Here is a 226,805-nt window from a genome sequence, read left to right on the forward strand (position 1 = left end):
GGGCCTGACGAGACAAGGAAAACGGCCGGGAGGCAAACGTGGCGAACGAAACCGTTCTTTACGACTACTGGCGCTCGTCGGCGAGCTATCGTGTGAGGATCGCACTCAACCAGCTCAGTGAGACCTATGCCTCCGTTCCGGTCGATCTACTCGCTGCGGCCCATCGCGGGCCGGAACATCTCGCCCGCAATCCGCAGGGGCTGGTGCCGGTGCTCGATATCGATGGCGAACGCTTTACCCAGTCGCTGGCGATCATCGAGTACCTGGCGGAGACGAGAGAGGGCAGCGGTTTCCTGCCGGCCGATGCGGTCGGCAGGCAGCGGGTGCGTGCGCTTTCCTATGCCATCGCCATGGATATCCATCCTGTCTGCAATCTCGGGGTAATTGCCTATGTCATGGCCAATGCCGGGGACGGCGAGGCCGCACGCCAAGCGTGGATGAAGAAGTTCATCGGTGAAGGCCTTGCTGCGGTGGAGCGTATGCTGGATCACCCCTCGACCGGAGAGTTCTGCCATGGCGACCGACCGACCATGGCGGATTTCTGCCTTGTACCGCAGGTCTACAACGCACGGCGCTGGGGCGTCGATCTTTCCGCCTGCCCGAGGATCGTCGCCATCGACGCTCGCTGCGCTCAGATCGAGGCCTTTGTCAGCGCGCATCCCGATCGGGCAAAATCCTAGCCTGCGTCCCCAAGTCTCCATGGCGGAGCTCTCCGCGCTCGTCGTGACCTGTTCCGTCCAGCCGATGTCGCGAATGGATCGGCGGGGCTGAGATCGCCACGCTAGTTTTCGCGTGACTGCCCGTATAAGGGGGCGCCGGAAACACCTCAAGAACGAGAGACCCATCGATGAAAAGCTATGTGCTGACCGTCACCTGCAAATCCACCCGCGGCATCGTCGCTGCCATCACCGGCTATCTTGCGGAAAAAGGCTGTTACATCAGCGATAGCTCGCAATTCGATGATCTCCAGACGGGTCTTTTCTTCATGCGCCTCACCTTTATCAGTCAGGAAGGCGCGAAGCTGGAGGAACTGCGCGAAGGCTTTGCGCCGGTTATCAAGCGTTTTGAGATGACGATGGAGATCCGCGATTCCGAGGAGCGCATGAAGGTGCTGTTGATGGTGTCGCGCTTCGGCCATTGCCTGAACGACCTGCTCTACCGCTGGAAGATCGGCGCGCTGCCGATCGACATCGTCGGCGTCGTCTCCAACCACTTCGACTACCAGAAGGTGGTCGTCAACCACGACATTCCCTTCCACCACATCAAGGTGACCAAGGAGAACAAGCCGCAAGCCGAAGCGCGGCTGATGGAAATCGTCGAGCAGAGCGAAGCCGAGCTTGTGGTGCTCGCCCGCTACATGCAGGTCCTATCCGATCAGCTCTGCAAGAAGATGTCGGGACGGATCATCAACATCCACCATTCCTTCCTGCCGAGCTTCAAAGGGGCGAACCCCTACAAGCAGGCCTATGAGCGCGGCGTGAAGCTGATCGGCGCAACGGCGCATTACGTCACCGCCGATCTCGACGAGGGTCCGATCATCGAACAGGACATCGCCCGCATCACCCATGCCCAGAGCGCCGAAGATTATGTCTCGATCGGCCGCGATGTCGAAAGCCAGGTGCTGGCCCGGGCCGTGCACGCCCACATCCACCACCGCTGCTTCATCAACGGCAACCGCGTCGTCGTCTTCCCGCCAAGCCCGGGAAGCTATGCGTCGGAGCGGATGGGCTGACGTAACCAGCGACTGCCGCTGTTGCTTCGCCGTTTTCCGCGGCTATAGTCGCTCTCAGATTACGCTGACGCGCACGCGTGGGGCTGAGGGCGCTTGCCCCTCACCCTGGCCCTCTCCCCGCTGGCGGGGAGAAGGTCGCGGCAGCGGGATGAGGGGCGGAAACGTCGCTCTCCATTTGGGAGGACGAAGATGAGCAATCGCGATCCAGTGGTTATAGTGTCGGCGGCGCGTACGCCGATGGGTGCCTTTCAGGGAGGATTGAAGGACCTGACGGCACCGGAACTCGGCGCCATCGCCTTGAAGACGGCTCTCGAACGCGCCGCTCTCGACTCGGTCGACGAGGTGCTGATGGGCAATGTCTTGCCGGCCGGCATCGGCCAGAATCCCGCTCGCCAGGCGGCGATTGGCGCTGGCCTCGGAAAGGAAACGCCCTCGACCACTGTCTCGAAGGTCTGCGGCTCCGGCATGAAGGCGCTGATGCTCGGCCACGATGCGCTTCTCTCCGGCAGTGCGTCGGTGATCGCCGCCGGCGGCATGGAGTCGATGACCAACGCCCCCTATCTGCTGCCCAAGGCCCGTGGTGGTTTCCGGCTCGGCCACGGCGAGGTCAAGGACCACATGTTCCTCGACGGGCTGGAGGACGCCTATTCCGGTCGGTTGATGGGCACCTATGCCGAGGATACGGCTCAGCACTATCAATTCTCGCGCGCCGATCAGGACGCCTTCGCCCTGCGCTCTCTGGAACGAGCGCTGAAAGCGGCGGAGGACAAGTCCTTTGCCGATGAGATCGTGGCGATCACCGATGGTGGCAAGCGCGGGAGTGCGAACCTGGAGCGCGACGAACAGCCGACGAAGGCCGATCCCGCGAAGATACCGAAGCTGAAACCCGCCTTTCGCGACGGCGGCAGCGTCACGGCTGCCAATTCCTCCTCCATCTCCGACGGCGGCGCCGCCCTGATCCTGATGCGCGCCAGCGAAGCGGAGAAGCGTGGGCTGACACCGCTTGCGATCGTCGCCGGCCATGCGGGCCACGCCCAGGAGCCCGCCTGGTTTACCACAGCACCGATCAGCGCCATCGAGAAGCTCATGGACAAGCTGAATTGGGAGAAAGGCAGCGTCGGCCTCTACGAGATCAATGAGGCCTTTGCCGTTGTCGCCATGGCGGCGATCCGCGACCTCGGCCTCTCCGACGACATCGTCAACATCCATGGCGGCGCCTGTGCTCTCGGCCACCCGATCGGCGCCTCCGGCGCTCGCATCGTCGTGACGTTGCTCCATGCGATGCGCGCGAATGGGGTCAAGCGCGGCATCGCCTCGCTCTGCATCGGCGGCGGCGAGGCGACGGCGGTCGGGCTGGAACTGTTGCAGTAGCAAGTTTCTGAGCTTCTTTGCCCCTCACCCCAACCCTCTCTCCGCTCGCGGGGAGAGGGGACAGTCGTGATCTGATTTGTCGCTCTACATGCAAATTGGAGCCTGACCCGCGGACGGCTTTGGGCGGCCGGGGTTTAGGGAGAAGCGGCGATGGGATTGAATGGGGCGCGGCTTGCTCCTTCTCCCCGCCTGCGGGGAGAAGGTCGCGGCAGCGGGTTGAGGGGCAATCTCGCCCGCCTCAAATATGCAGCGCGTGGCCCAATCCCTTGAAAGCCGCTTCCTGAAAGGCCTCCGACTGGGTCGGGTGAGCGTGGATCGTGCCGGCAATGTCTTCCAGACGAGCGCCCATCTCGATCGACAGCGCGAAGGTCGCCGAGAGTTCCGAAACGCCGTGGCCGACCGCATGGATGCCGAGCACGAGGTGATTGTCGGCGCGTGCGACGATGCGGACGAAGCCGTCTTCGGAAAGCGTCGTCATGGCACGGCCGTTCGCCTGGAACGGGAACTGGCCGATCTTGATTTCGATGCCGGTCGCGCGTGCCTCATCCGGTGAAAGGCCGGCGCTGACGATCTCCGGATCGGTGAAGCAGACGGCCGGGATGCAATGTTTGTCCCAGCTCCGCTTACGCCCGGCAACGATCTCGGCGACCATCTCGCCCTGCGCCATGGCGCGATGCGCGAGCATCGGCTCGCCGGTGACGTCGCCGATGGCGTAGATGCCGCGCATCGAGGTGCGGCACTGGTCGTCGATGCGGATGAATTTTCCGGCGCGATCGATGTCGATCTCCTCGATCCCCCAACCCTCCGTCACGGGTCTGCGCCCGACCGTCACGAGGACCTTTTCGGCAGGTACCTCGAAGGGGCGCCCGTTTTCTTCCGCAAGCAGGCCGCGGCCGTCCGCCGAGAGCCGCTTGGCGGCGGTGCGCGTGAAGACGTCGACGCCGAGTTCGGCGAGGCGCTTCATCACCGGCTTTGAAAGATCTGCGTCGTATTGCGGCAGGATGCGGTCCATGGCTTCAAGCACGGTCACCTTCGAGCCCAGTTTGGCGAAGGCGGTGCCGAGTTCCAGGCCGATATAGCCGCCCCCGATGACGGCGAGCGTCTGCGGAACAGTCTTCAGCGCCAGCGCTCCGGTCGAGGAGATGACCTTGTCGCCGAAGGGCAGGTCGGGAAGTTCGACCGGCGCCGAGCCGGTGGCGATGACAACCGCCTCGGCACGAATGCGCTGCAGGCCGGTCTCGGTCTCGACGTCGACGGTCTTGCCGTCGACGAAGCGCGCCTCGCCGACCACGGCCTTGACCCCTGCCTTCTTCAACAGGCCCGTGACCCCGCTATTCAGCCGTCCAACGATGCCGTCCTTCCAGGCGACCGTCTGCGCCAGGTCGATCGCCGGCGCGCTCAGCGAAAGGCCGAGGGGATTCTTGCCCGACGCCGCCGCGCGGAGTTTGTGGAATTCGTCGGCCGCGTGGATCAGCGCCTTCGAGGGAATGCAGCCGACATTCAGGCAGGTGCCGCCGGCCTTTGCTTTTTCGACGATGACCGTGTCGACGCCGAGTTGGCCCGCGCGGATGGCGCAGATATAGCCGCCGGGACCGGCGCCAAGCACCAGAAGTTTGCAGGAAATTTCCTTCATGACCGCATCACCCTTCAACGAAAATCAGCGCCGGCGTTTCGAGCAGCGTCTTCAACCGCTGGACGAAGGTCGCGGCATCCCAGCCATCGATGACGCGGTGATCGAAGCTTGACGAAAGATTCATGATCTTGCGCGGCACGAATTGCGTCCCGTCCCAGACCGGACGGACTGCGATCTTGTTGACCCCGACAATCGCGACCTCCGGATGGTTGATGACCGGCGTCGAGGCGATACCGCCGAGTGCTCCGAGCGAACTGACGGTGATGGTTGAGCCGGTCAACTCGTCGCGGGTTGCGGTTCCCGTGCGGGCGGCATCCGCCAGCCTGTTCAACTCGGCGGCGCAATCCCAGATTCCGCGTGCTTCGGCGTGGCGGACGACCGGAACAGTCAGGCCGGCGGGGGTCTGGGTGGCGATGCCGATATGCACGGCCGCATGCCGATGAATGATTCCCGCGCCGTCATCGAAGGTCGCGTTGACGCCCGGCTGGTCGGCGATCGTCTTTACCAGCGCCCGCATCAGAAAGGGCAGGACCGTCAGTTTCAGCTGATCGGGTTTGCGGTCGCGGTTCATTGTCGCGCGCAAGTCCTCGAGCGCGGTCATGTCCACTTCCTCCACATAGGTGATGTGGGGAATGCGAGAGGTGGAGAGCGTCATCTTTTCGGCGATGCGGCGTCTCAGGCCAGTGACCTTGATTTCCTCCACCGCGGTCTTGCGGACGAGACCGGTTGTCGCCGGCGCCGGCTGAGCACCGCGGCTCAGGAAAAGATCGAGGTCCTCGTGGGTGATCCGGCCCGCCGGCCCGGTGCCGGTTACCTGCCTGAGGTCCACGCCGCTGTCCTTCGCGCGCAGCCGGACGGCCGGCGAGGCGAGCGGCTTTTTGGAAACGTCCAACGCCTCGCGCGGCGCCGGTGCCGGCTTTGGCTCGGTCCTCTCAGGCTTCGGCGGTGCTTTCGCCGCCGGCGGGGCAGAGACGGCGACGGGCTCGTCCAGCACGGCTTCGGCAAGTGCCTCCGGAACGCTGTCCGGGGGTGCTTCGCCCTCTTCGCCAGCGGTTTCGATTCTGACGAGCGGGGCCTTGACCGCGACCGTGTCGCCGATTTCAGCGCCAAGCCACAAAACCTTGCCGGTGACCGGCGAGGGAATCTCGACGGTCGCCTTGTCGGTCATGACGGCGGCGAGCACCATGTCCTCGCGTACGGGATCGCCGGGCTTCACGTGCCATTCGACAAGTTCGGCCTCGGCGACGCCTTCGCCGACATCCGGCATCTTGATGATAAATTCGCCCATCGTCAGGCCTCCATCACTTCGGTGAGCGCGCGGCCGACGCGCGCGGGGCCGGGGAAATAGTCCCATTCCTGAGCGTGCGGGTAAGGTGTGTCCCAGCCGGTGACCCGTACGACAGGGGCTTCCAGATGATAGAAGCAATGCTCCTGAACGAGGGACACGAGCTCGCCGCCGAAGCCCGATGTGAGCGTCGCCTCGTGCACCACGACGCAGCGCCCGGTCTTCGTCACTGACTGTACGATCGTATCGAGGTCGAGCGGCAACAGGCTGCGCAAGTCGATCACCTCCGCATCGATTCCGGTTTCCTCCGCGGCGGCGAGTGCGACATGCACCATGGTTCCATAGGCGATCACGGTCACGGCCGAGCCCGTCCGGCGGATTTCGGCCTTGCCGATCGGGATCGTATAATGCCCTTCCGGCACGTCGCCGAGTTCATGCTTCGACCACGGCGTCACCGGACGTTCATGGTGACCGTCGAACGGGCCATTGTAGAGCCGTTTCGGCTCCAGGAACATCACCGGATCGGGATCCTCGATCGCCGAAATCAGGAGCCCCTTGGCGTCGTAAGGGTTCGACGGCACGATGACCTTCAGACCGCAGACATGGGTGAAAAGCGCTTCCGGGCTCTGGCTGTGTGTCTGGCCACCGAAGATGCCGCCACCGGTCGGCATGCGCAGAACGATCGGGCAGGTGAAATCGCCGTTCGAGCGGTAGCGAATGCGCGCCGCCTCCTGGGTAATCTGGTCGTAGGCCGGATACATGTAGTCGGCGAACTGGATCTCCACGCAGGGCTTCAGCCCATAGGCCGCCATGCCGATGGCTGTGCCGACGATGCCGGATTCGCTGATCGGCGCGTCGAAACAGCGGGTCTTTCCGTACTTCGCCTGAAGCCCTTGCGTGCAGCGGAAAACGCCGCCGAAATAGCCGACGTCCTCGCCGAAGACGACGACGTTCTCGTCGCGCGCCATCGACACGTCCATGGCGCTGCGCACCGCTTCGATCATTGTCATTCTGGCCATGTCAGTATCCTGCCTTCTGCCGCTGGCGACGGATGTGCGGCGGCATCTCGGCGTAAACACCCTCGAAGATATCGCGTACGGAAGGCTTGCCGCCGGCATGCAGCGTGCCGTGGCCTTCCGCCTGTTTCTGCGCCTGGATCACCTCGTCCATGACTTCGGCTTCCGCCTGGGCGTGGCGCTCTTCCGACCACGCACCGCGGACAATCAGGTGCTTTTTCAGTCGCAGAACCGGATCGCCGAGAGGCCAGGCTTCCGACTCCGTCTTCGGGCGATAGGCGCTCGGGTCGTCGGATGTCGAGTGCGCGCCGACGCGGTAGGTCACGTATTCGATCAGTGTCGGCCCGAGATTGCGCCGCGCCCGCTCCGCCGCCCAGCGCGCCACCGCATAGACAGCGAGATAGTCGTTGCCATCGACGCGCAGCGCCGGGATGCCGAAGCCGAGCCCGCGGGCCGCAAAAGTACCCGAACCGCCGCGGGCGATGCCTTGGAAGGTCGAGATCGCCCACTGGTTATTGACGATGTTGAGGATGACCGGCGCCCGGTAAGTGGACGCGAACACGAGAGCGGAGTGGAAGTCCGACTCCGCCGTCGAGCCATCGCCGATCCAGCCGGCGGCGATGCGCGTGTCGTTCTTGATCGCCGAGGCCATGGCCCAGCCGACCGCCTGGACATATTGGGTCGCGAGATTGCCGGAAATCGTGAAAAAGCCGTGCTCCTTGGAAGTGTACATCACCGGCAACTGCCGGCCATGGCACGGATCGCTCTCGTTCGAGAAGATCTGGTTCATCATCTCGACCATCGGGTAGTCGTCGGCGATGAGAAGCCCCGCCTGGCGATAGGTGGGGAAATTCATGTCGCCCTTGCGAAGGGCTCTGCGGAAGGCGCAGCTTACGGCTTCCTCGCCGAGATGCTGCATGTAGAAGGATGTCTTGCCCTGACGCTGCGCCATCAGCATGCGCGCATCGAAGGCGCGTAGCATCATCATGTGCCTGAGACCGGTGAGCAGTTCCTCATCGGATAGCAGCCCCGCCCAAGGCCCGACGGCTTCGCCTTCGCGGTTGAGCACGCGGATGATGGAATAGGCAAGGTCCCGGATCTCTTCCGGCGCGACGTCCACCTCGGGACGAGGCACGGAGCCGGCCTTCGGAATTTTCACGTTGGAGAAATCGGGTTGATCGCCCGGCCGAACGGCCGGTTCGGGGACATGCAAACTCAAATGGTCGAGATCGCTCATGCGGGTTCCGGCCTCCCATCCGGATTGCGCATTGCGCGCAAAATCAATGATCGAGAGAACAGTATTGCCGGGCTCACGGCACGATACGGCGACGATCTCGCGCCATCGGGTACTCCTCCGCCCGACGCTGCCACGTGCCGTCGTGATCCCCGTTCTCCCGAGGGGATATGCTGACAGACTGCCATGAGTTCAGGGGGAGATGAAGGGCTTTCGCGGTCTCGGCCGTCGGCCGCTTGAAGAAAGACAGAATCCTGCCATTGCGTCTCGGATGCCGGACGGGAAACAGGCAGCGGCGGCCATTGCGGGAAATTTTCTTGCGCGGCCGGTTCGAGGATGTGGGTTCGAATCGAGCTGTCAGACCGGTGGCGCGATCTCGATCGGCGTGCCATCGGAAAAGCGCGACAGCCGGAAATTCGCGGGATCGACGATCGGCCGAGCTCCCGTGACGAGGTCGGCGACGAGGTGACCGGCGCCGGGGCCGATACCGAAGCCGTGGCCGGAAAAGCCGGTGGCTATGATCAGGCCGGGGACATTTTCAGCATGGGAAATGACCGGCACGGCATCGGGCGTAACATCGATCAGGCCGCCCCAGATCTGCAGCGGCGCCGTCTGCCGGAGTGCCGGGAAGACCTTTCTCGCCTCCTCGAACGCCCTTAACGCGGAGCGCGAATCGGGTCGGGGGTCGAGGATCCGGTGCCGTTCGAAGGCGCCCGGGCGGTCGAGCGGCACGGGTGCGATCTCGAAGAGCTCGCGCCAGCTCTGCGCGCTCAGTCCAACCTGCACGGCTTCGCCCTCGGCCTTTCGCGCGGGCTGAAAATCACGAAAGAAAGTGAAACTGTCCGGGGCGATTGGGTGCAGGTTGGCGCTGCCGTCGGCGATCGTATAGCCGCCATCGAGGCGCTTTCGATAGGCATAGGTCGCCGTCGCGGCGGCGCCCTCGGGTCCGCCGTCGACCGCTGCGGTTCTCAGCACGGTGTTGCGCACCTTCAGCTGCGGTAGCCGGATTCCGAGGCCCTTGCAGAAGAGCCGCGACCAGGCGCCGCCGGCAAGGACGACTGTCGTGGTTTCGATGCGACCCTTTTCCGTGATGACGGCGCTGATCCGGCCAGCACTTCTCTCGACTCCGCGTACAGCACAGCCGGTAACGATGTGCGCCCCGGCGCGTCGCGCCCCTGCTGCGAGTGCCGGCACCGCCTTCTGCGGCTCGGCCCGGCCGTCGCTAGGGGTAAAGAGCGCGCCTTTGTAGCGGGTTGTGGCTCCCGACATCCTGGACTGCGTTTCGTCCGCGCCGATCTGGCGGCTGTCGACGCCATATTGCCTTGCATGCGTCAGCCAGGCGTCGCGGTTGGCGATATCCTGTTCGTTTTCCGAAATATACAGGATGCCGCTGCGGCGAAATCCGGTTTCGCCGCCGACGCGCGCATCGAGCGTGTCCCAGATTTTCAGTGCCGCCATGGCAAGCGGGATCTCGCGGCGGTCGCGGCCCATGACGCGCACCCATCCCCAATTGCGGCTCGACTGTTCGCCGCCGAGCGCACCTTTCTCGCAGAGCACGACTTGAATGCCGCGCTCGGCAAGGAAAAGCGCCGTGCTGACGCCGATGATGCCACCGCCGATGATGACGACGTCGGCTTTCGGGGGCAGCGAATTGTCGGTGATGACGGGGTCGAGAACGGGACCGGGCATGAATGTCTCTTGATATGCGTGGCTTTCTGCTATCGCTGCATCCTTCGTCGGCCCCGATCAAGCCCAGGCGAGCGATTAGCTGACCAAGATGCACAATTCGCACGTGATCCAGGCGCTTCTATCTGTCTTTTTCCGATAAAAATACACTTCGATTGCTTGACAGATCGGCGGGCTCCGATGTCTCTTGGCGAGCAGGACGCGGAACCCAGGGTCCGCGGGTGCAACACGGATGGGGAAGGAAACATGGGCGGGCTTCTGGCGGGAAAGCGGGCGGTGATCACGGCGGCGGCGCAAGGCATAGGCCGCGCGGCAGCCGAGGCTTTCAGCCGCGAGGGCGCCTCTGTCATTGCGACCGACGTCAATGAGGAAAAACTCCGCGAACTTGCGGCGCAGGGCATCGAGATCGCGAAGCTCGACGTGCTCAGCGAAGAGGCGGTCGCCGCGTTTGCAGTGCGCACCGGCGCCATCGACGTTCTCTTCAACTGCGCCGGATTCGTCCACTCCGGCTCGATCCTCGAGGCGAGCGAAAAGGACTACGACTTCGCCTTCGACCTCAACGTGAAATCCATGTTCCGGATGATCCGCGCCTTCCTTCCCGGCATGATCGAAAAAGGCGGCGGCTCGATCATCAATATGTCGTCGGTGGCGGGCGTTCCGATGGGCGTGCCGAACCGCTTCGTCTATTCGGCGAGCAAGGCGGCGGTCGTCGGCCTTACCAAGTCGGTCGCGACCGATTTCATCAGCAAGGGCATCCGCTGCAACGCCATCGCACCGGGTACGGTCCAATCCCCCTCACTTGAGGAGCGGATGAAGGCTCAGGGCAACTACGAGCAGGCGCGCGCCGCCTTCATCGCGCGCCAGCCGATGGGGCGTCTTGGGACTCCCGCCGAGATCGCAGCGCTCGCCGTCTATCTCGGCAGCGATATTTCTGCCTATACGACCGGCCAGGTGCATGTGATCGACGGCGGCATGAGTCTCTGACACCGCGCAATACGGCCGGACTTCCAGAACTTTGGCCGAGACTCTATGCTCGCCGCATGCGTGACGAAGACAGCAAACTCCGCCCGGTCCTGCGTATCGACTTTCCGCCCGGCGAGCGCCTTGGACGCGGCAAGATCATGCTCCTGGAGCTCATCCGCGAAACCGGTTCGATTTCCGCCGCAGGGCGTGCGATGGACATGTCCTACCGGCGCGCCTGGCTGCTCGTCGATGCCTTGAACCGGATGTTCAAGGAGCCTTCGGTGGAATCGCAGCGCGGCGGCAAGCAAGGGGGCGGTGCCGCTGTCACGGCTTTCGGCGAAATGCTGATCCAGCGCTTCCGGGCGATGGAGGCAAAGGCTTGCGCGGCAATCGAGGATGACCTCGACTGGCTCGAGGCCGTTCGCGATCCCAATGCTGTTTCTGTGACGGAAACGGTTTCGGACAAGTGAGGCAAGACGCGAGCGAAAGCCGGGCCTCATCCGCCCTCAGTGATCGAGCGCCACGGTCTTGATGATCGCGTGAACGGGTTTCCCAGGTGCGAGCTGGAGCGCGTCGCGTGACAGAGCGGTGATGCGGGCGAGAATAACGTTGCCGCCGCACTGCACGCGAACGTCGATGCTGCCCTTTTCATCGGGCGAGAGATCGATGACCGTTCCCTCGAACACGTTGAGCGCGCTTATGCCTTCGGGACGCACGGTGGCCAGCATGACGTCGCGCGCCGCGATATGCAGGCGCACGCTGTGGCCCGGCGGAACGAAGAGCTGCGGCACGCGCACGAGACATTGTCCCGCCCGGACGACCGTCAGATTGTGTGTGCTGTCGTGGCTCTCGACCACGCCCTCGAGCAGCGCGCCGGCCTCACGCCAATCCATCGCATGCGCTGCGGCCGGTTGGCTGAGGACGGCGGCCGCAGCGCCCGATGCCTTGACCCGACCGTTCTCGATCACGATGACGCGCTCAGCCAACCGGGCGACTTCCGCGACCGAATGGCTGACATAGACGATCGGAATTCTCGTTTCATCACGAAGCCGCTCCAGATAAGGCAGGATCTCCGCCTTTCGTGCCTCGTCGAGCGCGGCGAGCGGTTCGTCCATCAGTAGCAGGCGGGGAGAGGCGAGCAGCGCACGGCCGACGGCGACGCGCTGGCGTTCGCCGCCGGAAAGCGTCGAGGGACGACGGTCGAGCAGGTGGCCGATGCCGAGCATTTCGACGACCCGCCCGAACTGCGAGGCGGACTTTTCCGCGCCGGCGAACCAGCGTCCGTAGGCGAGATTCTTGCGGACGCTCATGTGCGGGAAAAGCCGCGCTTCCTGGAAGACATAACCGAAGCGGCGCCGGTGGATCGGCGTGAATATCCGCCGTCCGCTATCTGCAATCACGTCTCCGTCGAGGACGATCCGGCCGCTATCGGGGCGGAGAAGTCCGGCGATGATATTGATCAGCGAGGTCTTGCCCGAGCCCGAGCGGCCGAAGAGCGCCGTGACGCTGCCGTCGGAGGTGAACGCGGCGTCGATCGTAAAGGCACCGACCCGGTGGCGGGCTTCGACCTCAAGGCTCATGCCGTCACCGAGCGCTTTGCCGCGAATGCCGCGAAAATCTCCGACAGCATCAGTGCCGCCATGGAAATGACGACCGAGACGACAGCGAGGCGCATCGCTCCGGCATCGCCGCCTGGAACCTGAGTGAAAGTGTAGATCGCGGAGGAAAGCGTCTGCGTCTCGCCCGGAATATTGGAGACGAAGGTGATCGTCGCCCCGAACTCGCCCATCGCCTTGGCGAAGGAGAGGATCATGCCGGCGATGATGCCGGGAAGGATCAGCGGCAATGTCACAGTCAGGAACACCCATGCCGGTCCGGCGCCGAGCGTGGCGGCGGCGTCCTCGAGCTTGCGGTCGACTGCGTCGATCGACAGCCGGATACTGCGCACCATCAGCGGAAAGCCCATGACCGCACAGGCAAGTGCGGCACCCGTCCAGCGGAAGGAGAAGACGATGCCGAAATTCTCGGCGAGGAAGGCGCCGATCGGTCCGCGGCGGCCGAAGAGAAGCAACAGCACGAAGCCGGTGACAACCGGCGGCAGCACCAGCGGCATATGTACGAGGCCGTTGAGGACCGACTTGCCCCAGAAGCGCCCACGCGCAAGGACCATGGCGGCCAGCAATGCCAGCGGCAGGCTGCTTAACATCGCGACCGTGGCGACGCGCAGGCTAAGCCGGACTGCCGTCCACTCCGCGTCGCTCAATGCCATCCAGTCCAAGCGTCAAATCTCCCGTCAAAGTCCTGCGCCACGACACCCTCATGACCTGCGCAAATCTATCGAGATTTCACGCGAGGGTGCTTGCGTGAGTTGCTTCGCGCTTATTTCCGCACCGTGAAACCCTCGGCCTCGAAGAGCGCCGCAGCCTTGGCCGACGTGACGAATGCAAGATAGGCGGCTGCGTCGGTGTTCTTGCTGTCGGCCGTAATGGCTATCGGATAGATGATGGGAGGATGACTGTCCTCCGGGAACGTGCCAACCACCTTGACACCGGGATCGGCGGCCGCGTCCGTCCGGTACACAATGCCATAGGGGGCCTCGCCGCGAGATACCAGGAGAAGAGCGGCGCGCACGCTTTCCGCCCCCGCCACCTTCTGTGCGACTGCCGGCCAGACCCCGAGTTCTTCCAGTGCCGCCTTGCCGTATCTGCCGGCGGGAACCGAGTCGACCGCACCCATCGCCAGGCGGTAGTTTTCGAGGAGACCGGCGAGATCGAAACCGGGCTTGATATCGACCGTTTGCGCATCGGGCTTTGCGGAAACAAGGACGAGGCGGTTGCCGACGAGGTTGGCGCGGGTGTCCGCCTTGATCAGCTTCTTGTCGGCAAGATAGTCCATCCAGGCGAGGTCGGCCGAAATGAAAACATCCGCCGGCGCGCCCTGTTCGATCTGTTTTGCAAGCGCCGAGCTTGCGGCATAGGAAGCGGTTGCCTGCCTGCCGCTTTCCTTCTGCCATTCGGCGTTGACCGCATCGAGCGCGTTCTTCAGGCTCGCCGCTGCGAAGACGGTTATCCTTTCTGCCGCTTGCGCAGGGTCAGGTGTCGCGCCTGTCAAGGCGACGCACAAGGTCAGCGCGAGTCCCTTGAGCCAGATTCTTCGTCCTCTCCGCATGCGTGCCTCCGTCCGGTCGCGATATTTGAGGATATAACGGATCTATTCTCCTGGTTAGCGTTATATCTGCAGAAATACAATGCTCCTCGGGAGTTCCGATCAGAACGGTGAATCGAAAAATGAAATCCCGCAGGACCGCTTGCGGCGCCCGCTCAACTGCTTAAATTTCCGGTCGAAGCGAAACGAGGCTCGACAACATATGGAACCGACCATCCGGATCGAGGACAGCTGGAAGGCCGCGTTGGCCCCGGAATTCTCAAGCGCCTATATGGGCGACCTCAAGCGGTTCCTGCTGGGGGAAAAGGACGGCGGCCGACAGATCTTCCCGAGAGGCAGCGAATATTTTCGCGCGCTCGATCTTACGCCGCTCGACAAGGTCCGCGTCGTTATCCTCGGGCAGGATCCCTATCATGGCGACGGGCAGGCGCACGGGCTTTGTTTCAGCGTGCGGCCCGGCGTGCGCACGCCGCCGTCGCTCGTCAACATTTACAAGGAACTCAAGGACGATCTCGGCATTCCGCCCGCTCGCCACGGCTTCCTGGAGAGCTGGGCGCGGCAGGGCGTGCTGCTTTTGAACAGCGTGCTCACGGTCGAACGGGGACGAGCGGCTTCGCACCAGGGGCGGGGCTGGGAGCGTTTCACTGACGCGGTCATTCGGGCGGTCAACGAGCAACGGCAGCCCGTCGTCTTCATGCTGTGGGGCTCCTACGCGCAAAGGAAGGCGGCCTTCGTCGATCAGTCGCGACACCTGGTGCTGAAGGCGCCGCACCCTTCGCCGCTTTCGGCCCATTCGGGCTTTCTCGGTTGCCGGCATTTTTCGAAGGCCAATGCTTTCCTCGTTTCGAGGGGCTTCGATCCGATAGATTGGCGATTACCGGAAAACCCTGAGGTTGCCGACGGCCGCTGAGTTTAGTTGCTGGCGTCTGGCGCTGCGTCGCCCCCGCCTGTCGCTGACAAACCTTGCGTCGCCGCCTGCGATCGGCGAAAGACTGCACATAAGGCGCAGCGCGAGAAGCAGGCGGAAGATTATGCGGCATATCTTGATCATCGGCATCGGCGCGGGCAATCCCGAACACGTGACCATTCAGGCAATCAACGCCCTCAACAAGGCTGACGTGCTCTTCATTCCGACCAAGGGGGCGAAGAAGACCGAACTTGCCGAGGTCCGTCGCGACATTTGTGCGCGTTATGTGACGCGGAGCGACAGCCGTACCGTCGAGTTCGCGGTACCGGTGCGCCAGACCGAGGGGCGGAGCTATAGCGGCAGCGTCGACGACTGGCACGGCAGCATCGCCGCAACGTATGAGGAACTGCTGCTTGGCGAACTTGCTGAAGACCAGACCGGCGCCTTCCTGGTCTGGGGCGACCCGATGCTTTACGACAGCACGATCCGCATCGTGGAACGCGTCAGGGCGCGGGGACATGTGGCTATCGACTTCGATGTCGTTCCCGGCATCACCAGCCTGCAGGCACTCTGCGCCAGCCACCGCATCCCGCTCAATCTCGTCGGCAAGCCTGTCGAGATCACTACCGGAAGGCGGCTTGCCGAAAGCTTCCCGGATAAAAGCGAAACTGCCGTCGTCATGCTCGACGGGGAGCAAGCATTCCACAAGATCGAAGACCCGGATGCCGCAATCTATTGGGGCGCCTATCTTGGCACGCCGGATGAGATCGTCATCTCCGGACCTCTTGCCGAAGTGAAGGACGAGATCCTCAAGGCGCGCGCCGAGGCGCGCGAGCGCATCGGCTGGATCATGGACATCTATCTCCTGCGCAAGGGCGCCGATTTCGACGAATAGCAGGCGTGCGTGCCGCGGGATTGGGGACCATCACCTCCCCTTTGATCTCTCTCAAGGCGCTTGGCTGTGATATAGCGTCCATCGAAAGGGGGACCATTGCCCTATTGCCGGGAGAATTGACCAACGCGATGACAAGCTGTGCCATGCCCAGATCCGACGGGACCGCTCCCGACGCCGCCATGCGGCGGGGCGCCTGTCCGTCGCTCGCGAAACCGATGCAGACCGGTGATGGATTGCTGGTGCGCCTACGCCCGGCGACCGGCAGCATGACGCTTGGGGAGTTGCGGGCACTTGCCGCGGCGGCCGAGCGCTTCGGTAACGGAATTCTGGAAGTGACCGCGCGGGGCAATCTGCAGGTCCGAGGCCTGACCGCCGTCACCGTCGCCGGCCTCGCGTCGGCAATCGGCGAGGCAGGCATTGCGATTGCCGAAGGCGTCGCGATCGAAACGCCAGCGCTTGCCGGGGTCGATGCGGATGAGGTCGTGGATCCACGTCCGCTTGCTCGGGCGTTGCGCGAAGCGATCGCCGCGCTCGATCCGCCTTTCACGCTCGCGCCGAAGCTCTCGATCATCATCGACGGCGGCGGCCGCGCTCACCTCGACGACATCGTTGCCGACTTGCGTCTCAAGGCAGTGAAAGCGGATGACGGCGTAGCCTGGCTGCTTTCCCTCGGTGGGACCGCTCGCACGGCGCGGTCCGTCGCGCTGCTCGATACGCGCGAAACGATTCCCAGCCTCTTGGCCGTTCTCGGCAGGCTCGCCGCAATCGGCGACAGCGCGCGCGGCCGTGATCTCGACGCGGAGGCGATAAGAAACGAGTTGGCGGGCGAAGAGCGCCGGCCGGCGAGGCCGACCCTGGAGACGGAGCCGGCCACGCCGGTTGCCGGCATGCACGTGGTGGCCGATGGCGTAACAGTGCTTGGCGTCGGTTTCGCCTACGCCCAAGCGGATGCGGCCAGCCTGACGGCGTTCCTGCGTAAAGCCGAGGAATTGGGTGCGACGGAGATCCGGCCCGCACCGGGCCATGGCCTATTCGTGCTCGGACTCGACCGCGAGGCGGCCGCGACGGCACAGCGGCTCGCGTCTTCTCTTGGTCTCCGCATTGCCCCGGATGATCCGCGCAATCATATTGCCACCTGCGCCGGTACGGGAGCCTGCGCCTCGGCGCTGATGGAGACGAAGGTCGTGGCACGGCTGATGGTCGAGGCGGCGCCCGAGTTGCTCGACGGTTCGATGACCGTTCATCTCTCCGGCTGTCCCAAGGGATGCGCGCGACCGTCATCGTCGGAGCTGACGCTTGTTGGTGCGCCATCAGGATATGCGCTTGTCGTAAATGGTACTGCTTCCGTCGCGCCGAGCGCCTACACGGATGCGAATGGTATAAAAACCGCGCTAGCGCATCTCGGTGCGCTGGTCAGGGAAAACAAAGACGCTGGCGAATCGGCGCGGTCCTGTCTTACACGGCTCGGGGTCGCGCGCATCGCCGCAGCGTTTGAACAGGGATAGAAATGCCGGACTACGATTATATCCGCGATGGCAACGCCATCTATGAGCGTTCCTTTGCGATCATCCGGGCGGAGGCCGATCTTTCCGGCTTTTCCGAAGAGGAGGCCGATCTCGCCGTACGCATGGTGCATGCCTGCGGCTCCGTCGAGGCCGCGCGCCAATTCGTCTTCTCGCCGGATTTCGTTTCTGCCGCGCGGACCGCATTGAAAAACGGCGCGCCGATTTTCTGCGACGCGGAAATGGTGGCGCATGGGGTGACGCGGGCGCGGCTGCCGGCAGGCAACGATGTCATCTGCACCCTTCGCGATCCGCGCACCGGGACGCTTGCGACCGAGATCGGCAATACGCGCTCGGCGGCCGCATTGAAGCTTTGGGGCGAACGGATGGCCGGTTCCGTCGTCGCCATCGGCAACGCACCGACGGCGCTCTTTTACCTGCTGGAAATGTTGCGCGACGGTGCGCCGAAGCCGGCGGCGATCCTCGGCATGCCTGTCGGCTTCGTCGGTGCGGCGGAATCGAAGGATGCGCTCGCCGAGAATTCCTATGGCGTTCCATTCGCGATCGTACGCGGCCGTCTCGGCGGCAGCGCGATGACCGCCGCGGCGCTCAACTCTCTCGCGAGGCCGGGCCTGTGAGCGCGGTCGAGATGGGCAGATTGATCGGTGTCGGCACCGGCCCCGGCGATCCCGAACTTCTGACGGTGAAGGCAGTGCGGGCGCTCGGCGAAGCCGACGTGGTCGCCTTTTTCGCCAAGGCAGGACGCAACGGCAATGGCCGCGCGGTGGTAGAGGGCCTGCTGAAGCCGGATCTTATCGAGTTGCCGCTCTACTATCCGGTGACGATCGAGATCGACAAAGACGACCGCGCCTACAAGAGCCAGATCACTGATTTCTACAATGCCTCCGCAGACGCCGTCGCGGTGCATCTTGAGGCCGGGCGGACAGTCGCGGTGCTCAGCGAAGGCGACCCGCTCTTCTACGGGTCGTACATGCATCTGCACGTGCGGCTCGCCGGCCGTTTCCCGGTCGAGGTCATTCCGGGCATCACCGCCATGTCCGGTTGCTGGTCGGCCGCGGGGCTGCCGCTGGTGCAGGGCGACGACGTTCTTTCCGTGCTGCCCGGCACGATGGGCGAGGGCGAGCTTCAGCGCCGCCTTGCCGATACCGAAGCCGCTGTCATCATGAAGGTCGGCCGCAACCTGCCAAAAATCCGCCGGGCGCTTGCCGCCGCAGGCCGGCTCGGCGGGGCCATCTATGTCGAGCGCGGCACCATGAAGAACGCCGCGATGATTCCGCTCGGCGAGAAGCCGGACGACGAGGCTCCTTATTTTTCGCTGGTGCTCGTCCCCGGTTGGAAGGATAGGCCCCGGGAGGACAGGCGATGACCGGCAGGCTTTTCATCGTCGGCACGGGTCCCGGCAATCCGGCGCAGATGACGCCCGAGACACGGGACGCGATTTCCGCCGCGACCGAGTTCTTCGGCTACGGTCCCTATCTCGACCGTTTGAACCTCAGGGCCGATCAGCGCCGCATCGCCTCCGACAATCGCGAGGAGCTGGACCGGGCCCAGGCGGCGCTTGCCCGCGCTGCGGCGGGAGCGGATGTCTGCGTCGTTTCGGGTGGCGATCCGGGCATCTTCGCGATGGCGGCCGCCGTCTGCGAGGCGATCGACAAGGGACCGGAGGAATGGCGGCAGATCGATCTGGTGATCACGCCGGGCGTGACCGCGATGCTTGCGGTCGCCGCCCGCATCGGTGCGCCGCTCGGCCATGACTTCTGTGCCATGTCACTGTCCGACAACCTGAAGCCCTGGGAGGTGATCACGAAAAGGCTGCGGCTTGCCGCCGAGGCCGGGCTGGTGATCGCCCTCTATAACCCGATCAGCAAGGCAAGGCCGTGGCAGCTTGGCGAAGCCTTCGGCGTTCTTCGGACCGTTCTGCCTCCTCACGTCCCGGTCATCTTCGGCCGGGCGGCTGGTCGGCCGGACGAGCGCATCACAGTGATGCCGCTCGGCGAAGCCGATGCCAATCGCGCCGATATGGCGACCTGCGTGATCATCGGTTCGCCGGAAACGCGGATCGTCCCCCGTGACGGCAAGCCGGATCTCGTCTACACGCCGCGGTCCTATTCCGGGGAAAGCCATTGATGAATGCGTTCGAGCGCCTCATCGCAATTGCCGACCGACGGAACGTCGGCGGGCTTGCGGCGCTCGATCATGATCACCTCGATACCGAGTTTGCGCGCCGCGGCGATCTTGCCGTAGGTGGCGCGGCCGCCGCTGTTCTTGGCGACCACGACCTCAATACCATGCTCCTGGAACAGGTCGATCTCGTCTGCTTCCGCAAAGGGGCCGCTGGCGAGAATCGCGGTGACGTCGGGCAGTGCGAGCGGTGGCGTCACCGGATCGACGCTGCGGACGACGTACTTGTGATGCGGGGCCTTCTCGAAGTGGAACGCCTCCTGCCGGCCGATCGCCAAGAAGATGCGGCGCGGGGCGTCACCGAGCGCGGACACGGCCTCGGCCACGCTTTCAACGCGCGTCCAGCGATCTCCGCGTTTACGCTCCCAGGCGGGACGACGAAGCGCGAGGAGCGGCGTTCCGGTGGTTTCCGACGCCGTAGCAGCATTGTGAGAAATGCGGGCGGCGAAGGGATGCGTCGCATCGATCAGCAGGGCGATTATCTCTGCCTTCAGGAAGGCGGCAAGTCCTTCCGCGCCGCCGAAGCCGCCGATGCGGGTCGGCAGAGGCTGCGGGCGCGGGTCTGCGGTGCGGCCCGCGAGCGAGATGGCCGCATCGTAGCGAGGATCGGCTGCAAGGCGCTCGCCGAGCTGCCTCGCCTCGGTCGTGCCGCCAAGGATCAGAATGCGAGGTCTGCCAATGGCTGACGTATCGAACAGCGCTTCGGTCATTGTCGCTCCCTGGTTGGTGATCATCGGGCTCGGTGAGGATGGTGTAGCGGGTCTCGGCGAAGAGGCCAAGCGGCTGATTGCGGCTGCGCCGGTCGTTTTCGGCGGCGCCCGCCATATCGAGCTCGCAGGCGCCCTGATAACGGGCGAGCGCCACATCTGGCAGAGCCCCTTCGAAAAATCCGTCGAAGCGATCGTTGCGCGACGGGGCAGCCCGGTCGTCGTGCTCGCCTCCGGCGACCCGTTCCTCTTTGGCGTCGGCGTGACGCTCGCGCGACGGATCGATGCCGCGGAAATGCGAACCATTCCCGCACCGTCGTCCTTCAGCCTTGCGGCGTCACGGCTCGGTTGGGCTTTGCAGGACGCGGCAACCGTTTCGCTGCACGGAAGGCCGCTCGACCTCATCCGGCCGCATCTGCAGCCGGGCGCACGTGTTCTGGTGCTGACATCCGACGAGGACGGTCCGAAGGCGCTTGCCGCACTCCTTTGCGACGGCGGGTTCGGTCAGTCGCGGCTTACCGTTCTGGAGGCGCTGGGCGGAGAACGCGAACGTATCTCGCGGCACATCGCATCGTGCTTTGCCCTTGAAGATGTGCATCCCTTGAACGTCTGCGCCATTGAAGTCGTTGCCGATGCGGACGCGCGGGTGTTGCCGCTCGCCGCCGGTCTCGACGATGCCCTGTTCGAACATGACGGCCAGATTACCAAGCGCGAGGTGCGCGCGCTGACACTTTCGGCGCTCGCTCCGCGCAAGGGCGAGCTGTTGTGGGATGTCGGTGCCGGTTCCGGCTCCATCGCCATCGAATGGATGCTGGCGGATCCGGCGATGCGCGCCATCGCCATCGAGGCCTCGCCCGAGCGGGCGGCACGGATCGGCCGCAATGCGGCGCGCTTTGGCGTGCCCGGGCTGACAGTGGTCGAGGGTGAGGCGCCCGGGGCTCTTCGCGAGCTCGCGTCGCCGGAGGTGATCTTCGTCGGCGGCGGCGGCAGCGAGCCCGGGGTGATGGATACCGCGATCGCCGCGCTCCACCCGGGCGGCCGGCTGGTGGCGAATGCTGTGACGACGGAGATGGAGGCCGTTCTCATCGCACACCATGCGCGGCTTGGCGGCTCGCTGATCCGCATCGATATCGCCCGGGCTTCGCCGATCGGGACGATGACCGGCTGGCGGCCGGCCATGCCGGTCACGCAATGGTCCTGGGTAAAACCATCGTGATCCGGGGCCTGAGCAAAATTTTGAGAGGATAGAATATGACGGTTCATTTCATCGGCGCGGGCCCGGGTGCGGCAGACCTGATCACTGTCAGGGGCAGGGACCTGATCGGCCGCTGCCCGGTCTGCCTCTATGCCGGGTCGATCGTCTCGCCCGAGCTTCTGCAGTATTGTCCGCCGGGCGCCCGCATCGTCGATACAGCGCCGATGTCGCTCGACGAGATCGAAGCGGAATATGTCCGCGCCGCAGAGGCGGGCGAGGATGTGGCGCGGCTGCATTCGGGCGACCTTTCCGTCTGGAGCGCGGTCGCCGAACAGATCCGCCGGCTCGAGAAGCATGGCATCGCCTATACCATGACGCCCGGTGTGCCGGCTTTCGCCGCTGCCGCTGCAACGCTCGGCCGGGAGCTGACGATTCCTACCGTTGCGCAAAGCCTGGTGCTTACCCGTGTTTCCGGCCGTGCCTCGCCGATGCCGAACAGCGAAACGCTCGCCGCATTCGGCGCCACGGGTTCGACGCTCGCGATTCACCTTGCCATCCACGCACTCGAACGGGTGGTCGAAGAGTTGACGCCGCTCTATGGCGCCGACTGCCCGGTTGCGATCGTCGTCAAGGCGTCGTGGCCGGATGAACGCGTTGTGCGTGGCACGCTCGGCGATATTGCGGACAGGGTCGCGGTCGAGCCGATCGAGCGCACCGCGCTGATCTTCGTCGGTCCCGGTCTCGAAGCAGCGGACTTCCGCGAAAGCTCGCTCTACGATCCCGCCTACCAGCGCCGTTTTCGCGGTCGCGAGTAGAGCGCGATCATCAGGGGCTATTCTCGCGTTCGGGCTTCGGCTTCCGCGGCACGCCCTGTCGTTCCTCGAAGCGATCTCGGTAGAGCGCTGCCTGGCCGAGCAGCATCAGCGTCACCGGCGTCGTCACGGTGACGAAGAGGATTATCAGCACTTCGTGGAAGATCCAGCGGCTTTGCAGTACGGCAAAGCAGAGCATCGACGCGAGACAAATGAGGATCGTGCCGCCGCTGGTCGCAATCGTCGGGGCGTGCAGGCGCTCGTAGAAATCGGAAAGGCGCAACAGGCCGAGCGAGCCGATCAGCGTCGTCGCCGCGCCGAGAAGCAGCAAACCGCAGACGGCGAGGGCGGCCCAGGCCGGCAGGTCGGTCAGGTGGCTCATTCGATCACCTCGCCGCGCATGAGGAACTTCGCGAAGGCGATTGAGGAGACCAGGCCGATCAGTGCTATGATGAGCGCGGTCTCGAAATAGATCGTGTTCGCGCTGCGGATGCCGAAGGAGAGCAGCATCAGCATTGCGTTTATGTAGAGCGTGTCGAGTGCGAGGATCCTGTCCTGCGCCCGCGGCCCCCTGACTATGCGATAGAGAGCGCAAGCCATCGCCAAAGCGAGCATGATCTGGGAAAGAAGGACCGACCAGGTGATCGCAAGCTCAGTCATTGGAATATCTCCTTCAATGCCGCCTCATAGCGCTTGACCGTCCCGCGCCACAACTCCTCGTTCTGCACATCGAGCACATGGAAAAGCAGGATCTTCTGACGGCGGTCGTATTCCAGCCAGGCCGTTCCCGGAGTGGCTGTCATGATGCAGGCGAGCAGCGCGAGTGCATTCTCGTCTTCGAGATCGAGGCCAACTGTCAGGAAACCGGCATTCGCGGGGACGCGGCGCGCGCGCAGGATGATCGAAGCGACGGCGATGTTCGAGCGGATGATGTCGGCAATGACCTGCAGAGCGAAGCCCGCCGCGCGCGAGACGCGGTGAAGACGCGATCTTGCGGGATGCAGCTTGAGCGTCACCCAGCCAAGCACCATGCCGAGAAAGAGGCCGATGAGGATCGAGCCCGGCGCCAGCGACTGGTTCAGGAGCAGCCACATAAGGAGCAGCGCGATCGACAGCAGCGGAAAGGGGAACCAGGTGCGCATCTACTGCCCTCCCGCCCTCGGCGCGGAAAGAATGCGCTCGCTCTGGAACAAAGGGTTGAGCAGATCGTCGGCGGCTGCCTGCATGTAACGCATGGTGGGGCCGGCCTGAAGGCTCAGGAAGATACAGGCGGCGAGCAGGACGACAACAGGTGTGATCTCGATGACGAAGACCCGCGGTACTGTGCCTTCGATTGACGCCCAGAAGGTCCGGATGCCGATGCGGTTCATCGCGATCATGGCGGCAAGCCCCGACAGGATCAGAAGCACGACATAGGTCCAGTCGGTGGCAGACATGGCGGTTGCCAGATCGGTGCCCGGCATGTCGAAGAGGCCGCGCAGGATCGCGAACTTGGCGACGAAGCCCGACAAGGGCGGCAGGCCGGAAAGAAGCACGGCACAGAGGCAGAAGCAGAGACCGAGAACGGCCATCGTCCCGGGTATCGCGACGCCGACCTCCTCCTCTTCTTCATCTTCATCGAAGTCGCCGTAGGCTTCCATCGTCACCGCCAGAACGTCCGCGCCGGCATCGCGGCCGCGCTCGACGAGTTCGATGAGCAGAAAGAAGGCGGAGATCGTCAGCGTCGAGCTGACGAGATAGAAGAGGGCGCCGGCGAGCATCCCTGCATGCCCGAGGCCGATCGCAGCAAGCAGCGTTCCGGAGGAGACGAGAACCGAATAGCCGGCGAGCCGGCCCATCGCCTGCGAGGCAAGCACGCCGATCGCGCCGAAGGAGATCGTCAGCATGCCGCCGGCGACGAGCCAGCCTTGCCCGAAACCCGCGGACGCCCCGGCTGCCGCGCCGAAAATAAGGAAATGCAGGCGAATGATGACGTAGATGCCGACCTTGGTCAGGATGGCAAAGACCGCTGCCACCGGCGGGGTCGCGGCCGCATAGGCCGGCGGCAGCCAGAAGCTCAGCGGCCACATGCCGGCCTTGACGAGGAAGGCGATGCCGAGGATCGCGGCGCCGGTTTCGACGAATTGCCGGTTCTCGGGTGCAAGCGTTGCGAGCTTGGCAGCGAGGTCCGCCATGTTGAGCGTGCCGGTCACTCCGTAGATCAGGCTGACGCCGATGAGGAACAGCGAAGAGGCGGCGAGATTGATTGCGATATAGTGCAGCCCAGCCTTGACGCGCACGGGACCGGAGCCGTGCAGCAACAGGCCATAGGACGCCGCCAGCATCATTTCGAAGAAAACGAAGAGATTGAAGAGATCGCCCGTGAGGAAGGCCCCGTTGAGACCGGCAAGCAGAAGCTGGAACAGCGAATGGAAGTGGTGCCCGGCCGTGTGCCAGCGTGCCATTGAATAGACCTGAGCGGCGAGCGCCAGACCCGCCGTCAGGCAGAGCATCAGCGCCGACAACCGGTCGAGTACCAGGACGATGCCGAACGGGGCCGGCCAGTTGCCAAGCTGATAAATGCCCCTAGCCGGGAGACTGCCTGTGTTCGCGGCCATGCGCATGAGGATCACCGCTATGATGAAAACGGCGAGCGTCGAGGCGAAACCGAACAGGCCCTTCAGCATGCGATTGCGCTCGTCGACCGGGATCAGCGCCGCGCCAACGGCGAGCGGCAGCAGGATCGGCAGAATGAGAAGGTGTTGCAGCCAATCAGTCATGGCGTTGCTCCCTTCCGTCGACATGGTCTGTTCCGGTGAAACCGCGTGAGGCGAGCAGCACCACGAGGAACAGCGCCGTCATGGCGAAGCCAATGACGATTGCGGTCAGCACCAGCGCCTGCGGGACGGGATCCGTATAGCGCGCGAGGTCGCCGACGCCGCCCGGATCGAGCACCGGCGGTGCGTTCACGCGCAGCCGACCCATGCCGAAGATGAAGAGATTGACAGCATAGGAGAGCAGCGAGAGGCCGATGATGACCTGGTAGGTACGCGGCCTCAGCAACAGATAGACGCCGGACGCCGTCAGTGCGCCGATCCCCGCGGAAAGAATGAGCTCCATTACCGAACTCCCTCTTTCTCGGCGCGGACTGCTCTCGTGTGGGCGCGCGGCGCGCGAACCGACTGGTGGGCCAGCGCAATGAGGATCAGCACCGTGGCGCCGAGGACCAGCGAAAAGACGCCGAGATCGAACAGGATGGCGCTCGCCAGCGGAAATTTACCGATGATCGGCAAGGTCGCATACTGCGCGTGCGAGGTGAGGAACGGGTAGCCAAAGAGCCACGATCCCGCGCCCGTCGCGACGGCGACCAGAAGACCGATGCTCATCCAGCGCAGCGGGTGGATGCGCAACCGCTCCTCGACCCAGCGGGTGCCGCCCGACATGTATTGCAGGATGAAGCCGATCGACATGGCGATGCCGGCGGCAAAGCCCCCGCCCGGCAAGTCATGCCCGCGCAGGAAGAGATAGGCGGCGAGTAGGCCCGTGACCGGGAACATCCAGCGCATGATGACGGAGGGGACGAAGAGATACTCGGCGATGCTGTCGCCGGTTGCCCGCTCCGGGTGATCATCGTCGAAAGCGTTCTGCACCCGCTGTTGTTCGGGGGTTTCCAGGCTGTCGGCCTGCGGACGGAAACGCAGTAGAAGCGCAAAGACCGTCAAGGCGACGATGCTGAGGACAGCGATCTCGCCGAGCGTGTCGAAACCGCGGAAGTCGACGAGGATGACGTTGACGACATTGGTACCGCCGCCTTCCGTGTAGGCTCGCGCAAGGAAATAGCTGGCGATGGTATCGGGCAGCGGCCGCGTCATGACCGTATAGGCGATGAGCGTCATCCCGCCGCCGGCCAGGATTGCGAGAAGAAAGTCGCGCAGGCGCCTGAGGCGGATGCGGAACGGAAGATCTTCCGTGTCCTCGGGCTGCTCGATGCGCTTCGGCAGCCATCGCAATCCAAGCAGGATGAGGACGGTCGTGACGATTTCGACGAGCAGTTGGGTCACCGCCAGATCGGGTGCGGAAAGCCACACGAAGGTGATGCAGGTGACGAGCCCTGCGCCGCCGAGCAGCACGAGCGATACGAGACGATGGAACTTGGCCTGGTAGGCCGATCCGACGGCGCAGGCGATGCCGATCACCCAGAGCAGGGCGAAGGCTGGATCGACGCCGCGTATGAGGAGAGGCGGCAGCTTGAAACCGCCGATCACAAGCGGAAATGCCCCCGCCGCGAGCGCGAGGACAACGACGAAGCACATCTGAGGCTGGAGGCGGCGCGTACCGAGGCTCTGCTCGAGCGAGCGGGCCCACTTCCACGAAAGCGTCACCAGCACGCGTTCGAAGATGCGCTGGCCCTGGAGCAGGCGGAAGACCGGCGGTCCCTCGACGCTGGTCGCAAGGTAGGAGCGCATCAGGAAGTAGAGGCCGACCCCGCCCGACAGTGCCACGAAGCTCATGATCAGCGGGATGTTCCAGCCGTGCCAGACGGCAAGGCTGTATTGCGGTGTACGATCACCGAGGATCGAGACGACGGCCGTGTGGAGGAACGGTCCGATCGTCTGCGCGGGGATGATGCCGACGACGAGGCAGGCGAGCACGAGGAAATCCACCGGCGCGCGCATCCAACGTGGCGGCTCGTGCGGTTTCTTCGGCAGGTCCTTGGGCATGGGACCGTAGAAGACGCCGTGAATGAAGCGCAGGGAATAGGTGACCGCAAACATGCTCGCGATTGTCGCGACATAAGGCGTCATCGTGTCGAGTGCATTGACGAGATGGGTCTCGATCGCCTCGGCGAAGAACATTTCCTTGGAGAGAAAGCCGTTGAGCAGTGGCACGCCGGCCATGGCCGCGCTCGCCACCATGGCCAGCGTTGCGGTGATCGGCATGTAGTGGAAGAGACCGCTCAATTTGCGCATGTCGCGCGTGCCGGTTTCGTGGTCGATGATACCGGCGGCCATGAACAGCGAGGCCTTGAAGGTGGCGTGATTGACGATGTGGAAGACTGCGGCGACAGCCGCCAGGGGGCTGCCGAGGCTCAAGAGCACGGTGATGAGCCCGAGATGGCTGATTGTCGAATAGGCGAGAAGCCCTTTCAGATCCTGCTGGAAGATCGCGAAATAGGCGCCGAGCAAGAGGGTCGTGAGACCGGCGAGACCGACGATCCAGAACCAGGCCTCGGTTCCGGCCATCACCGGCCAGAGCCGCACAAGCAGGAAAACACCGGCCTTCACCATGGTCGCCGAATGCAGGTAGGCCGAGACCGGCGTCGGCGCAGCCATCGCGTGGGGCAGCCAGAAATGAAACGGGAACTGAGCGCTTTTCGTGAGTGCGCCAAGCAGCAGCAGGATGAGGACGGTCAAGTAAAGTGGGTGCTCGCGGATGGCGTCGCCGGAGGCGAGCACCACATCGAGATCGTAGCTCCCGACGATCCGGCCCATGATCAGCAATCCGACCAGCATGCAAAGCCCGCCCATGGCGGTCATTGTCAGCGCTATGCGCGCGCCGTCGCGGGCATGGGCATTGTGATGCCAATAGCCGATCAGCAGGAAGGAAACGATGCTCGTCAGTTCCCAGAAAACCGCAAGCAGGATCAGGTTGCCGGAGAGCACGATGCCGAGCATCGATCCCATGAAGGCAAGGAACAGCGCGAAGAAGCGCGGGACCGGGTCTTCGGCAGCCATGTAGTAGCGCGCGTAGAGAACGACGAGGACGCCGATCGCCGTGATCAGCGCCGAAAACAGCCAGGCGAAACCGTCCATCCGCAGGGTGAAGTTGAGCCCGAGTTCGGGGATCCAGTCGAGTTCATAACGCAACACGCCGCCGGACGCGACGAAGGGATAAAGGCCTGCGGTCGCCAGAAAACAGACAAGAGCGATCGCCCCTGCGAACCAGGCCGTCGCACCGCGTTGATCGGACGGAAAGAAGATTGCGATGAGGCTTCCCGCAAAGGGGGCGAGAATGAAGACAGGCAGCAATTTCCCCGCGTATTCGATCGTTCCGTTCCCCTCTTTGGGTATGTTGGAGAGTGGGATCTGAGGTCCCGAGAGCGTCGCTCAAAAGCGACCATCGCAAACAATGCCCGGATCATCCGCGAAGCGGCAAGGGCATGTGTTTTTATGACTTTTTTCCAGCCGACTGCCAAGTCGTCCGGGAAGAAAAACACGCCGATCCGGTGTCGTTTTTCGAGTGTCTAGATCACGATTGTCTTGGGTCGAATCGACCCAAGATAACGAACGTGATCGATCCCATAAGGTAGAGCGGGATGGGGTCGAAAACCGCGCACACTTTCCTCATCCCGTTCTACAGCGCCGCGTGTCCGATCGGACGCGCGAAGGTCGCTGTAGCACTTTGAATTGCTGCATGATTTTTGTCCTTAAATCGATTCCGATTTAAGGAACCATGCATTAGGCGGCGTGCCAACGGCGTTCGAAAACGAAGGTGGCGAGATCGTTGGCGTTCATCGGACGGGCGAAGGCGTAGCCCTGCAGCCCATGGCAGCCGAGCTCCTTGAGAATGCGGGCATGTTCCAGGGTCTCGACGCCCTCGGCGATCACCTCGATACCGAGCGACGTGCCGATGTCGATGATCGATTCGACGAGCCGCCGCTGCGCCGGCGAGGTGAGGATAGGCAGGATCAACTGGCGATCGATCTTCAGCCGGCGCGGCGTCAGCTTCGTCAGACTGAGGATCGAGGCGTAGCCGGTACCGAAATCGTCGATCTCGATATCGATCCCGAGTTCCTTGATGCGCTCGATATTCGAAAGCACCGTTACGTCGTTTTCATCGAAGGAGATCGATTCGAGCAGTTCGAAGGAAAAACGCCCTTCCGGTATCCGCATCTGCTTAAGGCGCTCGATCAAGCCGTCGTCGCGCAGCCGCGGATAGGAGAGATTGACCGAAACTTTCGGGATGCGGATGCCGTTCGCTTCCCACCGCCAGATCTGAAACAGCGCCTGTTCCAGGATCTTCTGGTCGATCGCCGCGACCACATTGATATCTTCCGCCGTCTTGAGAAATGCGTGCGGGCCGAGCAGTCCTTTGGTCGGGTGGTCCCACCGCGCCAGCGCTTCGACGCCGATGACGTCGAGGGATGTCGGGCAGAATTGCGGCTGAAAATATGCGATGAATTCGTTCTGCTCGAGACCGCGAAGAATTTCGTCGGCGGTCTGCTTCGTCTTGAACACCGCCGTCTTGAGCGCGCCGGTGAAGGTTTCGTGCCTGTTGCGTCCGCGGCGCTTGGCCTCGTAAAGCGCAATGTCGGCGTTCACCAGTGTCTGCGAGAGCTCGTCGCCCGACTGGAACTGGGCGGCAATGCCGATGCTGACGCCGATGCGGCATTCCTGATCCTTGTAGCGGATCGGCACGCTCATCGCCTCGATGACACGCGACGCCAGCGCGGTGTCCTCGTCCTGGCCATGGCTCTGCCGGATGATCACGAATTCATCGCCGCCGATGCGGGCGACAAAGTCATCCTCGCGCGCATTCCGGCGCAGGAGTTCCGCCGCGTGCCTCAGGATCTCGTCGCCGGCCGCATGGCCGAGCGTGTCGTTGATCTGCTTGAAGCGATCGAGGTCCATGTGAAAGATGCTGAGCTTTGCTCGTTCGTCGAAATGCCGGCTGCGGTCGGCGAGGATCTGGTCGAGGAAGCGACGGTTCGGCAAACCGGTGAGCGGATCGTGCAGTGCGTTAAATTCCATGCGATGGCGCGCCGCTTCCAGTTCGGCGCTGTGGGCCTCGGCGAGCCGCTTGGCCTCGGAAAGCGTGGCCCTCGTTTCGAAATCGGCCGTTACGTCCCAGTTGACGCCGACGATTTTCCGGCGCCCGTCTGCGCCGGCGTAAGTCGAGCCGATCGCACGGATATGGCGGACCTCGCCGTCAGCGAGGCAAATGCGGAATTCGGAATTGTATGCGCCGCCGCTCGCAAGCGCCTCGGAAAACTCTTCCTCGGCACGTGCAAGGTCGTCCGGGTGCAGCGTATTTTTCCAGTCGTCGTAGATCTCGCGCATCGATTTCCCGATGCCGTAGAGCTCCTTCATCCGGCTATCCCACAGCAACTTGCCGCTCTCGATATCGAGTTCCCAGATGCCGATCTCGGAGGTGTCGAGCGCGATCTTCAGCCGATGGGAGAGTTCCTGAAGCTGATCCTTGCTTTGTTTCAGGGCGCGAATGTTCCTCTGGCGCTCGGCCATGAGCCGGCCGGTGATGAGCATGGGGACGACGATCATCAATCCGCCGACCGCGATAAGCAGACGGATCTGCCAGGCGTTGGGCGGGGTGGTCGGCCAGCCGCCTTTCGGGGTTGCGGCGATGCGCCATGAACCGCCGGGCAGGGATACGCTCATCTCTACCGGGGTCCGGCTGAAGATGGCGGGGTCGCCGAAGAAGACCGCGCCCTCGCGTCCCAGGCCATCTTGGCCGGCTATCGCTATGTCAATGCTGAGCGTAGGAGAGACGAGACCGCTGTCGCGATACAGGCGATCGACATCGATTACAGCCGAAACGACGCCCCAGAAGTGACTTCTGCCGGTGGCAAGATTGGTCGACACCGGAAACCGGCCGATCAGGCCCTTGCCGCCCTGAACGAGCTCGACTGGTCCTGCCAGGACCATCCTCCCGGTTTCCTTCATACGCACCACGGCCGCACGCTGACTTTCATTCTTGCGGTAGTCGAGGCCGATGACCCTTTCATTGCCGGTGGTCGGATAGACCATCGACACGACCAGATCCGGAGCCGCGGCAATGTTGCGAAGCTGTGTTCGTTCGGTGAAGATGCTGCGAGCAAGCTCGCTGAAGCGCTCTTGCCGCATCCCGGGCTCGGTGGCGATCGTTCCGATCAGGCCACGGACAAGCTGGACATTGCCGTTGATGCTGGACTCGATCCTCGATCGTATCGGGCTGAGCTCATCGGCCACCAGCGCGCGCACGCGTGCTTCGGAGATGACCTGGTTCTGGTTGTCGGCGAGGAATCCTGCAATCACGACGACAAATGTCGCGATAATTGTCGGAAGATAGCTCGGCGTCAAAACCCGGGAGAATCTGGATTCTCTAAGGTTAACGGCACGTTTATCTGACACAAGATCACCCCAGAACGGCATATGCAGCGAAGAAATCGCGAAATGATTACAAATTCTTCTTAATAATTCTTGCCTTGCACCGACTGATTCTGGCGGACCTTGCGTTTCGCGGTAGTTCGTCGATCTTCAGCGGGGAGCCTTCGTCTCGATCATCGCCTGCAATGTTTCGAGCCTGTCGGCGTCGCGCGGCAGTTTGTCCGTCCTGAGGCGGGCAATGCGCGGAAAACGCATCGCCACGCCCGACTTGTGGCGGCTGGAACGGTTCAAGCCCTCGAAAGCGACCTCGACCACAAAGCCGGCGTCCGGCTCGGCGCGGACCGCACGCACCGGACCGAAGCGCTCGACCGTGTTGTCGCGGACGAAGCGGTCGAGAATTTCGAGTTCTGCATCGGTGAAGCCAAAATAGGCTTTGCCGACCGGGACCAAAACTGTTTGCCCCTCGCTTTCGGTCCAGACGCCGAAGGTGAAGTCGGAATAATAGCTCGATCGTTTACCGTGGCCGCGCTGCGCGTACATCAGCACGGCGTCGATATTGAAGGGCTCCCGTTTCCATTTGAACCAAGGTCCCTTGGCCCGGCCGGCAACATAAGCGGAGTCCAGCCGCTTCAGCATGACACCTTCGATTACCGGATCCGGCGGGTTCGAGCGAAGCCGGTCCAGTTCCTCCCACGTCGAGAAGGGGACGAGCGGCGACAGGTCGAAATGCTGCGGCGAGGCGGTATCGATCAGGGCACTGAGCGCCCGGCGGCGCGCCTGGAATGGTTCGGCCCGAATGTCGCGTTCGCCCGAAAAGAGGATATCGTACCCGCGGATGAAGGCGGGATAGTCCTCAAGCATCTTGCGATTGACGGTCTTGCGGTTCAGGCGTTGCTGCAGGTCCGCGAAGGTGCCCGTTGCCCGGTTGCTGCGGGTCGTCCCGCCGACCAGCAGTTCGCCGTCGATCACGCCGGTGAAGTCCGCCGCGTCCAGGATCTCCGGAAAGGCGCCGGAAATCTCGTCGCCGCTGCGTGAATAGAGCCGTCGCATCCCGCCGATATTCGCTAGTTGAACGCGGATGCCGTCCCATTTCCACTCGGCGGCGAAATCGGCCGGATCCAGTCCTTTGAGATCGCCTTCGCCGACCGGGGTCGCGAGCATGACGGCATGAAAGACCGCCGGCGTTGTCAGGACGGGCATGTCCGCTTCGCCGCTGAGCCAGAGAAAAAGCGGCAGGTAAGGCGGGGTCAGTCCATGCCAGAGCGTTTCTATTTGGGCGACATCCTTGCCGCCCATTTCCGCCAGCGCCTGTTTCGCCAGTCGCGCGGAAACGCCGATTCTCAACCCTCCGGTCACGAGCTTCAGGAAGGCGAAACGGCCCGACGTGTCGAGTTGATCCAGCATGTCGCGGACGAGCGAGCGCACCTCGGATCGGCCCGCCAACTGCAGCCGCTCAACGACGTCTCCGAGCGGAACGTCCGCTGTGACGCGCTCCTGTGGAGGCTCCCACACCAGTGAAACCGTCTCCGCGAGATCCCCGACATAGTCGTAGGAGTAGCGAAACAGCACCTCGTCCATGCGCTCCAGCAGCAGGTCGCGGATCAGTTGCGGCTTGACGGTATTAAGGGTCAGCGTGCCGGCGATCGCGGCAAGCGCATAACCGCGGCTCGGATCGCCGGCTTCGCGGAAATAATCCGCAAGCAACCGGATCTTGGCATTTCGCTGCGGCGTGAGAACCAGCCGGTCGAGCAGTTCGGCGAAGGCCTTCATGGTTCTCACTCTCCCTCGTCGTCGTATCCGACGAGGTGAAGGGGACGCGCCGGGATGCCCTGCAATTCACACCACCGTACCAGGGCTTCCTCGCGGCCGTGCGTCACCCAGACTTCGGCCGGTGCGATTTCCCTGATCGTCGCGGTCAATTCGGCCCAGTCGCAGTGATCGGATATGACGAGCGGCAGTTCGACGCCGCGTTGCTTGGCACGTTGGCGGATGAGCATCCAGCCGGAGGCGAAGACGGCGAGCGGATCGGCGAAGCGCCGCGCCCAGCGGTCGGCGAAGGCGGACGGGGGGCCGATGATGATGTTGCCGGCGAAATCCTGCCGGCTCTCGCCAGCAAGGGTTGCGTGGCGGATCTCGCCGAGATCGATGCCCTCGCCCTGATAGTATTCGCAGAGTTTCGCAAGCGCCCCATGGATGTGGATGGGCTCGTCGTACCCCTGCTGGCGAAGAAGGGCGATGACCCTTTGCGCCTTGCCGAGCGCATAAGCGCCGACCACGTGGGCGCGCTCGGGAAACTGCCTTAGCGACATCAGCAGCCGGGCGATCTCGGCGCCATCGTCCGGATGATGAAAGACCGGAAGGCCGAAGGTTGCCTCGGTGATGAAGACGTCGCAATGGACGGGCTCGAAGGGCCGGCAGGTCCGATCCGGCCGTCGCTTGTAGTCGCCCGAGACGACGATCCGCGTTCCTTCCGCCTCGACGGCGATCTGCGCTGAACCGAGCACATGACCGGCCGGATGAAAACGGACCTCAACGCCATTGACGGCGATTTTCTCGCCGAGCGGAGCGATCTGGGTAGCACCGCAAAAGCCGTCACCGTAGCGAATACGCATGATATCCAGCGTCTCGCGCGTTGCCAGCACATGGCCGTGGCCTGCGCGGGCGTGATCGGCGTGCCCATGCGTGATGAGCGCCCGTTCGACCGGCTGTATCGGGTCGATGTAGAAGTCGCCGCGTTCGCAGTAGAGGCCCTTGGGGGCGGGATAAAGCAGGTTGTCCGGTCTCATGCAGACTAAGATAGCTGGCAGATGCGCCCCTGCCAGCTATGCGGACAAGATTTTCGCCGTCCGCGTCTACAGCGCCGCGCGTCCAATCGGACGCGCTAAGTTCGCTGTAGCAGTTTGAATTGCCGCATGATTTTGTCCTTAAATCGAGTCCGATTTTAAGGAATCACGCGGTAAGTCGTGCCTTAGCTGTTCAACGACAGCGTGTCGGCGATAAGCTTCAGCACCCCCTCGGCATCTATGCCGGTGCAGACCTTCTGGCTTGGAAGGCCGTCCCAGGGGCTCGGCGGAAACAGCCGCGCGTCCGGTTTCTGGATCGTCTGACCGTCGGCGATGCCACCGCAGATGACGCGTACCGAGCCGCTGCGGGTACGGAACAGGTCCGGCGCGACGACATAGGCGCAGGCGCAGCTGTCATGGACGATCATGCCGTCGTCGACATGCTGCTCGTAAAAGGTGATGTAGAACTGCGAGATGTCGGACAGGAGCCTTGCCGGCGCGGCGCCACGCTCGGCGATATCGACCAGCATGGCCCGCGTCATTACCGTGCGCGTGGTCACATCGAGACCGATGACGGTCACGGGCCACGGCGCCGTCATCACCGCATCGGCCGCTTCCGGGTCTCCATGGATATTGGCTTCTGCTGCCGGCGTGATGTTGCCGGGAACGTCGAACGCACCGCCCATGATCACGACGTCCTTGACCAACCCGGCAATGTCGGGATCGTCGCGCAGCGCCAGCGCCAGATTGGTCATGCGGCCAACGGCGATGAGCGTTACCTCGCCGGGATTGGCGCGCACCGTGTCGATGATGAACCGATGCGCCGGACGGGGATCAAGCGGCACGTCGATCTTTTCCGGTACGTCGATATTGCCGAGCCCATCTTCGCCATGAATGCCCGTCGGCCAGCCGACATGGGGGCGGCCGTGATCGAAGGTCTCGCCAAGCCCCTTGGCGACCGGTGCCGCGATGTTCCACGCCTTCTTCAAGAAGAGGGCGTTGCGCGTTGTCGTCTCGACCGAGGCATTGCCAAAAACGGAGGTGATGCCGATGAGATCGATGTCCGGGTGCCGGTGCAGGAAGAGAAGCGCCATCGCGTCGTCGACGCCCGGGTCCGTATCGAAAATAACCTTGTGCATGTGTTCTTCTTTTCTTTTTCTCTAAGTGGGATGAGGAAGGCGAGAAGGGCGACGCTATTGAAAGCGGCGAACGCTGAAAGGAGCGAGTTCGGCGTTCTCGCCGGTCGTGAGAGGATCTGCGACGTCCATAATCCATTTCGGTGCGGCGAAGAGCATGTCGGGACGGGCGAGCGGATCGATTTCCGGGACAACCAGATTACCGGCATTGCCGACCGAGGCAGGCAAACCGCTGATATCTTTCTCGAAAACGGTCGTCTCGTGACACTCGGCGATGAGATGAGCTGCCGACGCACAACCGATGATGCCTGATCCAACTATCCCGATACTCGCCATGACACGCCGGTTCCCTCAAACGAAGAATTTGCGGCATTCCTTTTAGTTGAGCCCGGCGCAAGAGCAAGGCCTGCACGCGAACACGCGCGATGAACGGCTATTCCCGGAGGACAGTAGGAGTTCCGCGCGAGTTCCTGCAGCCAACGCGGCGAGGAAGCGTACGATCCGGGTCACCGCATTCTTCTTATCCCGCTGAACGGACTTAAACTTTCCGAAAGGTCGTTGACCTATCGTCGTAACGGCCTGCGGGCTTTGCAAATTTGACGACGACAGCGGAGCCGCAGGTGAAGGCTATTTTCAGCAGATTGCGTCCTTCCAAGAAGCTGGTGGTCATCCTGTCCGCCGCGCTCAGTGTTTCCGCAGCGTCCGGCGGCGCCGCCGTCTATGTTGGCCGCGACAAGCTCATGGCCCGTCTTGCCGAGCCGTCCCCATCCGGGCTCGAATGTACGACGATCCGGACGCTCAAGCTCGATCACAATGGCCAACGCTGGGTCAGGATGCATGTAAAGACCGACAGGGCGAGCGGACCGGACCGCATCAGGACGGCGCTGCGCGTGACCGGCGCGCTGTCGCAGAAGGAGAAGGCGGATCTATATCAAGTCGTCGTGCTCGACGCGGCAGGACCCGAGGAACGCGCCGCCGTGCGGGGCGCAGCCATCGGCGCCGAGGTGCTTTTTGCCCCCGGTCCTCAGAGCGTCAAGGGAATGGCGGAGCCGTTTCGGGCCTCCTACAACGACGGGACCGCGAACGCCGCCGGCATGTTCCACGGCAAGACCGTTCGGCTTGAGCTTGACGATGTGCGCGCCCTGATGAGCGCCATGGAGGATCGTTCACTTTGCATCGATCCGTCCGCGGCAGCGACGGAGGTCGCGGGGGCGGACGAAGCCGCCGACCAAACCATCGAGAGCGCCGAGGCGCCCGCCGGCCATTAAGACAAATCCGTCGCGACAAAAGCAAAAAGCCCGCCGGGCGAAAGGCGGGCCTTTATGCGTGACTATGTTTATCTGCGCGGGCCTAAAGCGCGTCGCGTTCAATCGGACTCATGCAACGCGCTTTAGATCCTTGTTTTTATGCATGTCGTTGTCCCAAAACCGCTGCACACTTTTGGGCGACATGCATTAGTCGGCCTTGTGGCGTCGGGCCGGGAACAGGATCACGTCGCGGATCGACGGAGCGTTCGTGAGAAGCATGATCAGCCGGTCGACGCCGATGCCGAGGCCACCGGCCGGCGGCATGCCCTGGTCGATCGCATCGAGGAATTCGTCGTCGAGCTGCTTTGCCTGCTCGCCTCGCGCATGCGCCTGCTCGAGCTGCTCGACCATGCGGGCGCGCTGCTCTTCCGGATCGTTGAGCTCCGAGAAGGCGTTGCCGAGTTCCCAGGTGTTGCAATAGGTTTCGAAACGCTCGACGAGGCGCGGCTCGCCCGGCACTTCCTTGGCGAACGGCGAGATGTCCTTCGGGAAATGCGTGACGTGGGCGGGCTGGATCAGCGTCGGCTCCACCTTCTCCTCGAAGACGAAAGCGAGGCATTCGCCCCAGGTCCAGTCCTTCTCGACCTCGAAGCCGGCGGCCTCGGTTGCGGCGCGCGCCTCCTCGTCGGTCTTCATCGCGAGGAAGTCGATGCCGGTCGCTTCCTTGACGGCGTCCGGCATGGGCACGCGGCGGAACGGTCCCTTGAAGGAGATTTCCTTGTCGCCGTAGGTGAACTCCGTCGTTCCATGGATCGAGATCGCCAGTTCGGCGAACATCCGCTCGACGAGGTCCATCACGTCCTCGTAGTCGGCGTAGGCCCAGTAGCACTCCATCATCGTGAATTCCGGATTGTGCCGGGTGGAGACGCCTTCGTTGCGGAAGTTGCGGTTGATCTCGAAGACCTTGTCGGTGAGCCCCGAGACCAGCGTGCGCTTCAGGTACAGTTCCGGCGCGATGCGCAGGAACATGTCCAGCTTCAGCGTGTTGTGGTGCGTCTTGAAGGGCTCGGCGGTCGCGCCGCCATAGACCGAATGCAGCATCGGCGTCTCGACTTCCATGAAGCCGTCGTTCTCCATGAAGCGGCGGATCCCGGATACGATCCGGCTGCGCTGCTGGAAGCGGAGCTTCGACTCCTCGTTGGTCATGATGTCGAGGTGGCGCTTGCGGTAGCGCAGCTCGATGTCCGAAAGCCCGTGCCACTTCTCCGGCATCGGTAGAAGCGACTTGGTCAGCATCGTAATCGCTTGCGCATTGATCGTGAGCTCGCCGCGCTTGGTGCGGCGGACGATGCCCGTGACGCCGATGATGTCCCCGATATCGATCATCGGCAGCAGCGCCCGCGCCTCTTCCGGAGTCGTGTCCTTGTGCGAGAAAATCTGGATCTTGCCGGAAGCGTCATGGATATCCATGAACATGCCGGAGTTGCGCGAGGAAAAGACGCGACCGGCGACGATCACGATGTCCTGCGTTTCGGTGTCCGGCTCCAGGCTTTCATATTTCGCCGCGAGTTCCGCATTGGTCATCGTCCGGTGGAAATGCGCCGGATAGACGTCGCCGATCTGCTCGCGCAAGAGCTTCAGCTTCTGTGCGCGCACTTCCGTAGCGTCGGAGGAAAGGCTGGCCGTTGCTGTCTTCTCGTTCATGGTGCTGTCCTTACTTTCCGCTGCCCGCCATCGATGCGACGACCTGTGCCGCGACCTTCAGGCGCTGGCGGACGACCGCGCGGCCGAGGAGTTCCATCGAATCGAACAGCGGCAGCGAGCGCTGCGAGCCCGATACGGCGACGAAGAGCGGCGCGACGATGGCCTTCAGCTTCTTGCCCATGCGCTCGGCGATAGCGCGCAGTTCCGCTTCGATCGATTCCTTGTTCCATTCGAGGATCTTTTCAAGATCCGGCTGCACGGTATTGAGGATATCGAGCAGCTCCTCGGGCGAGGCTTTCACGCCGGCAAAGGCCGCCGGCTGCAGGCCGAGATCCGACTTGAACAGGAAGGCGGCGAGGTCCGGCAGTTCGCCAAGCTTCGAGATCCGCGACTGGGCGAGCTTCAGGCCTTCCTTGAGGCGATCGTTTTCGGCCGCCCAGACAAAGACGCGTGCGGCGAAGTCTTCTTCTGAAAGCTTCTCGCGGATCCAACGCGCGTTCAGCCAGTCGAGTTTCTGGATGTCGAAGATCGCGCCGGCCTTCGAGAGGTTTTCCGGATCGAACTTTTCCGCCAGTTCTTCAACCGTCAGCAGTTCCTCGCCTTCAGCGATCTGGATGAAGAACAGGCCGAGGAAGTTCATCAGCGCCTCCGGCAGGTAGCCGAGGGCGGTGTAATAGGAGATGGAAGTCGGGTTCTTGCGCTTCGACAGCTTCGACTTGTCGGCATTGCGCATCAGCGACAGATGCATGAACTTCGGCGGCTCAAGGCCGAGATACTGATAGATCAGGATGTGCTTCGGCACGGAAGCAAGCCACTCCTCGCCGCGTGCGACATGGGTGATCTTCATCAGATGGTCGTCGACGACGTTGGCCATGTGGTAGGTCGGCATGCCGTCGGCCTTCAAGAGCACCTGCATGTCGACCGCATCCCACGGAATCTCGACGTCGCCGTAAACGCCGTCATGAAACTTGCAAGTGCCTTCCGTCGGGATCTTCATGCGCACAACGTGCGGTTCGCCGGAGGCAACGCGCGACGTCACTTCCTCGGCCGAGAGGCTAAGGCAGAGCCCATCGTATTTCGGCGGCTTGCCGGCGGCGCGCTGCGCCTCGCGCATCTGCTCCAGCCGCTCGGGCGTGCAGAAACAGCGGAAGCCGTGGCCGTTCTCGACGATCTTCTCCACATAGGGCTTGTAGATGTCCTTGCGGTCGCTCTGGCGATAGGGGCCGTAGGGGCCGCCGACATCGGGGCCTTCGGACCATTTCAACCCACACCATTTCAGCGCGTCGAGCACCTTCTGTTCGAACTCCGGCGTCGAGCGCGTCGCATCGGTATCCTCGATGCGCAGGATGAACTCGCCGCCGTGCTTCTTCGCGAAGAGGTAGTTGAACAGCGCGATATAGGCTGTGCCGACATGCGGTTCGCCGGTGGGTGAGGGTGCAATGCGCACCCGGACTGCTGAATCTGTCATGGTCTTTGCCCGTTTCGACGTGCTTCTGGCGCCTTGCCGGGTGAATTTCCAGCTTGTGGGCGCGCATTTTATGGGAAGGAAAGGCCCACAAGGGTGCCGCACCAGCGGTATCGGCGGGCAATTCCAGTCGGCTGGCGTGAGACCATAGAAAGCCCCGTATGTCAACGGAAAGTGGATAGGCCCGTTCCTGTTGGCGTCGCCAGTGTGAGGCGGTCCGGAGGCGACAAGTGCACTGCGGGGCAAGCCCTGATCCGATCGGGTAAGGCCGGCGTGGCATGTGGCGACGTTTTATTGGAACGTTCGCGGGAGTCATGCGTTTATCGGGTCGAGGACGCGGACCGTGTCAACCGGACGCGACGGAAGTGGAGAACGCGGGAATTTTTCCGGTTTCCTCCCGTGACCAACGAAAATGGTAGTCGAACTCCCAACCCGTCCGGTTCGTATCCTCACTTGTCTCCCGCAAAGAGGCCTGCATTCGGGCGAATGCAGGCCTTCTTGTTTGTGTCGTCGGTCATGACGCTGCGTGCTAGTGCAGCTTTCCCGCCCGCTGTTTTCTCAGGCGGGCGTTGCGGGCGACCATGTTCAGCACCTCGACGAGGGCCGAGAACGCCATTGCGGCATAGACGTAGCCCTTGGGCACATGGAAGCCCATGCCTTCGGCAATCAGCGTAGTGCCGATCATCAGCAGGAAGGCAAGCGCCAGCATCACGATCGTCGGATTGTTTTCGATGAAGTTGGCGAGCGGCGTCGCCGCGAAGAGCATGACAGCAACGGCAACGACAACGGCCACGATCATGATCGGCAGATGCGGGGTCATGCCGACGGCTGTGATGATGCTGTCGACCGAGAAGACGAGGTCGAGCAGCAGGATCTGGCCGATCGCGGCGGCAAAGCTGTTGATCGCCGACGTCGCGATGAAGTCCTCGTCGTGATCGCTCGGATCGACATTGTGGTGAATCTCCTTGGTGGCCTTCCAGACAAGGAAGAGACCGCCGGCGATCAGAATCATGTCCTTCCAGGAGAAGGCGTGGCCGAGGGCTTCGAAGACCGGTTCGGTCAGTTGCACGATCCAGGCAACGGTGCCGAGCAATGCCAGTCGCATGATCAGCGCGAGGCCGATACCGATGCGACGGGCGCTGACGCGGCTGTCGGCGGGCAGCTTGTTCGTGAGAATTGAAATAAAGATCAGGTTGTCGATGCCGAGCACGACCTCCATCACGATAAGGGTAATCAGGGCAACCCAGGCGGCGGGGTCCTGTGCAAGCGTCAGGATTTCCTGCATCGGCGATCTTTCCTTTCTCGGTGGCGCGTCGTCGCGCAAGATTCGCCGCAGTATTTAAGGATACTTCCTGACGTGGCAAGCGCCCTCGCGTTTTTCGCGGTGGCGTTGTCCTACAGCGCCGCGCGCCTTATCGGACGCGCGAAGGACGCTGTAGCACTTTGAATTGCTGCATGTTTTATCCTCAAATCGCCTCCGATTTTAAGGAAACATGCAGTAGTCACGCTTTCAACGGCACCCAGATTTCGACCACGCCCATGCCGGAGTGCGGGTCGAAACGCTCGTCGTAACGCTCGAACAGGTCCGGCGTTTCGCCGTGCTCGTAACCGGATTCGGGAAACCACGTCCCGAAAACATAGTGAGCGGTGGTCGCGATCCCGGAAACATGGCCGCGATGAATAAAGACCGCGTAACGCTGCTTCGGCAGTTTCAGCGTCGAGAAACCCGCGGGCAGCGCGTCGGCGTCCTGGACTTCGGCGGCCGCCATGTAACGGAACCTGCCGGTTTCACCATCGGCCTGGGTGCAGACGCCGTAGGCAACATTGCCGCGCTGGCCCGGAATATTGCCGAAATAGGCGTTGAAGCGCTGCCAGAGCGAGGGAATGCCCTCGGTGCGGTTGTAGGCATAAACTTCCGCCAGACCGGCAAGCAGGAGTGCGGGGCTCTCCACGAACCGCGGCGGTTCGATCTTCAAAGTGCGTGTATCGTCCATTCTGATTGGCTCCATCAACATGACGTTGCAGACATGCCTCTGTTTGCGGATGGATTCCGGCGTCACGCCGAATTGCTCGCGAAAGGCACGGGTGAAGGCTTCATGCGAGCCGTAGCCCGCATCGAGAGCCACTTGGAGGATATTCGATGTGCCATTGGCAAGCGCCAGCGCGGCCTCGCTCAGACGACGCCCGCGAACATAGGCGCTAATCGATCGGCCGGTTGCAAGACCGAAGACGCGGGACAAATGGTAGCGCGACAGGCCCGCAGTCTCGGCGACATCGTCCAGCGATATATCCTCAGCGAAATGGCTCTCGATGAACCAGATCGCCCTGCCGATGGCACTCATGTTCACTCCTTACAGCGCCGTGCGTCTTCTAAGGTGCACAAAGACGCTGTAACATGTTGAATTGCTGCATGATTTTATCCTTAAGTCGGTTCCGATTTAACGAATCATGCAGTAGTAGACAAGCAAGGTCTTACGGCCTCGTCAAAGGACGCATTTGATCGTGGTTGCTGGATTTGGCAGAGAACGGTGCTGCGCGACGTGAAGGCAAGGGCCGTGGCTAGCCGCCGTTGGATTTTCGGCCGTAGGCGGCCAGGAAGACGCAGATGGCCGATTCCACGTTCTTTTCGATGCGATCGGCCGGGGGGGCGTCGCACATGCCGAAAAGGCGGCCCTTGAAAAAACCGGCCATTGAAAGCTCGATGAACTGTTTCGCTGCGAGTTCCGTATCGTCGATCGAGAGTTCGCCTGCCGCCACCTGCTGGTCGAGATAGGCCTTCAGCACCGTGTAGCCGTTTTCTGGCGTTGCAGTGAAAAAACGTTGCGCCAGCTGCGGCATCCGATCGATCACGCCAAGCACGGTCCGCATTGCTCGGATCGTGTAGTCGGACGTTATGCTGGTAACGAGAGTCACGGCGAAATCGTGAAGTGCTTCCTCGATCGGTTCAATGTCGTTTAGCGACTGCTTGATGCTGCTGACGATGCGGTTACGCTCGCGCGCGATTAGGGCTTCGAACAGGTCTTCCTTATTCTCGAAATAGACGTAGAGCGTGCCCTTCGAAACGCCCGCCTCGCGCGTGATATCGTTCATGCTGGCGGCGTCGAAGTTGCTCCTCATGAAAACGCGTTTGGCGCCTTCGAGGATTTGCTCGCGTTTGACCGGATCCTCGCCGGCGGCGTGCCGCCCACCGCTCGAAGGGTGCTGTTGCTTATCCTGCAGGGAGTTTTCCTGCGGTGCGCTTTTCGCTGACGTCATGGCTGCCGGACGTTTCCACTCTTACATCTTACATCTTACATCGTAATGATTTGGATGAAGTGTATCCAAAATCACTAACGCGGACGATTGCAAATAAGGCAAGGGCCGCGGAGAGGACCCCGTACATTTTCTCGGCCCTGGCAATCGAACCGCCTGGTTCGATTGCCTCTTGATATGCGGCTCAAAAGGCGTTATGTCAAGCTCAATCGAACCGAACGGTTCAGTTCAATTCCAACCAAAAATCGGTGTCTCATGTCCGCTCCCAGCACCTCCAGCGCTGTCCGTGTCCGTCCCGTCGGCGACGATTTCGAAGCCGTGGATGCTCCGAAGACCGAGGTCACAGCACCCAAGAGCGAGGCCCCGTCGGTCGCGGAGCGTCCCGCCGCCGACGTTTCGGCACCCCGGAAAAAGCGTCGTAGTCCCGTGCTCCCGATGATCGGGCTTGTTCTGCTCGCGGCCGCTGCCTGGTACGGTTACGACTGGTGGACCAACGGGCGTTTCATGGTCTCGACCGATGACGCCTATATCGAGGGCGACATCGCGACCATCTCGCCGAAGGTGTCCGGCTATGTCGCCAAGGTCAACGTCGTCGCCAATCAGCACGTGAAGGCTGGTGATCCGCTGGTTACGCTCGACGACGGCGACTATCGCATCGCTGCGGAGCAGGCCGAGGCGCAGATCGCCACGCAGAAGCTGGCGCTCAGCCGCTTCGATGCGCAGATCGCCGGGGCGAAGGCGAGTCTCAACCAGGCCGAAGCGCAGAAGAAAGCCCTTGAGGCGACCGTCCGCGGCGCAGAGCTGACGCAAAAGCGCGCCAGTGACCTCCAGTCCAAGGCCGTCGGAACGGTCGCCTCGCGCGACAACGCCGATGTCGCGCTCGATCAGGCGCGCGCGAATCTCGTCGGTGCGGAGGCCAACATCGCCGCGGCCAAGGCGAATATCACCGTGCTCGAGGCCCAGCGCAGCGAGGCGGAAAGCACGATCCGTTCGCTGGAGCTTGCCCGCGACAAGGCCAATCGCGACCTGGGCTTCACCGTGCTCAAGGCCCCCTATGACGGCGTTATCGGCAACGTCGCGGTTCAGGTCGGCGATCTCGTTTCCGCGGGACAGCGTCTCGCGGCCCTCGTTCCAGTGGACCAGCTCTATATCGATGCCAATTTCAAGGAAACGCAGATCGCGCATCTGGTGCCGGGATCCAAGGTTCAGATCCACGTCGACGCCTATGACGACCATCCTATCGAAGGCACCGTCGCTTCGATCTCGCCGGCGTCCGGCTCGGTCTTCTCGCTGCTGCCGGCGGAAAACGCTACCGGCAACTTCACCAAGGTCATCCAGCGTGTCCCGGTGCGCATCAAGCTCCCGGCCGACGCGCTGGCGGAAGGGCACTTGCGCGCGGGCTTGAGCGTCGTGGTCGACGTCGATACGCGCACGGCGCCAAGCCAGTCGAAGGTCGCGGCGGCGCAGTAAGCGCAGGCAATTCAAGCGCTAGCGTGATCTTTGCGCGTCCGATCGGACGCGCAGCGCTGCAGAGCGGGATGAGGAAAAGTGTGAGCGGTCTTCCGCCCATATCCCGTCACCCATAGAATCGAGGAGTGGCAGAGATGGCCGCAACGGCAACGGCGGGTTCGATCGCGGCAAGCGCGCCCGGAGCCGAGGAGCATATGGACCCGAGACGGCTGATCGCGTTCTTCGCGATGGTCGTCGGCATGTTCATGGCGATCCTCGACATTCAGATCGTGTCGGCCTCGCTCGCCGAAATCCAGGCTGGCCTATCGGCTGGATCGGACGAGATCGGCTGGGTGCAGACCTCTTACTTGATTGCCGAAGTCATCATGATCCCGCTGTCGGGCACGCTTGCCCGTATCGTCTCGACACGGGTGCTGTTTTCCGTTGCCGCCGCCGGCTTCACGGCTTCCAGCGCACTCGCCGCGACCGCCACCAATATCGACCAGATGATCATCTACCGGGCGATCCAGGGCTTCATCGGCGGTGGCATGATCCCATCGGTCTTCGCCGCCGCCTTCACGATCTTCCCGCCGTCGAAGCGCAATATCGTCTCGCCAATCATCGGCCTGATCGCAACGCTCGCGCCGACCATCGGTCCTACGGTCGGCGGCTACCTGAGCCACGCCTTCTCCTGGCACTGGCTGTTTCTCGTCAACGTCATTCCCGGCATCATCGTGGCGACGCTGACCTGGACCTTCATCGATTTCGACAAGCCCGAACCGGGGCTGATGAAGAAGTTCGACTGGTGGGGGCTCGCCTCCATGGCGATCTTCCTCGGTTCGCTCGAATATGTGCTGGAGGAGGGCAATGCCAACGACTGGTTCAATGACGATCACATCGTCCTCGGTGCTGTCGCCACCGCGCTTGCGGCCATCGTCTTTTTCTATCGCGCCTTCAAGGTCGATTTCCCGGTGGTCGATCTGAAGGCCTTCGCCAATCGTAACTTCGCCTTCGGTTCGCTCTTTTCCTTCGTGATGGGCATCGGTCTTTACGGCCTCACCTATCTTTATCCGCTCTACCTCGGGCGCATCCGGGGCTACGATTCGCTGATGATTGGCGAGACGATGTTTGTTTCCGGCCTCGCCATGTTCGTTACCGCGCCGATCGCCGGTGTTCTCGCCGGCCGGCTGGACCCTCGGGTGATGATGACGATCGGCTTCGCCGGCTTTGCCGCCGGCACCTGGACGATGAGCCAGTTGACCGCCGATTGGGACTTCTGGGAACTGCTCGTGCCGCAGATCCTGCGCGGCTGCTCGCTGATGCTCTGCATGGTGCCGATCAACAACATCGCGCTCGGCACGCTGCCGCCCGCCCGCATCCGCAATGCCTCCGGCCTTTACAATCTGACGCGCAATCTCGGCGGCGCCGTCGGCCTCGCCGTCATCAACACGATGCTGACGCAACGCCAGGATTTCCACTACGCCCGGCTCGCGGAGCACATCCAGTGGGGTAACCCGGAGGCGCTCGAGCGGCTCCGGAACATGGCTGCGAACTTCACCGCCAACGGCCTCGACGGTACCACGATCGCGGTCAAGCAGATGGCGGCGATGGTTCAGCAGCAAGCGGTGATCCTGTCCTTCATCGACGTGTTCCTGATCCTGACGGTCCTTTTCCTGTCACTGATCATCGGCGTCATGATGATCAGCAAGCCGCAGGGCGCCGGTCCCGGCGGCGGTCACTGAGTCACGGGAAGGCGCACTGCCCCTCATCATCCCGCTGCCGGTGCAACGGGAGAGGGTAGGGGCAAGGCCTCCTGGCCGCAGCGAGAGCTTTACGCACTCCGAGCCTTGCTGCACACTCCTGCCCTCTCGTTTACTGGAAAGCTGAGAGGCAAGTGGATGGGATCGCGCGAGCATGCCCTCGTTGGCCCGTCGAGGCGGGCGTTTCTTGCCGGTACGGCTGGCCTCGGCCTTTCCCTGATGGCAAGCGGCAGGCCCGCAAAGGCCGCGTGGCCTCCTGTCGATGCCACCTTTCTCTTCTCCAACGACGTCCACGCCTGCCTCGTTTCCACCGAAGGGCTGGCGCCGAACTGCGAGGCGGAGGGCAAGACCGACGCCAACCTGTTGCGTCACGTGGCGGCGCTCAACGCGATTGCCGTGCAGCACTGGCCGGTGATGATCGATGGGGAGCCGAGTGGCCTCGCCGGTGCCGGGCAGAAGATAGAGCGCCCGCTCGGCCTCGTTCTCGGCGGCGACATCACCGACGATGGCGGCGGTCAGGTTCGCCAGCCGCACGAGGGACGGCAACTGCAGCAGTTCCAGAGTCGATACGAGCAGCGTCCGGGCCCGCAGCACATTCACTTTCCCGTCTATGTCGGCCTCGGGAATCACGACCTCGACCAGGACGGTCCGCCGCCGAATGTCGACTGGTACCGCCGGGAATTGCGCGACTATGTCGAGCTTACGCACCGCCAGACCGTGTTCTACAAGCCGCCAGTGCCGGTGACAAATTATGATCCGTTGTCGGACAACTATTCCTGGGACTGGGGCGGCTTGCATCTTGTCCAATTGCAGCGTTTCGGCGGCGACGAGAACAGGGGCGCAGTAAGCGGTCTCGGCTGGCTCAAAGGGGACCTCGGGTCCTATGCCGCTGACGGCCGGCCGGTCGTGCTGTTCCAGCATTATGGCTGGGATGCGTTTTCAACGGAGGTCTGGGACACAACGGCGGAGACCTTCGACGATCAGGGGGACGGGAAGCCCCACTGGTGGAGCCCGGAGCAGCGCCAGACGTTGCTCGACGTGCTGAAAGGCTACAACGTCGTCGGCCTTTTCCATGGGCATGAACATGAGAGGGTCATGGCCTACCGCGCCGACGGGGTCGATCTCTTCAAGCCGAAGGCGGCCTTTCTCGGCGGCTTTGCCGTCGTTCGCGTCACCGACGCCTTCATGGACGTTGCTTTCGGGGAGGCTCAGGGAGAGGCCGGTCGCATCGTTTTCACGCACGCCTTCAGCAAACGTTTCACCTGAAAAAACCTCAGCCGGAAGATGGCGGATCCGGTTTCTTCCGCGGCGGCGACATTTTTGATTTACGTACATCAAGATTTCCTCTAAGGGGTTCCCCGGGGAGGAAGAGATGCGACCAACGGTTCACGATATCGCCGCAAAAGCGGGCGTCAGCCTGGCGACCGTCGACCGGGTGCTGAACAACCGCCCCGGTGTCAGGAGCGTCACACGTGACAAGGTCGAGCGCGCGATTGTCACGCTCGGCTATGTACGCGATGTCGCTGCCGCCAATCTCGCGAAAGGTCGCAACTACCCCTTCGTATTCATCCTGCCGGCAGGCGATAATTCGTTCATGCGCGGACTCGAGGGCGAGGTGCGTGCTGCAATGGCGCGTTCCGCTTCGGAGCGAACGCAGATCACCATTCTTCCCGTTCCGGCCTTTGACGCGCAGGCCCTCGTGCAGGCGCTGTCGGATGCGCATCAGCGCCGGCCGGCCGGGGTGGCCGTCGTCGCCGTCGATGCCCCCGAGGTGGCCGAAGCGGTGAAGCAACTGCGGGACGACGGCATCGCGGTTGTAACGCTCGTGTCGGACCTGCCGGGATCGGGACGCGATCATTTTGCCGGCGTCGACAATATTGCGGCAGGGCGCACAGCCGGCACCCTGATGGGCCGCTTTACCTGTGGTCGTGCGGGTCCGATCGCCATGCTGGCGGGCTCGATGCTGGTGCGCGACCATCGCGACCGGCTGGAGGGCTTTACCGCCGTCATGGCCGAGGAGTTTCCGGCGCGCCGGCTGCTCCCGGTGATCGAAGGGCAGGACGATCCGGTCCTCGTCGAAAAGCTCGTGCACGCGCTCGTCGAGCGCGAGCCTGATCTGGCGGGCATCTACAGCCTCGGTGCCGGCAATCGCGGTCTCATCGCCGCACTCGATAAGACCGGCAAGAGCAAGATGGTCTGCGCGATCGCCCACGAACTGACGTCGCACAACCGCGCCGCGCTTCGTTCCGGGACGATCGATGCCGTGCTCAATCAGGACGCTGGCCATGAGGTGAGAAGCGCGATCCGCGTTCTGAAGGCCAGGGCCGACGGGCTTGCCGTGATCGAGGCGCAGGAACGCATACGCATCGACATTTTCCTGAAGGACAACCTGCCGATCGAGCAGGCATAGGAGGACACCCATGTATCTCGGACTGGATCTCGGCACGTCCGGTGTCAAGGCGATGCTGATCGACGGCGAGCAGAAGATCATCGGCTCGGCATCGGGCGCGCTCGACGTTTCGCGGCCGCATCCCGGCTGGTCGGAACAGGATCCGGCGGAGTGGATCCGCGCCACCGAGGAGGCGATCGCCGGCCTCAGGACGGCCCATCCGGATGCGCTTGCGGCCGTCCGCGGTATCGGCCTCTCCGGGCAGATGCACGGCGCGACGCTGCTCGATGACCACGACGCGGTGCTTCGTCCGTGCATTCTGTGGAACGATACCCGCAGCTTCCGTCAGGCTGCGGTACTCGACAGCGATCCGCAATTCCGCGCGCTGACGGGCAATATCGTCTTTCCGGGGTTCACCGCGCCGAAGCTCGCCTGGGTGCGCGAGAACGAGCCCGAGATTTTCGCCAAAGTGCGCTGGGTCCTGCTCCCCAAGGATTATCTCCGCCTGTGGCTGACCGGCGAACATATCTCGGAAATGTCCGATTCCGCCGGCACATCCTGGCTCGACACGGGCAAGCGCAAATGGTCGGAGAGCCTGCTGGCGGCGACCCATCTCGAAGAACGGCAGATGCCGGACCTCGTCGAAGGCACGGACCGCGCCGGCACGGTCAGGCCGGAGCTTGCGAGCCGCTGGGGCATGGGCGCAGGCGTCGTCGTTGCCGGCGGCGCCGGCGACAACGCGGCCTCGGCCTGCGGCATGGGTACGGTCGGTGAGGGGCAGGCCTTTGTGTCGCTCGGCACCTCCGGCGTGCTCTTCGCCGCCAATGCCAGCTACCTTCCCAATCCGGGAAGCGCAGTCCATGCCTTCTGCCATGCGCTCCCGAACACCTGGCACCAGATGGGCGTCATCCTCTCGGCGACCGATGCACTCAATTGGCATTCGGGGGTCACCGGTAAGAGTGCTGCAGAGCTTGCCGGCGAACTTGGCGACGTCTTGAAAGCGCCCGGTTCCGTCACTTTCCTTCCCTATCTTTCCGGCGAGCGCACGCCCCACAATGATGCGTCTATCCGCGGCGCCTTTGCGGGACTCGGCCACGAGAGCTCGCGTGCAGTGCTGACGCAGGCGGTCATCGAAGGCGTCTCCTTCGCCATCCGCGACAGCCTGGAGGCGCTCCGCGCGGCCGGCACGACGCTTCAGCGCGTGACCGCGATCGGCGGCGGTTCGCGCTCACGCTACTGGCTGAAGTCGATCGCAACGGCGCTCAACCTGCCGGTCGACCTGCCGGCGGACGGCGATTTCGGCGCGGCTTTCGGCGCTGCACGGCTTGGTCTCATCGCCGCGACCGGCGCCGATCCTGTCGCAACCTGCTTTGCACCGGCAACGGCCGAAACCATCGCGCCGGAAGCGTCGTTGGTTTCGGCCTATGAGGATGCCTATCAGCGTTATCGTCGCCTCTATCCGGCGATCAGGGATGCGACGCTATGATCAGCCGCGGCGCACCCGACCGTCGCCTATTGCGCCGGGATCTTGTCGAGGAAGCCGGTCACTTGCTTCAAGCGACCGCCTTCGATAAGGCCGAAATCCGTGCCCTCGATAACGGAGGTTCCGTTCGGCCCGAGCGTCCAGCTAAAACGGATCGTGTCGGAGAACCCGTCCGGCTTGCCCCTGAGGGCGAAGCGGAAGCCGGGGAACTGGTGCTGCACACCGGCAATCAGCGTGTTGATCGCCTCGTGGCCCTCGCCCTGCATAACCGGGTCGCGGTAGCCGATCTCCGGCGTGAACGCCCTTCCGATCAGAGTGCCGCGTCTTACGGCATCGGTCTCGTTCCAGGCGGCAATATAGGCTTCGGCAATGTGATCGAGGTCGTGCATCGGAATTTTCCCTTCGGTTTGCGTTTCGATGTGCCGACTGTCGGCGATCGAGGGAATGAAACCAATTACCTTCCACGTAATGGCCGGGGCCGCTTGGCGCCGGCGATCCATCATCCATGAGAGGAGCAAGATCGTGAGCACGGGATTTTTCGGCGATATCGCCAAGATCAAATATGAGGGACCGGAGAGCACCAATCCGCTCGCCTTCCGCCATTACAATCCGGACGAAATCGTTCTCGGCAAGCGGATGGAGGACCATCTTCGCTTTGCGGTCGCCTATTGGCACACCTTCGTCTGGCCGGGCGGCGATCCCTTCGGCGGTCAAACCTTTGAGCGGCCCTGGTTCAAGGACACGATGGATGCCGCGAAGCTGAAGGCCGACGTCGCATTCGAACTCTTCCAACTCCTCGGCGTGCCGTTCTACTGCTTCCACGACGCGGATGTGCGTCCGGAGGGGAGAAACTTCGCCGAGAACACCAGCAACCTCAACGAGATCGTCGACTATTTCGCCAAGAAGCAGGCCGAGACCGGCGTCAAGCTGCTCTGGGGTACGGCGAACCTCTTCTCGAACCGGCGCTACATGTCGGGTGCGGCAACCAATCCGGATCCGGACGTTTTTGCCTTTGCCGCAGCAACGGTGAAGACCTGCATCGACGCGACGCAGAAGCTTGGCGGCGAAAACTACGTTCTCTGGGGCGGACGCGAAGGCTACGAGACCCTGCTCAACACCGACCTCAAGCGCGAACTCGACCAGCTCGGCCGCTTCGTCAATCTTGTGGTCGAGTACAAGCACAAGATCGGTTTCAAGGGTGCGATCCTGATCGAGCCGAAGCCGCAGGAGCCGACCAAGCACCAGTACGACTTCGACGTCGCAACGGTCTATGGCTTCCTCAAGAAGTACGGTCTCGAGAACGAGGTGAAGGTCAACATCGAGCAGGGCCATGCCATTCTCGCCGGCCACTCTTTCGAGCATGAGCTGGCGCTCGCCAACGCGCTCGGCATCTTCGGTTCGATCGATATGAACCGCAACGACTATCAGTCCGGCTGGGATACCGACCAGTTCCCGAACAACGTTCCGGAAATGGCGCTTGCTTACTACCACGTGCTTGCAGGCGGCGGCTTCAAGACCGGCGGCACCAATTTCGACGCGAAACTGCGCCGCCAGTCGATCGACCCGGAAGACCTCTTGATCGGCCATATCGGCGGCATGGATTGCTGCGCGCGCGGTCTCAAGGCGGCGGCGAAGATGATCGAGGACAAGGCGCTTTCGGCTCCGCTCGACAAGCGCTATGCCGGCTGGAACGTGCCGGAGGCGAAGAAGATGCTCGAGGGCGGCTTCTCGCTGGAGGAGATCGAGGCCTGGGTGCGTAAGGCCGACCTCAATCCGCAGCCGAAGTCAGGCAAGCAGGAACTCTTGGAGAACGTGGTCAACCGCTACGTCTGATCGCTGCGAGTGATGGGCGCTCCCGTCACAGGGCGCCCGTCGTTCACTCCAAAACATGGCCATGCGTTTTGGCGAGGACCGAAAATGCGACTTGCATGATAGGTAGAAGCGGGATTGCCCCTCGTGAAAAATCTGTTAGCTTCTGCCTCCTGCAACGTTTCAGGTCTATCAGCTATCGCGAAAATTGGGTGCAGCCGCACCTTTTCCAGAAACCGGTCGCACAGGCCGGAATCGTGATCTAGGGAGGAAAATCGGGATGAAGACCATCAAGGGCCCAGGGCTTTTTCTTGCGCAGTTCGCCGGTGACACGGCTCCGTTCAATTCCTGGGACTCGATCACCAAATGGGCCGCCGACTGCGGCTACAAGGGCGTGCAGATTCCAAGCTGGGACGGGCGGCTGTTCGACCTGAAGAAGGCTGCGGAGTCCAAGACCTACTGCGACGAGGTCGCCGGGAAAGCGCGTGACAACGGCGTCGAGATCACCGAGCTTTCGACCCATCTGCAGGGCCAGCTCGTCGCGGTGCATCCGGCGTACGACGAGGCCTTCGACGGCTTCGCCGCGCCGGAAGTACGCGGCAATCCGAAGGCGCGCCAGCAATGGGCGGTGGAGCAGGTGAAAATGGCGCTGACGGCGTCGCGCAATCTCGGCCTGAATGCCATGGCAAGCTTCTCCGGGGCGCTCGCCTGGCCCTTCGTCTATCCCTGGCCACAGCGTCCCGCGGGCCTCGTGGAAACCGCCTTCGACGAGCTTGCCAGGCGATGGAAGCCGATCCTCGATCATGCCGAGGATTGCGGCGTCGATGTCTGCTACGAAATCCATCCGGGCGAAGACCTGCACGACGGCATCACCTACGAGATGTTCCTGGAACGCACCGGCAACCACGCCCGTGCCTGCATGCTCTACGATCCGTCACACTACGTGCTGCAGTGCCTGGACTATCTCGACAATATCGACATCTACAAGGACCGGATCCGGATGTTCCACGTCAAGGACGCGGAGTTCAACCCGACCGGCCGGCAGGGTGTCTATGGCGGCTATCAGAGCTGGGTGAACCGCGCTGGTCGCTTCCGCTCGCTTGGTGACGGCCAGGTCGATTTCGGCGCCGTTTTCTCGAAGATGGCCGCCAATGATTTTGCCGGCTGGGCCGTCGTCGAGTGGGAGTGCTGCCTGAAGCATCCGGAAGACGGCGCACGGGAAGGCGCCGAGTTCGTCAAGGCGCACATCATCCGCGTCACCGAAAAGGCCTTCGACGATTTCGCCGACAGCGGAACCGACGAGGCAGCGAACCGGCGGATGCTGGGTATTTGATCCTCAGCCCCATCACCCTGACCCTCTCCCCGCGCGCGGGGAGAGGGAACTTGCCCCACCTTCCGCTGCGGCAAGGGGAGGCGCCGCTACGAGTCCCTTCTCCCCGAGAGAAGGTGCGGGGAGGCGGATGAGGGGCAATTCCACCGCAAACATTTCAGGAGAGGAAAACAGAATGGCAATTGAGGGAAGCAGCACGGAAAGTCGTCAAAAGCGCATCCGGCTCGGCATGGTTGGCGGCGGTTCCGGCGCCTTCATCGGCGCGGTCCACCGCATCGCGGCAAGGCTGGATGATCATTATGAGCTGGTGGCCGGAGCGCTGTCGTCGACGCCAGAAAAGGCGGAGGCGTCCGGCCGTGAACTGGGCCTCGATCCGAAGCGCGTCTATTCGGACTTCAAGGAGATGGCGATCCGCGAGGCGAAGCTCAAGGACGGTATCGAGGCGGTTGCGATCGTGACCCCGAACCATGTCCATTACGCCGCCGCCAAGGAGTTCTTGAAGCGCGGCATCCACGTCATCTGCGACAAGCCGCTGACTTCGACGCTTGCCGACGCGAAAAAGCTCAAGAAGGCGGCGGACGAGAGCGATGCGCTGTTCGTGCTCACCCACAACTACACCGGCTATCCGATGGTTCGCCAGGCGCGCGAAATGGTGGCGAACGGCGATATCGGCGCCGTCCGGCTCGTGCAGATGGAGTATCCGCAGGACTGGCTGACCGAGAACATCGAGCAGTCCGGCCAGAAGCAGGCGGCCTGGCGCACCGATCCGGCCCGGTCCGGCGCCGGCGGCTCCACCGGCGACATCGGTACTCATGCCTATAACCTCGGCTGCTTCGTTTCCGGTCTCGAACTGGAGGAGCTTTCGGCCGACCTCGACCGCTTCGTCGGCGGCCGGCAGCTCGACGACAATGCCCATGTGATGATGCGCTTCAAGGCGAAGGACGGCGCGCGTGCCAAGGGCATGCTCTGGTGCAGCCAAGTGGCGCCCGGCCATGAGAACGGCCTGATGGTTCGGGTCTACGGCACCAAGGGCGGCCTCGAGTGGACGCAGAAGGACCCGAACTATCTCTGGTACACGCCGTTCGGCGAACCGAAGCGCCTGCTGACGCGTGCCGGTGCCGGGGCGGGACCGGCCGCCGCCCGCGTCTCGCGCATCCCCTCCGGCCATCCGGAAGGTTACCTCGAAGGCTTCGCCAATATCTACTCGGAAGCCGCGCGGGCGATTTTCGCCAAGCGCAATGGCGAGAAGGTGGATGCGGCCGTTACCTACCCGACGATCGACGACGGCATGAAGGGCATGGTCTTCGTCGATGCCTGCGTGCAGTCCTCGAAGCGCAACGGCGCCTGGATCAAGGCCTGACTTACTGCATGTTTCCTTAAATCGTACCCGATTTAAGGACAAAAACATGCAGCAATTCAAAGTTCTACAGCGTCCTTTGCGCGTCTGATAAGACGCGCGGCGCTGTAGACGACACAAGATCGAAGAGGGCGGGGGTAACCTCGCCCCTTTTCGCGGGTTGACATTTGCCGTCGCGGCTTTAGGCCACGTTTGAAAACGAGAGCTGGTTGAGGAAAGCCCCTGCGGTCTTCGGTTCGCATCCGCTCTATCCGATGAAAATGCAGCCGCGCCGGTTTCGGCGTCCGGCTGCACAGACGACGAGGCCGAACAATGATCGAAGCCAAGAAGCTGGCAGACCGCTTTCCGGGTGACTTTGTCTTCGGAGTAGCAACCGCATCGTTCCAGATCGAGGGCGCGAGCAAGGCGGACGGGCGCAAGCCCTCCATCTGGGACGCCTTCTCCAACATGCCCGGCCGCGTTTTTGGGCGCCACAACGGCGACGTCGCTTGCGACCATTACAATCGGCTCGAAGAAGATCTGGACCTGATCGAGAACCTCGGCGTCGAGGCCTATCGCTTCTCGATCGCCTGGCCGCGCATAATTCCGGAGGGGACGGGTCCGATCAATGAGAAAGGGCTCGATTTCTACGACCGGCTTGTCGACGGGTTGAAGGCCCGCGGCATCAAGGCCTTTGCCACTCTCTACCACTGGGACCTGCCGCTTGCCTTGATGGGCGATGGCGGCTGGACGGCGCGGACGACCGCCTACGCCTATCAACGCTATGCCAAGACCGTCATCGCCCGCCTCGGTGATCGGCTCGATGCCGTCGCCACTTTCAACGAACCCTGGTGCTCCGTATGGCTCAGCCATCTCTACGGCGTTCACGCGCCGGGCGAGCGCAACATGGATGCGGCACTGGCAGCACTTCACTTCACCAATCTCGCGCATGGCCTCGGTGTCGAGGCGATCCGCTCTGAGAGGTCGAGTCTGCCAACGGGCATCGTCATCAACGCCCATTCGGTCTACCCGGGCAGCAAAAGTGCCAAGGACAAGGCCGCGGCCGAACGCGCCTTCGATTTCCATAACGGCGTCTTCTTCGGCCCGATCTTCAAGGGCGAGTATCCCGAAGGCTTCCTGTCGGCGCTTGGCGATCGCATGCCCTTGATCGAGGACGGCGACATGGCGACGATTTCGCAACCGCTCGATTGGTGGGGCCTCAACTACTATACGCCGATGCGGGTTTCGGACGACCCGACGCCAGGTGCAGACTACCCGGCAACAGTAAATGCCAAGCCGGTCAGCGACGTGAAGACGGATATCGGCTGGGAAGTCTATGCGCCGGCGCTCGGTACGCTCGTCGAAACGCTCAATGCCCGCTACAAGCTGCCCGACTGCTACATCACCGAGAACGGGGCCTGCTACAACATGGGTGTCGAGAACGGCATCGTCGACGATCAGCCGCGGCTCGACTACATCGCCGATCACCTGTCGGTCACGGCTGATCTGATCGCCAAGGGCTATCCGATGCGCGGCTATTTTGCCTGGAGCCTGATGGACAATTTCGAATGGGCCGAGGGCTATCGGATGCGCTTCGGCATCGTCCATGTGGACTACGAGACTCAGGTTCGAACGATCAAGAAGAGCGGTCACTGGTACAAGGAACTCGCGGAAGAGTTTCCGAAGGGCAACCATAAGAGCGCGTGAGGTCGGGCGAGGCGGCCCGCTGCAACCCGCGCAGTGTCCTACCGGCCTGCTCAATTCGCCGCTTCCTCAAAGTGAGCGAGGGGTCTCGCGTCTCGGCCCAAAATAAGCACGCTTTTTGCGCGCAGCCGTGTGCTTTCGGAAAAATTTGCCTGTGAAAGCGGGTAGTCAAACGCCATAAACGACATAGATTGCGTGGCATGGCAGCCATGTCCGCAATGGCATTGAACTGACCGGTTGCCTGATGATAGAGAATTGCTCCCTGTTCCGAATGCGTTGTCGAATGTCGGCCTGATAAAGTGATGCGGGCAGAACCCGCGCCCACTTTCCATCCCGCTGCTGACGCATTTTCCGTCCCGGCGCTGCCAGGGACAAGAGTTTCGAACATCCGAGAGCATCATGTATCCTCATCACATCGCCAAGTTCCCTCCTTCGGGGGTGACCGGACTATGACCGCTTCCGTACCCGCGCCCTCATCCGATGATGTCTCGGTCGCCTTCAAGGGCATCTCCAAGCGTTTTGCGGCGTCCGGCGAAAGCGGCGCATTTACCGCGCTCAACAATGTCGACCTCAACATCGGGCGAGGCTCCATCACCGGCATCATCGGCCGTTCCGGCGCCGGTAAATCGACGCTGATCCGGCTGGTGAACGGCCTCGAGAAGCCGTGGAGCGGCAAGGTGCTCGTCGACGGCGTCGACGTGGGTGCGCTTGACGAGGCGGGCTTGCGCACTCTCCGGCGCTCGGTCGGCATGATCTTCCAGCATTTCAACCTGCTCGCCTCGCGCACCGTATTCGGCAACGTCGCGCTGCCGCTGGAAATTGCCGGCATGGATCGCCGTGCCATCGAAGCGCGCGTGCGGCCGCTTCTCGATCTCGTCGGCCTTGCCGACAAGCACGCTCGCTACCCGGCCGAGCTCTCCGGCGGCCAGAAGCAGCGAATCGGCATTGCCCGAGCGCTCGCGACCGAGCCGAAACTGCTTCTTTCGGACGAGGCGACGTCGGCGCTCGACCCGGAAACGACGCAGTCGATCCTCGAGCTCCTGAAGCGGATCAATGCCGAACTCGGGCTGACCGTGCTCCTCATCACCCATGAGATGGAAGTGGTGAAGGCCGTCACGTCGGATGTGGCCGTCATCGACAGGGGCGAAATCGTCGAACGGGGCCATACTTTCGATGTCTTCACTCATCCGAAGCACGAGACGACGCGGGCGCTCCTGTCCGGCCTGCCCGGCTCCAAGTTGCCGGATGCCGTTGCGCGTGGCCTGAAGCCGGCCCCGAGCGCCGGCGATCGTGCGGTGGTGCGTCTCACCTTCTTCGGCGCGACGGCGGAACGGCCGCTGATTTCGCAGCTCATCAAGTCGGTCGGCGCCGAGGTCAACATCATTGCCGGAACGATCGACGAGATCGGCGGCAAGCCCTATGGCTCGCTCGTAGTCGCCTATGCGGCCGACGCCGAGACGTCGGGCAGGGCGGAGCGCTTCTTTACCGAGAACGGACTGGTCACGGAGGTGCTCGGCTATGTCGCCTGATCTTCTGCTCCTCATCGCCAAGGCCACGTTCGACACGTTGCGCATGGTGGCGATCGCCGGCCTGATCGGCTCGTTGATCGGCCTGCCGATCGGCATTTTCCTCGCAACCAGCGGCAAGGGCGAACTGTTCCCGGCGCCAAACATCAACCGCATCGTCGGGCTCATCGTCAATGCCACGCGCTCGACGCCCTTCATTATCCTGGTCGTTGCGATTATCCCCTTCACGCGTCTCGTCACCGGCACCTCGATCGGGACGAAGGCGGCGATCGTGCCTTTGACCATCGCGACCATTCCGTTCTTCGCGCGACTGGTCGAGGCGGCAATCCGCGACATCGACAAGGGTCTGATCGAGGCTGCCCGCGCCATGGGCGCGACCCCGACGCAAATCGTCTTCAAGGTGCTTCTGGCCGAGGCTCGTCCGGCGCTGACGCTGGCGCTCACCATGACCATCGTCAGCCTCATCGGCTATTCGGCGATGGTCGGGGCTGTTGGCGGCGGCGGTCTAGGCGATCTCGGCATCCGCTACGGCTATCAGCGCTTCAGGCCGGACGTGATGCTGATCGTCGTCGTCGTGCTCATCGTGCTCGTGCAACTGGTGCAGAGCGCGGGGGACCGCCTTGCCCGCCGCTTCGACAAACGCAGCCGTAAGAACTGATCCTCTCCCAAGACATCTAACAGTAACAAGGAGACCTCCATGAAAAAGCTCATTCTAGCCGCGGCCTTCGCCGCCCTTGCGGCCGGCACCGCCCTTGCGGAGACCATCAAGGTCGGCGTGACCCCGGGCGAGCATGCCCAGATCATGGAGAAGGTGAAGGAAGTCGCCGCTCCCAAGGGCCTCGATATCGAGATCCTCGAATTCTCCGACTATGTGGTTCCGAACCAGGCGCTCGCCGATGGCGAACTCAACGCCAATTCCTTCCAGCACCAGCCCTATCTCGACAACCAGATCGCCGATCGGGGCTACGCCATCGTCAGCGTGGGCCTGACCATCACCACGCCGATGGGTGTCTACTCGAACAAGGTGAAGAGCCTCGATGAGCTCACGGATGGTGCGACGATCGCCATTCCGAACGACCCGACCAATGGCGGCCGCGCGCTCCTGGTTCTCGCCTCAAAGGGCCTCATCAAGGTCAATCCGGATGTCGGGCTGAAGGCCACCCCGGCCGACGTGACGGAAAATCCGAAGAACATCGAGTTCGCCGAACTCGATGCGGCCCAGCTCCCGCGCTCGCTGGCCGATGTCGACGCGGCCGTGATCAACACCAACTACGCGCTCGAGGCCGACCTTCATCCCAAGGAAGACGCCATTGCCATCGAAAGCGAGAAGTCTCCTTATGCCAACGTCATTGCGGTGCGTGCCGCGGACAAGGATGCACCCTGGGTGAAGACGCTGGTCGAATCCTATCATGACGACAGCGTCAAGACCTTCATCGTCGACACCTTCAAGGGAGCACTCATCCCCAGCTGGTAAGCCTGTCCGTTGAACGCAGACATGCGCCGCGCGCTGCAACCTCGGCGCGCCGTTTTTCTTTGACGGCGAAAGCCGCTTCGCTATCTTCTACAGCGCCGTGCGTAGACGCACGGCGCTGTAGCACTTTGAAATGCTGCATGTTTTTGCCCTTAAAATCGGCTCCGATCTCAGGAAACATGCAGCAGGCAGCTTGAGGGGGAGATGACATGAGCGGGATGAAGGGTGGGTGCCTCTGCGGCGCGGTAAGATACGAAACCAAGGGTTCGCCGATCTATTCCGGCTTCTGCCATTGCCGCGACTGCCAGCGGGCCACGGGTACCGGTCACTGCTGCTATATGATCTTCTCGTGCGCCGACGTCGATGTCACCGGCGAGCTCCGCGCTTACGAGAAGCTCGCCGAAAACGGCAGTGTGACGGTCCGCCACTTTTGCCCCACGTGCGGCAGCCAGATCTTCTCATCCGGTGCCGACCGTTGGACGGTCTATGCCGGCACGCTCGACGATATTTCACTGTTTGAGCCCACCAACGCGGTCTTCACCCGCAGCCGTCCGCATTGGGATCGGTTGGCCGTTGGCCTGGACGAGTACGAGACGCTGCCGAGCTGATTGGCACGAGGAGTGATTGCTGAGCGGCAGGATACGCCGCCCGGCAGGGCAGAGGGGGTGCCTCGTTACCGCTCGAACCAGACGCCGCGTCAGCTTCCGAGATGTCGCTCGCCGCGCTTCTTCGCGAGCGAGATCTGCCTCTGCCGCTCGCGATAGCGCTCGCGGTCCTCGTCGGTGCGGACCTCATGACAGTGGATGCAGGAGACGCCTTCCTCGTGCAGGGGCGACAACAGGTCTTCCGGCGTCAGGGGCTGGCGACAGGCGTGGCAGAGCGTGTGCTCGCCTTCTGCGAGCCCGTGCGTCACGGAAACGCGTTCGTCGAAGACGAAGCAGGCACCATCCCAAAGGCTTTGCTCTACAGGGACCTCCTCGAGATATTTGAGGATGCCGCCCTTCAGATGATAGACCTCTTCGAAGCCTTGCTCCTTCATGAAAGCCGTGGCCTTCTCGCAGCGGATGCCGCCGGTGCAATACATGGCGATCTTCGGCTTGTTGTGCAGGCCGGTGTTGGTGCGCACCCACTCCGGAAACTCGCGGAAGGTCTTGGTCTTCGGATCGACGGCACCGCGGAAAAGGCCGATCGCCGTCTCGTAGTCGTTGCGCGTGTCGATCACCAGCGTCTCCGGATCGGAGATCAGCGCGTTCCAGTCCTTCGGGTCCACGTAGGTGCCGACCACCTTGTTGGGGTCGATGTTTTCGACGCCCATGGTGACGATCTCTTTCTTGAGCCGCACCTTCATGCGGAGGAACGGCATCACCGAAGCCCGGCTTTCCTTGTGTTCGAGGCGGGTGAATTCCGGCTGCGCGCGCAGAAAAGCGAGCACGGCGGCAATGCCCTCGTCGGAACCGGCGATCGTGCCGTTGATGCCCTCATGGGCGACGAGCAGGGTGCCCTTCACGTCATTGGCGTCGCAGACCGCCTGCAGCGGGTCGCGAAAATCGGCGAAGCGCTGGAAGGGAACGAAATGATAAAGCGCTGCCACCAGAAACTGGCCTTGTGTCTCCGGGCGCGGGGTCATGGATATGTCGGTCATGCGCCACGCAAATACAGCTTTCGGCCGCCAAGTGCAATCGCAGCCGCCGTGTCCAATTGTCCGGCTGGCGAGCGGCCGGTTCGGCGGCAGAATGAAGCCGCACGCCACTCTACCGTCCGGCCTCAAGCCAGAGCAGCTCGATCGTTCGGCTTTCATCTTTTGGCTTGTCGAGAAAGACCGCCGCCGCCCGTTGCCGCGCCTCCGCTCTCAGCGCCTCTTCCCGCGTGATAACAGCGGAAAGGAGGTGTGCCTGGTTTTGGCTGCTGCCGGCAAGGCCCGGCTCCTCGTTGATCAGCGATGTGAGCGTGGCGAGGTCGTTCAAATGGCCGAGCACGTCTACGAGCGCCTTGGCTTCCGTCCTCTTCGCCCCCATTGCCGAGGGCCAGATCTCCCGCATCAGCGCCAGTTGCATGCGGTAGTCCTGGGCTTGCTTGCGCAGCTCGTGGAAAAGCGTGGCGTCGGTGCCCGCTTCGCAGGCTGCCCTCGCGCACGCAGCACGCTTCAGGGTACGACGCCAGCCTTTTTTCAGCCGGGCCGCGGAGTTTCGTTTGCCGTCGTTGAACGTAACATGCGCGAGTGCGGCAAGTGCCTGCTCGCAGTCGATGATTGTCGAGGCGATCTTGACTTCGATGTCCGCTTCGCTCTCGGCGATCCGGTCGCGGCGTTCCGCGAGAATGGTGTAGACCTGGTCGAGGGCCGTACTCTGTTCGTCGCTCTTCGTCTGCCCGCGCAGGTAGTTGATGTTCTCGACGAGTGCGGCAGCGTCGCGGGCGGTCGAGAGATTTCGCGCCATCGCGCGTATACGGGCGTTTTCCTGCTTCTGGAACAGCGGCGCGTCGGATGCCACAAGCCGGTAGAGCGAGCGCAGGCGCTTGAAGTTCTTGCGGGCATCGTGAATTGCTTCGTGAACGCCTTGCGGCCGATGCTCGAGCACAGCCACCGCGTGTTCGATCTGTTCGGCCCCGACAGCCCGAAAATCCTCGGTGAAAGGCCAGCCGGGATTGAACGCATAACTCATGATTGCGCTTCCAGCAGCCCCTCTGTGGCAAGCGCCTGATTGGAATAGCGGCGGTCTCCGGTAATCTCGCGCCCCAGCCATTTCGGCAGGGCCGGCAAATCCGTTTCCCGCTTCATCTCGACCTCGGCGACGACAAGCCCGGCGAGCGCCCCCTCGTAGACATCGACCTCCCAGGTGAAACCCTTGTGGGGGACGCGATAACGTCGCTTCTCGATGACGATGCCGACCGCCTGGGTCAGCAATTCCCGAGCATCGTCCATGGGCAGATCGTATTCGTATTCATTGCGAACGAGTGCCGACTTGCCGATCTTGATGGTCAGGCGCGCCCACTTGTTGCCATGGATCCGCACACGGACGGAGCGATCTTCCATGGTAACGACGTAGGCTTGCTGTAGTTTTATGCCCCTGTCCGCGTGCTCCTGCCAACCGCCGTCAGCGACCAGGAACTTACGCTCTATCTCCTTCGCCATGGATTTCCCGCCATTTCGAGAGGTGGACTGCGGATAAACTATCGTTTTATCATCAAGGCTCAAGCCATCTCTTTGTTGCCGATGATATTTTATTTTTCGCTGTTATAAGGCGAGGGTGTGTTCACGACCTTCGGTCTCGACAAGCACGGCCGGGGAGGGTATGCGAAGCGGAACATTCAATCGTTTTAAAAGGGTGACCGGCATGAGCGCGAAAACCGACAAGCTTCTCTCCATCCTCAAGCTGCAACCGGTGGTTCCGGTGCTGGTCATCGACGATGCTGCAACGGCCGTGCCGTTGGCGCGGGCACTGGTCGCCGGCGGCCTGAAGGCGATCGAGATCACGCTGCGCACGCAGGCGGCGCTGGAAGCGATCCGGGCGGTCGCCGCCGAGGTCGAGGGCGCTGTCGCCGGTGCCGGCACGATTCTCAACGCCGCCCAGTTCGAGCAGGCCGTGGAGGCAGGATCGCAGTTCATCGTCAGCCCCGGCACGACGCAGGAACTGATCGACGTCGCCAACGACCACGAAGTGCCGCTGCTGCCGGGTGCGGCGACGGCGAGCGAGGTGATGGGGCTGCGCGAGGAGGGCTATCAGGTCATGAAATTTTTTCCGGCCGAGCAGGCCGGAGGTGCTGCCTATCTGAAGTCGCTTTCCTCGCCGCTCGCCGGCACCTTGTTCTGCCCGACTGGCGGCATCTCGCTTGGCAACGCGCGCGATTATCTCTCGCTACCGAACGTCGTCTGCGTCGGCGGTTCCTGGGTGGCGCCGAAAGAACTGGTGGCCAAAGGCGATTGGGCCGGCATTACCAAGCTTGCCGCAGAAGCCTACGCCCTCAAGGGCTGATTTCACGCAACACCGAAGCGTGCGAAGGCCGGCGCCCCGGCCTTTTTCGTGTTCAACGCGAATTGTATTTTTCTCGCAACGTTCCTATGTCTCAATCCGCCGACGACGACGCGGGGCGAGCGTTTCCTGTATCGCCGTCGCGCGGTAACCGAAGAGGAGCGAAGCCATGTTCGACGCGAAGAAGTTGCTGGATCAATTCTTGGGTTCGCAGGTGCCTGGCGCCGGCGGCACGGTGCGCGACCGGGCCGATCAGGTGACCAGGCTTGCCAAGGATAATCCGCTTGCTACGGGCGCGATCACGGCGGTTCTTCTGGGAACGAAATCCGGCCGCAAGCTCGCCGGCAACGCGGCGGTGCTTGGTGGTCTCGCCGCGGTCGCCGGGCTCGGCTATCAGGCCTACAAGAACTACCAGGCCGGCAAGTCGCCGGCCGCCGAACCGGCTTCGCAGCCGACGCCGGAGCTCCTGCCGCCGCCGGCAGACTCCGGCTTTACGGCACCGGCAGCGGTGAGCAACGACTTTGCCCTGATCCTGGTGCGCGCCATGATCGCCGCTTCCCGCGCTGACGGCCATATCGACGAGACCGAGCGTGCTCACATCATGGGCAAGCTGTCGGTTTCCGGCCTCTCGGCCGATGCGGCGGCATTCCTTGAGGAGGAGCTCGCCAATCCGGTCGATCTCGATGCGATCGTCGCTGCCGCCAAGACGGAGGAGCAGCGCGTCGAGATCTATACCGCGTCGCGTCTTGCGATCGAGCCGGAGAGCCGGTCCGAACGCGGCTATCTCGACCTGCTCGCCGGTCGGCTCGGGCTCGCCGACGCGCTTGTCGACCATATCGAGGCAACAGTCTCGGGAGCCAAGGTTCCCGCCTGATCCCGGCGGCGCGCAACGGAGACACCGGGGAGCGGGGAACGCTCCCCTCCCATTCGTTCCGCTTCATGGGTCCATCACCAGTTTGAATTTGTAACGGCCAGGCGTCTGTCCTATTGCGAAGGGCAAATGAAAACGCGGGAGCAATCGATGCGTGACCTAGCCAATTGGAAGGGATGTCCGGCGCCGCAGCCGGTTCTTATCGAGGGGCGATACGTCAGGCTGGAGCCCTATGATCGGGCGGCGCATCTAGAAGCGCTCTGGCACGACGCCTTCGGCGGCATGGCGATCAACCCGCTCCTGAAATATTTCACCCAGGACGATTTTTCCGGCATTGGAGATTTCGACGCCTGGCTGAACTCGGTCCAGCAAAAGTCCGGTTGGATCACAGAGGTCTTTCGCGACAAGGCGACCGACAAGGTGGTCGGCATGGCAAATTACATGCGTGCGGACCCGGCCAATGGCGTCGTGGAAGTCGGTGGTGTGGCCCACGGGCGGGCCATGGCGCGCTCGCCGTTATCGACGGAGGCGCACTATCTGATGGCCCGGCATGTTTTCGAAGATCTGGGCTACCGCCGCTACGAATGGAAATGCCACAGTGAAAATCAACCGAGCCGCGCCACTGCAGCGCGTCTCGGCTTCACGTTCGAAGGCATTTTCCGCCAGCATATGATTTCAAAGCATGGCAACCGCGATACCGCCTGGTTCTCGATCATCGACGGCGAATGGCCGCTCATCAAGACTGCATTCGAAGCTTGGCTGTCGCCTCAAAACTTCGATGGTGATGGCCGCCAAAAGCGCCGCCTCGAGGATATTCGCGTCGATCTAGCAGCAAAGGAGCGAGCTTGAAACCGCCTGAGAAAAGGGAAAGGTCCGCCGCAATCGCGGCCGCGGTCATTCTAGTCGTCGTCGCCGTCGGCTTCTTTGCCTTGCCGTCGATCATGCTTTGGCTCGGCGACATTTCGCCATGGCTCGCCGCCGCCTTCGGCGCTCTCTTCGTCCTCGGTTTCTTCCTGATTTTCTGGTTGCGCGCCCGCCATCAGCGCCGGCGCGGACAGTGACGCACCTCACTCTTGAAACTGAGCAATTCCGGACGGAAAACCGTTAAACACTTTTCCTGGAATTGTTCTCTACAGCGACCTTAGCGCGTCCGATTGGACGCGCGGCGCGGTAGAGCATCTTATCCGCTTCTGTGATTCCATGTGAAAGCGGGATGCTCTATCCCTGAAGCGCAGCGCCCAGCAGTACAAGTCCAAGCACGAGCACCATCGCGGCGCCGGCGATCTCAATGCCGTTGGAAATGCGTGCTGCGGCAGAAGTGCTCGATGCGTAACGCACGGCAAAACCCTTGGCGGTGACGGCCATGGTAGCGAGGATCGAGACGGTGATCGCCGTGCCGATCGACATGGCGAAGACCGAGAGAACGCCGCCGAGATAAAGCCCGTTCAAGAGCGCGAAGGAGAGTACGATCAGTGCCCCGGAGCAGGGACGCAGGCCGACCGCGACGATTGCCGACCAGGCTTCGCTCAGCGCAAAACGATCGCCCTTCAGCATTGCCGGGTCGGGCGCATGCGCATGGCCGCAGGTCGCGCAGACCTCGCCGACAGCGTGCGCATGATGATGGTGGTGATCGCCATGGTCATGGTGGTCATGGACATGATCGTGCCCGGTATGCGAGGCGCCGGTGGTAGCAAGGGCAGGCCGCGCCATCAAGCGCAGCTTGCGAAAGACCAGCCAGCCTCCGAAAGCCGCGATCAGCGCGTAGCTGGCGACTTCCAGTGAATGGGTCGCGTCCGTCATGCTGATCGACGAGCCGCGCAACAGGAGATAGACGGCGCCGATCAGCAGGATCGCCACCACTCCTTGCAGCATCGACGATAAAAAGGAGAGAAGGACGCCGCGGCGAAGTTCCGTCTCGTTGGCGATCATGTAGGAGGAAATGACCGACTTGCCGTGCCCCGGTCCCGCCGCGTGGAAAACGCCGTAGGCAAAGGAGAGGCCGATCAGCGACCAGAGCTGCCACGGGTTCTCGCGCATGCCCTTGAGCGTGCCCGTGAGCAGCCGGTAGAAGCTCTGCTGCTCCATGTTCACCCAGGCAAAGAAACCGCCTAGGAAGCCCGTCGTCTGGACAGACGGTTCGGCGGTGCCGATGCCGAGCGGCGACTGGGCTGCGGCTGCCGTCGCCGAAAGGGCCGCGAGCAAGAGCGCAGCCGCCAGCGGTCCGCCAATCCTGCGTGGCTTTAGCATTTGATCTCGATCCTGGTTGCAAAGAGCTTCGACATGTCGGTGCCGGTAGGGTCGTTCCAGAAGGCGTCGGTCAGCGTGTCCTTGTTTTCGGCGAGCACTTCGTCGGGATCCGGCCGCACCACCTGATGTTCGCAAGCCTCGATCTTGTCGCCGACGACCGTCAGATCGTCATCGGTCGGGAAGTCCATCGCCGTGTACATCGTCGGGTCATAGACGCCGAAGGAGAGCTTGCCCTTGAGAGGCAGCGCTTCCGCTGGCTTGACCGCGAACATCATCAGGAGCTGGTTGTCCTTGTAGTCGACGGTAATGCTGTCGGGCTTATTCACCTTCACCGATTTGCCGTTGTCGGAAATCGTCGTGTAGTAATTGTATTCCGACAGGGATTCGAGAACCGTCTGGCCGACCTCCTTGAGTTCGTCCGGGTCGAGGGTCGCATTGGAGTTCTTGTCGAAGTCGAGCACGACGCTTGCGGAGAACAGTTCGTCGAAGCGCCAGACGTTGCGCAGCTCGCCGATCTCGCCCTTGTCGTCGGAAACGATCTCCAGCCGTGCTTCGGCGAAAATGTGCGGATGGGCGACAGCCAGGGCGGGCGCAACGAGCGTCGCGAGGCCGGCCATGACGAGGCGTTGCATTTTCATGGGAGTGGAAATCCTTTTTGGCCCGAGCCGGACGAATCGTCTTCCGAATGTACTGCAAATGGGACGGAATTGGGACTTGGCGATGCAGCGTTTCGCCCTGGCACGGTCATCGCGAGCGGAACCAGCCGTGGAGGAAATCGACGAAGGTGCGCACCTTGGCCGGCAGATAACGCCGATGAGGATAGATCGCGTAGATACCGCGGTCCTTCGGCAGGAAGTCATCGAACAACGTCACCAACTCACCGGAGAGGATCTTCGGCCGGGCGATGAAATCCGGAACCGGCGCAATCCCGATGCCGGTGACGGCGGCGCGCGCGGAGGCAAGCGGGCTGTTGACCTCGATCGGCCCGTTCACCGGGACGGTGAAGGTCGAGCCGTCCGGCTCGACGAAGCGCCAGTTCGAATAGGACCGGCCGTTGGTATCGAGAATGCACGGGATCTTCGAGAGTTCGCTCGGATGCTTGAGTGGGCCGACCTTCGCCACGAAGTCCGGCGAGGCGCAGAGCAGCACCTGGAAGTCGTCGAGTTTGCGGGCGATCAGTGTCGAATCCTCGAGTCGGGTGATGCGGACCGCCACGTCGAAGCCTTCTTCCACAAGATCGATGAAGCGATCGTCCGATACGATTTCGAGCGATAATTCAGGATGCTGTTTGCCGAAGTCGATCAGCGACTGGCCGATTTCCGCATCCACGAATGTCCGCGGCACGGTGATACGCAGCCGTCCGCGCAGATCGGAATTGTTGGCGCGCACGAGATCGGCGAGGTTGTCGATTTCCTTCAGGATCTCGGAGGCCGTTCGGTAGTAGGTGTGGCCGGCCTCGGTCAGCGAGAATTGCCGCGTCGTGCGGTTCAGCAAAAGGGCGCCGAGCTCGTCTTCCAGTTCACGCACGTATTTCGACAGAAGCGCCTTGGATTTCCCGACGCGCCGGGCGGCCGCGGAAAAGCCTTCCGCGTCCACGACGTCGATGAAGGCACGGATTCGGGTCAAGGTGTCCATGGCTGACCTTCTTTCATCTCATATTCGCCGGGCTGATTCGCCCGCAATCTCTCGCCTGCCGGAGGACGTGTGCGACGCCGGGCCGCCTGCGCTCGACCTTGCGCCGGTTTGTGTCTGCGCCCTTGCTTCGCATTTCGGAGGAAGTCCTTTTGTCTGCAATGGCTTAGCGCGGCCGTTCCGGCAGGTTCGATTGTTCAGTGAATGTGAACACCGACAATGTCGTCGGGTTCGGAAAAAATTCAACTGCGGAACGCAAAAAACTCTTGATTACGACAAGGTTTTTTCTTACCTACGCCCTTGCCCAAAGTCGCACGTGCCTGTGGGTGTCCGCCGACCCTCGATTAGGTGAGGTTATCGGTAAGGTACCTGGAACTAACCCCTCCAGTCGCTATTCCGGCCAACCGGGAAATGCGAGGACATCTTGAAGCAACGACGGTGCGGGCCTTTCTGGTGTCTGCCGGCTTTCCAACAGCCGGGGTTACTGAAGAGGCACACCTTCATTGCCGGAAGTGCGGTTGGGATACTCCCTCCAATCCATGGCAGACAAAGCCGAATCTTAGCCTTCGCGGGCTTCGATTCACCGTTTCGCGCATCGAGCGCATGCATGGTTCCGGGGTCTCCACCGGCTGGCACCAGTGCAAGCGCGCGTATGCCCTTTGTCCTCCACAGTTGTGGAGTCTAATGGATCAGGGGAATATGGCTATGACCACCGCACGCATCATCGACTTCCTGAACACCCGACGACCGGAAGGCCCGTGCCTCGTTGTCGACCTCGACGTCGTGCGCGACAATTTCAAGGCCTTCCGCCACGCGCTGCCCGACAGCTCGATCTATTATGCCGTCAAGGCCAACCCGGCGCCGGAAATCCTGCGCCTTCTCGCCGGTCTCGGTTCCAATTTCGATTGCGCGTCCGTCGCTGAAATCGAAATGGCGCTTGATGCCGGTGCGACCGCTCAACGCATTTCTTATGGCAACACCATCAAGAAGGAGCGCGATATTGCCCGCGCTTTTGCGCTGGGCGTGTCCCTTTTCGCGGTCGACAGCCATGAGGAAGTCGAGAAGGTCGCGCGTGCCGCTCCCGGCGCACGCGTTTTCTGCCGCGTGCTGACCGATGGCGAAGGTGCGGAATGGCCGCTGTCGCGCAAGTTCGGCTGCGTGCCGCAGATGGCCGTCGACGTGCTCGTCTACGCACATCAGCTCGGCCTCGTCTCCTACGGCGTGTCGTTCCATGTCGGGTCGCAGATGACGAAGCTCGACGCCTGGGATTCGGCGCTTGCCGACGCCAAGCGCGTGTTCGTGCAGCTCGCCAAACAGGGCATCGAGCTCAAGATGGTCAACATGGGCGGTGGCTTCCCGACGAAGTACCTCAAGGACGTGCCGTCGGCCGAAGCCTATGGCCAGGCGATCTTCGGTGCGCTGAAGAAGCACTTCGGCAATAAGCTCCCGGAGACGATCATCGAGCCGGGCCGGGGCATGGTCGGCAATGCGGGTGTGATCAAGGCGGAAGTCGTGCTTGTTTCGAAGAAGTCGGACAACGACAATCACCGCTGGGTCTTTCTCGACATCGGCAAGTTCGGCGGTCTCGCCGAGACGATGGACGAGGCGATCCGCTACCCGATCCGCACGGCACGCGACGCCGACGTGATGGAGCCCTGCGTGCTCGCCGGCCCGACCTGCGACTCGGCCGACGTGCTCTACGAGAAGAACATGTACCCGCTACCGATCTCGCTGACGATCGGCGACGAGGTTCTGATCGAAGGCACGGGCGCCTACACGACGACCTACTCGGCCGTCGCCTTTAACGGCTTCGAACCGCTGAAGGCCTATGTGATCTGATCCTGCCTGCTCCCGCGATGAAGTGGGAGCGGCAATTTCACAATTCCTATCCGATCCGCCTGAAGCGGTTTTGATGACGGGAGGCCCCGATGGCCGCTGTTGTTGATGCCATGCGCGCGTTCTTCGCGCCGTCCACCTTTGTGATTGACTCCGAAAATCCGGGCGACGTCGTCGCACGCGAAAGCCTGCTCGACCGCGCGATGGGCCCGGACCGTCGCCGGAAGTCATCGGAAAAGCTGCGCCGCGGCCGCGTACCGGCCGAGGGGCTTGCCCTTGTCGCGCGCGACCAGGACGGTCACGTGATCGGCACGGTCCGTCTTTGGAATGTCGAGGCGGGCGTGAACCCGGAAGGCCATCCCGTTCCCGCGCTTCTCCTCGGCCCGCTTGCCGTCGACCCGGCGCATGAGGGCAGGGGCATCGGCGGCATGCTGATGCGGGTGGCGATCCAGGAAGCCAAGAACCGTGGTCATGGCGCAATCCTGCTCGTCGGCGACGCCGCCTACTACGAACGTTTCGGCTTCTTCGCCGCGCGGGCGCAGCATCTCGTCATGCCGGGACCGTTCGAGCGTAACCGTTTCCTGGCGCTTGAGCTCAAGGACGGTTGGCTCGATGGCGCGGCTGGATTGCTGGTGGCGAGCGGCCGCAAGCTCGCCCTGCCGCCGCTCAAGCGCGCCGCCTGAGATCTCCGCCTCTCACCCTGCGGAGGCGGACAACGAACAGCGCTCCTGCGCCGGAATGGCGCGGGGGCGCTGTAGTGTTTTGGGGGCGCTGCTTCCGGCCGCGTTGCCTTCACGTTCGGGACGCCGATTGTTTCCTGGCATCGTAGCAGACAAAAGGAAGTTTGTTGCCATCTGGGTCACGCACGTAGGCCGCGTAAAAGCCATCGCCATATTGCGGGCGGAAGCCGGGTTTCCCCTCGTCCCGGCCCCCGCACTCCATCGCGATCTCGAACATCCGGTTGATCAAGTCTGCGCTTTCGATGAGAAGGGCCGTCATCCCTCCGCCCCCAGGAGGTAACCTGTTCATCACAATAGCAGCGCTCCTGACCGATCAGCGCCATCAACGGGTCGTAAAATCGCTCGGCCCGCTTCAGATCCGTTGTTCCGACCATCGTGTATCCGATCATGCGCCGTCCTCCGATGCCGCAGGTTAGTTCGCAGCGCGCCGGTAAAATGCCAGCGATCCCGCAAGTGCCAGGAGGGCGCCTCCACACACACGATCGAGCCAGATGGCGCCGGATCGCTTGAGGAACCGGACCGCTTGGGAGCCGATCAGCGCATAGCCGAACATCACCACGAAATCGATCGAAGCGAAGACGGTGGCGAGTACCGCGTATTGCGACGCCTGCGGCAGGGCAGGCTCGATGAACTGCGGCAGGAAGGCCGAGAAAAACAGATAGCCCTTCGGATTGGTGACTGCGACAAGGAAACTCTTGAGGAAGATCGCGCGTGTCGTGGCCGCGCCGCCATCGCTCTCGCGATCGGTGGCGATGTCCAGTGTGCCGCGGGAGCGCAGCAGCATGATGCCGAGGAACGCGAGATAGGCGGCTCCCAGCCATTTGACGACCGTGAACCAGAACTCGGACGCGGCCAGCAGCGCGCCGAGACCAAGCGCCACGGCGCCGATCAGCACGAAATCGGACAGGACGGCGCCGATCATGCCTGACATCGCCCGTTTTACGCCATGGCGAGAGCCATTGGTGAGCGCAAGAAGCACGGTTGGTCCGGGGGTCGCGATGCCGATGAAAGCGACGAGCGCGAATGCAAGAATGGTGACTTCACTCATGGTGTCCTCCCTTCGCGACGCAAAGTCCTCTCACAGCTTTGGCGTGCGCGCAAGCGTGGTTCGCCTCCTTGGTGAGGTCGTCGCCATCGTTGCTGCGAGCGACGCGCGTTTGACAGCCTTCCTGCCTTCCCCTATGGAGGCGATGGGCGAGGGCCCCAGCCGTCCGCGAGCTTGAAGCTTTGGTGAAGTCCCTCTTTTCGACACGGTCACGCCGAAACGGCATGCGAACCGATGGCAATGCGGGCACCCATCCTGAAATTGCATGCCGCAACAGGAGACCCTGTCATGACGCATGGAAAACCGACGCTCCCCGCACTCGATGCGCTGAAGGAGCAGGCTAGGCGCCTGCGGTCGCGGCTCGCGGCCGAGGGCGAAGCGATCAGCCACTCCAGGTCGCTCGAACTCGTCGCCGCGCAATACGGCTACCGCGACTGGAATACGCTTCACGCCGCCGCCGGCAACCGCCAGCCGTTCAATCCCTGGATGCTGGGGTCGCGGGTGAAGGGCCACTATCTCGGCCAGGCTTTCGAGGCGGAAATCCTCTCGGTCCATGCGATAAGCGCCGAGCCGAGCCGTTATCGCCTGACGTTCAAGTTCCACGAGCCGGTCGACGTCGTGACGTTCGAAAGCTTCTCGGCGTTTCGCCAGAGGGTGACGGCGACGATAGACGAAAACGGGCGGACGGTCGAAAAGACCTCGAACGGGCGGCCGCATCTGGAACTCGAGTGGTGAGGCTTACGGTGAAGCGGATTGCAATTCGCCCCTCATCCGGCTGCCGCCACCTTCTCCCCGCAGACGGGGAGGAGGGACATTGGCGGCCGCTTCGCCACCAAATCAAGGAATAATTATTGCCGTCTGGCGTCCCCTCGCCCCGCTTGCGGGGAGAGGGCTAGGGTGAGGGGCCTTCAGCCTGCACTGCGGAAGACAGGCTATCCAGCAAGATCCACCACGCCGCAGTCGCCGGCCGCCGAACCGAAGGCGAGCTGGCGGCCGTTCTTGCTCCACGCCATGGCAGTGATTGCACCTTTGCCAGGTCGGCGCAGCAGCACTTCCTTGCTGTCGGCGAAGCGGGCGGCGAGGATCATGCCGTCCTCGTAGCCGATAGCGACGACGTCCTCGGCCGGATGGCAGGCGACCGCCGTCACCATGATGTTGGCGCGGGTGCCGAGTTCGAGCGGCGCCTTGCCCATCGGTCCGTCCTTGCCCTGGAACGGCCAGACGATAGCGGCTGGCGCGCCGGAAGAGGCAAGCCACTTCCCCTTGGCTGACCAGGACAGCGACTTCACCTTGGCCGGATAGCCGGTCATGCGCATGTGGCGCGCTTCGGCCCCCGCCTTGGCATCGAGCTTCCATCCGTGCAGCGCGTTCTCCTGCATGCTGGTGACGACGAAACGGCCATCGGGAGAAAATGTGACGCCGGTGTGGGCGCCCTTCCATTCGAGATCGGCCGGCTGGCCGGCGATCGCCACCCAATGCATGGACACACCGTTGTACCGGGCAACGGCGATGCGCAGGCCTTTCGGTGCAAAGGCAATGCCCTCGACCGTGCGCTCCTCGGGAAAATCCTTTGTCGTGCCGTCCGCAAGGCGAACATGTGTCGTCTTGCCATAGGCATAGGCGACGGCGCCCTGGGGCCCGGCCGCGACCTGCGAAATCCACTTGCGTGGCGCTTCGGCAACGAGGCTTGTCGTGCCGTCGGCGAGAATGCGCATGACCTTGCCATCCTCGCCGCCGGTCAGAAGGCTGTCGTTCGCTTCGTCACGGTCGAGCGAGAGCAGGCCGTCATGGGCTTCAATGGTCCTGTGACCATGGTCGAGGCGATGGATGGTGCCGGAGGCTTCGGCGAAGAAGGGTGTGTCCTTGAGGAAGGCCACGCCGACGACGTGGCCTTCGAGATCGAGCGGAGCGACTGTCGGCATTAGTTGGCCAGGCTCTCTTGTTTATTCGGGCTCATGCCTGGACCTCGCAGGCCTTGAAGGTGCGCTCGAGCTTCTCGCGGTCGAGATCGCGGCCGATGAAGACGAGTCGCGTCTCGCGCTTTTCGCCGTCCTTCCAGGCGCGCTGGTGGTCGCCCTCGATGATCATGTGCACGCCCTGGACCACATAGCGCTCGGCATCGCCGGCAAAAGCGATGATGCCCTTCAGCCGCAAGATATTCGGACCGTCGGTCTGGGTGATCTTCTGGATCCACGGAAAGAAGCGATCGGGGTTCATTTCGCCGCCGCGCAGCGAGATCGACTGCACCGTCACGTCGTGAATGGGCGAGGGGCCATGATCGTGGTGATGATGGTGATGGTGATGGTCATGATGATCGTGATCGTGGTGATCATGATCATGATGGTGGTGGTCGTGATCGCAGTCGGGACCACAGACGTGATCGTGATGCTCATCCTGATCGAGGAAGTGCGGATCGTTTTCGAGCGCCTTCTCGAGATTGAAGGCGCCCTGGTCGAGCACCTTCGTCAGGTCGATCTCGGAGCGCTGTGTGCGGTATATGCGAGCGGACGGGTTGATGACGCGCACAGTCGCCTCGATCCGCTCCAGCTCTTCCGGTGTCACCAGATCGGTCTTGTTCAAGAGAACGACATCGGCGAATGCGATCTGGTCCTCGGCCTCGCGGCTGTCCTTGAGACGCAGCGGCAGGTGCTTGGCGTCGACCAGTGCGACGACCGCGTCGAGCTCGGTCTTGGCGCGCACGTCGTCATCCATGAAGAAGGTCTGCGCGACCGGCACCGGATCGGCAAGGCCGGTGGTCTCGACGATGATCGCATCGAAGCGGCCCGGACGGCGCATCAGCCCCTCGACCACACGGATGAGGTCGCCGCGGACCGTGCAGCAGACGCAGCCGTTGTTCATCTCGTAGATTTCCTCGTCCGACTCGACGATCAGGTCGTTGTCGATGCCGATTTCGCCGAACTCGTTGACGATAACCGCGTATTTGCGACCGTGGTTCTCGCTGAGGATGCGGTTGAGGAGCGTCGTCTTGCCGGCGCCGAGATAGCCCGTGAGCACAGTGACGGGGATCGGCTTCTGCGTGGATGTTTCGGTCATGGGAGCCTCGAGGATTGGCGATGCGCCGCGGGCATCAATGTCGCGTCCTCATATAGGAGATGACGGGACAATGCGCAAATAGTGGCGGACGATTTCGTCGCGCGCTCGCCTCTCGTCCTTCGCTCGAAATGCTATCGTCATCACGCCCGGGTCGCCGGAGCTCCAGACCGGCTTTCCGAGTTGCAAGCGAGCGCCAGACCGCCGATGACGCCCATCGTCACGAGGAGGTTCTCCGGATGTTGTCGTGTCTGCCCGCGGGCGAACATCGGTCTTAGGCAAGTTCGTCGACGTCGAAAGCGTTCACGTCCTCAAGCAGTTCGATGATGCCTTTCACCGCGTGGGCGAGGAGGAGATCACCACGCGCGGCAGTCGCCGCGCCGGCGTTGCCGGCGGCGCCCTCCCGGTTAAGGTCGGACATCTTCCAGCCGAACGCATGCGGACCGTAGGCGCGCAAATGCTTGAAGCGGGCGGTGAAGTCGCTCTGGCGGGAGGGAAACCGGGCGGCCCGCGTCGTGTCCACCCTGTCCGGGTGGAGCGCCAGCATGACCGACGTCTCGATGTCGCCGCCGTGGACGTCGAGCGCCTTGTCCTCGGCGCTGATCCACCCTTCCGGCTGCCCGAAACGGGTCCAGCTCGTCGCGACCGCGAGCATGTTGAAGCGCACCCGCGCCTCGGTCGCGACGATCGTCATCAACGGCGAGTTGCCGCCGTGGGCGTTCAGCATCACGAATTTGCGGATGCCGAGACGCTGGAGGTTTTCGGCAATCCCGAGCCAGCGGCCGATCGCCTCGTCATAGGCGAGCGTGCGCGTGCCGGGCGCATCCATGTGTTCTACCGAATAACCGACGGGTTCGACCGGGAGGAACGTCGCCGGCAGGTCCTGGGGGAGCGCCGCAATGACGCGCCGAACGATGCCCTCGGCGATCAGCCGATCGGTTTCGACGGGAAGATGCGGCCCATGCTGCTCGTGCGCGCCGAGCGGCAGCACCGCGATCCATTCCTTCCGCTCGGAAGGTGCGAGGTCTGCGGGATTATCGTTCCAGTGGGCCTCGGGCATCGACATTTCTCTTCGGTTCTCCGTCCCGATTGTCGTAAAATTGTTATTTGAGTCATACAGTTCGTAATCACAAGCTGTATTGCTATAAAGGGAAGTGTACGGGATTCGGCGGGAGGTCCAATGGGCAAGAAGAGCAAGGCCGAAAAGAAAGGCAAGAACGGCAAGAAGAGGGACGAGCTTGCCGTCGAGCCGCACGACCTTGCTTCAGTTCTTGTACAGGCGGCGCGCTCGATGCGCACCGTACTTTCCCGCAATCTGCATGAAAGCGGCCTTTATGCGGGGCAGGATGGCGTGATGCTCGCGCTGGCCGAGACCGACGGCCTGACGGCAGGCGCTCTCGCTGCAAAGCTCGGCGTCAAGGCGCCGACGATGACACGCACGATCGGCCGCATGGAGGCGCAAGGCTTCCTGGAACGCCGCCCGGACGAAGAGGATGCGCGGCTGACCAAGGTCTACCTGACCGCGCCAGGGCGTGAGCGGCTGCAGACAATTGCGGAGGCCGGGCAGCATTCCGAAAAGCTCGCCACACGGGGCCTGACCGACAAGCAGGTGCGTACCCTCCTCAAACTTCTGCGCGTGGTCGACAGCAATCTGCAGGCGGCAAGGGCGCCCGATTGATCCGTGCCCCTGCGGTGACACTTCCCGATTGCGGCGGCGATTTAAACAGTTTAAAGAGGATTTAAAACGGGCTGACGACATCGGTTGAAATTGGGGGGCATAGTGGCGCAAAAGGTCAAGCTTTCGACAATCGCGGAAACCCTCGGCCTTTCAACGGCGACAGTATCCCTGGCATTGCGTGACAGCCCGCTGGTGGCGACCGTTACGCGCGACAAGATCAAGGAGCAGGCACGGGCGCTCGGCTATATATACAATCGCCGCGCCGCCAGCTTGAGGACGTCGCGTTCGGGGATCATCGGTGTCGTCGTGCACGACATCATGAATCCGTTCTACGGTGAAATCCTCAAGGCGATCGAGGCTGAACTCGATCGCGACAAGCAGACCTTCATCCTCTCCAATCATTACGATTCCGTCGAGAAGCAGCGCGACTTTATCGAGACGCTGCTGCAGCTTGGCGGCGACGGCGTCATCATGTCGCCGGCGATCGGCACCCCACCTGAAGATATCCAGCTTGCCGAGGACAACGGCATGCCGGCGATCCTGATCGCCAGGTCGATCGAAGGACTCGACGTGCCGATCTTCCGCGGCGATGACGCCTATGGCATTTCGCTCGCGACCAATCACCTCATCGGGCTCGGCCACCGCTGCATCGCAATGGTCGGCGGCACCGACCAGACCTCGACCGGCCGCGATCGCTATCAGGGCTATGTGAACGCGCTGCGCAAGGCGAATATCGACGTCGATCCCGACTTACGCATTCCCGGTCCTCGCTCCAAGCAGGGCGGCTTCGAGGCGGCGGTGCATCTTTTGTCGCTGCCGCAAAAGCCGACGGCGGTCGTCTGCTGGAACGACCTGGTGGCGATCGGCATGATGAACGGCATCGCCCGCGCCGGGCTGGTGCCGGGTGTCGATATTTCGGTTACCGGGTACGACGATCTCGAGGAAGCTTCGATTGCGACTCCGGCGCTGACGACAGTCTGGAACGGTCAGGCCGACGTCGGCCGCAGCGCGGCGCGGGCGCTTCTCGACAAGCTCTCCGGCAGCCATGAGCCGGACGGCATCCACCTGATAAAGCCGGAAATGCGCATTCGCCAGTCGACCGGTCCGCTCCGCGTCACCGCCTGAAAAGGTTCCTGAAAGGAGCATCCATGTCCGAGAGCCGTCCCAGAATTCTCGTGCCCGGCAAGATCAACCAGCGCATTCTCGACCGGCTCCCTGAAATGTTCGAGATCGTGCGCATGGAACGGGCCGATGCGGAGCTGGTGGCGCCGGACATGGCGGATGTCGTCGGCATAGCGGTCTCCGGCCGCCTGCCGGTGGACCTCATGGATGCATTTCCTCATCTCGAAATCGTCGCCAATTTTGGCGTTGGCTATGACGGCGTCGACGTTACCCGCGCGGCGGCGCGAGGAATTGTCGTCACAAACACGCCGGATGTCCTGACCGAGGAAGTCGCCGATACCGCGATCGGCCTACTCATCAACACGCTGCGGCTCCTGCCGCAGGCAGAGCAATGGCTGCGGCAGGGCCGCTGGATCCGGGAAGGGGCCTTTCCGCTTTCCCCGCTCTCGCTCCGGGGGCGCAAAATCGGGCTCTTCGGCCTGGGGCGGATTGGCCTTGCGATCGCAAGGAGACTCGAAGCCTTCGGCGTCTCGATCGCCTACCACACACGCACGCCGCGCGAGGGGCTAGCCTTTGCATATCATTCGAGCCTCAAGAGTCTTGCCGAAGCGGTCGACACGCTGATCGTGATCGTACCGGGCACGTCAAGCACACTGAAGGCCGTCAACGCCGATGTTCTGGCGGCGCTCGGGCCGCAGGGCGTGCTGATCAATGTGGGCCGCGGCTCGACCGTGGACGAGGCCGCGCTGGTGGCGGCCCTCCAGAACGGTGTCATCGCGGGAGCGGGGCTCGATGTCTTCGAAAATGAGCCACATGTGCCGGAGGCCTTGCTGGCCCTTCCGAACGTGTCGCTTCTGCCGCATGTGGCATCCGCGTCTGTGGTGACCCGCAATGCAATGTCCGATCTCGTCGTCGACAATTTGAAGGCGTGGTTTTCGACCGGAGAGGCCCTCACGCCGGTCGTTGAAACGCCGTTCCGGCGCAAAGGCTGAAAGCGCATTCCAGGAAAAGTGTGTAACGTTTCCGTCCGGAATTGCGTGGTCTCAAAGAGCCAGCGAGATCAGGCCTTCGCCTCTCTATAGCCACGCACCGCATCACCAAAGGCCTTGAAAAGCGAGGCCGAGGGCGCATCGGTCTTCACCCAGTATTCCGGATGCCATTGCACGCCGACGGCGAAGGCCTTGGCGCCGATGACCGACACCGCCTCTATCGTACCGTCGTCGGCTACCGCTTCGACGGCGAGGCGCGGCGCGGTCGCGGCGATCGCCTGCCGGTGCAGGGAGTTGACCCTGATGCGGCCGACGCCGAGAACGGGCGCCAGGCAGCTTCCTTCCTTGACGATCACGTCCTGGCGAATGCCGTAGGCGACGTCGAGTTCGGGGACATCGGGCTTGCGATGATCCCAGATGCCCGGCTGGTCCTGGATTTCGGTCGCGAGCGTGCCGCCGAGGGCAACGTTGAGCTCCTGAATGCCGCGGCAGATGGCGAGCAGCGGAATGCCGCGATCAAGCGCGCGGCGGATCAGCGGCAGGCTGGTGGCATCGCGACCGGGATCGAACGGACCGTCAGCGTCCGTCGCTCGCCTTCCGTAGAGGGAAGGGTGGACATTGGAGCGTGCGCCGCTGGCGAGAACGCCGTCGACGCGATCGAGGATCTCATCGATGTCATTGCCGGTTTCCAGCGCGGGAATGAGAAATGGCATGACACCAGCGCCTTCGACCGCCGCACGCACATATTGATGGGCGGCAACATGCCAGACATTGCCGTCGAATTCGCGAAAGTCGCAAGGGACCGCAACGACAGGTTTCGACATCATCAAACTCCGTTTCCGTTCGAAAAAGCCTTGCAGTCAGATATTGGTTAAAGTCAACTATGGAGAATCGTTGCCGATGATCCGCGGCCGGCGACCCGGTTCGTCCGGCGGCTCCGGAGATGAGCGCGGCAGGAATTAAGGGCATTTCTTCAAGGTCGGGTAACCATTTCATCCGGAAAAAAGCAGCGGCGCCTCAGCCAGTCGAAGAAATGTGCAAGTCGCAGTCCGAATTTCTGACGCAGAAATACTATGCTTGGTTGTGAAAGCCGGGCTTATTTCGAGTCTTCTACAATACTGGGTTGAATCGGTGCATCTACCCCAATGCCGTTTTGCAAGCTATCCTGCAATTTGGCAGGTCTTTCGGGAAGTTAGGCGAAATCTTTCGTTAAGTCCTCGACCTTAACAATCCGGCAAACCCGGAGCTTGGTTCATGATGCCCAATGAACGGGGCGCTCTTCCGACAGATGTCTACCTGTCGTCTGTGAGTTCGCTCTATGAACATCGCCGGACGCTGGTGATCGGCATGCTGTCGCATGTCGTGACCTTCCTGCTTGTCTTTCTCAAGACCTCCGATCCCCTTCTATCTGACCTGCGCCGCGACTATTGTCGTCGTTTGGGCGCTGCGCAACATCGACATGGCCCGGTTCGACCGGCAGGATTTTTCCGGCGCCGACAACGCGACCGTCAGAAAATGGGAGAACCGATACATCGTCGGCGGCGTGAGCGTGACGCTGACCTGCGGCATTGCCTGCGGATATGCAATCGCCGTCAGTCAGGATTCCTTCTCCGAACTGGCGTGCATTTCGGTGACGCTCGCGTCTATGATCTCGCTTGTGGGCCGGAACTATGGTTCCGAACGGGCAGTCCTTTTGTTGTCGTCGGCGGCCTGCCTGCCGATCGTGGTCGGTCTCTTGACCCTGCAAGACCCCTACATGCTCGTCCTGGCGGTGCTGATATTGCCTTTCATCCTGACCACCTGGACGATGGCGAACAATGTGCGCGCCTTTCTTTACGAGAATGTCCTCGCCGCGCGGGAAATCGCGACGATTGCCGGGCAGTTCGACGCGGCACTCAACAACATGACCCACGGGCTTTTCATGCTCGACGGCCACAATCGCATCGTGGTCGCGAATGAACGCGCCTGCGAACTCCTGAGGCTCGGCGACAAGGCCGATCTCAAGGACCGCCTGCTCAGCGAAGTGCTGGAACATGCCGCCGACCGCATGTCGCTTGGCGCGGACAACAAGGACAAGATCGCGCGGCAGCTCGATTTGCTCATCCAGGGAAAGCGGTCGCGAGCGCTGATCTCCACGTCACAGGACCTCTCGCTCGAATTTTCGGCGAATCGACGCGACAACGGCGAGATCGTGTTGATCTTCGAGGATGTGACGGCACGCGTGCAGGCGGAAAAGCAGATCCTGCAGATGGTTCGCTTCGATACGCTGACGGGACTGCCGAGCCGAGACTATTTTGCCGAACTTGCCCATAACGCGATGCTTGCCAATGGCGGGCATCAGCGCGACGTGGGCTTTCTCCTCGTCGACGTGGCGGAATTCAAGCACGTCAACGATACACGAGGGCATATCGTCGGCGACAAGCTGCTTCAGGCGATCGCCGAACGCCTCAAGAGCCTTGCGGGCAACGATGCGATTGCCGCCCGCCTGATGGGCGACGAGTTCGTGGTCTTCTTTCCCAACAAGGCAAATGCCTCCGATCTGGAAGACCGGATCCGGGCCGTGCATGCCGGCATGCGTGGCATTTACGTGGCCGGCGGCTTCACGTTCAACATGACCATGAGCGCCGGCTTCGTCATCGTGGAAAGCGGCGATTTCCGTTTCGAGGAACTGCAGATCAAGGCGGATCTGGCGCTCTCGGAGACCAAGGCAAAGAACAAGGGTGGCTGCACGGCCTTCGAAGGCGAGATGGACGCCCGCTATCTCGACCGGCAGAAGCTCAAGAGCGATCTGCGCGACGCGCTCGCCGCAAATAGCTTGAGCCTGTCCTACCAACCGATGTTCACTCCGGACGGATCGCGGATCGAATGCTGCGAGGCGCTGGCGCGTTGGACGCATCCGGAGCGTGGGCCTGTGCCCCCGAACGTGTTCATCCAGCTTGCCGAAGAGATGGGGGTCGTCACCGACATCACGCGCTATGTTCTGCGCCAGGCATGCACGGACTGCATGCGCTGGCCGGCGGACGTATCCGTGTCGGTCAACCTTTCGGTCCTCGATCTCAGGGGCGACGAGATCGCTTCAATAGTCACCGAGGCACTGCGGGAAACGGGGCTGGACCCGGCGCGGCTGCACCTCGAAGTGACGGAAAGCTGCCTGATGGATGAGCCGACCAAGGTCCAGGGCATCCTCCGAGACCTGCATGACCGCGGCATAACCATCGCCATCGATGATTTCGGGACCGGCTATTCGAGCCTCAGCTATCTCGATGCGCTGCCTGCGGGCATCATCAAGATCGATCGGTCCTTCGTTCGCAACATCCGTGAAGACGCGCGCCGCTTCAAGCTGCTGCGGGGCACCGCCAATCTCGCCCGTGCCCTTGGCCTGAAAACGGTTGTCGAGGGCGTGGAGACTGCGGATCAGCTGCAGCTGATCAATGAGTTCAACTGCGCCGATCTGATACAGGGTTATGTCTTCGCAGCACCGATGCCGGCCTCCGCAATCGACGCCTTGTGCAAGCAAGGTGCACGGAAACGAGCCACGAAGTCGTCCAGCCAACGCATCGCCTGACGCCGTGTCTTAACCCTGGCGCATTCGTTTCAAGATCTGCCGCGCTCCGCAATTCCGCCCGCAGCGGCCTCTCGCCGATGGTTTTCGGTCCTCAACTTGCGGATTTACCATAAAACTTAACCCTTTGTTAAGGTTAACAAAAGGTTAAGTGCAGTCTGTGTCATTTTGTGGTTGCCACCTCGTCAACCGTCAATAGGTTAACCCTTTGTTAACTATGGGGGTCGATTGATGGGTGCTGATGGGCGCCAGGCGGAGCCTGGGATTTTTTCCGAGAAGCTGATGCAACTGCTCGATCGCGTCGAATACAGGCGCGTCGAAACCGGCGAGGACATGGAAGACATCGCGCGGCTCAGGTACAAGGCTTACAAGGCCGTCAACCTGATGGAGCTGACAGGGTCGACACTGATCGATGACCTCGACTTCGACAGCCATGCCTATGTCTTCGGCATCTACCTCGACGAAAGCCTGGTCAGCACGGTGCGTGTCCATCACGTGACGCCGGACCATCGGGCAAGCACGTCCGGAATTATCTTCGGTCCGGAGATCGATACCTTCCTGGACGCGGGTATGGTGCTGATCGATCCGGGCCGGCTTGCCGTGGACCCTGAGGTGCTAGGCGACGAGATGCGGGCGCTGCCCTATCTGACGCTGCGGCCGGTCGCGATGGCTTGTGAATATTTCACCGCCGACCGCTGCCTGACGGCTTGCCGACCGCGCCATGCGGCCTTCTACAAGCGTATCTTTGCCTCCGAGACGGTCGTGGCGTGCCGGGAAAATCTGGGTGTCTACAATGCCGACGGCGCCCTGCTGGTCGCGCGGGTGCGTGGTCAACGACCCTCCATCCTCGATCGCTATCCGATTTTCGACTCCGAACCGTTCGAGCGGCGGATGATGTTTGCGGACCGCAACGAGGTGCCGTTCGCGCCGCTGACGATCCTGCCGACCGCGCGAATTGCGCAAGGCGGCTACCGTCGCGCCTCCTCTCGCTTCTCCGCGAGCGGCTGACGACCGAATGTTTCCTTAAATCGCAGCCGGTTTAAGAATAAAAACATGCAGGATGCAAAATGCTACAGCGCCCATTGCGCGTCCGATTTGGACGCGCGGCGCTGTAGGCAGGTCGGTTCCAGCCAACGAAAGAGCGCGAACAGGATATCGTTTATGCCGCAGTCTTGCGGGCGAGTTTTCGTTGCGCATGGCTTTCGCATTGTGTATGCGGAGCTAAAGGACTGTCTGCTCACATGCCCGGCAGGCGGTTCCGTCGTGGATCAAGTTTGAAAGGCGGACGGGGCCACTGGCCGCGCCCCGCAGCATTCTGGGAGAATTGGACGATGGCAGAGCATCATTCGGGACCGGTCGAAACGGGCGCTCCGATGGACTATTCCGAGCATGAGAAGACCTACAACCTCTTCCTGAACGCGACGAAATACGGCACGTTGTTCTGCGCAACGCTGCTAATTGCGATGGCTGCGGCCTTCTTCACGACGATGGGCTTCTTCAGCTCGCTCGTGCTGTTGATCATCCTCAACGTGGCCGGTTTCTTCCTTCTTCGCTGACCGGTTTCTCTGACATTCCTTGCCGGTTGCGGGGCAGGAGGGCGCCCCGTCTCCGGCCGTCGGACGCAATCCGGCTCTACCTCACCGCGTGAGGAACGTTTTCGGCGGCGGGCGCGCCCGCCTTCGACGGAAGAGTGCCTGTCACCATGGATGCGGCCCGCCATAAGGGTGGTCGCTCCAGCAGTCGAACAAGATACTCGTGGTCCGGCCTCGGCTCGATTGCGAGTCGGGAGGGGACTTGTGAGCGAGGTTGTCTTTATCGCCAAGGAAACGGATGCGCACGAAGGGCGCGTCGCGGGTTCGGTCGAAAGCATCAAGAAACTGAAGTCGCTGGGCTTCGACGTGGTCGTCGAGGCCGGCGCCGGCCTGAGGTCGCGCATTCCTGATGCGGAATACGAGAAGGTTGGCGCGCGCATCGGGCCGACGGCGGATGCCGCGAGCGCCGACGTGGTGCTGAAGGTGCGCCGGCCCACAAACGCCGAGATCGCGAGCTACAAGTCCGGCGCGATCGTCATCGCGATCATGGATCCCTATGGCAACGAGGCCGCCATCGCGGCGATGGCCGGCGCGGGCTTGACCTCCTTCGCCATGGAACTGATGCCGCGCATTACCCGGGCGCAGTCGATGGACGTCTTGTCGTCCCAGGCCAACCTCGCCGGCTATCAGGCGGTGATCGACGCGGCTTGCGAATATGATCGGGCGCTGCCGATGATGATGACGGCGGCTGGCACCGTGCCGGCGGCGAAGATCTTCGTCATGGGCGCCGGTGTTGCCGGTCTGCAGGCGATCGCCACCGCGCGGCGTCTCGGCGCTGTCGTCTCGGCCACCGATGTCAGGCCCGCCGCCAAGGAGCAGGTCGCCTCGCTCGGCGCCAAGTTCATCGCCGTCGAGGACGAAGAGTTCAAGGCGGCCGAGACCGCCGGCGGCTACGCCAAGGAGATGTCGAAGGAATATCAGGGGAAACAGGCCGCGCTTGTCGCCGAGCATATCGCCAAGCAGGATATCGTCATCACCACGGCGCTGATTCCCGGCCGGCCGGCGCCGCGTCTGGTCACGCGCGAGATGCTGAAGACGATGAAGCCCGGCTCGATTGCCGTCGACCTCGCGGTCGAGCGTGGCGGCAATGTCGAGGGCGCGGAAGCCGGCAAGGTCGTCGCCGTCGATGGCGTCAAGGTCATCGGCCACTTGAACGTGCCGGGCCGCATCGCCGCTTCCGCCTCGCTGCTCTACGCCAAGAACCTCGTCACCTTCCTCGAGACGATGGTCTCGAAGGAGACCAGGGCGCTGGCGCTCAACATGGAGGACGAGCTCGTCAAGGCGACGGCGCTGACCCACGGCGGGGCCGTGGTGCACCCAGCCTTCGGCGGCGCGAAAGAGGGGGACAAGTGATGGCGAATGAACTTCTCGACAAGGCGCTCACCGATCTCGAACGGGCGGTCGAAGCGGTCAGGACCGCGGCCGAATACGTGCCCGATGCGGCCGGAGCGGTCGCGCATGGCGCCACCGGCGGCGCTATCGATCCTTTCGTCTTCCGTCTCGCGATCTTCGTATTGGCGATCTTCGTCGGTTACTACGTCGTGTGGTCGGTAACGCCGGCCTTGCATACGCCGCTGATGGCGGTGACCAATGCGATCTCCTCGGTGATCGTCGTCGGCGCGCTGCTGGCGGTCGGGATCTCGGCTTCGGGGCTTGCCACCGGTTTCGGCTTCGTCGCGCTGGTGCTTGCCTCGGTCAACATCTTCGGCGGCTTCCTGGTCACCCAGCGCATGCTCGCCATGTACAAGAAAAAAGACAAGTGAGGCCGGCCGATGAACGCTAATTTCGCAGCCTTCCTCTATCTCGTCTCCGGCGTCCTCTTCATCATGGCGCTCCGCGGCCTTTCGCACCCCACCACCAGCCGCCGGGGCAACACCTACGGCATGATCGGCATGGGCATCGCCATCGTTACGACGCTCTTTCTGGCGCAGCCGTCGGTCGGCGGGTTCCTGCTGATCGTGCTTGGACTTGCGCTCGGTGGCGGTGCCGGCGCCTACATCGCCAAGCGCATTCCGATGACGGCGATGCCGCAGCTCGTTGCCGGCTTCCATTCGCTCGTCGGCCTTGCCGCGGTACTGGTGGCCGCCGCTGCGCTCTATGCGCCGTCCTCGTTCGGCATCGGCGAGATCGGTGCGATCCACGCCCAGGCGCTCGTCGAAATGGCGCTCGGCGTCGCCATCGGCGCGATCACCTTCACCGGCTCGGTCATCGCCTTCCTGAAGCTCGACGGCCGCATGTCGGGCAAGCCGATCCTTCTGCCCTACCGCCATGCGATCAACATCGCGCTCGTCGCCCTCGTCGTCTTCTTCATCATCGGGCTGGCACTGACCGAAAGCCATTTCGATTTCTGGGCGATCGTTCTCCTGTCGCTGGTGTTCGGCGTTCTGATCATCATCCCGATCGGCGGCGCCGACATGCCGGTGGTCGTGTCGATGCTCAATTCCTATTCCGGCTGGGCGGCGGCCGGCATCGGTTTCACCCTCGGCAACCTGGCGCTGATCATCACCGGCGCGCTGGTCGGCTCGTCGGGTGCGATCCTCTCCTACATCATGTGCAAGGGCATGAATCGCTCGTTCGTCTCGGTGATCCTCGGCGGCTTCGGCGGCGAGACGGCGCAAGCCGGCGGCGACGACGGCATCCAGCGGACCGTCAAGCAGGGCTCGGCCGACGACGCCGCCTTCCTGATGCAGAACGCCTCGAAGGTGATCATCGTGCCGGGCTACGGCATGGCGGTGGCACAGGCGCAGCACGCGCTCCGGGAACTCGCCGACAAGCTCAAGGAAAATGGCGTCGAGGTCAAATACGCCATCCACCCGGTCGCCGGGCGCATGCCCGGCCATATGAACGTGCTGCTCGCCGAGGCCAACGTGCCCTATGACGAGGTTTTCGAGCTCGAGGATATCAACTCGGAATTCGCCCAGGCCGATATCGCCTATGTCATCGGCGCCAACGACGTCACCAACCCGGCAGCGCGCGACGACAAGACCTCGCCGATCTACGGCATGCCGATCCTCGACGTCGACAAGGCCAAGACCTGCGTGTTCGTCAAACGCTCGCTCGGCTCCGGCTATGCCGGCATCGACAACACGCTGTTCTACAAGGACGGCACGATGATGCTGCTCGGCGATGCCAAGAAAGTCACCGAGGAAATCGTCAAGGCCATCAATCACTGACGAGATCGCAGAATTCAGACGGAGATGCCCGCCGCGAGGCGGGCATCTTTGTGTTTGAACGCCACGCAATTCCGGACGGGGAAACTTACACACTTCTCCTGGAACTGCTCAGCTCCATCCGAGGCTCCGCCTGACGGGTAAACGATCGTCGCCTGCGATCGGTGGCGAGCCTGAGTCTTTAAGATCAGCCGATGACATGCGGCTTCAGCAGATCCTGAAGACCGACGTTGCGATACATTTCCGCCCGAACACGGTCGGCGACGCCATTACGATTTCCGCGCCGTCCTGAGAGGGATCGACGTGTGTACGGAAAGGACGGGTGCCGAACGGCATTTTGACGATATCGACGATGGCAGCCGCAACGGCGCCCGCGTCAGCATCGGCCGGCTCGAGTGCGGCCAAGCCCGTCAGCGCCTGTTCGGGCACACCCTTGTACGGACCTTCGGTATATTCGCCGGCACGCGCCGTATCCGCCGGTGTGCCGGAATGGGCGAAGTGGTTGGTTCCCCTGGTGAAGGCGCCCGGGACGATGATGGCGGTTTCAATGCCCCAACGGGTGAGTTCGGAGGCGTATGAGACCGCGAGCAAGTCCATCGCGGCCTTGGCGGCGAAATAGGGCGCCAGGAAAGGCGGCGTGCCGCCGCGCGTGCTCGAAGACGAAACCCATACAACCAGCCCCTTGCCCCGCTTGCGCATGTGGGGAAGGGCAGCCCGGTTCACGCGCTGCGTCGAGAGCACGTTGACGTCGTAAAGCGCGGCGAACTGGTCCGGCGTGAACGCTTCGGCGGGACCGAAGGACATGTGCCCGGCATTGTGCGCGATTACATCAATCCGACCCTGATCGGCGACGATCTTGGCGATCGCCGCGTCGACGGAGTCGTCGGAGATGACATCGAACTCGATTGGCCGAAGATCGACGCCATTCTCGACGGCGAATGTTTTCGCCGCCTCGGGCTGGGCCGCGTTGCGGCCGTCGGTTGCGCGCATGCCGGCATAAACCACATGCCCCGCCTTTGCGAGTGCACGGCGGTGAGGGCGCCAAAGCCGCTGGAGGCGCCGGTAATGACGATAACGTCCTTGCTCATGAGTTGATCTTCCATTGGGTTGAATTGAATGGGTACGCTCAGGCGACGCCGCCGTTAGCGCGCAGGACCTGGCCATTCACCCAGCCGGCGTCGGGACCGGCGAGGAAGGCGACGACATTGGCGATGTCGTCCGGTTGGCCCAGCCGTTCGAGCGGCGGCATCTTGGCGAAATTGCCGATCAGCTCGTCGCTCTTGCCGGTAAGGAAGAGATCGGTGGCGATCGGGCCGGGGGCGACGGCGTTGACGGTGATGTTGCGACCGCGCAGTTCCTTCGCGAAGACGCGGGTGAAGGCTTCGACCGCCGCCTTGGTGCCGTTATAGGCAGCGTAGCCGGGCATGTTCAGCGCCAACGTCGTCGATGAGAAATTGACGATCCGGCCACCATCTCGCATCCGCCCTGCGGCCTCGCGCATCGTGTTGAACGTGCCCTTTGCGTTGATTGCGAAATGGCGGTCGAATTCGTCATCGCCGGTGTCGGCGAGCGTGGCAGTCTTCAGTATACCGGCATTGTTGACGAGGAGATCCACGCCCCCGAACGCCGTTTCCGCAGCATCGAACATCCGGCGCACGGCTTCGGCGCTGCTGACATCCGCCTTGGCGGTCAGGGCGCGGCCGCCTCTCTCCTCGATCCTGCGCGCCAGCGCCTCGGCGGGCGCGGCTTCGCCGGAATAGTTGATGACGACGGTAAAGCCATCCCTTGCCAGGCGTTCGGCGATGGCGGCGCCAATGCCGCGCGAGGCGCCAGTGACGATTGCAACCTTGTTCGTATTTGCAGACATCTCTTCTCTCCTTCGATTGAAGCGCATTGCGTGTTGACAAGGAGAAGATGCCCCTGTTTCGATTGCGGATAATCATGCGTTACTCGCCAACACTATCCGGATTAATCGAACAATGGACAGATTGGATGCCATGCGGGTCTTTTCCCGCGTCGTCGAGCGGAGAAGCTTCACGCTCGCCTCTGAAGATCTCGGCCTGCCGCGCTCGACCGTGACCGATGCGGTCAAGCAACTCGAGGCGCGGCTCGGCGTGCGGCTCCTGCAGCGCACGACGCGGCATGTCAGCCCCACGCTTGATGGCGAGGCCTATTATCAGCGCTGCATCGCCATTCTGGACGATATCGAGGATGCTGAGGGTGCGTTTGCCGGGGCGAAGCCAAAGGGGCTTCTCAGGGTCGATGTTCACGGCGCGCTGGCACGACACTTCGTACTACCCAGCCTTCCGGCCTTTCTCGAAACGTATCCGAATATAGAACTCTACATGAGCGAAGGGGATCGCTTGGTGGATCTGGTTCGGGAGGGCATCGACTGTGTGTTGCGTGTCGGTGAGCCACAAACAAGCGACATGATCGGACGGCGCGTGGCGATGCTCGATGAGATCACTTGCGCCTCCCCGGCGTATATCGCGCGTTTCGGCCTGCCGAGCGCGATCGACGACCTCGATAGACACAGGATGATCGGGTTTCGCTCCTCGGCGACGGGCAATCTGCTGCCGCTCGAGTTTGTCGAGGAGACGGTTGTTCGCACAGTTACGCTGCCGGCAACCATCGCTGTCAACGCGGCGGAAAGCTTCGTGGCGGCGGCGCGGCTGGGGCTTGGCCTCATTCAGGTGCCGCGCTACCACGTCGAGAGCGACCTGGAAAACGGCACGCTTGTCGAGGTGTTGAAGCATTGCCGGCCGACGCCGACGCCGGTCTCGCTGTTTTATCCGCGCAGTCGGCAGCTTTCGCCGCGCGTGCGCGTGTTCATCGATTGGTTGGTCAGGGTGTTCGCTGAGAAGCGCTCCGTCGATGCGATGTCGTAAGACGATGTGATGTCGTAAGAATCAACCGGCAGCAATCTCCGGGTCCCAGGTAAAAAGCTCCCTTGCCCGGGCGATGCCGCGCAACGCAAAACGGCCAAGCGACACGGCGTCGGCGCGAAGGGCAGGTGGGCACGCCTCGACGAATTCGGAAGACATGATCACATGCCGCTCGACCGACCGGCACATCGACGCGATCCGGCTTACCTCGTTGACCGCCGGGCCGACGACCGTGAAGTCGAGCCGGCTCTGGCTGCCGATATTGCCGTAAAAGACTTCGCCGATATGCAGGCCGAGGTAGACGTCGGTCGTCGGCTTTCCGTCTTCGAGCCGCTGTGCGTTCATCTCGCTCAGCATCAGGCGCAACTGCCGCTCGGCGGCGACTGCCGAGGCGCAGGCGCTGGCGCGGTCCTCGGCTTTGAAGATTGCAAGTACGCCGTCACCGATGAGCTTCAAGACGCTGCCGCCGTGGTCGTGGATGGCGGTGATCACGGTTCCGGCATAGTCGTTGAGAAGCGGAATGATTTCCTCTGGTGCGACCGTATCGGAGATCCGCGTATAGTTGCGCAGGTCGGAAAACCACATGACGGTCTCGATTTTCTCGGCCGACCCACGCACGATGCTGCCCTTGACGACGCGCTGCCCGGCGTCCTGGCCGAGATAGACATCGGCAAGTGTGCCGATGATGCGTACGCATGAGGCCGCCTTGACGGCGAGCGCGAGCGTCGGCAACAGCACTCTCAGGGCATTGAGGTCCTCTTCGCTGAAGCCCCCCTTCTTTTTCGTCGTCCAATAGGAGTAAAAGCAATCCATCTCGCCGACGCGGCCCTGATCGGTGAAGTAGTGGATCGTGGTGAAGCAGTCCGTGTGCCCTTCGGCCTTCAACGTGTCGAGGAAATTGTAGGGAATGGACGTTTCAGCGGCGAGTCGGATGCGGCGCTCCGCCTGACGTTCCATGAGCATGTGATAGAAGATCGAGCGTCGCCAGCTCGCCTGCATCTCGCCGGTGGCGGTCGATCCATAGGGAGTGACCTCGGGGACGTCCCCGCTTTCGCTGTCCCAGGTGAAGGAACGGCCCTCGATTTCGGGATGAAGCGTGTCGATCAGGCCGAGCGCACGCTCGATCGGGATTCCGGCCTCTTGGCACCGCTCGCAGAAGCCGGCGAGCAGCTCGGGTTCCTCGCTCCCCCGGATTCCCTGCTCGGATGTCCATAGTATCAGCTCGCGGATCTGCTGGTCGTTCATCATTCTTCCTGACGACATCTGCCTCTTGCTGCCACCTGCGGGCAAATGACCGATACCATAAGCTATTCGACATTTGCTCGTTCGAACAGTTGCAGTATGCTCTGCTTGAGCTGCCCCAGAGCATGTCTGAATGGCAAAGGCCCCGGAATGACCGGGGCCTTGAGCCTGTTTCCGCGACATGGCGGACTCTGGTGCGATGATCAGCCTGCGGGCGCCAGCGTCAATTGGTCGACGCCGACGGCAATGTTCAGCCCCTCCTGGACCTGGACATTCACCGGCTGCAACATGAAAGCCTTGTTCGTGCCACCGGCGATCACCTTGGCACCGCCGCCCACGGCAAAGCTCGCATCGGCTCCGACGCCGTAATACTCGCCCGCAAGGGCGTGCGCCGTTACCGGCGTGCCGGTCTTTGCCAGCACGTCCCAAATCATCACGCTCTTGCCAGTCGCGCCGACGTCAAGGCCGAACTTCCGGATCATGCCCGCGTAGACGGCGGTCGGCGCGCCGTTGGCGGGCCTGTAGGTGCACATGAGGTTCTTCGTCGAAGTGATGATGAGCCCTGCGCCGCCTTCCGAGCCGCAGGTAAGGCGGCCGAGCGTGACATAGCTTTGCGCAGCGGCGGGTGCAGCGCCCGAAAGGGCAGCAAAGGCGGCCGCTGCGATGAAGGTCTGCTTGATCATGGCTCAGTCTCCGTTATTGAAGCCATTGGTCAAACGGATTGAGACCCGTGAAGGTTCCGCCATGCCGGGGTGGGCCCGGACGTGTTCCGCATGTCGAGGAGAGCAAAAAAAAAGCCCGCGAGATCGTCGCGGGCGTCAAGAAAGCTGCAAAATCGGATCAGGACATCGATTTCACACGAGCGAGACCCGCCCGGGCCGGCTCGTATTTGGGATCGAGCGAAAGCGCATGCGAATAGGACTTCGATGCCTTGGCCTTTTCACCGCGGCGCTCGTAGATCAGGGCCTGGTTTGCCCAGGACTCCGCCACTTTGCCGTTCAGGTTGATGGCGGTGTTGAAATCAGAAAAGGCATTGTCGTCATCGCCCTGGGCGGCATAGGAAATGCCGCGGCCGTTATAGGGTTCCGGCGAGCTCGGCGAGAGCGAGATCGCCGTCGAGAAATCCTCGATCGCCTGCCCATGCTCGTTGCGCGCCTGATAGATCAGGCCGCGATTGTGATAGGCCCGGGGATCGCTCGTGTCGAGCTGGATCGCCTTGTTGAAATCGTTGAAGGCGGCATCGAGCTGGCCGGCCTGGCGATAGAGATTGCCGCGGCCGATATAAGCGACATCATAGTTCGGGTTGATCTGCAGCGCGGCGTTGTAGTCAGCCACTGCGGCCTGTTGGTTGCCCATGTTGCGCTGGACGAGTGCACGATTGGCATAGGCCTGGAAGAAGCGCGGGTTGAGCTCGATCGCCTTGTCGAAATCGGCAAGCGCCCGGCGGAATTCACCGGCACGACCATAAGCCGAGCCGCGCACATTATATCCTTCCGGATCGCTCGGGTTGGAAGCGATGACGCTCGACAGCGAGGCGATGTTTTCCTCCGAGCCCTGCGCCCGCTCGACGCGGATCATCGATTCGGAGTTGTCGGTCTGGCAGCCTGCAAGCAGCAGGGCGGAGCCGAGGATGAGCATGGCAGCAAGCTTCGGCCTGCGCTGGTGGCGGCGGTGCGCCTCACGGATGGCGGAGACGTCCGCAGTCATGGCAGCAAATGTCAAAGTCGATCCCTCAATGCGACAAGGTCCCGAAAGCTTCGGGCTTTCCGTTTACGGAGACCGGCGAATACGCGGGGCTCCAGCCAGGGTTCATCAGATCCTCCGGCGATCCGACCGGCTTATCCCGTCCGGGCGGCTGACCGTCGCAAGCTGACGCATCACGCTAGCTTGCCGACGGACATGGTGTCCATACAAAAAGGCGGCGGCGATATCTCGCCCCCGCCACGACTTACATTAGAAAACGTCGAAAAAACGACAAATCAGCGAGCCAGAAGGCCTTCACGCTGTGCGCGCTTGCGAGCCAGCTTGCGAACGCGGCGGACGGCCTCGGCCTTTTCGCGCGCACGCTTCTGGGACGGCTTTTCGTAGAAGTCACGCATCTTCATTTCGCGGAAAATGCCTTCGCGCTGCATCTTCTTCTTGAGAGCGCGGAGCGCCTGGTCGACATTGTTATCGCGGACAAGTACCTGCACGTGAATCCCGTTCCTTTGTTTCGAGTTGTAAGCCCCACCGCCAGGTAAGGGGAGGCAAAAAATTTGCGTTCGCTGAGCTGGCAGCTCGACGATTGAAAAATCGGATAACAGATCGTGCGGGCAAAGTCCAGTGACGACAGCGCGAGCGGGTCGGAAAAAACACAAGTTCGGGTTTCTTCTGCGCTGCCGGCCCCTGAATGGCGGCTTCTCGGGGTGTTTAACTCGATGTCGCAAGTCCGCTCAAGTTGGCCGAATCGCGTCGCAAAAGAAACGTTGCGCGGCTCTCAGATTTGCGATTTCTAACGCCAACAACACGTTTTCTCGGGGTTCATGGAGTAGCAGGCGGATGCGCAAATATTCTGTTTTTGCCGTGGCGCGCGAGGCGCTGCGCGGCCACAAGGGCTGGGGCCCGCATTGGGCCTCGCCGGAGCCGCGCAAGGAATATGACGTCATCATCATCGGCGGCGGCGGGCATGGTCTGGGCGCTGCCTATTACCTCGCCAAGGAGCATGGCATCACCAATGTCGCAGTGCTCGAAAAGGGCTGGATCGGCGGCGGCAACACCGGCCGCAACACGACGATCATCCGGTCCAACTATCTCTATGAAGAGAGCATGGACGTCTACGAGCATTCGCTGAAGCTCTGGGAGAACCTGTCGCAGGATCTGAACTACAACGTCATGTATTCGCCGCGCGGCGTCATGATGCTGTCGCACAATATCCACGACCAGCAGTCCTTCAAGCGGCACATCAATGCCAACCGGCTCTACGGCATCGACAACGAGTGGCTGACGCCGGAACAGGCCAAGGCCTATTGTCCGCCGCTCGACATTTCGAAGACCGCTCGCTATCCGATAAACGGTGCGGCACTGCAGCGGCGCGGCGGCACCGCGCGTCACGACGCGGTCGCCTGGGGTTATGCGCGCGGCGCTTCCGACCGCGGCGTTCACATCATCCAGAACTGTGAAGTGACGGGCATTCGCCGCGATGCAACCGGTCGCGTGATTGGCGTCGATACCAATCGTGGCTTTATCGGCGCGAAGAAGGTCGGTATCTCTGCTGCCGGTCACTCCTCGGTCTTGATGCAGATGGCCGACGTGCGGGTGCCGCTGCAGAGCCAGCCGCTACAGGCGCTCGTCTCCGAGCCCTTGAAGCCGATCTTCCCTTGCGTCGTGATGTCGAACTCGGTGCATGCCTATATCTCGCAGTCGGACAAGGGCGAGTTCGTCATTGGTGCCGGCACCGACCAGTACAATTCCTATTCGCAGACCGGCGGCTTGCAAATCATCACCCATACGCTGGACGCGATCTGCGAACTCTTCCCGATGTTCCGCCGCGTCAAGATGATGCGGCAATGGGGCGGCATCGTCGACGTGACGCAGGACCGCTCGCCGATCCAGGGCGTCACGCCGGTGCCGGGCCTGTACCTCAATGCCGGTTGGGGAACGGGTGGTTTCAAGGCGACTCCGGGCTCGGCCAATCTCTTTGCCCATCTCATCGCGCGAGGCGAGCCCCACAGGCTCGCTGCCGGCCTGACGCTCGAGCGATTCCGCACCGGGCGGCTCATCGACGAGGCGGCCGCTGCCGCCGTTGCGCACTAGAATGAAAGGATAGAGCGACCTCTGCCCATTCCACGGAATGCGCGGCGATCTAACGCGAGGAATTCCAGATGCTTCTGATTTACTGCCCCTATTGCGAGGAAGAGCGCTCCGAGCTCGAATTCCGCAATGCCGGCGATGCCCACATCGCCCGACCGACCAACATCGCCGAGATCAGCGACGAGGAGTTCGAGGAATATTTCTTCCTGCGCCAGAATCCCAAGGGTCTGATCTATGAAAGATGGCGGCACATCCACGGCTGTGGTCGCTTCTTCAACGCAGCGCGCGACACGGTGAGCGACCGCTTCCATCTGACCTACAAGGCAGGCGAGCCGAAACCCGAGATCGGCGCCGCTCCGAAGACGAGCGCCACGGTTGAAACCTACGAGGCCTTGGAAGGAGTGGCGAAATGAGCGGAGCCCATCGCATTTCGGGTGCGGGGCGCCTGACGCCCGCCCGCACCGCCCGGTTTACCTTCGACGGCCGGACGCTGACGGCGCTCGAGGGCGATACGGTCGCCTCGGCACTGCTTGCCCACGGCATCCATCTCGTCGGCCGTTCGTTCAAGTACCACCGTCCGCGCGGCATTCTTTCCGCCGGCGCGGAGGAGCCGAATGCGCTGCTCGACGTATCGCGCGACGCGGCGCGGCGCCAGCCGAACGTGCGCGCTACGGTCCAGGAAGTTTTCGACGGAATGAAAGTCTCGTCGCAGAACCGCTGGCCCTCCCTTGCCTTCGACGTCGGCGGGTTCAACGACCTGCTTTCACCCTTCTTCGCAGCCGGCTTCTACTACAAGACTTTCATGTGGCCGAAGGCGGCATGGCACAAGCTCTATGAACCCTTCATCCGCCGCGCTGCCGGTCTGGGTGTTGCGCCGACGGAAGCCGATCCGGATCATTATGCGAGCCGCTACGTGCATTGCGACGTGCTGGTTGTCGGCGCCGGCGTTGCCGGCCTTTCGGCGGCGCTTGCCGCCGCCCAGGCTGGTGCCAAGGTCATCCTGTGCGACGAACAGTCGGAATTGGGGGGTGCGCTCCACTATGACAGCGGCACCGTCATCGACGGCAAGCCGGGTTACGAGTGGGCGCAGGCGACCGGCAAGGCGCTCGCGGGCAGGGACAATGTCACCGTGCTGACCCGCACGACCGCGTTCGGTTATTACAACCACAATTTCGTCGGCCTCATCGAACGGGTAACCGATCATCTCGCGTCGCCGGGCAAGGCATTGCCGCGCGAGCGGCTCTGGCAGGTGCGGGCGAAGAAGGTCATTCTCGCCAACGGCGCGATCGAGCGTCACATGGTCTTCGCCAACAACGACCGGCCGGGCATCATGCTGGCGTCGGCCGGGCGCACCTATCTCAACCACTTCGGCGTCGCCGTCGGCTCCAAGGTCGGCATCTACACGGCGCATGATTCCGCCTACGAGGCCGCCTTTGATCTCAGGAAGGCGGGCGTCGCCGTGCCTGTTATCGTCGACAGCCGCGACAAGCCCGGCGAGGCGGTGCTCAACGAAGCGCGCCGGCTCGGCATCGAAGTGCTGACGGGCCATTCGGTCGTCAACACCGCGGGCAAGCTCAGGATCTCCTCGATCAGCGTTTCCCGAAGGGGCGGCGGTGCTGCGCGCAAGATCACCGTCGATGCACTGCTCGTCTGCGCCGGCTGGACGCCGTCGGTGCACCTCTTCTCGCAGTCGCGCGGTAAGGTGAAGTTCGACGCCGCAACGGAGCGCTTCCTGCCGGGCACCTATGCCCAGGAATGCCTCTCCATCGGTGCGTGCAACGGCACGGACGATCTTCAGGCGACGATCGACGAGGCGCTTGCAGCCGGCGAACTGGCGGCGCGCGCCGCGGGTGCTGAAAACGGCTCGCAACTCGCGATCTCCGGCGAGAATGCCTTCGCCTGGACGGGCGGCATGATCGGAGCAGCGGAAGGAGCGGGGGCGGACACGACGGTCAAGGCCTTCATCGACTTCCAGCACGACGTCTGCGCCAAGGACATTCGCCTGGCGGTGCGCGAAGGCATGCATTCGATCGAGCACATCAAGCGGTTCACCACCAACGGCATGGCGTCCGACCAGGGCAAGCTCTCGAACATGCACGGGTTGGCCATCGCGGCGGAAGCGCTCGGCAAGGAGATCCCGCAGGTGGGGCTGACCACCTTCCGGCAGCCCTATACGCCCGTGACCTTCGGTGCGATCGTCAACCATTCGCGCGGAAGCCTCTTCGATCCGGCTCGCAAGACGCCGATGCATGCCTGGGAAGAGGAGCAAGGCGCCGAGTTCGAGGATGTCGGCAACTGGAAGCGTGCCTGGTTCTATCCGAAGGCCGGCGAGACCATGCACGAAGCGGTCGCCCGCGAGTGCAAGACAGTGCGCGATGTGGCCGGTGTCTTCGATGCGTCGACGCTCGGCAAGATCGAGGTGGTCGGTCCCGACGCGGCCAAGTTCCTCAATCTGATGTACACGAACGCTTGGGACAACCTGAAGCCCGGCCGCTGCCGCTACGGCATCATGCTGCGCGACGACGGCTTCGTCTATGACGACGGCGTCGTCGGCCGTCTTGCCGAGGACCGTTTCCATGTGACGACGACGACCGGCGGCGCGCCGCGCGTCATGCACCACATGGAAGACTACCTGCAGACGGAGTTCCCGCATCTGAAAGTCTGGCTCACCTCGACCACCGAGCAATGGGCCGTCATCGCGGTGCAGGGTCCGAAGGCACGCGAGATCATCGCGCCGCTCGTCGAAGGCATCGATCTTTCCAATGAAGCCTTCCCGCACATGAGCGTTGCCGAAGGCCGGATCTGCGGTGTGCCGACACGGCTCTTCCGCATGTCGTTTACCGGCGAACTCGGCTTCGAAGTCAACGTTCCGGCGGACTACGGTCAGGCCGTATGGGAGGCGATCTGGGCTCGGGCGGAACCGATGGGCGCATGCGCCTACGGCACCGAGACCATGCACGTGCTGCGCGCCGAAAAGGGTTACATCATCGTCGGTCAGGATACCGACGGGACCCTCACACCGGACGATGCCGGCCTTTCCTGGGCGGTGTCGAAGAAGAAGCCGGATTTCGTCGGCATTCGCGGGCTGAAGCGCCCGGACCTCGTCAAGGACGGCCGCAAGCAGCTCGTAGGCCTTCTCGCCAAGGATCCGAAGGTGGTTCTGGAGGAAGGCGCGCAGATCGTTGCCGATCCGAACGAACCGAAGCCGATGACCATGCTCGGCCATGTCACCTCGTCCTACTGGTCGGAAAATTGCGGCCGGTCGATCGCGCTGGCGATGGTCGCCGGTGGACGGGAGCGCCTCGGGCAGACCCTTTACATCCCGATGGCCGACCGGACGATCGCCGTCGAGGTGAGCGACATGGTGTTCTTTGACAAGGAAGGAGGTCGCCTCCATGGCTGACCAGGCAACTGCAATCCGCAACGCTCCGCTCGCCGGCCTCCGTGGCGGTTCGCCGGCGGCAATCCTGACGCCCGCGGCGCCTGCCTCGCGGATATCGCTGCGTGCGGCAGCGGACGCGGTTTCGGCTCTCTCCGCGGCGCTCGGGGTCACTCTGCCGGTGCGGCCGAAGACATCCGCCTCGACCGGCGGTCGCCACGCGCTCTGGCTCGGCCCCGATGAATGGCTGGTGATCGACGAGGACGGCAAGGATTTGATGGCGGCTGCCGCGTCAAGCGGCGTACTGCATTCGGCGGTCGACATTTCCCACCGCAACTCGGCGGTTATCGTCAGCGGCCCGGGTGCCGAGGTGGCGATCAACAGCGGTTGCCCGCAGGACCTGTCGCTTGCGATCTTTCCGGTCGGCGCCTGCTCGCGCACGGTGCTCGGCAAGGTGGAGATCGTCCTGTTCCGAACGGCTAAGGATGTGTTCCGTGTCGAGTGCTGGCGGTCGTTTTCGCCCTATGTGTTCGGCCTTCTCTCGGAAGGTGCCGAGGACGCGGGTCACTGAGCGCCATAGCAGTCGCGCCGGGTGTCTATAAAATCAAAGCGGCGGTCGATCCGCCGCTTTCTTTTTGAGGTGTGACTCTGCCAAGGCGATGCCTTGCCCCTCCGCGCCGGCGCTCTTTATGGTGTTGTCGGGTGAATCATCGAGAGGGTGTTTATGAAAACCCGTGTCGCGCTGCTCAGGAAATCTCCGGTCGAGGGGCCCTATGCCAATACCCGGCCCCTTTCGATCGAAGTCGTCGATCTCGATTCACCGGGCCCCGACGAGCTCCTGGTAAGAATTGGCGCGGCCGGTCTCTGTCATTCCGATCTTTCGGTCATCAATGGCGATCGGCCGCGTCCGGTGCCGATGGCGCTTGGTCACGAGGCGGCCGGTACCGTGGAGGCGGTCGGCAGCGGCGTGCGCGACATCGTGCCCGGCGATCGGGTGGTGATGAGCTTCATGCCGAGCTGCGGCCATTGCCTGCCCTGCGCGGAAGGCAGGCCGGCGCTCTGCATTCCGGGTGCAGAGGCAAACGGCAAGGGGACGCTGCTTTCAAGCGAACGCCGTCTGCGCTGCGATGCGGTTCCGGTGCATCACCATCTCGGCGTTTCCGCCTTTGCCGATTATGCCGTCGTTTCGCGTCACTCGGCCGTCAGGATCGAGGCGGACCTGCCGATGGTCGAAGCGGCCTTGTTCGGGTGTGCCGTGCTGACCGGCGTCGGTGCTGTCGTTAACACGTGCCTGGTCAGGCCCGGTCAGTCCGTCGCCGTCGTCGGCCTCGGCGGCGTCGGGTTGGCGGCGGTTCTAGGCGCAATTGCCGCTGGCGCCGAACGTGTCGTCGCCGTCGACCTGTCGGAAGACAAGCTGAAGCTGGCGCTCCAGCTCGGCGCGACCGACGCGTTCCTGGCCGGCGATCCGGACGCGGCCGAGAAGATCCGCGAGGCGACACGCGGCGGCGTTGATCATGCGGTGGAGGCGGCGGGATCGGTGAAGGCATTCGAGCTCGCCTACCGGATCACCCGGCGCGGCGGATTGACGGCGTCGGCGGGACTTGCCCATCCTTCGAGCCAGATCTCGATCCCGGCGGTCAGTCTCGTTGCCGAGGAACGTACGATTCGCGGCAGCTACATGGGAAGCTGCGTGCCGAGCCGGGATATCCCGCGATTCATCGCCCTCTTCCAGCGCGGCAAGCTGCCGGTCGATCGGCTGCTATCGAGCACGGGGCCGCTCGAAGAAATCAACGAGGCTTTCGATCTTCTCGACCAGGGTCGGGTGATCCGTCATGTGATCACATTCTGACGGCCCTTAGATCATTTCATTGTTTCATTGAAACGGTGAAATCATCCTTTCCTCGGCAAGCCGGTCCACTCAATCCATCGGCCATGGAAATCCGCCCGGCCGATCAGGTTCTTCTCACCGCCGGGCCAGGTCTGGAGCGAGAGCGCGGCGCCGGGCCGCAAGCCATCCGCCTCCATCTGCAGCCGGGCGAGCGGTGCATCTGCCGTTGCCGCCATTCCTGCTGCCGCGATCACGGCCTCGCCTTCTTGCTGGGCGGACTCAGGCAAATATTGCCAGGCAACCGAGTGGTAGATGACGTGGATCGCACCGGGGAACGGATGGACGAGGCGCCGTTTCAGCCAGTCGACAGCGTCTGCGCGCTCGATGGGACTACTGTATGCCGCCGCGATCGCCAGCGCGTTCCGGGTCCGCTCGATCCGGTCCGGCTGATCGGCCCAAACGTAGGAGAGCAGACGCAACCGATCCTCTTCGTTTGCAGGATCGAGTGGGTTGATGTCGCATCCTGCCCGTCCGACGATTTCGACCGGCCCGCCGGGCGGCACTGCTCCCGACCACTCGGGCGAGATGATGACGCCGGATCCCATATCGCCCCATTGGCTGCCAGAAAGATCGTAGCCGTAGCGGTCCCAGTGCAGGTTCAAGCCGGCGCTCGCACCAACTTCCGAAAGGACCAAAGGTTTGTCGAAGGCGCGAGCCACGGTGAGAAAGCCGACAAGCAGCGCGCCGGACCGGCGCACTTCGTTCGTCTGCGGCGCTGAACGCAGACGGTCGAGGATAAAATCACCGTGTTTCCGGAAGGCAGCCTCGCACGCTCCCCAGAGCGTCTCATCGTCGGCAACATTCGGCGGATAACACGAAATCAGCGCCGGGTCTCGATTCGACAACACAAGGGCATGCAGCGCACCGGCCAGCCGCAGCGCCACGGAGTCCGCCTTGGACGAAGGATCGCCTTGCCAGCCGATGACGCGGCTGCCGACAGCGCTTTCGCCATCGAGCCGTTCAGCTGCCAGCCTGCAGAGCCGAGCCATGAACGGGGAATCGAGTTCTTCGCAGGACTTGCCCTGGCCGCGAAAGGCTCGGCGGACAAGCTCCTCGCTTTCCGCTCGCTCAGGCATCGGCCGGCCGATCCTTCGGATCGAACTGGATGATGGTCTGCCATGTCGCGGTCAAGGCAGGCTTGCGTTCGCCCTCGATCTCCACTGTCACGTCATAGGTGATCATCAGCATGCCGGCGCCGCGAAAGCGGGCGTCGGCCATAATGAAACGGCCGCGCACCTTGGCGCCGCTCTTCACCGGCGCGACGAAGCGGACTTTGTCGAAGCCGTAGTTGATGCCCATCGTCTGCTCGCGGATCTTCGGCAGGCAATTGTAGTTCATCGCCGAAAGCAGCGAGAGCGACAGGAAGCCGTGGGCGATCGTGCCTCCGAACGGCGTTTCCGCCGCGGCGCGCACCGGGTCCGTATGAATGAACTGATAGTCGCCTGTCGCCTCGGCAAAATTATCGATGGTCTTCTGGGTCACGGTGATCCAGTCGGAGACGCCGATCTCCTGGCCGATTAGCTTCTTGACGTCCGAAAGTGAAATGTCTTGCGGCATATGATTGTCCTGAAACATGGGCCTCCCACCGATCTATAGGCCGGTAGATGTAGACCTAGCAAGTGATGGTAAAAACTCAGAAAATCTCGACAAAAAAGCTAACGGAGCGGGGAGCGACAAAAGCGGGCGCCGCCGCCTCGGAAAGAGCGTCGCGCCACGCACCATCGAGGCTCGTCGGAAGCCGCAAGGGATGCGGCGCATGACCGCGGTTGATGACCACGGCGAGCCGGGTCGCTCGACGCTGCTCCAGGTCCCCGGTCGCAAGCAGCATAACGAGGTTGTCGGTCGCCGGATGTTCCCAATCCTCGAGCGTCATGGGTTGGCTGTCGAGACGCAGCCAGGCGACGTCGCCCTTGCCAGTGAAGAACTCCGTCCCGGCGAAGACGTCGAAACGCCGGCGCATCGCTGAGAGCGCGGCCGTGCGGTCGACAAGTTTCGGGTCGAGCTTCGGCCAATCGAGCCAGGTCACTGCGTTGTCCTGCGCATAGGCGTTGTTGTTGCCGCGCTGGCTGCGCCCGCCTTCGTCCCCGGCCGTCAGCATGATCGTACCGCGCGAGGCAAAAAGAGTACCGACAAGCGCCATGGCGTCGGCTTGTCTCGCTGCCGCGATTTCCGGATCGTCGATGGGGCCTTCAGCGCCATTGTTCCACGAATAGTTCTCGTCATGGCCATCGCGATTGTCTTCGCCGTTCGTCTCGTTGTGCTTGCGCGCATAAGAGGCGAGATCCGTGAGCGTGAAGCCGTCATGCGCGGCGATGAAGTTGACGCTGCGGGTGGCCGTCTCGCCCCAGCGCGAGAATGTGTCCGAAGAGCCGGCGAGTGCGGTCGCCAGTGCGCCGATCGTGTGCCGGTCGCCGCGCCAGTAGCGGCGAATGTCGTCCCGCGCGCGGTCGTTCCATTCGAGGAAGGGTTCGGGGAAATTGCCGAGCTGGTAGCCGCCGGGACCGGTGTCCCAAGGTTCGGCGATGAGAACGCGGTCGCCAAGCACCGGATCCGCGGCGATGGCCGCAAAAAGCGCGGCGTCGCGGCGGAAGCCGCTCATGTCGCGCCCGAGGATCGATGCGAGGTCGAAGCGGAAGCCGTCGACGCCGGCATTGAGCACGAAGTGGCGGAGGCTGGCGAGGATCAGGTCGCGCACCATCGGGTGGTCGCAGGCAATGGTATTGCCGCAGCCGGTGTCGTTGATGAGTTCGCCGGGCCGATCGGTCGCGTGGCGATAATAGATGAGATTGTCGAGACCGCGCATGGAGAGCGTCGTGCCAAGCCGGTCGCTTTCTCCGGAATGGTTAAAGACGAGATCGAGGATGACGCCGATGCCGGCCTTGTGCAGCGTCTCGACGGTTTTGCGCAGTTCCTTGACGCCGCCGGGCACCAGCCGCGGCTCGAGCGCCATCGGGGCGATCGGATTGTAGCCCCAACTGTTGTGCAGACCGAGCGGCGGCAGGTGCCGTTCGTCAATCCAGGCGACGATCGGCATCAGTTCGACCGCCGAGACACCGAGGCGTTTCAGGTGGTCGATGACCGCCGGCTCCGCCAGTGCGGCGACGGTACCGCGTTTCTTCTCGGCAATATCCGGGTGCAGGGTGGTGAACGGTTTGACGGCCACCTCGTAGATCAGTCCGCCCGGTTGGAACAGTGGCGGTTTTACCTTTACCGCCTTCGTTTCGGTCACGATCGCTTTCGGCACCAGATCGGCGGTCTCCTCGCCGAAGACGGTCAGACAGGGATCATGGCGAAAGGGGCGATCGAGCTCGATTGCGTAGGGATCGACCAGAAGCTTCGACGGATCGAACCAGAGCCCATGCTCAGGCGAGTAGACGCCGTCGGCGCGCAGCCCGTAGCGGGTGCCGACCGGTGCCTCGGCGAGCGTCAGACTATGAACGTCTCCGTCGCGAGAGAGCGGCAGGCGACGGAGTTCCTTGCTGCCGGTCTTGTCGAACAGGCAGAGGTCGATGCGCGCGGCATTGCGGGACCAGACTGCAAAGTGTGTCCCCCCCGACGTAGGTGTCGCCCCGAGACGCGAAATTCCGGCAGTCGGCATGAAGGGGCGCACCTTTGTTCGGTCGTTGATCTCAATGCAGAGCGCGCGGCCAGCCGTCAGGTAATCACGCTCGGCGCGTCGCGGCCGGTGCGCTTCTTGATCTCGGCGATCTCGTCGGCGACGGCGATCAGATCGCCGAGTGCTGCCTGCGTGTCGAGGTCGTGGCGCGCCGAGTCGGCTTCGAACCGCTCGATATAGACGCGCAAGGTTGCGCCCGACGTTCCCGTACCGGAAAGGCGGTAGACCACACGCGAGCCGCCTTTGAAGAGGATTCGGATGCCCTGGTTCTTGCTGACCGACTTGTCGACCGGATCGTTGTAAGAGAAATCGTCGGCGTTCGCGACGGCGAGCGCCCCGAAGCTCTTGCCCGGCAAGCTGGCGAGCTTGTCTCTCAGCGCTGCGATGAGACCGTTGGCGGCGTCCGTATCGACCTCTTCGTAGTCGTGGCGCGAATAGTAGTTGCGGCCGTAGGTCGCCCAGTGCTTGCGGGCGATGTCGAGCGCGCTTTCCTTCCGCACGGCAAGGATATTGAGCCAAAGCAGCACCGCCCAGAGCCCGTCCTTCTCGCGCACATGGTTGGACCCCGTGCCGGCGCTCTCCTCCCCGCAAATCGTTGCCAGACCCTCGTCGAGCAGGTTGCCGAAGAATTTCCAGCCGGTCGGCGTCTCATAGAGGCCGATGCCGAGCTTTTCCGCCACGCGGTCGGCGGCGCCGCTGGTCGGCATCGAGCGCGCGATTCCGGCCAGTCCCTTGGCATAGCCGGGCGCCAGATGCGCATTGGCGGCAAGCATTGCGAGGCTGTCCGAAGGCGTGACGAAGATGCCTTTGCCGATGATGAGGTTGCGGTCGCCGTCGCCGTCGGAGGCGGCCCCGAAATCCGGGGCGTGAGGCGCCATCATCGTTTCGTAGAGGGCGCGGGCGTGCACCAGGTTCGGGTCGGGATGGTGGCCGCCGAAGTCGGGCAACGGTATGAAATTCATGACCGAGCCTTTTGGTGCTCCCAACCGCCTCTCGATGATCTCCTTGGCATAGGGGCCGGTGACCGCGCTCATCGCATCGAAGACCACGCGGAAACCGCCGGCAATCAGCTTGCGGATTGCCGCGAAGTCGAACAGGCTCTCCATGAGTTCCGCGTAGTCGGCAACCGGGTCGATGACGGTCACCGTCATGTTCTCGACCTGGTGGGAGCTTTCCAGGTCCAGATTGACGTCGGCGACCTCGGCGATCTTGTAGCTGTCGATGACCTTGGTGCGGGCGAAGATCGCGTCCGTCACTTTTTCCGGAGCCGGGCCACCGTTGCCGACATTGTATTTGATGCCGAAATCTTCCGTCGGCCCGCCGGGATTGTGGCTCGCGGACAGCACGATGCCGCCGAAAGCCTTGTATTTGCGGATGATATTGGAGGCGGCCGGGGTCGACAGGATGCCGCCGCGGCCGACAAGCACGCGGCCGAAGCCATTCGCGGCCGCCATCTTGATGGCCTTCTGGATGACTTCGCGATTGTAGTAGCGGCCATCGCCGCCGATCACCAGCGTCTGACCCTCGAAGCCTTCGAGCGAATCGAAAATCGACTGGATGAAGTTCTCGGCATAGTTCTTCTGCTGGAACGCCGGAACTTTCTTTCGCAGGCCGGACGTGCCGGGTTTCTGATCGCCATAGGGGTTGGTGGAGACGGTTTTAATCATCTGTCTTAGCCTTTCGCGAGGAGACCGGAATAGAGCGAGGCGTAGCGTTCCGCGCTCTTGGCCCATGAGACGTCGGACTTCATGCCCTGATTCTGCAGGCGTGCCCATACTTTCGGTTCGCTGTATGCACGGAACGCGCGCCTGATCGCAAGGCGCAATCCGCCGGCGGTGATCGGCGCGAACTGGAATCCGGTGGCGACCTTGGCCGATAGCGCAGCCTCGTTGGCGTCGATGATCGTATCGGCGAGGCCGCCCGTGCGGGCGACGATCGGTACGCAACCGTAGCGTAGACCATAGAGCTGGGTGAGGCCGCACGGCTCGAAGCGCGACGGGATGATGATCGCGTCGGAGCCCGCCTGCATCAGGTGCGACAGCGCCTCGTCGTAGCCGGTTACCATGCCGATGTGTCCGCGGTGGCGTGAGGCGGCTGCAAGCAATGTGCCTTCGAGCGCCGCATCGCCCGACCCGAGGATAACCAGCTTGCCGCCAAGCGCAACGATATCGTCCACCACCTCGGCGAGAAGGTCCATGCCCTTCTGCCAGGTCAACCGGCTGACGACGCAGAAGATCGGGCCCTTGCCCTTCTCCAACGCGAAGCGTTCTTCGAGCGCCTTGCGGTTGACGGCGCGCTGCTTCAGCGTGCCGTTGCCGAAATGCCGGGCGATATGGGGGTCCTTCTGCGGGTCCCAGGTATCGGCATCGATGCCGTTCACGATTCCGCTCAGGTCCGTGACCCTGCTTGCCAGCAGGCCGTCGAGGCCCATGCCGAATTCCGGCGTCAGAATCTCCTGTGCATAGGAGGGGCTCACCGTCGTGATCGCAGTCGCCGTCTGCAGGCCGCCTTTCAGAAAGCCGACATCGCCGTAATATTCGACGAATTGCATCGAGAAGGCCTCGGGCGGCAAGCCGAGTTCGGGGAAGATCGAAGCGCCGAACTGCCCCTGGAAGGCGATGTTATGAACCGTCATCACGCTCGGCGTATCGCGCGCCGCGCCGAAATGCATGTAGACGGGCGTCAGTGCGGTCTGCCAATCGTGAACATGGACGATGTCCGGTTTCCAGCCTGGAATGACGTTGTCGCCGGCGATTTCCGCGGCCGCCAGCGAGAGGGCGGCAAACCGGCGGAAATTGTCGGGATAATCGCGCCCGGTCGCGTCGAGATAGGGGCCGCCGTCGCGCGCATAGAGCGCGGGCTGGTCGAGGACGAGGAGGTCGAGCCCGTCGATCTCAGCACCCAGAACGGACGCCGGATGGCCGAACAGGTTGTCGAATCCGGCGACTTTTTTTTTCTTCTTCAGCTTCTGCAACACCGCGGGATAGCCGGGCACAAGCGTACGCGTCCTAATACCGTGCGGGACGAGAGCCGCCGGGAGGGCGCCGACGACGTCGGCGAGCCCCCCGGTCTTGACAAGCGGATAGACCTCGGACGCAACGGACAGGATGTTCATACGCGGCAGACCTACATTCCCAGCTTGTCGATCATGGATTGCGTGATCAGGGAGACGCCACTTTCCGTGCGGCGGAAGCGCTTGGCGTCCAGTTCCGGATCGTCGCCGACGATCAGCCCCTCCGGGATCACGACGCGGCTGTCGATGACCACGTTGCGCAGCGTCGAGTGCCGACCGATCGTCACATCTGGCAGGACAACGGCATTTTCGAGCCTGGAGTAGGAATTGACGCGGACGCCGGTGAACAGCAGGCTGCGGTTGAGCGTTGCGCCCGAGATGATGCAGTCGCCGGAGACAAGAGAGGATGTTGCCGACCCGCGGCGATTTTCGTCGTCATGGACGAATTTTGCCGGCGGCTTGATCTCGGCAAAGGTCCAGATCGGCCACGTGTTGTCATAGATATCGAGTTCGGGCGTCACATGGGTGAGGTCGATATTGGCCTGCCAGTAGGCGTCGATCGTGCCCACGTCGCGCCAATAGGCTTCCCGCTCGAAGTCCGAGCGAACGCAGGACCGGGTGAAGCGGTGGGCGACCGCCTTTCCGTTGTTGACGATGTAGGGGATGATGTCCTTGCCGAAGTCGCGGCTCGACTTCGGGTCAGCGGCGTCACGGCGCAGGAGATCCATCAGGAACCTAGTGTGGAACACATAGATGCCCATGGAAGCGAGCGCCAGGTCCGGAGTGCCGGGAATTCCAGGAGGGTCGGCCGGCTTCTCGACAAAGGCGATGATGCGGTCCTCATTGTCGACATGCATGACGCCGAAGCCGGTCGCTTCCATCCGCGGCACTTCCAGGCAGCCGACTGTTACATCGGCGCCGGAGTCGACGTGCTGCTGCAGCATCAGTTCGTAGTCCATCTTGTAGATATGGTCGCCGGCAAGGATGACCATGTATTCGACGCCGTGGTCCTCGATGATGTCGATGTTCTGATAGACGGCGTCCGCCGTGCCTTCATACCATTGCGTTTCGGAGACGCGCTGACTTGCTGGCAGGATGTCGAAGCTCTCGTTGCGCTCGGGGCGGAAAAAGTTCCAGCCGCGCTGCAGGTGCCGGATCAGCGAATGTGCCTTGTATTGGGTGGCGACGCCGATGCGGCGGATACCGGAATTCAATGCATTGGAGAGCGCGAAATCTATGATGCGCGCCTTGCCGCCGAAATAGACGGCCGGCTTGGCGCGGCGGTCCGTCAATTCCTTCAGTCGACTGCCGCGGCCGCCGGCGAGAACATAGGCCATGGCATCGCGGGCCAGAGGTTGTGTACGCTTTTCCACCATTTGTCCTCCCCAATCACTGTTCCTCGAGGACGGCCAGGCGGTTCAGACGCCTCGCGGCCCACGCAAGTACTTTTCGCTTCGTCTGTCGCGCACGAAGGCGCTACTCCTGCTCCAGCATCAGTGTTGCCAAAGGCGGCAACGTGATGTTTGCGACCGTTATTCCCGTCGATTTTCTCTCCGCATGCACGGCACCGCCGTTGCCCTTGCCACTCCCTCCGTAGATCTCCGCATCGGTGTTGAGGATTTCCTTCCATCGCCCCGCCACCGGAAGCGGGATGTCGTAGCCTTCCCGGTAGATCGGGGTGAAATTGGTGACGACGGCCACGAGCTTTTCGCCCGGCGCCTTTCTGAGCCAGGCGAAAACCGAATTGTCGCGATCGTCGGCTATCAGCCACTCGAAGCCCTCGCCCTCGCAGTCGCGGGCATGCAGCGCTGCTTTCGAACGGTAGGTGCCGTTGAGGTCGCGCACGAGACGACGCATGCCTTCGTGCAGATTGTATTCGAGAAGGTTCCAGTCGAGCGCGCGCTCCTCCGACCATTCGCGCCATTGCGCGAATTCCTGGCCCATGAACAGAAGCTTCTTGCCGGGATAACCCCACATGAAGGCATAGTAGGCCCTGAGATTGGCGAACTTCTGCCAGTCGTCGCCGGCCATTTTGGCGATCAGGGATCCCTTGCCGTGCACGACCTCGTCATGCGACAGCGGCAGCACGAAATTCTCGCTGAACGCGTAAAGCAGCCCGAAGGTCATGTCGTTGTGGTGGAACTTCCGGTGCACGGGCTCGCGCGCAAGATATTGCAGCGTGTCGTGCATGAAGCCCATGTTCCATTTGAAGCCGAAACCCAGGCCGCCGGTATGGACCGGATGCGAAACCTTCGGCCAGGAGGTCGACTCCTCGGCGATCGTCAGCACCCCTTGGTGGATGCCGTAGAGCCGGGTGTTCATCGTCTGCAGAAAGCGGACGGCCTCCAGATTCTCGTTGCCGCCATATTCGTTCGGCACCCACTCGCCGTGCTTGCGCGAATAATCGAGGTAGAGCATCGACGCGACGGCATCGACGCGCAGGCCGTCGACGTGGAACTTCTCCGCCCAATAGAGGGCGTTGTTGACCAGATAGGCCAGAACCTCCTGGCGGCCGAAATTGTAGATCGCGGTGTTCCAGTCGGGATGAAAGCCCTTGCGCGGATCCGCATGCTCGTAGAGCGCCGTACCGTCGAACCAACGAAGCCCGTGCTCGTCGGTCGGGAAATGTGCCGGTACCCAGTCAAGGATGACGCCGATACCGACCTTGTGGCAGCCGTTGACGAAGCGGGCGAACCCCTCCGGTTCGCCGAAACGAGCCGTCGGCGCGTAGAGTCCTGTGGTCTGGTAGCCCCAGGAAGGATCGAACGGAAATTCGGAAATCGGCAGGAACTCGATATGCGTGAAGCCCATGTCGATGCAGTAGGGAATGAGCCGGTCCGCCAGTTCGTCCCAAGAGAGCATCTCGCCATCGTCGCGGCGCTGCCAGGAGCCTGCATGCACCTCGTAGATGGAAATCGGTTGACGGCGCGGATCGACCTCGGCCCAGTGCTGGCGATGCGCCTCGTCCGCCCATACCTGCGCGATCTCGCCCGTCGTCATTGACGCGGTGTCTGGGCGGAGTTCGGAGCGGCGGGCGAAGGGATCCGCCTTCAGCGGCAGGCGTGTCCCTTCGCTATCGAGGATTTCATACTTGTACGGCGTGCCAGCCGGCACGCCGGGAATGAAAATCTCCCAGATGCCGGTGTCGGCGCGCAAACGCATCACATGGCGCCGTCCATCCCAATCGTTGAAATTACCGACCACCGAAACGCGTCGCGCGTTCGGAGCCCAAACGGCAAAGTGGAAGCCTTCCACGCCGTCGTGCGAGATCGGATGGGCGCCCATCTTGTCGAAGAGCCTGAGATGCGAGCCTTCGCGGATGTAATAGTCGTCCATCGGTCCGAGGACGGGACCAAAGCTGTAGGGATCGACGACGATCCATTCACCACCGCTGTTGGACGCGCGATAACGGATGGGCTGTTCCTTGCGCAGCGATACGACGCCTTCGAAGAAGCCGGCATCGTCGCGGCGCTGGAGCGTGCCGATCTCCTTGCCCGAGAGCGTTTCTGCCGTCACGTCCTCGGCGCCGGGGATGAAGCAGCGGGCGACATAGCTTTTGCCGGCCGCATGAACGCCGAGAACCGCGAAGGGATTATGATGGTTGCCGGAAAGTATTGCCGCGATGTCCGGCGCTGGCAGCACACCGGACGGGGCGGGCGCTGGGTCCTTACCGGGCGAAACCGTCATCCAGCTCTCCAGATTTCGCCGGCATATTGCCGGATCGTGCGGTCGGACGAGAACCAGCCCATGCGGGCGGTATTGCGGACCGCCTGCGCGTACCAGGAGGATGGCCTGGTCCAGAGCTGATCGATCTCGCGCTGTGCCTTGGCATAGGCCTCGAAATCAGCGGCGACCATGAACCAGTCATGGTTGTAGAGCCCGTCGACAAGACCGGAGAAGCGATTTCGGTCGTCAGGCGAGAAAACGCCCGAGGCGATTGCGGCGAGCGCCTGTGAGAGCTCGCGTGAGCCTTCGATGATGGCACGCGGGTTGTGCCCCTCCGCCCGCGCTTTCGCCACTTCCTCCGCGGTCATGCCGAAGATCTTTATGTTTTCCTCGCCGACCCAGTCGCGCATTTCGACGTTGGCGCCGTCGAGCGTGCCGATGGTCAGCGCGCCGTTGAGCGCGAACTTCATGTTGCCGGTGCCGGAGGCCTCCATGCCGGCGGTCGAGATCTGTTCGGAAAGATCGGCGGCCGGCACCATCACTTCGGCGAGCGACACGTTGTAGTTGGGGATGAAGACGATCTTCAGGAGACCGCGCACGGCCGGGTCATTGTTGATGACGCGAGCGACGTCGTTCGCAAGTTTGATAATCAGCTTGGCGTTATGATAGCTGGGCGCCGCCTTACCGGCGAAGAGCTTGACGCGCGGCACCCAGTCGAGTTCGGGATGCGAGCGGATCTGGTCATAAAGCGCGACGGCCTCGATGATGTTCAGGAGCTGCCGCTTGTATTCGTGGATGCGCTTGATCTGAATGTCGAACATCGCAGACGGATCAAGCCGGATGCCGAGGCTGCTCTGGACGAGCTTCGCGAGTTTCACCTTGTTGGCGCGCTTGACGGCGGCGAAGTTCTCCTGGAAGTCCGCCTGGTCGGCAAAGGCGCCGAGCGCCTGCAGCGCCTCGGTATTGTCCATGAACTCGTCGCCGATCGCCTCGCGGATGAGACCGAACAGGCCCGGATTGCACTGCATCAGCCAGCGGCGCGGCGTGATGCCGTTGGTCTTGTTGTTGATGCGGTCCGGATAAAGCCGGTGCAGATCGGCAAAGACCGTCTCTTTCATCAGTTCGGTGTGCAACGCCGAGACGCCGTTGATCGAATGCGAACCGACAAAGGCGAGATTGCCCATGCGCACGCGCCTTTCGCCCGTCTCCTCGATGAGCGAAATACTGCGGATCTCCTCGTCGGTCGCGTGCTTCTGCCTGCGCGCTTCGATCAGGATCTTCGCGTTGATGGCGTAGACGATCTGCATGTGGCGCGGCAGCAGCCGCTCGAAGAGCGGCACCGGCCAGCTCTCCAGCGCTTCCGGCAGCAGCGTATGATTGGTGTAGGAGAAAGTGCGTCGGGTGATGTCCCAAGCCTGCTCGAAATCGAGCCCGTGAACGTCGGTCAGGAGCCGCACGAGTTCCGCGACGGACACGGCCGGATGGGTATCGTTGAGCTGGATGGCGACCGCATCCGGCAACGACGTGAAATCCGGATACTGCTGCAGATGGCGACGCAGAATGTCCTGCAGCGAGGCGGATGAGAAGAAATACTCCTGCCTCAGGCGCAGCTCCTGCCCCGAGGGTGTTGCGTCGGCCGGGTAGAGCACGCGTGTCAGGCTTTCCGCCTTGTTGCTTTCGCGCAGTGCGCCGATGTGGTCGCCGGCGTTGAAGGCGTCGAGCAGGATCGGATCGATCGGCTGGGCACCCCAGAGGCGCAGCGTGTTGACGCGTTTCGCGCGCCAGCCGACGGCCGGCGTATCGAAGGCGGTGGCGATGACGCGTTCGGCCGGCTTCCAGACGTAGCGCTGAACTTCCTCGTCGATGTTGACGGTTTCCACGCCGCCGCCGAAACCGATTTCATAGGAACTTTCGCGCCGTTCGAATTCCCAGGGATTGCCGTGGGCGAGCCATGTCTCGGGCAGTTCGACCTGCCAGCCGTCGGCCATCTGCTGACGGAACAGGCCATGCATGTAGCGGATGCCGTAGCCATAGGCCGGTACATCGACGGTCGCCATGGATTCCATGAAGCAGGCGGCAAGGCGGCCGAGGCCGCCATTGCCGAGCGCTGCATCGGGCTCGAGCCCGGCGATCACGTCGATATCGACGCCGAGTGACGCCAGTGCGTCACGCATTTCGTCCATCAGGCCGATATTCGTCATGGCGTCGCGCATCAGGCGGCCGATGAGAAACTCGAGCGAAAGATAGTAGACGCGCTTGGCGCCGGTCGCATAGGTCTTCCGGGTCGAATCCATCCACTTGTCGGTGATGCGGTCACGGGCGACGAGAATGGCGGCCGTGAGCCAGTCATGCGGCTTGGCGACTTTCGGGTCCTTGCCTATGCGGTATTTGAGGCGTTCGAGGATCTCCACCGCGAGTTGGCCTGGCTCGGACGACCTCGGCGCGGGATGCGGCAGTTCGGAGGTGGAGAGCCGGTTCATCATAAGAAATGTCATACCTTTTTCTGTTTGCCCTTTTTGCGTGTGGGAGACCGCGGGCCGGAGCCGACCGGGAGAGATAAGGCAATTTATGCATCGATCCGAAGCGCTTGCAACAGGTGTTTTTAAAAGGATTAAAACAGCGCATGCTTGTGCGCGGGGCGGTTCGCAACGCGTTTTTCGGTCGGCGACACAAAGAAAAATGCCGCCCGCTGGAGCCGGACGGCATGGCAATCCAGGTCTCGATTCGATTATTCGGTGAGGCGCGAGACCATGGCGGAGGCTCGCTCGCCGATTGCCTTGAAGGCGGCGACGAGGTCAGCCGCTTCCTCGGCTTCGAAATAATGCGAGATTGAGGAAGCGCAATACTTCAGCAGAGCCTGGCCGCGGTCCGGTGCCATGAAGGCAACGCTGTAGATCTGGACCTTGTTGGCCTTTGCGATGTCGCACCAGTACTTGGTGACGGTGTCGTCGTTGGCGTAGTTGTTCTCGCCATCGGTCATGAAGACGATGTATTTCGTCGGAATCTGGCCGTTCTTGCCGTTGTGCGCCGTGTCTTCCGTCGATGCGATCACCTTCTGATAGGCGGTCTTGAAGGCGTTGCCCGAGGCCGTGCCGCCGGTCGCGACCAGTGCGTTGACATAGGCAGCCGCGCCGGTCGTTCCCCAGGCGAGGCTGCCTGCGGGATCCTGCGACGCGTTGTAGGACACGGCGCCGGTGCGAACATAGATCGAACCCGGATCGGCGAGCAGGAGTTGGGCAAAGAGATCGCCAGCGGCCGTTTTCAGCGCGTTGATCTTGGTGACGTAGCACGGGCTGGTCGCCGACAGGTTCGGATATCTGCCCCAGTTCGCCTCGGTATAATTGGGGCACTTGGACTTCGTCGTATCGACCGTATTCGTCTTCCAGGCCATCGATCCCGAGCGGTCGAGCACGAGATACATCGACAATGCGTTCTTGCTCTCGGTCGCGCTTTCCGCCGTTGCCCGCGTTTCAAGCTCGATCGAATCCGTGCCGAGGAGGCGCGTCATCGCGTTGAACTGGATCAGATGCTTGTTGACGATCGAGACCTTGAAGGATTTCCCCTTGGTGCCGTTGGGCGTCTCGATGATGTTCACCTCCGAGACATTGATATCGTCCCAATCCGGCGTCTCGGAAGTTGGCGTTGGGCTGTCCGCCGCCCGTGTGGTCGGCGTTCCTTCCGGTTCGCCCTCGGCAGGACTGTCCGTCGCGCTGGAGCCCGCCATCTGCGCCTTCAGGAACTTGCGCGCGATCAACTTGGCCGCTTCGATGTTGGGCTGTTCATTGGAGACCAGCGCGGAAGCCGCGGCCAGCGCTGCGGCATCGGTCGCGTCCTGAAGCTGGTTCTTGGTCATCAGCATGTTGGCCATGTCGATGGAAACGCCACCCGCGGCCAACAGCAGCGGCGCCACCAGTGCCGTCATCATTCCGAAATTGCCGCCGCGGTCCTTCAGCATCATGCCGAAGGACCGGCTCACCATGGATCGTCTTCCCATCTCCGCACACCCCAAGAAGTTCATTGCAGCTTGGGGCGGACATCTAGCGGCGACACGTTACGGTCCCGTTCAGCCGATTGCTTGAATTTTAGCGAATTGCGCGAAAGTCCATGATTTCAACCGGTTTCCCGGCGGTTTGGTTGCTCCGAAATGGGACCCGGCTGTGTCAATTCGGATCAATCGACGGGAATGACGTCAACCGCCTGCTCCGTCGTCTGGCTGCCATAGCTTTTCAGGACGCCGATGACGGGCGCGACGTCGCCATAGTCGCGCCCGTGGCCGACGACGATGTGATCCGTGCCGGCCGGAATATTGTTCGTCGGGTCGAGTTCCATCCAGCCGCCGGCGGTGCCACACCAGAATCGAACCCAGGCATGCATGGCGTCGGCGCCTTCCAGCCGCTCCTTGCCGGGCGGCGGCAAGGTTCTGAGGAAACCGCTGACATAGCCGGCCGGAATACCGAGACTGCGAAGAGCGACAATCATCACATGGGTGAAATCCTGGCAGACGCCGCGCTTGAGCTTGAAGGCTTCCGCAGCCGTCGTGTTCACGGTCGTCGCCTCGGCGTCGTAGACGAAGTCGCGGTGGACGCGCTCGCAGATCGCCGCCCCGATCTGCCGTACGGTCATTCCCTCGCCAGCGATCGTGCGTGCGTAGGCCGCGATCTCGGGAGCGTCCGGCAGGAGAGGGCTCGGCCCGACGAAGTGGTGGGGAGCCTCCGCGTCGACGGACCAGTACGCGGCGAGCTGAGCCGGCAGACCCGCAAGGGGCGGAGAAAGATCGGCGGTGAGCGCCTGCGCTTCCACCTGAACGCGCGCCTGCATGCGAATGGCCAGGCTGTCGTGCACGGAACGGAAAAGAATCGACGTGGTCGGATTGGCGAAGAAGTCCACGCTTTCGACCCGCTCGCCCGGGGTCGGTTGGCAGCTTATCGAGCCGACGACAAGGCGTTGACGGCCTGGAATCGAGGCCGGCAGCACACGCACGAGATGGCGCCCGCCGGCAACCGGAACCTCGTAGCCGTAGGTGATCTTCAGATTGATATCGTAGAGCATCAAGGCCGCGCCCTCAGCCGAGATAGGTTTGCGCGAGCAGATCCGAGAGCCGTTCCAGGTCCCGTTCGAGCTGCTTGTAGACGGTTGCGGTCATGGCCTCCGGCGTCATCACCGCAAGGCCGGAATGAAGCCGCATGGTCTCGCGGTAGAAGGGAGACATCTGGCCGTTGACGAAGGCGTTCGGCAAGAGCTCGACCTCCGTCTTGATCTCGTTCAACTGATAGAGGATCGAGCGCGGATTGAGCGGATCGAGGGCGAGCAGGTCGGTGACGGTCAAGGCCGCGGTGTTGACGTTGTAGCGGCGGCGGTGGGTCATGACGCTGTCGCCGATCTCGAGCAGCATGTCATAGGCTCCGTCCGGAGCCTCAGGTCCCGACATGTGCCCGAGCAGGCGGGTCATGTGCAGGCCGCGCTCGATGTAACGACCGATCGACAGGAAACGCCAGCCGGTGAAGCGATACATGTTTTCGTGGACGAGACCGGCAAACCCGGCGAGCTTGCGCAACAGAATCGTCATCGCATGCGTGGCGTCGTCGCCGGCCTGTACGGTTGCGTGGAACTTCCGCGCCGTCCGCGACAGGTCGTTGAGAGCCAGCCAACCATCGGGCGAAAACCGGTCGCGGATGTTGCCTGCGCTGAAGAGTGCGCTGTCGATATTGGCAAGCAGGCTGTCGGGCACCGGCTGGCGCGCGTTGATGTCGAGGGCGGCCAGATAGTCGGTGACGTCCTTCAGAAGCGGCATATTCGGGTCGGCGGCTTCGGCGAAGCGTCCGTGCCAGGCGCGAAGGATTCTGAGGGCTCCTTCCGCCCGCTCGATATAACGGCCGAGCCAGAAGAGATTGTCGGCCGCGCGGCTCGGCAGGCTGCCCGGCATGTTGCGCGTGAAGCTTTCCTCGGCCGGGAGCAGCGTCGTGCGCTCGACCGGCTTGTCACTGACGATCCAGACGTCGGCGGTCGTGCCACCCGCCTTCATCGCGATCGCAGCCACGTCGTCGCCGGAGCCGATGCGCGCAAAGCCGCCAGGCATGATCTGCCAGCCGTCGCGCGTGCGCGCGGCAAAGACCCGCAAGCTCATCGGCCGCGGCGTCAGCCGGCCGCGCACCCAGGCGGGCGTCGTCGAGAGCGTGACGACTTCCTGACCCACCAGCTTGCCGCCACCGGTCCCAAGGCGCTCCGCAACGGAGCTGCCTCCCTCGCAAAGCGAAGTACCAAGAATGGATTGTCCGTTGTCGTCGAAGAACGGGCGGGTCGAATAGGCAGGGCCGATCACCATGCGCTCGATATTGCCGGCGACATTGTCGCGTTCGGACTGCTGTCCGCACCACCATGTAGCGATTGACGGCAGCTTTTGCTCTTCGCCGAGCAAGTGACGGCAGATCGCCGGCATGAAGGCGAGAAAGGCGCGCGTTTCCAGGATGCCGGAGCCGAGCGCATTGACGATCGAGACGGAGCCGGCCCTCAGCGCCTCGACGATCCCGGGCGTGCCGATATGGGAGGACTGATTGAGTTCGAGCGGATCGGCGAAGGCGGCGTCGAGGCGTCGCCAGAGCACGCCGACGGGCTTGAGGCCGGCAACGGTGCGAACCATGACCCGGCCGCCGACGACCGTCAGGTCCTCGCCCTCGAGCAGCATGAAGCCGAGATAACGGGCGATATAAGCGTGTTCGAAATAGGTCTCGTTGGCGATGCCGGGCGAGAGGACGGCAATGCGGTCGTCCGGATGTTGTTTTCGAGCCTGGAGCGTATCGCGAAAGGCGCCGAAGAAGCCCGCCAATCGGTGCACGTGGGTTTCGGCATAGAGGTTGGAAAAGGCGCGCGTGGTCGCAACGCGATTTTCCAGCGCGAAGCCGGCCCCGGAGGGAGCCTCGGTCCGGTCGGAAAGCACCCACCAGTTGCCGTCCGGTCCGCGGCCGATCTCGAAGGAACAGAAATGCAGGAAATGTCCGTCGGCCGGATTGACGCCGACGAGAGGGCGCAGGAACTCAGGATTGGAGGCGACGAGGGCGGGGGGCAGCAGCCCTTCCTGCACCAGCCGGTTTTCGCCGTAGATGTCGGCGACCACGCGTTCGAGCAGTTCGGCGCGCTGAATCAGCCCTTGCGAAACGACCGCCCATTCCGCCTCGTCGATCAGGACGGGAATGTGGGATAGCGGCCAGCTCCGTTCAGAACTCCCCCGGCCGCCATAGGCTCGATAGAAAACACCGGCATCGCGGAGGTAGCGGTCGGCGCGGGCAAAGCGGTTGGCGAGATCCGTTTCGTCCAGACGGCCAAGCGTCGAGAGCAGCCGCTGCCAGACCGGTCGGACATTGCCGTGCGGATCGAGCATTTCGTCGGCGACACCCGGAAGGGCGCGATAACCGAACACCGGGTCATCGAGCCGATCCTGCTCTGTCGCCTCTGCCGTCTGTTTCTTCGCCATCTACACTCCTGCCGGACGTCTCAGGTCGAGCGTCAGCGGAAATTCTGCCGGCGGGCTTTCGGGTTGGAGTCGATATCCGCCGGTGGTGTGGCCCCAGGGTTCGAAGCGCGCCAGACGGCGCGCCTCGGCCTCGTTGCCGTTGACCGGAAATGTCTCATAACTGCGCCCGCCGGGATGCGCCACATGATAGATACAGCCGCCGATCGCCCGATTCGACCATGTATCATAAATATCGAATGTAAGGGGAGTGTTGACCGGCAGCACCGGATGCAGGCCGGAGGCGGGCTGCCAGGCCTTGTAACGGACGCCTGCGACGGCCACGCCGCCTTTCCCGGTCCTTGAGAGCGGCACGGGACGGCCATTGCAGGCGGCCGTGTAGCGGTCCGGATTGGCGGTTTCGAGCTTGACCTGCAATCGCTCGACAGAGGAATCGACATGGCGCACGGTGCCGCCGATCGCGCCTTGCTCTCCCATCACGGGCCACGGTTCGAGCGCCTGGCGGAGTTCGAGCTTCGCCTCTTCGTATTCGACCTCGCCGCAGAAGGGGAAGCGGAATTCGAGCTGAGCCTCGAACCATTCCGGCCTCAGATCGAAGCCGTGGGCGCGCAGGTCGGCGAGCACGTCGAGAAAATCCTGCCAAACATGGTGCGGCAGCATGAAGCGATCGTGCAGGACCGTGCCCCAACGCACGAAACCGCCGTCGATCGGGCTTTTCCAAAAGCGAGCGATGAGCGCGCGGACGAGCAATTGCTGGGCGAGCGACATGCGTGCGTTCGGCGGCATCTCGAAGCCGCGGAACTCGATCAGCCCGAGCCGCCCGGTCGGTCCGTCCGGAGAGAACAGCTTGTCTATGCAGATTTCGGAGCGATGCGTATTGCCGGTGACGTCGACGAGCAGGTTGCGGAACAGCCGGTCCACCAGCCATGGCAAGGGGGGCGGGCGATCGGACCCGGGAGGCGGCACCTGCGCAAGTGCGATCTCCAGCTCGTAGAGCGAATCGTGGCGCGCCTCGTCGATGCGCGGCGCCTGGCTGGTCGGCCCGATGAAGAGGCCGGAAAAGAGATAGGAGAGCGAAGGGTGACGCTGCCAGTGGAGCACGATGCTCTTCAGCAGATCCGGCCGGCGCAGGAAAGGACTGTCGTTGGGGCTGCGGCCGCCGACAACCACGTGGTTGCCGCCGCCCGTTCCCGTATGGCGGCCGTCGATCATGAACTTGTCGGTGCCGAGCCGGCTCTGACGGGCCTCCTCGTAGATCGCCGTGGTGATGTCGACGCATTCCCGCCAGTTGGCGGCAGGATGGATGTTGACTTCGATCACGCCGGGATCCGGAGCGACGCGGATGACGTTGATGCGCTCGTCCTGCGGCGGCGGGTAGCCTTCGATATGCACCGGAACACCGAGCGCGGCGGCGGCGCGCTCGGTCGAAGCGATGAGATCGAGATATTCCTCGATGCTCGTCGTCGGCGGCATGAAGATGCAGAGCCGGCCGTCGCGCGGCTCGACGCTGATCGCCGTGCGGACGGCCCCGTCGATCTCGTCGCGCGGGGACGGGAGCGGCGTCTGCGGCTCCTCGGACGGCTGGAAGCGAGAGTGCTGCGCTCTGCCGCGGTTTTCGGTGAAGCCGGGCAGGTCGTCCCGCGGAACGGTCGGATCCACCGGATTGACATAGGGGTAGGCGGAGGGTGCGATATAGGGCAGCGAGCCGAGGGGCAGGCGATAGCCGACCGGGCTGTCGCCGGGAACGAGGAAAATCCGGCCGCGCCGCGTCTTCCATTTCTCGCTCATCCATCGTGGTCCGCCAGCACGCGCGTTCCAGGCCTGCACCGGCAGAACATAGCCCGTCGGGGTCGTCAGGCCGCGTTCGAAGACGCGGGCAAGGCGGCTGCGCTCCTCGGGATCCTTGAGCTTCGAATTGGAAGGATCGACATTGTCCGGAAGGTTCGCCTCCTTGATGATCCACTCGGCCGGATCCTCGTAGGCCGGGACGACCATGTCCGCATCGACGTCGAGTTCGCCGGCGATCGCGACGAGCAGGCGCTCGGCGTCCCGCTCCGCGATCTCGTGCCGGCCGTTTTCCTCGGCGATCAGCTTAGCCTCCCGCCAGATCGGTACGCCGTCCTTGCGCCAGTAAAGGGAAAAGGTCCAGCGTGGCAGGCTTTCGCCCGGATACCACTTGCCCTGTCCATAATGCAGGAAGCCCCCCGGCGCGAAGCGGTCGCGCAGGCGGCGAATGAGCGTGTCGGCCTTCTCGCGTTTCGTCGGACCGACTGCAGCCGTGTTCCATTCGTCGGATTCGAAATCGTCGATCGAGACGAAGGTCGGCTCGCCCCCCATGGTCAGGCGCACGTCATTTTCGGCGAGGACGCGGTCGACCTTGTCGCCAAGCGCGTTCAGCGCATCCCAGCTCTCGTCGGAGAAAGGCTTGGTGATGCGGGGATGCTCCGCAACGCGGGCGACCTTCATGTCGAAGGCAAAATCGGTCCTCGTATCCGGGTCGCCGAAGAACTCGCCGGATATGGGCGCGGCGTTTCGATAGTGCGGGGTGGCAGCAAGCGGAATGTGGCTCTCTCCGGTAAGCAGGCCGGAGGTTGGATCGAGCCCGACCCAGCCGGCACCCGGAAGGTAAACCTCGGCCCATGCGTGAAGGTCGGTGAAATCGTATTCGGTGCCGGAGGGGCCGTCGAGCGCCTTCAGGTCCGGCGTAAGCTGAATGAGGTAGCCGGAGACGAAACGGGCGGCAAGGCCGAGGTTGCGAAGGATCTGTACCAGCAGCCAACTCGAATCGCGACACGAACCCTTGGCACTGCCGAGTGTCTCTTCCGGCGACTGGACACCCGCCTCCATACGGATGACATAGCCGATTTCCTTCTGAAGCCGCGTGTTGAGGCCGACCACCATGTCGATGGTGCGCTGGCGCGATCGGTCGACGCTCTCCATGAATACCGAAAGTCTTGGCCCCATCGGCTCCGGCGCCATGTAGATCTTCAAATCCTCGCTGAGGTCTTCGGGATAGCGGAAAGGCCAGTGCTCCGCTTCCTCCTCGACGAAGAAATCGAACGGATTGTAGACGGTCATGTCGGCGACCAGGTCGACCTCGATCTTCAATTCCGTCACCGGATCGGGGAAGACGTAGCGGGCGAGGTAGTTGCCGTAAGGATCCTGCTGCAGGTTGACGAAGTGGTTGGCAGGCGAGACCTTCAGCGAATGGCTGATGACCTTGGTCTTGGAATGCGCCGCCGGCTTCAGCCTGATGATTTGTGGTGTGAGCCTTACCGGCCGGTCATAGGTGTAGTGGGTGAGGTGGTAGACACTGGCCTTGATCGACATGCAGATTTTTCCCCTCGATGGCCGGTCCGTTGCCGGCCATTCGAGAGAATTTTGTGCAATGCGAAGAAAGAAAGCAAGCCGAAACCCCGGCGGTACGATTGCGGCCGGCTTTCCTTTGCGCCGTGTCGTATTTCTCAGACCGGCGGAGGGTTGATGCGGGCAAAGCCTTCCTGCCTGTAATAGGGGAAATGCGGGTAGGGCGCCATCGTTGCGCTGACTTCGTCGAGGCGTGCCACCTGATCGGCGGAGAGCGACCAGCCGACAGCGCCAAGGTTCTGCCGGAGTTGTTCTTCATTGCGCGCGCCGATGATGACGCTCGAAACGGTCGGCCGCTGCAGAAGCCAGTTGATCGCGATCTGCGGTACCGTCCTGCCGGTTTCCTCCGCCAAGGCATCGAGCACATCGACGATGTCGTAGAGCTTGTCATCGTCCACCGGCGGTCCGAACGTTGCGGTGTCATGCAGCCGGCTTCCGGCCGGCCACGGCTCGCCGCGGCGGATCTTGCCGGTCAGCCGACCCCAACCGAGCGGACTCCAGACTAGCGCCCCGACACCCTGATCGAGGCCGAGCGGCATCAGTTCCCACTCGTAGTCGCGGCCAACCAGCGAATAATAGACCTGGTTCGCGACGTAGCGGGGATAGCCGTATCTCTCGGCGAGCGCGAGCGATTTCATCAATTGCCAGCCGGAGAAATTGGAGACGCCGACATAGCGGAGCTTGCCGGCACGCACCAGGTCGTCGAGCGTCGACAGCACTTCCTCGATCGGCGTGCCGGCGTCGAAAGCGTGCAATTGCATCAGGTCGATATAGTCGGTTCCGAGACGCTTCAGCGCCGCGTCGACGCCGCCGACGAGACGAGACCGGGATGAGCCTGCGTCGTTCGGGCCGTCGCCCATCGGAAGCGACATCTTCGTGGAAAGGATCACCTTTCCGCGGCGGCCTTTGATCGCCGCGCCGAGTACCTCCTCCGAAGCGCCATCCGAATAGACGTCCGCCGTGTCGAAGAGGTTGACGCCCGCTTCGAGGCAGATGTCGACGAGCCGGCGTGCTTCCGCGTCGTCCGTCGTGCCCCAGGCGCCGAAGAGCGGGCCCTTGCCGCCGAACGTGCCTGCGCCGAAGCTCAGCGCCGGAACCTTCAAACCGGACGAGCCAAGCCGTCGATACTCCATTTTGCAACTCCTTTGTTGTCTCAACACCTATCGAGACATGAACATGGCGCTGCTTGCCTTTTGGAGCTAGACTGCAGTTCGGAACATCATTTGTGAGTTGAAGTCATATGTCGCGACTCTCGGTCAATCGCTCGGGGGAAATGGAAGTGTTCGCCAAGGCGGTCGAGCTTGGCGGCTTCTCGTCGGCAGCGCGCCACTATCGCATGACGCCTTCGGCGGTCAGCAAACTCGTGCTCCGGCTTGAGGACCGGCTCGGCGTCCGCCTCGTCAACCGCTCCACGCGACGGTTGCAACTGACGCCGGAGGGCTGTGCCTTCTACGAGCGCACCGCCCGCATTCTCTCCGACATCGAAGAGGCCGAACGCTGTGCCGCCGGGGGCGAAATGCCGACAGGACGGGTTCGGGTGAATGTGAGTGCTTCTTTCGCAACCCATGTCCTGATGCCGCTCCTGCCGGAACTCCGGGAGCGATTTCCTGCGGTCACGCTCGACATCGTCCAGACCGATGCGGTGGTCGACCTGATGGAGGCGCGCGCCGATATCGCGATCAGATCAGGGCCTTTGAAGAGTTCGGCGCTGCTTGCCAGCAAGCTCGGCGCCACGCGAATGGTGATCGTGGCGGCTCCCTCCTATCTCGATCGGTACGGGACGCCCTCGAACATCGAAGAGCTCAACGCTCATAACCGGCTCGGCTTCTGCTACGCACGCGCCGTCGACGGCTGGCCGATCAAAGCAGACGGAGAAACGATCGTCATGCCGGCTTCCGGGACGCTGCAGGTGAGCGACGGCGAGGGGTTACGTCATCTCGCCCTTGCCGGTACCGGATTGGCTCGGCTTGCGGAATTCACGGTTCGCACCGACATTCGCGTCGGACGGCTCGTTCCCGTTCTGGAAGATCTGAATCCCGGCGATCTGGAAGAAATCCATGCCGTGTTCCTCGGCCAGGGTGGCGCGCTACCCGCGCGCGTCCGTGCCGTCCTCGATTTTCTCGCCAGGCATGCCCGTGTGACGCCGGAGCCGGTTCAGCGGGGGAGCGATCGCCGGGTCAGCGTCGAGACGGTTACAGCGTAACTCCCCACACGGGCAGGCCATTGCCGAGAGCATCGAGCGAGGGGCACTCGCGCCGTGATGCCGCCCTCGCTCACAAGGAAAGTCACGTGTCGACTAGAGCATCCCGCTTTCAGGTGGAATCATCGAAAGCGGATAAGATGCTCTAGATCCAAGTGCTAGAGCGTCCTTTGTGCGTTCGTTTGAACGCACGGCGCTCTGGGCCCGTGCGTCCGAAACTGCGCCGTCACCGTTTCGGTGCGACGAGGGCAAAAAGGGCGCCCTGTGGATCTATGCATTGGACGATCCAGGCGCCGCCGGGTACTTCCATAGGCTCCAGGACGATCTTTGCGCCGCCGGATTTTGCTCGCTCGATCGCGGCGTCCAACGCCTCGACGTTGAAATAATAGAGCCAATAAGGAGCGGGAATGTCTTCCGGCTTGGTCATCATGCCGCCGATCTGCGTGCCGTTCCAGGAGAAGATCTGGTAAGTGCCCATGTCGCCCATGTCCATGGCCTGGTCCTTGGTCCAGCCGAACAGGTTGGAATAGAAGGCGAAGGCGGTATCGAGATCGCCGGCCATCAGTTCGTGCCAGCCGACGTTTCCAGGCGCCATCTGCTCGAGAGCCTGGGGCGCCTCGCTTGTGCCCTTGAACAGCGCGAACACGGCGCCATGCGGATCGGTGACGATGGCAAAGCGGCCGACGCCAGGGATGTCATCCGGAGCGCGGTGGACGTTGCCGCCGTCTGCGGCGACTTTGGCGGCGGCCGCGTCCACGTCATCGACCGCGACGTAGCCGAGCCACGCCGGCGGGATATTCATCTCGAGCGCGCCCTCGGGCATCGTCATCAATCCCGCCACCTGCTGACCACCCATGGAGAACAGCATATATTCCATGCCGGGCATGCCGGCATCGCTGCCGCTCCAGCCAATCACGTTCTCGTAAAAAGTTTGGGCGGCCTCCGTGTCGGTCGTCATCAGTTCGTACCAGACGAATTTCCCATGCTGACCCGTCATTGTCTGTCCTCCGGTTTTGTTGGGGGATTGCGCTGCCATTCGCGGCAGCGGAACAGTGGTTTGCTTGCCGTCGACTAAGCCGCGTCGCGTTCAATGAATTCAAGCAACGCGCTTTGCATTCTTGTTTTTACGCATGTCGTTGTCCCAGAGCCGCTGCATAGTTCTGGGCGCCATGCGTCAGCGTCGGCGATATTCCGCGGCCATGATCTCCTTCCAGTTCCCGTCTTCGGTCTGGACACGGGCCGTCAGCCTGCGATGGTCGGCGTCGATGAGGGTTATCACGTCCTGATATCTGGCGGACCTGCCCGGTCTGTCGAAATCCGGCCCCTCACAGTCGAGCGTCAGCGTCTTGCCGTCGTCTTCGAGCACGCCGTCATAGATCCACATATGCGTCATCATGGAGCCGACCCAGGTGCCGACATAGCGGTTGGTCTGAGGATTGAAGCCGAGAGTCATCAATGATTGGCCGATGCGGCCGTCCGGCATCGTGCCTTGTCCTTCGCAGACGAACCAGAGACCCTGCATCGAACGGACGTTTTCCGTCCATGGCGCCTGCGACTGGCCGGTGTCGGTTGACGGTTGCGACATGACTTCCCACTCACCGAGCAGCTGTTCCAGCCAGCGGTGCTCCTCCTGCGATTCCGCCTTCATTGATCCCTCCATGGCGAGACACGGCGCTCCAACCTGGAACTCCGCGAAACGTAGCAACGCGCGGGAATGCCGATTGGTTCCTCGTTCATATCAAGCTCAGGCGCTTTGCCTAGGCGCTTCTTCGTATTCGTCGTGGCGCCGCACGAAATCCATGATCGTGCCTTCATTTCGGCCCTTGGGTGCCCGATCGAGCAGCATGAAGGTGCCGACCAGTTCCTCCAGGCCGCGAGCATAGGTGGAATAGGTATGGTAGACGGTTCCGTCCTCGTCCTTGTAGAAGGCGCTGAGGCCGGGAAGCTCTTCATAGGCGTCGCCGCTGGCGATCTCGCTGAAATTGTAGACCACCTTGTCGCCTGCGAGTTCGGCGGGTGTGAAGGACACATGGAAGTCGCGGTTGAAGTCGTTGCCCCAGGCGGATACCCAGGGGAAATGCCAGCCCATCCGCTTGCGATAGGCTTCGATCTTGGCGAGCGGCGCGTTCGAAGCCGCGATCAGTGTGACGTCGTGGTGGTTTAGATGCGGCAGCATGCCGGCGAAGTGGTCGGCGAGAAACGAGCAGCTTGGGCAGCCCGCTTCCCAGTTCTCTCCAAGCATGAAGTGATAGACGACGAGCTGGCTGCGCCCGTCGAAAAGCTCCGGCAGCGTCTTGGGGCCGGCAAGGGTTTCGAAGACATAGGACTTGTCCATCCTCACCCAGGGCAGAGCCTGGCGCTCGGCGTTGATCCGGTCTCGAAGATGAGTGTGCTCCTTTTCCAGGGCAAGAAGCGATTTGCGCGCCTTCAGCCACTCCTCACGTGACACGACGGCATGGTCCGGTCTCATGCTCTTCCTCCTCACGAAATGTAGCACTTGACTAATTACGTTGATATCAACATTACTCAACCATGTCAAAGTCGCCGCCGATACCATTTTCCACCACCCTTTTCGTGAAGGATACCTGTCTGTGCCTGCACGTGCAGCGCGCCGCCAGGGCGCTTGCCCGTCAGTTCGACGAGGCGTTGAGGCCGCTCGACATAACGAATGGGCAGTTCTCACTGATGATGTCGCTCAACCGGCCGGAACCGCCGAGCATGAGCGCGGTGGCGTCCCTCCTTGCCATGGACCGGACGACGCTGACGGCGGCGTTGAAGCCGCTCGAACGCCGCGGTCTCGTCGAAGTTTTTGTCGACTCGACCGACCGGCGTCTCAGGCGCCTGAGGCTGACGGCGGAGGGCGGGAGGTTGCTCGCGGAAGCCGTGCCGATCTGGAAGGATACGCATGAAGCGGTCGACAGGAGCCTCGGTGAAGGCGGCGCGGACCGTTTGCGCGCCGATCTGCTGGCGCTCACCTGACGGCTGGCTGGACGTCTCGCGGCCTGCTTTGATCCCGCTGCCGCGACCTTCTTCCCGCATGCCGGGAGAAGGGACAACGCCGTGCGGCCGCCTTGCCCCGCGAAAGCCGTGGATAATAAGGATGGCTTTCCGCCGAAGATCGTGCTGATCTCGGCAGCGCCGTGTCGACATGCGGTACGACATTGCAGGCTGTTCAGGCGGAGGAACGATGATGAAGACGACCTACAAGGGGAGCTGCCATTGCGGACGGATTCGTTACGAGGTCGATGCTGATCTCGAGGCCGGGACCAGCCGTTGCAATTGTTCGTACTGCTCGAAAACGCGCTATTGGGGCGCGAACGTGAAGCCTGAGGATTTCCGGCTGATGTGCGAGGAGGCCGGCATCGGAGACTATCAGTTCGCTACGATGAGCGGTCATCACCGGTTCTGCACGACTTGCGGCGTGGCGCCCTATGGCCATGGATATGTCGAGCAGATCGGCGGCGCCTTCGTCTCCATCAACATTGCATGCCTCGACGATGTCGATCCGGCCGTGCTTGCGGCCTTGCCGATCCAGTACATGGACGGGCTGCACAACAACTGGTGGAACGCGCCCGCCGAGACCCGTTACATGTGATTCAAGCGGCTCGCAACGAAAAGGCTCCCGCCGCGACGGGAGCCTTCTTGCGTTTGCGAGTTGCGCCGATCACCGGTCGCCGAGATCCCTGACGGCGCCGCGGTCGGCAGAGGTCGCAAAGGCGGCATAGGCTTTGAGCGCCGTCGTCACCTTGCGCTTGCGCTGTTCGGCCGGCTTCCAGCCCTTGGCGTCCTGCTCGGAGCGGCGAGCGGCAAGCTCGGTTTCGTCGACGCGCAAGCTGATCGTGCGGTTCGGGATGTCGATGTCGATCATGTCGCCTTCGCGCACGAGGCCGATCGTGCCGCCATTCGCCGCTTCCGGCGAAACGTGGCCGATGGAGAGGCCAGAGGTACCGCCGGAGAAGCGGCCATCGGTGATCAGCGCGCAAGCCTTGCCGAGGCCCTTCGACTTCAGATAGCTCGTCGGGTAGAGCATCTCCTGCATGCCCGGGCCGCCCTTCGGGCCTTCATAACGGATGACCACGACGTCGCCCGCCTTGATCTCGTTGGCGAGAATCGCCTTGACGGAGGCGTCCTGGCTCTCGAAGACCCGCGCAGGGCCGGAAAACTTCAGGATGCTCTCGTCGACGCCCGCCGTTTTGACGATGCAGCCGTCGAGCGCGATGTTGCCCTTGAGCACGGCGAGGCCGCCATCCTTCGAGAAAGGGTGCTCGACCGAGCGGATGACGCCCTTCTCGCGGTCGGTATCGAGATCCTCCCAGCGCGCGTTCTGGCTGAACGCGACCTGGGTCGGAATGCCGCCGGGAGCCGCGCGGTAAAAGTCGCGGACGGATTCGCTCGACGTGCGGGTGATGTCCCAACGGTCGATGGCGTCGCCGAGCGTTTCGCTGTGCACGGTCACGCAGTCGCGGTTGATGAGGCCGCCTTTGTCGAGTTCGCCGAGAATCGACATGATGCCGCCGGCGCGGTGTACGTCTTCCATATGCACATCGGCCTTCGCGGGCGCAACCTTCGACAGGCACGGCACCTTGCGCGACAGACGGTCGATGTCGTCCATGGTGAAATCGACCTCGCCCTCGTAGGCCGCGGCGAGAATGTGCAGCACGGTGTTGGTCGAGCCGCCCATGGCGATGTCGAGCGTCATTGCATTCTCGAAGGCCTGCTTGGAGGCGATCGCGCGTGGCAGGACGCGCTCGTCTTCCTGTTCGTAGTAGCGGCGTGCGAGATCGACTACCAGATGGCCGGCCTCGACGAAGAGGCGTTTGCGGTCGGCATGGGTGGCGAGCGTCGAACCGTTGCCGGGGAGCGAAAGGCCGAGCGCCTCGGTCAGACAGTTCATCGAGTTCGCCGTGAACATGCCGGAGCAGGAGCCGCAGGTCGGGCAGGCCGAACGCTCGATAACCTTTACGTCTTCATCGGAAATATTGTCGTCGGCGGCGGCGACCATGGCGTCGACCAGATCGAGTGCGTGCTTCTTGCCGTGCAGCACGACCTTGCCCGCTTCCATCGGACCGCCGGAGACGAAGACGGCCGGGATGTTGAGGCGCAGCGCCGCCATCAGCATGCCGGGAGTGATCTTGTCGCAGTTGGAGATGCAGACCATGGCGTCGGCGCAGTGCGCGTTGACCATGTACTCGACGCTGTCGGCAATGATCTCGCGCGACGGCAGCGAATAGAGCATGCCGTCATGGCCCATAGCGATGCCGTCGTCGACCGCGATCGTGTTGAATTCCTTGGCGACGCCGCCGGCCGCCTCGATCTCGCGGGCGACGAGCTGGCCAAGATCCTTGAGATGCACATGACCCGGCACGAATTGGGTAAACGAGTTCACCACCGCAATAATCGGTTTGCCGAAGTCGCTGTCCTTCATGCCCGTCGCGCGCCAGAGGCCGCGGGCGCCGGCCATGTTGCGGCCGTGGGTGGTGGTGCGGGAGCGATAGGCAGGCATGAACGTGTTCCCTTCACGGACGAAAGTCATTGCGCGTATATGGCGATCCTGGAGCGCCGGTGCAGGGTACTAGCGCAAAATTGCGCGCGCGTCATCTTTTGCGTCAGATTATTTCCGCGGACCTGATGCGATTGCCGTGTGTCGCCGCGCATTGCCGCGCCGCTTATTCCGCGTTTGCTTGCCAAGCCAATGCAACAAGTCCATTGTCATCGGGCATTCATGCCCGAGTGGCCGGGGCTTCTCCTGGGCATGGCGGACTTTCTCGAGGGTTCGTTCGAGATGAATTGTCACGAATGCGGTTACGAAATTGAGAGCGGTTTTGCGTTTTGCCCGAAGTGCGGTGCGAAACAGCAGATCCTGTGTCCCGGCTGCGGCTATTCCTGTCCGCCGCATTTCGCCTTTTGCCCGCAATGCGGCACCCAGGTCAGTGCTTCGGCGCCGTCCGTGCCCCGATCCGCCCCTTTGCCGCGGCCCCAAGTCACCGGGACGGCGTCACAGGCGGTTTCGCCGGCACGTTCGAGCGTGGACAGCGGCGCCGATCGCCGCACGGTCACCGTCGTCTTTGCCGATCTCTGCAGTTTCACCGCCCTCGGCGAACAGGTCGATCCGGAGACTTTGCAGGCGCTGCAGAACGAACTCTTCGAGGAACTGACGGAGGCAGTGGAAGCATTCGGAGGGTTCGTCGACAAGTTCATCGGCGACGCGCTGCTCGCCCTCTTCGGTGCGCCGGTGGCGCATGAGGACGATCCGGAACGGGCGCTTCGTGCCGCGCAGGAAATGGTGCGTCGGGCGGCGCAGGTGGGCGAACGCTGGCGGAAACGGATCGGCCTGCCGCTGAACCTCCATATAGGCGTCAATACCGGGCCTGTCGTCGCCGGCGCCTTCGGTGCGGGCGACAGCAAATCCTATTCGGTCACGGGAGATACGGTGAACACCGCGCAGCGCCTGCAATCGATGGCCGGTCTGGATGAAATACTCGTCGGGCCGGTGACGCACCGCCTCACGCGACATGCTTTTGCCTATGAGACGCTTGGGGCGGTCGCCTTGCGGGGCAAGGCGGGCAGCGTACACGTTCATCGTCTGACCGGGGCGCTCGAGGTGCCACGCGCGGCGCGGGGGCTTGATGCGCTCGGCCTGAGCGCGCCGCTCATCGGGCGCGACAAGGAAATCGGCCGCTTGCGCGACTGTCTTGCGCTGGCCTGCGGCGGCACGGCGCAACTGGTGCGGCTTACCGGCGAAGCCGGCATCGGCAAGTCGCGCCTCGTCAACGATTTTCTCGCCGGCCTTGCCGAAGACGCATCGTTCGCACACGTCGTCGTGCGGCGGGCGGGATGCTCTCCACTCGGCGAGCCCTCCTACGGAACGCTCGCGAAGGTTCTGCGCAGCGCCTACGGCATATCTTCGACCGACACACCGGAGCAGACGCAGGAGGGCCTGTCGCTCGGCCTCGCGGAAATCGGCTTTCCGCCCGCCGAAATCGAACAGCTCATGCCGCTCTTTTTTCATATTCTAGGCATCGGCGATCGCGATGGAATGCTGCAGCACGTCGCTCCGGAACAGGTTAGGCGACAGCTGTTCTCCGCCATCCGGACCATCTTGGAGCGGCGACTCGACCAGGCGCCGCTGCTTCTCGTCATAGAGGACCTGCACTGGGCGGACTCGGCATCGCTGGAGGCGCTCCGTTTCGCGCTGGACAGGCTGGATCGCAGGCCGCTGATGCTCTTGACGACGCAGCGCCCGGATGCCGGTGCTGACCGGCTCGCGCCCGGCCGCACCAGTCTCACCGCCCTGCGCCTCGGACCCCTATCCGCGCCCGATGGCCAACGCCTCCTCTCGGCCTTATTCGGGGAAGGCGGCCTGCCGAAGGAACTGTGTGAGCGGATCCTGCGTCGGGCCGGTGGCAACCCGCTGTTCGTCGAGGAGATTGTCCGCAGCCTGATCGACCTGGACATGCTCAGGCGCGATGATTCCCATTGGCACGTGGCCGGCGGTGAAGCGACCGTCGACATTCCGATCGGCATCGAGGCGATACTGCTCGCGAGAATCGACCGATTGCCGCAGGAGGTGCGCCGGCTGGTCCACTGCGCCGCGGTTATCGGCCCGAGCTTCGAGGCGCACCTGCTAAAGAGCATCGCTGTCGCGCCGGCCAACGTGGACCAGGGTCTGGAACTGCTTTGCGACACGGAAATCATAGAAGAGGCGGGGAGCGGGCGATCGTCGCAGACCTATCGTTTCATGCAGTCGCTGTTTCACGAGGTCGTCTATAGCAACCTGCTCGTAAAGCGTCGCGCGGAAATTCATGCGGCCATCGCCGAGGCTCTGGAGCGTCGTTACGGCGAGAACCCCCAGCGCTTCGAGGAACTGGCGCTGCTCGGCCATCACTTCAGCCAGTCGAAAGACCGGAGCAAGGGCGCACGCTATCTGATGGCGGCTGGCGATCGGGCGCGCCAGCTCTGCGCCAACGAGGATGCCATCCGCTACTACCGGCAGGCCATGGCGGCCCTTGCCGCCCTGGGCGAAGAAAGGCCGGAATGGTTCGTCGCCCGCGAGCGCGTCGCGGATCTCCTGGGCCCGGCCGGTGAGCGCGGTGCCGCGGAGGAGCATTATCGCTCACTGCTCGCCTGCGAACGCGTCTCGGCCGACCCGGTGGCCTCCGCGCGGATCCTTCGCAAGCTCGGCCATCTCCTCTGGGAGGCTGGCAATCGCGAACAGGCCCAGGCGAATTTTACCGAAGCCGCCGTTCTCCTCGCAAGGGTGGATGCGCCAGTGGAAAGCGCTTCGCTTCTGCAGGAGCGCGGACATCTTGCATTCCGCATGGGCGACTATCTTGCTGCTTCGGAGTGGGCGGACGAAGCGTTGAGCCGGGTCAAGGACCTGGCACGCGACGCCGGTGACGAAATGCGGCGCGAGGCAGCCTTGGTTACGGCGGAGGCATTGAACACCAAGGGCGTGGCGCTTGCGCGGCGCGGCCGCCGGCGCGAGGCGATCGCCGCGGTGGAGGAGAGTGTTGCCGTCGCCGAGGCGGCCACCCTGATGCAGGCGGCCTGCCGCGGGTACACGAACCTCGGCGTGCTCTATACGATCGTCGACCCGAAGCTCGCGATCGATGTCTGCCGACGCGGCCTGAACATGGCGCGGCGTGCCGGCGATCTCGGCTTTGAGGCACGGCTGCTAGCCAATCTCGCCGTCGCCTACTGTACCTTCACCGACCGATGTGCGGCCGACGGAGTGCCGGCTGCCGAGAAGGCGATCGAAATCGACCGCGCTCTCGACCAGCGCGATCATCTGCCGGTTTCCCTGCTTGTGCTCGGGCAGATATACCAATGCCACGATCAGCCGCACGACGCCCGCCGGCTTTACGGCGAGGCGCTCGATCTCGCGGTCGAAACGGGCGAAGCACAGGTCCTGTTTCCATGCTATGATGGCCTTGGAGCGCTCTGCCTCGACGCGGGAGATCTGGACGAGGCCGAGCGCTATTTTACACTGGCTCGAGACATCTGCGTGCGTCACGATCTTGATCCTGAAGCATTGGTGATATTGCCGTTTCTCGACTAAGGCAGCGCGCTTCCAGATGAAGCCTGTCGATCCGAGACAGCGGGCCTAGCCACAAGGGTTACCGCGATCGTTTGCCGCGAAGATGTCTGGCGCCGTACCGTCGCGGGAGGAGAGCAATCATGGTCGAATATCGCAGCACAGGGCCATTGCAGCCCGGCGATCGTGCGCCGAACGTCGTGCTCGACGCGATCACGCGGGAGGGCAAGATCGCCATTGACGATTTTCGCGGTCGCAAGCCGGTTTTGGTCGGCCTGTTTCGAGGCCTGCATTGTCCGTTTTGCCGCCGGCACATTGCCGCCATGGCGCAGCTCAAGGGGGCGTTGAACGAAAAGGGCGTCGAAAGCCTGACGGTTGTGAATACACCGATCGACCGGGCGCGGCTCTACTTCCGTTACCACCCCCTGCCGAACCTTCTCGCCGCGGCCGATCCGGAACGGATTTCGCATCGGGCCTTCGGTCTGCCGAATCTGGAGTTCACCGAAAACGAGGATGATTGGCCGCACAAGCTTGGCATGCCGACGGTAACGGCGATGCGCATTGACATGCCCGGCGAATTGCCCGAACCGATGAACCCGATTGTCGCCTCGGAATATCTCGACAAGACGGATGACTATGAGATCACGGATGACGATAGCCGAATGATAGCGACCGGCATGGGCCAGCTCGTCGGACAATTCCTACTCGACAGGGATGGGGTGGTGCGCTGGTGTTTCACCGAAGCGACACCGGACGGCAGCAATATGTTCCGTGCTCCGGCCCCGGAGGAGGTGATGTCGGCCGCATCGCAGGTGGCGCATTGAACCGAAATTCCGGAGCCGAATTTTGCTACGGGAGTCCCAAAGCGGTGACAGAAGGGACTATTCGCGTCGCTCTACAGCGCCGCGCGTCTTAGACGCGCAAAGGACGCTGTCGCACTTTGAATGGTTGCATGTTTCCTTAAATCGTATTCGATCTAAGGAAACATGCAGTAGGCCTCCCGCACGCCCACGGCGGCAGTTGGGGACCTCCGTCATTCCGTAAGCGATTAGGGATATGCTCTGGAGGATCTATTCAGCAACAGTCGTCGGACCTTTAACCCTTCGAAGTAGGACTTAAGTCCGTGGATCGAAGTTGCCCACGCTCCTAAACTGCCTGTGTTTTTCAGCGACGATGAAGCTGTTTTTTGCGGATTTGCCGACTTGCCGGCCTGTGCAGATAGCATGGGCCGGCTTTGTTGAATGGGTCGCCGTTGCGGCGTGTAGTGACGCCGGTGAACTCCCAGCAGGAATCGTCAGTCACCCCAATTCTCTTTCCCGTCCCTAGCCAGTGCAGCGTCCAAAGGTCTTCGGAAAGGCGGCCGACAAGGGCGTTACGCAAAAAGGCCTCTCGATTTCTCGAAAGGCCTTTCAAATCAGAAACTTGGATGGTGGGCGTGACAAGGATCTTCAGCAAAGGCATCTCATTCGTGAGATTGAAGGGGCTAGCCAGAAGCCAACTGCCTCAGCCGGGTTCCTCGTGATTTCACGGCCTGACCGATGTTCGGTCCCAATCTCTGATTGTAAACAATGCTGCCTGCCGAATGGCAGCCAGAGGCCCTCGAAATGCGTGGCGCGGCAAATAAACTGGCTCGCATCGGGCTCGTGTCCGTCCCATGTCCTTTGATTGTGATCAATGCCAGCCGCATGTTTTTGCGTATCATCCTATTTGAATAATCAAGACAATCAGTCGTGACCTGCTTGCTTGGGAGTTGAGCGTTTTCGCCGGCAATTGGATTCTCGCCGGGCCTTTAAAGAGGGAGCGCAGAGATCTAACAATCGTTGCGTCCGGCTGCGGTCAACCAATTGCAAGCCGTTCACCGCACCGGGGCAGACGGACACCCTTTTCAATGTGATGATCGTCTTTGTCCTGCATCGTCTCGAACATGATCTCCGACCGAGCACCGAGGCGATCGTGCAGTTCATCGACCGCTTCGATCCGAACGACGAGTGTGGTCGCCGATTAGAGGAGGATGCGGGGCGGATTCGCCCTCCTGGGTTAACGCGCATCGATGCGCTGCAAGCGGTGTAGCAACAGTTTCATGGGCGCATTCTGCGGCGTGCGCCTGAGACCGGAGGACGATCCGATGCGCGATTTCCAGGGTAGACGCTCCATTGTGCCGCCATCCTCGGCCAATGCTGCAAGGGCTGCTCTGAGTGAGCTTCGGCGAACCCCTCTCCTTGTGCTTATCCTCTTCGTCCCCGCCGTCATTCTCCTAGAGCAAGTATCGCCCGAGGCGCACACCTTGCTGTTCCTCCTATCGGTCGCAGCGATCGTGCCGCTCGCGGCACTGCTGAGCCGCGCGACCGAGGCCGTCGCCGCGAAATTGGGCGATACCCTCGGCGCCTTGCTCAACGCCACGCTCGGCAATCTGACCGAACTCGTGATTTCGCTCGCGGCCCTGCATGCAGGCCAGTATCTATTGGTCAAGGCGTCGATTGCGGGCGCGATCGTCACCAATGCGCTGTTCATGCTGGGCGGCGCGTTTTTCGTCGGCGGTCTCAAGCATCACCTGCAGGAGTTCAACAGGGTTAGCGCACGCTTTCAGGCTAGCCTGTTGTTCCTTGCCACGATCGCGATTCTGGTCCCCTCCCTTATCAGCGAAGTGGACCGCGTCCCCGCCGGCACCTTCTCCCAGCAACTGAGCTTGAGCCTCTCTCTGCTCCTCATCGCCGTCTATGGACTTGGCATGCTGTTTTCCCTGAAAACGCACCGGGAGCTTTTCACCAGCGGCGGCCACGTCGACGAGGATGAGAAACCGTGGCCGCTTGCGGTCGGGATCGTTGTGCTGGTTGGCGTCACGCTTTTCGTCGCGATGGTCAGTGAGATCTTCGTCGGCTCAGTACAGGTCGCTGCTCAACGTCTCGGGATGACGCCTGCCTTCGTCGGGTTCATCGTCGTAGCCTTGGTGGGCGGAGCTGCGGAAATGACAACCGCTTTCTCGGCGGCGCGCGCCAATCGCCTCGACCTCAGCGTCGGCATTGCATTGGGCAGCGCCGCACAGATCGCGCTTTTCGTCGCCCCGGTCCTGGTGCTCGTCAGCTACTTTGTTGGTCCGGAGCCGATGTCCCTGCAGTTCTGGCCCGGGGCGGTCGCAATGATGCTGATTGCAACGATGGCCGCAACGCTCTTGTCCAACGGTGGGCGCGCAGCTTGGTATGCCGGCGTCATGGCGCTGGCGGTCTATGCCATTTTCGGACTCACGCTGTTTCTCTTGCCGCCATCGGCGTGAGTTCGCAGGCATCCGCCACTCACGGTCTTGGCCCCAATCCTGCCTGGCTGTCTCCGTGAAAATGTAGACGCTGGATCACGGCCATCATCAGTGCCGTAGCCCATCCAAAAATGATCCAGCCATTGACGGCCTCGAAAGTTGCAACCTGGCGCCAGTCTTTGCCGAGAACGATGTCGCCATAGCCGACCGTCGTGAAGGTGACGGTCGAGAAGTAGAGCGCGTCATCAAAGTTAGGCAGCGCTTGCGCAAGATAATAGAAGGTTGCCCAGAGCACGACATCAAGCGCAATCGGAGTGATCAGGTAGATTATCCAGACGACGGTCACCAGCGTCGGGTAGCGAAGCAGGAAGTCTCGGCGTTCTCTTTCCAACCTTCGAAAAACACCAAGTCCGGCGGACATGAAAGATGCTTGAACGGCGACTGTTGCCGCAATGAGACCACACGCTATGGCCAGCCGAAATAGCACCCACGCCTCCACCATGGCGGATCGACCAGAACGCGCTATTGCCGCCGCCAGCAGTGTAGCAAAGACTGCCTGATCGGTGAACAGTGTCGCCAGAGCGCTAAGTTGCGCCCGGCCCGTTCTGGCAGCCGCCGGACGGGTTACCGCCTGAGGAAGGGAGTTTTTGTACCGGCTCCGCAGATTGCACTGAGAAATGAAAGAATTTGCGTGGTCTTGCCTTGTGGCAAGGCTCTGTTAGGCTTCGCCATTGCTTCAAACGCGAAAGATACAACCTTGTCGCATGTTTCGGAAGCTGAGGGGAGACGTTTCCAGCTCATCCTGATCAAGCCCTCGCACTATGATGACGATGGCTACGTGATCCGCTGGTGGCGCGCGATGATCCCCTCGAACTCACTCGCCGCGCTCTATGGCATTGCCGCTGACTGTGCTGAGCGCAAGGTGCTCGGCCCGGATGTTTCCATCGATATTACGGTGATCGACGAGACGAATACGCGGATAGATTTCCCGGCGCTTCTGCGCATGTTTAGCCGACACGACAATTTTGGCTTGGTGGCTCTTGTCGGGGTCCAATCCAACCAGTTTCCACGCGCCCTCGATATTGCGCGGCCGTTCCGCGCGGCTGGCATCCCCGTTGCCTTGGGCGGCTTTCATGTGTCAGGCTGTCTTGCCATGCTGGACAGCAAGGCCGTAGAACTCGACGCGTGCCGGGAGATGGGCATTTCCATGTTTGCGGGCGAGGCCGAGGGCCGTCTTGACGCGGTGCTGCGGGATGCGGCGACCGGCAGACTAGCGCCGATCTACAACTTCATCAACGACCTGCCCGGCCTTGACGGCACGCCGGTCCCGTTCCTGCCGAAGGAAAACGTCGCTCACACGTTCGGCCTTAGCACGAGCTTTGATGCCGGGCGCGGCTGTCCCTATCAATGTTCCTTCTGCACGATCATCAACGTGCAGGGGCGCAAGTCGCGCTTCCGTTCGGCCGACGACATCGAGAAGCTGGTGCGGATGAACTGGGCGCAGGGCGTCCACAAATTCTTCATCACCGACGACAATTTCGCCCGCAATAAGGAATGGGAGGCGATCTTCGACCGGCTGATCGAACTACGAGAGAAAGACGGTATCCCACTCGGCTTGATGATCCAGGTCGATACGCTCTGCCACAAGATCCCGAACTTCATTGAGAAGGCAAAGCGCGCCGGCGTTACCCGCGTTTTCATCGGCCTCGAGAACGTCAATCCGGACAATCTCGCCGCAGCAAAGAAGCACCAGAACAAGATCACCGAATACCGCAAGATGCTGCTTGCCTGGAAGGCGCAGGGCATCATGACGCTCGCGGGCTATATCTCGGCTTTCCGGCGGATACGCCCGAGACCATCCGGCGCGACATCGCCATCATCCAACACGAACTGCCGGTCGACATCGTCGAGTTCTTCGTCCTCACGCCGCTGCCGGGCTCGGAGGACCATCAGAAGCTGTGGAAGAGCGGCGTCGAGATGGCGGCCGACCTCAACGTCTATGATGTCGAGCATGTGTGCACGGCGCATCCGGGGATGAGCCGTGAGGCGTGGGAGAACATCTACCGCGAGGCATGGCAGCTCTACTATTCGCCCGAGCACATGAAGACGCTGCTGCGCCGCGCGGCCGCGACGGGCGTGCCGCTTGGAAGCCTCATCAAGCTGCTCGTTTCCTTTGCGACGATGGTGCCGCTCGAAAACGTCCATCCGCTGCAGAGCGGTCTTCTGCGCCTGAAGCGGCCGTCGGAGCGGCGGCCGGGCATGAAGCGGGTACATCCGCTGATCTTTTGGCCGCAGTTTATATGGGAGACGGCGCGCAAGCATGTGGCGCTCGCAGGCGCGATCGTCCGGTTGGCTGCTACCGTCTACAGGATCTCCCGCGATCCGGCTTCAAAGGTCTACCTGGATCAGGCGCTGATGCCGGTTGGAGCCGATGACGAGGAGACGCTCGATCTGTTCATCAAGACTGCCGGCGGCACGGCAGCGGTGGCGCATGTGAAGAGGGTCGCGGCGCTCACCCGTGGCACTCCGGCGGTCTAGCCACTTGCAGTCGCGATGCGCAGTTCGTCGTTTGCATCTGCTTGTGAGGTGTTTGGACACAGGGGTGCGTCAATACAGGGGCGGTAGGCTCATTTCCCTCCCAAGCCTGCGGGGTCGCGGCGCCGCTTGTGTCCCCGGCAACCTGTGGTTACCAATGATAGATTATGCGACTTCGAAGCCAAAGCTGGTACACTGCCGACAGAGGTTTCGTTTGAGCCTTGGCCCCGTCTCCGCCCTGCTCCTTCCTTCATGTCGGAGCGCCAAAAGTGCCTTCGACCCTGCAGTACAAAGGTCGATGTTGGGCCACTAAAGACACAAGTTCTGAAGCGCGCGATACTCAAGGATCTCGATGCCGCGAGCACCGTATAAGTTGATAATGCGCTTGTTCTTCAGCTTCGTAAGCGAACGCGAAACGGTCTCGATCGTCAGCCCGAGATAGTCGGCGACATCGACGCGGGGCATGGATAGTTCGAACCTATGCGAATGACCCGAACGATCCGACATTTCGAGTAGGAATGCCGCGACCCTTTCGACGGCGCTTTGGCGGCCAATGACCAATTGGTGTTCCTGAGCCGACAGGAAGTTCTCCAACACCGCTGGCAACAAACCCTGCCAGATAAGCGGATCTTCGTGGAGGCTGACGCTCTTTACACCAGTGACACCTATCGCTTCGGCGTTGGAACGGTGCAGGTCCTCATTTTGCAGACCGAACCAGTTTCCTCCGAAATGGAATGCAAGAATTTGTCGTCGGCCGTTCGCAAGCACGCGGTACACGCGAACGGCCCCGAATTCTACTCGGTAGGCCTGACCGGCCCTTTCCCCGGAAGAGTAAATGCTTTGTCCGTTGACGAAGCTGCTGATCGGCCTCGACTCGACTTCCCCTTGCGTATGCGGCCCCATGGGGACGGTACCTATGAATCTCCCCGAGTGAGCCAATATTGACGTATGCATTATTCGACTCCCAATACTGTGCCCTTGCCTTACAAGAACCCTGATCCAGCGGATCTTCCTTGTGTTCTGCGCGCTGAACAGCGAGCAGACCGTTCGGACGCCGGCTCCGACGCCCAGGTAAAGCGGCAAACTCTCTAATTAGATGAGACCTTTCGCCGGCCCGAGCGCCTGCTCAATCTCTGCCGCCAGGCTCTCTACCAAGCTCCTGAACTCCGCGCGGCGCTCCTCGCGTACGTGAAAAGGAAGCTGATCGGCGTGAGCAAGCGCGTTTTCAGCGGCTGCGAAGTCCTCGCACATCCCCCTGAAGCTCTCGTCGCGGATCGACAACTCCCTGATCTGCAACGAGCGTGCAGGAAACCGACGCAAGGCCGCTGCCAGGCCGTGTTCCTCGTCACTCCACCCTGATCGCCCGTTCATTTCGCTCCACCCCTCCGAGCTCGAAATGAAATACAACTTTAATACATCGGTCTAATATATATTGCGCTTTGACCGGGTGCGGACGTAAGATACGGGAGCTTACAGTACCGCTGGACACAAGCTTGCGTTGTGTCGATTGGGGGCGGACATGGTAGCAGACCAGCGGGGCGTCCGGGTCGAACCGACAACTGCTCCTCGAGAACATCCGAAAGGAGGTCGCCTTGCGAATTCGTCGTCCTGAGGACCAACAGCACTTCATCGAAGGTTTGCGAGAGGCGGGCGTATCGGTCCCCGAAAATTGAGTCTGAACAGGCCTCGAGCAAAGGACATTCGCTACAGTGATGCGCCCCACGTAAATGGTCACGTCTGGCGCGGCAATCGTGAAGACTCAGGCAGTGACTTTTCCGGCACCGCACCCGAATGCATCCAGATCATCAGCAAATCATGGAAGACACTAAGGACGATCGGCCCCAGGAACAGGCCGATCAGGCCGTAGGAGAGCGTGCCGCCGAGCACCCCTAGCAAGATGACAAGCGTTGGCGTTGAAAGCCCGCGCGCCACCAAGATCGGTTTCATAACGTTGTCGATGATAAAGAGCGGTGTCAGCAAAAGTGTAAACAAGACTGCCGGGCCGAAGTCCATCGCCACCCAGGCCCAGATTATCACGGGTAGCAAAACCAGCGCCGGCCCGATCTGAACGATGCAGAGAATGAGCACGACGAAGGCGATTGCACCGGGTGCAGGAACGTCGAACAGGCTCAGCACCAATGCACAGAGAAACGCCTGCAGCAGCGCAACGCCAATAACGCCGCGTGCCACATTGCGAATCGTTGCCGCCGCCAGCCGCACGAACCCGACGCCCCTGTCCCCACCCATCCTGCTGGCGAAGCCTTGCGCAGTCTCCGCGAGCCGCTCTCCGGATCCGAAAAGAAATCCGGCAACAAGCACGGAAACCACGAAGCCGAGCAAGTCGACGCCGATACTCGCGATCTTGCCGAGAGCCTTGCTCCCCGCCTGCAGCAGCGAAGGCTCGAGTTGCCTTAGAACAGCCTCAAGATTGCCAGACGCCATACCCCAGGCAGCATAAATGCGCTCGCCGATCATTGGCCAATTGCGAACACTCTCGGGGGGTACTGGTATCAGCAACGAACCATTGTCTAGTCTTGCAAGCAGCGCTTGGACTCCTTCGGCAAAGCTGACGGCAATGGCCGCAAGCGGACCGACGATGACGGCCAGACAGACCACCGTGATCAGGACCGCTGCCAGCCGAGGCCGGGTGCCGAGCATGGCTGCAAGGGCGGCGTGGGCCGGATAAAGCGCGACGGCCAAGATCGCTGCCCAGACGAGAATGATCGCGAATGGGGCGATTAGCGTCAGGGACCAATAGGCGAAAAGCGCGACTATGCCGATCCTGACAATCTCGGTGATCTTTGCCTCGATGGATGATCGACCGGTTGGGTCACCTCGGACCGGACTCGTTCGGGATGGATCGTCATCCATTCTCGCCTCACTTTTCCACGCAGCAACGCAAATCAAAGCCAAAACGTCCGCGGCCTGCCGCAACGCCGTCGCTCAGGGTGCAGTTTCGGCGAACATTGAACTGAAGGACGCCGTCTCCCGCATGCTCCGCCTCAAGCGTGGCGGCGAGTGCGCCTCATGCAACGCGCTCTTGGAGATGGTACGCCGCCTGCGACCACGTTGCAGTAACATACCGTAGCATACGTCATTCGACGCTTACAGATGCCATTGAGGCAGTTCACCATCGAGGCTAATCGAGCGACCCTGTCACGTGTCGACTTTGACTGCGATCAATGCCAGCGGAGCATATTTTCGCGTATCATTCCATCGGGAGTTAAATATTTTCGCGAAGCAATTGAGTTTACGGCCGGCCTTCAGCAAAGAGGAGTGCAGAGATGGAAGAGTCGCATCCGGCCGCGGTCGACCATTTGCCGCCTTTCATAACCGCGCCAGGGCAGACGGACGTCCTTTTTACCGTGATGCTCGTCTTCGTGCTACTGATGGTCTTCCTAGTCGGCATTCTGTATCTGCGGCTGCACGCCCTGCCGGAACACATGGCGCATGGCGCCAGCAAGGGGCAGTTGCAGATCATCGGCGTGCTATGTTTGATCGCGCTCTTCACCCACAATCATCTGTTCTGGATCGCCGCGCTGCTGCTCGCCATGGTCGAATTTCCGGACTTTTCCTCCCCTGTGAAGTCGATCGCCCGCTCGCTCGCCAGGATTGCCCGCCGCGACGAGAGGGCGGACACGCGTGGGCCGCAACAGAGCGGAGCGACGACGACATCCGAGTCGCCGCCGAATGCGCCGCCATCCAGGGCGCCGCGCTCGAACGAGCCGCAATGGGTGCAACTCGAAGCCCCGCCGTTTCCTGGCGACGACAAGATCGAGCGAAGGGGGTGAGCCATGCTGGAATTCCTGATCTGCTCGATGCTCACAATCTTTCCCGACTTTCTCTTCCGCCGCTACGTCCAGGGCAAGCGCATCGGCCGCGAGATCAATCTCTATTCGATGTGGTTCGAGCTGCGCTACGGCATCACCGCCTGCGTGATCCTCACCGTGTCGCTGATCACGATGATCTTCTATTTCCACCCTTCGACCAGCAATGTCACCGCCGTCTTCCGCACCGTCACCATCCTGCCCGAGTCGACTGGCCGGGTGGCCGAGGTCTATGTCGGCCTCAATGAGAAGGTCGCGGCCGGCGCACCGCTTTTCCGCCTCGACGATGCCCAGCAGCGGGCGGCGCTTGAAACCGCACGCCGGCGCGTCGCCGAAATTGAGGCGCAGACGACCGTGGCGCAGAGCGAGCTTGCCTCCGCCGACGGCCTGATCGCACAAGCGCAGGGCGCCTACCTCCAGGCGCTGAATGAACTTCAGACGCAGGTCGAATTGAACCAGCGGAACGCCAACATTGTCTCGAGGCGGGAAATCGAGCGGCTGCAGGTTGCCGCCGACGGCCGCAAGGGCGCGCTCGCCGCCGCCGTTTCGAACAAGCAGACCCTGGAGACGAAGATCTCCTCGCTCCTGCCGGCGCAGAAGGCAAGCGCCGAGGCGGCACTCGCCCAGGCTCAGGTGGACTTGGACAAGACGACGGTGCGCGCCGGCGTCGCCGGCACCGTGCAGCAATTTACCCTTCGGCCCGGCGACATCGTCAATCCGATGATCCGCACCGCGGGCGTCCTCGTGCCCGAACAGGCCGGGCGCGTGGCACTTGTCGCCGGCTTCGGCCAGATAGAGGCGCAGGTGATGAAGGCCGGGATGATCGCCGAGGCGACCTGCATCGGCAAGCCCTTCACCATCATCCCGATGGTCGTCACCGAGGTGCAGGACGTCATCGCCGCTGGCCAGTATCGGCCGACGGACCTGCTCGTCGACGCCCAGCAACTGGCACGCCCGGGCACACTGACGGCTTATCTGGAGCCGCTCTATCAGAGTCAGTTCAGCGGCATTCCGCCGGGAAGCAGTTGCATCGCCAATGCCTATACCAGCAATCATGACGCGCTCCATGAGCCCGGCATCAGCACGCAACGCTGGCTGTACCTACATGTCATCGACGCCGTCGGGCTGGTGCACGCGGCGATCCTCCGGCTGCAGGCGCTGCTCTTGCCCGTCCAGACGCTCGTCCTGACAGGTCACTGATCCGGAGGCAACGGCATGGGGCTGACCCTTTCTCGCCTACCGCTGCTTGCGAACCTTGCCGGTTACCGGGCGGGCTGGTTGCGCAGCGATGTCTCTGCCGGGCTCGCGATAGCCGCAGTCGGCTTGCCGAGCGCCATCGCCTATCCGGCCATCGCCGGCCTTCCGCCGGAGACTGGGCTTTACGCCAGCATCACACCCTTGATCGCCTATGCCCTCGTCGGTCCCTCGCAACGCCTGATCGTCGGGCCGGACGCCGCGACCATGACCGTGCTGGCTGCGGTGCTTGCCACGGTCTATGCTGTTCCGGGCGTAACCGAGGACAGGGTCGCGGTGGCGGCCTTGCTTGCGCTCGCCGTCGGCGCGCTGTGCCTGATCGCGCGCGCGGTGCGGCTCGGGGTGCTTGCGACCTTTCTGTCGCGTCCGATCCTGATCGGCTTCTTCGCCGGCATTTCGCTTTCGATCCTGATCGGTCAGATAGACCGGGTCACCGGCATCGACATCGAGGCTGATGGCCTAATCGCTCCCATCCTCGAACTTATCGCCAAGGCGGCCGCGATCCACTGGCCGTCGCTCGCATTGGCGGCCGCGTCATTCGCGCTGCTGCAGGCAGCGCGCATCATGCAATCGCCAATACCCGGGCCGGTACTGGTTGTCGCGCTGTCCGTGCTCTTGTCCGCCCTTTTCGATTTCGAAGGGCACGGCATCGCCGTCGTCGGCGACATCCCCGATGGCCTGCCGTCCTTGACGCTGCCGTCGATCGCGGGCCTCCCCTTCCAGTCGCTCCTGCTTGGCGCCGGCGCCATCTTTCTGGTGAGCTTCGGCTCCGGCATCATCGCCGCCCGCAGTTTTGGGGCCAAGGGCGGCTATCTGGTTGATCCCAGCCGCGAGCTAGAGGGTTTCGGAGCGGCGAATATCGCCGCCGGGCTCTTCGGAACCTTTCCCATCACTGCTTCGGACTCGCGCACGGCGGTGAACTTTACCGTCGGTGGCCGGACGCAAGTCGCAAGCATAGTTGCCGCCGCTGCCCTCATGGCGGTCCTGATGTTCTTTGGCGACGTCCTGCGCATCCTGCCGATCCCCACGCTCGGCGCGGTGCTGGTGGCGACAGCGCTGAGCCTCATCGATGTTGCCGCCCTGAAGGAGATCTGGCGCATCAGCCGGATGGAGTTTCTTTTTGCGATCATCGCAATGCTCGGCCCAATCAGTTTCGGCGTGCTGGAAGGCGTCGTCACCGCCATTGCCGCGACGCTAGTCTACATTTTACGCAAGACGATGTTTCCGCGTGACGCGTTGCTCGGCCGGCTTGCCGGCCACGACGGCTTCTATAAGCTCCATCGCAACCAGGCGGCGCGGCCGGTGCCCGGTCTTGCCATCTTCATGGTCCAGGGCAGCCTGCTGTTCTTCAACACCGACTACGTCCGGGAGCGTCTGCGTGCCGTGATCGACGCGTTGCCTGCCAATACCCGCTGGTTCGTCATGGATGCGAGCGCGATCGCCCAGATCGACAGTTCGGCGGCCGCGATGCTCGACGAGGTTCACGACGATCTCGGCCAGCGCGGCATCGCGCTTGCGATCGCCGAACTGCATTTCGAGGCGCGCGAGATCCTTGAACGGGCCGGCGTGATCGCGAGAATCGGCACCGGGATGATCTTCGAGGATCTGGACGACGCCTTGGCTGCCTTCGAGAAAGGCGGCACCACAAGGGCGGCGCAGTAGGACCGACCGCCTGCCGCACGAATAGTAACTGTTGAAACACAACGGCAATTGGAGATGGGAGGATAGCATGGTCAAGAATGGCAAGAACGGCAAAAAAGCTAAAGAAAAGAACAGGGACAGCAACAGGAAAGTCGCCGGGGTGTATGCGATGGAGACGACCTCGAGCGGCGACTATGCGAAGGAACTCGCCCGATTGCAGGTGGAGATTGCCCACCTCCAGGCTTGGGTGAAGAAGAGCGGGGCGCGGATTGTCATCGTCTTCGAGGGGCGCGACGCGGCCGGCAAAGGCGGCGTGATCAAGCGCATCACCGAGCGCGTGAGCCCGCGCGTGTTCCGCGTCGTCGCCCTGCCGGCGCCGACTGATCGCGAGAAGACCCAGATCTACATGCAGCGCTATATCCAGCAACTGCCGGCGGCCGGCGAAGTCGTGATCTTCGATCGCTCCTGGTACAACCGGCCAGGCGTCGAGCGCGTCATGGGCTTCTGCACCGAGGAGAAGGCGCGACGCTTCCTCGAGCTTGCCCCGCGCTTCGAGGCGGCGATGATCGAAAGCGGCATCATCCTCTTGAAGTATTTTCTCGACGTCAGCGAAGAAGAGCAGGAGCGGCGCTTCCGCCAGCGCATCGACGACCCGTTGCGCCAGTGGAAGCTAAGCCCGATGGACGTCGAGTCCTATCGCCGCTGGTGGGATTATACCCGCGCCTACGAAGAGATGATCCGCATGACCGACACCGACTATGCTCCCTGGTGGATCGTGCCGTCCAACGACAAGAAGCGCGCGCGCATCAACTGCATCTCGCACATGCTTGCCTCGATCCCCTATGAACGGGTGAAGTTCGCCGAACCCGACCTTGGCAAGCGCCAGAAGCGGCCCGAAGACTACGCTGCGGATACTCATATGCGCCGGACGGTACCGGACGTTTTCTGAGTAGATGCATGTACGTGACGCATACGGCTTCAGGCGAACGGGCCGAAGCCTCGCGCAGGGAAACGATTGCGGCACTCGCAGGCCACGGACGCTCTCCGTCCGTCGGCGCGACTCACACCCTGTCGGGCGACCAGTCGAGGAAGAAGCCGACATCGCCCGGCACACCGCCGGGGAAATTGATGATCATCGCCTTCAGCTTGTAGCCCTGGGGTTTGCCGAACGTTTGGTAGCGCTCGTAGAATTCCCTGGCCTTGCCCTGTAGCGTCTCCGGCCAGTCGCGATCGGCATTGTTGATCGCGCGGCCGCTGTCGGTGCAGAGCGAAGACGGGAAGCTGTAGACCATGGCTTCGAATTTCCCGGCCTTTACCGCGCTTGCGACGAGGCGGCGGACCACCGCGATTTCCTCCTCCGAGACGTGTTTCTCGAGGAAATCCGCAGCAAGATCGGCGAGCTTCTGTTCTTGCACCGCCCGGAGCTTTCGCTCCTTGTCCATTTCTGCCATCTCCCGCTCCAGCATTTGCATGCGAAGCTGCGAGGCGCTGATCGGTGCTGCATTCGGATCCAAGTCTTTGTTTTCCGGCATGTTGGTGCTCCACTTCAAATCAACAGGACGACAAAAGTGTTCAATAGCTGCTTGGTTCACTTCTTGGGCAGCGCGTGACGCTGCCGTTGCGCTGAGTCGGTCTGGTTTCATGGCCAGCACTGCGCGAGCCCCATCTATGGTCCGGACACTAACCATCCGGTTCTTCGTCGCCGGCAAACTGACCTGAGACGTGAAATTTTCGCTCGATTTCCACCGCCATTTTCTACCTCTTGGAAACAATCGCAACTTCATCTGGAGCCGATGTGTGTTTCAGATTTGGCGCCGGATTTCTCGGCTCATCTGGAGCCCCGAGACCCCCCGTTCGCACTATCCGCCAATTCAGAAGAGCGAAAATGATGGTGAGTAGCGGGTTCACGATATTGAAGAAACAGAAGGCAGCATATGCGGCGGTGGAAATCCCGAGTGTCGCTGCCATATATGCGCCGCAACTGTTCCAAGGTATGAGGGGTGAAGTCACCGTGGCCGAGTCCCCGACGACCCGCGACAGCATGACGGGGGCTAAGCCTCGATCTGCGAAGGTGCGACCGAACAACTTTCCAGGCAGGGCGATGGATATGTACTGATCGGAGGTGACTACGTTTGAGACAACCGACGTTCCGACGACCGTCGCGATCAATCCTGCCGTAGATTTCGTCCGCGCCACGATCGGATCGATCAGTCGCTTCAGCAGTCCCGCGTGTTCCACGACCGCACCGAAAGCAAGAGCCGTGATAATCAGCCAAACGGTGTTCATCATGCTCGACATGCCACCGCGGGAAAGAACCAGGTCGATGGATTTTTCCCCTGTCGACGAAATGAACCCATTGGCGAGCGCTGCCCATGCACCTTTCAGCAACGCCAAGCCGAGAGGCAGGTCTGGAGCTGCAGCAAACGTTGCGACGCCCTCCGGATCGTGCAGAACCGCCACGATGGCACCGGCGATAGCTCCTGCAAAGATGGTCACGAAGGGCGGAAGCCTGGCGATCGAGAGCAGGAAGACGAGTACGAGAGGCAGAAACGACCAGAGCGAGACGTCGACCTTGCTGTCGATCATTGCGAGCGCACGCGTGGCATCAAACTCGCCTGCCTGCCCAAGCAACGCGAAAGCGATCGATGAAAGAAGCAGCGCCGGCACGGAGGTCCAAAGCGATTCACGGATATGGCTGTAGATGTCGGAGCCGGCAGTCGCCGTGGCGAGATTCACCGTGTCAGAGAGTGGCGAAGCCTTGTCGCCAAAATATGCTCCGGAAATGATCGCGCCAGCCGTGACCGCCGGCGACAGCCCCATATTCGCAGCGATGCCCATCAAACCGATACCGAGCGTTCCCGCAACCGTCCAGGAACTGCCGATGCTGAAGGCGACGACGGCGCAAACGAGGCAAGTTGTTGCGTAAAAATAAACCGGGCTGAGCAGCTTCAGTCCGTAGTAGATCATTGAAATGATCGTTCCGCTCATCGCCCAGGTGCCGATGAGCGCTCCAACAGCCAGAAGGATCAGAATTGCCGGAAGGCCTGCAGCAATACCGTCTACGACGGCTTGGCGGATGTCATCCCATCGCGACCCGTTCTTATAGGCTACTCCCGCCGCAACAATCCCGCAGAAGAGTAACGCTATCTGGTTGGGGCCAGATGAGGCACCGCTGCCGAACAACACGAAGGAAAGCGAAAGAAAAACAACAAGAGCCAAGCAAGGGACAAGGGCATCGACCAGCGAAGGGGGACGTGAAATCGCTCTTGGGCCGATACCTTCCTCGCGAGGGATTTGTGCCATCTTGATTGTTCCAAAGTGCGAGCGTCTGCGCCTAAACACCATGCCAAGTCATTTCGGGGAATGAGGAATTGATAATGGTCCCCCGCTCCGCACGCACGATCGCCGGAATATCCGCCAATGCCCCGATCGCAGCCGAGTGCCCTGTCGTCTTGGCGAAATGGCGCGCCGCTTCTACCTTTGGACCCATGGAGCCTGCGGGAAACGGGTATGCACTCAGATTGTCGGGCGGCGTCTTGAAGATAGCCTTTTGATCGGCTGTTCCCCAGTCGGTGTAGACCGCCTCGGCGTCTGTGGCCATAATGAACAGATCAGCTTCAAGTTCTCGCGCCAGAAGCTCCGAACAAAGATCCTTGTCGATTACCGCTTCCACTCCCCCAAGCTTCCGGTCCGCACCCCGCTCATACATAGTCGGGATACCGCCGCCGCCAGCGCAGATCATGACAGTTCCCTTGTCCAGTAACCAGCGGATCGGGCGTATCTCAAATATCCGTTTGGGAACGGGCGATGGAACGACACGGCGCCATTTGTTACCGTCCTGCTTGAAAATCCATCCTTTCTCCTGATGGATCTTGGCAGCCGCGTCCGCTTCGTAGACCGGCCCCACGAACTTGGTCGGGTTCTGAAATCCGGGATCGGCACCATCGACCTCGACCATGGTGAGCAATGTTGCGAGCGGCACTTCGAATGGAAGGAGGTTCCCTAGCTCCTGCTCCAGCATGTAGCCGATCATGCCCTCTGTCTCTGCGCCAAGTACGTCGAGCGGATAGGCCTCATCTGGCTTGTAAGCTGCCCCCTGGAGTGCAAGCAGCCCAACCTGCGGACCGTTGCCATGCGTGATCACGACCTGATGTTCAGCGACAAGCGGTGCTATGGCTTCGGCCGCAATCTTGATGTTCTGACGCTGTACGCCTGCGGTCATCGCCTCCCCGCGCTTCAGGAGAGCATTGCCGCCCAACGCGATCACAACACGCATGTTCAATCTCCCAGCGTTGCGACAAGTAGGGCCTTGATGGTGTGCAAACGATTTTCCGCCTGCTCGAACGCAACGTTCGCCTCGGATTCGAATACGTCGTTGGTTACTTCGAGGCCGTTGGTCATGCCATAGTCGTTGGCTATCTGCTTCCCGAGTGTTGTCTCGGTATCGTGGAATGCGGGCAGGCAGTGCATGAACTTGACCTGCGCATTTCCGCTCGCCTTCATCAAATCCGCATTGACCTGATAGGGGGTGAGCAACTGGATTCGCTCTTTCCAGACTTCCTTCGGTTCGCCCATCGAAACCCATACGTCGGTATGAATGAAGTCGACTCCCTCCACGGCCGCCTGGGGATCGTCGGTGATCATCAGGCGCGCTCCGGATTGCTCTTTGAGCTTCTCGGCGATGCTCCGATATTCCTCCGAGGGCCAGAGCGATCTCGGGCCGCAAATCCGCACATCCATGCCCAGCAGGCAGCCGACGATCAGCAATGAGTGCCCCATGTTCGACCGCGTATCGCCCACATAGGCGTACTTGATGTCGCTGATCGGCTTGTCGGCGTGTTCACGCATGGTCATGACGTCGGCGATCATCTGCGTAGGATGATATTCATCGGTGAGGCCGTTATAGACCGGCACGCCGGCATATTTTGCCAGCGTTTCGACCCCGTGCTGGGAGGAGCCGCGATACTCGATGGCGTCATACATTCGACCGAGGACCCGGGCCGTGTCCTTGAACGATTCCTTGTGCCCGATCTGCGAACCGGCGGGATCCAGGTATGTTACGTTGGCGCCCTGATCGGAGCAGGCAACTTCGAATGCACAACGGGTGCGCGTCGATGTCTTTTCGAATATCAGGCATATTTCCTTCCCTTCCAGGTGTTTCTGCTCCGTGCGTGCGTATTTGGCGCGCTTCAGATCGCGCGCGAGATCGAGAAGGTAACGAAACTCGCGAGGTGTGTAGTCCTGCACCGTAAGAAGCGAGCGATTGCGGAGATTGAAACTCATGATGCTGCTCCATTTGCCATAGTCAGGATGGGAATTCTTCAATAGGCGGGCTCTCGCCAGATCGGGCAGGTCATGCAGTGTCCACCACCGCGGCCGCGCCCCAGTTCCGCCCCTCGGATCGTGATGACCTCGATACCCGCCTTCCGCAGCAGCGTATTCGTGTGCGTGTTGCGGTCATAGGCGACGACCACCCCTGGCTCGAGCGCGACGACATTGTTGCCATCGTCCCATTGTTCGCGTTCCGCCTCATAAGCGTTGCCGCCGGTGGCTACGGTTCTGAGTTTCCGGATGTCCAGCGCCTCGCTCACGACTTGAAGCATCGGACGCTCCTCGGCCCGGACCTCGAAGTTTCCTTCGTCATCAACGGGATGCAGGCTGTAGCAGCGGATCTGCTCGACCACGTCGGCGAAAAGCGTCACGACGTCACGGTCGCAGAAGCTGAAGACCGTATCGAGATGCATCGCGGCCCGGCTCTTCGGCATCAGACAACCGATGACCCGCGTCGCTGCCTTGTGTTTGAATAGTGCTTGGGCCACTTGGCCCACCGACTGATAGGTGGTCCGTTCCCCCATTCCAACGAGCACGGTGCCGTTGCCGATGGGCATTACGTCGCCGCCCTCCATGGTAGCGTTGGCGAACTGCTCGTCCGAGTCGCCCCACCAGATATTGAAATCGCCGCCCTTGAAGATCGGATGAAATTTGTAAATCGCCCGCTGCACCAGCGTTTCGGCACGACGCGCGGGCCAGAACATCGGGTTGCAGGTCACGCCATTGTATATCCAACAGGATGGATCGCGCTGGAAGAGCGTGTTGGGGATGGGAGGAATAACGAATTCGAGTCCCCCGAAAGCGCCCACCATCAGCGCCTTGCCCCTGCCTTCGGGGAGGTCGGCAATGGCAATGCCGCCTATAAGGTAGGCGGCGAGTTGTTTCGAATCCATTTCATCGAGCCAGGGCCGCATGGCCTCGGCAATCTGGGCACCCATGACGTTCGGGGTGATGCGCCGATCGAGAACGAACTTGCGCGCATCGGCGTCGACGAGCGTCTCGGCGAGGAGATCATGGAGTTCGAGGACCTCGACCCCTCTCTCCTGCATTTTCAGAACGAAGTCGTAGTGATCCTTCTGAGCTTCGTGAACCCAGATGACATCATCGAACAGCAGATCGTGGCAGTTCGCCGGGGTCAGTCGTTGATGCGCCAATGATGGTCTGCACACCATGACGGTCCTGAGCTTACCTACTTCCGAATGAACACCAAAGTTGCGCATGCGCATCTCCTCCTTCAACCGGAGCCCCTGCAACTTGACCCATCACGCTCAGAGCGGGCTTATCTTTCCGATCCACAGCAAATAGGCGGCGACGATGGCGAGCACGACGACCAGGCCGGCAAGCCATAATTCAAATCCGGCAAACACCTGTTCGCCTCGCTCCCTCCTGGCCTTCGCGTAGACAAGGAGGCCGGGGGCAAACAGGATCGAGCACATCAAGAGGTAGCTGAGTCCGGCGGCGTAGACCAACCAGACGCCATAAAGCGTCGCCAGTGCACCTATGGCGATATCCCTGTTTCGACCGGACGCGCTCTGGTTATAGGTCTCTCCGCTCAATGCGAGCTTGAGGGCGTATGCTCCGGAAAAGACATAGGGAGGCAGGATCGCAACCGAAGCGATGAAATAGAAGAACTGGTAGGCGCTTTTGGAAAAGAAGCTCAGGACCAGGAAAAGCTGGATCAGGATATTGGTCGCCCAAAGCGAGTTTACCGGCGAGCCGTTTTCATTGTCGACGGCAAACCAGGTCGGAAAGGTGCCGTCGCGCCCGCACGTGTAAGGAATTTCGGAGCAAAGCAATGTCCAGGACAAGAATGCGCCGCCAACTGAGACGATCAGCCCTGCATTGATCAAAGCGGCTCCCCATTGCCCCACGAGTGGCTGCAGGACTCCGGCCATCGACGGGACCTTGAGCCCGGCCAGTTCCGGTTGGCTCAAAATCCCCGTCGAAAGCATGGACACGAGGACGTAAATTCCAAGCGCACCAAGAAAACCGATCACCGTCGCCCGACCGACATCGGAGCGCCGGGCTGCACGCGCGGAGTATACGCTCGCCCCTTCAATGCCGATGAAGACCCACAGGGTGACCAGCATCGTGCTCTTGACCTGTGACATGACGCTGCCGAGGTCGGGGGCATCAAGAGCACCCCCGCGTCCCCAGAAATTGAGCGTGAACCTGTCCCAGTTGAACGCGACGACGGCGATCAATACGAAAAGGAAGAGCGGCGCGAGCTTGGCGATTGTGGTAACGATGTTGACGAAAGCGGCCTGCTTGACGCCCTTCAGCACCAGCCAGTGAATGGCCCAGAGGCAGATCGAGGCGCCGACGATCGAAACGAGGTTGTTCCCATCGCCGAACACTGGAATGAAAAACGATAGTCCGGAAAAGATGGCGACCGCATAGGCGACATTTCCAAGAAATGCGCTCAACCAATAGCCCCAGGCGCTGATGAAGCCCATGAATGGACCAAAGCCGGCCTTCGCATAGGCATAGGGACCGGCATTGAGATCCGGTTTGCGGTTTGCCAGCGTCTGATAGACAAACGCCAGCATCAGCATGCCGAAGCCGGTGATGGCCCAGCCGATCAAAGTTGCCCCGGGCGAAGCGGCGCGAGCCATGTCTGACGGCAAGTTGAAAACGCCGCCGCCGATCATTGAGCCCACGACTAGAGCAGTGAGTGGCAAGAGAGTGAGCTTGTCGGAATGCACCTCAGTTTTGAAGGTGCCCTCATGCGCGATCGTCATGTCCCCCTCCAAATCGCATGCAGTTGTTGCATTCACGCGTTTCAGCTCTCGGGCACAGTATTGCGGAACCTTTGCGCGTTCAGTAGGACGCGCGCTTTCCACATCGCGCAACTTTAGGAATGAGGACACAGCGTGTCATTGATTTGAGACAAATGCATCGTCCGTTCGTTCGCTTCCTGATGTGCTAGCTCGTTGACGCAGATGCCGCGCAGTCTGAAACAGCAATATTCGCGACAGACCGACCGGACTGTCGGCAGAAGTGAGGGATCTCCGTCGCTGCCGCGACAGAGCCGACGCAGGACATGTGCTTGGAGCCAACGGCTGAGGCACAGAAAGCTGGGCGCGAATTGGCCGCGGCCTGCCTGTCTGGCTCGTTGATCACAATCAACGACGAACAGGAGTGATGGGCGTAACATCCAGAAAACAAGAAAGCGGGAGAGTACGATGAATCAGATAGGGAAGATTCTGTTCGCTGCCACCGGTGCTATCGTGACCGCATTCCCGGCTTCCTATTCCTTGGCCGACGGCTACTCCGGAGATCACTACCCAGGCGTTGACATAAATCAGCGCGTCATCGACGGGCAGCGCGAGCCCATCAACAAGTATCTCCTCAAGCGCAGAGACGCGGCACAAAGGCCGGATCCCGGCGCCACGGGTACGATCAACCAGCAGCAACCGGCACGTACGAAGCCTGTGCAGTAGCTCGGCACCAAGCGGTCCGGGACGCAGAGCCGCCTCCTGCCCATGAATAATGCCGTGAGCAATAGGCCGTGGAGCCCTTTGGAGGAAGAATATGGTCAGGGAGCAGATTCTTGTGCTCTGCCGTGCGACGGCAGTCGCTTTAACCCTGCTTGCGTCGTGTGGCCTGGCGCTCGCCCAGGAAACGGCGACGGCAGCGCCTACACCACAGCAGGAAGCCGCACCCGAGCCGCTCAGCGATGACGAGCTCGAAGTCCTGGTCGCCCGGATCGCACTCTTTCCGGACGAGCTGGTGGCGCTTGTCTCGGCCGCTTCGCTCTATCCGCTGCAGATCGTCGAGGCGGAGCGGTTTCTCGAGGCGCGCAAGAAGAATTCGGCCCTGAAGCCGAAGGACGACTGGGACGGCAGTATCATCTCACTCCTGAACTATCCCGAGATCGTCAAGATGATGAGCGACGACCTCGACTGGACGCAGGCCTTTGGCGAGGCGATCGCCAATCAGCAGAAAGACGTGCTGATCGCCATCCAGCAATTGCGCGACGAGGCGGTTGCCAAGGACATCATCGAGACAGACGACAAGATCAAGGTGGTTGAGGAGGGCGACAATATCGTTATACAGGCGGCAAATCCGGAAACGATCTACGTGCCGCAGTATCCGCCGGAGATGCTTTACGAGGCGGACTACGCGCCCGCGCCGATCAGCTATTACGAAGAACCCTATTCCGCCTATTGGTATCCAGGAGCCGCCTTCTTCGCGGGAGCCGTCACCGGCGCGGCGTTTGCCGCCATCGTCGACTGGGACGATTGGGGTGTTTGGGGCGGTGACTGGGACGGCGACATCGATGTCGACTGCAACAAATGCTTCAACAACATCGACTTCGACGGCAAAGTCAACTGGAACGACATCGACTGGAAAAACGTCGACCGCAGCAAGATCAACTTCGACCGCGACCAGCTCCAGAAATTCGATCGGACGAACATCAGGAACAACATAAAGGCCAACGGCAACAACAACATCCGCAACCGCGCCGCCGAGATCAATCGCGATCGGCCGCAGGCGCGCCCGGGTGGTGCTGGCGGCGGCCAGCTCAAGGACGTGCGCAAGAGCACCCTGGAGGGTCTGAAGGCTCAACCGAGACGGGATGCCACGGCGCGCCCTGGGGGCGGGCAGGCGGTAGCGAAGGCGAAACCCGGAGGCTCGAAGCCCAGCGTCAATCGCCCCAAGGGCAACAAGCCCTCGCAGGTGAACCGGCCAGCCGGCAAGAAGAAGATGGCCTCCAAGGTACAGAAGCGGCCGAAGAAGCCCTCCGGCCTCGGCAACGTCAATGCCGGGCGGCGCGAAGTGGCGTCGTCGCGGCGTGGCGGCCACAGCATGGGTGGTGGTCATCGCGGTGGCGGGCGGCCGCAGATGAGTCGTGGCGGCGGCGGCAGACCGCCGATGCACCGTGGCGGCGGAGGCCGTGGCGGTGGTGGACGCAGGCGCTGAGCGGAGGGAGAACGGCCATGACCAAACTTTTGCACACCCTTCTCCTCGGATCGGCGCTCTCGCTTGCGGGCGGCCTTGCAGGTATCGACGCCGTCGCGCAGGCGCAGCAGCCAGAGCAGGCGCAGCAATCGTCGGGCATCGACGACTACGCCGCGACCGAAGACCCGCCGGCCTTCGACGATCCGGCCAAAGCGGTGGAGGCCTTCAAGGCGAGGCTTGCCGCCAACGACTTCGACGGGCTGGCAAAGCTGCTAGGCCTCGATGCGGCAAAGGTGAAGACCGGCGAAGGGGCGATGGAAACCTTCGCGCTCATTCGTGAAGGGGCAGCCCGCAACGTGGTCGTCCGCGATCTCGACCAGCGCAAGATCCTCGAAATCGGCGATCGCCTCTGGCCGATGCCATTCCCGATCACCAAGGGTGAGGACGGCAAATGGGCCTTCGACACCTTTGTCGGGCTGGAGGAGATCGTCAACCGCCGCGTCGGCGAGAACGAGCTTGAGGCGATCGAAGCGGTACGCGCTTATGTCGAGGCTCAGAAGGACTATGCTTCCGAGGACCGCGATGCGGACGGCGTGCTCGAATATGCCCAGAAGCTGATCAGCAGCCCGGGCCAGACCGACGGGCTCTACTGGCCGGCCGATCAGGGCGATGGCGAAAGCCCGGTCGGCGACGCGATCAGCGAGGCGGCGCTCGAAAAGGCAAAGGCGGGCGAGGGCTATTTCGGCTATCGCTTCCTAATCCTGACCTCACAGGGCAACAATATCGCCGGCGGCAAATACGATTATGTCATCAACGACAACATGATCGCCGGCTTCGGCCTGATCGCCTGGCCGGTCACCTATGCCGAGACCGGCGTCAAGACCTTCGTCGTCAACCAGCAGGGTATCGTCTACGAACGGGACCTCGGACCCAGCACCGAGGCGATCGTGCCGTTCATCGACCGTTTCGATCCGGACGACAAATGGAGCGTGGTGGCCGACTGAATGCCGACCCGTGGGCTGCGGTGCCATTCGGAGTTCGCACGCCTTGACCATGCCCCTGTTCTCGCCGGGCAACGGCGGCGGCAGCGAACCGATTGTCAATTGTGCTGGTGCAAAGGAAGGATAACGGGTTATTGCGATGCTCAAGAGTGGTCACGGTGGCGCATTGCTCGCCTCGCTCCTTTTGCTTCTGCGGCTCGTTTTTGGCTTCGCCGCTCCTGTCGCCGCCCAAGAGCCGACGGCCGCGCAGCCTCCAGCCAAGGTGCAGCAACTGATCGAGTTGCTCGACGATCCAGAGGTTCGCCAATGGCTGGTGTCCAAGCAGACGGCTGCACCGGCGGCACCGGTGCCGGCGACCGGGCTTGCCTCCCAATGGGTCGCGGAAATCAGGAAGCACTTGGGCGGGATGCGGGACGCGGTTCCACGGATAGCTCCCGAATGGCGGGCCGCGAAGGAGCGCATCGCCGGCGACATGCAGAGCCAGGGAACGATGCCCATTCTGCGGGGGTTCGCCTTCCTTTTGCTCGTCGGCTATGGCGCTGAATACCTGCTACGCCATTTCCTGCGGCGCAATGCTGAGCGCAACGCCGCCCAGCACGGAGGCGGCCTTGGCGCCTTCATCCGCATCGCACCTCTCGTCGCCTTTGCAATCGCCGCAATCGCCACATTCGTGCTTTCCGATTGGCCTCCCCGACTGGAGGCAGCGGTCGCACCACTGCTCATAGCCTGGATAAGCGCGCGCCTGCTGATTGCCGTCGCATCGGCTGTGTTCAAGCCGGCGGCGGAGGCGGCCACGACGCCAGGCGCAGAAGGGAAACGTGCGACGCTTGCCCCCAGCGCCGCCAGGTTCTGGTTCAATCGATCGGTGCTCTTCATCTGCGCGCTGGCCTTTGTGTGGGCGGTTACCGATGTGATGCAGGCCCTCTCGATTGCGGAAGACGTTCGCACACTCGTTGCCGCTATAATCGGGCTTGTCATTCTCGGCATGGCGATCGACACAACACTTCGCCGCCCCGTCGAGGCCACGACGGCGGCGCGCCGGATGCTCCGAAATGCGATGATTGTCGCCTTCCTGGTCCTGCTGTGGCTCCTTTGGGTCGCCGGCATGAAGGTGCTGTTCTGGATCGGTATCTATGTTCTCGGCTTACCGCCGCTCTTGCGCTTTACCAGCACGACGACGAGGACGATGCTCGACGCCTCGGCGACCGACGGTATGCGCGTGTTGCGCAATGTGTTGATCGAACGGGGCGCCCGGCTGGTGATCATTGGGCTGGCGGCTGCCTGGCTCGCCGTTGTCTTCCGCTTCAACGGCAGTTCGATGATGCAGGACGATGCCTTCAACCGCATCTTCCGCGGCGTTCTCGCCGGTGTCGTCATCCTGCTCGCGGCGGATCTCGTCTGGCAACTGGCAAAGGAGTTCATCGATCTGCGCGTGAAGCAGGCGAGTGTCGACGTCGCGGATCCGGCGCAACTCGCCCGTAATATGCGCCTGCGCACGCTGCTGCCGATTCTGCGCAACTTCCTGGCCGCCTTCATTGCGGTGGTTGCCGTGCTGATGGTGCTCTCTGGCCTGGGCGTTGCGATCGCTCCACTGATCGCCGGCGCGGGCGTCTTCGGGGTCGCCCTCGGCTTCGGCTCTCAGAGTTTGGTCAAGGACGTCATCAGCGGCGTGTTCTACATGATGGATGATGCCTTCCGGGTCGGCGAATACATCCAGAGCGGCAGCTATATGGGAACGGTCGAATCCTTCAGCATCCGCTCGGTAAAACTGCGCCACCACCGCGGTCCGGTGTTCACCGTGCCGTTCGGCTCGCTTGGCGCGGTTCAGAACATGAGCCGTGATTGGGTGATCGACAAATTCAAGATCAACGTTTCCTATGACACCGATGTCGCCAAGGTGAAGAAAGTGGTGAAGGGTGTCGGGGCCGCGCTGCTCGAAGATCCAGAGCTGGGCCCGCTGATCATAGAAACGGTGAAGATGAAGGGCGTCGAGCAGTTCGGCGATTACGGCGTGACGTTGAGCTTCGCGATGAAGACGAAACCGGGAAATCAGACCCAGGTCAGGCGTCGGGCCCAGGCCCTGATCAAGGAAGCCTTCAAGACGAATGGCATCTCGTTTGCCTCGCCGACGGTGCAGGTCGCGGGCGACGATACGCAGTCGACGACGGCTGCGGCCGCCGCGACCCGCGATGCAATCGCCAAGAAAAATGCGGTCTTAAGCCAGGGCGGCGAGGCTGCGGCGGAATAGCTGGCAAAACGTCAAAAAGGACGTTCCTTGTCCCAGATCAATGAAGAGCACGTTTCGCCGGGGCAGAATATGGTTCGCGACGCGGGGCGCGCATAGGCAAAATAATGGCAATAGAGATCGAACGTAAGTTTCAGGTCTTGAATGATCGTTGGCGGAAGAGCGCCTCGGCGGGCTCCGCACTTCGGCAAGCCTACCTCATTGCAACAAAAAACCGTACGCTGCGCGTGAGGACAATTGACGCCGAGCGCGCGACTTTGACAGCCAAGTTCCGCAGAGACCGTATGCGACGCGAGGAGTATGAATATGCAATACCGTATTCCGACGCGCTGCAGATGTTCGAGTTCGCGTTGGGTATCGTCGAGAAGACTCGATACCAGGTTCGCTATGCTGATCATCTCTGGCATATCGACGTCTATTCAGGGGTAAATGAAGGTCTGGTCGTCGCTGAAGTAGAATTGCGCAACGGTTGGGATGATCCCCCGCATCCGAAATGGCTCGGCCCTGAGATCACGGGGAATCCGTTGTACTCAAATCGCGCGCTGGCAATGAGAAGCCGTGCGGCCCGTCAAACGCCTTCCTCGCCCTCGCCGGTTGGACGACCGACCGTGCCTATAGGGTGATCTGAAGCCGCCATGCATTCCGCGCCGAGAAACACAGATCCTTACTATGCTTCGCCTCGTGATTTGAGAACCACTGCCAGCTCCACCGCCTCTGTCGTGCCGCGCAGAAGCGACCTACTCGCCGTGATCAAGTGCAAAGTTGAGAAATCTGTGGGGGAGCACAGGGTGTTAGCGCGTTCGTTCCGCGCGGCCAGCTCGCCGGCCTCGTCGAACGTCCATTTGGCGGCACAAACCAGAACCTCTGCCGACCGGCTGCCAAACTTCGGCTCTCCACCCGGTTCGGCCTTTGCCGGAAGGCTACTGAACAGCGGCAATTGCACCAAATCCCGTCTTCGGCCACTCCGTGCCCGTTAAACAGCAGGCTATTTGGGACATGACGCGTCATAAGAAAACCAATTGGTTGCCGTCCGCGCAGCTGTAGGGGGGCAATTGGGACAGAGAGTAAATCGGGCTTACGGTAATGATCTCGCCCTCTCCCGCAAACGACCCCGAGATGCCCGATTGTCCGTTGCAACGGGTTGCAATTGGAGAGCTCGGGAAGGTCCGGGTGAGAGTGCTCACAGTGGCTGCCGGGTGCCAAAAATGGCACCGTTTCACCGCCCGAACTTGGCACCATTTGGCACCAGAGACCAAAAAGGGCTCAGCGATTTCCCGCTAAGCCCTTGAAAAGGATGGTGGGCGTGACAAGGATCGAACTTGTGACCCCTACGATGTCAACGTAGTGCTCTCCCGCTGAGCTACACGCCCATCCGATGCGGCGCATAGACCACAAAACCCTCGTCCGCGTCAATAGGCTTTTAGAAGGTTTTTTGACAGAATTTTAGACGGCGTTCTTGAGTGGCGTTTCTCGTGGTTAAGCGGGTTCGCTCGGCGCTTTCCGCACACGGCTCCTCCCGATAACTCATTGAAATGAAAAGGCTGTAGCCGATCCGTGTTGATCGGCCACAGCCTCGAAGCAGTGCGCGCCGCCCGCGCAGGAGTTTGGCGGGCGCTGTGATTTTCGTCCTGTCAGTAAGCCGGGATTTCGGAGTCCGTCAGGCCGCCAGCATCTTGTTGACCTCGTTTACGAGGTCGCGCAGGTGGAAGGGCTTGGAGAGGACCTTGGCATCCTTCGGCGCCTTCGAATCGGGGTTCAAGGCCACCGCGGCAAAGCCGGTGATGAACATTACCTTCAGGTCCGGGTCGAGCTCGGTCGCGCGGCGGGCGAGCTCGATGCCGTCCATCTCCGGCATGACGATATCGGTCAGCAGAAGCGAAAAGGGTTCTTCGCGAAGCCGGTCGTAGGCGCTGGCGCCGTTGTCGTAGGACAGGACCTTATAGCCAGCCTTTTCCAGCGCCTTCACGAGGAAGCGGCGCATGTCGTTGTCGTCTTCGGCAAGGAGGATTTTCGCAGTCATGAATTCGGCCGTGGCTTCTTCTTTTCAATGCTTGTGGAGTGCGGCAGCTCAGCAAACCGCAACATGGTAAATATCTGGTGAACAGGGCAGATCAAGCCCTGATACCAGCAAGACGTCACTATGGACACAGAGGCGACCAACTGGCAACATGATCTAAACAGCAAGATCCGGACATGGTAAAAAGGGTTGCGATGGGGGAAGTGGTCGAGCGGGAATTTTTCGAGGTACTGGAGCCCGCAAGTCAGCGGATTCCCTTTGTGTTCAATTCCCCCCATAGCGGCCGGTCCTACCCACTGTCCTTTCTGAGTCAGTCTCGGCTTGACGCGCATTCGATCCGCCGTTCGGAAGATCACTTCGTCGATGAGCTGTTTCAAAACGCCACCTTTCTAGGGGCCCCGCTGCTTCGCGCGCATTTCCCGCGCGCCTTTCTCGATGTCAACCGTGAACCCTACGAACTCGATCCGCGCATGTTCGAAGGGCAGTTGCCGCCGCATGCCAACATAAGCTCGATGCGGGTCGCCGGCGGGCTCGGCACCGTGCCGCGCCTTGTCGCCGAGAATATGGAAATTTATCGCAACCGCTTTCCGGTCGAGGAAGCGCTGACACGCATCGAGTCGATCTACAAGCCCTATCATGCGACGCTCAGAAAACTGATCGCCCGCACACATGTCCAATTCGGGATGTCCGTGCTGATCGATTGCCACTCGATGCCTGGCAATGTTCACCTTCCGGGCAGCGGCCAGCGGCCAGACTTCATTGTGGGCGATCGTTACGGAACGAGCGCGGCGGGAGAATTGTCGCGCACCGCCGTCAACCTGCTCGAGCAGCTCGGCTACGTGGTCGCCCGCAACAAGCCCTATGCCGGCGGCTTCATCACCGAACATTATGGCCGGCCGACGCGCGGACTGCATGCGCTGCAGATCGAAATCAACCGCAGCCTCTATGTCGACGAAACGACCCTCGTCAAGAAGCCGGGCTTTGCCGCGCTGACGGCCGATCTTACGACGTTCATCGCCGCGCTTGCACAACATGTCGAGGAATACGGTGCCTATCTGCCGCTCGCGGCAGAATAGTGCTTGCAATCGTCACTCAAAAAGAACCGCGCCAGCGGCGCGGTCAAGTCTAGGGAGGAAACACCCAAGGAGGGTATTTGCAGCCACAAGTAACTGCTCAAAAACTGTAATGTTGCGCTGCACAAATGTCAAGTTGTGGGCCGCCAAAACTTCCGCACCGCAATGGGACATTTCCTGATCGACGGCGATGCGTGCGCCAATCCGACCCGCAGCCCGCCTTCTCGTTGCTCATCTCCGGCGTTCTTGCCTTTCGATCAAATTCGTCTATTCAGGATCGCCTTCCTTTCTGCCTTCGAGAGAGCGATATGTTGCCGGACCGCACCTTCTTCGACCGCCTCGCCGACGCTGCCAAAGCCGAAACGATGCCGCGTTTCCGGACCGGCACCAGTGTCGTTAACAAGCTCGAGGGCGGGTTCGATCCCGTCACGGAGGCGGACAGGTCGGCCGAGGCGGCTATCCGGACGCTGATCGAAAGTGCATTTCCGGGCCATGGCATCCTCGGCGAGGAGCACGGCAATGTCGGTCTCGACCGCGAGCATGTATGGGTCATCGATCCGATCGACGGGACGCGTGCCTTCATTTCCGGCCTTCCGGTATGGGGAACGCTGATCGGCCTCTATCGCAACGGCAAGGCCGTGATGGGCCTGATGGACCAGCCTTTTACCGGCGAACGCTATTTCGCCGACGGCGAGAAGGCGATCTATCGCGGCCCCGGCGGGGAGAAGGTGCTTTCGACGCGCGCCTGCGATGCGCTCTCGGATGCGGTGCTGTTCACCACGTCGCCGCATCTCTATACCGGCGACCTCAAGGAGCGCTTCGAGGCGTTGCAGTCCAAGGTGCGGCTCTTCCGCTACGGTTGCGATTGCTACGCCTTCGCGCTTCTTGCATCCGGCCACGTCGACCTCGTCATCGAGTGCGGCCTGAAGCCCTACGACGTCGGCGGGCTGATCCCGTTGATCGAACAGGCGGGCGGCGTCGTCACCAATTGGCAGGGCGGACCGGCGGAAATGGGCGGCGAGATCATCGCAGCCGGCAGTCGCGAGCTTCACGCGCAGGCGCTGGAAATACTGCAGCGCAGCGCGTCCGATCCGGACGGGCTGCGCTCACTGTAACACTTTGAATTGCTGCACGATCTTGTCGTTGAATCGATTCCTATCTACGGAATCATGCCGTGGGAATTAAGCTTTCCTCGAATTGGCCGGCCACCATGTCTGCGTCCTCGAACGCGGGCAGGAACGCCAAAATCGCGGCCATCGCCTGCGCGCGGTAACGGTCGGCCTCGTGAAGAAGCTCGTGACGCGCGCCATCGATCGGAATCATGTGCCCGGCGCGGAAGTTGCGTGCCAGGACTTCGACGGCAAGATGCGGCACGAGGCGGTCGGCAGTCGGGGCGAGGATTATGGTCGGCACGATGACCCGCGTCAGATGTTCGCGGCGCAGGACGCGCCGTATTGCCTGGAAGGTCTCCCGCAGCCATCGGGCCGTTGGCGGCCCCAGACGCAATTGAGGGCAGGCATCGGTGAGCGCCTGGTTGCGCGCATAGCGATTTGGGTCGGCCGTCAATACGTTGTTCGTGAAGGGGCGGTTACCCTTGTCGCGATGGAGCGGCAACGTTCCAAGTCCGATCCAGTCCATTATCGTGGCGATCGAAAAGATGCTCCGCTGGCCAAGGGCCTGGCCGCTGAGGCCGACAAAGGGGGCGAGCAGCACCATGCGGTCGATCCGGCTCGCGAGCATCGGCGCGAGCGACAGGGCCACCAGCGCGCCCATTGAATGGGCAACGATGGAGAAGGGCAGGCGCGTGTCTGGCAGAACGATCTGCTCGAGGAAGATCATGAGATCGCGCTCGTAGTCGGCGAAATGCTCGACGTGACCGCGACCGGGCTGCCGCAGCAACCGCTCGGAGCCGCCCTGGCCGCGCCAATCGAAGGTGGCGACCCAAAAACCGGCCGCGTTGAGTTCGCCGATCGTTTCGAAATATTTCTCGATCGCCTCGTTGCGGCCCTGCAGCAGCACGACCGTGCCGCGGGCGACCGAGGCTTCCGTCTTGAAGACCGCATAGCGGATCTTGCGGTTGCCGACCCCATCGAAAAAGCCTGTCGCGTGTTTACCCGGTATCGGGTTGTCCGGCGTCGAATAGAGGATCGTTGTCATGAAAAGCGACGGCCCGAGATGCAAAACACGTTGAACGAGTTGACGCGAAAAGAGGGAGGATGGGAAGCTTTCCGCTCACCGCCCGCGTCTTGTTTCTCAGGGATAGGCGGTGGCCTCAAGCGCGTCAAAGAAAAAAGGCCGGAAACGGTGGGTGAAATCCGGACGATCACCGTTTCCGGCCGCTGAAGCAGAAGGGACATGTCGCTCCAGCGCCGGGATTTTGTTCCCAGTGTCCTTGTTTTAACCCGCCTCGGCTGAACGGGGACCGAACCGGTTATTCATGCTCCGTTCACCAAATGCCGGTCCGAAAAAATCCGCACAAAAATTCCCTTGAACTGGTGCAGACGCATTCCCATGTCTTGGTCACGGACGCCGATGATGGGTCCGTTCACCGGTCGAGCCGCAGCCTTATGGGGTGGCAGACCAGATATCGCAAATCGTTGCTCTTAAGGAGGACACCATGCGTCACTTCGATTTCTCCCCCCTCTATCGTTCCACCGTTGGCTTCGATCGCCTGTTCACCATGCTTGACAGCCTTGGTCAGCCCGATCAGTCGCAGACGTATCCGCCCTACAACATCGAACGCACGGGCGAAAATGCCTATCGCATTACCATGGCCGTTGCCGGCTTCGACGAGAGCGAGCTGTCGGTCGAAGCGCGTGAACACACGCTGACGATCAAGGGCGAAAAGAGCGAAGACAAGGGCGAGGAGAGCCAGTTTCTCCATCGCGGCATTGCCAAGCGCGCATTCGAGCGCCGCTTCCAGCTTGCCGACCATGTCGAGATCAAGTCCGCTTCGCTGAAAAACGGCCTGCTTCACATCGATCTCGTTCGCGAGATTCCGGAGGCAGCCAAGCCGCGTCGCATCGAGATCTCCTCGGTTGCTTCGCAGCCGAAGCAGATCGAGGCTCAGAACCTCTAATCTGGTCTAACGATCGAAATTCGAAAAAGACGGCGTCCCTCGGGGGCGCCGTCTTTTTTGCAAAAGGTGCCATCGATCTCTCCACCCCTCAGATGATCTAGTCGGCCGCGACAATGCGGCAGGCGCGGAAACCAAAGACTCTGCCCATCTTTGCCGCCCGCAGGGCCTGCGTAAGCCGGTCGCTCAGAAAGAATATGCGGTTCAAGGGAGGGCTCACCCACAGATCGGGGCCCACGAGTGCGGCCGGACTGACGGCCACATCGTCGTCATGAAGATTTGGCGGCATGCTCAAAGTGCCGTCACCGAATTCGATGACCCTTGGTGAGTGACTGAGCAGAAAGGCATCCTTGCGCTCGCCGATATTGAGACAAAAATATTCGCCCTCTACGGGCGTCGTCCGGTCATGCTGGAAAAGCTTGATCGGATAGAGCGAGGAATGGCCGAGATCGAATTGCCGCAGCACATCTACACAGGCCGCCGAGACCACTACCGCGCCTGCGGCAAGCACGAGATCGGCCTGCTTCTTTTCCTTTTTGTCAGGATACTTGGCGAAGATCTCCTTTGGAAAATGCTCGGCCGACATCCGTTCGCCGGCTTCATTCAATTCGGCCATTTGGCCCAGGCCCATCCCGGTCGGCAATGGATCGGCGGTAAATGCCGTGATACGTGTTGAATCCATGAAGGCGCGGCTGGCCCAGACCTGTGCGCCCTTAGATTGTGTCATAGCGGCTGTAATCTCCTGCAATTCAGTTCGCATGCGCACAGGAACCCGGTCTGGCGGAGGCGGTAAGCGATCGGATATCGCTAGCGCCCCCCGTGAGACCGCGATCGAGACCGGCGTCAGGGCAACGGTGCATGTGGCTCGCTGACTTGTCACAACGCTAAAGCATAGATGGAAACGGGAGGCCTGTGGCACGACCTACCGGTGATTGCGTAGGGCTACAATCACATGCCGTTTCAGATTTCGCAATTCCGCCCTGTCAGCAAGCTTCGACGAAGCGTTCGACATCTTCCGATCGTGTGGCAAAGCTTGTGACAAGCCGGTAAAGCCCCTCGTCTCCGGCTACGCTGTCTGCCAAGTGATCCGGCACATGCCAGTCGTAGAAGACTGCACCCTGTTGCTGCAGCTTCGACGCCACGTCCTGCTTCAAGATCACGAAGACCTCATTTGCCTCTGGCGACCAGGCAAGCCGGCTCCTGGCCGAGGCAGAAATTCCATTAGCAAGACGCGCCGCCATTGCGTTCGCATGGTGAGCAAGATTGAGCCACAGATCGCCCGAGAAGTAAGCGTCGAACTGCGCGGCGATGAAGCGGGACTTCGAAAAGAGTTGGGCGGCACGCTTGCGCAGGAAATGCATTTCCTGCGCCTTCGAGAGGTCGAACAGGATCAGCGCTTCGGCACACCAGCAGCCGTTCTTGGTGCCGCCGAACGACAGGAGGTCGATGCCGCGCTTCCAGGTCATTTCCGCCGGCGTCGTGCCGAGGCTGACGAGCGCGTTGGCAAAACGCGCACCATCCATGTGCAACGGAAGCTTATGCGATTTCGCGACAGCAGTAATGGCATCGATTTCCGCTAGCGAATATACCGTGCCGCTTTCCGTCGCCTGGGTGAGGGTCACTGCCATCGGCCGGCCGCCATGGATGAATTCCGCGGGGAAGCGACGGATCTCGGCTTCGAGCTTTGACGTATTCATCTTGCCGCTTGCGCCATCGACCGGGCAAAGCCTTGCCCCGTGAGAGAAGAACTCCGGCGCACCGCACTCGTCGACGTTGACATGCGCCTCTCGATGGCAAAAGACCACGCCGCCCGCCCGATTGACGCTGGACAGCGCCAGCGAATTCGCGGCGGTGCCGGTGCCGACGAAGAACACCGCCACGTCCTTTTCGAAAATTTCGGAGAACTTCTTTTCCACCTTCCGGTCGAGTTCGCTCGTGCCGTAGGCGGAGGCGTAGCCGCTCGCATGAGCCACCAGGCTTTCGGCGATTGCCGGATGGGCGCCAGCCCAGTTGTCGGAAGAAAAGATCATCTGAAGTCACCCTGTTCCTGCGGCGCCGCTGAAACCAGTCGCGCAAGATCGCCGCGATATTTTGAGTTTTCCGCGCGATTGCGTCCTTAAACCGGAATCATACAGGAGCCACGCCGGCCGTTTCGGCGAGACCATAGCCGACTTCCACGGACGATCAATGCGCCTCCTGACCGGGTGTGCCAACACAAGACCAGTTTGAAACCAAAGTGAAGAAATCCCCGGGTGATTGTAATTTAATTTCAAAAGCGCGAAATTTCCGGCAATCTTCGGCAAATTCTCTTCCAATATTTGCTCATATGCCCCTTGCGAAGGGGGGCGCTTTCTGGCATAGAGCGCATGAAATAGGACAGGTTTGCTGTCCTATTTCGGTCTAGGGCCGGAACAATCGCCGGAAGTGCCGCAGAATGCGGCATTCGGCGTGTAGCGCAAGGGGTTTCCGCCGGGTTTCATCCGGTTGTTGACGCCTGGCATCACGATGGTCGCGGACATTCGTGCCTGGTGCAGCGCCGCGCTTCATTTGCGACCTGATCAGGATCATGCGACGATAATGCCCGGCTTTGCCGCAGCGCGAAAGCGCGGACGCGGCGAGGAATAGGCGGGCGGCGGTATGCCCGGAATCTCCGGGTCCAATAGGAGGGAAGACGATGACGGATCATTCGCCATCACAGCAATCAGGGCTCCACCTCGCACACGCTGCGACGGTTGCGAAAACGCCCGCATTCCCATCCGGATTGCCGCGAAAACAGGGACTTTACGATCCGCGAAACGAGCATGATGCCTGCGGAGTCGGTTTCGTCGCTCACATGAAGGGCCAGAAGTCGCATCAGATCGTGCGCGACGGCCTTTTCATGCTAGAAAACCTGACCCACCGCGGCGCGGTCGGCGCTGACCCGCTGATGGGCGACGGCGCAGGTATCCTCGTTCAGATTCCCGACCGCTTCTTCCGCGAGGAAATGGCGAAGCAGGGTGTCACTCTGCCGAAGGCCGGCGAATATGCCGTCGGCTATCTCTTCATGCCGCGCGACGAAAAGCTGATCGCCCATTTCAAGGACGTAATCAGCGAAGTCGTCGCCGAGGAGGGCCAGCACCTGCTCGGTTTCCGCGACGTGCCGGTCGACAATTCATCGCTTTCGAAGGCGCCGGACATCGCCGCAACCGAGCCGCACCACGTGCAGGTCTTCATCGGTGCCGGCCGCGACGCCGCGACCAACGCGGAATTCGAGCGCCGGCTGTTCACGCTGCGCAAGGTGATCTCCAACCGCATCTATGCGGAGGCGGACGGCGGCGATCTCGGCTTCTACGTCGTATCGCTGTCGACTTCGACCGTGGTCTACAAGGGCATGTTCCTCGCCTACCAGGTCGGCGCCTACTACAAGGATCTCTCCGACGAGCGCTTCCAGTCGGCGGTGGCGCTGGTACACCAGCGGTTCTCGACGAACACTTTCCCGTCCTGGAAGCTCGCGCATCCCTATCGCATGGTCGCGCACAACGGCGAGATCAACACGCTGCGCGGCAACGTCAACTGGATGGCGGCGCGGCAGGCTTCCGTCTCCTCGCCGCTCTTCGGTGACGACATCTCCAAGCTTTGGCCGATTTCCTACGAAGGTCAGTCGGATACGGCGTGCTTCGACAACGCGCTCGAATTTCTCGTGCAGGGGGGCTACTCGCTCGCGCATGCGGTGATGATGCTGATCCCCGAAGCCTGGGCCGGCAACCAGTTGATGTCGCCGGAACGAAAGGCGTTCTATGAGTACCATGCAGCGCTGATGGAGCCGTGGGACGGCCCTGCGGCCGTTGCCTTCACCGATGGTCGCCAGATCGGCGCCACGCTCGACCGCAACGGCCTACGTCCGGCGCGCTACATCGTCACCAGCGACGACCGCGTCATCATGGCGTCGGAGGCCGGCGTGCTGCCGGTCGCCGAAGACAAGATCGTCAGGAAGTGGCGGCTGCAGCCCGGCAAGATGCTGCTGATCGACATGGAAGAGGGCCGTATCATCTCCGACGAGGAGGTGAAGTCGACGCTCGCCAACAAGCATCCCTACCGCAAGTGGCTCAATGACACGCAATTGATCCTTGAGGATCTGAAGCCGGTCGAGCCGCGGGCGCTTCGCCGCGACGTGTCGCTGATCGACCGCCAGCAGGCCTTTGGTTATTCGCTGGAAGACACCAAGATCCTGATGTCGCCGATGGCGACGACCGGGCAGGAAGCGATCGGCTCGATGGGCACCGACACGCCGATCTCGGCCATGTCGAACAAGGCCAAGCTGCTTTACACCTATTTCAAGCAGAACTTCGCGCAGGTCACCAACCCCCCGATCGATCCGATCCGCGAGGAACTGGTGATGAGCCTCGTCTCGTTCATCGGCCCGCGCCCGAACATCCTCGACCACGAAGGCATGGCGCATGCCAAGCGGCTCGAGGTTCGCCAGCCGATCCTCACCAATGGCGATCTCGAAAAGATCCGCTCGATCGGCCATACGGAAGATCGGTTCGACACCAAGACGCTCGACTTCACCTATGACATTTCGCGCGGTGCGGAAGGGATGCCGGAAATGCTCGATCGTCTCTGCGAGCGGGCGGAAGCGGCGGTCAAGGGCGGCTACAACATCATCGTGCTCTCCGACCGCCAGGTTGGCCCGGATCGTGTTGCGATTCCGGCGCTGCTTGCGACGGCGGCCGTGCACCATCACCTGATCCGCAAGGGCCTGCGGACCTCGGTCGGCATCGTGCTCGAATCGGGCGAGCCGCGCGAGGTGCATCATTTCTGCCTGCTCGCCGGCTACGGCGCGGAGGCGATCAACCCCTATCTCGCCTTCGATACGCTGGTGGACATGCACAAGCGCGGCGAGTTCCCGAAGGAAGTCGACGCCAACGAGGTTGTCAACCGCTACATCAAGGCGGTCGGCAAAGGCATCCTCAAGGTCATGTCGAAGATGGGCATTTCGACCTATCAGTCCTATTGCGGCGCCCAGATCTTTGACGCCGTCGGTCTGTCGTCGAAGCTCGTCGACCAGTATTTCTTCGGCACGGCGACGACGATCGAAGGCATCGGTCTCGAGGAGATCGCGGCCGAAACGGTCGCCCGCCACAAGGCCGCCTTCGGGGCCGATCCGGTGCTCGCCAACACCCTCGATATCGGTGGCGAATATGCCTATCGCATGCGCGGCGAGAGCCACGCCTGGACGCCAGATGCCATTGCCTCGCTCCAGCACGCGGTGCGCGGCAATGCCGAGGACCGCTATCGCGAATTTGCCGAAATGGTGAATGCGTCGTCGCTGCGCATGAACACGATCCGCGGCCTCTTCACGATCAAGAGCGCCGAGGCCGTTGGCCGCAAGCCGATCCCGGTGGAGGAGGTCGAGCCGGCGGCGGATATCGTCAAGCGTTTCTCGACCGGGGCGATGTCCTTCGGTTCGATCAGCCGCGAGGCGCATACGACGCTGGCGATCGCAATGAACCGCATAGGCGGCAAGTCGAACACCGGCGAAGGTGGCGAGGAAAGCGATCGCTATTTGCCGCGTCCCGACGGCTCGATGAATCCCGAGCGCTCGGCGATCAAGCAGATTGCGTCCGGCCGTTTCGGCGTCACCACCGAATATCTGGTCAATGCCGACGTGCTGCAGATCAAGGTGGCCCAGGGGGCGAAGCCCGGTGAGGGCGGGCAGCTGCCCGGCCACAAGGTGGATGCGACGGTTGCCAAAACCCGGCATTCGACCCCGGGCGTCGGTCTCATCTCGCCGCCGCCGCACCATGACATCTATTCGATCGAGGATCTGGCGCAGCTGATCTACGATCTGAAAAACGTCAATCCGGAAGCGGACGTCTCGGTCAAGCTGGTGTCGGAAGTGGGCGTCGGTACGGTTGCAGCCGGCGTCGCCAAGGCGCGCGCCGACCACATCACGATCGCCGGCTTCGACGGCGGCACCGGCGCCTCGCCGCTGACCTCGCTGAAGCACGCGGGCAGCCCGTGGGAAATCGGCCTTGCCGAAACGCAGCAGACGCTGGTGCTGAACGGCCTGCGCTCGCGCGTCGCATTGCAGGTCGACGGCGGCCTGAAGACCGGCCGCGACGTCATCATCGGGGCGCTGCTTGGTGCCGACGAGTTTGGCTTCGCGACCGCGCCGCTGATCGCCGCCGGCTGCATCATGATGCGCAAGTGCCACCTGAACACCTGTCCTGTCGGTGTCGCGACCCAGGATCCGGTCTTGCGGAAGCGCTTCAAGGGCACGCCGGAACACGTCATCAACTACTTCTTCTTCGTTGCCGAGGAAGTGCGCGAAATTCTCGCCTCGCTTGGGGTGAAGAAGTTCGACGAGATCATCGGCGCTTCGGAACTGCTCGAGCGCGACCGGATGATCGAACACTGGAAGGCCAAAGGTCTCGACTTCTCGAAGATCTTCCACAAGGTGGAGGCACCGAAGGAAGCGACCTATTGGACGGCGCGCCAGAACCACCCGATCGACGACATTCTCGATCGCAAGCTGATCGAAAAGGCGAGGAACGCGCTCGAAACCAAGGCGCCGGTCGCCTTCGAGACCGAGATCAAGAACGTCGACCGTTCGGCCGGCGCGATGCTTTCGGGTGCGCTTGCCAAGCGCTGGGGGCACAAGGGGTTGAAGGACGATACGATCAACGTGACGCTCAAAGGCACGGCGGGCCAATCGTTCGGCGCGTTCCTCGCTCGCGGCATTACCTTCGACCTGGTGGGCGACGGCAACGACTATGTCGGAAAAGGCCTTTCGGGCGGGCGCATCATCGTCCGGCCGCCGGAAGCCTCGAGGATCGTGCCGCATCAGTCGATCATTGTCGGCAACACCGTTCTTTACGGCGCGATCTCGGGTGAATGCTACTTCAACGGCGTCGCCGGCGAGCGCTTCGCGGTGCGTAACTCCGGTGCGATCGCGGTCGTCGAGGGCGTCGGCGATCACGGCTGCGAATACATGACCGGCGGCGTGGTCGTCGTCATCGGCGGAACGGGCCGCAACTTCGCGGCCGGCATGTCCGGCGGCGTCGCCTATGTTCTCGACGAGGAGGGCGATTTCGCCCGCCGCTGCAACATGGCGATGGTCGAGCTGCAGCCGGTGCCGGAGGAAGACGACATGCTGGAGAAGCTGCACCATCACGGCGGCGACCTGATGCACAAGGGCATGGTCGATGTGTCGGGCGACATGACGCGCCATGACGAGGAGCGACTTTACCAGCTGATCTCGAACCATCTGCATTACACGGGCTCGCCCCGTGCCAAGGAGATCCTCGATGGCTGGGCGGATTACAGGCCGAAATTCCGCAAGGTCATGCCAGTCGAATACCGCCGCGCGCTCGAAGACATGGAGCGCATGAAGATGGCTGAAGCGGCCGAGTAACCGGCCTCTGTGACAACGGTCCCCGGTCCGGCAGGATCCCGGGGGCACCTCGCGCGCTTGAACGCGCTTGTTCAGATTTGAAGGTATCAGGATCGTAAGATGGGCAAGGTTACTGGGTTTTTGGAGATCGACCGGCAGGTGGCAAAGTACCAGCCGGCATCCGACCGCATCCGCCATTTCCGTGAATTCACCATTCCCATGTCCGACCAGGAAGTGCAAAAGCAGGCTGCGCGCTGCATGGACTGCGGCATTCCCTATTGCCACGGGCCGACGGGGTGCCCGGTGCACAACCAGATTCCCGACTGGAACGACCTCGTCTACAACGGCAACTGGGACGAGGCGATCCGCAACCTGCACTCGACGAACAACTTCCCGGAGTTTACCGGTCGCGTATGCCCGGCGCCGTGCGAGGAAGCCTGCACGCTGAACCTCGAGGACGTGCCGGTGGCGATCAAGACGGTCGAACAGGCGATCGCCGACAAGGCCTACGAAATGGGATACATCGTGCCGCAGCCGGCCGTCACCAAGACCGGCAAGAAAGTCGCGGTCATCGGTTCCGGCCCCGCCGGCATGGCGGCCGCTCAGCAGCTTGCCCGCGCCGGTCACGAGGTCCATGTCTACGAGCGCGAGTCGAAGCCCGGCGGGCTGCTGCGTTACGGCATTCCAGATTTCAAGATGGAGAAGAATTTCATCGATCGCCGTATCGAGCAAATGCGGGGCGAGGGCGTCACCTTCCATTGCGGCATCAATGTCGGCGTCGACCTGCCGGTGCACAAGCTCCTCGACGACAATGATGCCGTGCTCTATTGCGGCGGCTCCGAGACCCCGCGCGATGCCGGAATCCCGGGCGTGAACTTTGAAGGCGTGCACGATGCCATGCCGTACCTCGTGCAGCAGAACCGCCGCGTCGGCCGCGAGAACATCGACAGCGTCGGCTGGCCCTCCGAACCGATCCTCGCCGGCGGCAAGCACGTCGTCGTCGTCGGCGGTGGCGACACGGCATCCGACTGCGTCGGCACGGCTTTCCGCCAGGGTGCAGTCAAGGTGACGCAGCTCGATATTCGTCCGCAACCGCCGGAGAAGGAAGACAAGCTCGCCGTCTGGCCATTCTGGGCGACGAAGATGCGCACGTCCTCCAGCCAGGCGGAAGGTGCGGTTCGCGAGTTCCAGGTCGCGACGCTGGAGTTCGTCGGTGACGAGGACGGTGTGCTTACCGGTGTCAAGTGCTGTCAGGTGGACGAGCGGCGCAAGCCGATCGCCGGAACCGAGTTCATCATCAAGGCCGATCTCGCCTTCATCGCCATCGGCTTCCGCGGTCCCTTCACCAACAGCGTGCTCAAGGATCTCGGCGACAAGCTGTCCCTCAATACCGACCGCCGCGGTTCGACCAACGTCGTCGCCAATGAGCGGGACTACAGGACGTCGGTCGACAAGCTTTGGACCGCGGGGGACATCCGCCGCGGCCAATCGCTCGTCGTCTGGGCGATCCGCGAAGGCCGGCAGGCGGCGCGTGCCATCGACGAAGCGCTGATGGGGTCGAGCGTCCTGCCGCGGTAGTCGCTTCCGCGTACAACTTTCACAGGCCTCGCAAGATGATTGCGGGGCCTTTTTCTTTGGGGCTCATTATTCCCGGGCGTCATTCTTGCGCTTGACCGGCCGAGCTCGAGGGATGGAGGGGGCGGAGTTCACGATGCACGACATCGGGCCATATCGGCACTCTCGTTCCCCCATGAAGCCGACAGATCGATTCGCCCGAGGCTCAGTTCGCGGTCACGGGCTTAGCGGCCGCCGACTGCGGTTTTGCCAGGCGGAAATCATCGATACGCCCAGGAGGGGCTACGACGACCTCGCCCTTTTCGATGAGCAGGTCGCGCGGGCTCTTGCCGGTGCTCTTCAACGGGGTGTCACCGCCGAGAAGCGCGGTCGCGCCGTCGAGTTCCGGATCGGTCAGACTGATCGGCTGTGTCTTGACGATATCCTCGTTCGCAAGCGGAGCTGTCACCACCAGATCTTTCAGCCCCTCCGCGCCCGGCACGTCCGTGTCGGTTGCTGCCGCCTCGCCAAGCAGCTTGCGGATGTCCTTCTCGACATAGAAGGCGAGCTTGCGCTTGCCAGCCTTGGTCAGGTTGATGCCGTCGGAACCACGCAGACGGACCTGCTGGCCGTTGATGTCGGAGCCGGTCAGCACGAATTTGCCGCCCTCGTCGACGAAGCCGTCCCAGATGTCGATGAACTGGCCGCCGGCCTTTTCGACCTCTTCGCGGAAGATGCCGTTGAATGTCACCATGTCGGCGGTCATGGCGCTCGATTGGAACGGTGGCATGCCGACCCAGAGAACCGGAAGCGAATCCTTGCGCGCCAGAGTTGCGAGAGCGTTGACCCGCTTGCGGTATTCCTCGGTCCAGACATCTGTGCGGAACTTCTCCTTGACGTCGCCGATCCGCATCAGCTGTCGGTCATTGGCACCGAGACTGACGACAATTACGGAAGGTTTCAGCTCTGCCACATAGTCTGGCAGGATCTTCGGCCAGTCGAAATAATCGTTGCGGACAAGGCCCGAAGAGCCGTTGGCGCGGGTTTCGACGATAATCCCCGGCGTTGTCTCGAAGGCAGTCTTCAGACCGTCGCCAAGGCTCCCGGCAACGAAATCGCCGACGACCAGGACCTTTTTCGCATCCGGCGATTTCTCGACAACCGGCGCCGGCGGCGGCGTTGCCGCCAGGCGCGGCTTGGCGCGTTGTTGGCGGCGCTGCTGCGGCTCTGCCGGTTGCTGCTGTCGGCGTTTCAGCACCCGTCGTGGCGCAGGCTGGCGGGGATAGTCGTACTGATCCCGGTAGTAGATGCGCCTTTGGGGAACGAAGACGCCGAAGAGCCTCTGCAGGACATTGCGCCGCGGGACCGGCTCCTGCGCTTCGGCCATGGTGGCAAAGAAGCCGGCGACGAGCATTGCCACGGCCCCTATAAGGATCGGCGCGAAACGAAACGGATGCAAGAACCGCTTCACCCCAGCGTCTCTGATTGGCAACATAATCGCTTTCACCGTCAAACGCAGCAATTCCAGGTGCTACAGCGAGTTTGCGCATCCATGACACGCGAGGCGCTGCATGTGCAACTCACTATAGCATACATACGCCAAATCACGGCGATTTGGGATCGAATGATCGGAAATCGCCGTGATTTGCAAAATTCGTGCGGAAGTGCCGTCAGTTGCGCAAGGCGCGCAGGAGGTGTTGCGTCGGTTCGCCATCCGGTGTCAGGCCGTTCTGGGTCTGGAAGGCCTGGATCGCGGCCTTGGAGCCCGAGCCGAAATTGCCATCGACCTCGCCGCTGTAATAGCCGAGCTCCTTAAGACGGTTCTGCAACTCGAACTTTTCGCTGATATCGAGGGATCCGTCCGGACGCGGCCAGCGCTGCTGCATTCCTGCGTAGCCGGCGATCTGGTCGGCAAGGAGGCCGACGCCGAGCGCATAGGAATCGGATGCGTTGTAGCGCTTGATCACGAAGAAGTTGCGCGTCATCAGGAAGCCCGGGCCGTTGCCGCCGGTCGGCAGTTTCAGTTCGGCGCGCGTGTTCGGGCTTCGGAAACCCTTGCCGTTCGGCCGGATGAAGCCGAGCGCTGCCCATTGGCCGAGGGTCTTCGTCTGGCCCGAATATTTCGCGGCGCTGGCCGGCGCCACGACTTCGTAGCCCCAGGTCTCACCCGGCTGCCAGCCATTCTTTTTCAAGAGGTTGGCGGCTGTGGCCAGTGCATCCGGGACCGAATTCCAGATGTCGCGGTGCCCGTTTCCGTCGGCATCGACCGCATAAAGCAGGTAGCTCGTCGGAATGAACTGCGTGTGTCCCATGGCGCCCGCCCAGGACCCGGTCAACTCGCGCGGCGTGATGTCGCCGCTTTGCAGGATTTTCAGCGCGGCGATCAACTGGGTTCTGGCAAATTTGGCCCGCTTCGGATCGGCATAGGCAAGCGTCGCAAGCGCGCGCGGCACATAGTGCAGCCGGTCGTCCTTTTCGAGGACGGCACCGTAGTTCGTTTCCATCGACCAGATTGCCAGGAGAATGTTCCTGTCGACGCCGAAGTGCCTCTCTAGATAGTTGAGCGTTCGGGCATGCTTGGCAGCCATTTCCTGGCCGACGCGCTTCGTGTACGGATTGACACGCGAGTCTATATATTCCCAAATCTTGTGCTTGAACTCGGGCTGGTAATTCGCCTTTTCGAGAACCGCCGGATCGGGCGTCTTCACGCCGGCGAACGCCTTGCGATAGGTCGCTTGGGTAATGCCGCTCTTGGCGGCGGTCGCGTAGAACTTGTTGATCCAGTTCTGGAAGCCAGGGTCCGCGTGTGCAGGTGCTGAACCAAGCGTAGCGGCGGTAACGATGAGGGCGGCGGCGATATGGCGGAAGAACGTTCTGCGGTTTCTGATCATCAGCTATCGGTTCCGTTTCTCATCGGAGCGTTCAGCCAGCGTTCATGCCGGGCGGAATACTCCGGTTTTGCAATGTCGCCCGCAGCATGCCGCGAAAGGGCAGCATGCGGTTCTCTTCACTCCGAACAGCGGAATCCGCATCGGATCAGGGGAGAAGCCTACAGAAACGAAGTCAACAAAGTCTTTACCATGAATAAGCCAGGTCGTCCTCTTTTGCAAAAAAATAGCAATCGGCGACTAATTCCAATCCAATTTGCCTTTTTGAGGCTAGAGTTGAGAACCACTGCAAGGAGGTGTCTATGACCGACAAGCATAAAGTCCGCAAAGCCGTGTTCCCCGTGGCGGGCCTTGGGACGCGTTTCCTGCCGGCGACCAAGGCGGTGCCGAAGGAGATGCTGACGGTGGTGGACAAGCCGGTCATCCAGTATGTCGTCGATGAAGCGCTGGAAGCAGGCATTGAGCATCTGATCTTTGTGACCGGCCGCAGCAAAGCGGTGATCGAGGACTATTTCGATATCCAGGTCGAACTCGACCAGACGCTGCGCGAACGGAACAAGAAGGCGGAAATCGAGCTGCTCGAGGCGATACTGCCGAAGGCCGGCACCACCAGCTTCACACGCCAGCAGGCGCCGCTCGGTCTCGGCCATGCGGTCTGGTGCGCGCGCGATCTCGTCGGCGATGAACCCTTCGCGCTTCTGCTGCCCGACATGATCATGAAGGGTGAGAAGGGCTGCCTCAAGGGCATGGTCGAACTCTACGAGCAAAGCGGCGGCAACGTGATCGCCGTCGAGGAATGTGCGCCCGACCAGGCGCAAAAATACGGCATCGTCGGCGTCGGCGACAAAATCGGCGACGGCTTCAAGATCACCAAGATGGTCGAGAAGCCCGCGCCCGGTACCGCGCCGTCCAACTTCTTCATCAACGGCCGCTACATCCTGCAGCCGGAGATCTTCCCGATCCTGGAACGGCAGGAGCGCGGCGCCGGCAACGAGATCCAGCTGACCGACGGCATGGTGAAGCTTTCCGGCATGCAGCCTTTCGCCGCCTATCACTTCCGCGGCGATACCTACGATTGCGGGGCGAAGGACGGTTTCATCCTCGCGAACGTCGCCTTCGCGCTCGAGCGCGGCGACATCAGGCCCTCCGTCGAGGAGCCGCTGAAGGCACTGCTGCAAAGCCTGAAGTGATCTCAGTCGGACTGAAAAGCGGGTCGCGCCAGAGGGCGCGGCCTTTTTTATTATGCAGTGACGCTCTTTACCGATCCTCTTCTTCGCTCTTGGATCATTTCATCGTTTTATTGAAACGATGAAATGATCCAACTCCTTGAAGCGACACAATTTCGGATGGAAAGCCGCTACCCACTTTTGCTGGAATTGCTCTAGCGCCTTAGCGTCAGACCGAGACCGATGCGGGCGGTGTCGCTCGACTCGCCGCGATCCCTGTTCGTTCGTTCGTAACTGACGTCGCCGGTGAGCGCGAGATAGCGGTTCATGTCCCAGGTCAGGCCGGTGCCGGTTCGCCAGGTGGTTTCGTCGGAGGAGATGGCATCCGACGGGAAGTTGCGCAATGTCACACTGTTCGACAGGCGGGCAACCAATGTCGAACGCAGTTCGCGGGTGACGATGCTGGTCAGCACATAGTCGATCGAGCCTGCGTCGCCAGGTGTCGTCGACGGGTCGAGATAGGTTGCGACACCGAGCAGGACGCCGGTGCCGCGCTGCGGCGACCAGTTGACGCGTCCGTCAACCGAAAGTCCGCGAAGATCGCCGAGCCGGTCGCCGTCGAAGCGGTAGGTCTCGTAACCGAGCGCGAGTTCGCCGTTGAGCTTTTCGCCAAGGTCGACTTCCAACCCGGCGCGGCCCGCGTAGCTTTGATAGGACCGCTCGAAGCCGAGCGTGTCCTCGCGCAGATCATAGTTCGACTTTCCGACCGACGCTTCGAGGAACGGGATAAGGGCCGGAGAAAGCTCGTAGCCGATGCGCGCGTTCAGAATGCCGATATTGCGGTTGCGGTCCTCGACGGAAAGCGTAGCCCCGTTGTCGAGCTCGACATCCCCATAGGTTCGGCGCTCGAAATCGGCACCGAGCGATCCGCGAATGAGACCGTAGTCGCGCTCGACGGCCCCGCCCAGCCGATAGATGTTGACGCCGGATTGCGTCTCGGCATTGGCAATCGCGTTTGGATCGTTGGCGTCTTCCCGTTCGAAGCTGTAACCGGCCCTCAGCCTGGCGGTCGTCTGCTCGCTGAGGTCGAGGCGCAATTCGGCGTCGAGGTCCGCGCGCGGTTCTTCTTCGCCCCGGCCCGATGTGTTGTTCTGCAAGACGCCTTCGCCGGTGATGCTCAGCTGGTGGCGAGACCAGTCCGAGGTGAGCGATCCCTTTAGACCGGTTTCGATGAAGCTTCGGCTCTCGCTGCGGCCCCCGGTCCTTTGCCGCTCGTGATTGAAGGTTTCGCTGAGGGCGGGTTTCAGGACGAACGTGCCGATGCGGATGCCCGGCGCCTGGCCCTCGTAGGGATCGATGCGCGCGCGCAGACCATCGATCGTGTCCTCGCGCCGGTTCAGGCGGTTGAAGTCCTCGTCGAGTGCCGGGGGAAGGTCGCTGCCGGCAACGGCACCGGTCGTTTGCGGGTCGGTGATCGCTGCGACATTTGCCGTTTGGCCGAGGGTACCAGGGGCCAAATTCGCGACCGGGGCGTCTGGAGGAGGGCTTTCCGCGCCGGCGGGTGTGCCGGCGAAGAGGGCGCAGCCCGCCACGAGCCACGCCCGCATCCTCGGACGCAAGGCGCCCGCTGTGGTCGAGCGTGAAATATTGGGCACCATGCGCCGTCTGTCCGCGAAAACGTGATTGCAATCGTTTCGCAACCGTAAAGGCGCGTGGTTAACCAATCGTTTCCAAATGGAAAATCCGGTTTCGAGACCGGTTTGCTGCCATGCGCTCAGGCACGCTCGACGGTCAGGTTCCGGCCGCTGCTTGCCACGATCCGCACGCGCGTGCCGACCGGCAGATCAGGCCCTTCGACCGACCAGGTCGTGTCGTCCAGGCGTACGCGCCCTCGGCCCTCTGCGATCGGTTGCTCCAAAACCGCCGTGCGGCCGACGAGGCTTTCGCCACGCTTGTTGAGCAGCGGTTCATCGCTCTCGACCGAGGAGGAGACGAAGCGCCGCCCGATGAGCACGGCGAACACCGAATGCAGCGCGAAGACGACGACCTGGATCTCCCAGACCCAGAATGCCGTATCCCAGAGGAGGAGGGACAGGCTGCCGGTAGCGAGCGCTGCGAACCCGATCCAAACCAGGAACACGCCTGGCAGCACCAGTTCCGCCGCCAGCAGGACGAGGCCGAGCACCCACCAGCTCCAGGGGCCGAGTTCGAGGAGGATGCGTGCGATCATGGGGACGCCCTCAAGAGGTCGTTTCGGACGAATTGCCGGCCGGACCGCTACGCGGCGTCGACTGGCGTGGGCGAGGCGAGCTAGGAGGCTGGCCCTCGCCGAAGACTTCCCTGGCGATGGCGCCGATGCCGCCGAGCGAGCCGATCAGCGAGGAGGCCTCCATCGGCATCAGCACGATCTTCTGGTTGTTCGCCGTGCCGATCGAAGCGAGCGCCTCGGTGTACTTTTGTGCGACGAAATAGTTGATCGCCTGCACGTCGCCGGCGGCGATCGCCTCGGAAACCATCCTCGTCGCCTTGGCTTCGGCCTCGGCAAGCCGCTCGCGCGCTTCCGCGTCGCGGAACGCGGCCTCGCGCTGCCCCTCCGCCTGAAGGATGGCAGACTGCTTCGAGCCCTCGGCGCGCAAGATCTGCGCGTTCCTGGCACCTTCGGCTTCGAGCACCTGAGCACGCTTTTCGCGCTCCGCCTTCATCTGCCGAGCCATGGCGTCGACCAGATCCTTCGGCGGGGCGATGTCCTTGAGCTCTACGCGGGTGATCTTGATACCCCAGGGGTTGGCAGCCTCGTCAACGACGTGAAGAAGCCGGTCGTTGATCGTGTCGCGGTTCGAAAGCAGCTCGTCGAGATCCATCGACCCCATCACCGAGCGGATGTTTGTCATCGTCAGATTGAGAAGGGCGTTCTCGAGATTGGACACCTGATAGGCGGCCTGCGCGGCATTTAGCACCTGATAGAAGGCCACCGCATCCGCCGCGACGCTGGCATTGTCCTTGGTGATGACCTCCTGCGTCGGCACATCGAGAACCTGCTCCATCACATTCATCTTCGCCCCGATGCGATCGATGAAAGGAATAATGAGGTTCAGTCCCGGCTCCATGGTCTTCGTGTAGCGGCCGAAGCGCTCGACCGTGTAGCGATAGCCCTGCGGCACCGTCTTGATCCCGGCGAAAAGCACCAGGACGACGAGAACGACGAATGCAATGACTGCGATATCCATGCCGCCCACCGACATATCTCCCTCTTCGCAACTCCAGCGTTTGGAGTGCCCCGAGAGTATGACGTGGCGATTCGGCGCAATAATTCAAGCGGTGTGTAGAGAAGGGCCGCCTAGAGCCAGCCCTCAAGCTCGCGGCGCACGACGTGATTGAGCACGGCCATGCCTTCCATGCTGTCGTTCAGACAAGGAATGTGCGCAAATTTCTCGCCACCATTGTGGTGGAAGCTTTCGGCGGCCTGGCCGGCGATTTCCTCCAGCGTCTCCAGACAGTCGGAAACGAAGCCGGGATTGACGACCGCGAGGCGCTTGATGCCGTCCTTCGCCAGCTTCTCGACGGTCTTGTCGGTATAGGGCTGCAGCCATTCCTCCGGGCCGAAGCGGGACTGGAAGGTGACCTGCAGCTTTTCCTCCGGCCAGCCGAGCTTCTCGCGCAATAGCTGCGCGGTCTGCTGGCACTGGAAATAATAGGGATCCCCCTTGTCGGAATAGCTCTTCGGAATGCCGTGGAAGGAGGCGAGCACGACTTCCGGCTCCCAGTCGAGCGCTGCAAGATGCTTGCTGATCGAGGCGGCGAGCGCATCGATATAGACCGGATCGTCGTGATAGGGCGGAACGGTTCGCAGCGCCGGCTGCCAGCGCATTTTCAACAGCGCCTCGAACGCCTTGTCGTTGACCGTTGCGGTCGTGGCCGCCGCATATTGCGGATAGAGCGGAAAGACGAGGATGCGATCGCAACCTTCCTTCTGCAGCACTTCCATGCGCGAGGCGATGGACGGTTGGCCGTAGCGCATCGCCCAGTCGATGACGACCGCCGGCCGATCGACAAAGGTCTTCGCCATCAGTTCGGCCTGATTGCGGGTGTAGGTGCGTAGCCAACTCTCATTCAGTTCTTTGTTCCAGATCAGCTCGTAGGTCTTGCCGACCTTGCCGGGTCGCGTGTTGAGCACGATGCCGTAGAGGATCGGATACCAGTAGAGACGCGACCATTCGATGACGCGCCTGTCGCTCAGGAACTCCTTGAGGTAACGGCGCATCGAGGAGTAGTCGGTGCCGTCCGGCGTGCCGAGGTTCACGAGCAGCACGCCGATCTTCCCGGATCTCACGGCAGGGTGGTCGGTGGTCGGTTCGGCGCGTGCGGTCGTCATCTCGGTCCTCATGGGCGCTTCTGGTTGCCAGCGCCGTCGGTCTCAAGCTCTTCTAAAAAGAAATGCCGGCGCGGGGAAGCCCGCGCCGGCCGATCTGCCAGAGGCAAATTGTCTTACTTGGCCGGAATTGCCAGCTCGCGGCCGATTTCGAGCCTGCGCGGAGCGGGCTCGCCGTTGGCTGCGGAGATCTTCTGCCAGAGCGCGCCGTCGCCATAGAAGGACTCGGCGAGGTCCCAAAGTGTGTCACCGCGGGCGATGACGTGCTTCTGCGGTCCGGCAGCCGCCGTCTCGGTTGCCGGCTGAGCGGGTGCGGCAGCGGTGCTCTCGGCCGGCTTCGCCTCCTCTGCCGGAGCAGCCATGTCGCTCGCAGTCGTGCCAGACGCCGCAGCGACTTCCGTGATGCGGCCATCGGTATAGGGCTTGAACGGCTGGTGCGCGGCAAGGTAGTCGGCGAGCACCGTCTCCAGCCCCGGACCGTAATCATAGGCGTTCTCGCCCTTGGTCTTGAAGACGTCATAGCCGTCGCCGCCGCCGCGCATGAAGTTGTTGCTGACCAGCGAATAGGTCTTTTCCGGGTCGAGCGCGGTGAAGGCCTCGCCCTCCTTCACCTCGACAGACACCAACCGGCTGCCTGCCGGCTTTGTGCGGTCGAAGGAATATTTGAGGCCGGCCACCTGCGGGAAGCGTCCGCCACCCTCTTCGATCTGGCTCAGACCGTTTTCCAGCGCGGCGCGAATGTCGGCACCTTTCAACTCGAAGGTCGAGAGGGTGTTCTGGAAGGGGAGCACGGTAATCGCTTCACCCATGGTCACGTCGCCGGCGTCGATCGAAGCGCGCAGGCCGCCGCCATTGGTGATGGCGATCGTCACACCCTGACCTTTGACGCGGTCGAGCATGGCGTCGGCCACCAGTGTGCCCATTTCGCACTCCTTGGCGCGGCAATTCTCGCGCGATCCATCGATCGGCGTTTCCGTCTTGGCGATGACCTTGGTTCGCAATTCTTCGATCGGCTTGGCGAGTTCCTTGATCCGGGCAAGCACAGCTTCGTCGGGCTTTACCGCGGAGTCGATGAGGATCGGATCGCCCTTGGCGGCCTTTACGACGCCGCTGTCATCGAATGTGACGACGAGGTCGCCAAGATATTTGCTGTAGGAGCCAGCCTGCACAACCGGCACCTTGTAGCCACCCGGATTGTCGACCATCGTGGGATAGGGGCCTTCCGCCTTCTCGTCGGTGTTGGACAACAGGCTGTGGGAGTGACCGCCGACGACGACGTCAACGTCCGGAATTTTCGCGATTGCCGCAAGGTCGCGCGGGTAGCCGACATGGGTCAGCGCAATGATCTTGTTGACCCCCTGTTTCTTGACTTCCTCGACAGCACTCGTGATCGTCGCGACGTCCTCGCCGATCAGGATGTCCGGTCCGGGAGAGGAGAGTTCGGGCGTGTCGTTGGCGACGGCGCCAACGATGCCGATCTTCTGGCCGCCGACATCGAGCACGATCGACGGTTTGATCCGGTCGCCGATCTTCGACTTGTGGCTTGGTAGCACGTTTGCCGTTACGACCGGGAAGGTGACTTTGTCGAGGAAGCTGGCGAGGCCGTCTTCGCTCTCGTCGAACTCGTGGTTGCCGACGGTCATCGCATCGAATTTCATCAGGTTCAGGAATTCCGCTTCCGCCGCGCCCTTGTAGGTGGTGAAGAAGAGCGAGCCCTGGAAATTGTCGCCCGCGTTGAGCAGAAGCATATTCTTGCCGGTCAACTCCTGGCGTTTCTGGTCGATCAGCGTCTTCAGGCGGGCGACGCCACCAAAGCACTCATTCTTACCTTCATCTTCCGCCGAGCAGGTCGAATCGAACTTGTTGATCGATTCGATACGGGAGTGGAGATCGTTGATGTGCAGGATGTTCAATTCATAATCGGCGAAGGCGGCGCCCGAAGAAAGGGCGAGAATAGACGCGGTCATGAGGCCGGTCCGTATGTGTCTGATCATGATGTTCTCCCGTTCTGCCTGTGGACTTCCGATCGATTGCGAAATCGCGAGGAATGCTCGATCCCCCCGACCGAGATGGCGTGGCGGATGTTTTCACCAGTTGCGGCCGACTTCAAGCGCTAAAGCCGCCCTTTCTTTGCCGGATTCCAACTACAGCGCCGCGCGTCCAATCGGACGCGCAAAAGGTCGCTATAGCACTTTGAATTGCTGCATCATTTTGTCTTTAAGTCGATCCCGATTAAGGAATCATGCAGTAGGGTTAAGCCGGCTGCCGAACCACACGACGCGGCCTTCGAAGGGCCGCGATGGCTGATGCTTTTCGGGCTAAAGATGCCGCACTTCGGCGGGCGTTTCCGCCCAATTGTCATTGCGACCATCGTAATAACTTAGAGGTGCTGCCATCAACTCGTCGGTGTCGACGCCATCGAGACATGCGATATTGATATTGAGATAAGGACTGCCCGTCATATTCGGGACATCGATGCGCTGGAAAGGGTGCACGCCGCAGTGCTTGCAGAAAAGGTGATGGGCCACCTTGTTCCTTCCCCGGTAGTCCGTCAGTTCGCGCTCGCCTTCGATGAGACGAAAAGCCTCGGGCCTCGCGCGAACCGACCACAGGCGCATCTTCGTGCAAATGGAACAATTGCACTTTCCGGTGCCGGCACCGATGTCCAGATCGGCCTCGAAACGGACTGCGCCGCAATGGCAGCTTCCCACATAGGTCCTCAGCATCATCTCCCCGTAGATCGGACGCGCGCTCCCGCTGGTCGATCAAAGAAAAGGCCCGCGCTTGGGCAGGCCTTCTTCATTCAGAAGGGTGTTGAACGGACCCTTCGTCACCGTGTCCATCCGGTTCAGCCGCGGCGCGCGAGCGAGAATTGTGCGCCGGAATCCGTGGTGCAGTTCAACTGGCTCTGGGTCACGAGCGCGCAGTTGACCTTCGACTGGGTGTTGCGCACCAGCGACGTCATGCTGATCTCGACAAGCGTCGGGCTGACATTGACGTAGTTGCCGGAGGCGAGGAGCTGGTTGGTGTCGGTGGTGCGTGTCGAGAAGGTTCCGCCGGCGAAGGTGGAAACGATGCCGTTCGGATCGACCCAGGCGCCTTCGACGCCGGCAGCCTGGCGAGGCGGCGGTCCGCCGATTTCCCGTGGCGACGACTGGCATGAAGCCAGCGCTGCCGCGGCGGCCAGAAGGGTCGGAATGGCGAAAGGCTTCATTGGCGTTTTCTCCCGCGTCTTGCCAAGGCGGTTTCGTTCTGTGCGCGAAACCATGCCGCGATCATGAGTTGAAAGCAAGACCGTCACTCAAATCTCGGCGATTTTGGATTGAATCGCTCCACGTCGTAAACGTGATCAATTCTAAGACGTTAGACCGCGATTTCCGTCACTCGGAACGGCAGGCCTTGCGCTGCCACGCAACCCCTATCGGCGCTGATAAGAAAGCCCGGAGCAGCTATGGTCCGGGCCGGATCTGCAACTTTATCTACTGCGATGTCAGCGGAAGAGGATGTTCCGGAACTGCCACGGATCCTTGGTGTCGAGGTCTTCCGGGAACAGGCCCGGACGGCCCTCGAGTGGCGTCCAGTCGGTGTAGTGGCCTTCGACCGGGCCGAGATAGGGAAGTTGCACTTCCAGGCAGCGCTTGTAGTCCATCTCGTCAGCTTCGACGATGCCTGCCTTCGGGTTCTCGAGCGCCCAGACCATGCCGGCCAGAACGGCACTCGTCACCTGCAGACCGGTAGCATTCTGATAGGGCGCGATACGCCGGGTCTCTTCCAGCGACAGGCGCGAACCATACCAGTAGGCGTTCTTGTCATGGCCGTAGAGCAGCACGCCGAGTTCATCGACGCCGTCGACGAGCTCGTTCTCGTCGAGAACGTGGTGCACCGGCTGCGCATTGCCGCCGTTGCCGAACATCTCGTGCAGCGAGAGCACCGCGTCGTTGTTGGGATGATAGGCATAGTGGCAGGTCGGGCGGTAGGTGACCTCGCCGTCCTTGTCGCGAACGGTGAAGAAGTCGGCAATCGAGATCGATTCGTTATGGGTGACGAGGAAGCCGTACTGCGGGCCGGGCGTCGGGCACCAGGTGCGCACGCGCGTGTTTGCGCCCGGCTGTTCCAGGTAGATCGCCGCCTTGCAGCCCTTCTTGTGCTTCTTGGCGTTCTTCGGCATCCAGTTCTCGTGCGTGCCCCAGCCGAGTTCGGCCGGCTGCAGGCCCTCGGAAATGAAGCCTTCGACCGACCAGGTGTTCCAGAACACGTCGAGCGGTTTCGGCTCCTTGCTGCGCTGTGTGTCGCGCTCGGCGATGTGGATGCCCTTGACGCCCGCTTTCTTCATCAGCTTCGCCCAGCCTTCGCGGTCGTCCTGATGCGGTTCCTCATATTTCAGGCCGAGATCGTCGGCGAGGTTGAGGAGCGCCTTCTTGACGAACCAGGAGACCATGCCGGGGTTGGCGCCGCAGGTCGATACCGCGGTGGTGCCGCCCGGGTTCTTCTGCTTTTCCTTGCGCACCGTTTCACGCAACGCGTAGTTCGTACGGGCCGCGTTGTCCATTTCGGTGTTGAAGTAGAAACCGAGCCAGGGTTCGACGACCGTGTCGATGTAGAGCACGTCGAGCTTGCGGCAGAGCTTCATGAGGTCGAGCGAGGAGGTGTCGACGGAGAGATTGACGCAGAAGCCTTGGCCGCCGCCCTCTGTCAGGAGCGGCTTCAGCAGCTCCTTGTAGTTGTCCTTGGTGACGTATGCCTTGACGTGACGCACGCCATGGCGCTCGAAAATCTCCGTGTCCTTGGCGTCTTCACGCGGTTCGACCACAATCAACCGGTTCTTGTCGTATTTGAAGTGGCGTTCGATCAGCGGCAACGTGCCGTGGCCGATCGAGCCGAAACCGATCATGACGATCGGTCCGGTGATCTCGCCATAAACCGGGTAAGTGGTATCTGCCATTTTGGTCTTCTCCTGAGAAAACATCCCTGTGAGGTTGGTTGAAACGCGCGGGGAAAGCGGGCGTTCGGGTCTCTGTTCAAGCCAGCAGCGCCGGGCGTTCGATGAACGCGCCGAAGGCGCCAAGGCACTGCGAACTAGAGTATCTTGCCCGCTTCCAGGTGAAATCGCTGAAAGCGGATGCTCTAAGAGCATAGTTTCCTGTCACAATAAAGAGCCGGCGCGTCAACCGCGACTTTAGACTTTGCTTAACCGGCAACCGCCAGCAACGCCGCGATCAGCGCCTCCCGCTTGCTTACAAGACCCTTGTAGGCAGCTTCAGGCAGCGTCAATTCGCGCAGTTGGGCAACGAAGGATTGTGCAAGCGCCGCCGCGTCGGGGTGGCTTCTGAGTGCGGCAAGCGGGTCTGAATAAATGCGGATCGTGAAAACGATCGCGCCGGTCTCGGGCAGTTTGCGAAGCGTCTGGCGTTCAACACGTATGAAGGTCCCATCTTCGGAAAGCGAGATCGCTTCTGCATCGACCCCTTCGGACTTCGACTTCGGCAAGTGCAGCGCGCCGTCGACGTTGATCGCCCAGTTGAAGCGTTCGACGAAGCGGCCGGGCGAAAGATTGTCGAACATGCGGCTGATGAGTTCGGCATTGCGCGTGCCTTGGCCGAAGCCCGGAACGGGCGCATGAATCTCGTGCATTGCCCGGCCGAATTTTTCTGCCAGCGACCAGGAGGATGGAAAGGCGACATAGGCGGCAGCAAGCCGCCAATCGCCATTCCTTCGCTCCATGATCGCAAGATCGTCCTGGATTAGCGAACCCGCGGTGACGAGAGGGGCGTCGCCGACGAGCGCCACCCGGCGCTTGCCGACGATCATCGCGTCGCCCTCTCGCCGGTAAAGCGCCGGATACTGCCTCGGTAGGTATTCTGTTAGGACATTCAGGAGTTCACCCTGCGCAGGCTCCGTTCCGGTCTCGGCAACGAAGACGGTCTCGCGCATCGAGGTGAGCGGCCGCTCCTTTTCGTCGAGATAGAATTCAAGCGCATCGTCCGGTTCGATCCACCGATCGGGATCGAGCTGGGCGAGGCCGATCGTGAAGGGTTTCGACGAGCCGTCGTAGGGGGTGTGCTTCATGCTGGAGGGCCGGAAGGTTTTGCGATTTAACCATATTCCCTTCCATTGGCATGGCGGGCATTCGGCCACAAGCGATTCGTGTTATAGCTCTTGCGCGTGTATATTCTTGCTGTAATTGCATTTCCCTAATGCGTTTACCCGGAGGGATTGAGATTTGACCGTGCTTGGCGACCATCTCCAGACCTTGATGGAACTGGAGGCCCGATCGCCCGTATTGATCGCACTTTATGATCAGCAGGACCGTTTGTGTTTTGCCAATGACGCATTTCGCGCCGCCTATAATCTCGCTCCGGACGACTTTCCGACTTGGGCCGATCTGATGCGGCGCAATTATGCCTGCGGCAAGGGCACGGTGGTGAAGACGGACGACATCGAAGCCTGGATCGCGGCCACGGTCCATCGGCGCGGAAAGGTCCCGTTTCGTGCGCTTGAAACCGACCTTCATGACGGCCGCTGGCTGTGGATGACGGAGACGGTCGACGCTAGCGGCTGGATGCTCTGCATTGCCGTCGATATCACCTCGATACGCGCGGAGGAACGCGAACTGCGGCAGGACCGCGATTTCGCGGTACGCGCGTCGCAAGTGGACGAACTGACGAGCGTGCCGAATCGGCGCTATACGATGAACCGGCTTAGCGAGTTCATTACCAACTGTACCGGCAACCCGGACATGTGGGGTTGCGTCGCGATCATCGACATCGACTATTTCAAGGCAATCAACGATCGCTATGGCCACCAGCGGGGCGATGAAGTGCTGCTCGATTTCGCCCGCCAGATGCAGGGGTTCGTCCGCCGCTCAGACTGCTTCGGCCGAATCGGCGGCGAGGAGTTCATGCTGATCCTGCCGGACACGACGGTCAGTGAAAGCCATCTCATTCTCGATCGGTTGCTGGACAAGGTGCGTAGCGCCCGCCCGCTTTCGAACATTCCGGAGTTCTATTACACCTGCTCGGTAGGGCTCGCGGAATACCGCGAGGGCGATACCGTCAACGACATTTACGCGCGAGCGGACGAGGCTCTTTACCTTGCCAAGCGCGAAGGGCGCGACCGGGTGAAACGCTATACTCTGGCGGGTTCAGACCACGAGTTTCGCCCGGATTAAACCTCGTAGGGAATTGCCGAGGTAGAGGCGTCCGCTTTCAAGATCGGCAAGGGAGAGCCGGGAAACGCGCGCGCGGCGCTGGCAGACGAGCTCGGTGCGCAGCACGCCGGCCAACAGGCCGCAGGCGATCGGCGGCGTCTTCAGAATGCCGCTTCCGTCATCGAGAAAGACCGAGGTTATCGTGCCTTCGCAGACCTCGCCCTTTTCATTCAGCAGAATGACCTCGTCGGCCTCCGCTGCGGAGAACTCGCTGCGCGCCGCCTCGAAGACCTCGCGTCGTGTCGTCTTGACCCGAAGCAGCCGATCGCTGGAATCGAGCCTTGTGGCAGCGATCCGCGCGCGCCAGACGGTATCGTGGGGAAGAGGGGAAAAGGGAGCGGTGGTCACGGCGATGACGCCGTGGCGATCAAGCGTCAAGCGGACCCGCAGCGGACCTTCGGCGCCGCGCACCGCCTCCTTCAGGTGCCCTTCCGCAGCGCCTGCGCCTGCAAAGCCAAGCCGCCTCGCCGAGCGCGTCAACCGGGCGAGATGCAAGCGAAGCCGGACGAAGCCGCTCTCCGGCTCGAAGCGCAGCGTTTCGATCAGGGAGAAATCCGTCATCGCGCAATCTCGGCGTCGCCGATGGCGAAGCGCGCCTTCAGCAGGCATTCGTCGTATTCCGCCTCGGCCTTCGAATCGAAGACGATGCCACCGCCGACATTGAAGACTGCCCGGCCGTCGGGAAACAGCGAAATCGTGCGGATTGCCACATTGAATCGCATGACGCGGTTCGGCGCGATGAAGCCGATAGCGCCGCAATAGGCGTCGCGCGGCCCGGATTCCAATTCATGGAGGATTTCCATCGCCCGGATCTTCGGTGCGCCGGTGATGGAGCCGCAGGGAAAGAGAGCCGCAAAAATATCGGCGATACCGGTATCGGGCCGAAGTTTGGCCCTGACGTGGCTCACCATCTGATGAACGGTCGGATAGGTCTCGATGTCGAAGAGTTTCGGGACGTCCAATGTTCCGACTGTGGTAACGCGGGAGATGTCGTTGCGCAGCAGGTCGACGATCATCCGGTTTTCGGCCTGGGTCTTTTCGTCCGCCCGCATCCCGGCAATGATCGCCGCGTCCTCCTCGGCCGTCGCGCCGCGCGGTGCCGTGCCCTTCATCGGATGCGTTTCGATCCAGCCGTCGGCGTCGACGCGGAAGAACAGTTCCGGAGAGCGCGAAAGGAGGACGGGACCGTCGAGCGCCACCAGCGCCCCGTATTTCACCGGCTGGCGCTCGATCAGCGACCAGAAGGCCGCGCGTGGGTCGCCCGACCAGCGCGCACGGATCGGCATCGTCAGGTTCGCCTGATAGCAGTCCCCTTGGCGAAGGTGCCGATGCAGGCGTTCGAACCGCGCGCGGTAAGCGGGAAAGTCCCAGCCGGCGCGAGGCTCGGAAAGAAAGGGTTCGTTTTCCGTCCGTCGCTGCGGTTCGGCAAGAGGGTGACCTTCCGCGGGCGCGTCGAAGACGCCGAAGGACATCAGCGGTGTTTCCCGGTTCTCCTCGGCAAAGGGCTCGAGCTTTTCCTCGAAGAGATGGCCGGCCTCATAGGCCATATAGCCGGCGAGCCACTTTCCGGCGCGGTGAGCGCTTTCGATTTCCGCAAGGCCGCGCCAGAATTCACTTCGCGTCCGCGCCGTGATCACGCGCGAGGGTTCAGCGAAGACCGTGGTCCGGTTCTCGCTGTCGTCCCGGAAAAGGACATAGGGCGCATTCTCGATCATCGAAGCTGGTCGTCGTCCGTTCAACATCCGGCCGTTGGAGCATTAGCCGGCGGCTTAGGCTGCCTTATCAAGCGCCTCCAACTCGTCGATCAGCCCCTCAATCATCGACAATCCCTGCGCCCAGAACGACGGATCTGTCGCGTCGAGCCCGAAGGGCGCCAGCAGTTCCGAATGATGCTTGGTTCCGCCCGCTTTCAAGAGCTCGAAATACTTCTCCTGGAAGCCTTTCTCGGCCTTTCGATAGACGGCGTAGAGCGAATTCACGAGGCAATCGCCGAAGGCATAAGCATAGACGTAGAAGGGCGAATGGATGAAGTGGGGGATATAGGCCCAGTAGGTTTCATAGCCCTCGGAGATCCGGATCGCAGGCCCGAGGCTTTCCGTCTGGATCGAAAGCCACATCTCGCCGAGGTCATCCGCGGTAAGCTCGCCGTCCTTGCGGGCGGTGTGGACCTTGCGCTCGAATTCGTAGAAGGCGATCTGGCGCACGACCGTGTTGATCATGTCCTCCACCTTCTGGGCGAGCATCGCCTTGCGCTCGCGCTTGTCCTTGGTCCGGTCGAGGAGCGCCCGGAAGGTCAGCATCTCGCCAAAGACGGAGGCGGTTTCGGCAAGCGTCAGCGGTGTCGAAGCCATCAGCGCGCCCTGTCCGCCGGCGAGTACCTGATGCACGCCGTGCCCGAGTTCATGGGCGAGCGTCATCACGTCGCGCGGCTTGCCCATGTAATTGACGAGCACATAAGGGTGGACGGACGGAACCGTCGGATGGGCGAAGGCGCCTGGCGCCTTGCCGGGCCGCACCGGCGCGTCGATCCAGCGGTCATCGAAGAAACGCCGGGCGATCGTGGCCATTTCCGGAGCGAAGGCGTGATAGGCGGAAAGCACCGTGTCCTTCGCGTCGTTCCACGGGATGAGCGCGTTCGGCGTTTCCGGCAGCGGCGCGTTCCGGTCCCAGAATTCCATCTGCTCCATGCCGAGCCACTTCGCCTTCATGGCGTAGTAGCGGTGCGAAAGGCGCGGATAAGCTGCCTTCACCGCGGCGGCCAGCGCGTCCACGACCTCCCGTTCGACGCGGTTGGCGAGGTGGCGGCTGTCGGCGATATCCTCGAAGCCGCGCCAGCGGTCGGAGATTTCCTTGTCCTTGGCGAGCGTGTTGGTGATCAGCGTGAAGGTGCGGATGTTCGCCTTGAAGGTTTCGGCGAGTGCCATCGCCGCCTTCTTGCGGGTCTCGGGCGAGGGGTCCTGCAGAAGGTTCAGAGCAACCTCGAGCGGCAACGCCTCGCCGTCGACGTTGAAGGTGAGCGCCGCGACCGTCTCGTCGAACAGTCGGTTGAAGGCCGTCGCGCCGGTCATCGATTTCTCGAGGAAAAGCTGCTCCAGCTTGTCATCGAGCTGATAGGGCTTGTCCTTGCGCAGGTCGAGGATCCACGGCTTGTAATGTGCTGCGAGTGTGTCGTTCTTCAGAGCCGCATCGATGATGCCGTCCTCGATGCGATTGAGTTCCAGCGAGAAGAACAAGAGATGAGCCGACATGTCGGTAAGCTTCGACTGAACGTCACCGTAAAGCTTGCCGTTTGCAGGCTTCGACGTGTCGGAGAAGTAGGTCAGCCCGGCAAAGGAGGCGATCCGCCCCATCAGGTCCTCAAGCGCTTCGAACTCCTTCACGGCCGCGCCGATACCCTCGTCACCGGTCTTGCCGGCCGCCTCCGTAAGCTTGCCCTTCCATTTCTTCTCGAATGCGATCGCGTCGGCATCCGCCTTCGCCAGGTCGGAGCGGAACTCTTCCGCCGTGGAAGAGACGTAAAGATCTTCAAGGCGCCAGGACGGCAGATCGCCGAGATCGGCGGCAACGCCATGCGCCTGTCCGGCCGTCGCGCGAACCGCGGATTGAGTGGCGTAAGCTGCAAGGTTTCGAGCGGATAGCGGCATCTTCGGATTTCTCGCGTTGTGGCTGGGGCAACAAGCCATATGGGCCTCTTTGCTATCGCCGCCAATGGATAAAATGCAAGCTTTTCTCAAAACATGATGTTCAGCCCTTTATGGCACGAATGGCTGGCATGATTTGGCACATGAGGTTGGCCAAAGAGTACCGCGTGTCCTAAGCAGGAGGCTTTCGTGACATCACATATTCTTGTCATCGATGACGATCCGGTCCAGCGCCGGTTGCTGACGAACATGATCGAACGGCTGGGTCACGTCGCCCATCTCGCCGACAACGGCCGCAGCGGTCTCGAAGTGCTGGTGCGCAAGGGCGGTATCATCAACGTCATCCTGCTCGACCTCCTGATGCCCGAGATGAACGGCCACGGTTTTCTCGAAGCGCTTGCCGAACGCGGCGTCGATACGCCCGTGATCGTCCAGACCGGACAGGGCGGCATCGAAACGGTGGTCCACGCCATGCAGGCCGGCGCCTTCGACTTCCTCGTCAAGCCGGTCTCGCCGGAGCGGCTCTCGGTCGCGATCGGCAACGCGCTGAAGATGGCGCACCGCGACGGCAAGGTGAAAACGTCGCGTCGGTCGCGCGGTGGCGCGATCGGCTTCGACGACATCGTCTCGGCCAGCCCGGCGATGATCCGGGTCATCGATCTCGCCCGTCGCGCCGCGCAGTCCAATATCCCGATCGTGCTTGAAGGCGAATCCGGCGTCGGCAAGGAGATGGTAGCGCGCGCGATCCAGTCGGCAAGCGACCGGGCCGGCAAGCCGTTCGTCACCGTCAATTGCGGTGCGATCCCGCACAACCTGGTCGAAAGCATCCTCTTCGGTCACGAGAAGGGCGCCTTTACCGGCGCAACCGAAAAGCACACGGGCAAATTCGTCGATGCGGATGGCGGAACGCTCTTCCTTGATGAAATCGGCGATCTGCCGCTCGACGTTCAGGTCAAGCTGCTGCGTGCCGTCCAGCAGGGCGAGATCGAGACCGTTGGCGCGCGTCATCCGCAGAAAGTGAACGTGCGGCTGATCTCGGCCACCAACAAGGATCTCATCAACGAGGTGCGCGAAGGCCGGTTCCGGGAAGATCTTTATTACCGCCTCAACGTCTTCCCGATCACCATTCCGGCGCTGCGCCGGCGCAAGGAAGATATTCCGGTGCTGGTGCGCGCCTTCGTCGAGCGCTTTGCCGCGGAGCAGCGGCTCAATGCACCGCTGACGGTGTCGAGCGGCGCGATGGCGCTGCTGACGGCCTATGACTGGCCGGGCAATATCCGTCAGCTCGAAAACGCGATTTTCCGCGCGGTGGTGCTCGCGGACGGCAACGAACTCACGGTCAAGGATTTTCCGCAGATCGCGACCCAGATCCCCGGCTATGTCGTCGCCGATCGTTCGGGTTTCTCCTGGGGCGAGGCCGGGCCGGAGCGCGCTCCGACGCTTGCCGGATATGCTCCGAACGCTCATGCCGATTTGAAGGTCGCGGAACAATCAACGTCCCGGGAGCATGCGCCGGATAACCGTCTGGAGAACGCCATTGCCAGCGTCGATGAAGGTGGCGACGTGCGCAAACTCGCCGAGGTCGAGGAAGAACTGATTCGTTTTGCCTTGAAGTTCTACCGCGGGCAGATGAGTCAAGTGGCGCGAAAACTCGGAATCGGGCGCTCGACGCTCTACCGAAAGCTCAAGGATTACGGCATAGATCCCGATAATCCGCTGCGCGAAGCCGCATAAATTCGACGCATTCACAACTGATTAGCCGTGCAATTAGGTCACCGCCGTTTAGACCTTGTTAGTGAACTGTTCACTATATTATAAGGGGCGGTGACGACTGTGGCATATTTGCCATGCTGTCACCTTATTTGACAGTCATCTGAGACAACAAAGCACGGTTGTCCGTCGGACGGGGATTGAATGCCAAATTTGTTCGGTTTGAAGAAGCCAGTCGGCTTCTTAGCGCGCAGAGTCTGCTCGGCGATCGCCCGCAAGGCGCCGCAGGTTCTTGCCTCAATCGCTTTGGCGGCGTCCCTCGTCACGCCGGGCATGGCACCTCCGGTCGAGGCCGCTGGCCAGACCCGAACTTTGAAGCTCTATTTCATCCATACGAAGGAAAAGGCGCAGATCACCTTCAAGCGCAACGGCCGCTACGATTCCAAGGGGTTGCAGCAGGTTAACCGTTTCCTGCGCGACTGGCGGCGCAATGAACCGACCAAGATGGACCCGAGGCTTCTCGACCTCATCTGGGAAGTCTACCAGAAGAGCGGTTCGCGCGATTATATCCACGTCGTTTCCGCCTATCGCTCTCCGGCCACCAACGGCATGCTCCGGTCGCGCTCCAAAGGCGTCGCCAAGAAAAGTCAGCACATGCTCGGCAAGGCGATGGATTTCTACATCCCTGACGTTCGGCTCAAGACGCTGCGCGAGATCGGCATGAAGTTCCAGGTCGGCGGCGTCGGCTATTACCCAACGTCCGGCTCTCCTTTCGTCCACATGGACGTCGGCGGCGTACGCGCCTGGCCGCGCATGACCCGCAACGAGCTCGCGCGCCTCTTCCCGGACGGCAAGACCATGCACGTACCTTCCGACGGCAAGCCGCTGCCGGGCTACCAGCAGGCCGTTGCCGATTACAAGCGGCGCGTCGGGGCCTCGGCCATCGAAGTTGCCGGCGGCGGCGCCAAGGGACCGGGCGACGTCAGCGGCAAGCGCAGCGGCAATCTCTTCGCCATGCTCTTCGGCGGTGGCGGCGACGAGGATGAAGAACCAGCGGCAATCGCCGCCGGCGCCGCGGACGACGGCGAGGGCGAGGCACCGGCCGCATCCGCGCCGGCTGCGCAGGAAGCGCTTCCGGGCGTCGCGGGATCGGTCGCCGGCTCGACCACGGAAGAACAGCAGAACATCAATGCGCCGGTTCCGGCCGTGCGCCCGGCGTTCAAGGATGCGCCGGCCAATGGCGGCGTCGCGGTTGCGCTTGTCGCTCCCGAGAAGAACACCGCCCAGGAGGCGCTGGCTGCGGCCATGCAGCAGACGCCGGCCGTGCCGTCGGAATATGCGGATCTCAGCACGCTGAAGGTGCCGGTTCCGCAGATGCTTGATCGTCGCGATATGAATTCGCTGGTTGCCAACGAAACGCTTGTGGCGTCTGCCGACGCTGCGGTCGGCGACACCGAAGCTCAGGCGCTTGCTTTCGTGCCGGTGCCCGCGATGCGTCCGGCCGGAGAAGCTGCTCTTGCGGCCGTTGCCGGAGTCGAGGTTGCCGTCCCGGCTTTCGTCGATCGTCCGGTTGTAGCGTCCGCCGAGGCGCCGAGCGACGTCGCTGCTGAGGCGGCAACGCGTGTGGCACTCGCGGCGCCGACAGCAGAACCCGAACCGACCGCACAACCGATTGAAATGGCCGCCTATGCGCCGCAGTCCAGCGCGAGCTCGAAGGCGTCGGTTTTCGACAGCGCCTTCGGCACGCAGGCGGAGGCACCGGCGAAGAGCCATCGGCCGAAGAAGCGGGACGCAGAAGCTGCGAGCCGTTCGTCCGTCCGCACCGAGCCCAAGCTGACGCAGAAGATCATTTCGGAATGGGCGCTTTCGACCGGTCGCGTCGCTACCCTGTCGAAACCCGTCAAGGCACCGCGTTTCGTCAGCAAGTCGCTTCGGGTGGCTCCGACGACAGTCTATGCTGCGGGCTTTACGAGTGGCGTCCGCGCGGTCGATACGGCACGCTTCAGCGGCAGTGCAGTAAATTTCATGGAAGTGAAGAAGTTCAGCACCAACTGATCGCTGCCCTTCCCGGAACAAAAATGCCCGCCGGACGCACCGGCGGGCATTTTGTTGGAATCCGGCGGCGTACTTATGCTGCGTCTTCGGCTGCGGGAACCATGCCCAGCGCCTGCAGATAGGTGTCAAGGATCGCTTCCTGTTCCATGCGCTCGTCATGGTCCTGCTTGCGGATGGAAATGACCTTGCGCAGGATCTTGGTGTCGAAGCCCATCGACTTTGCCTCGCCATAGACATCCTTGATGTCATCGGCGATGGTCTTCTTTTCCTCTTCCAGCCGTTCGATCCGTTCGATGAAAGCGCGAAGCTGGTCGCGTGCGACGCCGTGAGCATCCGACATGATCTTCTCCTTATGTGGGGATGAATTTCCTGGGTGCTGTGACCTGCCGCGAACCGCAGCCGAGGTCAAGGGCGATTGCGCAACAGCGGCGCGATTTCCCGGAACACGATCCTGGAAAAATACGACGCGTTTTCCGCCTCCACCGCGTCGCCAGCCCAAGTGGAATTATGGAGAAGCTTATTCCTTCGGCCGGTTGCGCTCGAAGGCGAGCTTTTGCTCGGCGGATGCGTCCGTTTGATGCTGCGCGCGCCACTCTTCATAAGGCATGCCGTAGATGGCCTCGCGCGATTCCTCCTTGCTCATCTCTATGCCGGAGGCTTCAGCCGCTTCCCGGTACCAGTTGGACAGGCAGTTGCGGCAGAAGCCGGCGAGATTCATGAGATCGATGTTCTGAACGTCGCTGCGTTCGCGCAGATGCGCCACCAGCCGCCGGAAGGCCGCGGCTTCGAAAGCGGTTTGCTGATCCTGGCTGAGTTCCGTCATCATAGTGTCTCCTCTGACAGCGCCCGTGCGTCTTATCGGATGCGTAAAGGACGCTGTAGCACTTTGAATTGGTGCATGTTTTATCCTTAAATCGGCTGCGATTTAAGGGAAGCATGCAGTGGTCAGCCGTCATAGGCGCCCGTGCGCGAGGGGTGCCGCTGATAGTCATGCAGCATCGGCAAGCTGTTGAGTTCCGCCAGAACGGGGACGAGGCGCCGAGCCCAGGCGGCAACGCCGGTCGCGTCGGCGATCAGGTCCTGGCGGATCTCGATCAGAGCGTGGGCGATGCCCGGCGTCATGCAATGCCGGTACATGGTATCGCCGCGCAGTGCCCCATCATAGGGCTCATTGTTGCCGACGACGATATCGCCCGTTGCTTCAAGCCGCTCTATCAGCGGAAACGCCGCGCGCGGGTCGTTGTCCCAGAGCACCGCGACGTGCCACGGGCGGGCGATACCCTTCCAGGTCGGCGTGAAGGAATGAAGCGAGATCACCAGCGGCGCCCTTCCCCCCGCCGCGGCGGCCTGCGCGATGGTCTCGGACACGGCGCGGTGGTAGGGGCGATGGAAGCGGTTTAGCCTGTTCTCCCATTCCTCGTCCGTGATCGGATGATTGCCGGGGATGATCGCGCCGTCGGAGATCTTCATGATCAGCGTCGGGTCGTCCTCGCCGCGGTTCGGATCGATCAGCAGCCGCGAGAAGCAACCGAGCACGGCCGGCGCATCGAGTGCGGCGGCCAATTCCCTGGTAAGCGGCTCGACGCCGATGTCATAGGCGATGTGACGGGCGAAGGCGCTTTCCGGAAGTCCTAATCTTCCGTATTCCGGTGGAAGGCGATTCATGGCGTGGTCGGCCAGAAGAACGAGACCATTCGCCGGATTTCCTTCAACGATCTCGTAAGGGGAATAGTGCTGCATGCCGCTCCTGCTCGATCTGCCAACGCCGGCTCGTGATCGCATGCGCAACCGCTATTCGCAAGAAAAAGGCGAAACTCTTCCACCTTCTGTCACCAGAATGCCAATTATAATCGATTAGGGTTGCGTTGACTTTCGGGGCTGGTCGTCGCAAGAAAGTGCCACGCAAATCAAAACGGAGTTCCGTTGGAAGCCGTGTCTAGACATCCTTTTTCCAAAGCGAAACCGGCCCTGGGAACGTTCTGGGCCACCCTCCTGTTTTTATTGGCAATCTCTGGTTCGTTTATTTTCGCCGAAGAGGCTCGTGCCGATTTTCGTGTCTGCAACGGCACGCAAACCCTGGTTGGCGTGGCGATCGGTTACCGCGCCAAGGAAGGCTGGGTGACGGAAGGCTGGTGGCAGGTGCCGGCGACGACCTGCGCGACCCTGATCGAGGGTGAGTTGCAATCCAGATACTACTATCTCTACGCGGAAGATGCGGTGCGCGGCGGCCGCTGGACCGGCGACGTCAACATGTGCGTCGCCGAGAACGAGTTCAAGATCACCGGCGTGCAGGACTGCTTCGCACGCGGCTTCCAGCGGATGGGATTCAAGGAATATGACACGGGGCGGCAGGGCAGCTGGATGGTTCAGCTTTCCGATACGCCCGGCACGCAGGAAAGCCAGAATTGATGAAGCGGAACAGAAAAGTCAAAATCCTCGCCACACTCGGACCGGCGTCGTCCGACGAGCAGATGATCCAGAAGCTGCACGAGGCGGGGGCCGATCTGTTCCGTATCAACATGAGCCATGCGAGCCATGACGTCATGCGCTCGATGATCGAGAAGATCCGCAACGTGGAAGCCCGGTGCGGCCGGCCGATCGGTATTCTCGCCGATCTGCAGGGTCCGAAGCTGCGCGTCGGCAAATTTGCCGAGGGCAAGGTCGAGCTCAAGATCGGCCAGACGTTCACCCTCGACAACAAGGAGATCCCCGGCGACAACACCCGCGTCTATCTTCCGCATCCGGAAATTCTCGAGGCAGTGAAGCCCGGCGATCGCCTGCTGATCGACGACGGCAAGCTGCACCTCAGGGCCGAGAAAACGGACGGCAAGAGCATTGTCACGACCGTTGTCTCCGGTACGAGGATATCGGACCGCAAGGGCGTGAGCCTGCCCGACACGCTGCTCGGCGTCGGCGCGCTGACGGAGAAGGACCGCGTTGATCTCGACGCCGTGCTGGCGACAGGGCAGGTCGACTGGGTGGCGCTCTCCTTCATCCAGAGGCCGGAAGACCTCGCCGAGGTCCGCAAGGTTGCCCGCGGCCGTGTTGGCCTGATGTCGAAGATCGAAAAGCCGCAGGCGATCGAGCGCATCGACGAGATCATCGAGCTTTCAGACGCGCTGATGGTGGCGCGCGGCGACCTCGGTGTGGAGATGCCGCTCGAATCCGTTCCCGGCCTGCAGAAGCAGCTGACGCGCGCCTGTCGGCGTGCCGGCAAGCCTGTCGTCGTTGCGACCCAGATGCTGGAGTCGATGATTTCGTCGCCGGTTCCGACCCGCGCTGAAGTGTCCGACGTGGCCACGGCCGTGTTCGAAGGTGCCGATGCGGTCATGCTTTCGGCCGAATCCGCCTCCGGCGAGTACCCGATCGAGGCGGTTTCGACCATGGCCTCAATCGCGAGCAACGTCGAACGCGACCCGCATTACCCCGGCATCATCTATGCACAGCGCACGCCGCCGGAGGCGACCGGCGCCGACGCCATTTCTCTCGCCGCTCACCAGATCGCGGAAACGTTGAAGCTGGCGGCGATCGTCACCTATACGTCGTCAGGTGCAACGGGCCTGCGCGCCGCACGCGAGCGGCCGCAAGTGCCGGTTATCGCGCTTTCGCCGATCGTCGAGACCGCAAGGCGCCTTTCGGTCGTCTGGGGCCTGCACTGCGTCGTGACCGAAGATGCAACAGATCTCGACGATATGGTCAACCGGGCCTGCCGGATCGTCGCGTCGGAGGGCTTTGGAAAGCCGGGCGACCGTATCATCATCTCCGCCGGCGTGCCGCTCGGAACGCCGGGCGCGACCAACATGCTGCGCATCGCCTATATCGGCTCGGACGGGCTCACCGGCGTATAAGACTTTTCCTGCATTGGAGCATTGCTACTGCATGTGTCGTTAAATCGTAGCCGATTTAAGGAGAAAACATGCAGCAATTCAAAGCGCTACAGCGTCCTTTGCGCGTCTGACAAGACGCGCGGCGCTGTGGCGGCGAGGCGGGCTTCGGCCCTTCGCGCGATCTCCTGCAGGTCGAGCGGCTTGCCCGCCAGCTTCTCGATCGCAGCAACGATGACGTCGGTCACCACGTAGTCCGGCTTGTGCCCGAGATTGCCGATCCACAACAGTTCCGAGCCGGCGATATCGCGCGCAAGGCCGCGCGCATGGATATCGGCAAGAACGATGGCGTCGCTGTCGCCGGTGACGATGACGGTCGGTGCCGTGATCTCGCCATAGCGCGGAGAGATACGCGTCACGTAGGCGTGCAGGTTGGCAATGTCGGTCGCGTTGTGGCGAAAGGTCATCGGCCGTAGCACCAGATGCGGAGCGGTCTTGTTTATGTAATCCACGGGTCGCGTGTTGGGTGAGAAGATCGAGAGCGTACTGCTGTCGATGAGGCGCAGGCCGAGCGGCGTCGCGACGGTGTGGGCGAAGAGCCAGCCAAGGCAAGGCAGCTTCGTCAATGTGACGTACCAGTCGATTCCGCCAGGCCAGGGATGCGTCGCCGGTGCGAGAAGAACGACGCCTGCGGTTCGCTCGGGGTGATGAAGCGCGAAACTTGCGGCAATCGCGCCGCCGAAGGAATGTCCGACAATGATGGCACGATCGATGCCACGACGCTCCATCAGTTTCGCGATCGCATCCGCCTGACCGTCCGGCCAGCCATTGACGGCTCCGCCCCGCTCTGAATAGCCGTGTCCCGGCCGGTCGACGAAAAGCAGCTCCGCCCGCCCTTCCAGCGCCGGCCTGAAGGCATGCATCTGGTCGAGCAGATTGCCGCCGGCACCGTGGATGAAGACGACAGGCGGTAGATCGGCACTGCTGGGCGCGGCGACGTGAATGCAGTTCATGCGGAAGCCGCCGACATCGACGAGTTCGCCCTGGTTCGGAAAGCGTGCGGATATGCGGCGCGCCTGCCAGATACTGTAGCCGACGCTGGCGATTATGAGGGTGGCGAGAAGCAGTAGCGCGGCGAGCATGATCGGATCGGTCTTCCCCAAATTGCGCTTGAGAAAGTCCAGTTTCTACCGCATATGCCTTCGGAGGCAATCCCGGGACGGCCGTTTGCGCGCCGCCCCCGCGAAGCGGGGCCGTGCTGCACGCAGCTTGCGTAGCGAAGCGCTCACACAATACATCGGTTCCAGCTCAGGTCCGGCTGCCCGCGAGCTTCTCCGCCAACTCGCCAAGCTGTTCCTGCGCCTTTCGATCCGAAGGATAGATGTCGAGGAACTGTTGCCAGGCCCGCATCGCCAACTCGTCCTTGCCGGCGGCGGCGAGCATGGTTGCCATGCCCGCAAGGGCGCCGAAATGCCGCGGCTCGATCGCGAGCACGCGATTTATGTCGGACATCGACTTGCGGTAGTTGCCCATTTGATAGTGCAAGGTGGCGCGGCGGTTCCAGCCTTCAACGTAATTCGGGGCAAGAACGATCACCTGGTCGAGGATGTCGAGCGCGACGGGCTGCTTGTCGTCGGTGATCGCCTTGTCGGCCCATTGCATCAGGAGGTTCACCGTGGCGCTGCCGGATTCCTGCCATTCGAGACGAATGCGTTCGGCCACCTGCCGCGCCCTGCTTTCGTCGCGTTCCTTCTTCAGGTCGGCGAACAGAGAATCAAGACGTTGTTTCGGTGTGGTGAGGTTTGCCGTTTCCGCTTGCGGCGAGGGTTCCGCCGCCCGGAGTGAATTGTCGGCTCCTGGGGAGACGGTGAGCGTGGCAAGACATGCCAGAATCGTGGTCACAAAAATACGCATGGCGGACATCGTAGCCCGCCATGGAACAAGATCAAATCAAATATGGGGGATCACCAAGGGCGAACCGCCAATCAGGCAGGGCAATTCGGCCGCTGCCCGCGACCCTCAGCCCTGACGAGCCTTGAAGCGAGGGTTCGACTTGTTGATGATGTAGACGCGGCCCTTGCGACGAACCAGACGGTTTTCGCGGTGACGGGTCTTCAGCGACTTGAGCGAATTCTTGATCTTCATTTTCCTGATCCGCAGGTTTCGGGGAACGAAAATTCGCCCGGTAATCTCTAACAATCAAAAGCGCGCCATTCAGCGCGCTCTAAGTAGGCAGGCACATACCGTGTCGCCCCTATTGTGTCAACCGCAAGACAGGGGTTTTTACCGCCGCACAGCGCAAATCTGTGGGCTTCCCCTCAGCTCAGCCGGGTGAAGTGGCCCATCTTGCGGCCGGCGCGTGCCTCGGCCTTGCCGTAGAGGTGAACGAGCACGTTGCGTTGGGCAAGCAAGCCCGGCACCTCGGCAATTTCGTCGCCGATGAGATTCCGCATCACGCAGTCCGAATGACGCGAAGGATCGCCTAGCGGCAGGCCTGCGATCGCGCGGATATGCTGCTCGAACTGCGAGACGACGCAGGCCGCTTCCGTCCAATGGCCCGAATTGTGGACGCGCGGGGCGATCTCGTTCACGACGACGCTGCCATCGGCCAGCACGAAGAACTCGACTCCAATCACGCCGACATAGCCGAGCGCGTCGAGTATGGACGTGGCCGCGGCCCGCGCTGCGTCTGCTGTCGCAGAGCCCACAGACGCCGGCACGGTGGAGGTGTGGAGAATGCCGTTCCGATGAATGTTTTCCGCCGGATCGAAACAGACGCTGTTGCCGTCGGGACCACGCGCGGCGATGATCGAAATCTCCCGCTCGAACGACACGAAGCTTTCCAGGATGAGGGGCACCTGTCCTAGAGCCATGAACGCGCCGGCTGGATCGTCGTCAGTCGAGCGGAATACGCGCTGGCCCTTGCCGTCATAGCCGAGCCGACGGGTTTTCAGGACCCCCGCGCCACCGAAATCGGCGAGTGCCATTTCCAGGTCGACTTGACTGTCGACGGAGTGAAAGCGCGCCGTAGCGATGCCGCAGTCATTGATGAAGCGCTTCTCGACGAGCCGGTCCTGCGCCACTTCCAGCGCCTTCGGCGGCGGAAAGACCGGGCGCGAGGCTGCCAGCCTTATGGCTGCGGAGACGGGTACGTTTTCGAACTCGTAGGTGATGAGGTCCGAGACTGCGGCGAGCTCATCGAGCCCGTGCACGTCGTCGTAGGGCGCGACGATCTGCGCGTTCGCGACCTGGGCGGCGGGACAATCCGGCTGCGGCTCGAGGATGACGGTGCGAAAGTTCAGGCGGGCAGCCGCCATCGCCAGCATGCGGCCGAGCTGGCCGCCGCCAATGATGCCGATGGTCTTCATGCCTCGTCCACCGGGTACTCGGCAACCGAGACGGTCTGCTGTTCGCGCCAGTCGTCGAGGCGATCGGCGAGGTCGTCGTCGCCAAGTGCGAGGACGGCGGCGGCAAGCAGCGCCGCATTGATTGCTCCCGCTTTTCCGATCGCCAGCGTGCCAACGGGAATGCCGGCCGGCATCTGCACGATCGAAAGCAGGCTGTCCTGACCGGAAAGCGCTTTCGACTGCACCGGAACGCCGAAGACCGGCAGCGGCGTCATCGATGCGCACATGCCCGGCAGGTGCGCCGCACCGCCGGCGCCGGCGATAATCACCTTGAAACCTTCGTCACGTGCGCCCTTGGCGAAACTCACGAGCCGATCCGGCGTGCGGTGCGCGGAAACGATGCGGGCCTCGTAGGCGATGTCGAGCGCCTCGAGCGTGTCGGCGGCGTTCTTCATCGTCTCCCAGTCCGACTGGCTTCCCATGATGATGGCGACGGGCGGGGTGGTGGTGTCGGTCACGTCTGTCTGGATCCGTTTCAGGCGATGATATCAGGGATGATCTGGTCTTCGATCTTGGTGATCTTGTCCTTGATGGCCAGTTTCTTCTTCTTCATGCGCTGGATGCGCAGTGCATCGCAACCGGTTTGGATCATCGCATTGATGGCCGCATCGTAATCTTCATGTTCCTGCCTCAGGCGCGCAATGGTCAGTCTGAGTTCGGCCTGGTCCTGGTCCGGCATGCAAAATGATCCCCATCAGCCCGGCCGCCGTGATCTGCGATCCGGAATTTTCATGCGCCGCTCTACCACATCTTGGGCGATGACGGGAAGTTATCCGACGTCATCATTTCGCCTTCGACAAATGAAAAATGGCGTGGCAGAGTAATAAGGTTTCAACCATGAAACATCCGGCATTTACCTGCCGGATGCAAGCAAAAGGAAGGGACTGCCAAATGACCATTGAGGCTCATCTTGCAACGCTTGAGAAAAAACATGGCGCCCTGGAACAGGAGCTCCACGCAGCTCTCAACTCACCGTCCTGCGAGGACGAGTTGATTAGCGACCTCAAGCGGAGGAAGCTGCGCATCAAGGACGAAATCGAAAGACTCCGTTCCTCGACTCACTGATTCTGAACGGTATTTTCGTGAGGCGTTGTCTGCTTTGGTGACAGCGCAACAAGGTCAAGAACCAATCCCATCACGGAATGCATGAACACTAGACCGGGCTTGATGCCCGGTCTATTTCCGCCAGGCGATCTGTTTGCGCGGCTCCCGACGGAAAACCGTTACAATTTTCCCGGAAATCGCTACGACCAGAACTGGTCGAGCCATAGATTGAGCTTGTCGAAGCCCGGCTTGTGGATCGCATAGATCCGCCGCGTTCCGCTGGAGGAAACCGACACCAAATTGCAGTCGAGCAGGGCCTTGAGGTGCTGTGATACCGCCGGACGGCTGATTGGCAAGCCTTCGGCCAATTCGTTCACCGTCTTCGGCGCGCGCCGCAGTTCCTCCAGCAGGTAGCGCCGGTTCGGATCCGCGATGGCATCGAAGGGGTCCGCGATGGTCATGGCCGAACGTTAAGCGAATTCTACGCAAGCGGCAAGAAAATTGTGCGCTGCGGCAGGCGGTTGCTGCGCAGCAATTTCCGGACGCCTCAGCCGCCCGACATGAGGCTGGTAAGACCATCCCAGACGAGTCTCGACCCGGCGATAAAGGCCATCGTGTACATGAAGGGATAGAAAATCTGCGGCTTCATCCGCCGGACGATCCAGGCGCCGCAGGCGGTCGCCACCATCGCCAGCGGGAAAAGCGTGGCGGATGTCTTCAGGTTGCTGATGTCGAGCTGGCCGAGGGCGAAATAGGGAATGAGTTTCACCGCATTGAGGACGGCGAAGAAGCGCACGATGGTTCCGGTATATTCACGCGGATCGAGCTTCAGCGGCAAGGCATAGATCTGAAAAGGCGGGCCGCCGGCATGGGCGACGAAGCTGCCGTAGCCGGCAAACGAGCCCCAGAGGGCGGCCGGGCCGGCCCGGTGCTGCTTCGGGGCGATCGCCACGCCATTGCGTGAACGCCAGACATTGTAGGCATAGCGCAATACGAACAGCACCGTGATGAGGCCGATAATCAATCTCAGCGCGTCGCGCGAAACATAGGCCGATGTTGCCCAGCCGATGGCGATGCCGGCGATCGCGCCGGGGAGCAGCATCGTGAGCGTCCTCCGATCGCCATGTTTGCGCCAGATCCATAAAGAGACGATGTCCATGGCAATGAGGATCGGCAGCAGCAGCGCTGCCGCCTGCACGGGCGACACCGCCATCGACAGAATCGGAACGCCCATCAACGAAAGCGCTTCTCCCATGCCGCCCTTGCTGAGGCCAACGAGCAGGACTGCGGGGACAGCGATGAGATAGAAGTCGAAATCGGGAAGCATGGGTGGCGGTTGATCCTTTTGTCATCTCCGTCTATCGGTTTTCCCAAACGAAATCGAGTGGCGGCTTTCGCTCCTACAGCGCCGCGCGTCCAATCTGGGCGCGCTAAATCGCTGTAGCACTTTGAAGTGCTGCGTGATTTTGTCCTTCCGATGTAAGGAATCATGCAGTGAAGCAGGTGTCGCCAGGAACGGATGTCATGAGCAATGTAGAAAACCGCTGCCGCCTTGTGCTGATCGTGCCGGACATGGCGGATGCCGTGCAGCGTTCGAAGCAGCTTGCCGACGCGTTGAGGGGAGGCGACGTAGCGTCCGTCATCCTGCCGCAGTACGGCCTCAGCGACGCCGAGTTCCAGAAGCATGCCGAACTGCTGGTGCCGGTGATCCAGCAGGCGGGCGCGGCGGCGCTGATCGAGGGTGACACGCGGGTCGCGGGACGCGCCAAGGCGGATGGCCTGCACATCGCCGGCGGGGCCGATGCGCTCGGCGACGCGATCGAGAAGCACACGCCGAAGCTGATCGTCGGAGGAGGCAATGCCTCCGATCGCCACCACGCGCTCGAAATAGGCGAGCTCAGACCGGACTATGTCTTCTTCGGCCGTACCGACGGCGACATCAAGCCGGAAGCGCATCCGAAAAACCTCGCACTTGCCGAATGGTGGGCGTCGATGATCGAAATTCCCTGTGTCGTCATGGGCGGTACCGATCCGCAATCGGTGCTTGCGGTCGCCGAAACGGGAGCCGAGTTCGTGGCTCTTCGTCTAGCGGTCTTCGGCGAGCCCGAGCAGGCGCCGGCGGTTGTCGCTGCCGTCAACGCATTGCTTGACGAAAAAGCGCCACGGTTTGAAGATTAAGACGATCCGATGTTCAGCCGCTTGTCGTCGAAGTCCAGCCGGGCTGCAGCCCTCCTTATGGCCGTCGCTCTCGTGGCGATGCCGGTTCGCGCCCAGCAACCGGCCACCGGTGCGCCTGCCGAGGAGGGCAACGCGCCAAAGCGCGGGCGGATCACTCCCTTCAACGGTGCGGCCCCGCCAGAAGGCGCGGCTCCGCAGCAGAAGCCCAACACCGACGCGGCAAAAAAGACGAAGGCCGGCGATGGCAGCACGCCGTCGGAAGGCGTCAACGTTATCGATCGCATGGGCGCACAGTTGCCGGCGCTTCCGGCGGAAAAACCGTTCACCGGAAAAGTGGACGATGCCTATGGCGCCTTCCAGCGCGGCTACTATCTGACGGCGATGGACTTGGCGTTGCCGCGGGCGCAGCTCGGCGACCCGGCAGCGCAGACGCTGGTTGCATCGATCCTGGAGCAAGGTCTTGGCGTCGCGCGCGACGCAAAGGAGGCAGCCTTCTGGTACGGCCAGGCTGCCAATAACGGCGATCCGGCGGCCATGTTCAAATACGCCCTGATCCTGATGGAGGGGCGTCACGTCAAGCGCGACAGGAAGAAATCCGAGGAACTGATGAAAAAGGCGGCCGACCTCGGCAATGCTTCGGCGCAGTTCAACTACGGACAAACGCTCGTCGCCGACATGCCGGGCGAAAAGGGCCTGAAGGCGGCGATGCCCTATTACGAGAAATCCGCCGAGCAAGGCATCGCCGACGCACAATATGCTCTCTCGCAGATCTATCTCAACGTCGACGGCATAGACGAGAACAAGCGCGCGCGTGCCCGGGAATGGCTGCAGCGCGCTGCCCGCGCCGGGTACGACACGGCGCAACTCGACATGGCGATCTGGCTCGTGGAAGGCATCGCCGGCGACCGCAACCTCGAAGAAGGCTTCGCCTGGATGAAGCGTGCGGCGGAAAGCGGCAATGTCGTGGCGCAGAACCGACTGTCGCACCTTTATGTCAACGCGATCGGTACACGTCCGGATCCGGTCGAGGCGGCGAAGTGGTATGTGCTGTCGCGCCGTGCCGGCCTCAAGGACGATGCGCTCGAGGACTTCTATCTGGGCCTCAACGAAAGACAGCAGAAATCCGCGCTTGCCGCGGCGAACAAGTTCCGCTCCTCCTGACACAGGCTGCACCAAGTCGGTGATCGCTGGTCCGTTTGACGGCGGCAACGCTATTTCGCTTGAACTTCCGCGGCTTTTGTGGTCTTGAAGCCGCGGTTTTTGTCCGCGGCTTCCCATTCTCGATACACGCCCTGCGGACGGAGTGAATTCACTCGGTTTTTTGACGACGGACCAGCTTCGGTCGCGCCCTGCGCGCCTTCGGGCAGGATACGTCAGACAGGTTCAATGTCGGTTCGAGATGGCTCAACCGGCCTTCGCTATCAAAGGATTCGCCACATGGCTCGTTCTGCCCTTCTCAATGTCATGGTCCAGGCCGCCTTCAAGGCCGGCAAGTCGCTGGCACGCGATTTTGGCGAAGTGCAGAACCTCCAGGTGTCGCTGAAGGGGCCGAGCGACTATGTTTCCCAGGCCGACCGCAAGGCCGAGCGGATTATCCGCGAAGAGCTGCTCAAAGCCCGGCCGACCTATGGCTTCCTCGGCGAAGAGGGCGAGGAGATCAAGGGAACCGACGGAGCGCACCGCTGGATCGTCGACCCGCTCGACGGCACCACCAACTTCCTGCACGGCATCCCGCATTTTGCCGTTTCGATCGCGCTGGAACGTCAAGGCGAAATCGTCGGTGCCGTCGTCTTCAATCCGGCAACGGACGAGCTGTACACCGCCGAGAAGGGCGGTGGTGCTTTCCTCAACGACCGCCGCCTGCGCGTCGGCGCCCGCAAGAACCTGTCGGATGCCGTCATCGCCACCGGCACGCCGCATCTCGGCCGCGGCAATCATGGCAAATATCTGATCGAACTTCGCCATGTCATGGGCGAAGTCGCCGGCATCCGTCGTTTCGGCTCCGCCTCCCTCGATCTCGCCTACGTGGCCGCAGGCCGCTATGACGGTTACTGGGAGCGCGACCTCGCCGCATGGGATATCGCGGCCGGCATCCTGCTCATCCGCGAGGCCGGCGGCTGGGCGACCGACGTCGACGGCGGCAGCAAGCCGCTCGACGACGGTTCGGTCGTTTGCGGCAATGAATACATCGCCAAGGCTCTGCGCGATGTGATCCATCGCCCCGTTCCGGCGAAGTAAACGGCCGCCTTCTTCCTGAACTTCGAAGCCTCGGCGGCAAGACAGGCTTCAGTAAGCCAGTGCGCAGCCGTCCTTGCGCGGATCCGAGCCAGCCTGCAGCACGCCGCTGGCCGCGTCGATCATGATCGCCTGGCCACCGCCATGAGGCATCTCGGCCATCTTTATCTCGTGGCCTAGCGCCGCGAGGCCGTTCAGCACATCCTCGCGGATGCCGCGTTCGGCCTCGAAACGGCCCATCTGGTGAAAGCCGCGGGCGCAGTCGATGGCCTCCTGCACGTTCATGCCAAAGTCGAGGATATTGGTCAGCACATGGCTTTGGCCGACCGGTTGGAAGCCGCCGCCCATCACGCCAAAGCAGAGCCAAGGCTTCCCATTCTTCATTGCCATCGCCGGGATGATGGTGTGCAGCGGGCGCTTCCAGGGCGCCACGCAATTGGGATGCGCAGGATCGACGCGGAAGCCGGTGCCGCGGTTCTGCAGCAGCACGCCGGTCTTCGGACTGGCCAGGCCGGTGCCATAGGGCCAGAACAGTGAGTTGATGAAGGAGCAGGCATTGCCCTCTTCGTCGACCACGCTGATATAGACCGTATCGCGATAAGTGGTACCGCCGGCCGGGCCCAGCGTCGGCATGGCTTTCTTCAGGTCGATGCGGCCGCGCAACTCGTCCGCGAACCCGGCCGACAGCAGCTTCTCAACAGGCACATCGGCAAAGGCGGGGTCGGCGACATACATGTCGCGCGCCTGGAAGGCGAGCTTTGTGGCCTCCGCTTCGATATGGAAACGCTCGATACCGACCGGATCGTATTTGCTCAGGTCGAAGCCGCTCAGGATATTGAGCATCAGCAATGTTGTGATGCCGACGCCGTTCGGCGGGATCTCCATGAGCTCGATGCCGCGATAGGTCGTCGAAATCGGCTCGACCCAGAAGGCCTCTTGCGTGGCGAAATCCTCCAGCGCATGCATGCCGCCCAGGCCGCGCAGGTAGGCCACCATGTCCTCGGCGACCCAGCCGGTATAAAAGCCGTCGCGACCCTTGGCGGCGATCTCGCGCAAGACTTTCGTATGCTCGGGCTGGTGGAAGACCTCACCGGCCTTCGGCGCGCGGCCGTTTGTCAACCACATGCGCGCGGAGTTGGCGTCCGCCTTCAGCTTGCCTTCATTGCGGCTCCAATCGGTGGCGACTCGCTCGGTCACCACGAAGCCTTCCTCGGCATGGCGGATGGCGGGCTGCAGCAGATCGGCCAGCGGCATGGAGCCGAAACGCTGGTTCAGCTTGCTCCAGGAATCGACCGCACCGGGAATGGTGACGGCATGCACGGAGGTCAGCCCGATCTCTGTCAATCCCTGCTTAAGCAGATGCTCGGCGGTGAGGCCCTTGGGCGCGCGGCCCGAGCCGTTAAGGCCATAGACCTTGCCGTCCTTCCTGTCGGCATCCGCCAGATTGGGACTTGCCGGGGCGAAGAGGACGAAATTGTCGCCACCGATGCCTGTCGAACCTGGCTCGACCACGCATTGCACGGCGCAGGCGGCGATAGCGGCGTCGGCGGCGTTGCCGCCGCGGCGCAGGATCTCGATGGCGGCGAGCGTGGAAAGAAAGTGCGAGGTGGCGGCGGCGCCATGCCGGCCCATGACGACGGAACGGCCGGGCAGGTGCAGGTCACGCATGGGGCTGGAACTCCGGGGGGCTCGGGAAAACTCAGGACCCGGAGCCTATGCCCATGCCGGTTGAATGGAAAGGGCCAGCGTCACGTGGCGGTTGGGTGTCACGGCGGCACTTGAATGTGAGAGTGCGGTTGTCTCGGTCACCTCACCCAGTTCACTAGGAGAATACCGAGGGTCGAATGCTCAAAGTAACCGCTGAGGCATTAACGCTCAGACCCTTCCGTTTTCCCTTCAATTTGGCGCAAAGTTCCACTAGTCTCCGGGCCGGAGCGATGCCGCCCCGCCGCCGACTACGCATTTTCTCGAATTGACGTCGAATTCGAAAAAATGCCACGGCAATTCAAAGCGTTGCGGCAACCCTTGCGTGTCTGAGGAAGCGCGCGGTGCTGGAGAACCCGGGAGTTTGGCTAACCTATGACGAAACTGAATCTGTCCGGATGGAGCGGTCGGGAGAGCGTGGAGGAGAACTACAATCCGCACAAGCTTTCGAGTCCCATGCCCTATTTCTGGACGATGGTCATCTTCCTGATCATCGTCGGTTTCGTCACTGCCATTCTCTTTCGACAGGCTCGTGAAGCCTTCGTCGGCAATCCGGGCCTCAATGGGCTCATCCTCGGTGTTCTGCTGATCGGCATTCTTCTCGCGTTCAACCACGTCCTCGGCCTGAGGCCCGAGGTTCGTTGGTTCAACTCGTTTCGTGCCGCCGGAAGTGCAGACAAGGTCGGACGTGATCCGGTCCTGCTCGCGCCGATGCGGGCGCTGATCGGCGGCCGTCAGACAACCGGCATTTCAGCGATCGCGTTGCGCTCGATCCTTGATTCCATTGCCACACGTCTCGATGAATCGCGCGACATAACCCGTTATATCGCGGGCCTTCTCGTCTTCCTCGGCCTGCTCGGCACCTTTTGGGGTTTGCTCGGCACGATCGGTTCGATCAATACAGTCATCCAGTCCCTGGACGCCGGTAGCGGCACCACGGAAGATTTGCTGGGCACTTTGAAAACCGGCTTGTCCGCGCCACTGACCGGCATGGGAACGGCCTTTTCCGCTTCACTCTTCGGGCTCTCCGGATCACTGATCGTCGGTTTCCTGGACCTCCAGGCCGGCCGCGCCCAGAACCGCTTTTATACGGAACTCGAAAACTGGCTTTCCTCGGTAACCGATGTCGGTTCGGGTTTTTCCTCGCCGGTCAGCATTGCCGGAGAGCCGCCCATCGAGGAGCTGCGCCGGCTGACGGATCAGCTTACGCGGCTCAACCAGGAGGGCGGTGCAAATCAGCGCACGACAGCCGCGATGGCGTCATTGGCGGAGGGCATTCAGGGCCTCGTCAAGAACATGCGCGGCGAGCAGCAGATGCTCAGGGACTGGATCGAGGCGCAGCAGGAGGAAGCGAAGTCGATGCGCAAGACCCTCGACAAGCTGACGTCGCGCATCGGCCAGGCCGAGAGGATCACCGTGCATGGCGAGAAGTCGATGGCCAAGCTCAGCCGCGTAGACGAGAGCGGAGGCGACTGAGTCCATGGCCCTTGCCCGTAAAGGTCGCAGTCACCGAACGATCGACTATTGGCCAGGCTTCGTCGACGCGCTCTCGACGTTGCTGATGTCGATCATGTTTCTGCTGAGCGTCTTCGTGCTGGCGCAGTTCCTGCTTGGACGGGAAATCACCGGCAAGGACGAGGTGCTGAACCGGCTGAACAGCCAGATCAATGAACTGACGCAGCTTCTTGCACTGGAAAAGAGCGGCAAGCAGGATCTCGAGGATTCGCTTGCGAACCTCCAGGCTTCGCTTGCCCAGTCCGAAGGCGAGCGCTCGCGCCTGCAGGCGCTGCTCGACCAAGGCGCCGGCAGCACCGAAGCGGCCAACCAGAAGATCGGCCGGCTGGGATCGGAACTGGAGGCCGAGCAGCAGGTCAGCGCTCGTGCGATGAGCCAGATCGAGCTTCTGAACCAGCAGATTGCCGCGCTGCGCAGCCAGATCGCGGCCATCGAGGGCGCCCTTCAGGCATCGGAGGCGAAGGATCAGGCATCGCAGGCCAAGATCGCCGATCTCGGCCGTCGGCTGAACGTGGCGCTGGCCCAGCGCGTGCAGGAGCTCAATCGCTACCGGTCCGACTTTTTTGGCCGATTGCGGGAAATCCTCTCCGATCGTGAAAACATCCGTATCGTCGGTGACCGCTTCGTCTTCCAGTCGGAAGTGCTCTTCCCATCGGGCAGCAGCGACCTGAACCCCGAAGGCCAGGCCGAAATGGCGAAACTTGCCGCCGCGCTTCTCGATCTCGCCAAGGAAATTCCCGCCGAGATCAACTGGGTCCTGCGCGTCGATGGCCATACCGACAATGTGCAGCTGTCGGGATCCGGCCGTTTCGCCGACAACTGGGAGCTGTCGTCCGCCCGTGCGACATCGGTCGTGAAGTTCCTGATGTCCAGGGGCGTGCCAGCGGACCGGCTAGTGGCCGCAGGCTTCGGCGAATTTCAGCCCATCGCCGAGGGTGACAACCCTGAAGCTCGGGCACAGAACCGGCGTATCGAGCTGAAATTGACAGAGAAATAACGGCGTCTCCGAGCCCTTGAATTGACCTTGACGTCTGCGTAACAGTTACGTCCCAGCAATTCAAAGTGTTACAGCGTCTTTGTGCGTCTGGAGGGACGCACGGCGTTGTAGGGAGGGCGCCTTGCATGGATTGTGATGTGCTGGTCGTCGGTGCGGGCCTTGCCGGGCTCGTGGCGGCGTCCGAGGCTGCGGCGCGTGGCCGCAAGGTGATCGTTCTCGATCAGGAGGGGGAGCAGAATCTCGGCGGTCAGGCCTTCTGGTCGCTTGGAGGCCTGTTCTTCATCGATAGCCCTGAGCAGCGGCGCATGGGAATTCGCGACAGCCGCGATCTCGCGCGCCAGGACTGGCTGGGCTCGTCGCAATTCGACCGGCCGGAAGATCATTGGCCGCGGCTGTGGGCCGATGCCTATCTCGATTTCGCCGCCGGCGAGAAGCGCTCTTGGCTCCATTCGCTTGGGCTTCGCTGGTTCCCGGTGGTCGGCTGGGCCGAACGTGGGGGTGGGCTCGCCCACGGTCACGGCAATTCGGTCCCGCGTTTTCACGTGACTTGGGGCACCGGCCCCGCTGTCCTCGGTCCCTTTGTCCGACTGGCGCGGGAAGCGGAAAGCCGCGGCCTTCTGCGATTCCGCTTCCGCCATCGCGTTGATGAACTGGTGACGACCGATGGTGTGGTAACAGGCGCCCGCGGCGCGATCCTCAAGGCGGATCCGGTGGCGCGCGGCCAGCGCAGCTCGCGTGACGTCGTCGGAGACTTCGAAATCTCAGCCGGGGCGGTCATCGTGAGTTCCGGCGGCATCGGCGGCAATCATGAACTCGTACGCCGAAACTGGCCGCGCAAGCGGCTCGGGCAACCTCCGGCGACGATGGTGAGCGGCGTGCCGCATCATGTCGACGGCCGCATGCTCGAAATCGCCGGCCAAGCGCGAGGTTCCGTCATCAATGCCGATCGCATGTGGCACTACACGGAGGGCCTCAGGAATTTCGACCCGATCTGGCCGGATCACGGCATTCGCATTCTGCCGGGACCGTCCTCGTTCTGGTGCGATGCCGACGGCAATCGGTTCGCGGCGCCTGCGATGCCGGGTTTCGACACGCTCGGCACTTTGGAGGCGATCCGCCGCAGCGGTCACGACTACAGCTGGTTCATTCTGACCAGGGCGATCATCAAGAAGGAATTCGCCCTTTCCGGGTCGGAGCAGAATCCCGATCTCACCGGCAAGAACCTGGCGCTTCTCCTGAAGCGGCTCGGCAAAAATCCGCCGGATCCTGTCCAGGCTTTCATGGACAAAGGCGAGGACTTCATCGTCCGCGACCGGCTCGAGGACCTTGTCGAGGCGATGAACCGGCTTTCCGGCGAGAACCGGCTTTCGGCCTCCCATCTGAGAGCGCAGGTCGAAGCGCGTGATCGTGAGATCACCAATCCCTTCTCCAAGGACGCTCAGGTGATCGCGATCCGCGGTGCTCGGACCTACCGCGGCGACCGGCTGCTGCGAACGGCAAAACCACATCGCCTTCTTGATCCGAAGGCCGGGCCGCTGATCGCCGTTCGGCTGCACATCCTGACGCGCAAGACACTCGGCGGCCTGCAGACCAATCTCGCTGGGCAGGTGCTGGAGATATCCGGCGAACCGGTCCCGGGTCTCTATGCGGCGGGCGAAGTGGCCGGTTTCGGCGGCGGCGGCATGCATGGCTACAATGCGCTGGAGGGGACCTTTCTCGGCGGCTGCATCTTCTCTGGCCGCGCGGCGGGACGCAACGCCGGAGCCGCGACGTAGACGTCTGACTGGCGGGCTTGGTCGGTACAAGCGGCGGCAATGCGCCGGGTCCGTTTCAGGCCCGGCGCTTGACCGAAAGCGTCAATCCATCTGAATGTTGGCGTCGCGTACCACCGGCGTCCACTTCGCAAGCTCTGCCTTGACGTGGGCGCCGAGCTCCTCGGGCGTCGAGCCGACGATCTTCGCGCTGAACTCCTCCATGCGCTTCTGGACCGCCGGGTCGGCGAGCGCCTTGTTTGCCGACTCGTTCAAGCGGGCGATCACCGGCTGGGGCGTGTTGGCGGGTGCGAAGAGCGCGTTCCAGGTATAGGTCTCGTAGCCGGGAATGCCGGATTCGGCGATTGTCGGAATATCGGGGAAGGACGGTGCGCGTTCGGCGGTCGTGACAGCGAGCGCCCGCAAGGTTCCGGCCTTGATATGCCCTGACGACGAGGGGAGATTGTCGAACATGATCGGGACCTGGTTGCCGATGACGTCGTTCAGCGCCGGCCCGGAGCCCTTGTAAGGGATATGCTGCATGCTGACGCCCGCCATTTTCTTGAAGAGCTCACCCGAGAGATGTAGCGGCGTCCCGTTGCCGGACGAGGCGTAGCTGTACTGGTCCGGCGCTGCCTTGAGCAAGGCGAGCAATTCTTCGACGGTCTTGGCGGGCAGTTCCGGGTTGACGACCAGCACGTTGGGGACGATGACCAGCAGGGAGATCGGCGCGAAGTCCTTTTCCGGGTCATAGGGCTTGGTTTTCAGGATCAACGGGTTGAGCGCGTGCGTCGCGACCGTGGCCATCAGGATCGTATAACCGTCGGAATCGGCGCGGGCGACGTTGGCGGCCCCGAGATTGCCGCCGGCACCGGCCACGTTCTGGACGATGACCTGTTGGCCGAGATCCTCCGACATCTTCTGGGCAATGATTCGCGCGACCACGTCGGTCGAGCCGCCGGCAGCAAAGGGGACAACCAGGGTCACTGGCCGATCCGGAAAGTCTTGCGCTTGCGCTGTTGGCCCAATGGCCAGCGCGGAAAGCGCGGTCAGGCCGAAGGCCATAGCGGCGCGGCGGGTCAGTCTCGTGAATGCCATGCGAAAATCCTCCCAATGTCGTCGGTGACGATGCCGGCTGCAAAAGGCCGGGTCCTTAAGAATAGGGCCCGGCTCCGGCGGTGCAATGGCGGAAGGTGTATCAGCGGCGGTTGGACGACGAAAGTCTAAGTTCGAGCCGCAACGAAGAGCGCTTCCGCGCCATGGTCGAACTGCAGCCGGGCGAGCTTTGCGTAAAGGCCGCCTTGGCGGATCAGCGACGTATGTGTGCCTTCCTCGACGACGCGGCCGTGGTCCATGACCAGGATACGGTCGGCCTTGAGCACGGTCGCCAGCCGGTGTGCGATGACAACGGTGGTGCGCTGCCGCATCAGGCCGTCGAGCGCCGTCTGCACCAATGTCTCGCTCTCGGCGTCTAGCGCCGAGGTCGCCTCATCCAGGAGAAGAATCGGCGCGTCCCTGAGGATCGCCCTTGCGATGGCGATACGCTGTCGCTGGCCCCCGGAAAGCGTGACCCCGCGCTCGCCGACTTCGGTGTCGTAGCCCCGATCAAGCTTTGCGATGAATTCGTCCGCCTGCGCGGCGACAGCGGCTGCGCGGACGGCTTCCCGGCTCGCATCCGACGCGCCAAACGCAATGTTGTCGTGGACGGAGGCGGCGAAGATCGTCGTGTCCTGCGGCACGATGGCAATGCGGCCGCGCAACTCCTTGGGGTCGACGGTGCGGGCGTCGATGCCGTCGACGGCGACAGTTCCTTTCGCCGGATCGTAGTAGCGCAGGAGCATCGAGAAGACTGTGCTCTTGCCCGCGCCGGAGGGGCCGACGATGGCCACGGTTTCGCCCGGCCTGACCGCGAAGCTCAGGCCGTTCAGGCTCTTGTAATCCGGGCGCGCCGGATAGGCGAAGTGGACGTCGGCAAACTCGATCGCCCCCTGTGCCGGCACCGGCATGGCGACCGGATGCTCGGGCGCCTGGATCTGCGGCACTTCGGTCAGCAGTTCGTTCAGGCGCTCGGCGGCACCCGCCGCTTGCGAGAGCTCACCCCAAACCTCCGAGAGTGCGCCGAGGCTGCCGGCGGCGAAAACCGAATAGAGCAGGAACTGGCTGAGCGTGCCTGCCGAGAGCGTGCCCGCGAGCACGTCGCGCGCGCCGAACCAGAGCACGGCGACGACGCTGCCGAAGACCATGGTGATGGCAAATCCGGTGAGGATCGATCGCGCCTTGATCGCCGCCCGCGCCGCGCCATAGGCGTCTTCCACCGCGCTACCGAAATGCCGATTGGCGCTTTCTTCACCGTTGAAGGCCTGGACCGTGCGGGCTGCCGCGATCGCCTCCCCGGCATAGGCGGAGGCTGTGGCAAGTGTGTCCTGCGCCTCGCGCGAGCGCCGGCGGACAGACCGGCCGAAACCGACGAGAGGAAAGACGATGACCGGGATCGCTGCAAGCACGAGGCTCGAAAGCTTCGGACTGGTATAGATCATCATGCCGATGGCGCCGAGACAGAGGATCAGATTGCGCAAAGCCACCGACGCCGTGGCGCCGACGGCCGATTTGATCTGCGTCGTGTCGGCGGTCAGGCGGGACACGATTTCCCCTGACTGGTTGACATCGAAGAAGGAGGCGGAAAGCCGGGTGACCTTGGCGAAGACATCGCGGCGGAGATCGGCGACGATGCGTTCGCCGAGCGAGATGACGAAGTAGTAGCGCGCGGCACTGGCAAGGGCGAGGACAATGGCCAGCACCATCAGCATGGAGAAATAGGTGTTGATGAAGCCGGAATCGGAATTGGAGAAGCCATTGTCGATCATCCGGCGGACAGCCAGCGGCAATGTCAGCGTGGTGACCGCGGCGAGCGTCAGCGAGATTGCTGCTCCAACCACAAGCGGGCGGTATCGCGCCAGGTAGGGCAGCACGGCGGCAAGCGGGCGAATGGACCTGCGTGCTGGCGGTTGGTTCTCTCGTGTGGACACATGACCCCCGATCGCCTACAGCGCCGCGCGTCCGATCGGACGCGCTAAGGTCGCTGTAGCACTTTGAAATGCGTGGAAGGGCTTTCCTGATAAGTCTTCCGCGCGGCACTTGTTATCCCGCAGACCTTCATGTATAGGCACGGCATCGAATTGGGGAGCCGTAGCCCAGTGGCGGTCTGCGGCTTCATTTACGTGTTCGGTCCCAAAGTCGCAATGCCTTGCGACAATTGGACCCTGGAACTCTAGGAAGATTGTTATGAAGGCAGACATCCATCCCGACTACCACACGATCAAGGTGGTCATGACCGACGGCACCGAATACGAAACCCGTTCGACCTGGGGTTCGGAAGGCGCCACCATGAACCTGGAAATCGACCCGAAGTCGCATCCGGCCTGGACCGGCGGCAACCAGCAGCTCGTCGACCGCGGCGGCCGCGTCTCCAAGTTCAAGAAGCGCTTCGAAGGCCTCGGCCTCTGATCGCCCGCTGTTTTCGGCGTGTTCGAAGCCCGGCTCTGCCGGGCTTTTTTGTTTCCTCGCACCTGTAAACTTTTGAATCGCTGCAGGTTAGCGGAGCCATGCTCTGGCACGAAAAACCCGGCGCGCGGCCGGGTTCTGGATTGTCAGGGAAGGTGAGCCGTTCGGGCGTCAGTTGGTGCCGAAGGCGGTCTGCAGCAGCTTGATCTGCGCCTTGACGCCGTTCTGGTTGTCCGGAACGAAGCTCGTCGCCTCCTGCGGCCGGTAAATCTCGCGATCGAGCATGGCGACGCGGTTCTGCAGGCGGAGCGACCGTTCGATCAGATCGCGGAACGTCTCCGGAAGGTCGTTCCAGCCGGGCGCGCTGCGATCGACATTGAAGCTGTCGAGGCGAACCTTGCTCTTTTCTGAAAGAACCTGATCACGGCTCATTTCGCCGTTGTTGACGGCGCGTTGAAGGAGAAGCCAGGAGGCCATCTGCATCAGCCGCGTAGTGAGCCGCATCGACTCGGCCGCGTAGAGCACCGACGCCATCCGCGGCAGCGTCTTGGAGGCCAGGCGGCCCGGCCCGTCGAGATAGCTCGCCGTTTCTTCGACCAGGCCCATGCCTTCCGCATAGAGCGACTTGAACTGCGCCGAGGACGCAGCGTGTCCCGCGAAGCTGACGGTATTCAATCCTCTCTCGGACATGGTCTGTTTTTTCCCTGGTTCAAACGCATAACGGTCAGGTGACGGGCGGCTCCGGGAAAAACGTCCCCTGGCCCCCTCTATGGTTGAAGAATGACCCCATACCGCATTCCGCGCAAGGGTATTCTTAAGAAAGGGTTAATCTCCACAATTCTTTGAAATACACCGATCGCAAGACAAAAAAAGAGCCGCGGAAAGCGGCTCTCAAGGTAAAACAGGGAGAAAAATCAGACCCATTCGCCAGTCGGAGAAAATGTCTGAGTCCGGGAGAAACCGGATGACTCGACAATCGCCGAAAATGCTTAATTTGCCGTTAAGCGGCGTTCATTTCGGGTCGCGAAGAAGGAGGCGCCAGCGCAAGAAAACTTTCCGCGTCGTCACCTAGCGAAAGAGCTTCTCCGCTGCGGAGCGGCTCGCCGACTTACGCGCCCGTTCGGCCTCCAGTCTTGCAATCTCCTCCGTCAAAAGTGCGATGCGTGCTGAAAGTTCATCGACCGAGAGCAGCGACAGGTCGCTGCCGATCTCGTGAACCGTCTTCTTCTTGGGAAGGTCGTCGTCAAACAGGCTCATTCGATCTCTCCTCTTCCTCGGGGTTGTCGCTGATATCGTCTCGCGGCTCATCGAGCGGTGCGGCGCGCGGCGAAAGCTGCAGGCTTTCCGGCGTCGTCGGCGTACCGGCGTTGACCGGCGAGAAGGCGTCGCGCTCGGCGACCGGAACCGGTGCGCGGCGGCGGCTGCGGACGATTGCGTAGGCCGTGATCAACATATGCGCGCAGGCGGTGATCATGAACAGGCCGTAGGGCCCCGTCGCGGTCATCACCGGTCCGCCGATCGTCGGGCCGATGATCGTGCCAATGCCGTAGAGCAGCAAGAGGCCGCCCGAAACCTTGACGAATTCTTCGGGCGTCGCGAAGTCGTTGGCGTGGGAGACGGCGATCGGATAAAGCGCATTGGCGGCCGCACCGTAGATGGCGATCAGCGTCAACACGATCCAGACCTGGCCTGGTTCGACGAGGAAGAGCAGGAGACCCGCAAGCGCGCCGATGCCGGCGAGCACCGCCAGCACGTAGCGCCGGTCGATGCTGTCGGAAATACGGCCCGCAGGCAACTGCATGACGGCTCCCGAAAAGATTGCCACGCTCATCATCGTTGCGACGGTGCTGTCGGAAAGACCGGCCTGGCGGCCGAAGACCGCGCCGAGCGTTCCGAAGGCGCCGTTTGCGATACCGACCAGCAGAATCCCCAGGAAGGAGACCGGCGAATTGCGGTAGAGGCCGCGCAAATCGAGCCGGACCTGTTTCAGCGGCTGCGGCGAGGCGGCCTTGGAGAGCAGCGTCGGCAGCATCGCGACGCAATAGAGAATGCCGCAGATCATGAAGAAGAAGGTCGTCGACGTCTCGCCGAATGGGATCATCATCTGGCCGCCGACGACGCCGAACAAAGTGATCGCGATATAGAGCGAGAAGATCACGCCACGGCTTTCATTGGTGGCGCGCTCGTTCAACCAGCTTTCGATGATCATCGATGTGCCGGCGGTCGAGAAACCCGTGACAGCGCGCAATGCAACCCACCAGATCGGATCGACCAGGATGCCGGTTAGCAAGGAGACGATGGCGATCAGGGCGGTGAAGACACTGAAGGCGCGCACATGGCCGATGCGCTTGACAACATTCGGCCCCAGGAAGCAGCCGAGAACGAAGCCCGAGGCCCAGGAGGTGCCAAGGAGGCCGAGAATGGTCGTCGGATATCCTTCCGCCGTGCCGCGGACCGGCAGGAGCAGACTCTGCAGACCGTTTCCAAGAAAGAGAAACAGGGTACCAAGCAGGAGCGCGGTGACGGGAAGCAGGTTCTTTCTCATCATCAATCCGAAAATCGTTCTGCCGTCAGCAAGCTAGGGCCGAGCTCCCGCAATTGCCAGCCGGATTTTGTGCCACCTGTCATTGCAAATCGGCGGCGGAAACAATAGCCCTCTATGCGACCAAAAGTGACGACGATATGACGCCGAGGAAAGAGACAGGAAAAGTGCACAAAGGTTTTCCGGCCCATCCCGCTTCGGCATCGCGGTCCGTCGTGGCGAACAGAGCTTTCGGGGATTGAACGAATGTCGAAGATCCTGGCGGCTCTCCTACTATTGGCAATGTGTGTTCAACTCATCAAGCCGCTCGGCTTGCCGGGGCTGCGCCAACGTCGTGACTTCTGGAAGATCGCGGTTTTCGCGATCGCGGTGATGATGGTCACCGTGCTTGTGCGGCCCTAGATCATTTCATCGTTTCGTTGAAACAGAGAACTGATCGAACTCTTTGAAGCCAGGCAATTCCGGACGGAAAATCGCGGCACGACCCAGAATAGTTGATGTCCCGTACGGCTGGTTCCATTTGAAACAGATCCTCTGTACGCGCCGGGCTATTCTGATGGCAGAGGTGCGGAAGTATCCGCACGACATCCAGACTATAAAAGGATAAGTTAGCTTGTTCGGACACAAGATGAAAATCGAGGGTCTCTTGGAACGTCGTCTGACCGCCATCCTCGCTGCCGATGTCGTGGGTTATAGCCGTCTCATGGGAACCGACGAGGCCGGCACGCTTGCAGCGATGAAGAGGCATCGCCGCGAGTTCCTGGAGCCAAAGATCGCAAACCACAAGGGACGCGTCGTCAAGCTTGCGGGCGACAGCATGCTGGTCGAGTTTTCGAGCGTGGTGAATGCCGTCGCCTGTGCAGCCGAGATCCAGCGCGGCATGCTCGCCAGGAACGAGGGCCTGCCAAGGAGCCGGCGCATCGAGCTCCGGATCGGTGTTCACCTCGGCGACGTCATCGTCGAAGACGGCGACATTTTCGGCGACGGCGTAAACGTAGCGGCTCGGCTCGAGGGCTTGGCCGAGCCTTCCGGCATCGCAGTTTCCGCCTCAGTGCGCGATCATGTCGGCTCGCGGCTCGACCTTGGCTTCGTGGACAAGGGGGAGCATGCGTTGAAGAACATTGCCGCGAGCGTCCGCGTCTACACCATCTCCTTCGGCGGCGGCGTCGCAGTACAGAAGCCAGCGGAGCCGACCGCCGTCACGGTGGAGCCAGGCTATGAGCTCTCGGTCGCCGTTCTTCCTTTCACGAACATGAGCCAGGATCCGGAGCAAGAATATTTCTCCGACGGCATCACCGAGGACATCATCACCGATCTGTCCAAGATTTCACGCCTGCATGTCGTCGCCCGAAACACCGTATTCACCTACAAGGGCAAGCCGGTGAAGGTGAAGCAGATCGCCCAGGAACTCGGGGTCCGCTTCATTCTCGAAGGCAGTGTCCGCAAGGTGGGCGAGCGGGTGCGCATCACGGGCCAACTTATCGACGCGCAGACCGGCGGACATTTGTGGGCGGACCGCTACGATCGCGAACTCACGGATATCTTCACGATCCAGGACGAGATCACGCATGCGATCGTCGACCAACTCAGGATCAAGCTGTTGCCGGAGGAGAAGAAAGCGATCGAGAGCGATCCGACCACCTCCGTGGAAGCCTATACCTACTATCTTCGGGGTCGGCAGTTCTCCCGTACCTGGACCCGGCCCTACCTGCTGCTTGCGCGCCGGATGTTCCTGAAGGCTGTCGAACTCGATCCTAAATATGCTCGTGCCTATGCGGGCATAGCCGAATGCGAATGTGCGATCAGGGATTGGCACGAAAAGGAGTTTTCGCTCGACAGCATTCTCGAGATGAGCGCAAGGGCGCTCGCCCTCGATTCAAATCTGGCGGAAGCGCATGCCTCACGCGGGCTGGCGTTGAATCACCAAGGGCAAACGGAGGAGGCCGGCCGCGAGTTCCGCCAGGCCCTGGCGCTTGATCCTTCGCTTTATGAAGCGAATTTATACTATGGTCGCTTCCTGTTTGCGCTGGGTCGGTTTCAGGAAGCGGTCGGATTCTTCCAGCGCGCGGCCGAGATCAGGCCGGACGACTATTTTTCGCCAATTCATTTGATGGGTTGCTACTTCTCGCTCGGGATGGAAACCGAGCGCCAGCGCTGGGCGCGCATCGGCATCGAGCGGGCCGAACGCGCGCTCGAGCGGCATCCGGAAAATGCCAGCCCGGCGCATCGCGGCGCGCTGGCGCTCGCGCACATGGGCGAACCCGAGCGCGCGAAGGAATGGGTGACTCGTGCGCTGGCGATCGATCCGGACGACGTGGTCGCGCAATACAATGCAGCCTGCGTCTACTCGCTTCTCGGCGAGGGCGAGCGCGCGCTGGATCTCCTTGAGACCGTCGTGCCGCAGAGTTCCTGCTATCACCTCCATTGGTTCCAGCAGGACTCCGATCTGGACGCCATTCGCGACCACCCGCGCTTCCGCGCGCTGCTCGACGCGTTCGGGGACCAGGAGGCCGCGACACGCTGAACCTCGCGCTGTCGCGGCAGAATCACACCTCGATCGATCCGCGCATGACGGCCACGCAATCGCCCGAGACGCCGACCTTGCGGATCGAGCCGCCCTGCTTACTGACGGCAACGGTTATGAGGCTGCGCCGACCCATCTCGACTCCCTGTTCGATCGTGAGTTCGATTTCCGCGTCGTCATCCGGAAGGAGCGAGACGAGATAGGCGCCGAGCGCGGCGCAAGCGCTGCCGGTTGCTGGATCCTCGATGACATTGTCGAGCGGCGCGAACATGCGGGCTCTTATCTGCCACGGCTGCTGCTGCGTTTGGGCGTAGAGGAACAGGCTGAAGCTGTCCTCGGCAAGCGGATAGCGGGCATTCGCCTCGTCGAAGGCGCTGACGTTCGGACGCGCCGTCGCGAGCGTTTCCACATCCCGGATTTCGGTGACCGCGAAGGGAAGGCCGACGGAAATCCGCACCGGCGCGTGGCAGCGATCGCTCACGCTTTCCGGGCGGAGTGAGGCACAGGCGGCGATGGTCGCCGTGTCAATGATGGGGCCGACGGCAAGCTGCTGCGGCGCGACGATGCTCGCGCCTGTAACAACGCTGTCTTGGCGCAAGAGGGCCACCTCGACCAATCCCGCCTTTTCCTCGAAACGCAGGTGGTCGCCCGGCAACTTGCCGAAAATTTCCGATTGTCGACCGAGCACGAAGGCGGTGCCGACATTCGGATGTCCAGCAAACGGCACTTCGGTCGTGGGCGTGAAAATGCGCACGCGCGCCGTGTTTGCGGGATCGCCTGGCGGAAGCACAAAGGTGACTTCGGAATAGCCGAATTCGGTGGCGATCGCCTGCATCTGACGATCGGTCAATCCGCGTGCATCCGGGATCACGGCAAGCTGATTTCCGGCGAAGCGCTCGGAGGTGAAAACATCGACAGTGGCGAAGGAAACGGTTGTCATTGAAGGCTCCTGCTCGATCGACATACCGATAGAGCCGTTGTGCGCCGGCAGAAACCGCGAACTTGTCTCCCTGACAATTGCCGCGCGGCGGAGATCGCCGCTATCCATCCCCAAGCAAAAGCCCGGCGACATCGCTGCCGCCGGGCCTTCTCCTCGCTCCCACTTTTGCGGTCCGATGCTGACGCCTCAGGCGGCCTTTTCGAGGTCCTTTTTCCAGCTGCCCTTGGCCGCGAGGCTGCACATCTTCGCACGATGCGTGAAGGCGCGCTGGCCGGCGGCGACGTTTTCCGCCTTGCCGTTCCAGGCGGTGAGCGCCTCCTGCTGCAGAGCGCGGCCATAGGAGAAGGTGAGCTTCCAGGGCAGGTCGTGCGCCGTGTTGATGGCGGAAAGATGCGCGGTTGCTTCCTCCGTCGACTGGCCGCCGGAGAGGAAGGCGATGCCCGGAACGGCGGAAGGAACGGTGCGCTTCAGCACCTTGACCGTGCGCTCGGCAACCTCGCTGACGGACGCCTTGCGCGCCTTCTTGCCGTCGATCACCATGCTCGGCTTCAGGATCATGCCTTCGAGCTTGACGCGCGCGTCGCCGAGTTCCTCGAACACGGTGCGCAGCACCCATTCCGTAACCTCTTCGGAACGCTCGATCGAGTGGTCCCCGGGAGCGCCGTCCATCAGCACTTCCGGCTCGACGATCGGCACGATCTTCGCTTCCTGGCAGAGTGCGGCGTAGCGGGCCAGTGCATGGGCGTTGGCCTTCACTGCGCCCCAGGTCGGAAGGGTATCGGAGACAGCTATGACGCCGCGCCATTTGGCAAAGCGGGCGCCGGCCTCATGATACTTGGCGAGCCGTGCCGCGAGGCCGTCGAGACCTTCGGTGATCGTCTCCTTTGCGAAATAGGGCAACGGCTTTGCGCCGGTATCGACCTTGATGCCGGGAATCGAGCCGGCCTGCCGGATGATCTCGACGAGCGGCGTGCCGTCGGCTGCCTTCTGGAACAGCGTTTCTTCATAAAGAATGACGCCGGAGATGTAGTTGCGCATCGCTTCCTCCGACCGCAGCAGCATCTCGCGATAGTCGCGGCGCGAGGTCTCGGTGGATTCCAGTGCAATGCTGTCGAAGCGCTTCTTTATTGTTGCGGTCGACTCGTCAGCGGCGAGCAGGCCCCGGCCATTGGCGACCATCGCAACCGCAATATCTTCCAGTCTTTCGCTCATGTTTTTTCTCCTTAGACAGCGCCGATCACGAACGGAGCGGGCGACGAATGAAAACAAGTTCGGTCTGAGGCGCAGATGCGTCCGCCGCGTTCCGAATAAAGGCGCGATAACAGAAGAAATTGTCCGGGAAAATGGCGGGAAAATCGACTAAAACGATTTAAATTATTTTAATCGTTTGAAATATCATAATTATTTTTACCTTCCGACCCAGGCCCATGAGCTTGCCCGGGTCGGAAAGCCTGATCACTTCTGCTGGTGGAGGATGTCGACACCCGGTAGCGGCTTGCCTTCCATCCATTCGAGGAAGGCGCCGCCGGCCGTCGAAACATAGGTGAAATCGTCGGCGACTTCGGCATGGTTGAGGGCTGCGACCGTATCGCCGCCGCCGGCAACCGAGACGAGCGAACCGGCCCTCGTGCGGGCTGCCGCATGCTTGGCGGCAGAGACGGTCGCCTTGTCGAAGGGTGTGATTTCGAAAGCACCGAGCGGACCGTTCCACACGAGTGTTTCGGCGCGGGAGATCCAGTCGTTGATCGCGGCGACCGATTTCGGGCCGACATCCAGCATCATGGCATCAGTCGGGATCGCCTTGATGTCGACGACGTCGTTGTCTGCGCCGGCCTTGAACTCGCGGGCGACGACGCCGTCGTCCGGCAGCACGATGGCGCAACCGGCCGCGGACGCGGCGGCAATGATCGACTTTGCCGTGTCCGCAAGGTCATGCTCGCAGAGGGACTTGCCGACATCGATACCCTGTGCGGCGAGGAAGGTATTGGCCATGCCGCCGCCGATCACCAGGGCGTCGACTTTCTTCACCAGGTTCTGGAGCAGGTCGATCTTGGTCGAGACCTTGGCGCCGCCAACGATGGCGACGACCGGGCGCTTCGGGTTGCCAAGGCCCTTTTCGAGGGCTTCGAGCTCGGCCTGCATCGTGCGGCCGGCATAGGCCGGAAGGTGGTGCGCGAGCCCCTCGGTCGAGGCGTGGGCGCGATGGGCGGCGGAGAAGGCGTCGTTGACATAGATGTCGCCATTA

General features: G+C 62.2%; 195 protein-coding genes, 1 tRNA gene and 3 pseudogenes (2 of these 199 only partly in view). 88 read left to right on the forward strand and 111 right to left on the reverse strand.

Going from position 1 to position 226,805, the window contains the following annotated elements; all coding sequences use genetic code 11:
* The 4 genes from ILFOPFJJ_RS02520 to ILFOPFJJ_RS02535 all read left to right on the forward strand — a co-directional run.
* On the forward strand, positions 1–8 hold the end of the coding sequence (locus tag ILFOPFJJ_RS02520; protein WP_173508996.1) for a fumarylacetoacetate hydrolase family protein. It extends 1,009 nt beyond the left edge of the window; the window shows 8 of its 1,017 coding nt (coding positions 1,010–1,017); its start codon lies off the left edge, out of view; the stop codon is at positions 6–8.
* Positions 9–38: 30 nt separating this feature from the next.
* Complete coding sequence (gene maiA, locus ILFOPFJJ_RS02525; protein WP_173508997.1) at positions 39–680, forward strand: maleylacetoacetate isomerase; 642 nt, start codon at positions 39–41, stop codon at positions 678–680.
* 167 nt (positions 681–847) lie between these two features.
* Positions 848–1,732, forward strand: a complete 885-nt coding sequence (gene purU, locus ILFOPFJJ_RS02530; RefSeq protein WP_173508998.1) for a formyltetrahydrofolate deformylase — start codon at positions 848–850, stop codon at positions 1,730–1,732.
* Between the two features lie 189 nt (positions 1,733–1,921).
* Positions 1,922–3,103, forward strand: coding sequence for an acetyl-CoA C-acyltransferase (locus ILFOPFJJ_RS02535; RefSeq protein WP_173508999.1), 1,182 nt, complete (start codon positions 1,922–1,924; stop codon positions 3,101–3,103).
* A gap of 238 nt (positions 3,104–3,341) precedes the next feature.
* Here the strand turns inward: ILFOPFJJ_RS02535 and lpdA are convergent, their stop codons facing one another.
* The 5 genes from lpdA to ILFOPFJJ_RS02560 form a co-directional block, all read right to left on the reverse strand.
* Positions 3,342–4,736, reverse strand: coding sequence for a dihydrolipoyl dehydrogenase (gene lpdA, locus ILFOPFJJ_RS02540; protein WP_173509000.1), 1,395 nt, complete (start codon positions 4,734–4,736; stop codon positions 3,342–3,344).
* Between the two features lie 7 nt (positions 4,737–4,743).
* Positions 4,744–6,024, reverse strand: coding sequence for a dihydrolipoamide acetyltransferase family protein (locus ILFOPFJJ_RS02545; protein WP_173509001.1), 1,281 nt, complete (start codon positions 6,022–6,024; stop codon positions 4,744–4,746).
* Positions 6,025–6,026: 2 nt separating this feature from the next.
* Positions 6,027–7,040, reverse strand: a complete 1,014-nt coding sequence (locus ILFOPFJJ_RS02550; protein ID WP_173509002.1) for an alpha-ketoacid dehydrogenase subunit beta — start codon at positions 7,038–7,040, stop codon at positions 6,027–6,029.
* 1 nt (position 7,041) lies between these two features.
* Positions 7,042–8,274 carry a 3-methyl-2-oxobutanoate dehydrogenase (2-methylpropanoyl-transferring) subunit alpha gene (locus tag ILFOPFJJ_RS02555; protein ID WP_173509003.1) on the reverse strand — a complete coding sequence of 411 codons (1,233 nt, stop codon included), beginning with the start codon at positions 8,272–8,274 and terminating at the stop codon, positions 7,042–7,044.
* A 354-nt stretch (positions 8,275–8,628) separates the two neighbouring features.
* On the reverse strand, positions 8,629–9,960 hold the full coding sequence (locus tag ILFOPFJJ_RS02560) for an NAD(P)/FAD-dependent oxidoreductase (protein WP_173509004.1): 1,332 nt from the start codon (positions 9,958–9,960) through the stop codon (positions 8,629–8,631).
* A gap of 243 nt (positions 9,961–10,203) precedes the next feature.
* Between ILFOPFJJ_RS02560 and ILFOPFJJ_RS02565 the strand changes: the two genes are divergently transcribed.
* Complete coding sequence (locus tag ILFOPFJJ_RS02565; RefSeq protein ID WP_173509005.1) at positions 10,204–10,941, forward strand: SDR family oxidoreductase; 738 nt, start codon at positions 10,204–10,206, stop codon at positions 10,939–10,941.
* Between the two features lie 56 nt (positions 10,942–10,997).
* Positions 10,998–11,390, forward strand: a complete 393-nt coding sequence (locus tag ILFOPFJJ_RS02570; protein ID WP_173509006.1) for a winged helix-turn-helix domain-containing protein — start codon at positions 10,998–11,000, stop codon at positions 11,388–11,390.
* A gap of 36 nt (positions 11,391–11,426) precedes the next feature.
* On the opposite strand, the gene modC is transcribed toward ILFOPFJJ_RS02570, so the two are convergent.
* The 3 genes from modC to modA form a co-directional block, all read right to left on the reverse strand.
* Positions 11,427–12,500 (reverse strand): molybdenum ABC transporter ATP-binding protein, encoded by a 1,074-nt coding sequence (gene modC / locus ILFOPFJJ_RS02575; protein WP_173509007.1) that lies wholly within the window; start codon positions 12,498–12,500, stop codon positions 11,427–11,429.
* Positions 12,497–13,189: a molybdate ABC transporter permease subunit gene (modB, locus tag ILFOPFJJ_RS02580; protein ID WP_173510134.1), complete on the reverse strand. Its 693-nt coding sequence runs from the start codon at positions 13,187–13,189 to the stop codon at positions 12,497–12,499. The genes modC and modB overlap by 4 nt, the downstream gene beginning before the upstream one ends.
* A 110-nt stretch (positions 13,190–13,299) precedes the next feature.
* On the reverse strand, positions 13,300–14,088 hold the full coding sequence (gene modA / locus ILFOPFJJ_RS02585) for a molybdate ABC transporter substrate-binding protein (RefSeq protein ID WP_173509008.1): 789 nt from the start codon (positions 14,086–14,088) through the stop codon (positions 13,300–13,302).
* A 199-nt stretch (positions 14,089–14,287) separates the two neighbouring features.
* Between modA and ung the strand changes: the two genes are divergently transcribed.
* The 6 genes from ung to ILFOPFJJ_RS02615 all read left to right on the forward strand — a co-directional run bounded on the left by ung (position 14,288) and on the right by ILFOPFJJ_RS02615 (position 19,537).
* Positions 14,288–14,995: a uracil-DNA glycosylase gene (gene ung / locus ILFOPFJJ_RS02590; RefSeq protein WP_173509009.1), complete on the forward strand. Its 708-nt coding sequence runs from the start codon at positions 14,288–14,290 to the stop codon at positions 14,993–14,995.
* A 121-nt stretch (positions 14,996–15,116) separates the two neighbouring features.
* Positions 15,117–15,887 carry a precorrin-6A synthase (deacetylating) gene (gene cobF / locus ILFOPFJJ_RS02595; protein WP_173509010.1) on the forward strand — a complete coding sequence of 257 codons (771 nt, stop codon included), beginning with the start codon at positions 15,117–15,119 and terminating at the stop codon, positions 15,885–15,887.
* 128 nt (positions 15,888–16,015) lie between these two features.
* On the forward strand, positions 16,016–17,392 hold the full coding sequence (gene cobG, locus ILFOPFJJ_RS02600) for a precorrin-3B synthase (RefSeq protein ID WP_173509011.1): 1,377 nt from the start codon (positions 16,016–16,018) through the stop codon (positions 17,390–17,392).
* 2 nt (positions 17,393–17,394) lie between these two features.
* Positions 17,395–18,027 carry a precorrin-8X methylmutase gene (locus ILFOPFJJ_RS02605; RefSeq protein ID WP_173509012.1) on the forward strand — a complete coding sequence of 211 codons (633 nt, stop codon included), beginning with the start codon at positions 17,395–17,397 and terminating at the stop codon, positions 18,025–18,027.
* Positions 18,024–18,776, forward strand: a complete 753-nt coding sequence (locus tag ILFOPFJJ_RS02610) for a precorrin-2 C(20)-methyltransferase (RefSeq protein WP_173509013.1) — start codon at positions 18,024–18,026, stop codon at positions 18,774–18,776. The genes ILFOPFJJ_RS02605 and ILFOPFJJ_RS02610 overlap by 4 nt, the downstream gene beginning before the upstream one ends.
* Entirely contained in the window at positions 18,773–19,537 is a 765-nt protein-coding gene (locus ILFOPFJJ_RS02615; protein ID WP_173509014.1) for a precorrin-3B C(17)-methyltransferase, read from the forward strand. The genes ILFOPFJJ_RS02610 and ILFOPFJJ_RS02615 overlap by 4 nt, the downstream gene beginning before the upstream one ends.
* Here the strand turns inward: ILFOPFJJ_RS02615 and ILFOPFJJ_RS02620 are convergent.
* Entirely contained in the window at positions 19,516–20,301 is a 786-nt protein-coding gene (locus tag ILFOPFJJ_RS02620) for a cobalt-precorrin-6A reductase (protein WP_173509015.1), read from the reverse strand. The two genes, ILFOPFJJ_RS02615 and ILFOPFJJ_RS02620, sit on opposite strands and share 22 nt — an antisense overlap.
* On the opposite strand from ILFOPFJJ_RS02620, the gene cbiE reads away from it, so the two are divergent.
* A complete protein-coding gene (gene cbiE, locus ILFOPFJJ_RS02625) occupies positions 20,270–21,514 on the forward strand; it encodes a precorrin-6y C5,15-methyltransferase (decarboxylating) subunit CbiE (protein ID WP_246299450.1) in 1,245 nt (414 codons plus the stop codon). The genes ILFOPFJJ_RS02620 and cbiE overlap by 32 nt on opposite strands.
* 35 nt (positions 21,515–21,549) lie before the next feature.
* The gene (gene cobM / locus ILFOPFJJ_RS02630; protein WP_173509017.1) at positions 21,550–22,308 is read left to right on the forward strand and encodes a precorrin-4 C(11)-methyltransferase; all 759 of its coding nucleotides are present in this window, start codon (positions 21,550–21,552) and stop codon (positions 22,306–22,308) included.
* Positions 22,309–22,318: 10 nt separating this feature from the next.
* Here cobM and mnhG read toward each other — a convergent pair whose 3' ends face one another.
* The 11 genes from mnhG to ILFOPFJJ_RS02685 all read right to left on the reverse strand — a co-directional run bounded on the left by mnhG (position 22,319) and on the right by ILFOPFJJ_RS02685 (position 35,643).
* Positions 22,319–22,687, reverse strand: a complete 369-nt coding sequence (gene mnhG, locus ILFOPFJJ_RS02635; protein ID WP_173509018.1) for a monovalent cation/H(+) antiporter subunit G — start codon at positions 22,685–22,687, stop codon at positions 22,319–22,321.
* Positions 22,684–22,965: a K+/H+ antiporter subunit F gene (locus ILFOPFJJ_RS02640; RefSeq protein ID WP_173509019.1), complete on the reverse strand. Its 282-nt coding sequence runs from the start codon at positions 22,963–22,965 to the stop codon at positions 22,684–22,686. Before ILFOPFJJ_RS02640 ends, mnhG begins: the two co-directional genes overlap by 4 nt.
* Positions 22,962–23,447, reverse strand: coding sequence for a Na+/H+ antiporter subunit E (locus ILFOPFJJ_RS02645; RefSeq protein ID WP_173509020.1), 486 nt, complete (start codon positions 23,445–23,447; stop codon positions 22,962–22,964). The genes ILFOPFJJ_RS02640 and ILFOPFJJ_RS02645 overlap by 4 nt, the downstream gene beginning before the upstream one ends.
* Positions 23,448–25,064 (reverse strand): monovalent cation/H+ antiporter subunit D, encoded by a 1,617-nt coding sequence (locus tag ILFOPFJJ_RS02650; RefSeq protein WP_173509021.1) that lies wholly within the window; start codon positions 25,062–25,064, stop codon positions 23,448–23,450.
* The gene (locus ILFOPFJJ_RS02655) at positions 25,057–25,404 is read right to left on the reverse strand and encodes a Na+/H+ antiporter subunit C (protein WP_173509022.1); all 348 of its coding nucleotides are present in this window, start codon (positions 25,402–25,404) and stop codon (positions 25,057–25,059) included. The genes ILFOPFJJ_RS02650 and ILFOPFJJ_RS02655 overlap by 8 nt, the downstream gene beginning before the upstream one ends.
* On the reverse strand, positions 25,404–28,331 hold the full coding sequence (locus ILFOPFJJ_RS02660; RefSeq protein WP_312032687.1) for a monovalent cation/H+ antiporter subunit A: 2,928 nt from the start codon (positions 28,329–28,331) through the stop codon (positions 25,404–25,406). The genes ILFOPFJJ_RS02655 and ILFOPFJJ_RS02660 overlap by 1 nt, the downstream gene beginning before the upstream one ends.
* Positions 28,332–28,742: 411 nt before the next feature.
* Positions 28,743–31,433 carry a bifunctional diguanylate cyclase/phosphodiesterase gene (locus tag ILFOPFJJ_RS02665; protein WP_173509024.1) on the reverse strand — a complete coding sequence of 897 codons (2,691 nt, stop codon included), beginning with the start codon at positions 31,431–31,433 and terminating at the stop codon, positions 28,743–28,745.
* Positions 31,434–31,538: 105 nt separating this feature from the next.
* Positions 31,539–33,158, reverse strand: coding sequence for a cisplatin damage response ATP-dependent DNA ligase (locus tag ILFOPFJJ_RS02670; RefSeq protein WP_173509025.1), 1,620 nt, complete (start codon positions 33,156–33,158; stop codon positions 31,539–31,541).
* 5 nt (positions 33,159–33,163) lie between these two features.
* Positions 33,164–34,174: a ligase-associated DNA damage response exonuclease gene (locus tag ILFOPFJJ_RS02675; RefSeq protein WP_173509026.1), complete on the reverse strand. Its 1,011-nt coding sequence runs from the start codon at positions 34,172–34,174 to the stop codon at positions 33,164–33,166.
* 182 nt (positions 34,175–34,356) lie between these two features.
* Positions 34,357–35,310: a nucleoside hydrolase gene (locus ILFOPFJJ_RS02680; protein ID WP_173509027.1), complete on the reverse strand. Its 954-nt coding sequence runs from the start codon at positions 35,308–35,310 to the stop codon at positions 34,357–34,359.
* Between the two features lie 54 nt (positions 35,311–35,364).
* Positions 35,365–35,643, reverse strand: coding sequence for an FAD-dependent oxidoreductase (locus ILFOPFJJ_RS02685; protein ID WP_173509028.1), 279 nt, complete (start codon positions 35,641–35,643; stop codon positions 35,365–35,367).
* 284 nt (positions 35,644–35,927) lie between these two features.
* On the opposite strand from ILFOPFJJ_RS02685, the gene ILFOPFJJ_RS02690 reads away from it, so the two are divergent.
* Complete coding sequence (locus ILFOPFJJ_RS02690) at positions 35,928–36,575, forward strand: hypothetical protein (protein WP_173509029.1); 648 nt, start codon at positions 35,928–35,930, stop codon at positions 36,573–36,575.
* A gap of 186 nt (positions 36,576–36,761) precedes the next feature.
* Here the strand turns inward: ILFOPFJJ_RS02690 and lysS are convergent, their stop codons facing one another.
* The 5 genes from lysS to ILFOPFJJ_RS02715 all read right to left on the reverse strand — a co-directional run bounded on the left by lysS (position 36,762) and on the right by ILFOPFJJ_RS02715 (position 42,978).
* Entirely contained in the window at positions 36,762–38,258 is a 1,497-nt protein-coding gene (gene lysS, locus ILFOPFJJ_RS02695; protein ID WP_173509030.1) for a lysine--tRNA ligase, read from the reverse strand.
* A 10-nt stretch (positions 38,259–38,268) separates the two neighbouring features.
* The gene (gltX, locus tag ILFOPFJJ_RS02700; protein ID WP_173509031.1) at positions 38,269–39,726 is read right to left on the reverse strand and encodes a glutamate--tRNA ligase; all 1,458 of its coding nucleotides are present in this window, start codon (positions 39,724–39,726) and stop codon (positions 38,269–38,271) included.
* 526 nt (positions 39,727–40,252) lie between these two features.
* Entirely contained in the window at positions 40,253–41,008 is a 756-nt protein-coding gene (locus ILFOPFJJ_RS02705) for a TerC family protein (protein WP_173509032.1), read from the reverse strand.
* Between the two features lie 217 nt (positions 41,009–41,225).
* A complete protein-coding gene (locus ILFOPFJJ_RS02710; RefSeq protein ID WP_173509033.1) occupies positions 41,226–42,065 on the reverse strand; it encodes an AraC family transcriptional regulator in 840 nt (279 codons plus the stop codon).
* Positions 42,066–42,282: 217 nt separating this feature from the next.
* The gene (locus ILFOPFJJ_RS02715; RefSeq protein ID WP_173509034.1) at positions 42,283–42,978 is read right to left on the reverse strand and encodes a TetR/AcrR family transcriptional regulator; all 696 of its coding nucleotides are present in this window, start codon (positions 42,976–42,978) and stop codon (positions 42,283–42,285) included.
* A 252-nt stretch (positions 42,979–43,230) separates the two neighbouring features.
* Here ILFOPFJJ_RS02715 and ILFOPFJJ_RS02720 point away from each other — a divergent pair, with 252 nt between their 5' ends.
* From ILFOPFJJ_RS02720 to xylB, 5 genes are all read left to right on the forward strand, one after another.
* Positions 43,231–44,445, forward strand: coding sequence for an HlyD family secretion protein (locus ILFOPFJJ_RS02720; protein WP_173509035.1), 1,215 nt, complete (start codon positions 43,231–43,233; stop codon positions 44,443–44,445).
* 134 nt (positions 44,446–44,579) lie between these two features.
* A complete protein-coding gene (locus ILFOPFJJ_RS02725; protein ID WP_173509036.1) occupies positions 44,580–46,166 on the forward strand; it encodes a DHA2 family efflux MFS transporter permease subunit in 1,587 nt (528 codons plus the stop codon).
* Positions 46,167–46,322: 156 nt separating this feature from the next.
* Positions 46,323–47,450: a metallophosphoesterase gene (locus tag ILFOPFJJ_RS02730; protein WP_173509037.1), complete on the forward strand. Its 1,128-nt coding sequence runs from the start codon at positions 46,323–46,325 to the stop codon at positions 47,448–47,450.
* Between the two features lie 106 nt (positions 47,451–47,556).
* Positions 47,557–48,594 (forward strand): LacI family DNA-binding transcriptional regulator, encoded by a 1,038-nt coding sequence (locus ILFOPFJJ_RS02735; RefSeq protein WP_173509038.1) that lies wholly within the window; start codon positions 47,557–47,559, stop codon positions 48,592–48,594.
* A 10-nt stretch (positions 48,595–48,604) separates the two neighbouring features.
* Positions 48,605–50,059 carry a xylulokinase gene (xylB, locus tag ILFOPFJJ_RS02740; protein ID WP_173509039.1) on the forward strand — a complete coding sequence of 485 codons (1,455 nt, stop codon included), beginning with the start codon at positions 48,605–48,607 and terminating at the stop codon, positions 50,057–50,059.
* 26 nt (positions 50,060–50,085) lie between these two features.
* On the opposite strand, the gene ILFOPFJJ_RS02745 is transcribed toward xylB, so the two are convergent.
* Positions 50,086–50,445, reverse strand: coding sequence for a nuclear transport factor 2 family protein (locus ILFOPFJJ_RS02745; RefSeq protein ID WP_173509040.1), 360 nt, complete (start codon positions 50,443–50,445; stop codon positions 50,086–50,088).
* Between the two features lie 133 nt (positions 50,446–50,578).
* Between ILFOPFJJ_RS02745 and xylA the strand changes: the two genes are divergently transcribed.
* The 8 genes from xylA to ILFOPFJJ_RS02785 all read left to right on the forward strand — a co-directional run bounded on the left by xylA (position 50,579) and on the right by ILFOPFJJ_RS02785 (position 59,840).
* Positions 50,579–51,889, forward strand: a complete 1,311-nt coding sequence (xylA, locus tag ILFOPFJJ_RS02750; protein WP_173509041.1) for a xylose isomerase — start codon at positions 50,579–50,581, stop codon at positions 51,887–51,889.
* A gap of 256 nt (positions 51,890–52,145) precedes the next feature.
* Positions 52,146–53,198: a sugar phosphate isomerase/epimerase family protein gene (locus ILFOPFJJ_RS02755; protein WP_173509042.1), complete on the forward strand. Its 1,053-nt coding sequence runs from the start codon at positions 52,146–52,148 to the stop codon at positions 53,196–53,198.
* 172 nt (positions 53,199–53,370) lie between these two features.
* Positions 53,371–54,555, forward strand: coding sequence for a Gfo/Idh/MocA family protein (locus tag ILFOPFJJ_RS02760; protein ID WP_173509043.1), 1,185 nt, complete (start codon positions 53,371–53,373; stop codon positions 54,553–54,555).
* Between the two features lie 309 nt (positions 54,556–54,864).
* Positions 54,865–56,238 carry a GH1 family beta-glucosidase gene (locus tag ILFOPFJJ_RS02765; RefSeq protein ID WP_173509044.1) on the forward strand — a complete coding sequence of 458 codons (1,374 nt, stop codon included), beginning with the start codon at positions 54,865–54,867 and terminating at the stop codon, positions 56,236–56,238.
* Positions 56,239–56,684: 446 nt separating this feature from the next.
* The gene (locus tag ILFOPFJJ_RS02770; protein WP_173509045.1) at positions 56,685–57,764 is read left to right on the forward strand and encodes a methionine ABC transporter ATP-binding protein; all 1,080 of its coding nucleotides are present in this window, start codon (positions 56,685–56,687) and stop codon (positions 57,762–57,764) included.
* Positions 57,754–58,419, forward strand: coding sequence for a methionine ABC transporter permease (locus ILFOPFJJ_RS02775; protein ID WP_173509046.1), 666 nt, complete (start codon positions 57,754–57,756; stop codon positions 58,417–58,419). Before ILFOPFJJ_RS02770 ends, ILFOPFJJ_RS02775 begins: the two co-directional genes overlap by 11 nt.
* A 39-nt stretch (positions 58,420–58,458) precedes the next feature.
* Positions 58,459–59,235, forward strand: coding sequence for a MetQ/NlpA family ABC transporter substrate-binding protein (locus tag ILFOPFJJ_RS02780; protein WP_173509047.1), 777 nt, complete (start codon positions 58,459–58,461; stop codon positions 59,233–59,235).
* Positions 59,236–59,441: 206 nt separating this feature from the next.
* Complete coding sequence (locus ILFOPFJJ_RS02785) at positions 59,442–59,840, forward strand: GFA family protein (RefSeq protein WP_246299452.1); 399 nt, start codon at positions 59,442–59,444, stop codon at positions 59,838–59,840.
* Between the two features lie 89 nt (positions 59,841–59,929).
* Here the strand turns inward: ILFOPFJJ_RS02785 and trhO are convergent, their stop codons facing one another.
* The 3 genes from trhO to ILFOPFJJ_RS02800 form a co-directional block, all read right to left on the reverse strand.
* On the reverse strand, positions 59,930–60,874 hold the full coding sequence (gene trhO, locus ILFOPFJJ_RS02790; protein WP_173509048.1) for an oxygen-dependent tRNA uridine(34) hydroxylase TrhO: 945 nt from the start codon (positions 60,872–60,874) through the stop codon (positions 59,930–59,932).
* 109 nt (positions 60,875–60,983) lie between these two features.
* Complete coding sequence (locus ILFOPFJJ_RS02795) at positions 60,984–61,892, reverse strand: CHAD domain-containing protein (protein ID WP_173509049.1); 909 nt, start codon at positions 61,890–61,892, stop codon at positions 60,984–60,986.
* Positions 61,889–62,362, reverse strand: coding sequence for a CYTH domain-containing protein (locus ILFOPFJJ_RS02800; RefSeq protein ID WP_173509050.1), 474 nt, complete (start codon positions 62,360–62,362; stop codon positions 61,889–61,891). Before ILFOPFJJ_RS02800 ends, ILFOPFJJ_RS02795 begins: the two co-directional genes overlap by 4 nt.
* A 202-nt stretch (positions 62,363–62,564) precedes the next feature.
* On the opposite strand from ILFOPFJJ_RS02800, the gene ILFOPFJJ_RS02805 reads away from it, so the two are divergent.
* The 4 genes from ILFOPFJJ_RS02805 to ILFOPFJJ_RS02820 all read left to right on the forward strand — a co-directional run bounded on the left by ILFOPFJJ_RS02805 (position 62,565) and on the right by ILFOPFJJ_RS02820 (position 65,132).
* A complete protein-coding gene (locus tag ILFOPFJJ_RS02805) occupies positions 62,565–63,203 on the forward strand; it encodes a 2-dehydro-3-deoxy-phosphogluconate aldolase (protein WP_173509051.1) in 639 nt (212 codons plus the stop codon).
* Between the two features lie 166 nt (positions 63,204–63,369).
* The gene (locus tag ILFOPFJJ_RS02810) at positions 63,370–64,074 is read left to right on the forward strand and encodes a tellurite resistance TerB family protein (RefSeq protein ID WP_173509052.1); all 705 of its coding nucleotides are present in this window, start codon (positions 63,370–63,372) and stop codon (positions 64,072–64,074) included.
* A 147-nt stretch (positions 64,075–64,221) separates the two neighbouring features.
* Positions 64,222–64,920, forward strand: a complete 699-nt coding sequence (locus ILFOPFJJ_RS02815; protein WP_173509053.1) for a GNAT family N-acetyltransferase — start codon at positions 64,222–64,224, stop codon at positions 64,918–64,920.
* Positions 64,917–65,132 (forward strand): hypothetical protein, encoded by a 216-nt coding sequence (locus tag ILFOPFJJ_RS02820; RefSeq protein WP_173509054.1) that lies wholly within the window; start codon positions 64,917–64,919, stop codon positions 65,130–65,132. Before ILFOPFJJ_RS02815 ends, ILFOPFJJ_RS02820 begins: the two co-directional genes overlap by 4 nt.
* A 157-nt stretch (positions 65,133–65,289) precedes the next feature.
* Here ILFOPFJJ_RS02820 and ILFOPFJJ_RS02825 read toward each other — a convergent pair whose 3' ends face one another.
* The 3 genes from ILFOPFJJ_RS02825 to ILFOPFJJ_RS02835 all read right to left on the reverse strand — a co-directional run bounded on the left by ILFOPFJJ_RS02825 (position 65,290) and on the right by ILFOPFJJ_RS02835 (position 67,953).
* A complete protein-coding gene (locus tag ILFOPFJJ_RS02825; protein ID WP_173509055.1) occupies positions 65,290–66,318 on the reverse strand; it encodes a nickel/cobalt transporter in 1,029 nt (342 codons plus the stop codon).
* Positions 66,312–66,956: a DUF1007 family protein gene (locus tag ILFOPFJJ_RS02830; protein WP_173509056.1), complete on the reverse strand. Its 645-nt coding sequence runs from the start codon at positions 66,954–66,956 to the stop codon at positions 66,312–66,314. The genes ILFOPFJJ_RS02825 and ILFOPFJJ_RS02830 overlap by 7 nt, the downstream gene beginning before the upstream one ends.
* A gap of 106 nt (positions 66,957–67,062) precedes the next feature.
* Positions 67,063–67,953, reverse strand: coding sequence for a LysR family transcriptional regulator (locus ILFOPFJJ_RS02835; RefSeq protein ID WP_173509057.1), 891 nt, complete (start codon positions 67,951–67,953; stop codon positions 67,063–67,065).
* A gap of 696 nt (positions 67,954–68,649) precedes the next feature.
* On the opposite strand from ILFOPFJJ_RS02835, the gene odc2 reads away from it, so the two are divergent.
* Together odc2 and ILFOPFJJ_RS02845 are read left to right on the forward strand one after the other, a co-directional pair.
* Positions 68,650–69,789 carry an ornithine/lysine decarboxylase gene (gene odc2, locus ILFOPFJJ_RS02840; RefSeq protein ID WP_246299453.1) on the forward strand — a complete coding sequence of 380 codons (1,140 nt, stop codon included), beginning with the start codon at positions 68,650–68,652 and terminating at the stop codon, positions 69,787–69,789.
* Positions 69,790–69,878: 89 nt separating this feature from the next.
* Positions 69,879–70,469 (forward strand): GNAT family N-acetyltransferase, encoded by a 591-nt coding sequence (locus ILFOPFJJ_RS02845; RefSeq protein ID WP_173509059.1) that lies wholly within the window; start codon positions 69,879–69,881, stop codon positions 70,467–70,469.
* A 109-nt stretch (positions 70,470–70,578) separates the two neighbouring features.
* Here the strand turns inward: ILFOPFJJ_RS02845 and ILFOPFJJ_RS34920 are convergent, their stop codons facing one another.
* Together ILFOPFJJ_RS34920 and ILFOPFJJ_RS02855 are read right to left on the reverse strand one after the other, a co-directional pair.
* Entirely contained in the window at positions 70,579–70,785 is a 207-nt protein-coding gene (locus ILFOPFJJ_RS34920; protein ID WP_246299455.1) for a VOC family protein, read from the reverse strand.
* A gap of 153 nt (positions 70,786–70,938) precedes the next feature.
* Positions 70,939–71,574, reverse strand: coding sequence for a LysE family translocator (locus ILFOPFJJ_RS02855; protein WP_173509060.1), 636 nt, complete (start codon positions 71,572–71,574; stop codon positions 70,939–70,941).
* A gap of 285 nt (positions 71,575–71,859) precedes the next feature.
* On the opposite strand from ILFOPFJJ_RS02855, the gene ILFOPFJJ_RS02860 reads away from it, so the two are divergent.
* Entirely contained in the window at positions 71,860–72,306 is a 447-nt protein-coding gene (locus ILFOPFJJ_RS02860) for a glyoxalase superfamily protein (protein WP_173509061.1), read from the forward strand.
* A 197-nt stretch (positions 72,307–72,503) separates the two neighbouring features.
* Here ILFOPFJJ_RS02860 and ILFOPFJJ_RS02865 read toward each other — a convergent pair whose 3' ends face one another.
* From ILFOPFJJ_RS02865 to ILFOPFJJ_RS02875, 3 genes are all read right to left on the reverse strand, one after another.
* Positions 72,504–73,493 carry a WD40 repeat domain-containing protein gene (locus tag ILFOPFJJ_RS02865; protein WP_173509062.1) on the reverse strand — a complete coding sequence of 330 codons (990 nt, stop codon included), beginning with the start codon at positions 73,491–73,493 and terminating at the stop codon, positions 72,504–72,506.
* A 31-nt stretch (positions 73,494–73,524) separates the two neighbouring features.
* Complete coding sequence (locus ILFOPFJJ_RS02870) at positions 73,525–74,625, reverse strand: CobW family GTP-binding protein (protein ID WP_173509063.1); 1,101 nt, start codon at positions 74,623–74,625, stop codon at positions 73,525–73,527.
* A 271-nt stretch (positions 74,626–74,896) separates the two neighbouring features.
* A complete protein-coding gene (locus tag ILFOPFJJ_RS02875) occupies positions 74,897–75,688 on the reverse strand; it encodes a creatininase family protein (RefSeq protein WP_173509064.1) in 792 nt (263 codons plus the stop codon).
* A gap of 114 nt (positions 75,689–75,802) precedes the next feature.
* On the opposite strand from ILFOPFJJ_RS02875, the gene ILFOPFJJ_RS02880 reads away from it, so the two are divergent.
* The 3 genes from ILFOPFJJ_RS02880 to ILFOPFJJ_RS02890 all read left to right on the forward strand — a co-directional run bounded on the left by ILFOPFJJ_RS02880 (position 75,803) and on the right by ILFOPFJJ_RS02890 (position 78,414).
* The gene (locus tag ILFOPFJJ_RS02880; protein WP_173509065.1) at positions 75,803–76,300 is read left to right on the forward strand and encodes a MarR family winged helix-turn-helix transcriptional regulator; all 498 of its coding nucleotides are present in this window, start codon (positions 75,803–75,805) and stop codon (positions 76,298–76,300) included.
* 102 nt (positions 76,301–76,402) lie between these two features.
* On the forward strand, positions 76,403–77,425 hold the full coding sequence (locus ILFOPFJJ_RS02885) for a LacI family DNA-binding transcriptional regulator (protein ID WP_173509066.1): 1,023 nt from the start codon (positions 76,403–76,405) through the stop codon (positions 77,423–77,425).
* Between the two features lie 23 nt (positions 77,426–77,448).
* Positions 77,449–78,414, forward strand: a complete 966-nt coding sequence (locus tag ILFOPFJJ_RS02890) for a 2-hydroxyacid dehydrogenase (protein ID WP_173509067.1) — start codon at positions 77,449–77,451, stop codon at positions 78,412–78,414.
* Positions 78,415–78,482: 68 nt separating this feature from the next.
* Here ILFOPFJJ_RS02890 and ILFOPFJJ_RS02895 read toward each other — a convergent pair whose 3' ends face one another.
* Complete coding sequence (locus ILFOPFJJ_RS02895; protein WP_173509068.1) at positions 78,483–79,235, reverse strand: gamma-glutamyl-gamma-aminobutyrate hydrolase family protein; 753 nt, start codon at positions 79,233–79,235, stop codon at positions 78,483–78,485.
* A gap of 430 nt (positions 79,236–79,665) precedes the next feature.
* Between ILFOPFJJ_RS02895 and ILFOPFJJ_RS02900 the strand changes: the two are divergent.
* The 6 genes and pseudogenes from ILFOPFJJ_RS02900 (at position 79,666) to ILFOPFJJ_RS02925 (ending at position 86,738) form a co-directional block, all read left to right on the forward strand.
* Positions 79,666–81,976, forward strand: a pseudogene (locus ILFOPFJJ_RS02900) (putative bifunctional diguanylate cyclase/phosphodiesterase).
* Positions 81,977–82,204: 228 nt separating this feature from the next.
* Entirely contained in the window at positions 82,205–82,981 is a 777-nt protein-coding gene (locus tag ILFOPFJJ_RS02905) for an N-acyl amino acid synthase FeeM domain-containing protein (RefSeq protein ID WP_173509069.1), read from the forward strand.
* Positions 82,982–83,304: 323 nt separating this feature from the next.
* Positions 83,305–83,529, forward strand: a complete 225-nt coding sequence (locus tag ILFOPFJJ_RS02910; RefSeq protein WP_173509070.1) for an aa3-type cytochrome c oxidase subunit IV — start codon at positions 83,305–83,307, stop codon at positions 83,527–83,529.
* A 240-nt stretch (positions 83,530–83,769) separates the two neighbouring features.
* Complete coding sequence (locus ILFOPFJJ_RS02915; RefSeq protein WP_173509071.1) at positions 83,770–84,918, forward strand: Re/Si-specific NAD(P)(+) transhydrogenase subunit alpha; 1,149 nt, start codon at positions 83,770–83,772, stop codon at positions 84,916–84,918.
* Positions 84,918–85,328 (forward strand): NAD(P) transhydrogenase subunit alpha part 2, encoded by a 411-nt coding sequence (locus ILFOPFJJ_RS02920; RefSeq protein ID WP_012709410.1) that lies wholly within the window; start codon positions 84,918–84,920, stop codon positions 85,326–85,328. The genes ILFOPFJJ_RS02915 and ILFOPFJJ_RS02920 overlap by 1 nt, the downstream gene beginning before the upstream one ends.
* A gap of 9 nt (positions 85,329–85,337) precedes the next feature.
* Positions 85,338–86,738 carry an NAD(P)(+) transhydrogenase (Re/Si-specific) subunit beta gene (locus ILFOPFJJ_RS02925; protein ID WP_173509072.1) on the forward strand — a complete coding sequence of 467 codons (1,401 nt, stop codon included), beginning with the start codon at positions 85,338–85,340 and terminating at the stop codon, positions 86,736–86,738.
* Positions 86,739–86,922: 184 nt separating this feature from the next.
* Here the strand turns inward: ILFOPFJJ_RS02925 and ILFOPFJJ_RS02930 are convergent.
* Positions 86,923–87,823 (reverse strand): annotated as a pseudogene (locus tag ILFOPFJJ_RS02930) (SDR family oxidoreductase).
* 38 nt (positions 87,824–87,861) lie between these two features.
* Positions 87,862–88,602: an SDR family oxidoreductase gene (locus tag ILFOPFJJ_RS02935; RefSeq protein WP_173509073.1), complete on the reverse strand. Its 741-nt coding sequence runs from the start codon at positions 88,600–88,602 to the stop codon at positions 87,862–87,864.
* A 112-nt stretch (positions 88,603–88,714) separates the two neighbouring features.
* On the opposite strand from ILFOPFJJ_RS02935, the gene ILFOPFJJ_RS02940 reads away from it, so the two are divergent.
* Entirely contained in the window at positions 88,715–89,623 is a 909-nt protein-coding gene (locus ILFOPFJJ_RS02940) for a LysR family transcriptional regulator (RefSeq protein ID WP_173509074.1), read from the forward strand.
* 21 nt (positions 89,624–89,644) lie between these two features.
* Here ILFOPFJJ_RS02940 and ILFOPFJJ_RS02945 read toward each other — a convergent pair whose 3' ends face one another.
* The 4 genes from ILFOPFJJ_RS02945 to rpsU all read right to left on the reverse strand — a co-directional run bounded on the left by ILFOPFJJ_RS02945 (position 89,645) and on the right by rpsU (position 93,054).
* Positions 89,645–90,865 (reverse strand): adenylate/guanylate cyclase domain-containing protein, encoded by a 1,221-nt coding sequence (locus ILFOPFJJ_RS02945; protein WP_173509075.1) that lies wholly within the window; start codon positions 90,863–90,865, stop codon positions 89,645–89,647.
* Positions 90,866–91,065: 200 nt separating this feature from the next.
* Positions 91,066–91,545, reverse strand: a complete 480-nt coding sequence (locus ILFOPFJJ_RS02950) for a DUF992 domain-containing protein (protein WP_173509076.1) — start codon at positions 91,543–91,545, stop codon at positions 91,066–91,068.
* 157 nt (positions 91,546–91,702) lie between these two features.
* Positions 91,703–92,569 carry a tetratricopeptide repeat protein gene (locus ILFOPFJJ_RS02955; protein WP_173509077.1) on the reverse strand — a complete coding sequence of 289 codons (867 nt, stop codon included), beginning with the start codon at positions 92,567–92,569 and terminating at the stop codon, positions 91,703–91,705.
* A 272-nt stretch (positions 92,570–92,841) separates the two neighbouring features.
* Positions 92,842–93,054 (reverse strand): 30S ribosomal protein S21, encoded by a 213-nt coding sequence (rpsU, locus tag ILFOPFJJ_RS02960; RefSeq protein ID WP_012709405.1) that lies wholly within the window; start codon positions 93,052–93,054, stop codon positions 92,842–92,844.
* 346 nt (positions 93,055–93,400) lie between these two features.
* Here rpsU and ILFOPFJJ_RS02965 point away from each other — a divergent pair, with 346 nt between their 5' ends.
* The 5 genes from ILFOPFJJ_RS02965 (at position 93,401) to ILFOPFJJ_RS02985 (ending at position 99,879) form a co-directional block, all read left to right on the forward strand.
* The gene (locus tag ILFOPFJJ_RS02965) at positions 93,401–94,654 is read left to right on the forward strand and encodes a sarcosine oxidase subunit beta family protein (protein WP_173509078.1); all 1,254 of its coding nucleotides are present in this window, start codon (positions 93,401–93,403) and stop codon (positions 94,652–94,654) included.
* 68 nt (positions 94,655–94,722) lie between these two features.
* Positions 94,723–95,064, forward strand: a complete 342-nt coding sequence (locus tag ILFOPFJJ_RS02970; protein WP_173509079.1) for a sarcosine oxidase subunit delta — start codon at positions 94,723–94,725, stop codon at positions 95,062–95,064.
* A complete protein-coding gene (locus ILFOPFJJ_RS02975; RefSeq protein ID WP_173509080.1) occupies positions 95,061–98,054 on the forward strand; it encodes a sarcosine oxidase subunit alpha in 2,994 nt (997 codons plus the stop codon). The genes ILFOPFJJ_RS02970 and ILFOPFJJ_RS02975 overlap by 4 nt, the downstream gene beginning before the upstream one ends.
* Entirely contained in the window at positions 98,047–98,601 is a 555-nt protein-coding gene (gene soxG, locus ILFOPFJJ_RS02980) for a sarcosine oxidase subunit gamma family protein (protein WP_173509081.1), read from the forward strand. Before ILFOPFJJ_RS02975 ends, soxG begins: the two co-directional genes overlap by 8 nt.
* A gap of 153 nt (positions 98,602–98,754) precedes the next feature.
* On the forward strand, positions 98,755–99,879 hold the full coding sequence (locus ILFOPFJJ_RS02985) for a zinc-dependent alcohol dehydrogenase family protein (RefSeq protein WP_173509082.1): 1,125 nt from the start codon (positions 98,755–98,757) through the stop codon (positions 99,877–99,879).
* A 41-nt stretch (positions 99,880–99,920) separates the two neighbouring features.
* On the opposite strand, the gene ILFOPFJJ_RS02990 is transcribed toward ILFOPFJJ_RS02985, so the two are convergent.
* The 13 genes from ILFOPFJJ_RS02990 to ILFOPFJJ_RS03050 all read right to left on the reverse strand — a co-directional run bounded on the left by ILFOPFJJ_RS02990 (position 99,921) and on the right by ILFOPFJJ_RS03050 (position 122,177).
* Positions 99,921–100,994: a DUF2332 domain-containing protein gene (locus ILFOPFJJ_RS02990; RefSeq protein WP_173509083.1), complete on the reverse strand. Its 1,074-nt coding sequence runs from the start codon at positions 100,992–100,994 to the stop codon at positions 99,921–99,923.
* Positions 100,987–101,475, reverse strand: a complete 489-nt coding sequence (locus ILFOPFJJ_RS02995) for a MaoC family dehydratase (protein WP_173509084.1) — start codon at positions 101,473–101,475, stop codon at positions 100,987–100,989. Before ILFOPFJJ_RS02995 ends, ILFOPFJJ_RS02990 begins: the two co-directional genes overlap by 8 nt.
* Positions 101,476–101,551: 76 nt before the next feature.
* Entirely contained in the window at positions 101,552–103,516 is a 1,965-nt protein-coding gene (gene glgX, locus ILFOPFJJ_RS03000) for a glycogen debranching protein GlgX (protein ID WP_173509085.1), read from the reverse strand.
* 56 nt (positions 103,517–103,572) lie between these two features.
* A complete protein-coding gene (locus ILFOPFJJ_RS03005; protein WP_173509086.1) occupies positions 103,573–105,201 on the reverse strand; it encodes an alpha-D-glucose phosphate-specific phosphoglucomutase in 1,629 nt (542 codons plus the stop codon).
* A gap of 5 nt (positions 105,202–105,206) precedes the next feature.
* On the reverse strand, positions 105,207–106,649 hold the full coding sequence (glgA, locus tag ILFOPFJJ_RS03010; protein WP_173509087.1) for a glycogen synthase GlgA: 1,443 nt from the start codon (positions 106,647–106,649) through the stop codon (positions 105,207–105,209).
* Positions 106,650–106,660: 11 nt separating this feature from the next.
* Entirely contained in the window at positions 106,661–107,923 is a 1,263-nt protein-coding gene (gene glgC, locus ILFOPFJJ_RS03015; RefSeq protein ID WP_173509088.1) for a glucose-1-phosphate adenylyltransferase, read from the reverse strand.
* 100 nt (positions 107,924–108,023) lie between these two features.
* Positions 108,024–110,234, reverse strand: coding sequence for a 1,4-alpha-glucan branching protein GlgB (gene glgB / locus ILFOPFJJ_RS03020; RefSeq protein WP_173509089.1), 2,211 nt, complete (start codon positions 110,232–110,234; stop codon positions 108,024–108,026).
* Entirely contained in the window at positions 110,231–112,708 is a 2,478-nt protein-coding gene (locus ILFOPFJJ_RS03025) for a glycogen/starch/alpha-glucan phosphorylase (protein ID WP_376741380.1), read from the reverse strand. The genes glgB and ILFOPFJJ_RS03025 overlap by 4 nt, the downstream gene beginning before the upstream one ends.
* A gap of 233 nt (positions 112,709–112,941) precedes the next feature.
* Positions 112,942–114,207 (reverse strand): vWA domain-containing protein, encoded by a 1,266-nt coding sequence (locus ILFOPFJJ_RS03030; protein WP_173509090.1) that lies wholly within the window; start codon positions 114,205–114,207, stop codon positions 112,942–112,944.
* 176 nt (positions 114,208–114,383) lie between these two features.
* The gene (locus tag ILFOPFJJ_RS03035; protein ID WP_173509091.1) at positions 114,384–115,262 is read right to left on the reverse strand and encodes a transglutaminase family protein; all 879 of its coding nucleotides are present in this window, start codon (positions 115,260–115,262) and stop codon (positions 114,384–114,386) included.
* A 13-nt stretch (positions 115,263–115,275) separates the two neighbouring features.
* The gene (locus tag ILFOPFJJ_RS03040) at positions 115,276–117,681 is read right to left on the reverse strand and encodes a circularly permuted type 2 ATP-grasp protein (RefSeq protein WP_173509092.1); all 2,406 of its coding nucleotides are present in this window, start codon (positions 117,679–117,681) and stop codon (positions 115,276–115,278) included.
* A complete protein-coding gene (locus tag ILFOPFJJ_RS03045) occupies positions 117,682–121,008 on the reverse strand; it encodes a transglutaminase family protein (protein ID WP_173509093.1) in 3,327 nt (1,108 codons plus the stop codon).
* Between the two features lie 134 nt (positions 121,009–121,142).
* A complete protein-coding gene (locus tag ILFOPFJJ_RS03050) occupies positions 121,143–122,177 on the reverse strand; it encodes an aldo/keto reductase (RefSeq protein ID WP_173509094.1) in 1,035 nt (344 codons plus the stop codon).
* A gap of 107 nt (positions 122,178–122,284) precedes the next feature.
* Between ILFOPFJJ_RS03050 and ILFOPFJJ_RS03055 the strand changes: the two genes are divergently transcribed.
* On the forward strand, positions 122,285–123,247 hold the full coding sequence (locus ILFOPFJJ_RS03055; protein WP_173509095.1) for a LysR family transcriptional regulator: 963 nt from the start codon (positions 122,285–122,287) through the stop codon (positions 123,245–123,247).
* Between the two features lie 223 nt (positions 123,248–123,470).
* Here ILFOPFJJ_RS03055 and ILFOPFJJ_RS03060 read toward each other — a convergent pair whose 3' ends face one another.
* The 3 genes from ILFOPFJJ_RS03060 to ILFOPFJJ_RS03070 all read right to left on the reverse strand — a co-directional run bounded on the left by ILFOPFJJ_RS03060 (position 123,471) and on the right by ILFOPFJJ_RS03070 (position 125,714).
* The gene (locus ILFOPFJJ_RS03060) at positions 123,471–124,241 is read right to left on the reverse strand and encodes a VOC family protein (RefSeq protein WP_173509096.1); all 771 of its coding nucleotides are present in this window, start codon (positions 124,239–124,241) and stop codon (positions 123,471–123,473) included.
* 177 nt (positions 124,242–124,418) lie between these two features.
* Positions 124,419–124,892, reverse strand: a complete 474-nt coding sequence (locus ILFOPFJJ_RS03065) for a DUF1579 domain-containing protein (RefSeq protein ID WP_173509097.1) — start codon at positions 124,890–124,892, stop codon at positions 124,419–124,421.
* A gap of 96 nt (positions 124,893–124,988) precedes the next feature.
* On the reverse strand, positions 124,989–125,714 hold the full coding sequence (locus ILFOPFJJ_RS03070; RefSeq protein WP_173509098.1) for a DUF899 domain-containing protein: 726 nt from the start codon (positions 125,712–125,714) through the stop codon (positions 124,989–124,991).
* A gap of 62 nt (positions 125,715–125,776) precedes the next feature.
* Here ILFOPFJJ_RS03070 and ILFOPFJJ_RS03075 point away from each other — a divergent pair, with 62 nt between their 5' ends.
* Positions 125,777–126,223, forward strand: a complete 447-nt coding sequence (locus tag ILFOPFJJ_RS03075) for a MarR family winged helix-turn-helix transcriptional regulator (protein WP_173509099.1) — start codon at positions 125,777–125,779, stop codon at positions 126,221–126,223.
* 211 nt (positions 126,224–126,434) lie between these two features.
* Positions 126,435–126,839, forward strand: coding sequence for a GFA family protein (locus ILFOPFJJ_RS03080; RefSeq protein WP_173510137.1), 405 nt, complete (start codon positions 126,435–126,437; stop codon positions 126,837–126,839).
* A 69-nt stretch (positions 126,840–126,908) separates the two neighbouring features.
* On the opposite strand, the gene ilvD is transcribed toward ILFOPFJJ_RS03080, so the two are convergent.
* Positions 126,909–128,747, reverse strand: a complete 1,839-nt coding sequence (ilvD, locus tag ILFOPFJJ_RS03085) for a dihydroxy-acid dehydratase (RefSeq protein WP_173509100.1) — start codon at positions 128,745–128,747, stop codon at positions 126,909–126,911.
* Positions 128,748–129,026: 279 nt separating this feature from the next.
* On the opposite strand from ilvD, the gene ILFOPFJJ_RS03090 reads away from it, so the two are divergent.
* Together ILFOPFJJ_RS03090 and ILFOPFJJ_RS03095 are read left to right on the forward strand one after the other, a co-directional pair.
* The gene (locus ILFOPFJJ_RS03090) at positions 129,027–132,302 is read left to right on the forward strand and encodes an adenylate/guanylate cyclase domain-containing protein (RefSeq protein WP_173510138.1); all 3,276 of its coding nucleotides are present in this window, start codon (positions 129,027–129,029) and stop codon (positions 132,300–132,302) included.
* A 119-nt stretch (positions 132,303–132,421) separates the two neighbouring features.
* On the forward strand, positions 132,422–133,102 hold the full coding sequence (locus ILFOPFJJ_RS03095; RefSeq protein ID WP_173509101.1) for a peroxiredoxin-like family protein: 681 nt from the start codon (positions 132,422–132,424) through the stop codon (positions 133,100–133,102).
* Positions 133,103–133,442: 340 nt separating this feature from the next.
* On the opposite strand, the gene ILFOPFJJ_RS03100 is transcribed toward ILFOPFJJ_RS03095, so the two are convergent.
* On the reverse strand, positions 133,443–133,733 hold the full coding sequence (locus tag ILFOPFJJ_RS03100; protein ID WP_173509102.1) for a hypothetical protein: 291 nt from the start codon (positions 133,731–133,733) through the stop codon (positions 133,443–133,445).
* 438 nt (positions 133,734–134,171) lie between these two features.
* Between ILFOPFJJ_RS03100 and ILFOPFJJ_RS03105 the strand changes: the two genes are divergently transcribed.
* Both ILFOPFJJ_RS03105 and cax read left to right on the forward strand, forming a co-directional pair.
* On the forward strand, positions 134,172–134,348 hold the full coding sequence (locus ILFOPFJJ_RS03105; RefSeq protein WP_173509103.1) for a hypothetical protein: 177 nt from the start codon (positions 134,172–134,174) through the stop codon (positions 134,346–134,348).
* Between the two features lie 55 nt (positions 134,349–134,403).
* Entirely contained in the window at positions 134,404–135,549 is a 1,146-nt protein-coding gene (cax, locus tag ILFOPFJJ_RS03110; protein WP_173510139.1) for a calcium/proton exchanger, read from the forward strand.
* Between the two features lie 19 nt (positions 135,550–135,568).
* Here the strand turns inward: cax and ILFOPFJJ_RS03115 are convergent, their stop codons facing one another.
* Entirely contained in the window at positions 135,569–136,030 is a 462-nt protein-coding gene (locus ILFOPFJJ_RS03115; protein WP_173509104.1) for a potassium channel family protein, read from the reverse strand.
* 255 nt (positions 136,031–136,285) lie between these two features.
* On the opposite strand from ILFOPFJJ_RS03115, the pseudogene ILFOPFJJ_RS03120 reads away from it, so the two are divergent.
* A pseudogene (locus tag ILFOPFJJ_RS03120) lies at positions 136,286–138,066 on the forward strand (B12-binding domain-containing radical SAM protein).
* Between the two features lie 306 nt (positions 138,067–138,372).
* On the opposite strand, the gene ILFOPFJJ_RS03125 reads toward ILFOPFJJ_RS03120, so the two are convergent.
* The 3 genes from ILFOPFJJ_RS03125 to ILFOPFJJ_RS03135 form a co-directional block, all read right to left on the reverse strand.
* Positions 138,373–139,017, reverse strand: a complete 645-nt coding sequence (locus ILFOPFJJ_RS03125; RefSeq protein ID WP_173509105.1) for a helix-turn-helix domain-containing protein — start codon at positions 139,015–139,017, stop codon at positions 138,373–138,375.
* 138 nt (positions 139,018–139,155) lie between these two features.
* Complete coding sequence (locus tag ILFOPFJJ_RS03130) at positions 139,156–139,434, reverse strand: hypothetical protein (RefSeq protein ID WP_173509106.1); 279 nt, start codon at positions 139,432–139,434, stop codon at positions 139,156–139,158.
* Between the two features lie 360 nt (positions 139,435–139,794).
* Positions 139,795–140,934 (reverse strand): AI-2E family transporter, encoded by a 1,140-nt coding sequence (locus ILFOPFJJ_RS03135; RefSeq protein WP_173509107.1) that lies wholly within the window; start codon positions 140,932–140,934, stop codon positions 139,795–139,797.
* Positions 140,935–141,347: 413 nt separating this feature from the next.
* On the opposite strand from ILFOPFJJ_RS03135, the gene ILFOPFJJ_RS03140 reads away from it, so the two are divergent.
* The 4 genes from ILFOPFJJ_RS03140 (at position 141,348) to ppk2 (ending at position 145,734) form a co-directional block, all read left to right on the forward strand.
* Positions 141,348–141,854, forward strand: a complete 507-nt coding sequence (locus ILFOPFJJ_RS03140) for a hypothetical protein (RefSeq protein ID WP_173509108.1) — start codon at positions 141,348–141,350, stop codon at positions 141,852–141,854.
* 3 nt (positions 141,855–141,857) lie between these two features.
* On the forward strand, positions 141,858–143,090 hold the full coding sequence (locus tag ILFOPFJJ_RS03145) for an HlyD family secretion protein (protein ID WP_173509109.1): 1,233 nt from the start codon (positions 141,858–141,860) through the stop codon (positions 143,088–143,090).
* 15 nt (positions 143,091–143,105) lie between these two features.
* Entirely contained in the window at positions 143,106–144,806 is a 1,701-nt protein-coding gene (locus tag ILFOPFJJ_RS03150) for a SulP family inorganic anion transporter (RefSeq protein ID WP_173509110.1), read from the forward strand.
* Positions 144,807–144,954: 148 nt separating this feature from the next.
* On the forward strand, positions 144,955–145,734 hold the full coding sequence (gene ppk2 / locus ILFOPFJJ_RS03155) for a polyphosphate kinase 2 (RefSeq protein WP_246299527.1): 780 nt from the start codon (positions 144,955–144,957) through the stop codon (positions 145,732–145,734).
* A gap of 112 nt (positions 145,735–145,846) precedes the next feature.
* Here ppk2 and ILFOPFJJ_RS03160 read toward each other — a convergent pair whose 3' ends face one another.
* From ILFOPFJJ_RS03160 to arcD, 6 genes are all read right to left on the reverse strand, one after another.
* Positions 145,847–146,317 carry a histidine kinase gene (locus ILFOPFJJ_RS03160; RefSeq protein ID WP_173510140.1) on the reverse strand — a complete coding sequence of 157 codons (471 nt, stop codon included), beginning with the start codon at positions 146,315–146,317 and terminating at the stop codon, positions 145,847–145,849.
* 223 nt (positions 146,318–146,540) lie between these two features.
* On the reverse strand, positions 146,541–148,088 hold the full coding sequence (locus ILFOPFJJ_RS03165) for a Na+/H+ antiporter NhaC family protein (protein WP_173509112.1): 1,548 nt from the start codon (positions 148,086–148,088) through the stop codon (positions 146,541–146,543).
* A gap of 31 nt (positions 148,089–148,119) precedes the next feature.
* Entirely contained in the window at positions 148,120–149,061 is a 942-nt protein-coding gene (gene arcC / locus ILFOPFJJ_RS03170) for a carbamate kinase (RefSeq protein ID WP_173509113.1), read from the reverse strand.
* 2 nt (positions 149,062–149,063) lie between these two features.
* Positions 149,064–150,068, reverse strand: coding sequence for an ornithine carbamoyltransferase (locus ILFOPFJJ_RS03175; RefSeq protein WP_173509114.1), 1,005 nt, complete (start codon positions 150,066–150,068; stop codon positions 149,064–149,066).
* A 38-nt stretch (positions 150,069–150,106) separates the two neighbouring features.
* On the reverse strand, positions 150,107–151,336 hold the full coding sequence (gene arcA / locus ILFOPFJJ_RS03180) for an arginine deiminase (protein WP_173509115.1): 1,230 nt from the start codon (positions 151,334–151,336) through the stop codon (positions 150,107–150,109).
* Between the two features lie 48 nt (positions 151,337–151,384).
* On the reverse strand, positions 151,385–152,857 hold the full coding sequence (gene arcD, locus ILFOPFJJ_RS03185; protein ID WP_173509116.1) for an arginine-ornithine antiporter: 1,473 nt from the start codon (positions 152,855–152,857) through the stop codon (positions 151,385–151,387).
* 444 nt (positions 152,858–153,301) lie between these two features.
* On the opposite strand from arcD, the gene ILFOPFJJ_RS03190 reads away from it, so the two are divergent.
* The 5 genes from ILFOPFJJ_RS03190 to ILFOPFJJ_RS03210 all read left to right on the forward strand — a co-directional run bounded on the left by ILFOPFJJ_RS03190 (position 153,302) and on the right by ILFOPFJJ_RS03210 (position 158,890).
* Entirely contained in the window at positions 153,302–153,559 is a 258-nt protein-coding gene (locus ILFOPFJJ_RS03190) for a hypothetical protein (protein WP_173509117.1), read from the forward strand.
* A 91-nt stretch (positions 153,560–153,650) separates the two neighbouring features.
* A complete protein-coding gene (locus ILFOPFJJ_RS03195) occupies positions 153,651–155,042 on the forward strand; it encodes a DUF3300 domain-containing protein (protein WP_173509118.1) in 1,392 nt (463 codons plus the stop codon).
* 17 nt (positions 155,043–155,059) lie between these two features.
* On the forward strand, positions 155,060–156,025 hold the full coding sequence (locus ILFOPFJJ_RS03200) for a DUF2950 domain-containing protein (RefSeq protein ID WP_173509119.1): 966 nt from the start codon (positions 155,060–155,062) through the stop codon (positions 156,023–156,025).
* 136 nt (positions 156,026–156,161) lie between these two features.
* Positions 156,162–158,270, forward strand: a complete 2,109-nt coding sequence (locus tag ILFOPFJJ_RS03205; RefSeq protein ID WP_173509120.1) for a mechanosensitive ion channel family protein — start codon at positions 156,162–156,164, stop codon at positions 158,268–158,270.
* A gap of 104 nt (positions 158,271–158,374) precedes the next feature.
* Positions 158,375–158,890 (forward strand): CYTH domain-containing protein, encoded by a 516-nt coding sequence (locus ILFOPFJJ_RS03210; protein WP_173509121.1) that lies wholly within the window; start codon positions 158,375–158,377, stop codon positions 158,888–158,890.
* Positions 158,891–159,562: 672 nt separating this feature from the next.
* On the opposite strand, the gene ILFOPFJJ_RS03215 is transcribed toward ILFOPFJJ_RS03210, so the two are convergent.
* Together ILFOPFJJ_RS03215 and cpdR1 are read right to left on the reverse strand one after the other, a co-directional pair.
* Positions 159,563–159,637: transfer RNA gene (locus ILFOPFJJ_RS03215), tRNA-Val, on the reverse strand.
* 287 nt (positions 159,638–159,924) lie between these two features.
* Complete coding sequence (gene cpdR1, locus ILFOPFJJ_RS03220) at positions 159,925–160,287, reverse strand: response regulator CpdR1 (RefSeq protein WP_003531148.1); 363 nt, start codon at positions 160,285–160,287, stop codon at positions 159,925–159,927.
* 191 nt (positions 160,288–160,478) lie between these two features.
* Here cpdR1 and ILFOPFJJ_RS03225 point away from each other — a divergent pair, with 191 nt between their 5' ends.
* Positions 160,479–161,360, forward strand: coding sequence for an N-formylglutamate amidohydrolase (locus ILFOPFJJ_RS03225; protein ID WP_173510141.1), 882 nt, complete (start codon positions 160,479–160,481; stop codon positions 161,358–161,360).
* A gap of 305 nt (positions 161,361–161,665) precedes the next feature.
* Positions 161,666–162,472, forward strand: a complete 807-nt coding sequence (gene hisN / locus ILFOPFJJ_RS03230; RefSeq protein ID WP_173509122.1) for a histidinol-phosphatase — start codon at positions 161,666–161,668, stop codon at positions 162,470–162,472.
* 52 nt (positions 162,473–162,524) lie between these two features.
* Here hisN and ILFOPFJJ_RS03235 read toward each other — a convergent pair whose 3' ends face one another.
* Positions 162,525–163,514: an alpha/beta fold hydrolase gene (locus ILFOPFJJ_RS03235; protein WP_173509123.1), complete on the reverse strand. Its 990-nt coding sequence runs from the start codon at positions 163,512–163,514 to the stop codon at positions 162,525–162,527.
* 460 nt (positions 163,515–163,974) lie between these two features.
* Here ILFOPFJJ_RS03235 and ILFOPFJJ_RS03240 point away from each other — a divergent pair, with 460 nt between their 5' ends.
* Positions 163,975–164,436, forward strand: coding sequence for an Hsp20 family protein (locus tag ILFOPFJJ_RS03240; protein WP_173509124.1), 462 nt, complete (start codon positions 163,975–163,977; stop codon positions 164,434–164,436).
* A gap of 97 nt (positions 164,437–164,533) precedes the next feature.
* Here ILFOPFJJ_RS03240 and ILFOPFJJ_RS03245 read toward each other — a convergent pair whose 3' ends face one another.
* Positions 164,534–165,160, reverse strand: a complete 627-nt coding sequence (locus tag ILFOPFJJ_RS03245; protein ID WP_173509125.1) for an imm11 family protein — start codon at positions 165,158–165,160, stop codon at positions 164,534–164,536.
* Positions 165,161–165,416: 256 nt separating this feature from the next.
* Positions 165,417–166,463, reverse strand: a complete 1,047-nt coding sequence (locus ILFOPFJJ_RS03250) for a threonine aldolase family protein (protein ID WP_173509126.1) — start codon at positions 166,461–166,463, stop codon at positions 165,417–165,419.
* A gap of 644 nt (positions 166,464–167,107) precedes the next feature.
* Here ILFOPFJJ_RS03250 and gltB point away from each other — a divergent pair.
* On the forward strand, positions 167,108–171,829 hold the full coding sequence (gene gltB, locus ILFOPFJJ_RS03255) for a glutamate synthase large subunit (protein WP_173509127.1): 4,722 nt from the start codon (positions 167,108–167,110) through the stop codon (positions 171,827–171,829).
* Positions 171,830–171,928: 99 nt separating this feature from the next.
* Complete coding sequence (locus ILFOPFJJ_RS03260; protein ID WP_173509128.1) at positions 171,929–173,386, forward strand: glutamate synthase subunit beta; 1,458 nt, start codon at positions 171,929–171,931, stop codon at positions 173,384–173,386.
* 202 nt (positions 173,387–173,588) lie between these two features.
* Here the strand turns inward: ILFOPFJJ_RS03260 and ILFOPFJJ_RS03265 are convergent, their stop codons facing one another.
* Both ILFOPFJJ_RS03265 and ILFOPFJJ_RS03270 read right to left on the reverse strand, forming a co-directional pair.
* Positions 173,589–174,857, reverse strand: a complete 1,269-nt coding sequence (locus ILFOPFJJ_RS03265) for an SGNH/GDSL hydrolase family protein (RefSeq protein WP_173509129.1) — start codon at positions 174,855–174,857, stop codon at positions 173,589–173,591.
* 175 nt (positions 174,858–175,032) lie between these two features.
* Entirely contained in the window at positions 175,033–176,253 is a 1,221-nt protein-coding gene (locus ILFOPFJJ_RS03270; protein WP_173509130.1) for a lytic murein transglycosylase, read from the reverse strand.
* A gap of 299 nt (positions 176,254–176,552) precedes the next feature.
* Here ILFOPFJJ_RS03270 and galU point away from each other — a divergent pair, with 299 nt between their 5' ends.
* Positions 176,553–177,440 (forward strand): UTP--glucose-1-phosphate uridylyltransferase GalU, encoded by an 888-nt coding sequence (galU, locus tag ILFOPFJJ_RS03275; RefSeq protein WP_173509131.1) that lies wholly within the window; start codon positions 176,553–176,555, stop codon positions 177,438–177,440.
* 191 nt (positions 177,441–177,631) lie between these two features.
* On the opposite strand, the gene ILFOPFJJ_RS03280 is transcribed toward galU, so the two are convergent.
* From ILFOPFJJ_RS03280 to ILFOPFJJ_RS03320, 9 genes are all read right to left on the reverse strand, one after another.
* The gene (locus ILFOPFJJ_RS03280) at positions 177,632–179,074 is read right to left on the reverse strand and encodes an outer membrane beta-barrel protein (RefSeq protein WP_173509132.1); all 1,443 of its coding nucleotides are present in this window, start codon (positions 179,072–179,074) and stop codon (positions 177,632–177,634) included.
* A 116-nt stretch (positions 179,075–179,190) separates the two neighbouring features.
* Positions 179,191–179,646: an NfeD family protein gene (locus tag ILFOPFJJ_RS03285; RefSeq protein WP_173509133.1), complete on the reverse strand. Its 456-nt coding sequence runs from the start codon at positions 179,644–179,646 to the stop codon at positions 179,191–179,193.
* A 10-nt stretch (positions 179,647–179,656) separates the two neighbouring features.
* Positions 179,657–180,652 carry an SPFH domain-containing protein gene (locus tag ILFOPFJJ_RS03290; protein WP_173509134.1) on the reverse strand — a complete coding sequence of 332 codons (996 nt, stop codon included), beginning with the start codon at positions 180,650–180,652 and terminating at the stop codon, positions 179,657–179,659.
* 101 nt (positions 180,653–180,753) lie between these two features.
* Complete coding sequence (gene hemH / locus ILFOPFJJ_RS03295) at positions 180,754–181,788, reverse strand: ferrochelatase (RefSeq protein ID WP_173509135.1); 1,035 nt, start codon at positions 181,786–181,788, stop codon at positions 180,754–180,756.
* A 113-nt stretch (positions 181,789–181,901) separates the two neighbouring features.
* A complete protein-coding gene (locus ILFOPFJJ_RS03300; RefSeq protein ID WP_173509136.1) occupies positions 181,902–183,779 on the reverse strand; it encodes a bifunctional metallophosphatase/5'-nucleotidase in 1,878 nt (625 codons plus the stop codon).
* 324 nt (positions 183,780–184,103) lie between these two features.
* Positions 184,104–184,511: a GFA family protein gene (locus tag ILFOPFJJ_RS03305; RefSeq protein WP_173509137.1), complete on the reverse strand. Its 408-nt coding sequence runs from the start codon at positions 184,509–184,511 to the stop codon at positions 184,104–184,106.
* Positions 184,512–184,633: 122 nt separating this feature from the next.
* Entirely contained in the window at positions 184,634–184,999 is a 366-nt protein-coding gene (omp10, locus tag ILFOPFJJ_RS03310; protein ID WP_173509138.1) for an outer membrane lipoprotein Omp10, read from the reverse strand.
* 276 nt (positions 185,000–185,275) lie between these two features.
* Positions 185,276–186,727, reverse strand: coding sequence for a homospermidine synthase (locus ILFOPFJJ_RS03315; RefSeq protein WP_173509139.1), 1,452 nt, complete (start codon positions 186,725–186,727; stop codon positions 185,276–185,278).
* Positions 186,728–186,972: 245 nt separating this feature from the next.
* Positions 186,973–187,851: a heme-dependent oxidative N-demethylase family protein gene (locus ILFOPFJJ_RS03320; RefSeq protein WP_173509140.1), complete on the reverse strand. Its 879-nt coding sequence runs from the start codon at positions 187,849–187,851 to the stop codon at positions 186,973–186,975.
* Positions 187,852–188,011: 160 nt separating this feature from the next.
* Between ILFOPFJJ_RS03320 and ILFOPFJJ_RS03325 the strand changes: the two genes are divergently transcribed.
* Positions 188,012–188,953: a GGDEF domain-containing protein gene (locus tag ILFOPFJJ_RS03325; protein WP_173510142.1), complete on the forward strand. Its 942-nt coding sequence runs from the start codon at positions 188,012–188,014 to the stop codon at positions 188,951–188,953.
* On the opposite strand, the gene ILFOPFJJ_RS03330 is transcribed toward ILFOPFJJ_RS03325, so the two are convergent.
* Genes ILFOPFJJ_RS03330 through ILFOPFJJ_RS03340 form a run of 3 tightly spaced genes read right to left on the reverse strand, consistent with a single transcriptional unit; the run spans position 188,927 to position 192,636 of the window.
* Positions 188,927–189,553: an aminotransferase class IV family protein gene (locus ILFOPFJJ_RS03330; protein WP_173509141.1), complete on the reverse strand. Its 627-nt coding sequence runs from the start codon at positions 189,551–189,553 to the stop codon at positions 188,927–188,929. The genes ILFOPFJJ_RS03325 and ILFOPFJJ_RS03330 overlap by 27 nt on opposite strands.
* On the reverse strand, positions 189,550–190,707 hold the full coding sequence (locus ILFOPFJJ_RS03335) for an aminodeoxychorismate synthase component I (protein WP_173509142.1): 1,158 nt from the start codon (positions 190,705–190,707) through the stop codon (positions 189,550–189,552). Before ILFOPFJJ_RS03335 ends, ILFOPFJJ_RS03330 begins: the two co-directional genes overlap by 4 nt.
* A 54-nt stretch (positions 190,708–190,761) precedes the next feature.
* Positions 190,762–192,636 (reverse strand): M3 family oligoendopeptidase, encoded by a 1,875-nt coding sequence (locus ILFOPFJJ_RS03340; protein ID WP_173509143.1) that lies wholly within the window; start codon positions 192,634–192,636, stop codon positions 190,762–190,764.
* Positions 192,637–192,822: 186 nt separating this feature from the next.
* Between ILFOPFJJ_RS03340 and ILFOPFJJ_RS03345 the strand changes: the two genes are divergently transcribed.
* Positions 192,823–194,367, forward strand: a complete 1,545-nt coding sequence (locus ILFOPFJJ_RS03345) for a sigma-54-dependent transcriptional regulator (protein WP_173509144.1) — start codon at positions 192,823–192,825, stop codon at positions 194,365–194,367.
* A 180-nt stretch (positions 194,368–194,547) separates the two neighbouring features.
* The gene (locus tag ILFOPFJJ_RS03350; protein WP_173509145.1) at positions 194,548–196,398 is read left to right on the forward strand and encodes a peptidoglycan L,D-endopeptidase MepK; all 1,851 of its coding nucleotides are present in this window, start codon (positions 194,548–194,550) and stop codon (positions 196,396–196,398) included.
* Between the two features lie 73 nt (positions 196,399–196,471).
* On the opposite strand, the gene ILFOPFJJ_RS03355 is transcribed toward ILFOPFJJ_RS03350, so the two are convergent.
* From ILFOPFJJ_RS03355 to ILFOPFJJ_RS03365, 3 genes are all read right to left on the reverse strand, one after another.
* Positions 196,472–196,738, reverse strand: a complete 267-nt coding sequence (locus ILFOPFJJ_RS03355; RefSeq protein WP_173509146.1) for a DUF2312 domain-containing protein — start codon at positions 196,736–196,738, stop codon at positions 196,472–196,474.
* A 177-nt stretch (positions 196,739–196,915) separates the two neighbouring features.
* Complete coding sequence (locus ILFOPFJJ_RS03360; protein ID WP_173509147.1) at positions 196,916–197,221, reverse strand: DUF1244 domain-containing protein; 306 nt, start codon at positions 197,219–197,221, stop codon at positions 196,916–196,918.
* A gap of 122 nt (positions 197,222–197,343) precedes the next feature.
* On the reverse strand, positions 197,344–198,138 hold the full coding sequence (locus tag ILFOPFJJ_RS03365) for an N-formylglutamate amidohydrolase (protein WP_173509148.1): 795 nt from the start codon (positions 198,136–198,138) through the stop codon (positions 197,344–197,346).
* A gap of 252 nt (positions 198,139–198,390) precedes the next feature.
* On the opposite strand from ILFOPFJJ_RS03365, the gene ILFOPFJJ_RS03370 reads away from it, so the two are divergent.
* Complete coding sequence (locus ILFOPFJJ_RS03370; protein WP_376741392.1) at positions 198,391–198,807, forward strand: DUF1036 domain-containing protein; 417 nt, start codon at positions 198,391–198,393, stop codon at positions 198,805–198,807.
* Positions 198,807–200,246: a pyruvate kinase gene (pyk, locus tag ILFOPFJJ_RS03375; RefSeq protein WP_173509149.1), complete on the forward strand. Its 1,440-nt coding sequence runs from the start codon at positions 198,807–198,809 to the stop codon at positions 200,244–200,246. The genes ILFOPFJJ_RS03370 and pyk overlap by 1 nt, the downstream gene beginning before the upstream one ends.
* 86 nt (positions 200,247–200,332) lie before the next feature.
* Here the strand turns inward: pyk and ILFOPFJJ_RS03380 are convergent, their stop codons facing one another.
* The 6 genes from ILFOPFJJ_RS03380 to ILFOPFJJ_RS03405 all read right to left on the reverse strand — a co-directional run bounded on the left by ILFOPFJJ_RS03380 (position 200,333) and on the right by ILFOPFJJ_RS03405 (position 204,308).
* On the reverse strand, positions 200,333–201,364 hold the full coding sequence (locus tag ILFOPFJJ_RS03380) for an alpha/beta fold hydrolase (RefSeq protein ID WP_173509150.1): 1,032 nt from the start codon (positions 201,362–201,364) through the stop codon (positions 200,333–200,335).
* A 166-nt stretch (positions 201,365–201,530) separates the two neighbouring features.
* A complete protein-coding gene (locus ILFOPFJJ_RS03385; protein ID WP_173509151.1) occupies positions 201,531–202,145 on the reverse strand; it encodes a tetratricopeptide repeat protein in 615 nt (204 codons plus the stop codon).
* Positions 202,146–202,241: 96 nt separating this feature from the next.
* Positions 202,242–202,367, reverse strand: a complete 126-nt coding sequence (gene ykgO / locus ILFOPFJJ_RS03390) for a type B 50S ribosomal protein L36 (RefSeq protein WP_012709334.1) — start codon at positions 202,365–202,367, stop codon at positions 202,242–202,244.
* Positions 202,368–202,540: 173 nt separating this feature from the next.
* Positions 202,541–203,590, reverse strand: a complete 1,050-nt coding sequence (locus ILFOPFJJ_RS03395) for a 5-(carboxyamino)imidazole ribonucleotide synthase (protein ID WP_173509152.1) — start codon at positions 203,588–203,590, stop codon at positions 202,541–202,543.
* Entirely contained in the window at positions 203,587–204,051 is a 465-nt protein-coding gene (gene purE / locus ILFOPFJJ_RS03400; RefSeq protein WP_173510144.1) for a 5-(carboxyamino)imidazole ribonucleotide mutase, read from the reverse strand. The genes ILFOPFJJ_RS03395 and purE overlap by 4 nt, the downstream gene beginning before the upstream one ends.
* A 53-nt stretch (positions 204,052–204,104) precedes the next feature.
* Positions 204,105–204,308, reverse strand: coding sequence for a YdcH family protein (locus ILFOPFJJ_RS03405; protein ID WP_012066888.1), 204 nt, complete (start codon positions 204,306–204,308; stop codon positions 204,105–204,107).
* A gap of 212 nt (positions 204,309–204,520) precedes the next feature.
* Here ILFOPFJJ_RS03405 and ILFOPFJJ_RS03410 point away from each other — a divergent pair, with 212 nt between their 5' ends.
* Entirely contained in the window at positions 204,521–204,694 is a 174-nt protein-coding gene (locus tag ILFOPFJJ_RS03410; protein ID WP_173510145.1) for a YdcH family protein, read from the forward strand.
* A gap of 179 nt (positions 204,695–204,873) precedes the next feature.
* Here the strand turns inward: ILFOPFJJ_RS03410 and ILFOPFJJ_RS03415 are convergent, their stop codons facing one another.
* Together ILFOPFJJ_RS03415 and ILFOPFJJ_RS03420 are read right to left on the reverse strand one after the other, a co-directional pair.
* Positions 204,874–205,134 (reverse strand): ArsR/SmtB family transcription factor, encoded by a 261-nt coding sequence (locus ILFOPFJJ_RS03415; RefSeq protein ID WP_153436425.1) that lies wholly within the window; start codon positions 205,132–205,134, stop codon positions 204,874–204,876.
* Positions 205,135–205,220: 86 nt separating this feature from the next.
* Positions 205,221–206,000, reverse strand: coding sequence for a sulfite exporter TauE/SafE family protein (locus ILFOPFJJ_RS03420; RefSeq protein WP_173509153.1), 780 nt, complete (start codon positions 205,998–206,000; stop codon positions 205,221–205,223).
* A gap of 197 nt (positions 206,001–206,197) precedes the next feature.
* Between ILFOPFJJ_RS03420 and ILFOPFJJ_RS03425 the strand changes: the two genes are divergently transcribed.
* The 3 genes from ILFOPFJJ_RS03425 to ILFOPFJJ_RS03435 all read left to right on the forward strand — a co-directional run bounded on the left by ILFOPFJJ_RS03425 (position 206,198) and on the right by ILFOPFJJ_RS03435 (position 209,089).
* Positions 206,198–206,851: a thiamine phosphate synthase gene (locus ILFOPFJJ_RS03425; RefSeq protein ID WP_173509154.1), complete on the forward strand. Its 654-nt coding sequence runs from the start codon at positions 206,198–206,200 to the stop codon at positions 206,849–206,851.
* A 9-nt stretch (positions 206,852–206,860) separates the two neighbouring features.
* Positions 206,861–208,012: a tetratricopeptide repeat protein gene (locus ILFOPFJJ_RS03430; RefSeq protein ID WP_173509155.1), complete on the forward strand. Its 1,152-nt coding sequence runs from the start codon at positions 206,861–206,863 to the stop codon at positions 208,010–208,012.
* A 276-nt stretch (positions 208,013–208,288) separates the two neighbouring features.
* Complete coding sequence (locus ILFOPFJJ_RS03435) at positions 208,289–209,089, forward strand: inositol monophosphatase family protein (protein WP_173509156.1); 801 nt, start codon at positions 208,289–208,291, stop codon at positions 209,087–209,089.
* Positions 209,090–209,137: 48 nt separating this feature from the next.
* On the opposite strand, the gene ggt is transcribed toward ILFOPFJJ_RS03435, so the two are convergent.
* Complete coding sequence (ggt, locus tag ILFOPFJJ_RS03440) at positions 209,138–210,754, reverse strand: gamma-glutamyltransferase (RefSeq protein ID WP_173509157.1); 1,617 nt, start codon at positions 210,752–210,754, stop codon at positions 209,138–209,140.
* 411 nt (positions 210,755–211,165) lie between these two features.
* Between ggt and ILFOPFJJ_RS03445 the strand changes: the two genes are divergently transcribed.
* From ILFOPFJJ_RS03445 to ILFOPFJJ_RS03455, 3 genes are all read left to right on the forward strand, one after another.
* Positions 211,166–212,266 (forward strand): MotA/TolQ/ExbB proton channel family protein, encoded by a 1,101-nt coding sequence (locus tag ILFOPFJJ_RS03445; RefSeq protein WP_173509158.1) that lies wholly within the window; start codon positions 211,166–211,168, stop codon positions 212,264–212,266.
* Between the two features lie 4 nt (positions 212,267–212,270).
* A complete protein-coding gene (locus ILFOPFJJ_RS03450) occupies positions 212,271–213,302 on the forward strand; it encodes a peptidoglycan -binding protein (RefSeq protein WP_173509159.1) in 1,032 nt (343 codons plus the stop codon).
* A gap of 125 nt (positions 213,303–213,427) precedes the next feature.
* Positions 213,428–215,077, forward strand: a complete 1,650-nt coding sequence (locus tag ILFOPFJJ_RS03455) for an FAD-binding dehydrogenase (RefSeq protein WP_173509160.1) — start codon at positions 213,428–213,430, stop codon at positions 215,075–215,077.
* A gap of 81 nt (positions 215,078–215,158) precedes the next feature.
* On the opposite strand, the gene ILFOPFJJ_RS03460 is transcribed toward ILFOPFJJ_RS03455, so the two are convergent.
* Complete coding sequence (locus ILFOPFJJ_RS03460; protein ID WP_173509161.1) at positions 215,159–216,151, reverse strand: Bug family tripartite tricarboxylate transporter substrate binding protein; 993 nt, start codon at positions 216,149–216,151, stop codon at positions 215,159–215,161.
* A 125-nt stretch (positions 216,152–216,276) separates the two neighbouring features.
* Positions 216,277–218,079, reverse strand: coding sequence for an ABC transporter transmembrane domain-containing protein (locus tag ILFOPFJJ_RS03465; RefSeq protein ID WP_173509162.1), 1,803 nt, complete (start codon positions 218,077–218,079; stop codon positions 216,277–216,279).
* Positions 218,080–218,335: 256 nt separating this feature from the next.
* Here ILFOPFJJ_RS03465 and rpmE point away from each other — a divergent pair, with 256 nt between their 5' ends.
* Positions 218,336–218,557, forward strand: a complete 222-nt coding sequence (gene rpmE / locus ILFOPFJJ_RS03470) for a 50S ribosomal protein L31 (protein ID WP_173509163.1) — start codon at positions 218,336–218,338, stop codon at positions 218,555–218,557.
* Between the two features lie 168 nt (positions 218,558–218,725).
* Here the strand turns inward: rpmE and rcdA are convergent, their stop codons facing one another.
* The 3 genes from rcdA to ILFOPFJJ_RS03485 all read right to left on the reverse strand — a co-directional run bounded on the left by rcdA (position 218,726) and on the right by ILFOPFJJ_RS03485 (position 221,099).
* Positions 218,726–219,244 carry a protease adaptor protein RcdA gene (gene rcdA / locus ILFOPFJJ_RS03475; RefSeq protein WP_173509164.1) on the reverse strand — a complete coding sequence of 173 codons (519 nt, stop codon included), beginning with the start codon at positions 219,242–219,244 and terminating at the stop codon, positions 218,726–218,728.
* 378 nt (positions 219,245–219,622) lie between these two features.
* A complete protein-coding gene (locus tag ILFOPFJJ_RS03480; RefSeq protein WP_173509165.1) occupies positions 219,623–219,811 on the reverse strand; it encodes a DUF1192 domain-containing protein in 189 nt (62 codons plus the stop codon).
* Complete coding sequence (locus ILFOPFJJ_RS03485) at positions 219,798–221,099, reverse strand: MFS transporter (RefSeq protein WP_173509166.1); 1,302 nt, start codon at positions 221,097–221,099, stop codon at positions 219,798–219,800. Before ILFOPFJJ_RS03485 ends, ILFOPFJJ_RS03480 begins: the two co-directional genes overlap by 14 nt.
* Before the next feature lie 243 nt (positions 221,100–221,342).
* Here ILFOPFJJ_RS03485 and ILFOPFJJ_RS03490 point away from each other — a divergent pair, with 243 nt between their 5' ends.
* Positions 221,343–221,498, forward strand: coding sequence for a hypothetical protein (locus ILFOPFJJ_RS03490; RefSeq protein ID WP_173509167.1), 156 nt, complete (start codon positions 221,343–221,345; stop codon positions 221,496–221,498).
* A 226-nt stretch (positions 221,499–221,724) separates the two neighbouring features.
* A complete protein-coding gene (locus ILFOPFJJ_RS03495; RefSeq protein ID WP_173509168.1) occupies positions 221,725–223,620 on the forward strand; it encodes a TPR end-of-group domain-containing protein in 1,896 nt (631 codons plus the stop codon).
* A 22-nt stretch (positions 223,621–223,642) separates the two neighbouring features.
* Here the strand turns inward: ILFOPFJJ_RS03495 and ILFOPFJJ_RS03500 are convergent, their stop codons facing one another.
* The 3 genes from ILFOPFJJ_RS03500 to ILFOPFJJ_RS03510 form a co-directional block, all read right to left on the reverse strand.
* On the reverse strand, positions 223,643–224,560 hold the full coding sequence (locus ILFOPFJJ_RS03500; RefSeq protein WP_173509169.1) for a PhzF family protein: 918 nt from the start codon (positions 224,558–224,560) through the stop codon (positions 223,643–223,645).
* Positions 224,561–224,746: 186 nt separating this feature from the next.
* Positions 224,747–225,772 (reverse strand): class I fructose-bisphosphate aldolase, encoded by a 1,026-nt coding sequence (locus ILFOPFJJ_RS03505; RefSeq protein ID WP_173509170.1) that lies wholly within the window; start codon positions 225,770–225,772, stop codon positions 224,747–224,749.
* Between the two features lie 243 nt (positions 225,773–226,015).
* Positions 226,016–226,805, reverse strand: partial view of a phosphoglycerate kinase gene (locus ILFOPFJJ_RS03510; protein WP_173509171.1) — the 3' portion only. It continues 410 nt past the right edge of the window; only the last 790 of its 1,200 coding nucleotides appear in the window; its start codon lies off the right edge, out of view — the gene reads right to left on this strand; it ends in the stop codon at positions 226,016–226,018.

Source organism: Sinorhizobium psoraleae (assembly GCF_013283645.1).
In the GTDB taxonomy this organism is placed as follows: domain Bacteria; phylum Pseudomonadota; class Alphaproteobacteria; order Rhizobiales; family Rhizobiaceae; genus Sinorhizobium; species Sinorhizobium psoraleae.

What these genes read in the sequence shown, in the direction of transcription:
- purU (WP_173508998.1), top strand. Translation starts at nt 848, where the DNA reads ATGAAAAGCTATGTGCTGACCGTCACCTGCAAATCCACCCGCGGCATC.
- ILFOPFJJ_RS02535 (WP_173508999.1), top strand. Translation starts at nt 1,922, where the DNA reads ATGAGCAATCGCGATCCAGTGGTTATAGTGTCGGCGGCGCGTACGCCG.
- lpdA (WP_173509000.1), bottom strand. Translation starts at nt 4,736, where the DNA reads ATGAAGGAAATTTCCTGCAAACTTCTGGTGCTTGGCGCCGGTCCCGGC.
- ILFOPFJJ_RS02545 (WP_173509001.1), bottom strand. Translation starts at nt 6,024, where the DNA reads ATGGGCGAATTTATCATCAAGATGCCGGATGTCGGCGAAGGCGTCGCC.
- ILFOPFJJ_RS02550 (WP_173509002.1), bottom strand. Translation starts at nt 7,040, where the DNA reads ATGGCCAGAATGACAATGATCGAAGCGGTGCGCAGCGCCATGGACGTG.
- ILFOPFJJ_RS02555 (WP_173509003.1), bottom strand. Translation starts at nt 8,274, where the DNA reads ATGAGCGATCTCGACCATTTGAGTTTGCATGTCCCCGAACCGGCCGTT.
- ILFOPFJJ_RS02560 (WP_173509004.1), bottom strand. Translation starts at nt 9,960, where the DNA reads ATGCCCGGTCCCGTTCTCGACCCCGTCATCACCGACAATTCGCTGCCC.
- ILFOPFJJ_RS02565 (WP_173509005.1), top strand. Translation starts at nt 10,204, where the DNA reads ATGGGCGGGCTTCTGGCGGGAAAGCGGGCGGTGATCACGGCGGCGGCG.
- ILFOPFJJ_RS02570 (WP_173509006.1), top strand. Translation starts at nt 10,998, where the DNA reads ATGCGTGACGAAGACAGCAAACTCCGCCCGGTCCTGCGTATCGACTTT.
- modC (WP_173509007.1), bottom strand. Translation starts at nt 12,500, where the DNA reads ATGAGCCTTGAGGTCGAAGCCCGCCACCGGGTCGGTGCCTTTACGATC.
- modB (WP_173510134.1), bottom strand. Translation starts at nt 13,189, where the DNA reads ATGGCATTGAGCGACGCGGAGTGGACGGCAGTCCGGCTTAGCCTGCGC.
- modA (WP_173509008.1), bottom strand. Translation starts at nt 14,088, where the DNA reads ATGCGGAGAGGACGAAGAATCTGGCTCAAGGGACTCGCGCTGACCTTG.
- ung (WP_173509009.1), top strand. Translation starts at nt 14,288, where the DNA reads ATGGAACCGACCATCCGGATCGAGGACAGCTGGAAGGCCGCGTTGGCC.
- cobF (WP_173509010.1), top strand. Translation starts at nt 15,117, where the DNA reads ATGCGGCATATCTTGATCATCGGCATCGGCGCGGGCAATCCCGAACAC.
- cobG (WP_173509011.1), top strand. Translation starts at nt 16,016, where the DNA reads ATGACAAGCTGTGCCATGCCCAGATCCGACGGGACCGCTCCCGACGCC.
- ILFOPFJJ_RS02605 (WP_173509012.1), top strand. Translation starts at nt 17,395, where the DNA reads ATGCCGGACTACGATTATATCCGCGATGGCAACGCCATCTATGAGCGT.
- ILFOPFJJ_RS02615 (WP_173509014.1), top strand. Translation starts at nt 18,773, where the DNA reads ATGACCGGCAGGCTTTTCATCGTCGGCACGGGTCCCGGCAATCCGGCG.
- cbiE (WP_246299450.1), top strand. Translation starts at nt 20,270, where the DNA reads ATGGCTGACGTATCGAACAGCGCTTCGGTCATTGTCGCTCCCTGGTTG.
- ILFOPFJJ_RS02620 (WP_173509015.1), bottom strand. Translation starts at nt 20,301, where the DNA reads ATGACCGAAGCGCTGTTCGATACGTCAGCCATTGGCAGACCTCGCATT.
- cobM (WP_173509017.1), top strand. Translation starts at nt 21,550, where the DNA reads ATGACGGTTCATTTCATCGGCGCGGGCCCGGGTGCGGCAGACCTGATC.
- mnhG (WP_173509018.1), bottom strand. Translation starts at nt 22,687, where the DNA reads ATGAGCCACCTGACCGACCTGCCGGCCTGGGCCGCCCTCGCCGTCTGC.
- ILFOPFJJ_RS02640 (WP_173509019.1), bottom strand. Translation starts at nt 22,965, where the DNA reads ATGACTGAGCTTGCGATCACCTGGTCGGTCCTTCTTTCCCAGATCATG.
- ILFOPFJJ_RS02645 (WP_173509020.1), bottom strand. Translation starts at nt 23,447, where the DNA reads ATGCGCACCTGGTTCCCCTTTCCGCTGCTGTCGATCGCGCTGCTCCTT.
- ILFOPFJJ_RS02650 (WP_173509021.1), bottom strand. Translation starts at nt 25,064, where the DNA reads ATGACTGATTGGCTGCAACACCTTCTCATTCTGCCGATCCTGCTGCCG.
- ILFOPFJJ_RS02655 (WP_173509022.1), bottom strand. Translation starts at nt 25,404, where the DNA reads ATGGAGCTCATTCTTTCCGCGGGGATCGGCGCACTGACGGCGTCCGGC.
- ILFOPFJJ_RS02665 (WP_173509024.1), bottom strand. Translation starts at nt 31,433, where the DNA reads ATGCCGTTCTGGGGTGATCTTGTGTCAGATAAACGTGCCGTTAACCTT.
- ILFOPFJJ_RS02670 (WP_173509025.1), bottom strand. Translation starts at nt 33,158, where the DNA reads ATGAAGGCCTTCGCCGAACTGCTCGACCGGCTGGTTCTCACGCCGCAG.
- ILFOPFJJ_RS02675 (WP_173509026.1), bottom strand. Translation starts at nt 34,174, where the DNA reads ATGAGACCGGACAACCTGCTTTATCCCGCCCCCAAGGGCCTCTACTGC.
- ILFOPFJJ_RS02680 (WP_173509027.1), bottom strand. Translation starts at nt 35,310, where the DNA reads ATGCACAAGGTTATTTTCGATACGGACCCGGGCGTCGACGACGCGATG.
- ILFOPFJJ_RS02685 (WP_173509028.1), bottom strand. Translation starts at nt 35,643, where the DNA reads ATGGCGAGTATCGGGATAGTTGGATCAGGCATCATCGGTTGTGCGTCG.
- lysS (WP_173509030.1), bottom strand. Translation starts at nt 38,258, where the DNA reads ATGAACGAGAAGACAGCAACGGCCAGCCTTTCCTCCGACGCTACGGAA.
- gltX (WP_173509031.1), bottom strand. Translation starts at nt 39,726, where the DNA reads ATGACAGATTCAGCAGTCCGGGTGCGCATTGCACCCTCACCCACCGGC.
- ILFOPFJJ_RS02705 (WP_173509032.1), bottom strand. Translation starts at nt 41,008, where the DNA reads ATGCAGGAAATCCTGACGCTTGCACAGGACCCCGCCGCCTGGGTTGCC.
- ILFOPFJJ_RS02710 (WP_173509033.1), bottom strand. Translation starts at nt 42,065, where the DNA reads ATGAGTGCCATCGGCAGGGCGATCTGGTTCATCGAGAGCCATTTCGCT.
- ILFOPFJJ_RS02715 (WP_173509034.1), bottom strand. Translation starts at nt 42,978, where the DNA reads ATGACGTCAGCGAAAAGCGCACCGCAGGAAAACTCCCTGCAGGATAAG.
- ILFOPFJJ_RS02720 (WP_173509035.1), top strand. Translation starts at nt 43,231, where the DNA reads ATGTCCGCTCCCAGCACCTCCAGCGCTGTCCGTGTCCGTCCCGTCGGC.
- ILFOPFJJ_RS02725 (WP_173509036.1), top strand. Translation starts at nt 44,580, where the DNA reads ATGGCCGCAACGGCAACGGCGGGTTCGATCGCGGCAAGCGCGCCCGGA.
- ILFOPFJJ_RS02730 (WP_173509037.1), top strand. Translation starts at nt 46,323, where the DNA reads ATGGGATCGCGCGAGCATGCCCTCGTTGGCCCGTCGAGGCGGGCGTTT.
- ILFOPFJJ_RS02735 (WP_173509038.1), top strand. Translation starts at nt 47,557, where the DNA reads ATGCGACCAACGGTTCACGATATCGCCGCAAAAGCGGGCGTCAGCCTG.
- xylB (WP_173509039.1), top strand. Translation starts at nt 48,605, where the DNA reads ATGTATCTCGGACTGGATCTCGGCACGTCCGGTGTCAAGGCGATGCTG.
- ILFOPFJJ_RS02745 (WP_173509040.1), bottom strand. Translation starts at nt 50,445, where the DNA reads ATGCACGACCTCGATCACATTGCCGAAGCCTATATTGCCGCCTGGAAC.
- ILFOPFJJ_RS02755 (WP_173509042.1), top strand. Translation starts at nt 52,146, where the DNA reads ATGAAGACCATCAAGGGCCCAGGGCTTTTTCTTGCGCAGTTCGCCGGT.
- ILFOPFJJ_RS02760 (WP_173509043.1), top strand. Translation starts at nt 53,371, where the DNA reads ATGGCAATTGAGGGAAGCAGCACGGAAAGTCGTCAAAAGCGCATCCGG.
- ILFOPFJJ_RS02765 (WP_173509044.1), top strand. Translation starts at nt 54,865, where the DNA reads ATGATCGAAGCCAAGAAGCTGGCAGACCGCTTTCCGGGTGACTTTGTC.
- ILFOPFJJ_RS02770 (WP_173509045.1), top strand. Translation starts at nt 56,685, where the DNA reads ATGACCGCTTCCGTACCCGCGCCCTCATCCGATGATGTCTCGGTCGCC.
- ILFOPFJJ_RS02775 (WP_173509046.1), top strand. Translation starts at nt 57,754, where the DNA reads ATGTCGCCTGATCTTCTGCTCCTCATCGCCAAGGCCACGTTCGACACG.
- ILFOPFJJ_RS02780 (WP_173509047.1), top strand. Translation starts at nt 58,459, where the DNA reads ATGAAAAAGCTCATTCTAGCCGCGGCCTTCGCCGCCCTTGCGGCCGGC.
- ILFOPFJJ_RS02785 (WP_246299452.1), top strand. Translation starts at nt 59,442, where the DNA reads ATGAGCGGGATGAAGGGTGGGTGCCTCTGCGGCGCGGTAAGATACGAA.
- trhO (WP_173509048.1), bottom strand. Translation starts at nt 60,874, where the DNA reads ATGACCGACATATCCATGACCCCGCGCCCGGAGACACAAGGCCAGTTT.
- ILFOPFJJ_RS02795 (WP_173509049.1), bottom strand. Translation starts at nt 61,892, where the DNA reads ATGAGTTATGCGTTCAATCCCGGCTGGCCTTTCACCGAGGATTTTCGG.
- ILFOPFJJ_RS02800 (WP_173509050.1), bottom strand. Translation starts at nt 62,362, where the DNA reads ATGGCGAAGGAGATAGAGCGTAAGTTCCTGGTCGCTGACGGCGGTTGG.
- ILFOPFJJ_RS02805 (WP_173509051.1), top strand. Translation starts at nt 62,565, where the DNA reads ATGAGCGCGAAAACCGACAAGCTTCTCTCCATCCTCAAGCTGCAACCG.
- ILFOPFJJ_RS02810 (WP_173509052.1), top strand. Translation starts at nt 63,370, where the DNA reads ATGTTCGACGCGAAGAAGTTGCTGGATCAATTCTTGGGTTCGCAGGTG.
- ILFOPFJJ_RS02815 (WP_173509053.1), top strand. Translation starts at nt 64,222, where the DNA reads ATGCGTGACCTAGCCAATTGGAAGGGATGTCCGGCGCCGCAGCCGGTT.
- ILFOPFJJ_RS02825 (WP_173509055.1), bottom strand. Translation starts at nt 66,318, where the DNA reads ATGCTAAAGCCACGCAGGATTGGCGGACCGCTGGCGGCTGCGCTCTTG.
- ILFOPFJJ_RS02830 (WP_173509056.1), bottom strand. Translation starts at nt 66,956, where the DNA reads ATGAAAATGCAACGCCTCGTCATGGCCGGCCTCGCGACGCTCGTTGCG.
- ILFOPFJJ_RS02835 (WP_173509057.1), bottom strand. Translation starts at nt 67,953, where the DNA reads ATGGACACCTTGACCCGAATCCGTGCCTTCATCGACGTCGTGGACGCG.
- odc2 (WP_246299453.1), top strand. Translation starts at nt 68,650, where the DNA reads ATGGCTATGACCACCGCACGCATCATCGACTTCCTGAACACCCGACGA.
- ILFOPFJJ_RS02845 (WP_173509059.1), top strand. Translation starts at nt 69,879, where the DNA reads ATGGCCGCTGTTGTTGATGCCATGCGCGCGTTCTTCGCGCCGTCCACC.
- ILFOPFJJ_RS34920 (WP_246299455.1), bottom strand. Translation starts at nt 70,785, where the DNA reads ATGACGGCCCTTCTCATCGAAAGCGCAGACTTGATCAACCGGATGTTC.
- ILFOPFJJ_RS02855 (WP_173509060.1), bottom strand. Translation starts at nt 71,574, where the DNA reads ATGAGTGAAGTCACCATTCTTGCATTCGCGCTCGTCGCTTTCATCGGC.
- ILFOPFJJ_RS02860 (WP_173509061.1), top strand. Translation starts at nt 71,860, where the DNA reads ATGACGCATGGAAAACCGACGCTCCCCGCACTCGATGCGCTGAAGGAG.
- ILFOPFJJ_RS02865 (WP_173509062.1), bottom strand. Translation starts at nt 73,493, where the DNA reads ATGCCGACAGTCGCTCCGCTCGATCTCGAAGGCCACGTCGTCGGCGTG.
- ILFOPFJJ_RS02870 (WP_173509063.1), bottom strand. Translation starts at nt 74,625, where the DNA reads ATGACCGAAACATCCACGCAGAAGCCGATCCCCGTCACTGTGCTCACG.
- ILFOPFJJ_RS02875 (WP_173509064.1), bottom strand. Translation starts at nt 75,688, where the DNA reads ATGTCGATGCCCGAGGCCCACTGGAACGATAATCCCGCAGACCTCGCA.
- ILFOPFJJ_RS02880 (WP_173509065.1), top strand. Translation starts at nt 75,803, where the DNA reads ATGGGCAAGAAGAGCAAGGCCGAAAAGAAAGGCAAGAACGGCAAGAAG.
- ILFOPFJJ_RS02890 (WP_173509067.1), top strand. Translation starts at nt 77,449, where the DNA reads ATGTCCGAGAGCCGTCCCAGAATTCTCGTGCCCGGCAAGATCAACCAG.
- ILFOPFJJ_RS02895 (WP_173509068.1), bottom strand. Translation starts at nt 79,235, where the DNA reads ATGTCGAAACCTGTCGTTGCGGTCCCTTGCGACTTTCGCGAATTCGAC.
- ILFOPFJJ_RS02905 (WP_173509069.1), top strand. Translation starts at nt 82,205, where the DNA reads ATGGGTGCTGATGGGCGCCAGGCGGAGCCTGGGATTTTTTCCGAGAAG.
- ILFOPFJJ_RS02910 (WP_173509070.1), top strand. Translation starts at nt 83,305, where the DNA reads ATGGCAGAGCATCATTCGGGACCGGTCGAAACGGGCGCTCCGATGGAC.
- ILFOPFJJ_RS02920 (WP_012709410.1), top strand. Translation starts at nt 84,918, where the DNA reads ATGGCGAATGAACTTCTCGACAAGGCGCTCACCGATCTCGAACGGGCG.
- ILFOPFJJ_RS02925 (WP_173509072.1), top strand. Translation starts at nt 85,338, where the DNA reads ATGAACGCTAATTTCGCAGCCTTCCTCTATCTCGTCTCCGGCGTCCTC.
- ILFOPFJJ_RS02935 (WP_173509073.1), bottom strand. Translation starts at nt 88,602, where the DNA reads ATGTCTGCAAATACGAACAAGGTTGCAATCGTCACTGGCGCCTCGCGC.
- ILFOPFJJ_RS02940 (WP_173509074.1), top strand. Translation starts at nt 88,715, where the DNA reads ATGGACAGATTGGATGCCATGCGGGTCTTTTCCCGCGTCGTCGAGCGG.
- ILFOPFJJ_RS02945 (WP_173509075.1), bottom strand. Translation starts at nt 90,865, where the DNA reads ATGAACGACCAGCAGATCCGCGAGCTGATACTATGGACATCCGAGCAG.
- ILFOPFJJ_RS02950 (WP_173509076.1), bottom strand. Translation starts at nt 91,545, where the DNA reads ATGATCAAGCAGACCTTCATCGCAGCGGCCGCCTTTGCTGCCCTTTCG.
- ILFOPFJJ_RS02955 (WP_173509077.1), bottom strand. Translation starts at nt 92,569, where the DNA reads ATGACTGCGGACGTCTCCGCCATCCGTGAGGCGCACCGCCGCCACCAG.
- ILFOPFJJ_RS02965 (WP_173509078.1), top strand. Translation starts at nt 93,401, where the DNA reads ATGCGCAAATATTCTGTTTTTGCCGTGGCGCGCGAGGCGCTGCGCGGC.
- ILFOPFJJ_RS02970 (WP_173509079.1), top strand. Translation starts at nt 94,723, where the DNA reads ATGCTTCTGATTTACTGCCCCTATTGCGAGGAAGAGCGCTCCGAGCTC.
- ILFOPFJJ_RS02975 (WP_173509080.1), top strand. Translation starts at nt 95,061, where the DNA reads ATGAGCGGAGCCCATCGCATTTCGGGTGCGGGGCGCCTGACGCCCGCC.
- soxG (WP_173509081.1), top strand. Translation starts at nt 98,047, where the DNA reads ATGGCTGACCAGGCAACTGCAATCCGCAACGCTCCGCTCGCCGGCCTC.
- ILFOPFJJ_RS02985 (WP_173509082.1), top strand. Translation starts at nt 98,755, where the DNA reads ATGAAAACCCGTGTCGCGCTGCTCAGGAAATCTCCGGTCGAGGGGCCC.
- ILFOPFJJ_RS02990 (WP_173509083.1), bottom strand. Translation starts at nt 100,994, where the DNA reads ATGCCTGAGCGAGCGGAAAGCGAGGAGCTTGTCCGCCGAGCCTTTCGC.
- ILFOPFJJ_RS02995 (WP_173509084.1), bottom strand. Translation starts at nt 101,475, where the DNA reads ATGCCGCAAGACATTTCACTTTCGGACGTCAAGAAGCTAATCGGCCAG.
- glgX (WP_173509085.1), bottom strand. Translation starts at nt 103,516, where the DNA reads ATGCCGACTGCCGGAATTTCGCGTCTCGGGGCGACACCTACGTCGGGG.
- ILFOPFJJ_RS03005 (WP_173509086.1), bottom strand. Translation starts at nt 105,201, where the DNA reads ATGATTAAAACCGTCTCCACCAACCCCTATGGCGATCAGAAACCCGGC.
- glgA (WP_173509087.1), bottom strand. Translation starts at nt 106,649, where the DNA reads ATGAACATCCTGTCCGTTGCGTCCGAGGTCTATCCGCTTGTCAAGACC.
- glgC (WP_173509088.1), bottom strand. Translation starts at nt 107,923, where the DNA reads ATGGTGGAAAAGCGTACACAACCTCTGGCCCGCGATGCCATGGCCTAT.
- glgB (WP_173509089.1), bottom strand. Translation starts at nt 110,234, where the DNA reads ATGACGGTTTCGCCCGGTAAGGACCCAGCGCCCGCCCCGTCCGGTGTG.
- ILFOPFJJ_RS03025 (WP_376741380.1), bottom strand. Translation starts at nt 112,708, where the DNA reads ATGACATTTCTTATGATGAACCGGCTCTCCACCTCCGAACTGCCGCAT.
- ILFOPFJJ_RS03030 (WP_173509090.1), bottom strand. Translation starts at nt 114,207, where the DNA reads ATGGGAAGACGATCCATGGTGAGCCGGTCCTTCGGCATGATGCTGAAG.
- ILFOPFJJ_RS03035 (WP_173509091.1), bottom strand. Translation starts at nt 115,262, where the DNA reads ATGCTCTACGATATCAATCTGAAGATCACCTACGGCTACGAGGTTCCG.
- ILFOPFJJ_RS03040 (WP_173509092.1), bottom strand. Translation starts at nt 117,681, where the DNA reads ATGGCGAAGAAACAGACGGCAGAGGCGACAGAGCAGGATCGGCTCGAT.
- ILFOPFJJ_RS03045 (WP_173509093.1), bottom strand. Translation starts at nt 121,008, where the DNA reads ATGTCGATCAAGGCCAGTGTCTACCACCTCACCCACTACACCTATGAC.
- ILFOPFJJ_RS03050 (WP_173509094.1), bottom strand. Translation starts at nt 122,177, where the DNA reads ATGGAGTATCGACGGCTTGGCTCGTCCGGTTTGAAGGTTCCGGCGCTG.
- ILFOPFJJ_RS03055 (WP_173509095.1), top strand. Translation starts at nt 122,285, where the DNA reads ATGTCGCGACTCTCGGTCAATCGCTCGGGGGAAATGGAAGTGTTCGCC.
- ILFOPFJJ_RS03060 (WP_173509096.1), bottom strand. Translation starts at nt 124,241, where the DNA reads ATGACGGGTCAGCATGGGAAATTCGTCTGGTACGAACTGATGACGACC.
- ILFOPFJJ_RS03065 (WP_173509097.1), bottom strand. Translation starts at nt 124,892, where the DNA reads ATGAAGGCGGAATCGCAGGAGGAGCACCGCTGGCTGGAACAGCTGCTC.
- ILFOPFJJ_RS03070 (WP_173509098.1), bottom strand. Translation starts at nt 125,714, where the DNA reads ATGAGACCGGACCATGCCGTCGTGTCACGTGAGGAGTGGCTGAAGGCG.
- ILFOPFJJ_RS03075 (WP_173509099.1), top strand. Translation starts at nt 125,777, where the DNA reads ATGTCAAAGTCGCCGCCGATACCATTTTCCACCACCCTTTTCGTGAAG.
- ILFOPFJJ_RS03080 (WP_173510137.1), top strand. Translation starts at nt 126,435, where the DNA reads ATGAAGACGACCTACAAGGGGAGCTGCCATTGCGGACGGATTCGTTAC.
- ilvD (WP_173509100.1), bottom strand. Translation starts at nt 128,747, where the DNA reads ATGCCTGCCTATCGCTCCCGCACCACCACCCACGGCCGCAACATGGCC.
- ILFOPFJJ_RS03090 (WP_173510138.1), top strand. Translation starts at nt 129,027, where the DNA reads ATGAATTGTCACGAATGCGGTTACGAAATTGAGAGCGGTTTTGCGTTT.
- ILFOPFJJ_RS03095 (WP_173509101.1), top strand. Translation starts at nt 132,422, where the DNA reads ATGGTCGAATATCGCAGCACAGGGCCATTGCAGCCCGGCGATCGTGCG.
- ILFOPFJJ_RS03105 (WP_173509103.1), top strand. Translation starts at nt 134,172, where the DNA reads ATGATCGTCTTTGTCCTGCATCGTCTCGAACATGATCTCCGACCGAGC.
- cax (WP_173510139.1), top strand. Translation starts at nt 134,404, where the DNA reads ATGCGCGATTTCCAGGGTAGACGCTCCATTGTGCCGCCATCCTCGGCC.
- ILFOPFJJ_RS03115 (WP_173509104.1), bottom strand. Translation starts at nt 136,030, where the DNA reads ATGGTGGAGGCGTGGGTGCTATTTCGGCTGGCCATAGCGTGTGGTCTC.
- ILFOPFJJ_RS03125 (WP_173509105.1), bottom strand. Translation starts at nt 139,017, where the DNA reads ATGCATACGTCAATATTGGCTCACTCGGGGAGATTCATAGGTACCGTC.
- ILFOPFJJ_RS03130 (WP_173509106.1), bottom strand. Translation starts at nt 139,434, where the DNA reads ATGAACGGGCGATCAGGGTGGAGTGACGAGGAACACGGCCTGGCAGCG.
- ILFOPFJJ_RS03135 (WP_173509107.1), bottom strand. Translation starts at nt 140,934, where the DNA reads ATGGATGACGATCCATCCCGAACGAGTCCGGTCCGAGGTGACCCAACC.
- ILFOPFJJ_RS03140 (WP_173509108.1), top strand. Translation starts at nt 141,348, where the DNA reads ATGGAAGAGTCGCATCCGGCCGCGGTCGACCATTTGCCGCCTTTCATA.
- ILFOPFJJ_RS03145 (WP_173509109.1), top strand. Translation starts at nt 141,858, where the DNA reads ATGCTGGAATTCCTGATCTGCTCGATGCTCACAATCTTTCCCGACTTT.
- ILFOPFJJ_RS03150 (WP_173509110.1), top strand. Translation starts at nt 143,106, where the DNA reads ATGGGGCTGACCCTTTCTCGCCTACCGCTGCTTGCGAACCTTGCCGGT.
- ppk2 (WP_246299527.1), top strand. Translation starts at nt 144,955, where the DNA reads ATGGAGACGACCTCGAGCGGCGACTATGCGAAGGAACTCGCCCGATTG.
- ILFOPFJJ_RS03160 (WP_173510140.1), bottom strand. Translation starts at nt 146,317, where the DNA reads ATGCCGGAAAACAAAGACTTGGATCCGAATGCAGCACCGATCAGCGCC.
- ILFOPFJJ_RS03165 (WP_173509112.1), bottom strand. Translation starts at nt 148,088, where the DNA reads ATGGCACAAATCCCTCGCGAGGAAGGTATCGGCCCAAGAGCGATTTCA.
- arcC (WP_173509113.1), bottom strand. Translation starts at nt 149,061, where the DNA reads ATGCGTGTTGTGATCGCGTTGGGCGGCAATGCTCTCCTGAAGCGCGGG.
- ILFOPFJJ_RS03175 (WP_173509114.1), bottom strand. Translation starts at nt 150,068, where the DNA reads ATGAGTTTCAATCTCCGCAATCGCTCGCTTCTTACGGTGCAGGACTAC.
- arcA (WP_173509115.1), bottom strand. Translation starts at nt 151,336, where the DNA reads ATGCGCAACTTTGGTGTTCATTCGGAAGTAGGTAAGCTCAGGACCGTC.
- arcD (WP_173509116.1), bottom strand. Translation starts at nt 152,857, where the DNA reads ATGACGATCGCGCATGAGGGCACCTTCAAAACTGAGGTGCATTCCGAC.
- ILFOPFJJ_RS03190 (WP_173509117.1), top strand. Translation starts at nt 153,302, where the DNA reads ATGAATCAGATAGGGAAGATTCTGTTCGCTGCCACCGGTGCTATCGTG.
- ILFOPFJJ_RS03195 (WP_173509118.1), top strand. Translation starts at nt 153,651, where the DNA reads ATGGTCAGGGAGCAGATTCTTGTGCTCTGCCGTGCGACGGCAGTCGCT.
- ILFOPFJJ_RS03200 (WP_173509119.1), top strand. Translation starts at nt 155,060, where the DNA reads ATGACCAAACTTTTGCACACCCTTCTCCTCGGATCGGCGCTCTCGCTT.
- ILFOPFJJ_RS03205 (WP_173509120.1), top strand. Translation starts at nt 156,162, where the DNA reads ATGCTCAAGAGTGGTCACGGTGGCGCATTGCTCGCCTCGCTCCTTTTG.
- ILFOPFJJ_RS03210 (WP_173509121.1), top strand. Translation starts at nt 158,375, where the DNA reads ATGGCAATAGAGATCGAACGTAAGTTTCAGGTCTTGAATGATCGTTGG.
- cpdR1 (WP_003531148.1), bottom strand. Translation starts at nt 160,287, where the DNA reads ATGACTGCGAAAATCCTCCTTGCCGAAGACGACAACGACATGCGCCGC.
- ILFOPFJJ_RS03225 (WP_173510141.1), top strand. Translation starts at nt 160,479, where the DNA reads ATGGGGGAAGTGGTCGAGCGGGAATTTTTCGAGGTACTGGAGCCCGCA.
- hisN (WP_173509122.1), top strand. Translation starts at nt 161,666, where the DNA reads ATGTTGCCGGACCGCACCTTCTTCGACCGCCTCGCCGACGCTGCCAAA.
- ILFOPFJJ_RS03235 (WP_173509123.1), bottom strand. Translation starts at nt 163,514, where the DNA reads ATGACAACGATCCTCTATTCGACGCCGGACAACCCGATACCGGGTAAA.
- ILFOPFJJ_RS03240 (WP_173509124.1), top strand. Translation starts at nt 163,975, where the DNA reads ATGCGTCACTTCGATTTCTCCCCCCTCTATCGTTCCACCGTTGGCTTC.
- ILFOPFJJ_RS03245 (WP_173509125.1), bottom strand. Translation starts at nt 165,160, where the DNA reads ATGACACAATCTAAGGGCGCACAGGTCTGGGCCAGCCGCGCCTTCATG.
- ILFOPFJJ_RS03250 (WP_173509126.1), bottom strand. Translation starts at nt 166,463, where the DNA reads ATGATCTTTTCTTCCGACAACTGGGCTGGCGCCCATCCGGCAATCGCC.
- gltB (WP_173509127.1), top strand. Translation starts at nt 167,108, where the DNA reads ATGACGGATCATTCGCCATCACAGCAATCAGGGCTCCACCTCGCACAC.
- ILFOPFJJ_RS03260 (WP_173509128.1), top strand. Translation starts at nt 171,929, where the DNA reads ATGGGCAAGGTTACTGGGTTTTTGGAGATCGACCGGCAGGTGGCAAAG.
- ILFOPFJJ_RS03265 (WP_173509129.1), bottom strand. Translation starts at nt 174,857, where the DNA reads ATGTTGCCAATCAGAGACGCTGGGGTGAAGCGGTTCTTGCATCCGTTT.
- ILFOPFJJ_RS03270 (WP_173509130.1), bottom strand. Translation starts at nt 176,253, where the DNA reads ATGATCAGAAACCGCAGAACGTTCTTCCGCCATATCGCCGCCGCCCTC.
- galU (WP_173509131.1), top strand. Translation starts at nt 176,553, where the DNA reads ATGACCGACAAGCATAAAGTCCGCAAAGCCGTGTTCCCCGTGGCGGGC.
- ILFOPFJJ_RS03280 (WP_173509132.1), bottom strand. Translation starts at nt 179,074, where the DNA reads ATGGTGCCCAATATTTCACGCTCGACCACAGCGGGCGCCTTGCGTCCG.
- ILFOPFJJ_RS03285 (WP_173509133.1), bottom strand. Translation starts at nt 179,646, where the DNA reads ATGATCGCACGCATCCTCCTCGAACTCGGCCCCTGGAGCTGGTGGGTG.
- hemH (WP_173509135.1), bottom strand. Translation starts at nt 181,788, where the DNA reads ATGACGACCGCACGCGCCGAACCGACCACCGACCACCCTGCCGTGAGA.
- ILFOPFJJ_RS03300 (WP_173509136.1), bottom strand. Translation starts at nt 183,779, where the DNA reads ATGATCAGACACATACGGACCGGCCTCATGACCGCGTCTATTCTCGCC.
- ILFOPFJJ_RS03305 (WP_173509137.1), bottom strand. Translation starts at nt 184,511, where the DNA reads ATGCTGAGGACCTATGTGGGAAGCTGCCATTGCGGCGCAGTCCGTTTC.
- omp10 (WP_173509138.1), bottom strand. Translation starts at nt 184,999, where the DNA reads ATGAAGCCTTTCGCCATTCCGACCCTTCTGGCCGCCGCGGCAGCGCTG.
- ILFOPFJJ_RS03315 (WP_173509139.1), bottom strand. Translation starts at nt 186,727, where the DNA reads ATGGCAGATACCACTTACCCGGTTTATGGCGAGATCACCGGACCGATC.
- ILFOPFJJ_RS03320 (WP_173509140.1), bottom strand. Translation starts at nt 187,851, where the DNA reads ATGAAGCACACCCCCTACGACGGCTCGTCGAAACCCTTCACGATCGGC.
- ILFOPFJJ_RS03330 (WP_173509141.1), bottom strand. Translation starts at nt 189,553, where the DNA reads ATGACGGATTTCTCCCTGATCGAAACGCTGCGCTTCGAGCCGGAGAGC.
- ILFOPFJJ_RS03335 (WP_173509142.1), bottom strand. Translation starts at nt 190,707, where the DNA reads ATGATCGAGAATGCGCCCTATGTCCTTTTCCGGGACGACAGCGAGAAC.
- ILFOPFJJ_RS03340 (WP_173509143.1), bottom strand. Translation starts at nt 192,636, where the DNA reads ATGCCGCTATCCGCTCGAAACCTTGCAGCTTACGCCACTCAATCCGCG.
- ILFOPFJJ_RS03350 (WP_173509145.1), top strand. Translation starts at nt 194,548, where the DNA reads ATGCCAAATTTGTTCGGTTTGAAGAAGCCAGTCGGCTTCTTAGCGCGC.
- ILFOPFJJ_RS03355 (WP_173509146.1), bottom strand. Translation starts at nt 196,738, where the DNA reads ATGTCGGATGCTCACGGCGTCGCACGCGACCAGCTTCGCGCTTTCATC.
- ILFOPFJJ_RS03360 (WP_173509147.1), bottom strand. Translation starts at nt 197,221, where the DNA reads ATGACGGAACTCAGCCAGGATCAGCAAACCGCTTTCGAAGCCGCGGCC.
- ILFOPFJJ_RS03365 (WP_173509148.1), bottom strand. Translation starts at nt 198,138, where the DNA reads ATGCAGCACTATTCCCCTTACGAGATCGTTGAAGGAAATCCGGCGAAT.
- pyk (WP_173509149.1), top strand. Translation starts at nt 198,807, where the DNA reads ATGAAGCGGAACAGAAAAGTCAAAATCCTCGCCACACTCGGACCGGCG.
- ILFOPFJJ_RS03380 (WP_173509150.1), bottom strand. Translation starts at nt 201,364, where the DNA reads ATGCTCGCCGCGCTACTGCTTCTCGCCACCCTCATAATCGCCAGCGTC.
- ILFOPFJJ_RS03385 (WP_173509151.1), bottom strand. Translation starts at nt 202,145, where the DNA reads ATGTCCGCCATGCGTATTTTTGTGACCACGATTCTGGCATGTCTTGCC.
- ykgO (WP_012709334.1), bottom strand. Translation starts at nt 202,367, where the DNA reads ATGAAGATCAAGAATTCGCTCAAGTCGCTGAAGACCCGTCACCGCGAA.
- ILFOPFJJ_RS03395 (WP_173509152.1), bottom strand. Translation starts at nt 203,590, where the DNA reads ATGAAGACCATCGGCATCATTGGCGGCGGCCAGCTCGGCCGCATGCTG.
- purE (WP_173510144.1), bottom strand. Translation starts at nt 204,051, where the DNA reads ATGGGAAGCCAGTCGGACTGGGAGACGATGAAGAACGCCGCCGACACG.
- ILFOPFJJ_RS03405 (WP_012066888.1), bottom strand. Translation starts at nt 204,308, where the DNA reads ATGCCGGACCAGGACCAGGCCGAACTCAGACTGACCATTGCGCGCCTG.
- ILFOPFJJ_RS03410 (WP_173510145.1), top strand. Translation starts at nt 204,521, where the DNA reads ATGACCATTGAGGCTCATCTTGCAACGCTTGAGAAAAAACATGGCGCC.
- ILFOPFJJ_RS03415 (WP_153436425.1), bottom strand. Translation starts at nt 205,134, where the DNA reads ATGACCATCGCGGACCCCTTCGATGCCATCGCGGATCCGAACCGGCGC.
- ILFOPFJJ_RS03420 (WP_173509153.1), bottom strand. Translation starts at nt 206,000, where the DNA reads ATGCTTCCCGATTTCGACTTCTATCTCATCGCTGTCCCCGCAGTCCTG.
- ILFOPFJJ_RS03425 (WP_173509154.1), top strand. Translation starts at nt 206,198, where the DNA reads ATGAGCAATGTAGAAAACCGCTGCCGCCTTGTGCTGATCGTGCCGGAC.
- ILFOPFJJ_RS03430 (WP_173509155.1), top strand. Translation starts at nt 206,861, where the DNA reads ATGTTCAGCCGCTTGTCGTCGAAGTCCAGCCGGGCTGCAGCCCTCCTT.
- ILFOPFJJ_RS03435 (WP_173509156.1), top strand. Translation starts at nt 208,289, where the DNA reads ATGGCTCGTTCTGCCCTTCTCAATGTCATGGTCCAGGCCGCCTTCAAG.
- ggt (WP_173509157.1), bottom strand. Translation starts at nt 210,754, where the DNA reads ATGCGTGACCTGCACCTGCCCGGCCGTTCCGTCGTCATGGGCCGGCAT.
- ILFOPFJJ_RS03445 (WP_173509158.1), top strand. Translation starts at nt 211,166, where the DNA reads ATGACGAAACTGAATCTGTCCGGATGGAGCGGTCGGGAGAGCGTGGAG.
- ILFOPFJJ_RS03450 (WP_173509159.1), top strand. Translation starts at nt 212,271, where the DNA reads ATGGCCCTTGCCCGTAAAGGTCGCAGTCACCGAACGATCGACTATTGG.
- ILFOPFJJ_RS03455 (WP_173509160.1), top strand. Translation starts at nt 213,428, where the DNA reads ATGGATTGTGATGTGCTGGTCGTCGGTGCGGGCCTTGCCGGGCTCGTG.
- ILFOPFJJ_RS03460 (WP_173509161.1), bottom strand. Translation starts at nt 216,151, where the DNA reads ATGGCATTCACGAGACTGACCCGCCGCGCCGCTATGGCCTTCGGCCTG.
- rpmE (WP_173509163.1), top strand. Translation starts at nt 218,336, where the DNA reads ATGAAGGCAGACATCCATCCCGACTACCACACGATCAAGGTGGTCATG.
- rcdA (WP_173509164.1), bottom strand. Translation starts at nt 219,244, where the DNA reads ATGTCCGAGAGAGGATTGAATACCGTCAGCTTCGCGGGACACGCTGCG.
- ILFOPFJJ_RS03480 (WP_173509165.1), bottom strand. Translation starts at nt 219,811, where the DNA reads ATGAGCCTGTTTGACGACGACCTTCCCAAGAAGAAGACGGTTCACGAG.
- ILFOPFJJ_RS03485 (WP_173509166.1), bottom strand. Translation starts at nt 221,099, where the DNA reads ATGAGAAAGAACCTGCTTCCCGTCACCGCGCTCCTGCTTGGTACCCTG.
- ILFOPFJJ_RS03490 (WP_173509167.1), top strand. Translation starts at nt 221,343, where the DNA reads ATGTCGAAGATCCTGGCGGCTCTCCTACTATTGGCAATGTGTGTTCAA.
- ILFOPFJJ_RS03495 (WP_173509168.1), top strand. Translation starts at nt 221,725, where the DNA reads ATGAAAATCGAGGGTCTCTTGGAACGTCGTCTGACCGCCATCCTCGCT.
- ILFOPFJJ_RS03500 (WP_173509169.1), bottom strand. Translation starts at nt 224,560, where the DNA reads ATGACAACCGTTTCCTTCGCCACTGTCGATGTTTTCACCTCCGAGCGC.
- ILFOPFJJ_RS03505 (WP_173509170.1), bottom strand. Translation starts at nt 225,772, where the DNA reads ATGAGCGAAAGACTGGAAGATATTGCGGTTGCGATGGTCGCCAATGGC.